Below are 230,686 nucleotides of genomic sequence, written 5' to 3'. Positions count from 1 at the left end.
ATAAACATAAGCGAGAAGGAAGCTAAGGACGAACACGCCTGCTCCCATTAGCGCAAACAGCCGGCGGATCTCGTCGTAGAACGTCTGATTCGCCGCCAGCGAGTAATTGAACTGCACGACGCCTACTTGCTCGCCGCCCGTCCATAAGGGCGACAGGTAATATAACGAATCGCCTTCGGTCAGGTAGGCCGCTTTGCGATCGAGGGCGAAAGCTAACGTCTTCGCCAAATTGTCGGGCAGCGGACTGCCCGATTGCCGATTGAGCAACCGCCCATTCCCATCGTACAGCACGACGGTATGCCCGGTCATAAGCGCCAGCTGCTCGGCGAAGGCTTCGCCCTTCGAAGCAAGGAACGTTTGCGGGACTTTGCTCGCCTCCGCCATCAACGTCTGTATGAAGTAGGTGTTAGCCGTTGCGGCTTGCTGGGCGAGATATTGCTCGGCCTGCGCTTGTTGGTTTTGTTTAATGCCCGCGAGCACGAGCAGGCTTAAGAGGAATACCGTAAGCAACAGAAGGACGGCCAGAAAAATACTGAACTTCAGTTTGATGCTAATGGTCACCGTAACCTCCCAAAGCTTTATAACCGATGCCGTGAACGGTTTGAATGATATCGCCGTACTCGGCGCCAAGCTTCTTCCTTAGCCGCTGGATATGAATGTCGACGGTGCGCGTGCCGCCGATATATTCGATGCCCCATACCAGGTCCAGAAGCTGCTCCCGGGTGTACACCCTGTCGGGGTTCGACAGCAGCTGCGCAAGCAGGTCGTATTCCTTCGGCGTCAAGTCCAGCTTGCCGCCGCCGGCGTAAGCCGTCCGTTTGTTCACATACAGCGCAACTTGGCCCAACCGGATTTCGGGAAGCTCCGGCTTGCCGTCCGCGCCCTGCAATCTTCTCAGCAACGATTTCAAACGCGCCAGCAGCTCCCGCATATCGAACGGCTTCGTGATGTAATCGTCCGCCCCGAGCTCAAGCCCGAGTATTTTGTTGGCGATATCTTCTTTCGCCGTAACCATAATGACGCCGATGCGCCCCTTGTCCCGGATGCTCTTCAGAATGTCGTAGCCGTCCATCCCGGGGAGCATGACATCCAAAATAATAGCGTTGGGACGAAAATCGTCCAATCTTCCGACGGCCGCCTCGCCGCGCTCAAATACTTCGACGTTATAGCCTTCCCTGCGCAAAGCATAAGCGATCGCATCGGCGATCGTTCGTTCGTCCTCAACGACCATAATCCTGTCGCTCATAGCTATCACCAATCCAATCGAAATAAACTAACGAAGAAAAGGTACCCTATTTAAGGATACCTTTCCTAAGTATACTATGTTTTCGGTTCGCAATCTTCTTGAATGCCGGCCTGCGTAATTTTACCTCTCCTTGCATCGCGTAAGTCATTCCGTCCATTCGAAGGTTGTGTCGATAACCAGTTGATAAAATCGCTTATCGCCGGAAGAAGGCTTCATGAGCTGTCGACGGCTGCTCGAACCAATGGACGATCCGGTCGGCCGTCTCTTGATCCGCCGCGGCATGCATGAGCATTTGTCCGATATGTTCGGGCAGCGGGCCGGTCATCGCGTTCGTCCATTCGGTCACGGCCGTTACATAAGGACGGGCGCGGTTCCAATAATCGATTCCGACCTGTTCGTCCCACGGGGATTCTTGGTGCGCTAGGAGCGTCTCATAAAGCTGCTCCGCACAGTAGGAGGCCGTATTGCAGCCTTGGCCCGTAATCGGATCCGCAAGGATGACACTGTCCCCGCATCCCAGCACCAGAGTGCCGCTTTGCATCAAATACGGACGGCGAACGATCGGCGTGATCGCGGTTTGAAGAAACGCCACCTCATCGACAAGGGAGAAACGATCCAGGTCGACGCGTCCATAAATTTCCGGGAAGCTTTCCTGAAGGACACTCTCCATCCGAGCCGCAAAGTCTTGAGGCGTCTTTATCCCTTTAAAAGCATCCAATAGCCCGTCGGGCACCGCCTCAATGAATAAAATGGTTACCCGTCCCTGTTCGGTTATAGCGGGAATTTCGAACATCTCGCCGATTCCGGGCATTACCGTAATCGATATCCCCTCGGGTTCGACGGGCGATACCCCTTTGAAATAACCGACGATGCATTTGCGCTGCGGCGTTTGAAACGGCGTAAGCCCGGCTTCAACCGGGAACGGGACAAGCGGGCCGGCTTTGCCGGTGGCATCAATCAAGAGATCGTACGATTCGGCCATGGATGCCAGCTCGTTCCGGGATACGCGGCCATTGCGAAAGCGCAATCCTTGCCGCCTCAAGTCGTCCATTGCCGTGGAGTAAGCCAAGCGCTGATCGACGGAAGACGCCGCGCCCTTCAGCCTCCCGACAAACAGCTTCTGCGTGCCCACGTTGAAGTGGATCGTTTGGATGCTAGGCGCATCGTTCGTATCCGGCATAAGGAATCGCCGCTCCCGCTGAAGCGTCGGATGAAAATGAACCTGCGTCGACTGGATTCGTCCGCGGCGAGTCTCTTCCGGTTCCTCGTAATGAAGCAGCGTAACGTCGAAATCCTTACGCAAGGAATAGGCTAGCTGCAGTCCCGCGGTACCGCTGCCGATAATGGCAATCCGCTTGCTCATAAAGCGATCTCCCCCTATTGAATGAACTCTCCTAACGATACCGGAAAATCCTTTCCATTAAAAGGGAATTATTACCTATAGCAGAGAATATTTGTCCTTCTCCTTATTCATCCTTCAACCTGCAACGCCCTGCATCGCGTAAGGCAAGCCGTCCTTCCAGCCGATTTCCGTCATCGACAAGTACCAGGAGCGGCCCATGTCGTTGTTGCCTTGATAGAACAAGTCTCCTCCACATTGTTAATTCCTTCTTAACGAGCGTGCACCATACCCCTTCGGCATTTTGCAGCCGGGTTCCTCCAAGAACGAATGAGCGGCTCGTAATATTGCGTCATGTTAACCGGGTCGACCGTCCGTCCGACGGTATTGCAGCCCCATATCCCGGTACGCAAAAAAAACACCTTACCGTCAGCTTGCGCGGGAAGGTGCTTGTCATCTTTAATGAGTAACCTTGGAGGCCAAAATGTCATTCGCAAGCTTTGCCCGCGACTTCTGCGCGAGACCGAAAAATGCGATAAGAGCAAGCAGGCTCGTGGACAAAATGATCATTCCCATCGGCACCGCGGAATATTCCCCGGCAACGCCGACCAGCGGTGAAGTGACCGCTCCGATTACGAAAGGCAGCAGGCCAAGCAGGGCGGATGCGCTTCCCGCCCTTTCGCTTTGCGACCCCATCGCCAGGACGAACGAAGCGGTTGCCGTCATGCCGATCGACGCCACGAAGAAGAACAACGGAATAACCAAAGCCCACAAAGGACCTTGCAATAAAATAACGATCAAAGCCGCAAAGCTGGCCGTAACCGCCATAAGCAAGCCAAGGATCACGAATTTGCGTTCCGAGAACGTCCGGCTGAACCGCCCGACGGCTTGCGAACCGATAATCAAGCTTATGCCGTTGGACGCGAACAACAGCGCGAACAATTGCGGAGAGGCTCCGTAAATATTTTGATAAACGAACGGCGTTCCCGATACGTAGGCGAATACGCCGCCGATCATAATGCCCTGCGCCAGCGCGTAGCCGATAAACTGCCGGTCTTTAAGCAGCGCCCCAATGCCGGCTAACAGCTCGCCGAAGTTGCCGGATACCCGCTTCTCCGCAGGCAGCGTTTCCTTTAAGTTCGCCGTAGCCAATATGGCGAGCAGCAGTCCGACGATGCTTAATGCGATAAACACGCCTACCCACGTCGTAAAGGAGATAACGCCGCTGCCGGCCATGGGCGCTATCATGGGGAATAAGTTATTTACGAGCATGAGCAGCGCGAAAAACTTCGTTAATTCCGTCCCGCTATAGACGTCGCGCACGATCGCCCGGGAGATCACGATTCCCGCAGAGGCGGCAAACCCCTGCACGAAGCGCGCGGCGATAAAGCAATAAATATTCGGGGAAATCGCGCAGACGAACGAAGCAACGAGATATAGGATAAGCGAAATAATAACGGGCTTCCGTCTCCCGTGGACGTCGCTTAACGGTCCCATGATCAATTGGCCCAAACCTAAGCCGATGAGGCATGCCGTCAAACTAAGCTGAACGAGAGAAGCCTCGGTTCCAAAATCGGCGGTAATTTCCGGGAAAGACGGCAAGTACATATCAATCGTAAGCGGACCCAGCGCCGAAAAAGCGCCTAACAGCAATACTAATCTTAAGCGGTCATACTTGTTTGTTGCGGACATCGTTTAATCTTCTCCTAAACCATCCAAATAAGGATTTATCATTTATCGTATCTTGTAAACTCGATTCATTATAGACCAAGATCGAAATAAACCCAATAGCAAATTGATCCTGCTTATGGCTTTGACCGGCAACGGGCGCAAAAAAAGAAACGGATCAGACATTCAAGAATGCCCGACCCGTTTTATCGTCCATACGGCCCAATCGGTATTCGCCCGGCGTAACGCCCGTCTGCTGCTTGAATCGGCGTACGAAGCTGGACACAGTAGAAGCTTTGGAAAAACTCCGCAAAGTACTGCAAGCCGACCCATGAGCTCCCCATGATCCCTTTGACCGGCGAGTAATCCTTGAACGCGATAATGACGCCGTACATCGGAACGTAGCTAAATACAACGTAATAAGCGATTCCGAACAGGCCCAGGAAATAAACGTATTTGTGTTTCTTGAAATCTTTGCGATACTTATATGCAGAATTTATCTCTTATTCAAGGCATGCTCGAAGCTTCTTATTTTTTCTTCGGATTCGGAAGAACGGGCATCGCGGTCGGATCCCATCCGTCCGTTCCCCTCATCATGGACGAAATCGTGTACAGGTTCGCTTCTTCCGGCGTCAGCTGCTTGGACCAGGCCGCTCGGGATTCGGCCGCCGCTCCCGGCCCGGCGTTGTTGAATTCATAGTATCTGGCCGTCTTCTCGTTATCCGGTCTGCCCCAGTTGTGCCAGCCCTTGTCGTGAACGACGTCCTCCATTTCCGTGTTCATGAACAGAACATGGGCGAACGGTCTCCATGGACGACCGAAATAGACGTCTCTGACTCCTGCCGCACCCGTGATCTTGCTGTTCAAGAACAAAAATCCGTAAGTCTGATTTTCGGGCGTGCTCGCTGCCGTCATGTATCCGCCCGAACGGACATTGTGAATGACGCTTCGGTCGAACACCGCGATTCCCGGTCCGTAAATAAAATCAACGGCCCCCTCGATATAGCTGTTTTCCACGTAAACCCGTTTGCCCGTATTGTTCACGAAGAACGTATCCTGATAACCGATCATGCGGACGTTGTTGAAATACGCTCGGTCCCCTTGGAGATCGAGCGCGACCGCTACGCCCTGAGCGCCCGCCCCGTTCGCGAAGGTAATGTTCTCGGCCGTAAAATCGTCGGATTCGACGGCGGTCGCTCTTTCATTGAATCCGGTACCCGTAATTTTGGTGTAAGTGATGATCGTTTCTTCCTTGCTCTCGCCGATAAAGCTGACGGCATGCTTCGTTCTCGGCACGGTAACCTGTTCCTCATAGATTCCTTTGCGGATATAAATGATCGTTCTGTCCGTATTGCCTTCGGGAATGGCATCCACCGCCGCCTGCACGCTTGCGAACATGCCGGTGCCGTCCTTGGCCACGACGATCACCGCGGCGGGCGTCGCCCCCTGCGGGTACGACCCGACGCCCGGGCCGTTCTTATTCACCGATTGAACCGAATAGTAATAGGTTTGGCCCGTGTCGGCATCGGTATCGGTATATGCCGGTTTCCGCAGACCGGAAGCAATGACGCTCCCTGCCCCGTTCCTCGTTTCCGAGCGCATAACCTGATAAGAGGATGCCCCCTTCACCTTCGGCCAGCTCAGCTCGACGCGGTCTTCGAAGGCCGATAGTCGAATGGCAGCCGGAGCGGGTACCGTATTCGCCGGATACGGGATGACCCGCACGGAATCGGAATTGGCGCTGGAGGCGGTTCCGCGATGCGCGGAAACGACATAATAGTATACCTCTCCGTTAGCGAGCCCCTTGTCCCGATAGCGCGTTCCCTTCACTTGATCGGCAACGACCGTATACGGACCGCCGCTCGTCGTGCTTCGCTTCACCTTGTAGCCGGAGGCACCGGACGCCGCGGCCCATGTGATGACCGCCGAAGCATCCCCGGCAATCGCTTTCACCTTGGCCGGAGACGGCAGCGGCGCCTCGGGACGAACCGCGATCGCCTCGGACGGTTCGCTGTCTCCCGCAACGCTTGTGGCCGTAACCGTATAATAGTAGCTTTTGCCGTTTGCAAGTCCTATGTCTCTATAGAAAGGCTCTTCAACCCGGGCTGCGGCCGTATAAGGTCCTTCCTTGCTTTCGCTTCGCTCCACGGTATACGTTGCGGCATGTTCCACCGGCTGCCAGGTAAGGTCGGCTTGCGTATGGCGGCCTAGCCCCGCAAGGCCCGCGGGCGCCTCGGGCTTCGCAACGTTCGCCGACGGCGTGACGCGAGCCTGGTTGGAAGGATCGCTTTCTCCCAATTCGCCGACGGCAGTTACGACATAATAATAGGTCGTCTCGTTCGCAACGCTCGCATCCGTATACGTGGTCGCGGAGGCGCTCAGCTCCGAGGCGACCGTCTCGTAGGGGCCCCCGTCCGTCGTGCTTCTCTTGACGGTATACGTTAATGCGCCGTTCGCAGTCTTCCAATCCAATTGGATCTTTCCGTTCCCCGGGATCGCCCGGAGTTCTTTCGGTGCGGCCGCCGGTCCCACATACACCTTGATATTGTCAAAATAATACGTTCCGCTGCCGCTGCCCGGCGTTCTGCCGAACAACGCGCTGCCCAATCCCAAGGTCCGCATGTCGTCCTTCAGCTCCACCTGCTCGGCCGCCAGGACATGGTCTACATAAATATCCATCGTGTTTGCCGCCGCATTGGCTATCACTTTCAAATTGTACCAACGGTTGCCGGCCGGCAGGTCGGACAGCTTCGCGTCTTGCCCGTACTTATTTTTGTAGATCAGAGCGTAAGCATCCTCCTGCTCCGGCAATTGAGGCTTGCGGACCTCCAGGGCAATCGGCGTCTTCGTCCCTGCCGGATCCTTGACCTGAAGCACGATCGAAGTGCCCGGCATGGCCGGCGACATAAAGTCGGTCTCGATCGCGACCGTTCCGGTCTGCTTCGGGAATTGGAGCGTAACCCCCGTGCTGCCCGCCGCGTTGTCGTATACTTTGAGCGACTTGGCGGAATCGTTCCCCGTCGAGTTGGCGGGAATCCGGTCCACGGCAACCGTATGGTCCGCGTCCTGCGGATCCGGGGTTACGCTATAGCCGTCAGGCACCGATCCGATAGCCAGATCTTCGAAATCTTCGTTCACGTAATACACGGTTTTCGGATCCTCCTCGCCGCCGGATGTCAGCTTTACGTTCGAGAACAATGAGGTATTGTATTTGTGCGTCTCGTTATCCGGCTTCGCCGCATCGGCAACCAGACCGACATAGGCTTTCTCGGGAAGCTCCACGTTCACGGTCCCAACAGCGGTCCACGCGATGCCGTCGGGCGAGACGTGCGACGTGAATTGGTTGCCCTCGCGGGCAAGCTTGATCCAGTAAGGCAGCTGGAATTGCTGCTCCGGCTGAATTCTCGCAACCTCTCCGCCGGCGGTCGCGCGGCTTAGCGTTACGCCTCGTTTGCCCGTTCTCATGTACGGAACGACAAGCGAAGCAAACGGGGAATCTTCACTCAGACTACTGCGGAACATGACGCCGGCTTCCGCTTCCTCGTTGGTTGCGGTAACGCTTTCAACTTTCGCGACGATTTCGGCGTTCCCCGTTATTTCCTGGTAGGCGAAATGGAAGGCATCCTTCGTGCCGCTCTTGCCTCCGATATCGCCGGCCGACTTGACGGTCAGCTCGCCCGGAGCGTCGCCAAGCTGCGCATGGCCCGGAATGCCAGGGCTGCCGACATCGGCGGATTGCCAAGGCTCGATGCCGCCTTCGGTGTTCGCATGGACGACCACGCTCGTCGAGAACGTCGATGTGCCCGTTTCGTCGATTGCTTTCGCCGCCCAATAGTGGGTCCCGTCGGCAGCCTCCGTCCATTCGAAGCGGTACGGCTTGCTATCGTCTTCTCCAACCTTCTCTCCGTTGCGATAAAATTCCACCTTCGTCACGGTGCCGTCTTCATCGGCCGCGGACGCTTCGATCGTGACGTTCGAGCCGGCTTCGACCACCGCGTTGTTCGCCGGTTCCGTGATGACAGCGGTCGGGTTCTCCGAACCATTGCCTGCGATCCCGTTCAAATACAGCTCCAGGTTCGTGTAACCTTCTTCATTCGCCAGATTGCGGTCGTCCGGATCGTTCGGATTCAAACCATTGGCGGATTCCCATCCGCTCGGCATGCCGTCATGATCTTCGTCTTCCAAGGCAGATTCGACCGGCTCCATGATCGGATAGCCGCCGACCTCGTTCTGCGAATTGATATGCGTGCCGGTTCGGTTGACGACGTCTTGAATAACGCTGGCATCAACGGCGTCCCGCTTCGGGAGAATGGCGCCGGCGCTCCGCATGACCGCTTCATAGGCCTCTTCGGCGGATTCGGTCGGCAGCGGGTTGGCAAATGGCGCGGGAGATTCCAGCTTTACGTAATCCGGATAAGTGTGTACGCCGGCCCAATTATCCGCAGCGAGCTCCGGGTATCCGTCCATGACGTTGCCGTCGATATAGTAGCTTCCGGTCGTCTCCGCATTCATAAACCGGATGACTTCCGTCTCCGGACCGGGTTTATAATAGTTGTTGATCATATTGGTAACGGCGCCTTTCCCTCCGTAAGAAGCGAAGAACCCCCAGTTGTACACGACGTTGTTGCGGAAGTCGTGGGCGTTGCCTGCCGTGCTGTCGAATGCCGGATTGCGGCTGGAATTGTGGGCGATCAAGTTATGATGGAAGCTGGTGTTCTTGCCGCCCCATATTCCGCCGTAGCCGTGTCTGCCTTTGGCATGTCTGCTGATATGCATCGCATTCGCGATAATCGACCACTGAACCGTCACATTTTCGTTTCCGTACGGACTGAACACCTCGTCGACGGACCAGCTGAACGAGGAATGATCGATGATAATGTCCTTCTTGTACCGCCCGCCGAAGGAATCCGCTTCGGTTACGTTCAAATCGCCCAGCCGGAACCTCATGTACCGCATGATGAGATTGTTCCCTTCGAAGGTTGTCGGGTACCCGATGACCGTAACTCCTTCTCCCGGAGCCGTCTGGCCCGCGATCGTCAAGTTGTCCCCGATAATCTTGAGCGGAGATTCCAGTTCGATGACCCCGCCGACTCGAAAGACGACCGTCCGGTTACCGGCGCTGACTGCCTCCCGAAGCGACCCCGGACCCGAGTCGGCGAGCGTCGTCACTTCGTAGACGTCGCCGCCCCGGCCGCCGGTCGTATACTTCCCGCCGCCTTCGGCACCCGGAAAGGCGGGCGTCCGCAACGTATTTTGCGGGTTCGCGGATTCCGTGCTCTCTTCGGCATAAGCCGAACCTCCCGTAATACTGGTGAACGCCACCGCCATGATGAGCAACTGCTTTAACCATTTTCCTGTGTTCAAGCGCCTACCTCCTCATGAATTTGAAATCAATAACAAGGATGCGTGAAGGACCACCCCCTTTCATTCCGTGCGATTACTTCAGAACGACCTCCCCGCGGTCCACTTCGGAATCGACCGTTATCCGCCGGGCTTGATCGGCTTTCAATGCGACGCAGTCGATTTGTCTGGATCGCTCTCCCGTTACCGCTAACAAGCGGTCGCCCTTCGCCGTTCCTGTTCCGCTAACCTGCTCTATCCGGATATTTCGGCATTGATGGAGAGTAACGAGCGGCTTCTCCTGAATGGACAGCACCATGTCCCGCAAGCTCACGTTCGTACCGTTCCGGCATACGATGCCCTCTTTGCTCGTCATCACGGCCCGCTTCACCGACAGGTTATCGACCGGCATTTCGGGCAAGCCATTGATAAGCAGAGCGGTCTGTGCGCCGGCGCATACGATATCCCGGATCCGGATATTCCGGAACACGGGCGTCTCCGCGGTAACCGGCACCATCGCCTCATCCGGATACTCGCCCGATCCCGCTTTCCCTTCGTAAAATAAATTGAACGAAATCGCGTCACCGATCATATCCTTCATCCGGATGCGTTCGATGAATATATTTTCGACGACGCCGCCGCGTCCGCGGCAGCTTTTGAACCGAATGCCGATATCGGTGCCGATAAAGGTGCAGTCGGATACGGATACGTCCTTGATGCCCCCGGACATTTCGCTGCCGACGACAATGCCGCCATGGCCGCGGTATACCGTGCAATTCCTGATGCGGATCCGCTCGCTCGGCATTCCCAGCAGACGCCCGGCTTCATCCTTTCCGGACTTTAGGCAGATCGCGTCGTCGCCGACATCGAACGAGCAGTCCTCCACGGTCACATATTTGCAGGAGTCGATATCCAGGCCGTCCCCGTTCTGGGCGTACCACGGATTGCGGACCGTAAGGCTGCGAATCGTAATCTGCTCCGATGCCCACGGATGCAGGCACCAGGCCGCGGAGTTCTGGAAGGTCGGACCGTCCAGCAGGATCCGTTTGCAATTTCTTAAACTAAGCAGGCAGGGCCTCAGGTAGTCTCTGGCCGGCTCGTAGTCTGCGGGATTATCGCTGCCTGTCCCCTCGATCCGTGCCAAAATTTCCTGCCCGTCCCTTGCGGCCGGAGTAGGCCACCACATCTCGTTCCCATCCGCGACGCCGCCGGATTGGAGCAATCGCCTCCACTGACTGTCCGTCAGCTTGCTTTTTTTGACGGGTCTCCACGCATCCCCGCTCCCGTCGAAAACGCCGCCGCCCGTAATCGCGATATCCTCGAGTCCTTCGCCGTCGAGCGGCGATTGGCAGCGATACGTCCGCTTGCCTTCGTAAGTCGACAGCAGAATCGGATAACGATCGAAACGCTTGCTGAACACGACCAGCGAACCGGCTGCGGCATGCAGCTCGATCCGGCTCCGCAAGGTAAGCGGACCGGTTAACCAGATACCGGGGGGAATGACGACTTTCCCTCCTCCCGCCTCCGAGCAGGCCTCAATCGCTTCATGAAACGCCTTCGTATTGTCGAACGCGCCGTCGCCTACGGCGCCATAATCCGTAATCGTTACCGAATAGTCCGGAATGCCCGGCAAGTCCGCCTGAATAGCTTCCAATTGTTCAAACATAAAGTACCTCCATTTTATGGCGGCATCATGCACCATCGGCTTATAAAGGCACGATGATGTAGTTCCCGCCTGTTTCGGTTTGAAGTTCCATGAACCGGCCATTACGCTCCGCCGGTATATCGTCTCCGTCCGGTGCCGTGACGCGCACCGGCCGCTCCGTATATAGCCGCAGCTTCTTCCCGCTCTCCGAAGCGATCTCCGCTCTCGCGAGACGGCAGCCGCTCCACGCGACATCGATCCGGAAGCCTCCTCTGGCGCGAAGACCTCGCACGCGTCCTTCCGGCCATGCCCCCGGCAGCGCCGGCAGAAGTCTGATGTAGCCCAGGTGGCTTTGGAGCAGCATCTCGGCGATTCCCGCAGCGGCTCCGAAGTTGCCGTCGATTTGGAACGGCGGATGATTGTCGAACAGGTTCGGCAGCGTCGACTTGCAAAGCAGCTCCTTCGTATGGAAATAAGCCTGCTCGCCGTCGAGCAACCGCGCCCAGAAGTTGATGATCCACGCCCGGCTCCAGCCGGTGTGCCCCCCGCCGTTGTCCAGCCTTCTTAGAAGCGTAATTCTGGCGGCTTCGGCCAATTCCGGCGTAGCGTCCGGGCTGATCGTCGTTCCAGGATGAAGGGCGAACAGATGGGAAATGTGCCGGTGGCCGGGGTCGCCTTCTTCATAATCCTCCAGCCATTCCTGCAGCTGCCCGTGCCTTCCGATTCTCATCTCGGGCAGACGGGCTTTAACGGCCATCCATTCCTGGCGGGCTTCGGCGTCCGTGCCCAGCTCCGCGCTCGCCTCGATGCAGGCGTCGAACAGCTCCGTCAAGATCTGCGTATCCATCGAAGGCCCGTAGCAGAGCGTTCCGGACTCGCCGTTCGGCAGCTTATAACGGTTTTCCGGCGAAACCGAAGGATTCGTTACCAAATACCCCTCGGGGCTTTCCGTCAGAAAGTCCGTAAAAAACAGAGCCGATTCCTTCAGCGTCTCGTACGCCTTCTTCAGGAAATCGGGATTCGGCTGGAAACGGTAATGCTCCCATAGATGCAGCGTCAGCCATGCCGCTCCCATTACCCACTGAGTAGCGGGCGGATAAATGTCTTGGGGAGCGGTGTCCGCCCAAATATCGGTGTTGTGATGGGCGACGAATCCGCGGCAGCCATACATATTCCGCGCCGTTACACGGCCGTTCTCCCGCATCCGTTCGATCAACTCGAACAGCGGCTCATGGCATTCCGCCAGGTTGCAGCTTTCGGCGGGCCAATAATTCATTTGAGTATTGATATTGATCGTAAATTTGCTATCCCAGGGCGGCGACATGGAATCGTTCCATATCCCCTGCAGATTGGCCGGCAGCGATCCGGGGCGGCTGCAGGCAATGAGCAAATATCTGCCAAAGTGAAAATAAAGCGTATACAGTCCCGCATCCTCTTCGCCCGCCTGTACGCGCCCCAATCGTTCCTCCGTCGGCAGCAGCCGAAGCTCCTGTCCGGCAGGAGCTCCCAGCTCCAGCTTCACCCGGTCGAATAACCGCCGGTAATCCTCGACATGGTTGTTGAGCAGGACGCCGTAATTCTGGACGGCCGCATGCTCCAGCAGCTCATGGCAGCGCCGCTCCGGATCGCCGGTGCGGAAGGTGCTGGCCGCGGCAAGAACGATCGTGACTTCGTCGGCCCGGTCTACCAGCAGATGCTCGCCGATCGCGCTTACCGTTCCGCGGGCCGCGATCGCTTTGGCGGCCGCGCTGTAGGTCAGCCCGTCCTTGCCCCCGCAATCGTTCGTCATCACGATCGTATCCGTTCCATGCCGGCGCGAAGCGTCCATATGCTTCCCCTTCTTCCGCTCGAATCGCACTCTCAGCGTCAGAGCGCCGGGGCGGTCCGCTTCCAATCGCACGATCATGACCTGGTCCGGATAGCTGCAGAACACTTCCCTGCGAAAGGTAACGCCTCCGTATTGATAAGTCGTTACCGCAACCGCCCTTTCCAGATCAAGCTCCCTGCGGTAATGGGTCAGCTCGCCCTCCGGATGATCGATGCCGACGTACAGATCGCCCGCCGTCAAGTAGTGCCTCTGGCTGCGCGGCGTTCCGGAAAAAGCCGCTTCCGACAACCGGTGCGCTTCCTTCAGCCGTCCTTCGAACAGCAGCTTGCGTAGGAGAGGGAGATTGCGAAGCGCGTCCGAGTTGTTCCGGTCCCTTGGCCCCCCGTACCACACCGTGTCTTCGTTGAATTGGACGAGCTCCTGCTCCACCGAGCCGAACACCATCCCGCCCAGTCTGCCGTTTCCGATGGGCAGAGCCTCATTCCAGTTTTGAGCCGGCTTGTCGTACCAGATTAAGGTTTCCGAAGCGAATGACATGTTGTCCTCCCCTTTGCCAACAAGATTTGTAACGATTCCCTTCTCCGTATAGAGGGATGAAAATGCTAAATTCTTCTGCCGATGATGCCGATTTCCGATAAAATTTTGCTTTTCTTGTTGAACTTCGAAGATGTAAGCGTTTAAAATAGTGGAAGGAAAGATAGCCCCGATTAAAAAAATTACAACCTCAGGCAGGTGATGAATGTGAATGACAGGCACCACCCCAAGTACCATATCGGAGAGCACGATTTCTCGATCCAATACATGTCGCGGAACGGTTCGAGCAGCATGCCCCGCCCTCATGAACATCCATTCTTCGAGCTCTATTACCTGCTTAACGGGGAGAGGGTTTATTTCATGGACGACAAAGTGTTTACCGTAAGGAAAGGGGATTTGATGATCGTCCGTCCGCATGATCTCCATTCGACGGCAAGCACGGATAAACCGACCTTCGAGCGGATACTCGTCGGATTTTCCCGAAGCTTCATCGAGCAGGGGGATGCCGGAGTCGCCGGATTGTTGAACGACGCGACATCCAGATTAATTCGGATTCCGCTCAAGGACCAGCCGGAGATCGAACGGCTGCTGCGCGCGATGCTCGAGGAATGCAAATCGGAGCAGACGCACTACGGCTCGCTCGTTCGCTCATGCATGAACGAGCTGCTCATCCGGCTTCGCCGGATCGAAAGCGCGCTTCAATCCCAGGCGTCGCATGAATATGAACATCCGATGCATCAGAAAATTACGGAAATCGCCCAGTATATCAAAACCTACTATCGGGAAAAGCTCACGCTGGAGCAGGTTGCCGGGCAATTCTATATCAGCCCTTCCTACCTCAGCCGGATCTTTACTAAACTAACAGGCTTTCACTTTCGCGAGTATGTTCAAGTCGTACGCATTCGGGAAGCGCAGAAGATGCTCGCAAGCGGCCGGGAGTCCGTGCAGCTCGTTTCGGAGCAGACCGGCTTCGAGCATATCGCCCACTTCAATAAAACGTTCAAGAAGATTGCCGGTACAACCCCTCTCCGGTACCGCAAGCAGAACGAACAAGCGTAAACGGCTTCGCTACGCACGAACCGCTAGCTTATACTTTCTTGTATTTAAAAAAAGAGCCGTTCCAATAGGGTCATCCAGCCTGGAACGGCTCTTATCGTCTCTATCGATTCCCTCCCGCAATTCTGAACCAGTCGATGTCCGCATAGCCGCGGTCGGCTGCATCCTCCGGACTGGCGGCAAACAGGCCTACCTTCGCTCCGACCCAGTGACCTTTCTCCGCCTGGAATTCCATCTCCCCGCACGGCAGGAAGGGTCCGTCTTGCGCAGCATAATGGAAGCGGCACATCGCATCGGGATCGACCGAAACCCGGAAGGTAACCGTCATGCCTTCCGTCATCGCGCCGGACCAAACCTCCTTCTCCTCCGCGTCGCCGCCTTCTGCCCGGATGACCGCCATGCCGGAGCCGTCTGCCTTCCTTTGCACGGCGGCATACGCGAACCTTCGTCCGAAGACGATCAATCCCGCCCGCTCGCCGGGCTTTAATTCCGAGCCGTCCAGCCTCGCCTCCGCTTGGAATACTTCCGCCGGAAATTTCTGCAGCAGCAAATGAGGAGCGTAATACAACGTACGGGAAGGCTGATTGTTCGGCACCGGGAAAGCGAACAATCGGAGATGGCTTGCCTTCTCGAGCGAATACCAAGCCGGATTCGGGTTGGCTTGCCACTGCCACTGCAGGCCCAGGCCGGTACCCTCGAATTCGTCCGAGTCGTCCGGCGCCCCGATCGCGAATACGCCGCCCACGTTCGGTTTCGGATAACGCATAACCGGCTCGCCGATTCCGTCCCCGTTCGAGTCCGCGCCCATCACCGGCCAATCGTCCGACCAGCGCATCGGCTGCAGATGGGCAATCCGTCCGTACGCCCCCTTGTCCTGGAAGTGCATGAACCAGCATTCGCCCGAAGCAAGCTCCACCCAGCCGCCTTGATGAGGTCCGTTGACCGAACCGCCGCCTTGATGGAGTACGACCTTATCCTCATAGGGTCCGAACGCCGAGGCCGACCGCAATACGGTCTGCCATCCCGTCGATACTCCCCCTGCGGGAGCGAAAATATAATAATAACCGTTCCGTTTATACATCTTCGGGCCTTCCATCGTAGGATGCCCCTCGGTGCCGTCGTAGACGATCCGCCCCTCGTCCAGAAGGCGCGTTCCGTCCGGCGACATCCGGCACATTCGCAATATATGCTTGATGCCGCACCTGCTTCTGGCAAACGCGTGAACCAGGTAAGCCTCGCCGTCGTCATCCCAGAAAGGACAAGGGTCAATCAATCCTTTGCCCTCCTGAACCAGATGCAGAGGCGTCCATTCGCCGGCCGGGTCCTCCGAGGTGCTCATGAAAATGCCGACATCCGGATCCCCGTAAAAAACCCAGAACTTGCCGGCATGGAATCGAAGCGCCGGAGCCCACACTCCGTTGCCGTGCTGCGGCACATCATAATTCGGCAGATCCATGCGCGGCAGAACGTGATTAATGAGCCTCCAGTTGATCAGATCGTTCGAATGCAAAATCGGCAAGCCCGGCAGGTGGCCGAAGCTGGACGCCGTCATATAGAAGTCGTCCCCTGCCCGGATTATGTCCGGATCCGAATAATCCGCATGCAGCACCGGATTAACGAACGTCCCGTCTCCCTGATCCGATAGCCACGGCTTTTGCCGCAGCTTTTGCTCGGTTGATGTTGAATCCATTCTGAAACCCCTCCTTCACTTTTCTCGCAACTTCTCCATCTCCAAGCTTGCAAGAAGGAACGGCGCCACGCCGATCTGGGCGTCCGACACGATTTTTTCGCCGATATAGTAATCGTACGAGCCGTTCCGGTCATCGCTGAGTCCCGCGCCATGGCAGATCGAGTGAAGATGCGCGCCGGCATCGTCCGCCTCGACAAACCGTTCGATCAAGCCTTCATAAGCCCGCTCCGCTACCGACCGGGACGGTTCTTCCAGATAGCGAAGCCGCACTCCCTTGGCCAGCGCGTAAATAAACATGGAGGAGCCGGAGGTTTCCAGGTAATTGCCCTCCCGGAACCCTTGATCAAGCACCTGGAACCACAGCCCGCTCTCCTCCTCCTGATAACGTCCGAGCGCCCGGCTCAATCGTTCGAAGATTCCGATCATCGTTCCGCGTTTCGGATGGTCAATCGGAAAATGCTCGAGACTGTCCACAAGCGCCATCGCGTACCAGCCCAAAGCCCGGCTCCAGAAATGCGGGGATCGGCCCGTGTCCGGATCCGCCCACACCTGCTCCTTCGCTTCGTCCCAACCGTGATAAAGCAAGCCCGTTCCCCGATCCCGTGTTCTTCTTTCCACGAGCAGGAGCTGATGAGCCGCCTCGTCGAACAGATCGGACCGGCCATAGGTTCGGGCATACTGTGCCAGGAACGGCGACGACATGTACAATCCGTCCAGCCACATCTGGAAGGGGTATACCTTCTTGTGCCAGAAACCGCCGTCCGTCGTTCTGGGCTGTCCGATCAGCTGGGCGGCAAGCGTATGGGCCGCTTCTTCGTAGCGGGGTTCCCGATATTTCGAGATTAAGCCGAACAGATTTTTACCTTGGTTGATCTGGTCCAGATTGTATTCCTCTATTCGGTAACCGCGAATGAGTCCGTTCTCTTGGACAAACAGATCCATATGCCGCTTCATGAACGCGATATAAGCATCCTCGTTGTAATACTCGCCCGTCCGGGCGATGGCCATCAGCATCATTCCGGGGACATACGCCCAGCGGCGGGCGATTTCCGGGTGGATTCCTCCGCCGTCCGCCTGACCGAGAATCGTATTTGACGTTCGGACGGACCATCTGCTTTCCTGCTTCAAGCCGGTACCCCTCCCATTTCTCGTAATGACGATCACAAGGTTCATTATAAAACATCAAAATGATATAAAATTCTAGTTTCTTGCTTATATAACCCTATACTTTGCTTTTTATGCTCATTTTCTATCACGCTTGATTTCGGCATAAAAGGCAAAAAATGAGCCCATTCGAGCATCGGAACGGTTATTATGCGGCCGCAGCGCGAAGAGAGACAGCGCATCGCAAGGATGGATTGGCTTCGCCTTCGCTTGCTTGCTCTGTCTATCTTGTTCCATGGATGAAGGAGTCTATTATTTCACGCTCTCGTAGGACGCTTTATACTCTGCGGCCATTTGATCCCCGCCGCTCTTTCTCCACTTCTCCACCTCGGCCTTCCAGCCGGCCTCGTCGATTTGCCCCATAATGAATTTGGTTTGCGCATCCGTAATGATCTGCTCCAGTTCCCCGCCGCGTTCATTGTACGTAGCGGAATTCAATGTCAGTGCCGGATTGGCGACGATGAAATTTTCATTGTTGTACACGATTTGTTTATTTTTGTTGAAGAGCTCCGTTCCTTTGGCTTTCTTCTCCATGTTGTACAATTCGCCCCGCTGCGGCAGCGAATCCCGGTAGGGCTTGACTTCCTGGGCGTCCTTCTCGGCGTCGATCGTCACGGTGAAATCGCCTTCCACCTTGTAATGAACGCCTTCTACCCCTTTGTTAATCAGATTGACCATCTCGGGCTCAAGCAGCTTGTCGACGAAGGCGAGGACGCGATCCAATTCTTCTTCGGAGGCAACCGTCGATTTCGGAATGGCCAGAAATCCGGTATTGCCGCTTTCTCCCGGCACGCGAATGCCATCCGGTCCTTGCAGCGGCGCTACGTCGATGACCGCGTCCGGAACCACCTTCTCCAGCTTCGTTTGCAAGGATTGACCGTTCCCTCCGGAGATGCGGATATTCGCGCGCCCGGATTCGTACACTTTATTCAGCTCGGAGGAGTCGACCACCGCGAAATCCTGATTGATCAGCTTCTCTTCATATAATCTTCTGAACAGCTTCAACACGTCGAAGAACGGCTCGGATTCGAATTCCGGATAAAAATTGCCTTGCTCGTCGATTCCCCATTTGTTGGGCGCGCCTTGGGAAACCGCAAGCCGGGTCAACGTCGAGGCCGTTCCCTGATTGTACGCTTTGTCCAGCATCATCCCGTACGTGTCCCGCTTGCCGTTTTTATCCGGATCCTCCTCCGTGCTGTACCGGATAATTTCATACCAATCGTCCAGCGTCACCGGCTCCTTCAGACCGGCCGCGTCGAGCCAATCCTTGCGGAAGCTGACGATCGCCCGGCCCATATCGCGGAATAGAGGGACGCCGTACACCTTTCCGTTCACGCTAATATTGTCGTAATACGGCTGCGGCTGCGCTGTCAGATTCGGATAATCTTTCAGCTGGGACGTAATGTCCCAGAACAAGCCGGCCTCGAGCGAGCTGATCGTGGTTGGCGTATAATTCAGCTTCATCAGCTTCGGCAGCTCGTCGGAAGCGATCATGACGTTGATCTTCTCGTCGTACGCGGAATACGGAATCCACTGAATCCGAAGATCCGTGTCGGTGTATTCGCGAATTTTTTCCTCGATCGGGTTGTTCGGGTCCGGTATTTCCCCGACTTGATTGATGACCAGGGAGAGCGGATAAGGCCCATCGCCATCGATTCCATTGTTTCCGCCCTTGCCTCCGCAAGCCGTTACGGCCATCATTCCCGCCATCGCGGTTACCAAGACCGTCATCCATTTTTTGTTCATGTTTCCCCCTCCATTATCTTTATTGTCGGAATAGAATCGATTATCCTTTCACGGAGCCCAGCATAACGCCTTTCGCAAAATGTTTCTGAAGAAACGGATAGACCAGCAGAATGGGCACGGTGGCGAATACGATAACCGCCATGCGGATCGTTAACGGCTGCACGTCCGTCTCGTCGAAGCCGGAATCCCCTACCCGGCTCTGCGCCAATATAACGATCTCCCTGAGCATGACCTGAATCGGCCATTTCTCGTTATCGTTGATGTACAAGATGGCGTTAAAAAACGTGTTCCAGTGGGCGACCGCATAGAACAGACCGAACGTGGCCATCGCCGGCAGCGACAACGGAAGCACGATCCGAAGCAGCACGCCGAGGTCGTTGCAGCCGTCGATTTTGGCCGAATCCTCCAATCCGTCCGGGATTTGCTGGAAGAAGTTTTTCAGCACGATCAGGTTAAACGCGCTGATGGCGCTCGGAATCATCAAGGACCATAACGTATTGGTCAAATTCAACCCGTTCACGACGAAGTAAGTCGGGATCATGCCGCCGCTGAACAGCATCGTGATCAATACGCCGAGCAGGATCGGATTTCTGCCCCGAAGCCGCGGCTTGGACAACGGATAAGCCATGAGCGAAGTGAACGCCAGGTTGATCAGCGTTCCGACCACCGTAATGTAGACCGAGACGAGCAAGCTTCGCGGCAGCGTGTCGGATGAGAAAATGTACTGATAGGATACCATAGACCATTGTTTCGGCCACAAAATAAGACCGCCTCTGGCGACCTCCGCCGGACTGGCGAAGGAAACCGCCAGCACGTAAACGAACGGCAGAACGCATACGATCGCGACGAGAAACAATACCGTATGATTGAGCAGGTCGAACAGACGATTCCCCCAGGATCGATCTTGACGCATATTTATGTCCTCCTTCCATCTAATCGGGCATGCGCCGGCGCCGCCATGCTAGTAAACGCCCTCTTCCCCGAATCGCTTGGCAAGCCAGTTCGAGCCGAGCACCAGAATGAGTCCGATAAACGATTTGAACAAGCCGACGGCCGCGCTGTAGCTGTACTGCGCCTGCGTCATTCCCTTCGTGTACACGTACGTATCGAACACTTCGCTCACCTCCCGGTTCGTCGGCGTAATCATCAGGAAGATTTGTTCGAAGCCCGAGTCCAGGAAGTTCCCCAGCCTGAGAATGAGCAAAATGATGATCGTGCTGCGGATGGCCGGCAGCGTAATATGCCACAGCTGCCGCCACCGGTTCGCGCCGTCGATTCGGGCGGCTTCGTACTGCTGCATGTCCACTCCCGCGAGGGCCGCCAAAAAGATAACGGTGCCCCAGCCGACTTCCTTCCAGATCGTCTGGGAGACGATCATCGTCCTGAACCAATCCTTCTCCAGCAGGAACGCGATTTTTTCTCCCGTCAACCGATAAAGGAGTTCGTTAACGATGCCGTTTTCGGTCGTAAACAGCATGTAGAAGATCCCGACCACGACAACCCACGATACGAAATGCGGGATATAAATGAGCGTTTGCACGAATCTTTTGAACCGTTCCCTCCTTAGCTCGTTCAGCATGAGCGCCAAAACGATCGGAAGCGGAAAGAAAAAGATCAAATTGTATAAAGCCAAAACGATCGTGTTTCGAAAAAGCGTCCAAAAGTGCGTTTCGCTAAAGAAGCGTTCGAAATGCTTGAAGCCGACCCATGGACTTTCAAAAAAGCCCAGGTATGGCTTGTAGTCCTGAAAAGCCATCGTCACCCCGTACATCGGCACATACTTAAATACGATAAAATACAGCACGCCCGGCAGCAGCATCAGATACATCCATCTGTCCCTGACCAGATCCCGGAGCAACAGCTTTCTCCGCTGAAGCCGCAGCTCCCTTTTCCCTTGGAAGCCCGCTGCCGCCACGGCTTGATTCGACCTCATAGCATCTCTCCCCTACGCTTCTTGTTGTATTCGTTTTCCTGCCCTCATTATCGGGCAGCCTCTTCGTTTAAGGCTATACTCCGTTCATGACTTTACGCGCCGAGCCGCGGGAAATGCTTGACTTGCGGCATTCGCGGGGGGACGGCGCCATTTCGCGTATATGCCGGTTAACACCTTTCCCTATGCCGGATATGACCTTGCATAAGCGCTCCTGCCCGGCCGCACCTGTCAGGCATAACAAAAGCCGAACGCTGCCGTTCGGCTTTAATTGGATCATCATTCAGTTATCGGATTTGCTCTCCTCGCCGTGCAGCGTCTCGCGATATTGGCCGGGCGTCAAACCGAACGTTCTGCGGAATGTACGGATGAAGGCGCTAATATTCGTGTAGCTCACTCTCGGGCCGATCTCCGACACCTTCATCCCGGTCGTGGATAACAGATGCTTGGCTACGTTCATCCGGTAATCGGACAAATAATCGCTGAAGGAGACGCCCATTTCCTTCTTGAACACGCGGCTAATATACGCCGGGTTGAAATTCATGACGCCCGCGCAGTATTCGAGGGAAATGTCTCGCTCGTAATGCTCCTGCACGATTTCGACGACGCGGTGCGTAATGTTCACGAATTGTTTGTCGGCCATTTCGCCCAATAATCCGATCGCGGGTTTGAACAATCTGGACTGGAACCAGCCCGTAATCTCGGTCCGCGTCTGCAGCCGCAGCAAACGCTTCAATTCTTCTTCGCCATGCCACAGCTGCCGCATCGACAGTCCTTGCTCTTGGACGATGCTCATCGTCCTCGACGCCAGCTGAAGCAGCAGCAAATGATGCTCTTGATGGAAGCCGTCCTTGCAGAGCAATTCATCCAAATAACTTTGGAACAGCCGCTCCGCCTTACCTTGCTGCCGTTCTTCGATCGCAAGCGCGATTTGATCCTCGATCAATCTCAATTTCGTATAGACCGTCTTCTCCACATTGCCTTGCTCCTCGATATCGGCGTAACGTACGATAATGTTCGGCCCGAGAACGAATCGCAGCTTGAGCGCGGCGATGCTCTCTTTGTACGCGCGTTTCGTATCGGATAACCGCTTGAACGGGTGGCTGATCCCGATGCTGCATTCGAGGCCCAAATATTGCCGGACTCTGGCTTTTATAAGCTTCGCCGTTTCGTAGAACAACGCGAGTCCGGCTTCCGGATTGTCCTCTTTGCAAGTCAGCAGCGTAACCTGGGAATGATTCAGCACGATCGGACTGAACCGGGCTTCTTCGGGCAGCGTTTCCGACACGATATTGTTGATCGCGAACAGAAGCAGCTCCCGGTCCTGTTCCTGAAACCTCGACAGCTGAAGGTTGTCCAGCTCGAGCGTCAGTACCCCGAGACTTCCCCATCCCCCGGGAAATCCGTATCGTTCGGAAGCATAATTGTCATCGGCTCCGGACATCTGCTCGGCAAACAGCTTCAGCACGTAAAATTCCCGCAGATGCGCCGTCTGCGATTTCATCTGCTTGTCCAGTTCGTTCCGGGATACGGCCAGCGAAGTCAAGCTTTCTTTAATGTATTCGAACTCGTCCTTCCGGTTCTTGTCGCCTTGCTGCGGCTGAATGGTAGCGGCAACCTCGTGCAGCCTTCTTATCGGCGAATACATCTTCCGGCTGCCGAACAAGGAAGCGATCAGCACGGAGATGATGATGCCCATGCAGGCGGCCGCCGTAATAAACGCGATATTCCGCGTCTGGTCCGTCACCTTGTCCAGCGATACGACGGATACGTACGTCCAGCCGTTGTAATCCGATCTTTCATAGAGCACGCTTACTTTGCGGCCTTCGCTCTCGGCGTGGAACGCTCCTTGCGGCTCAGCGGAGCGCCGGATCCTTTCGGCGACTTGCTCGTTAATGGACCGGTAAGCCGCTCTCTGCCGGCTCGGCGACAAGAACGCCTCTCCTTGATCGTTTAGAATATATTGCGCGGCTCGCAAGTTATCGGGCTCCAGCATGGCGCGAATATCTTTGGCCGTTATTTGCAAGATCAAGATGCCGGCAGGCGAGGCGTTTTTTGAAAGAAGCGGTATTTTATGAACCAGACGCAGCATCGTCGCTTTCTCCTGCGTACCGTTCCAATTGTCCGCAGCCTCTCCGTCCGCGTTCCCGGCAACCGCCTCCGGTCCGGTCGCCCAGAAGATGCTGTCCTTTCGATTGACGTAGCCTCTCAGCTCTTCCTGATCCATGCTTTCAAGCGGCTTCAAGGCGTTCAGATCCACGACCCAGCCATGCCCCAGATTTACGACTTGAACCTGGTTCAAGATGGTCTGGGTCTGCATATTGAACATTTCCTGCATGAGCTCGCGTACCGTAATAAAATCTTGACCGCCAAGCTTGCTGTCCATCACGGATTTCAACAAAGCGGAGTTCTGAAACTGTATAGCGGTTCTTTGCATGGAATCGAGCACCTGCTCCACCCTCATCCGGGTCTGGCCAAGCAGATGCATGTTCCCCTCGTTCACTTTCTCCTCCACGTCTTTGGCCGCGATGAAATAGGAGAAGAGGCCGATGAGAATCGTCGGCACGGAACCCAGCAGCAAACTGTATAGGAGTATTTTGGATTTGAAATTTCCCAAGCGCGGTCAGCTCCTTGAAATCATGATGGGCCATCCGTGACGGAAGCGCTTATAAAAGCTTATCAAAAAAGCATAGCACAGGGGGACATTATTTTTAGCGCATTCGATGTCCTGTTGCTCTTATTTTTAATCCGATTTGTTCGCCTGCGGAGCTTTGACGCGCACAAGCAAAAACGCCGCCTCTGCCAAGGCGGCGTTCAACGAGACCGATAGTCAATCCGTTATGGCGGGAGCAGCGTCGCGATCCAGAAACAAAGTCGAATTAATGATCAGATTTTCATCGGGCCGGGTTCGCGCAGCTATCCGCCATCCCTGCATATTCAACTGCGATTCGTCTACCGCTTCGTACATGATTTGACGCATCCCCTCGGCTGTTCGAACGGCGATCAGAGGATTTGGGGATGTGCGGCGAATCCTCTCGAGCACAGCCGGCTTATTTCGAACGAGGCTGGCTACGAAAATCCGGCTGTACGCGCTATAATCGAACGCCGATCCATTCTCCACCAATACCGTTATATTCGCGCTTAAGCCCATGCGCTCGAGCAAAGCGCATGAGGCTTCATAGGCTGCGGAATCGATTTCCAGGCATATAACCTCCACATCGCCGAATAGATGCAAAATAATGGGACTTAACGGCAGCGGCCCGCTGCCGACAAAAACGATCGGCGACTTCGCCGGCTGATCGTCCTGCCCGATAAACCGGCGAAGAATGGACAGCTCCTCGCGAACCAAGGCCATGTAAACCTTCCAGTTAGGCAGCCTGGTTACGATAGCCAAGCCGGCATCCTCCGAATGGCAGAGGCGGCGAGAATCGCTCAGCTCGACCAGAAATTCGGCTTCCGATAACCGATGCTGCAAGCTCCGTTGATTCCCTCGAATATACTCGTTGCTTAGAACGGCCTCAATCTCCTCCGGCAAGTAGCGGGATCGCAATCGAAGCGACAGCCGATTAACGATACTTGTAACCAGCTGATTGGCAGGCGACAGATCGAGTTGTTGCCCAAGAAGCTCATTGGCTTCACGGATAAAAGCGATGAATTCGTTAACCGTTTGCAATCTCGGCGTCTTGTCTTGAAGTAGGATTGAACCTGTAGAATCAACCTCCATTTGCCCGATTCCTCCTCGATATGCACCTGATTTCCTACTTCGAAATATATTCATTCGGCCCGGGATGTAGACGATTCGCAACTATCGCCATAATCCGGAATATCGGTTGCCAAGCCTTCACGCCTACAACGCTCGATACGTACAGCTTTCCGGCCCTGCATACTTCTCCTGTCATAAAAAAGAGGCGACCGCTCCCCGGTTCGTTCCGGAAAGCGATCGCCTAGCGAAAGCTAATGTTTAATTATTATTTAGTACCCGGTATTTGCGGGCTTGTCGATCCTGGCGCTCTTTTTGCGTCTGTTTCATCGGATGCCGGATCCGCTTCCGGCGCCGGCGCGGGATGCGCCTTCACGTATTCGAGCACGTTGTAGATTTGTTCCGCCGCTTCCGCGCGAGTAATTTCGGCTTTCGGATGGAAGTTCCCTTGTTCGTCCAGTTCGACGACATCGTAAGCGAGCGCGCGCTGAATCGATCCTTGATAATCAACGGTCAGATCCGCTTCATCGTTAATTTCGGCGGGAACGAGGTTAAGCATAGGAAGATTGCTGTGCGCTTCGATCGTCCGAATCAGCAGGTGAGTGAACTCTTCGCGCGTCCATTTCTTGTTCGGATCGAGATCGTCCGGCAATTCGACTCCGTTAACGCTTGCCGTAATTAACGCATTCGCATACCACGCATCATTGTCCGCGTTTTTGAAATAATCCGTCGCTTTCGGTTCTACAAGGAATCTTACGAGATCCAGATTCAAATTCGCGGCATTCACGATAAGCTGAACGCCTTGCGCCGCCGTGATGGTCGCATTAGGGGCGAATAGATCGTCCGAAATCCCTTTGACGATGCCTTGTTCTTGCAAAGCTGCGATTTTATCCTTCGCCGCGATATTCGCTAAATCCGTGAAAGGGTTGGCGGCCGCAAAGCTTTGACCTGCAAAAGTTAACGATAATGCGGTAACCGTGGAAAGAGTAAGCATTTTGAATTTTGTTTTCATTTCTTTCACCTCGTCCAATTTTTGAGTAAGATTGCTTCAAGTTTCGACTGAAGTCGTCCTTTCACTAGTAATACAATCGAAGAGCCCATTATTTTTCACGCCGAAAAAAAAAATTGGGGGACGATTTCAGGCAATCGGCCGCAGAATCGAAGCCTCTTGTAATGCTCGCGTCTGTGATATAGTGGATACGTAGCGCAAATGCTAAGTTTTACCACTCAATCGACAGGAGGGTTTTCATGGAATATATAAGGGATTATGCCATGTACGCGTCTATATTCGGCATGTTCAGCTTTTGCTGGTTCGGTTGGGCGCAGGAGAATCCCCGGGCAAGCTGGCGGGTGTATATCGGCATCGCTTCCGGCGTGGCGCTGATCGTATGCTTGCTTGGCGTATATTTAAGCGTGACGAACTGGGATGCGCCTTCCGCGTTAAACGAAACAAGCGCGTTCAGGCGTTATTTGATATCGGTCTATGTCGAACTCTTTTTGGCCGGCGCGGGCGCATTCGTATTCATCAAGCGAAAACGGAAACATTATGTGGCGCCCTGGATCGCTTTTATCGTAGGCATTCATTTCATCGGCTTAAAAAGCGTTTTTGACGATCCGGTCTTATATCTTCTCGCCGCGCTGCTCGTTGCCGTCTCCATCATTGCGGTATTCGTGTCTCCGCGGCTCAAAGTAGCGAGCAGCGCGATAACGGGCATCGGAGCCGGCACGGTTTTGTTCGGATTTGCCCTGCTCGGCCTGCTGCGCTATTTCTCGGCGTAGCTTCTGCCGCCGGGCTGCGCCCGTAAACTTCGTATAAAAAATGCCGACGCCGCAAGCGGATATACCCTGCTTGCGGCGTCGGCCCGTTTAGCACAAGCTCAATGCCCGTTATTTATTCGCCAGAAATTCATCCAATTGCCGCTGTACTTCCGCGACGTATTCGTCGATTCCGGCATCCTTCAGTTTTTTGATCGCCTCCGGATAGGCCGTTTCGAAATCGACGAATCCGGAGCGGACGGATGCAAGCTCCTTGCCGGCTACCTCCCGAAGCGCCGTCTCGATGCCCTTCACCTTCTCGTTGTTGAAGCGGAAGCCCAGCGATTCCGAGCGGACCGCATTCTCGTCCCAGCTCTTGTAGTTGTCGATCGATTCCTGCGCGACTTCCGGCGCGAACAGCTGATAATTCTGATTGCGGAACATCCATTCATAGAAGAACTCGTTGGCGGCCAGTTTATTGATTCGGCCGTCGACGATTTCATAATCCTTGCCTTCCACGCCATACAAGGCGAATAAGTAATTATCCTTGGACTTATAGAGCCAGTTGACGAACTTCATGGCGCCTTCCGGATTCGGAGCGGTAACCGGAACGGCCAGCACTTCCCCGCCGGTGGAGGTGATGTAGCGCGGCTTCTCCTCCGCGAGCAGATAGCTCTTCAGCACGGCGTTCGGGGCGTTCGCTTTGACGGCGCTGCTGATTTCCATCTCCTTGCCGAGGGAGCCTTCCACCCACAAATAGAGGCCGGTCTGCATCCGGGAGTCTCTTTCGTTATATTTGATCGTCAAATCCTCCGAGTACAATCCCGCCTCGTACATGCCGCGGTTGAACTTCGCCATCTCCTGGAAAGCCTCGGTTTCGAAGTAGCTGTACGCCTCCTTGCTGTCTTCCCCGAATACGACCAGATCCTCCGCCGCAATCCAGTTATACTGCTCGCCCGCGAAATAACGGGTCAGCGGCTTGAAGACGATGTCGGCAGGCCCCTTCATCTCGGGAAACCGCTCGGCCGCCTTGGACGCAAACGTCTTCAGGTCCTCCGGCGTCTTCAGTTCCGTCATGCCGACTTCCTCCAGAATGTCCTGGCGCACGGTGACCAGCTGATACATCGCGGACGACGGCGCGTACGCGGAAGGAATGCCGTACGTTTGACCGCCGATAACGGCGCCTTGAAGCTGTTCCTTCGGCAGCACCTTCAGCATGTCCTGGCCGTATTCCTCGATCAGTTCATCCAGCGGCATGGCCTGCTTCTTGTTGACGATCGCGGCCAAATCCGGAAGACCGTCCCAGTACAGGTCGATCGGTTCGTTCGCGGCCAGCATAATGTCCTTCTGCTCCCAATACTGCGCCCATGGCACGAACACGACCTCTACCTTGAGCCCGAGCTCGCTAGCCATCTTCTCGGCGAACTCATTGTCCAGAAATTCCGACAACCGCTCGCTCTCTTCCCCGGGATACAGAATCGTCATCGTCTCCAGCTTCTTGTTGTCCCCTTCGGAGCCGTTGCTCCCGCTGCAGCCCGCCAAAATCGTGACGACAGACAATACGGCCAGCAACATCATCGACATGCTTCTTCTTCTCATCGAAAATCCTCCCCGTTATCTACGTCCTATTTATATCCAAAAGCCTGGAAGGCTGAATGCCGAAGCCGCTTATTCCTTGAGCGCACCCGTCATGATGCCTTGAACGAAGTATTTCTGGATGAAGGGGAACAAGAAAATAATGGGACCGATCGTAATGACCGTAACCGCCATCTTCACCGTTTCCGCAGGAAGCGTGATCGCGCCCGCGGCGCCCGACGGAATGCGTCCGGAGCTGATCGCATTGACGTTCGAGAGAATGTTGTACAAGTAATATTGAAGCGGGAACAAATCTTTCTCGTTGATAAAAATAAGCGCGTGCCACCAGTCGTTCCAGTATTGCAGGGCGTACATCAGGCCGACGGTAAGCAGCGGCGTCTTGCTGAGCGGCAGAGCTACCCGCCAGAAGATCGTGAAATGGTTCGCGCCGTCGATTTCCGCCGCCTCGTACAGGGAAGGCGAAATACCGGCGAAGTAGGTGCGCATCAGAAACATGTTCCACACATTGAAGAGCGAAGGCAGAATCAGGGCGAGCATGCTGTTCTTCAAGCCGTAGTAATTCACGCTCACCATATACCAGGGAATGAGTCCCGCGGAGAAAATGATCGTGAAATTGCTGATGAACGCCAGAATATTCCGGTATTTAAGCTTTCTGATCGAGATGGCGTAAGCAATCATGCTTGTAACGAGCAGCGCGCCCAGCGTTCCCGCCACGGTGACGAACGCGGTCACTCCGTAAGATCTCAGAATGCGGGATCCGCTGTTGACGAAAATATACTTGTAGGTATCCAGGCTGAAGGCTTGCGGAAGTATCGAATAGCCGTTCATCGCGATCGCCTTCTCCGACGAGAAAGATACGCTGACGGTCAGGAGCAGCGGATACAGACACAGGACGGCAAAGAGACCGATTATGCCGTAAGCCAGAGCCATGACCAGCTTATCGCCGAGCAATCCGTTCTTTTCCATGATCAGAACAGTCCCTCTCCATCATTAATTTTCTTCGCCGTCTTATTGGCCAGCATGACCAGAATCAACCCCATGACGGACTGGAACAATCCGATCGCCGTCGAGTAGGAGAAGCCCAGCGTCCGCATCGACTGGTAAACGTACGTATCGATGACCGTCACTTCGTCGGCCAGGACCGGATTGTTGCCGACGATGCCGTAGATCATGCCGAAGTCGCCGTAGAAAATCCGCCCGACGCTCATAAGCGTGAGGACGATGATGGCCGGCTTCAGCATCGGGATCGTCAGGTACAGAATGCGCTGCAGCTTGGTCGCGCCGTCAACCTTGGCGGACTCGTACAGACTTTCGTCGAAATTGGACATCGCCGCCATGTAAATGATCGAACTGTACCCGCTCCACTTCCACACGCTCGCGATAATGATGATCGGCTTCCAGTACTTCGGCTCGGAGTACCACCGGATCGGCTCCATTCCGAATGACTCGAGGATCCGGTTCGCCACGCCGACGTCCGTCGAGAAAATCCCGTAAATAATGGCGCCTACCACAACCCAGGAGATGAAATACGGAAAAAACATCATGCTCTGCGTCAGCTTCTTGAACGCGACGCTTCGAATCTCGTGCAGCAGAATCGCCAGGGTGACGGGAACGACGATACCGAGAACGATTCCGAAGAAATTGATGAACAGCGTATTATAGGTAACCTTCCATCCCATGCCGTTGCCGGCGAAGAAAAATTTGAAATTGTCCAGGCCGACGAACTTGCTGCCGAATATGCCGTCGACGACGTTGAAATCCGTGAAAGCCATCCAGATGCCCGCAAATGGAATGTAGCTGAACATAATAAGCAGAATTAAGGCCGGCACGCTCATCAAATATAAAACCCGGTGCTTCTTCAGCTCGTAGAAAACGCCTCGACGGCTTCGTTTGACGGGGACCGGCGCTTCTTCGACAATCGGACTCATCGCATCACGTCCTCTCCAGAATCGGGAACGGTTCCGTCGCAAGCTTCGACCGCAGCTCCTCCTTCAACCGGTCGATATCGATCGTCTCGCCGGTGACCCGCGCCCGCTCGGCCGCATAAGCCATCATATGGCTTTCCACGGACCGGTCGATCGAGGATCGGCTTCCCCCGCCTCCGTCTCCGCGCTCCAGGATGGTCAGGAAATCTTCCATCAAGCCGGCGTCGCCTCCGTTATGCCCACCCGATACGGCGGCCGGCCGTATGACGGTCTGCTCGCTGCGGTCCACCGCGTTCGAAGAGAACCGGGTGATCTCGATGAGGTTCAGGCTGTCGTCCCCGCGAATTTCGCCGTGTTCGCACATGATTTTGATCGTTCGGTACATCTTGCTCGTGAAGCCGCTAAGGTTGAACGTCACCGTCACGCCGTTCTTGAATTCGATGAGGGACACCTGGTGATCGCACACGTCATTGTCGCAGCGGTATACGCATCTGCCGTACGGACTGGTCGCCAGCGCCTTCCGCAGCCCCTCTTCGCTCTGGTCCGCCGTCACGACGGTAGCCGGCCACTGGCCCCGGATCGGCAGATACGCCTTCGCCGCGTCGAACCGGCATTCCGCAGCCGCCTTGCAGTCCAGGCATCGTTCGCCGCTCTCCGCAGGCGCGTTCTCCTCCTTGAAATACGTGAGACCGCCGTACGAGGAGATTCGTTTGGCTTCGCTGTCGACAAGCCAGGCCAATATATCCATGTCATGGCACGATTTCTGCATGATCAGCGGACTAGCGAGGTCGCTTCTCCGCCAATTGCCCCTGACGAAGGCATGGGCCATATGAAAGTTGCCGATGTTCTCGTCATGCTGGATCGTGATGATCTTCCCCAGCTCGCCGCCGTCGACGATGCGCTTAATCTCGGCGAAAAAATTCGTGTACCTGAGGACATGGCAGACGATCACCTTGCTCCCCGTTTCGTTCGCCTTCCGCTGAATGTGGAGCGTCTCCTCCGGGCTGGGCGAGATCGGCTTCTCGAGCAGAATGTCGTACCCGAGCTCCAGCGCCTCCATCGACTGGCGGTAATGGTCTCTGTCCATCGATGAGATGATGACGGCGTCGCAGATTTTGCCCAACCGGTAAAATTGTTCCGTCGATTCGAACTGCATCTCCTCCGGTATCGCATACGCATCCGCCGCCGCCTTCCGTCTTCCGTCGTCCGGCTCGACGACCGCCGCGATTTCGGCTCTCGCCTGCGCGTAGCCGGCGTAGATCATGCCTCGTTGTCCGGCGCCGATCAGTGCTAGCTTCATTCGATTACCCCCTTGTGTCTGTAGATGAGCTTGCCCCCGATTCCGTCTTCCCGGAATCGGGAACTTGAGGATCCTCAAGCGGATAATAGCCTTCCGGATAATAGGAATCCCATATATGCAGCAGCCGGTCGGCCGTCGCCTCGATCTCCAGCTTGCCGGCTTCGAAATACCCGTCTTCCCCGAGTCCCTCGATATGGAGCGGAACGGGCGAGCCGTCCGCGCCAAACAATCCGATGCCGATTAGGTATGAACCTGCCGGCAAGGCCGGCAGCGGCAGCACTTCGTTGTGCACGATATCGCCGGTCAGCCACGCCCGCGTGTCCGCGGAGACAGGGAGCTCCCAGACATCGTCTCCGCTCCGCAGCCGCAGCTTTAGATGGCAGCGCCGATACAACTTTGCGCTTCCGGCGTTGACCAGCCACAGCCTAACCGGCAGGCTTCCGCCGCTCGATACCGCTTCCGGGTACGTCATCCTCCGCAATTCCAGCTTGCAGCCGAGGCCCAGCTTCGCATTCGCGAGGCTTGCATGCCAGCGGAGCGCGTCCCGTTCCAGAGCCGGACCGCAAGCGGAATCGGCCAGATGAAGGACAACGGGCCGGCTTTTCCAGAGATGATGAAGACCTTCCCTTGCCATCGCCTCGCAGCATTCGAGCCGGTTCTCGTCCTTGCATCGAATGAGCAAGCCGAACTTCCGGTTACGGGACCGAAGATGGCGGATCATTCCCGGATCATGCAGGTCGGCCAGAATCGGCACGGCCTCGAACGCATCCGCAAAGGCGTTCCATTCTTCCTTGCCGCCTGCGAGCGCTGAAACGACGACGCCGGCAAGCCTCCCGATCCGGTCCGCCCTGCTGCCGATCTTTCGAACGAACGACGCGTAATAGGCGGCGGGCTCCGCCAGCGCCCAAGACGGCGGGTCGGGCTTCAGGACGAGGACGGGATTGCTTGCGCTCTGCAAGGCCTCCATCAACTCGTCAAGGCGAAACCGTCCCCTCTCCGGCTCCAGCTCGCTCCAGTCGAACGCGATGAAGTCGCAGCTTCCGCGCTCCCGGTCTGCGGGCGTTTCCGCTGCCGGACGCGGCCGTACGGTTACGGTCCGGTATTTCGCATAGCTTTCGGGCGAAAACATGCATTTCATTGCACCGGCCTCCCCGCCAGGTGGCTGTCGACCGATTCCCTGAACGAAGCCGCATCCTCGGGCGTGATGTACGTCATCGTCCCGATCCGATCGATATCTTCCTTCAGCACGACCATGCTTGTCGTATGAAACCTGCCGCCGCTCTTCATATAGGCTGCGGCCGCCTTCTGCAGGGAGGTCTTCGGAGAGATCGCCGAAGGATCGGCGTTCCGGTCTCCGAACGCCTCGTAGCGGAGCATGGCGTCACCTGCGGCGATCGGGTAATTGTAGAACTGGCGCTGCACGCTCACGATGTTGCTCCCCGCTTCGCCCAGAATAAGGGAAAGCCTCGGATCGTACAGCCAGCTCTCGCTCCAGAAGCCCCGAATCCGCAGCTCGGGATAATACGTCCGGTAGAAATCGACGGCAAGCGTCATGGAACTCTTCAACCTGTCCGGCGTATAGCCCGGCCCTGACGGAATATGCAGCGCCAGCAGCATATCCCCTTGGCGGAGCGCCGCGTCCCATTCCGACTTCTCAACGGACACGGGCTCCCGTTCGACGAAGCCCATCGGATTGATTCGGTTCGCGAGAATGCGATCGGCGTCTTCCTTCCATTCGGTGACGAACGCTCCCTCGGCATCGCGGACGCCGTTCACCCCGTCCAGTTGTCCGTCGCGGCGGAACGACCCGCCCGCATGATACAGAGCAATCGTCTTGCCGGAGAAGCGGCTGCGGTACATCGACAGCTCATCGTGAAAGCGATGAGGAATAAAATAAAACCGGTCGAGCAGAAAAATGGAGCAGGTGTAGAAATTCATCACCCACGGAAAATCATGCACCTTGAAATCGTCTTCCCGGCCCAGCTTCTCGAACTGCACTTTCAGGAACTGGTGAGGAATTTCGCTGTAATAAGATTCGGGGACGCCGCGCCGCTTCAAGCTATCCATGGAAGGAACGACGCAGGCGAGCAGCAGCAGGAAGGAATACTTCTCGGCGTACGGCTTCAGACAGCCCGGCGTCATATTCGTATAGAACGCCTCGTCGCAACGGATGCGTGCCGTACACATGTCGTCCGCCAAAAATTTGGTGAACGCGAACAGCGACGGATCGCTCTCGATCGCCTCGATCCCTTCCGTCAGCAAGCGCCGCGTACGCTCGGGAAGCCGATAGCGGTCATATAAGCCGCCCAGGAAGTCGCGCGGAATGAGCCATGCCCTGTCGTCGGGCTTATATTGCTCGTATTTCCGCTCCAACCCGTCCGGCAAGTAATCGAAATCGCAGTGCGTCAACAACGTGTGAAAATCGGGTTTATTCATTCTACTGCGCCCCTCCAATCCATACGGTACCCATCGGATAATAGCCGTCCTCCATGCCTTCGATCGCAAGCCGCACGTTTCCGATCTCCTCGACGCCGGTGACGATGCCGATCTCCAGCCTGTACGCGCCTTCCGGCAAATGATCGGGGACGGTATAGCTTTCCTGCCACCAAATATCCTGATCGGGCAGCCATTCGCGCGGATCTTCCTTACATAAGAAGACATGCGTCAGACCGTTGCCGGCCAGCCTTACGACAAGCGGATATCGGTTGTACATCGGCGCCACGCCTACATTGGCCCAGAGTCCCGCGATCCGCAGCTCCCCGCCGGACCGCACCTCCGAATCGTAGGTGAGCTTGCGGAGCTCGAACCGGTAACCCATTCTGTTCAGCCACCGCTCCACCTTATCCCGCCACGGCTCCGGCACGACCGTCCCCTTGTTGTTGAAGGACGAAATATGCCATTTCAACGATTCCGCAATAATATAATCGATATCCCATCCATGAACGTACCAATCGTTCATATGCCAGCACGCCTCGAACACGACCGGCGCCTTCTCCCAAGCGTCTCCCATCCCGAAGTTCTGAATATTTTGCGGGTAGAAGTCGGTCATATGCGACCACTTCTCGCCGTGAAACCCGCCCATATCTCCCAGACAGTCTACGCGAAACCCGACCTTCGCCTTCCGGTCCGTCAATATACGCATCGAGACGGGGTCGTGCAGCAGCGCCTGAAGCGGCGTCAGCTTGAATCCGTCCAAATACGCGTCGGCTACGCGCGCGATGGCCTCCTCCCGCATGTATTCGGTACCTCCGCCCTCCCCCCAGGCGCCCACGATCGCAAGGTCGACGGAGCTGATAACCGGATGCCCGTCGAAGCGGGCGGCGAAAGCCCGGATAAATTCCGCCCAATACTCGGCGTACGGCGTCGTATTCGGATCCACCCGCCAGAACGGAAACCCGGGCTTCTCCGGATAGGCCGCGCGAAACCAATCCGGAATATCGTCCTCTTCGTTCAGCGCATAAGGGGAGCAGCGAACGATGGCCGAGCACCCGATCGACCGGGCCTGGTTCAGCTTCTCCTCGATGCGCTCCCAGCAATAATCGCCCTTCGCGGGCTCTGCGTCCTTCCAGCGCACGCTCAAAAAGCTGACTTTGCTGTCGGGGTGGTTGAACGTTACGCTGTCAGCCGAAAATTTGTACTTCGCATGTTCCACTCCCGAGTTGTCGTATATCCTCTCCGGCTCCCCCATCAGCCGCGGCGCTGCCGTAAATCCGATTCCGGGGTTCGGAAGCAATCCGTCGCGGATGACCGGATATACGGTTACAGGTTTGTTCATCGAATAACCGCTCCCCCTCAAAGAAAATCGACAATTTGTTACGTCATTAATGCAAATTGTTTAGTAAACTTCATGAGTTCATTATAGCATGCCAGTGACAAGTTTCAAGCACTTTTTTATTTCCAAAAAAATAGTATGCGCTGTCATTTGAAACTTGCGGAAGAATTATGTTAGTATTCATCACATTTAGCCAGCAAGAACCTCATGTTTTTAAACGAAATCGGCACATCCCTATTATTTATTGTTAATTACATGTTAGTTATACCTTTAAAATCACAATCTTTTGTTTCGTCAATTTAACGTAACAACTAGAAAACAAGAGTGAAACATTCTCGTATTATTGATAGCATTTTGTTTCGTAAAATGGTATATTGCATACAGATGACGCGGATCAACCGTCTATGCCGAATCGAAAAAGGAGAATTCCCGCTTATGAGTACCATTCGTGAAGTCGCCCGCCTCGCCAATGTTTCCATCGCGACCGTCTCAAGAGTGCTGAACAATGACTCTACCTATAAAATCACGGAAGAAACGCGAGCCAAAGTATGGCAGGCGGTCACCCAGCTGAACTACAAGATCAGCTCGAACGCCAAACGGCAAACCGTCGTCAACGAGGCGCCCGCAAGCAAACCTGCCATGAAGATCGGATGCGTGTTAAGCGTAACGAAAGATAAATACAACGATCCTTATTTTATGTCCATTCTGTCGGGGGCGGAGGAGAGACTGATCGGAGAAGGCTGCGATATCGCCTTTGTGCGGACCGGATATGAGCTTGAGGATAAGAAGATTCTGTTCAATACGTTCAACGAGCCGATAACGGGACTTATTCTAATGGAGTCGCTGAACGGGGAAAGCTACGACTATATCCGGAAGCAAGTGCCTTACATTGTCGGAATCGATACCGCGCATCGGGATATCGACAATGTCGGTTACGACCACCATCACGTCGCTTCCGCCGCGGTCCGGCATCTGATCGATAACGGGCATAAGGAAATCGGATTCATCGGCGGAAGCGGCGCGGGTAACATTAAGGACAGCCAGCGGTATCGAGGCTATTACGCGACCATGCACGCCGCCGGCTTGCCGGTCCGTCCGGAGTGGGTCATCGACTGCATGTGGGATGAAGCCGTATGCATGGAACGGATTAACCGGCTGTGCGTATCGGGAAGTTATCCGAAGGCCTTTTTTGCCGCAAGCGATTTGATGGCCATGGCAGCCCTCAGCGCGTTCTATAACAATGGCATTTCCGTTCCCGATCGTGTAGCCGTCATCGGCATGTCGAATATCGAAATGTCCAAATACACCAGTCCGCCGCTTTCCACCGTCCATGTGCCGACCAAGGAAATCGGCATGGTTGCGGTCGATCTCTTATTCGACCGCATCAACGGAAACGATATGCTCCCGCGAAAAGTGCTGCTGCCGACCGAACTGATCGTCCGCAGTTCGACCTGAGCGCGCGGGTAACGAGAACAAAGACCGGAAGGCGTAAGCCGTTCCGGTCTTTGTTCATTTCTCCCTGCGAATTGGCGGCCTTCGAAAAATCAAGGGGAGATTTCGCAGGAAAAACCAATCGATCCGCTGGTTGTATTTGTTAAGGAGGATATTAAAATTAAATGAAAGGAGGCGAAGCCGATTGGAGCTTGAGTACCATCCCCACCTTGTTCCGAACATCTTTTTATTCGCGGACCGCCGATGTTATCCGGATTGGAAAATTCAAAAGGCGACGATCGATTTTCATGACCTCACGTTCGTCGTGGACGGCCGGGCCGAGTATTACATTAACGGAAAAAAGTACGCCGTCGAGGCCGGCGATCTGATCTACGTTCCGGGAGGCAGCGTCCGGGAAGCCCATACGTTCAAGGATTTTCCCATGCATGCGTATCCGTTCAACTTTTTTTGGGCCGAGCCCCACAATGAGGTCCTGCTCCCTTTCGGAGTCGTAACGAAGAAAGCCATCACCAAAGAAATTCTGTGCTACATCCGGGAGTTCAATCAAGTGTGGATGAGCAAGCAGCCGTTCTATATGATCCAGGCACGCGCATTGTTCGAGCTCATTCTCCACCGCCTGCTCAGCGGCTTGCATCGCCGATCGGCGATGCCCGTCGATCTGCGGATCAAGAAGCTGACTTCCTTTATATCCGATCATTATTCGGAAGCGATCACGATTAACGATTTGGCCGAGCGTTTTAACCTTCACCCCGTATACTTGGGCAAATTGTTCAAACTGAACACCGGCTCCACCTACAAAGAATATTTGCACCGCATACGCATCAACAACGCCGAGATGCTGTTGTCGGCTGGAGACTTTACCGTAACGGAAGCCGCCGAGCGCTGCGGCTTCTCCGACATCTCCTATTTCAGCAAAGTATTCAAGGAATTGAAGGGCTATCCTCCGTCCGCCGCGAAAAACGCGAATAAATAGAAAGCGATTATTGCTTCTTCCAAACCTCGTCTACCGCGGCTTGGAACGGCTCTTTATATTTCTCGACGACCGTCGCCACCGAAACGCCTTCCAATATTTCTCCCGTAAATTCGTAATAAGGCATCGAAGGATATCCGCCGATATCGTCGATCACTTTAATGCTTTCTCCGGCTACTCTGGCGTTGTTCAAATCGTCTTCGTTGCTGAACAGCGTTTCGAATCGGGACTGCTTCGGATAATCGTACATCGATTCGATATCGTTGATTTTCTCGTAGATGTAGACCAATTGCTCCGGATTCTCGACCGCGCTCGGAATCGTCAAATAGTTCGGTATCGTATTATGCGAATGGTATTGCGCGGCGCTTGGTCCTTTGGGAAACGGCAGGAAGCCGATGTCGTAATCCGGCATATCCTTCTTCAGGTTTTCCATTTCATAATCGTTGCTGGCCCACATTAACGTGTTGCCTTGACGGAAGAACTGGCCGGGCTCCGTCCAGTCTCCGCCTTCCGTCGGTCTGGCGATGCCTTCGGTTGCGAGCTTCGACAAGAAGTTCAATACTTCCAGCGTCTTGGGATCCTCGAGGTTTTGTTTGTCTTCGGCGACCAGATTCGCTTCGTTGGCAGCCATGGCTTGCACGAGAATCGAAGCGCTTGCGAGTCCCCAAATATCCAGCTTGCCGTCATTGTTCGAATCTTTGTTCCCTTCTTTGGCGGCTTGCATGAAGGTCTCCCAATTCCAGTTGTCCTCGTTCACGTATTGCTGCAATGGCTTGAGGCCCAACTGATTCATCAGCGTGCGATTGTAGAATATGCCCGAGGATGCGCCGTTAATGCCCGCCCTGAAACCGTAGCCTCTTCCTTCGTATTGGGAGTATTCGTTTGTATATTGCTGAATGAACACTTTTTCGTTCTTCGTGTACTCGTCGACCGGCCAGAACAGCCCTTGCGCGACGAGCGACGGAATCATCCATGGACGGGCCAAACGGATGATATCGCCGATCGGTTCCCCCGCAACGAGCGAGGCGGTTACTTTCTCTTGCAGCTCGGCGTAATCGACAACGACGTACTCCATTTTGAAATTGTGCTTCGCCATTAAGGCGTCCAAATTTTCTTTCATCTTGATGCTGTCCGGATTGTCTTCCTTAATCGATTCATCGTACCAGGATACCCATTTGATCGTCCGGCCGCCCGTATCGAACGCCATCTCCGGCGTGCCGCTCGCTTCTTCCTCACCGGTTTCGCCGCCGTTGTCCGCCTCATTCGTCGCCTCGGGCGCGTTCGCGGCAGTGCCCGAGCCGCCAGGCTCGTTCGTCGTCGATTCTCCGCCTGAATTGCCGCTGCATGCCGCGATGAACACCATAAGCAGACTGCAGAGCAGCAGCATCGTCTTCCGTTTCCGCATTTTCGATTCCCCCTAAATATTGGTCGCAAAGTAAATCGAAGCGCTATCATTACGATGAAGATGAAGCTCTATTAAAAATGATATAGCTGCTTCCTCTTGCGGGCCATAGAGGAAATCAATGCGATTTGTAATTTCTAAAAGAAACTTATGATCGCACCATCGATCCTTGACCAGTCGAACGTTAGTTGCCCGCCTTATCCGCGCCGGGCAGTAAAGAAGAACCGGCCTTGCGGCCGATCCTTCTCTCGCTTCATGGCATGAACGGAGCGGCCGGACAAAAACGAAGATCGTCCTGCGTTCAGCTTCTCTCGTAGCGGAAATAATCGAAATCGGCATAGCCTCCCGATTGGCCGGCGGCGTAGTTGAACAGGCCGATCCGGTAGCCCATAAAGTGATCGAGCGTATACTTCATCCGTAAAGCTTCGCCGATCGCCGTCCATTCCGAGCCGTCCGCGGAATAATAGAAGGTCGCCAAGTCGACGCTGTCTTCGAATTCGAATCGGATTTTCAAATAGAGAATGCCGCCGTCAAAACGTACGGATTCCCGTTCTATCTCTTCTCCGTTGCCACCGCTCACGCACATGGCGACAAATTTCCCGCCATCGTCCGCCATCTTGACGCCGACCGTGCCGAAATGGCTTTGCAGCGCGACGAGCCCGGCATGATCCCCCGGCTTCATACGGGCCGTGTCAAGAACGGTCTCCCCCGTACAGGAAGGGCCTTCCGTACGCTGCGTCAACGTATTGCGCGCCCGGACGACGCTGTCCGTCAAGCTTCCCGTTCTCAGTCTCAGGAAACCGGGCCGCTCCGTCACCGACCAGAGCCGGTTGTCCGGATTGTGGTTCCACTGCCAGTTCAAAGCGAGCCGATTGCTCCCGTAATCGAATTCGTCGCTGATGACGAGCGGCTTCGCCGGCGCCTTGGGCAAGTCCACCTCGAACCGCTCGGGCACCTTGCCGTCGATGCCGAATACCGGCCAATCGTCCTCCCAGGCAACCGGCACGAGGCAAGGGATTCTGCCGACTGCGTCATGATCCTGGAACAGCATCGCGTACCACTCGCCGGTCGGCGTATCGAAGATCCCGCCTTGAGCGACTCCTTTGTTACGATAGCCGAGGTCGTCGTCCAATACGATTCGTCGTTCGTACGGCCCCAGCAGCTCCCGCGAACGATAACAAATTTGACGGCGGCGCTTGCTGCCCGCGCTCGGCCATTCGATGAACAGCAAATAATAATAGCCGTTCAGCCGGTAGGCGTGGCAGCCTTCGCACCGCAGTCCGATGCCGTCCCGCTCCGTCTCGAACAGCAGCCGGTCGATCCCGCCGGGCTTCACGGCGGCTGCGTCCGCCGTCAGTTCGGTAATGCGAATGCCGCCGTTGCCCGAGAAGACGAACACCCGGCCCTCGTCGAACAGCAGGCCCGGATCATGCCGCAGACCGTCGATAACGGAACGCTCCCATGGCCCGCGTTCGATATCCTTCGTTCGGTACACGTAGAAACGGCGCGTGTCGTTGCTCGAGAAGCACACATAGAACGTATCGTTATGATGGCGCAGGCTCGCGGCCCAGGAGCCTTGTCCGTATATGTTTTTTCCATCCGTCAGGTTATGGGCGTCATTATTTTCGAGAAAATCGTATACGTAGCCGACAATCTCCCAATTCATCAGATCCCCGGATTTCATGATCGGGCAGCCGGGCATCATGTGCATGCTCGTGCTAACCATATAGTAGGAGTTCTCTACCCGAATCGGATCGACGTCGGGCACATCCGCCCATATAATCGGATTGGTTATGAGCGTTTTGTTCATCGCGCAGCCTCCAGAACGGACTGGAAAGACGCCTTCGGCTGATGCCGCGCGTCGAAGAGGAAGGGCCAGTTTTTACGTCCGCGTACCGGGAAATGATCGAGCCAGGTGTAATCGTCCGCGGCTCCCCAGAACGTAATGGACGTGAGATCCTCGCTGTATTCCTTGAACAGCTTGAACAACCGTCCGTATCGCTCCGCCTGCCGCTCGAGCATCTCGGCCGTCGGAGCGGTCAGATCGGTCCGCCGGTCCTCATGCGCGAAGACGGATACGTCGAGCTCCGTTATGTGCAGCTTCACGCCGAGGCCGGCGTACCGCTCGATCGCCTCCCGAATATGGTCCAGCGTCGGATGCTCCAAGTTCCAGTGAGCCTGCAGTCCGACGCCGTGAATCGGCACATCCCGCTCTTTCAGCGATTGAATAAGGGTATAGATCTTCTCCCGCTTCGCGGGAACGGATTCGTTGTAATCGTTATAGAACAACAGGGCGGCAGGGTCTGCCTCGTGCGCGTACTCGAACGCTTTGGCAATGAAATCCTCGCCGGCGATGTCCAGCCATTTGGAGGCTCTGAGCAGCTGTTCCCCGCCGTCCGCCACTGCCTCGTTCACGACATCCCAGGCATAGACGCTGCCCTTGTAGCGTCCGACCACTTCATCGATGTGCGACTTCATGCGCGCCAGCAGCATACCGCGATCGGCCGCTTCCCCCGAGCCGTTCTCGAATACCCAATCCGGCGTTTGATTATGCCAGACGAGCGTATGCCCTCTGACCGCCATGCCGTTCTCCTTCGCAAATTCGACCATCCGATCCGCGGCTTCGAACGTATACCTGCCCTCTTCCGGATGCACGCTGACGAATTTCATCTCATTCTCCGCCGTCAGGCTATTGAAATGCCGCGTCAGCAACTCCTTCTGCGTAACAAGCGTTCTCGGATTGACGGCAGCTCCAATCCGGAAATACTCCCCGAAAACCTCATGCAACCTTGGCCATTCATTCGTGCGATATTCCCTCATCTGCTTTCTCCTCCAATTGATCGTGATCAAAATGATTGCCGGACGGACTCCGGCACCCGCCAAACCTATATTCGTCCCTAGTCAGGATCAGACCGTCTCGTAATCGAACCATTCAAAGTGCGCCGGAGTATCGGACGGTGAACCATTGCCCGTCGCGTACATGGCGATCATGACGCCTGTGAATCCGCCCGCGACTTCGGTAGCGAGCAAGGACGTCTCCCCTTGCCCGAACCCGTAAGGCGCCGCCGACTCGGCGCCCGCGAAGCCGAAGGCATACCGATCCTTGTCGGCCAGAATCGTCAGCACGACGGAATCCACGGGCCAAGGCGCCTCGTTCTCTACCTTCCGCAACGAACCGATCCTGCGGCGGAAGATGAGCTTCCTCTCGCCTGCAATTCTCGTTACCGCGATCTCGTAGTGGAACCGTTCATTCATATAGACGGTCAGCCCCGCTTCCTCGCCGTCCCTCTGCGGCGCGAACGTCAAATAGGCGGATGCGCGGCAGTCGAAGTGCTGCTGTCTGCGCGCGACGAACGCCTGCGCCCCGATCTCGTTCAGGGTGGCTGCCGTTCCCCGCAGCGTCAGGCTGCCTGCCCGCTCCGATAATGACCACTTCTCCGGATCGGGGGAACGAAGGAAGCTCCACTGCGGTGCGAGCGACTCCCCGTCGAAATCGTCGCGGACCGGAGTCGACGCTCCTTCCTGAAGAGGGAGATTGCCCGCGGGCATCGTCTCGCCAACCGTACCGTTGTCGCCAATAACCGGCCAGCCGTCTTCGCTCCAAGTGACCGGAGCGAGGAACGTCTCTCTGCCGAGATGATGGCGCTTCGGATAGCCATGCGGCCTGATCGCCAGAAACACGGCCCACCAATCGCCTTCCGGCGTCTGAACGAGATCCGCATGCCCCGTCGCGTGTATATCCTTCAGCATGCTGCGATGCGTCAGGATCGGATTATGCGGACATGGCTCGAATGGGCCGTCCGGCCGCTCGCCTCTGGCGATCGTCTCCATATGGCCGTATTCGGTGCCGCCTTCGGCGATCATAAGGTAATACCAATGACCGATCCGGTATAGATGGGGAGCCTCCGGATATTGGCCTCCCGTTCCCGTCCATAGGAAAGCAGGCTCCGACAACCGCGCGCCCGTCTCGATATCGATCCGGCTTTGATAGATGCCGGGACCATTCGGGCCATGCGCGGAAGTCGTCAAGTAGACCGTTCCGTCCTCGTCGAAGAACAGATCCGGGTCAATACCTGGATGATCGACGAATACGGGTTTGGACCATTCTCCACGAGGATCGGTCGTATGCACGAAGAAGTTGCCTCCGGCCGAGATGTTCGTCGTCACCATATAGAAATTCCCGTCATGCTCCTGGATCGTCGGAGCGAAGATGCCGCCCGAGCTCGGGGCGCGGCTCAGATCCAGCTGCTCCGGGCTTGTCAGCACATGCCCGATCTGCGTCCAATGCACGAGATCCTTGCTGTGGAAGAGCGGCACGCCGGGATAATATTCGAACGAGCTCGTAACGAGGTAATAATCGTCCCCGTGCCGGCATACGCTCGGGTCGGGATGGAAACCGCTTATAACGGGATTTCGATACTGCTTAATCATACATTCTCCTTTAAGAAAACAAATTGTTCATCGTTGCTCTTTTTCTCCGAGCTGCTTCCGGCTATGCGAAGAAATGCCAATAACGGACCAGAAAGCCGGCTTCGCTTGATCGTTCCTGTCGAACAGCAGCGGGGCGTTCGTGCGCTTCACCGGGAAGCCGTTCAGCCAGGTATGATCGTCCGCGATGCCCCAGAACACAACGCCGCTCAAGATGGCCTTATTGTCCCGGAAGGCACGGAACAGCTCCCCGTACCGCTTGGCCTGCAGCTCGATCACGTCCTCCGGAATATCCGCGCCGAAGTCTCTGCGGTCGTTCCAGGCGTAGACGCTCATATCCAGCTCGGTGACGATATTATCGAGGCCAAGTTCCGCGAATTTCCGCATCGACGCGATAATGGCGTCAACGGACGGACCATGCACATCGATATGGGTCTGATGGCCGACGCCGTCGATCGGAACGCCCTCATCCAGCAGTCTCTTGACCAGCTCATACAGCAGATCCCGCTTTCTCGGATTGTCCGTGCCGTAATCGTTGATATACAGCTTGATATCCGGTCCGCCCGCCTCTCGCGCCGCGCGAAACGCCGTTGCGATAAAATCGGTGCCCGCGATGTTGTACCAGTCGCTGGCCCGCATGCCGTCCGGATCGGCCGGCTCGATAACCTCGTTCACGACATCCCAGGATGCAATGTCGTCCTTATACCGATCGACGATCGTTCGCACATGCGCATCGAGCCTCTCCAGCAGCAGCTTCTTGTTCGCTTCGCGCTTCGCCGGATCGGTCTCGTCCGCCATCGGCCTGCCTTCGGCATCCTTGAAAAACCAGGCGCCGACCTGGCTATGCCACACCAGCGTATGGAAGCGCAGCGCCATGCCGTTCTCCTTCGCGAATGCGACGATCCGGTCCGCATTCGTCCATTTGAACGTCCCCTCCGAAGGCTGAATGGCATCCGGCTTCATCACGTTTTCGGCAACGAGCCAATTGACGTGCTTCTTCAGCAGCTCGGCCTTCGGCCCTTCGGTCTGGAAAGGCTCGATGGCCGCCCCGATCGGGAAGTCATCGGCGAACGTCTCCGCAAGCGATGGAATATCCGCTTGCACCGACGGCTCCGAGGGCGACGGAACCGGCTCGGGCTCCTTTGCAGGTTCCGCTGTAGGAGCCGCGGAAGGAGCCGCGCTGAGCTCGGGCTGCTCCTCCGCGTTCGGATTATGCTCCGACTCCTCGCCGGACACCGGATCAGTCGCGCTCCGGTCATCCGCCTGCGAGCCAGCGAGAGTCTCTCCCGCGCCTCCCGCCTCAAAGCGATTCGCCCACAACAGCGCCGCTACAATGAATGCCGCCGCCAGAACGGCGTACAAGGCTTTGGCTGATTCTTTTCTCGATCCGGTCAATCGGCTACCCCTTTTCGTAGAACGGAAGGAAGCGCCTTGCCGATATGTTCGGCTCTCGCAAGGCGCTTTCCTTCCGTTCGATTCCATTTTTTTCTATCCGACAATGCCCGTCCGTTCGATACTTTCGACGAAATAACGCTGAACGAACAAATAAATAATGATGAGCGGCAATATGGCGAGCAGGATGCCCGTATCCTGCACCATGCTCAGGTAGAACGGATCGGCTTTGGAGGCGTCTCCGCCCGACAGCTCGATCGCGAGGTTGTACGGCAGCGACGACAATTGGGTCGACATCACCTTGCTCGAGGTGAGGTACGTCGTCGTGAAGAAGCTGTCGTTCCACTGCCAGACGAACGAGAACAGCGTCGTCGTAATGATCGCCGGAATGGCGTTCGGCAGCATGATGCGCGTGAACGTTGCGCTAACGCCTGCGCCGTCGATGTACGCCGCTTCCTCCACCTCCTTCGGAATGCCTCTGAAGAACTGCCGGAATATAAAAATATAGAGTCCGGCCTTCAGCGAGTTCGCCGTCAAGGACGTCAGAATAAACGGCCAATACGAGTTCAGCAGGTTGACGGGCTTGCCCGTAAGCAATGGAATAATGCCCATCAACGTAAAATCCTTCAAGTTCAAATAAATCGGAATCAGTATCGTTGTCGGCGGCACCAATATGGTCAGAATCACGCCGGCGAACAGCAGGTTGCTTCCCTTGAACTTAAGCCGGGCAAAGCCGTAGCCCGCAAGCGCGCAGGAGATGGCGGTCAGAATCGTCGTCGTCGCCGATAGCGCAAACGTGTTGAACAACGTTTCCCAATAGTCCATGATTTCGATGGCGTTCCGGAAGTTCTCAAGCGTCAGAGTTTCGGGAATCCAGACGACGATCGGCGAATACAGGTCCGTCTGATGCTTGACGGCCGTCGATATTTTCTGAAGAATCGGGTACAGGATGACGAACGCCAAACCGGCAATAAGCGTCAGCCGCACGATTGTCCATAACCAACGCTTCCAGCTTTCAATCGATAACAATCGGGTGAGGATCATCGCTTGCACCTTCCTCCTATTCGTGATAAAAGACTTTCCTGGATACGAGATACGTGCTTATGAGCAGGATGACGGTGATCGCAAGGAAATAAATCCAGGCCATCGCCGAGCTAAGCCCGAAGTTGAAATTGACGAAGCCCGTATTGCGAATCAGATCCGTCAGCGCGTTGTGCGAGAAGGAATCGATAATCGTATAGATCATATTGACCAGAATTAGCGGACTGACCATCGGAAACGTAATTTTCCAGAACGCTTCGTATCCGGTCGCGCCTTCGATCTTGGATGCTTCGTACAGCTGCGGCGATATCGTCTGGATGCCCGCCAGGAAGATCAGAATCTGAACCCCGGATTGGCTGACGATCTGATAGATTCGATCGACGGCTCCCGTCAAATAATTGACGATCGTCTCGCTGACGCCGGCCTGCAGCATCATTCTGGCAAGCTCGAAGCTTCCGAAGCCTCTCAGAATGCCCGAGCTTTCGCTCTGCTCATTGATCGCCTGGACCAAGCTTGTGCTCTCCAGGCTCATAATGATGCCCGAAGCGAGGATGACCGGCAGGAAGAAGATCGACCGGGCAACCGATCGTCCAACGAATTTCTGGTTGAGCAAGACCGCCAGGAACAAGCTGAAGATGACGATGAGCGGCACATTGACCACCATATTGACGATGGCTTCCGTCAACGTGCGGTTAAAGCTCGTATTGACGGTCAGCGCCTCGACGTAATTTTTCCAGCCTGAGAACGTAATCAAGATGCCGCTCGATTTGGCTTCTATCGTACTGAAGCTGTACCTCAAGGACGTCAGCAGCGGAACGATGAAGAAGAAGATGAACCCGAGCAGCCAAGGCAATACATAGAGAAATCCCCAGAATGCTTTCTGCTGCGCGTACGTCCGCCCTTTCAATCCGAGCTTCAAATAGGATTTCATGATTGCGCACCACCCGTCGCATAGCTCTCGGCTTCGATCGTCCGTCCGTCAACCGTCACGGCCGAACGGTTATAATTTACGATAATGAACATGCCGTTCCCGTATTCCGTACGGAATACGCCGTCGTCCAGCTTCTCGTGATCCGTGATCGCCTCATGCCGGACGTTCTTCAGAATCGCGTTCACTTCGCGGTAAATATCCGCCGCCTCATCGATCCAGAGCTCGTAATTCACGGCGTACAGATCGTTGTCGTCCGTATCCTTGACCTTATAGTTCGGCTCGTGAATCCATTCGAAATAGACGCCCGATCCATATTCGAGACTTTTCAGAATATACGGCTTCACGTCGGTGTACGTGGACAGATTATACGGCTCGCCGGCGTAATCGATATACCCGCGCACAACCATTTGATAGAACGGAATCTCTTCGTCCTCGATCTTGAATTTGCTGCTCGACATCGGCGCATTCGTAATGTCCGTCAGGAACGGAAGCGCGTAGGCGTTTCCGCCCTCGGCCATCACGCTCATGCCCGATTCCTTGATCTTGGCCAGAGACTGCACGGACAGACGCTCGGATTCCGCGCGGTCGATCAGCTTGTTCTTGCGGAAGTCGCTGCTCAGCTGATCCGCAAGGTCCCGCAGCGAGATGCCTCCCGTCCGGAATTTGGCGAGATCCTCCAGCATGCTGTCCACATAACCGCTTGCCGTCTTAGGCGAGACGATGTAGGACGGATTCTTGCTCCGGTCGCGGCGGTTAAGCGCCAAATCCAGCGGATAGATCGCGGCGGGATCTCCGCGCAGCGTTCTGGCGGCTTCCTTCGCTTCATTAAAGCCGGAGCCGGAATTGGCCATCAGGACGGCGACATCCGGATAGAGCGAGACGTCCTGCTCCTCGGCGAACGCGGCGAACGCTTTCATCCCTTTGCTGCCTCCGATTGCTCTGTCGACCGAGAGGCTATCCGGCACCTCGTGGTCAAGCCCTTCATTGAACCAGCCTGAATATCTCAGCTTAATGTCGCGGATTTCCAGCTGCTGCAGCTGCGTGAGTATATCCTTCGCCTGCTCGAACGTCGTCAGAGGCTCCAGCGCCTGATAAGGGATGCCCGCGAAATGCTTCTGCTTGGAAATGCTGCCGATCAGCTGCAGGTAGAACGGCATATTGGCCGATTTCTCCTCGGCTGGCGCAGGCTCTGGAAGTCCGCCGGTCTGAATCAAATAGTGCCGATAATAGTCGGCCATGCCCTTATAAGAGGCTTGTTCGCCTCCCAGAAAAGCGTAGCGGACCGAGAAATCGGTCGACATCGGCTTCTTCTGGAATGCCGGAATCGAGCGCTGCTGGTCATTCGCGTTCAGGCTCATGTCGGCTTTGTTCAGTACGGTAAAGCTGGGATAGACGTAATTGTAGCTGTTGATCTTGCCGCTTATATCGGCGTTCACCGTCGCGGCCGGCGCTCCTTGTTCAATGATGCCGAGAACCGCGCCTCCCTCCTTCAGAATACCGAATACAGGGAGCCGAATCTCTTGCGTCAATACGGCGTCTTCCGTCCGATCCATCGTTTTGTCCGACCCGTAGACCGGCTGCTGGTAAGCCGGGTATTGGGTTTTGCCGTTATTGAAGCGGATCAGCGCGCCCGAACCGTCCGGCACGAAGATCGAGCCTTCTTCCTCCGCCCCTCCCGCTCCGAAGTAGCTAAGCAGCGATACCGCGTTCACGGGGTATTCCTCCGGATACCGGATGCTCTCCACGGGCAATCTGGCCACAAGGCTGTCTCCGTCGAGCGTATATTCGATCGACGCGAAGAACAATCGCGGCTCCGGCTTCGTCTGATTCAGATTGTTCTCCGCGATGTCGATATTCAGCTCGTCTTCCGTATAGCCGGCGTCTTCGAACGCTTTGAGCGCGCGCTCCAGCTGAAGGCCTTTGAGCGCTCCGTCGTTGCGGACGAACGCGCCGCTTTCCTTCTCTTCCGTATAGACGAGCATCAATGCCCGCTGCCCCGTTTTGTCCAGCTTGCCGAGCAGCGCTTCGAAGCGGGCGGCGCTCATCTTCTGCGGCATATCCTCCGCCGTCTTGGCGTTCGTCCCGAATTGGTAGTTCACCCTCACCCCGCCTGGAATGGACTCGAAGCCGATCTGCTTGTGCATAACGGCATCGGTGTAGGAATTGACCGCGTTAAGCTGGCCGAACGAATTATAATAGTGAAGCTTGAGCTGGGCGGACAACTCGCTTTTGTTAACGCCGGCTGCCAGGGAGTCGGTGTCGCGGTCGGTCGGATTGCTGTGCCAGATCTTTCCGCTTGCTTTATGAACGACGGCGACCGCTCCCGTCTGATCGTCCGCGAGCAGCCGCAGCGAGTCGTTCTCGGCTACGCCCTTCATGCCGGCGGCCCGAGAATCCGTGAAGGCGGCGGCAAGCGGCTTGCCCTGTTCGAAAGCCGCAATCGCAGGCTCGCCGGCGCCGGCCGGATTCGCGGAATCCGAGGCGTCCGAGCAGCCGGCCGCGAGCAGCCCGAGCAGCAGGCAAGAGCCAAGCAGCATGTTTCTTGCGTTGATGGTCATCTCTCCCCCTCCTTCCTAGCTCCTCATAGCCAGCTCTTGATAGATGACGGATATGAAGGCGATGATTTGCTGCACCAGACTGAAGAACAACAATCCGATAAACGCCATAAAGCCCATCGCGACGACGGTGAGCGCCATAATGCCGAGCGTCTTCCCCGCCGTGAACTGATGCACCGTCATGTTGCCCACGAAGAGCAGGAACAGGAACCACAGGACGGCGACGGCGTTCGAGAAGTAATAAAACGACGTTTCCTGAAGCGAAATGACGTTGCTGAGCCAAATCCAAGGTAAGTTAATGACGACGATCGGGATCAAGGCGTAGCATGTCGACGTGAAAATTTCAACGAACTTCCCTTCCCCGTCCATAAGCGTAGTCAGCGACCAGTTGGCGACGCACCAGAAAAGCACCGGCACGACGACATACACGACCTCCAGAAGGCTGTTCATCTCGTTCGGATTGTACAGATTCACCAGAAACCCGCTGTACTGCGCGCCTAAAATATTCGTGACCGCCAGCAGGAACAATACGATCCAGGAGACGATCAGATTGAATTTCCGGCCGCGGTCGTATTTCAAATCCCAATAGCCGTTGAACGGATGAACGATGAGGTGGAACGGGAATTTCACGAGCTCTTTATTCAAAGGTCACACCCCTTTTTCTCCTCGCCGATTTCCGGTAGGCGACAGCCGCCAGCGAGATCGCCGCAGCCGCGACGATCGCGGTCATGATCGCTCCGAAATAGCGCCTCAGCACTTCCTTGCGGTGGAGCAGATAGGCCTTCGAATAATTGGCCTGATCCATGCTTCGCTTGAAATGCTTCATCGCTTCCTCGTAATTGCCTTGACGCAGCAGCGCCTTGCCGATACCGGCATAAGCGAACTCCAGATTCGCGTTCATGTTAATCGTTTCGTTGAACAATTCGTAAGCTTTCTGCTCGTCGCCGCGGTAATAGCTGCGAACGGCTTCGTTGAGCGTTCGGCCGTATGCCGTCGTCCGGAATACCGTCATTTCGCCGAGCGCTTTGTCCAGCACGACAAAGTCTTCGCCCATTCGCTCGATGGCTGTCGGCGTCTTGAACTCGCCAAGCAGGTTGCCGAGTCCGCCGAACACGTACATGAAGTGGCCGTCGCCGTTGTACGTGAAGATTCGGCCCCGCTTCGAATCGAGCACGGAATAAATTTCGCTGTCCCCGATATCGATATCGATCAGTCTGGATGGACCGGTCTCGATTGTATACCGGATGTCCCCTTGCGGACTGAAGTATCCGGTACGGCGCAAAATATCGTTGCCCTGCGCGTTCAGCTTCTTGATATTGTCGCCCCATTGATCCCCGTTCGTCGCGTAGATGAAGCCTTCTCCGTCGATGTCGAGGTTCGTGAACTCCGTCGGGGTGAACATCACCATCTGGCTTCGCTGGGCTTGCGTCGAAATCCGCTTCCAGAAATATTCGACGGGATCGATATAGACGCGGTTCGCGCCGATGAAAGAGGTGAACGCTCCTTCCGCGTTAAATTCCATGAACCCGTCGAATACGCCGGTCGCCATGACGTAAGTCCGCCGGGCTTTATCCATTACGACGCGAACAGGCTGGAACTTGAAGTTCGCTTGCAGCAGATCGGACTCCGGAGCCTCGATCGTCTTCACCCAATTGAACTCCGAATCGAGATGAACGACCCGGTTATGCCCCGTATCGGCAACGATCACCTCATTCCGATCCGTGACGAACAGTCCCTGCGGATTCGCGAACGTATCCGCTTGCCCGTCCCGAACGAAGGAATCGATGACCTTGACCGGCTTGAACCGCTCATCCAGGATGACGATCCGGTTGTTGCCCGAATCCAGCACGTAAATGCGGTTATCCGCCGTCACATGCAGATCGCTTGGTTCCTTGAATGCGCCCACGCCCAGATCGGAGCCGTTGTACAAATCCGTCGCTTGGTAGGCTGCGGGCGACGTGACGGTCGTCCCCCAGAACGAGTAGTTATAGGAAGCTCCTTCCCCCTCGGCATAGGCTGCCTCGCCGCCAAGCGCTGCGCCGAGCAGGCAGCAGATCGCGAGCAGGAGCAGCGTTTTTCCGTTAGACAAGCTCTTCAACATCGTGCACGGCTCCCTTCTAGTCCTTCATCCCTGAAGTCGCCATCGTCTGCATGACGCTGCTCTGGGAGATCACGAAGAGCGTGATCGGAACGATCATCAGAATGAGCGCAACCGCCGCGCCGACGCCGGCCCTGGCGATGCCCCCGAGCGTAATTTGTCCCAGCGCGTAATGGAGCGTCTTCAGGTTCTCGCTGTAAATAAAGCTCCCGCCATCCGATCCCCACAGCATCGGAAACTGCAGAATCATGAGCGTCAGCCACGCCGGCTTGACGTTCGGCATGACGATGCTCCAATAGATGCGGTACTCGCTCGCTCCGTCGATCTTCGCCGCCTCCAGAAGCGCGTCGGGAATTTGCTCCATGAATTGCTTCATCAAGAACAATCCGAGCGGGAAAGCCAGCGACGGGATAATGATGGACGCATGCGTATTGATCCAGCCGAGCCACGACATGACCATATAGTTCGGGATAGCGGTGACATGCGGCGAGAACATCAAGGACAGCACGACGATGGAGAACAGCGCCGACGATCCGTAGAACCGGTATTTCGCCAGCGGATACGCTGCAGCCGACGCCAATAAAATATGCCCCGCCGTTCCGACGATCGTGATGAGGAGCGTGTTGGCGATGTAACGCGACAGCGGCACCCAGGAATTACCCATCAGGGCGAACAGATCGTAGAAGTTTTCCAAGGTCGGATTGACCACGAGAAATCGCGGCGGGAAAATAAACAGCTCGTCGAGCGGCTTGAACGCGTTATTGACCGCGTAAATGAGCGGCAATGCCATGAAAGCGCCGAATAGGGCAAGCAGCGCGAACAGCATGAGGCTGACGGCGAAGGAACGGTTGAGCTTTCTCGGCGTCCGGAAGGCAGCCATCATTTTGAATACCACGATTATTCGCCTACCTTTCTAAGCACCTTCTGCGTCAGCTTGTTCGAGCCGATCATGAGGAAGAACAGCACCGTCGCGATTGCGGAAGCGTACCCCATCTCGAACCGGATCGTGCCGAAGTCCATCAGATGCGTCACGACCGTATGCGCCGCATAGTTAACGCTCGGGAAGCCGGCCAGCGCAATCGAGATGTCCGCTACCGCGAACGATGCCGTAATCTGCATGACGGCCCCGAACATCAGCTGCGGCCTCATGGACGGCAGCGTAATGAACCACAGCTCCTGCCAGCGGTTTTTGATGCCGTCCACCGCGCCGGCTTCAATTAACGTTTTGTCGATCGTCTGCAAGCCCGCGATGAACGCCAGGAAGCTGGTGCCGAGACTGAGCCAGAGCTGAACGATCATGACGATCGGGAGAATGTACTTCTCGTCAAGCAGCCATTGAATCGGCTCCAGGAGGAAGCCGGTCTTCATCAGGAAGCCGTTCAAGTAGCCGTAGCTGTCTCCCGAAAAAAAGATGAGCCAGATGAAGAACACGTTGCCCGAAATGGAAGGCGCGTAGAATATAAGCGTCATAAAGGCCCGCGCTTTGGGCGAGAGCTCATTGATGATCCACGCAAATACGAAACAGGCGAAATAACTGATCGGTCCTGTAATGACCGCGAACATCAGCGTATTCTTCAAGGCGATCATGAAAATATCGTCGTTCAAAAACAGCCGCGAATAGTTTTGCCAGCCTACGAAACGCGGGAACTCGAGCATGTTGAAATAGAAGAAGCTGAGGCCGAGCGACAGCGCGACCGGTATGACGGTGAACAGGAAAAAGATGATCATATAAGGACTCATCAGCAAGTAATAATGCTTGCTGCGGTTTAATTCTTTGCCGATGCGGGCGAGCCTGGATTGCCGCATCGGACGAATGGCGTCCTTCGCGGGATTTGCGTTCGTCTCCGTTTGCACCTTCTTCCCACCCCCTTACTCGTACGGTAAATTAAATTCCTTCCGCTTGATCTCGATCTCGTCGTTCATATAGAGAATATAGTCCGAGAACGCTTCCCGCGGATTCTCGTTCGCGTTGACGACCTTGCGGAAGGCGTTGTCCAGATGCCTGCCCGTGAAATAGCCGCCCGGCACTTGCGGAATGCCTCTGACCCACTTCCACTGGTTCTCCAGATTGTTGTAATCCTTGACCGGCCAAGGCAGCTCTTCGAGCGCTTCGATGTTAGCCGTCGGGTAACGCGCGGCTTCGCCCATCAGCCCTTCCATCTCCCGGCCGTAAGCGATTTGGGTGTCCTTGTCGGTCCACCATTTCATAAATGCCCAGGCGGACGCTTTGTCTTCGGCGTTGTCGAGCATCATGACCGCGGTCGTGTGACTGGCGACTTCATGATTGGTCGACCCGTCCGCCAGCTCCGTGCCCGGCACGATCGTGAAATCCCACAGCCCTTTAATTTCCGGCGCCATAACCGTCAGCATGTTATACGTCGTATAATCCGCGATGCCGATCGGCATCTCGCCCGTCCGGAACCGGTTCGGGAAGTCCGCCTGCTTCGGGAATTTGTAGCTGGTGTAGAACTGCGTCCATCTCTTGAAGGCGTCCATCGAAATGTCGGAATCGAGCGCGCTCCGTTTGCCGTCTTCCCGGTAAAACTCGCCCCCGTTCTGATACAGCAGCATCGAGAACGCCGCGTTCGGCACGAGGGTTGCGTTCGGAACGGCGTTCGTCGCTTCAAGAGGCAAATAAAACTCCATGTTATGCTTCTGAAGCACCGAGATCATATTGTAAACATCCTGCCACGTCCTCGGAGGCTTCAGATTCAGCTCCTCCAAAATGTCTTTGCGGTAGAACAGCATCGGGAACATCTGCTGCTCGGGAAGCGCATAGACCCCGTCATCGTACTTGTAAGGCGCAAGGCCGCTCTCGCGGAACCTTGCCGCCACCTCGTCGTAATCGGCGAATTGCGTCAGGTCCGCGGCCGCCCCCCTCATCGCGTAGTTGACGGGAATGTCCTCGCCGATCTGCATGGCAACGTCGGGGCCTTCATCCGCCAGCGTGGCGGGCAGCAAAATATTGCCGGGAACGAGGCGCAGCCGGACGGAGATGTCCGTCTCCGGCGTGAACGAATCGTCGATCAGCGCCTTCAGCACTTGCGCCTGATCGCGTCCCGTCGTCACCCATACGTCGATGGAGCGGCTGCTCTCCGACGTATTGCCGATACTGTCGTAATCCTCCGTGTAGGAAGCGACGTACGCGCCAAGCTCATGCTTCGCTTCTTCCGCGAAGGTGGCCTCCGCTCTCGGCAGATCGTAGCCCGGCGACGAGATGACGAGGTAATCGAGCGACAGGGGCTGCTCCCGTACCGTCAAAATCCAGGTGCCCAGTCCGCCGACGTTGATCTTGAACGAATTGAGCCGCTTCGCTACCGTCTCGGGATACTTCGCCATGTCCTTCAGCTGATGCGCCATCGAATGCAGGACGGCGACCTTGTCGCTTTTCTCCCCGGTTGCCTTCTCCAAATAATCCGCGACGCTTTGAATCGTCTCCGCTTGCTCCTCGAACACCGTTACCATATCGGGGATCCGCTTCTCCAGCTGATAATCGCGGTACGGATCGGGCGTATTCGACGTAATCATAAGGATCTTCCTGTACATCTCGTTAAGCTGAAGCACGCTGGATTCGATCGTCCGCAGCAGAGGCGCGATCTCGCCAAGCGACACGGTCATGCGAATGCGGTGCTTTCCTTTGGTCAGGCGGAACAAATAAGGCTCTTCCCCGCCAAGCACGTTCATCTGCCAATCGCGTTGGAAGTTGAAGCGGATCCGCTTCATTTCCTGGAACGGATATTCGCCGTCGATCATGAGGCTGCGCGTCGCGTAGACGCCCCGCAGCTGGTTCTGCTTTTCCTTGAACGCGATTTGGTACAAGCCGTCCTCGGGAGCCTCGAACTCCCATTCGATCCATTGGCCGGGCAGCTTCCAGTTCAGCCCCCCGATGGAATTGATCCGGATTTTGGAGACGTCATATGGAATGACGGTCGGAGAGGACCTGTCGGATACCGGCGATAAGGTCGGAGAAGACTTGTACACCGCGTCCTCCGCCTGGATCAGCACATATCGATCCGCCGCAGGCTTGTTGCCGCCGTCCGTATACTCGCTCTTCAGTTGTTCATAGCTTTTCGGTTCTTCCTGCTGATACAGCTCGATGTAATCGATGGCCATCGGCTCCCTGAGCGCCGTCAAGGAAAGCCGCTGCGTTCCGTTATCGAAGTAGAAAGAATAAGGCTCGTCGTAATAACCGTAACGGTCAATAAAGGATGCCGTCTGCCATGCGGGTTTCTCTACTTGTCTCGGACGAAGATCGTTGCCTCTGTCGTCTCGTTGAAGCTCCTTAAGCTTATTGCCCCATATGCGGTCGAACAAAAGAATGTCGGCCCCTTTGAACGGGACCTCGCCGTTAATCTCGAATTGTCTTTCAATGGCGGAGCTTTTGCCTTCGAGCGGATAATAATGAATCCGGACGTTGTACAGGCCCGCGTCTTGAATCGGCACGTCCCAGGCAATGGTTCCCGTCTCGGGCGTTATAACGGAGGCTCCTTCAAGACCGAACAGCCGATCGGCGATCTCGAAGCCGCCGCCGACAGCCTCGGCGTAATGCTCGCCCTCGATTCGGATGACCTCATCCGGCCTTTTTGCATCGGCATATTGGTTCACATACGAATCGTAGCCTTCCTCCCCGGCCGAATCGGTAATCGCTGCGAAGTCGGCCATCGCCTGAACCTCGCCGCCGCCGACTGTCGCGCTTGTCGGATAGAACGCCCATATCGACGCCGCGCCTACGGCAAGCACCAACAGGATAATGGCCAATCGTTTTTTTCTAATGTTCAACGCTTCTCCCCTCCGGCTGCAAGACGTATACATATTCATCGGCAGCCCCCTTCATAGAATAGGCTCTACAAGGGAACTGCCGACGATCGCGATCAAACGTTACGGTCCATATACTTCGTCAATAGCGGCTTGGAACGTCGATTTGTACTTCTCGACGACGGTGGATACCGACACGCCGCTGTTCAGCTCGCCGACAAAATCGTAGTACTTCAAGTTCGGGAATGTGTTGTGATCGAGAATGATCATGTTAGGCGCAACCATCTTGGCATTGTTCAAGTCGTCCTCGTTCGCGAATAAGGTCTCGTACCATCCTTGATCCGGATACTCGTACACGGAATCGATGTCGTTGATTTTCTCCCAGATGTACAGTAGCTGCTCCGGATTTTCAACGGACTTCGGAATCGTAAGTGCTTGGAATAAAGCTTCCGCAGAGTGATAGTCCGTCGCGTGCGGTCCTTTCGGGAAAGGCACAAAGCCGATTTCATAGTCGGGCATATCCGTTTGTAAGCCGCTCAACTCCCATAGCGCGCCGGCAATCATAAGCGTGTTGCCTTGACGGAAAAATTGGCCCGGCTCTGTCCAGTCCCCGCCTTCCGTCGGTCTTGCAACCTGTTCGGTTGCCAGGCGGGAGACGAAATTAAGCGATTCCATCGTTGCAGGGTCGTCCAGGTTTTGTTTATTGCCCTTCGTGAGGCCCGTGTTATTGGAATACAGGGCTTGATCCATCAGAGAGGAGTTAGCCAGGCCCCAAGTATCCAGCTTGCCGTCGTTGTTCGTATCTTTGTTGGCTTCCTTGGCGACTTGGATGAATGTCTCCCAGTTCCAACTGTCTTCATTGACATAATCCTGAAGCGCCTTCAGACCGTGTTGGTTCATAAGCGTACGATTGTAGAAAATCCCTTGTACGAGATTCGCTTGGCCTTCCGAGAATCCGTAACCTCTGCCCTCATACGTGTAATACTCGTTCGTCACCTTCTGGTTGAACGCGACCGGGTTTTTGGTGTATTCGTCGATCGGCCAGAGCAGGTCCTGCTTCACTAGGGTCGGCACCGTATACGTCTTGCCCAGGCGGACGATATCGCCGATCGGCTCGCCCGCCAGCAGCGAAGCGGTCACCTTCTCTTGATACTCGCCGTAGTCGATGGCCACGTACTCGACTTTGAAATTATGTTTTTCCATGAGCGCGTTAAGGTTCTCTTTGCGCTGAATGTTGTCCGGATTGTCCTCCGGAATGGTCATGTCCCACCACGATACGATCTTGATCGTACGGCCGCCCAGGTCGAAATCCATTTCAGGCGTGCTGTACGATTCTTCTTCTCCCGTGTTGCCCGTTTCGTTGCCGGATGCATTCCCGCCATTATCGGCACCGTCGTTCGTTCCATTGTTCGCGCCGGCGTTCGCACCGTTCGTGACGGCGTCGTTCCCCTCGCTTCCGGTGCCGCCGCTGCAAGCCGCCAGCACCAGAATGATCGCGCACAGCAGAAGCATCATTTTGCCCATCCGCATCATTAATCCCCCTCGACATTTGTGAACACACCCAAAGTGTAGCGTTTACATTGCGAGACCAACAACCTGTCGGAATCAAGGTCTATTACCCGTCAAATGATAGATTGGACTAACGTGCGCATAAGCGGACGAATGCCAAAAAAGCAAAAGGTAAACATCTGCTAGCGATATAAAAATAAGCACATTGTGAAAGTAATTTTCATTTTCCATAATGAAAGCGTAATCTTTTGAGGCATGCATCGACGGAACGCCTCGAATGGCATGGGGGGTATAATCATGTACAAAATGCTGATCGTAGATTTAAATCGTCACACGGATTCGAAAACGATGGCTGCGCTGGACTGGTCTGAACTTGGCTTCACGATCGAGAACAACGCCGGCGCTGCGGACGGCGCCTTGGCTCAGCTCGCCTCGAAGCCTTATTCGCTGGTCCTCATTAATATGGTCGGCATGCCGGACGAGGGGCTTGCGCTTTGCAGCCGGATCCGCGCCGAAAGCCGGATTCCGATTCTTCTGATTGGCGACGGGACAAACTTCCAGCTTGCGCGGAAAGCGATGTATTATCAAGTGAGCGACTACTTGCCCGCCCCCTTGTGCGCGGACGAATTGTCGGCAAGCCTTCGGCTCATCAAACGGAAGCTGGACTCGGCGGGACGTGCGGATCGGGAGATGCGGCCTTCGGAATCGGCCCCCTCGGACCTGTCCGTCATCGACAAGGTGAAGGAATACGTGACGGAGGCTCTCAGCCAAACGATTACGCTCAAACAAATTTCGAACATTCTCCATTTCAATTGCTCGTACCTTGGGCAGAAATTCAAATATCACGAGAATATGACCTTCAACGAATATTTGCTGCAGCAACGCATGGAGAAGGCCAAATTCCTGCTCGAGAGCACGGATCTGAAGGTGTATGAAATCGCAAGCGAGGTCGGCTATTCGGAGATGGACTGGTTCTACAAAAAATTCAAATCGTACACCGGCGTAAGCGCTAACGAATACCGGAAGATGATGTCGATTACGGCTTAAGGTCAGCTCCTGCCAAACAACAAAACAGCGGCGCCCTGGACGAGTGATTAACGTCCTGGCTTGCCGCTGTTTTATTGTGCCGCCGTTCTCGTTAAGTTCGCATTTGCGCATTTTACCTGAACGACCGTGTTCATTTATGAGCGGGACCGAGCTCCGGTCTTCAGCCCGTTTTCCTTGCTTCCTCCCCGGGATACAGAACGATTCGGCCGTCCTCCATCTCGACGCGCACTTTGTTGCTGTCCTTGAAGCCATCCGCATCCAAATAGCCGGCCGGGATTTGAAGCCGGCCCGCTTTGTCCACAACGGCGTATTCGATATGGCTTTCCGCTTCGGGAAGGGCGTCCTCGGCGTCCATGAGGGCGAGCTCCTCGGCGTACGATACGCGGCGAATCATTTCCGCCGACGTCTTGCCGTCGCGAATTTGAACGACCCGGTCGACCTTGCGGGCCAGCTGCGGATCATGGGTGACAATGACGATCGTAATGCCGATGGAACGGTTCAGCGACCGGAACAGGTCCAGCACCTGATTGGACGTATACGTATCCAGGGAACCGGTCGGCTCGTCGGCAAGCAGCATGCGCGGATTGTTCGCAAGCGCGATGGCAATCGCCACCCGCTGCTGCTCGCCGGTGGACAACTCGCTTAGCCGGTTGTTCATCCGATTGCCGAGCCCTACCGCCTCCAGCAGCTCGCTTGCGCGCTCCCTGCGGCGCTTGCCCTTCAGCAGCATGGGAAGCTCGACGTTCTCCCTTGCAGTCAAGTAAGGAATGAGATTTCGGGCATTGTTCTGCCAGACGAATCCGACCGTCTCCCTCTTATAGTCCACCAGCTCCTTCTCCGTGCAAGCGAGCAGATCTTTGCCGTCGACAAGCAGCTTGCCGGCCGACGGCTTGTCGAGTCCCCCCAGCATGTTCAGCAGCGTGGACTTGCCGCTGCCGGAATTGCCGATAATCGCCATCAGCTCGCCGCCTTCGACCAGCATGTCGAGGCCTTGAAGCGCAACGACTTCCAGATCGGCGGTTTTATAAATTTTGACCAGTCCTTCGCATTGAATCATCGCTTACTCCTCTCCCAGTCGCAGCGCCTGGGCTATACGCGTGCGTGACAGCCGGTAGCCGAGCACGAGCAGCCCTGTCGTCAACATGGCGCCTACGATGCCGTACAGCCGCAAATAATCGTCAAGCTGATAGGTGATTTCGAACGGCGGCACCTGGTCGGCCGTCGCGAACGACATTTCGAATAGAGGCACGAACAGCTCGCTGGTCGCATTGCCGACGATGACCCCGATGACGACGGCCGCTCCGGAGGTCAGCAATTGCTCGCTGACGAGCATGCCGATCATTTGGCGGAAGGGCAGCCCCATTGCTCTCAGCACGCCGTACTGCAGCGATCTGCCGGCGAGTGTCAACAGCCAGAAGAGAAGGAAGCCGAAGAAGCAGATCAGCATGGAAATGACGAAGCCGAGCGTCATGACGCCGTTAATCGCCATGCGGAACGGATCGTTGACCGAGCGGATCAGCTCCTGCGTCGCGTCGCGAAGACTCGTGACCTGCACGCGATTCTCTTTCAATTGATCGTACACGATTTGGCTCGACGCGCCTGCCTTCAGCTTCATCCATACTTCATAAGGCTCGACGGCCAGCCGGTTTTGAACGGTGCCGAGATGGCCGACGACGAGGTGAGGCTCGGCCGCTTTATCGTCATTGCCGGCGGCGGACGGCAGCGGATTCCAGCTCGGCCAATAATCGATCATGCCGTAAACGGTAAACTGCGCCTGATCCAGACCGTCCCAATTGAGGCGAATCGGATCGCCCGGCTTCAGCTTGGCCTTGTCGGCGAGCGATCGCGAGATTAGCACGGCCTTGGGGTCCGGCGCGATCAGATTCAAATAGCTGTTAATGGGATAGTCGAGCAGACCTCCCTTCATCCATGCCGTGCTTCCGAAAGCCATCGTATCGATGCCGACAAGCTCGGTTTTGCCCGACGTGCCGCCAGCGCCGGCGCTGAATCTGGCATCGGGCTTCCGGAATACTTTGGCGACGGACTCCACGCCCTCCAGCTTTTCAAAGGCTTGAAAAGGAGGCTCGGTATACTGCACCCGCCTCGTCTCCGCGAGGCTCTCCGATCCGGTTCCTGCCTGCGGCACCGACGCCGTGGACAAAGGAGGCGGAGCGTCGCTCTCCCATTTCGTGGCGAGCGCGATATCCGCCCCGATGGCGTATCGGATCTTGCTCTCCATATTATCGTTGATCGTGCGCGCCGCGTTGGCGCTGAACAGCCCCGTCGCGACGGTCATGATCAGGAACACCTTGATCGTCAAATATTGACCGGAGGAACGGCTGATCTGCACGAGAGTGTTGTAAAGCGCAGGCGGCCACCACCTTCTTCCCGCCCAATAGACGAGACGGATAAGCCAAGGATACACGCGCAGGACAAGCAATCCGCCGCCCAAGGCGAATATCGCCGGCATGAGAAACAGCAGCGGATCAAGCTGCAGCGCATCGGAATCCAGCGCCAGCCGCCTCAAATCCTCTTGCCTTCTATTGAAATTATAGAGAAGGTACAGCGACAAGCCGACAAGGATAACGTCAACTCCCGCCTTGTGCCAGAACGGCATTTGGGATCGACGCGCCATCTGCTGCTTGTGGCCGACAATGGTAACCCTCGTCGCGAGGAACGCCGGGATCAGAGTAAGCAGAATAGCTCCGCCGACCGCGATCGCCGCTATTTTATATGCGGTGCTGGATAAGCTCACTTCCAATGCAGAACGCCGGACGAACGCCAGGAAGCCGTTCGACGCGCCAAGCGCCCCGGTGAACCATACGCCAAGGAACGGTCCTGCGGCTAATGCCGCGATTCCGAGCATGACGCTTTCGATGACGTACGCCGTCATAATCTGAAGACGGCTGGCGCCCCTGCTTCGAAGCACGGAAATTTCCGTCTTCTGCCGCTCGATGATGAGATTGGCCGCCATGTACAAATAGAAGGCGAGCATCAGCATGACCGGAGCATACAGAGACAGCATCATAATATCCAGCTTCTCTTGTTTGCCTTGATACGAGGATACGGTCTCGATGGCCGGAATATTCACTTCCTCCACCCCAAGCCGACCGCGGAAGTAGCGCTTGATATCCGTGACCGCTTGCGTGAATGGCTCAACCTTGTCCACGGCGAGCTGCTCGTAGTTCAGGGCGAAGCGCCACTCCAGCAAGGTGAGACGGGCTTTGCCGCCCTTCACGAATTCGCGGTCGAACTGCTCGAACGGTATGAGGAAGCCGTCCTCCGTCTCGTTCGTCAAGTAGGGGAGGTACGGATCGGCTGCGGCATCCGTCTCGATAATGCCGACGGGAATGACGCGGAATGTGCCGCGATCCGATTCCGGCGATTCCAGGATCAGCTCCTCTCCGAGAGCGCGCTTCGCAGCGAACAGAAACTTCTGCGTGACCAGCGCTTCGAATATCCCGTCCTGCCGGTCGGCCGGCATGCGGCCTTCGATCAGCTTGACGCGCTTCTCCATATCGGACAACGATTTGAAGCTTCCGGCCGTCTTCTGATACTGCTTCTCCCGCTCGTCGGCGTCGGCGCCGTAAACCTTCATCTTATGCGTGAACCGCTGTTGGTAGAAGGATAGGGCGTCCAGCCCGGTACGATCCGGAATCGCCCTCGCGAATCGGTCCGCGCGCGCAATCGACTTTATCGATTTCTCATCCATCTTGGACGTAGATACGGTTGTCGCGATCCGCATATAGCCCGGGTAAACGCCCTCTTCATGCTGAATTTGCTGAAGCTCCTTGGTCAATGTCCGCTGCAGGATGGCCTCCGAGTAGAGCGGCATCGAGCTGAACAAGGCCACGCACAACGTCAGGCCAAACCACAGATTCAGCTGCAGCCACTTGTTGTTCGCCATCTTGCGAAGGATCATCGTCCATAAGGCCATACGCACACCCCATTCCCTCCCGGTTGTTCCGGGCATCATGAATTCGTCAATTGTTCAAAATGACCTGATCGCCATCCTCAAGCCCCTGTACGATTTCCACTTGGGTCGGCGTCGTCAGACCGAGCTCGACGTCCACTTCCTTGCGGCGGTCGCCATCCGAGACCTGTACATAGCTGCGTCCCATATAGGAGCGGATCGCCGACCGTGGAAGGACGATGACGTTCTCGCGGCTTTGCAGGCGAATCGTGAGCTCGGCGCTGTGTCCGATCTGTACGTCGTCAGGCGCGTTATCCATGCCGATGACGATCGTCACCGCCTGGCGTTCCGCCTTCGCCGCATCGGCGGCAAGAGGCGCGTTGGAAGGCGATTGCAGCACCTTGCCCGTATATTCCTTCCCTTTGTACTTCAGGTTCGCCGGCATCCCCGCTTCAATGGGAAGAAGGTCCTTCGACTCCGACGCAACATAGGTCAGCTGCATATCGGAAGGGTCCGCGACGGTAATAATCGTCTGGAAGGCGTTCACTTGATCGCCTTCATTCAGCGATTCCGCAAAAATGACGACTCCCGATATTGGAGCGTAAAGCCGGGATGAGGCAAGTTTATTCTCCATATTGTCGAGCTGCAAAGTCTCGCGCTCCAGATCGATCTCGCGCAGCCGCAAGTCGGTATCGCTTACGCCGGACGTTTTGGCTTCCATATACAGCAAGCGGACGCGCTCCACGCTCAGCCTCTGCAGCTTAAGCTGGAGCTCCAGATCGCCGGTCTCCAGCTCCGCGAGCAGATCGCCTTCCTTCACCTCTTCGCCTACCTTCGCGTTGATCGACTTCAAGCGGCCGCCGGACTGCTTGAACGAAAGAGCGGCCGAGCTGGCGGAGACGAAATTCGCCGTCCCCTTCAAATAGGTTTCGATGTTCCCTTTGGCCGCCTCCACGATATCAAGCGGCTCCGAAGCAGGCTGGACGAGCGGCGGCTGCAGCGCCTCGTCTTCGACGGGCAGGAGCGAGCAGCCCGGCGCGGACAACAATAGGACAAGCGCAATGCCATAGTTGACCGGAATTATCTTCATCCGACTAAACCAACGACGTAGCCTATGCGGTCTGCGATACAATTTTCCCATCCTCCAATGCGATAACGTAATCGGCAAGCTCCATAATGCCGGGATCGTGCGTCGTCAGGACGATCGTCATGCCGGAGTTGCTCACAAGATCCCGAAATACGCGCATCACCTGCAGCCCCATCTTGCTGTCCAGCTCGGCGGTCGGTTCGTCCGCGATGAGAAGCGAGGGCCGGTGCGCGATCGCGCGCGCGATTGCCACTCGCTGCTGCTCGCCTCCGGACAGCTCCATCGGACGATGCTTCATCCTCTCCCGCATGCCGACTCTCTCCAACGCCCGTTCCGCCGCCTCGCGGTTGTCCTTGGCCGGTCCACCCGCGACGCGCAGGCCGAACTCGACATTCTCGTAGGCGGACATGAGCGGAATCAGTCCAAACGATTGAAACACAAGCCCGATGTCCGTGCGCCGAATCCGGCTCCTCTCGGTTTCCGGCAATCCGGTAATTTTCCGTCCCCGCAAGAAGACGCAACCTTCCGACGGTTCGTCCAGCGCACCGAGTATATTAAGAAGCGTTGTTTTCCCGGAGCCCGATCTGCCCTTCAGCGCCACCATGGATCCGGCCGGCACGGCAAGATGGATCTGATCCAGCGCCGTAACCGTAACTTGACCGCGGCCGAACACCCGCTTGACCCCCGATGCTTCCAGGATCGTCTCTCCGGGCCGTTCCTTTTCCCTCTCTATTTGCGGCATGACCATCCCCCTTTTTCGTGCGTTTGCTATTGGTTATTAGTCATTGTAGCGCTACCGTTGCCTGAACCGTACCCTTCCGTTTCTCGGCATTTCACCCTGCAAATGATAGGTCTTGTCGATTTCCTATCGATAAACGAACGAAGCTGCCGTTTACAGCGGCAGCTTCGTTAAAGTTGTCTATTCGGCTATCCGCTCGGTCAGTCCCACGGCATACGTTCTGGCATGCATGCACCTACTGCAGCTCGAGCAGCCGGTACAACAGCACGGCCGCTTCCGCGCGGGTCGTCGTCCCCGCACAATCGAACCGATTGCCCGGCTTGCCGTTGACGACTCCCGCGCGCGCAAGTCCGTCTACGGCTTTGATCGCGTATGCCGAAATTTCCTCTTCATCCTCGAAGGTTCTCTCATCTTGACCCTCCGGCAAAGCTATTCCCGTCTCGCCAATCGCCCGGTAGACCATGACCGCCATGTCCTCGCGGCTGATCGCTTCGCCGACGCCGAATCGGCCATCCGGCATGCCCTGGACAATGTCCAGCTTTGTAGCAATGGCAACCGACGATGCATAGTAGGAGCCTCTGCTCACATCTGCAAAAAATGGACCGGCTTCCTCCGCGTCCAGCTCAAGCGTCTGCACCAGAAGATGAATAAATTGCTCCCTGGTCACCCCGGAATTCGGCGAGAAGGACGCAGCGGATACGCCTTGGGCAATGCCGCGGGCCGCGATCGCTTCGATCGCTTCCCGTGCCCAAGCGGCTTCATTCAAATCAGAGAAGGAAACCGCGTTGTCTGCCGCCGCATATTTGCCGAAGCGCTTCGTCTTGAATTCAACTTCACCCGTGCTTGGCTGATAACGGGCGTTCTTGATCGTCGCAAGCTTGCCGTCATCCGCGATATAGCAGACGACAACTTGGCCGGGTTTCCCGCCGGGCTTCAACGCATAAGGCATCGTTACCCGCACGCTTTGACCTTCGCCGAAGGAGTCGACGGACTTCCCGTCAACCGTCAGCGTGAAATCGAGAACGGCATTGCCGCCGATTGTGTCCCGCACGGATTGCGGAAGCTTCGCAGGGTCGACCTGGCTGACCGTAAGCTTCGCCGTGCCGCCGCTCCCGGAAGTCTGCAGCAAGGATACGGGAAGCTGAAGCTCAGCGAATTCCGTACGTATCTCAATCACCTTGATGCCCGCTTCCTCCGCTTGCTGAAGCTGACTGCCCGTCAACTCGATCGAAGCGCTGCCCGTATTCGACGCGTCCGCCTCGATCGTCAGCATACCTTCGCCGGATTCGTCCAGCGCTTCCGCAAATTCGGCATCCGTCACGACCGCGCTTGGCGCCGCCGGTACTGCCGGCGTTGACGGCTGGTTGCCCGTGTCCGGATCATCCTCCGCTTCGGCGAACGTCAACACGCCGTACCCCGACGTATTTTGCCAAGACAGTCCTGAACGGTCGTTCCATATCGAGACGCTGTCTCTTATGCCGTCCCCGTCCTTATCGTCGTTCACCTGCACGTCGAACCCGATGGCGTCTCCCGAGGCCGGATCGATGGCGTCGAGCGTGATCGCTGCCTCGACCACATATCCGTTCTCCGTCTGTCTGGCCGCGGACGTCAGATTGACGCTCTTCGAACCCGGATTCGTCGAAGGCTCATTGTCGTAATTGATGCGATATTGCCCGTCATCCGCTTGATAAACGGCGGAAGCGGCGTTGTTCTGGTCGACGAATAGTTCGATGGAATCCTGCTCGTGCGCGTTCGCGCTTTGCTTGGACAGGAGCGGATCCGTCACTTCGGCCCATACGTACAAACGCTCTTCATCCCACAGCGTACGGACGATAGCTGCCGCGCCGCTATCTCCGATTACCCGCCTTTCGGTCGCCACCTCGTTCGCCGTCTGCCAGATCGCGTCCTTCTCGCCGTCGATCACCGGCGTTCCTCGCACAGCTGCAGCCGCTTGAGCGCCTTCCGCAAGCGTCAGCACACCGAATTTGGACGTGTCCGTATCCTGTTCGTTCGTCGTATCGTTCCAGGACAGCACAACCGGCGTCTCGCCCGCTCCATCGGCAATCCGCACGTCGAAGCCGATTTCTCGGCCGACCGCCGCTTCGTCCAACGGAATCGAAGCTTCGATCCGGTAACCGCCATCCTTCTCGCCGGACGCAAACTCGGCATCGACAGGCGAGCTCTCCCCGCTGCGGGAGAAGACATACTTGAAGTCGTCCGCCTCGTACACTTCCGTCTTGCCGTTGTTGCCGTCAACGAACAGCTCTACCGCGTCGCCATCGTTCACCGCAGCGTCGTTGACGTCAACCGATACGTACAAACGCTCCTCTTCCCATAATGATTTGAACGAGAACGACTCGACTCCTGCCCTCGATACTTGCACGGACGGCGTGCGATTCCAGGCTTGCTCCCGCTTGCCGTCGATTGCCGCGCCGCCCTGCCGCGCCGTGGCGCCATTGATCTGCACGGGCAGCTTGGTCGGATCGACGATCGCCCAATACGCATATTTCGCTTGCAGTCTTTCGTCGAACAGCAGCGGCCAGTTGTTGCGTACGACCGGAAAGGTCAGCAGCCACGTGTTGGCGTCGTCCTTGCCCCAGAAGATGACGGCCGTGAGCTGGTCGGCGTGTTTCTTGAACACGTCGAAAATCGCCTGATAACGGTAGGCCTGCTTGAGCTGCAGCTCCTCCGGGAACGTCTCGTACGATTGCGAATCGCTTGTATAGACGCTCATATCCAGCTCGGTAACCTGCTGCTCGATGCCGAGATCGCGGAACGCTTCGATCATATCGTCGAGCTCCCGAACGGCAGGATATTCGATGCCGATATGGGTTTGGTGTCCCACGCCCTCGACCGGAATGCCCTTGTCCTTAAGACGCTTGATCAGATCGTACAGCGCTTGACGTTTATCGGGGATATGCGTGTTGTAGTCGTTAATGAACAGCACCGCATCAGGATCGGCTGCGTGCGCGTATTCGAACGCTTTCTCGATAAACTCTTCGCCAGCGATTTGATACCAGAGACTGTCGCGCAGTCCGTTCGGCTGATTGTCGCCGACTTCGATCACTTCGTTGACGACGTCCCACGCGTAAATTTTGCCTTTGTAGCGGCCGACGACCTCGTCGATATGATTTTTCATGCGGTCGAACAGCACTTCCTTGGCAACAAGGCTGCCATTCTCGTCATGGAATACCCAATCCGGCGTTTGCGAATGCCAGATGAGCGTATGGCCGCGAACGGGAATCCCGTTCTCCACGGCGAAATCGACGATCCGGTCCGCTTGCGTGAAGTTGAACTGGCCTTCGACCGGCTCGGTCGCGTCCCATTTCAATTCGTTGCCCGGCGTCAGACTGTTGAAATGCTTCTTCAGCAGCTCGGCATCCGGTCCTTCGGGATCCGCGACTTCCCCCGCCAGCAGAGACGAACCGAGCAGGAAATGTTCGGCGAACACATCCTTCAAATTCGGAATGTCCGGCTGAATGACGATCGGCTCCGGTTCGGCCGCCGGCTCGATCAGGAAATCGTCCACGTAGAAGGATAACGCCGGGAGGTCGAATGATTCCAAGTACACCATGACATTCTCCGATGCCTTAGGCAGCTTGTATTCGCCTGCCAGCTTGACCCAGCCGTCAGCGTTCGCCGTCTTGGATGCGACTTGCTCATAGTGGTTCGCACCGTCCGTCGTCCTCTGGATAAGCAGCGACACGGGAGCGTCCGCGACTCCCGCAGGCAGTCGAACCCACGCGGAGAGCGCATAATTTTGGCCGGTCTGCATGTACGACGACAGGCTCAGCTGAGGCCCGTGCCAGCCCGAGGTTCTTCCTTCGACCTTTAGGCTGCGCGAACCCGTATTCGCTATATCCTCCGCAACCGACAGCGTCTCCGTGCCTCCGCGCCCGGACCATCCTTGCACCGTGCCGTCCTCGAAGTCCGAGGATAGTGAAGACTCGTCCGCATTCGCCGCATATGGCGCTATCGTAACGGACGTCATAACCAGGATGCCTGCCAGGATGAACGACAGCATCCGGTTCCATCTTGCGAACAACATCGCTAACACCTCGCATGATCGTATTTGCCCTGCTAATTCGTCCGCCTTCGGACGTTGCGCGATCTAGGTGTTCTGGTCATTGCCGCTCCGCTAAGCCGTTCCGCCGATAGACCGGCAGTTGCTCTTGACCGCTTAGCGGCCGAACCGCCAAGCATTGAATCGGAGCAGTTCCTTCTCGCTTTCGCCTCTGAAGAGGAAATAAAGATCATGAATGCCCTCGGCACCGGCTATTTTCGTTTCGACTTCCTTCCATTGCCGCAAGCTGCCGGTATTCGGCACGACCAGCGTCCCGATCAGCTTGCCGTCCGGACGATCCAGCCGAAGCTCGATCGTGCTTCCCTCGGCCGCGCTGGCAATCGAGGCCGAAACCGAAGAAGCTCCGTCTCCGAAATCCACGCCGGCAACCGCCGTCCAATCGCCGTCGTGCACGTCGCTCACGACCAGCTTCGCCGATTGGCGATCGGTTTCGTCGCCCACGAACGGCTGAGCGGTAACCCCCGCGCTCCACGCCATCGTAGCGGCATCGGCAAGAACGAACGGATCGAATGGTTTGATCGGATCCACCCCCTTCCAATCGGCGGCAATCTCGACAATGGAACCGTCTTCGGCGAACCGAACCGAATTGAGATGCGTCGAACGGTAGCCTTTCGCAACCCCCATCGCTTTGGCCAAGGTCTGCGCATGATAGGCGATATACCACGCGTCCTGGAATTGGAAGATCGCATGATGGTTGTTGCCGCCTACGCCGAAGAGCTGGCCCGGATTTTGGAGAATGGAGCCTTGATACGTCCAAGGTCCCATCGGATTATCGCTGGTCATATAAGCAATCTCCCCGGCGGGAGGACTGCCTTCCGGCCTTGCTCCGTTATAGAAGTTGGAGCAATAGGTGTAATAGTACTCCCCGTTGTATTTGTTAATGCCGGCATCCTCGAACATGAACGGAGCCGGGATCGTCGCCGCTTCTCCGGCTACGCTGATCATATCGTCCCCAAGCCGAACGACGCGGGCGGTATTCGGCATTTCGTGCTGTCCTTCCGGCACGCCGCCCCCGTAATAGAGGTAGCCCGTTCCGTCTTCATCCACCAGAACGGCGGGGTCGAACAGCCAGGTCACGCCTGCCGCCGCGGGCATATCCCGCGAGATAAGCGGCTTGCCTATCGGATCGGTCCACGGCCCGGTCGGACTGTCGCTCGTCAGCACGCCGATGCCGCTCGCATTGTTGGCGAAATACAAGAAAAACCGATCTTCTCCGCCAATCTTCTTATGAGCCGCGGCGGGGGCCCAGGACTGCGTCGCCCATCTGGCGGCGCCTTCCGGTCCCGCGGCGCGAATGACGCCATGATCCGTCCAATTGATCAAGTCATCGGAGGATAGGACCGATAATTTATTGATGTTCCCGTACGTATTGTCCTTGACTTCGCCCTCCCCGTCGTATTCCAGCACGTCGTTCGTGTTGTACAGGTACACCCGTCCCCCGAACGCGAGCGCGTACGGATCCGCTCCGAATTTGTGGGCGACGACGGGATTGCCGTTGCCCGGCAGCTTGCCGATCGCTTCCGCGGGCGCGGTGTAGCTCGCTTTCATTTCCTCGTTCATATCTGCCTTCAGCTCCTTGTTCCATTTATGTAAAGCGATCCCGGCAACCAATAACGCGGCGAACAAGATGAATGTTAATTTCCGCAGCACTGCCCTTCCTCTTCCCTCCTTTCATTCTGTAAAAAGTGTACCGCTCGCCAATAACGGCAACAACCTGCCGATTCGTATGTCCGGTACCCGTCTAGTTCTAGTTGAACGCGCAACAAAAAAAGTCCGTTGAACGGCCTCAACGAACTTTCCCCGCCTGCTAGTAGGCGATCATATCAGGTTGTCCCGGTATTCCTGCGGCGTCAGACCGGTCATCTTCTTGAAAAAGCGCGTGAAGGAATGGGCGGCCTCGTAGCCTACGGCGGAAGCGACGTCCCGCACCTTCATCTCGTGATTGCGAAGCAGCTCCTTCGCTTTCCGAAGCCTGCATTTATCGATATACTCGGATACGTTCATGCCGAATTCCTGCTTGAAAAATCTGGACAGATAAGACGGGTTGAAATAATGGAGCTCCGCAAGCCTGACCAAGGAGAGATCCTCGTCCAGATGCTCTTCGATAAACTGGCAGATGCGCTCGATGACTTGGGACGCCCTGTCCCGCTCGTCTTTGTTTTTGTATCGGAACACGGTTTGCGCCGTTTCGCGGAGGTACACAAAGGCGTCCTTCATGGAGCCGTGGTCATCGAGCCGCATCAGCTTCCCGTATTCCCCGAGCTGGCCGTGCAGCCCCATGCGGTTCATATAGGAGAGCAGCACGAGCGCAATCGCGTAGTAGCCTTCGATCGTCTTCTGAACGCTCCCGCAGCATCCGTGAAGAAGCTTGGAGGCGAGCGCCTCCAGCTCCTCCAGAAACTCGGACGCCTTCCCGCCTTCCAAGTGCGCTTCCAGCATGGCGATTTTGTAGTCGATGGATGTCCCCTCTTTCAAAACGTCCGCTTCCGACTCCTCGGCCCTGTCGATCAGGATCATGGAGAGGCCGTCTCCGATCCTTGACTGCTGAAGCCGGCGCAGCCTCTCGTACCGGAGCGTCACTTCCTCCCATTCGCATAAAGCCCCATTAACCGTAAAGCTGATCGCCGCTTGCAAGGAAGCCAGGCACGCTTCCTGGACAAGCTCCAGCGTTCCTTCCAAATAACGGAGCAAGTGCTGATTGAACTTCTCGCCCGCATCCGGCGTAGGTTGAATGAACCATAACATATCGCCCTGCTTGTCCACGACGCCGATACTGCGGGTTTGCTCCGACATGAAGGAGCTCCAGATTCTCCGGACGGCCGCAACAACCTTGCTCCTTCCCGCATAGCCCGTATCCGCCTTGTAGGACACCCGGCCAAGCGCCAGCAGGACGGGCGCATTCGGAGAGAGAACGATGTTCAGCTCTTCGAAATCCCGGACCAGCTCTTCCCGGCGACCGTTCATCGCGCTGCTTTCCTGAAGGAAATGCCGGAAATAATCGCCTTGCGAAATAAGCGCCAGCGCATCCGTCTGTTCGCGGGATTTCTCCGCCAGCTGTTCGAACCGGAGCTCCCGGTTCAGTTCTTGTACAACGTCCTCGACCGTCTGCGAAACCTTGTCGTACCCTTCCGTCTTGAGCAAATAACGCGCATTCGGCATTTGAATGGCTTGATACGCGTAATCGAATTCGCTGAAGCCGGTCAAAAATACGATTCTGCATCTCGGCCAGAACGACCGGATTTCCTGCGTCAACTCCAAGCCGTTCATCCCCGGCATGCGGATATCGGTTAGCACGATATCGATCCGGGTACGCGATAGCCAATCCAGCGCCCCGCGGGCGGAGTAAGCCCGGCATATATCCAGCGAATCTGACATGAGGCGATGGAACACCTCGTACAGACTATTCGTAATAATTTCCTCATCGTCGACGATTAAGAGCCTATACATCGTTCTTCTCCTCCTCCAGCCTGATTCGTATCACGACCTTTAACCCGTTCAGGCCGCTTCTGGACAAGACCAGTCCGCTTCCTTCCCCGAATGTCAGGGCAAGCCTTCGATGAATATTGATGATTCCCGTCATTTCGTAGGAATTGGCCGTTTGATTCAGCCTCTCCTTTAACGCTTCGATATCGGAGTCGGCGATGCCGTCGCCGTTATCTTCAATCGTGATCGACGCCTCGTTCTCCGTCCGGTCGAACGTGACGCGAAGCAGGCCTTCTTCCGTCATTTTCTCCAGACTATGCTCGTATGCGTTCTCGATGATAGGCTGAACGATGAGTCTCGGGACGCGAATCCGCTCCATCCCGGCGGGCAGCTCGTCGAACTGCACGCGAATGCGCCTCGAAAACCGCAGCTTCTGGATTTCCGTATACATCCGGGAGTGCTTGATTTCCTCCGACAGAGGCACGTGATCTTCCCCGTTGCGGGTAATAAACCGGAAGTATTCGCCCAGCATGCCGGTGAACGCTTCGATCCGGTCCACGTCCCCCGTCTTCGCAAGAGAGTTCAGTATAAAAAAGCTGTTGTACAAAAAATGCGGGTTGATCTGGGACTGAAGCTGCTTGAGCTCCGCCCGCTGCATCATCATCTTCTGCTTGAAATCTTGATCGATCAGGCTCTGCAGCCTGGCAAGCATTTGGTTGTACCTGGTGTACAGATAACCGAATTCATCTTTGCGCCCGTGTTCGATCGGGACGTCGAGCGCTCCGCCTTCCATCCGCTTGAAGCCTTGCACGAGCGAAAGCAGCGGCCGATGGATGAAGCGGTACGAAGAATAAGAGAATGCGACCACCGCGAGCAGGGACGTGAGCGCGAACAATAATCCCCAATTATAGAACTTGCTGAGCGGCCGCTTGACCGTCTCCTCGGGCAAATAGGCCGCAACGGAAAGGCCGAGCGATTCGGAATACACCTTGTTCATATGATAGCTCTTGCCATTCATCTTCATCTGAAATTCGTTGTCGTTCGTCGCGCTCGCTTCCTGCACGAACTGCAGGATCGAAGCGTCCGACTCCGGATGGCTGCGAATGGAATAGCCGTTCTCCTCCAGGATGAGCAGGGATCCGCTGTCCGGATAAATATTGATCTGATGCAACGACTTGCCCAGCTTGTCCGAATCCAGCTCGATTTGGACGATAAAGACCGGTTCGTCTCCCTTCTTGCCGCTTTGCTTGGCGGCGCTAAGATGAAGCCCGTTATTCCATAATAACAACCGGCTCTCGTTCGTGCCGGAGCGGGTATTAAACGTATGGAACCGGACCTCGTCCAGCGGCTGAACGCCGCTTGCCGCCGACACCGTTTTGTTAATGGGCCGGATATGCACGTAAATATCTTTCATGTAAGGACTGCTGTTCTGGAAGGAAGTCAGCCGGTGCAGCACCTCGTTCAGACGGGTTCGCTGTTCCGCGCCGTCCATCAGGCTCCAGGTCGCGGAGAGCTTATTCAGCCCTGCGTCTTCCACCGTATCGAATAGCTGCAGCTCCATCCATTCCACTTCGCGGTTCAGTCCGTCGAGGTAATACTCCAGCTGTTTGACCGTGGCTCTCGTAATGTCGTCGCTTGCGTTCTGATAGCTCCATTGATACAAATAGACCCCGAGCAGAATAATCGGGAACACCACGATAAGATAAGTAAGCACCAAGCGGGCAAAAATCGAGCTGCGCATGGAAAATGCGGGAAATTTAATCAAGCGAACGCCTCCGTTGCCGCATGTATGTCTAGGTTAAGGTTCATGTTTCTCGGCAAACCATTGGTTGACCTCCGCGGTAATCCGGTTGCCGCCCAATGCCGTCCATTCTTCGACGAACCGGTCGAAATCGCCGACGGAGCGTCCGAGAATAATGTTGATGAACGTCTCGAGCTCAAGCTCGTCCAGGACGGCCTGCTTGTCGATCATCGTATCCGTAGGCGCGCCGACGAAGCTTTCGTACAGCAGCTGTCCGTTCCGCTCGTACCGGTCCAAAATCGCAAAGGCTCCGTCCGGCCCGTACGTCTTCGCCCAGCCCCATCCGGAATCCTTGTTCGCGCTTCCGGCCAAGTACGTATCGATATTTTTCTGAATGGCCTTGGCCTCGTCCTTCAGCATGGAGAAGTCGCCGGTTCGGCGCGCTTCCTTCAGCTGAAGGAACGCCTCCAGGTTTTTTCGCGCGGGATAAGGCGTGATCGGCGACAATTGCCACACCGGGAAAGGATTGCTGTAATAGGTTTCGTATTCGGCCGTTTCTCCCCAATTTTTCTCCAGGTGCAGGTTGAACATCTTCACGACGGCTTCCGGGTAAGGATAATCGTTCCGGACCGCGAGGAACTGATGCGTGCTGAACCGGAGCGGGACCTTCGGAAGCTCTCCGTCAGCCGACACGATAGGGAACGCCTGCCATTCGGAATCCGGGAACAGCTCCCGGCTCGCTTGCGCGACGAACGAACCCCACTGCTCCCCGTAAAACATGCCGAGCTTGCCCGACGCTAGCACTTCCTTCACCTTGTTGCCGTCCTTCAATCCGAACTCGGGATCGATTTGACCGCTCTCGTACATCTCCTGCAGCGCCCGGAGCGCCGTCTTCACTTCCGGTTGAATGCCTCCGTAGACGAGCTTGCCGCTGTCGTCCTTCAGCCATAGTTTCGGATACGCGCCGTACCCGGCCATAAAATCCATAATCCCCATGACGGGATCCCACAAATATTGGGTGACGGCAAGACCATAGGTGTCGTTTTCGCCGTTTTGGTCGGGGTCCTTCTCTGTAAACGCTTTCGAAATCGCGAGCAGATCATCCATCGTACGAGGGGGCCGCATGCCCAGCCGCTCCAGCCAGTCCATGCGGATCCAAATGAATTGAGCGCCTTCGATCGAAGCGCTTGTCTCCGGGATCGCCATTAATTTGCCGTCGATCGTAGCGGAGTCGAACGGCCTCGTCCCCTCTTGGCTAAGAATACGTTTGGTCAAGGGCGTCGCGTACTTCTCGTACGTCTCCGTCATATCCCGAATCAGCCCCGCGTTGGCCAATAGGCGCAGCTGCTGGGCGTTCACCTTGACGACGTCGGGAATATCGCCGGAGGCAATGGAAACGCCTAACTTCTGCCGGTACAGATCGCCCTTCGCGAGCCAGTCATACCGTATTCGAATGCCTAATACCTCTTCGTAGAGCCTGGACCACGCATTGTCTTCCATGGATTGACCCGGCAGCTCGCGAATCAAATTTTCGAGACCGGTCCCGTTTTCCCTGACGAATGAAACGTCGATCGGGGGATCGTATTTGCCGAGTCCCGGCTCCTTGTAGATCATTCCGTCCTGCACGGCTTCCGGAATGGGCCCTTCCCCGTTCGCGTGATCGCTGCATCCCGACAACAGCGGGACAAGCGAAACGAGCAGACAGGCCTGCAGCAGCGTAAGCTTTGTTCTTCCCGAATTCGTAATCGGCACGACACAACCTCATTTCTACCGTTATCGGCGCAGCGCAGACGAGCTGTATAATCATCATTATCCGGATCCTTATTTCCATCGCGCAAGATGCAATTTTTGATTTTCGTTACCCGTTCATGACTTCTCCTGCATATGGATCGCGCGAGACGGCGCTTCATTCCAGCCCTCCTATCTTACCGCATCAGGCAAGGATCACTCCTCCGCATGCGTGATTCTTTCGTATAAGAAATCGACGACGTGCTTCACTTCCATTCGCTCGCTTCCGCCATGCTTCAATACGCCCAGCTTCATCTGAAGGAGGCAGCCCGGGTTGCTGGTCAGCAAATACCGCGCGCCTGTTCGGCTCGCATGCTCCATCTTGTGCGCCAATATTTCGTTTGCCATTTCCGGCTGCGTTACGTTATAAATGCCGGCGGATCCGCAGCACCGATCGGCTTCCTTCATCTCCACGAAACGTACGTTGGCCGCCTGCTTCATGAGCCGACGCGGGGCGTCCGGGCTCTTCATCACGTTGCGCAGATGACAGGAGTCCTGATAGGTGATCGTCACGGGCTCTTGCGCGCTCGCGCTGTCATCCGCAAACCTCGGCAGTCTTCCTCGTTCGAACAGCAATTGACTCACATCGACTACCCGCGAAGAAAACCATTCGGCAAGCTCGCGGCAGTCCGAATCTTGCTGCAGCAGATGATCGTACTCGACAAGCAAAGCCCCGCAGCCGCCGGCATTGGAGACGATATAGTCGGCCTCCGCCGCTTTGAACGCTTCCAGATTGGAACGGGCAAGACGTCTCGCCATTTCCAACTCGCCGCTATGCGCGTGAAGAGCGCCGCAGCATCCTTGTTCGTTCGGAATCACGACTTCAAAGCCGGCTTCGGAGAGCAGCTTCGCCGTATGGACATTCGTGTCCGCGAACATGACGTCCATGATGCAGCCTCGGAACAAGGCGACGCGTGCGATTTTGTCGCCTTTGGCGGGAAGCAAGGTGCCGAGCCGCTCCACGACGCCCTGGGAAGAAGCGTCCGGCAATATTTGCTCCATCTCTCTCATCGGTGCCGGCAACAGCTTCATGATGCCGCTTCCTCGAACGATTTTGCGCAAGCCCGATTTTTGATAGACGGCAAGCGCGCCTCCGAGCGCTTTCAGCCGTGCGCGATGCGGGAAAATTCCCTTGAAAAAGAAGCTGCGGATTCCTTTGACAGGCAAGCCGTGCTGGGCATGATCCTCGATCGCGTCCCGGGCTTGCTCGATCAATTGACCGTACTTCACATCGGCGGGACATGCCGGTTCGCAAGCTCTGCAGCCCAGGCAATGGTTCATTTGCTCCTGAAACGTGCGATCGGGATCCATCATGCCGTCGGCGACGGCCTTCATAAGCGCGATACGTCCGCGGGGAGACTCCTGCTCGAGGCCCGTTTCCCGGAACGTAGGGCAAGCAGGCAAGCAAAATCCGCACCGCATGCAATTGGTTAATTGATCGTAATCAAGCTTGATTTGCAGCGTCTTGGCCATTGGATTTTGGAAAATTATCTCCACATCGCTTTGCATCGTTTTCTCTGCTTTTTCGTCAGCCACGGTCAATCACCACTCTTTTCCTTGTTTCTTTCGCGAATAGTTTGCCGGGGTTCAGCAAGTTGTACGGGTCGAACGCCTGCTTGATTCCCCGCATCACTTCGATGCCGCTCTTTCCGATTTTCCATTCGAGGAACGGCGCTTTGACCATTCCCACGCCATGCTCTCCCGTTATCGTCCCGCCCAGCTCGATCGCCGCTTCGAATATTTCTTCGAAAGCTTGCTCGACGCGGCGCACCTCGTCCAGGTCCCTTGCATCCGTTGTGGCCGTCGGGTGAAGATTGCCGTCTCCCGCATGTCCGAACGTAGCGATTGAAACGTTGTGCTTTATTGCGATTTCATTGATGCGCAGCACCATGTCCGCAATCTTGGACCGCGGAACGGTGGCGTCCTCCAGAATGGTCGTCGGCCGAAGCCGCGCCAGCGCGGTAAAAGCGCTTCGCCTCGCCGTCAGCAGCTTCTCGGCATGCTCCCGGCTTTCCGCGACTTCGACCCGGTCGGCGAGCTCCGATTCGCATATTCGTCTCATGCTCTCCATATCGCGTTCCACCGCTTCCCGGTCGCCGTCCTGTTCGATAAGCAGAATCGCCTCCATGTCGCGGGGAAGGCCCAGCTTGGCGAAATCGTCCACCACCCGAATCGTCGGATTGTCCATAAATTCCAATGTCGCCGGAATGATTTTGGCTTCGATGATGCGCGATACCGTGCGGGCTGCCCCGTAGAGATCCTTGTACATGGCGAGCATCGTCTTCTTGCTCTTCGGGGGAGGGACCAGCTTCAAGACCGCTTCTGTAATAATCGCCAGCGTTCCTTCGGAGCCTATCAACAGCTTGGTCAGATCGTAGCCGGCAACGTCTTTCATCAGCTTCCCGCCGGTGCGGATGATTTCGCCGTTTGCAAGAACGGCTTCCAGTCCGAGCACGTAATCCTTCGTCGTGCCGTATTTCAAGCCGCGAAGTCCGCCGGAGCACTCGGCAATGTTGCCGCCGATCGTCGATATTCGCATGCTGCTCGGGTCCGGCGGATAGAACAGGCCGAGCGATTCGATATGCGAGATGAATTCCGCCGTAACGATGCCGGGCTGAACCGTTGCCGTCAAGTTTTCCGGGTCGACCTCTACGATTCGGTTCATTCGATGCATGACCATGACGACCCCGCCCTGAACGGGTACGGTGCCGCCGCAAAGATTGGAGCCGGAGCCGCGGGAGACGACCGGCACGCGATAGCGCGAAAGGCATTTCATAATTTCGGCAACCTGATCGGTATCCTTCGGATAGATCACGCCGTCCGGAAGGCTTTGCAGCATCGGCGTCCCGTCATACGAATGAGCAACCAACGCCTCTTTATCCTCCCTGAAGTATACATCTCCTACGATCTCGCGAAGCTTCGCGACAAGAGTCCGATCCAGCATTGTCGATCCTCCGATTCTAGCAGCTGTAGTCAGGTCATCTGATGACTTTTCCCCCATTATATGCTAAAATGATCTCGATTGCATAGTCCCAAATGAATGATGGATCACCTTGAACTTGTTGGAGGCGCTCATGAAAATAACGACCCCAAAAGGCCACGAACTCGTCGCCGATCAAATCCTGCTCAAAATTAAAGACGGCGCATGGCAGCCGGGCGAACGAATTCCATCCGTCGTGGAGCTCGCCGAAGCGTTCGGCGTCGGCCGCTCCACCGTCAGAGAAGCGGTAAGCGCGCTCAAAGCGATGGGCTGGCTCGATGTTCGCCATGGCGGCGGAACCTTTGTCAAACCGGTGCTTCCGGCCGAGGGCCATCGGGATGAACGGCTGCTGCTCCAAGGCGCCGATTCGTTAGTCGAACTGCTGGAAGTTCGGATGGCCTTGGAAGTTCGGGCGGCATCTCTTGCCGCCGAGCGGCGCAGCCCGGAAGATTTGCAGCGTCTAACCGAATGGTTAGCCGCGATGGAGATCGGACTGGGGCGCAACGATACGTCGGAAGGCGAACGCGCCGATGTGGCGTTCCATATGGCGATAGCGGCGGCATCCGGCAATTCGCTGCTCTTCCAGCTGATGGAATCGCTGTCCGGACGGTTCAATGAATCGATCCGTCAGTCCAGGGAGCTGTGGTTCTACCGCGAGAAGGCAACGGCGGCCAGATTGCTGCATGAGCATAGGATGATCTTTGAAGCGATCGAGAAGCAGGACAAGAAGCTGGCCGAAAGTCGAATCGCCGATCATTTGTCCAAGGTGGAACAGGTCCTTCGGGACGCTTTGCAGCACTAAATAGCAAGCGAGTTCGCGGCTGTTGTACGTTGTGCAGCAGAAACCTGACATCGAAGATCGACATAAAAAAAGAGAGGAAGCTGCCCTCTCTTCATAAAGGTTATAATTTTTGAGGTTTATGTATCGTTTGAAGCCGTTCATCCGAAATAATAACTCCATCCTTCAGCGTGATGAGCCTCTGAGCATAGGATGCAACCGTCAGATCATGAGTGATTAGAATGATCGTATTGCCTTGTTCATTCAGCTGGACCAACGTGTGCAGCACTTCGAGACCTGTAGTTGTATCGAGTGCACCCGTTGGTTCATCGGCTAGAATGAGCGTAGGCGAATTCGCCAATGCTCTTGCGATAGCCACCCGCTGCTGCTGACCCCCGGACAGCTTGCTTGGCCTGTGCTTCGCCCGCTCAGCCAGCCCAAGCTGTTCCAGAAGCTGCATCGCCTTTTCACGCCGTTCTTTGCGTCCTATCCCTGCGTAGATCATGGGGATCTCCACATTTTCTAAGGCAGACAGTCTTGGGAGCAGATTGAACTGTTGGAAGACAAAACCAATTTTCCGACTGCGAAGCTTCGAAATCTTCTCATCCGTCAGCCCGCTGACATCGACGCCTTCGAACCGATACGCGCCTGTGGTCGCAATATCTAAAAGTCCCATTACATTCATCAGAGTAGACTTGCCTGAGCCGCTTTGCCCCACGATAGCCAAAAACTCGCCATGTCGAACGGTAAGTTGAATGTTCTTGAGAATATGTAAAGGCTCAACGCCCGGATAAAGCTTGTTAATATCCTGCAATTCCATCACGTTCATAGGTATACTCCCTCCTAATCATAACGAAGGGCCTCGATCGGCTGAAGCTTCGCAGCGCGGTTTGCCGGCAAAATACCGAACGCAATGCCGATGACCATGGAGAACAGAAGTCCTCCGACTATGACCGGCCATGAAATAAGCGACGGCCACCTGGTGAACAGGCTGACAAGTTCTGCGCCTCCCATTCCGATAAGAATGCCTATTCCTCCGCCAAGCGTAGTAAGTAAGACCGCTTCTATTAAAAATTGAATCAGGATTTCGCCTTTGGTTGCCCCTAATGCTTTGCGAATGCCAATCTCTCTCGTTCGTTCCGTTACGGACACAAGCATAATATTCATCACCCCGATTCCCCCAACGAATAAGGAGATGCCCGCAATTCCCCCGATGATTCCCGTCATTATGCGGGTAATGGTTGAGAGCGACTCGCGAATTTGCTCCAGGTTGAATATATAGTACTCCCCCTTCACGCGTTGTCTGTCTTTCTTCATCGCATTAAGAAGGTTTACGGCCTTCTGTCCGGCTGCCTCTATACTCGCGGCATCCAGCGCCTGAACGGTCAGCGAGCTAATCTCATTCCGCCCGTATAAGACGGGCCATACCGTACGGGGGACGATCATTTCCTTCAATGCCAGCGAGAAGATTCCGCCGCTCATCGGCTTGACTACGCCTATAACCTTAAACGGAACACCTTCCAACTCGATATAGCTTCCTATGGGGTCGCGTCCCACGAACAATTCCTTCTCCACGTCTTCGCCGATTATCGTAACTTTGCGCCCCTGTTCCAGATCGGCCTTGTCAATTAATCTGCCTTTGAGCAACCGCTGGGGATATACCTCATAATAGCCCTCCGTCATTCCCACTAATTGCACACTAAGCGTCATATCCAAATATTGCGCATTGGTAGAGCTATTAACGGTCGGAATGACTCGTTTAATTTCAGGTAGTTTGCTTAGGGCTATAACATCGCTTTCGGTATAAAGCGGCTCCGAGCCCACATCGCTCATTAACGTTCCCTCCGCATATTCGAAGTCGATATCAATGGTATTCTGACCGGAGCCGGCAAAAGAAGACTTAAGCGCATATTCCCCGCCCTGTCCAATGGCAACGATCATAATGACCGAAGCAACACCTATAATGATGCCGATCATCGTTAGGAGAGAGCGCAGCTGATGCGCATAAATGGAGGATACGGCGATTCTAATATTTTCCAACAGCATTAAGCGGCATCCTCCGTTTGGATAGGCATGCCTTCTCTCATTTCCGGTTGAGGGCTGCTTACAATGAGATCCCCTTCCATAAGGCCGCTTACAATTTCTTTCCAATTATCGCTAGACCTGCCGGTTGTCACTTGCCGTTTCTGAATAATGCCTTCACGCACTAGGAGGACAACTTCTTGTCCTTCTTCATTAAGAATTGCTCCATGGGGGACAGCTAATCGCCTCTCGTTCGGCTCTACTTCGATATCAATATAGACATGATAGCCGCTTTTCAATTCTTCACTTGGCTCCAGCAGGTCTACAATAAAAGGATAAGAGGTAACAACCTCCTTATCGCCTTGGGTTGCTGAATCAGCCGTACTCCAGCCTACCGGAGTCGAATCTACGCTTCGTACTATACCTTTCCATGCCTGACCGGACAGCACCTTAGGCTTAACTTCAACTTTCTGGTCCATCTTCACAAGTACATGGTCGAACTCTGTTATGGTGCCATGAACCTTATAGTTCTGATCGGACACGATATAGATCAAAGGGTTATCGCTGTAATCAGAGGAATCGTATTCAATTTTCTGAACCGTTCCCTTCATTCCGCTCGTTACGACAAGTCTCTTCCGCTTGTCCTCCAAGGCAGCTGTCTGCATCTTAATCGCTTCTATATCCAATATAATGACAGCCTGTTGGCGTTCGAGATTGCGTTTCTTGCGTCCTAGCTGCCGCACTGCTTCTTCGCGCTGCGTATCGTCTGTGATATTCCCCAGCTCTTGTCTTAATTCAGGCATTAGATTCGAGAGCTGCTCCTTATTCTCTTCCAACTCAAGCTCCAGCCGCTTGCGAGAGATTTCAAATTCCTTAAGTTCATTCGAGATATCATCGGCCCGGTACCGGAGTACAGGTGTACCCGCCTTAACCTTCTGTCCTTCCGCAACCAGAATACGTTCAAGCTGACCAAGCCCGCTGTCCAGATAGATTCTTTCTTCTTCTGCGGGAATAGCGACTCCCGAGGCAATGACATATTGCTTGAGCTCTTGAAACTCTACTCTATAGGTCTCCACGTTGACAGCTTCTTGCTTAGTCGTGCTCGACTGGTTTAATTGCCACACATTAAAACCCACTATACTTACGGCAACTAACACTAAAGCTCCGACGACTGCCTTTTTCACATCGATCACCTCATGCTGCTTAGACTCTATTTGCCGATTGGACCCAGACTGTTATTTATATATCCCGAGACGAAGGTCGTAATGATCCAAACGAGTACAACAACGATAATGCTCCGCCAACGGGCGCGTTCCGGAGCGAGAATATAAATGCCGGTCGCGTAGAGCAGCGTACTCCATACGCCGAACACCGTAAAAACGGACAACATGCCCCCTAGTTGCGATTCTGAATCAAACAGGAATGAGAATAACGCCGCCGGCGATTTCGTGAGCGGTTCCCCGATGAAGGATTGAACAATAATCCGGACGAGAGTATCCATGAGGAGAGGAATATGAGCAAGAATACCTAGAATAAACAAGCCCCGGAAAGGAATAGTTACCCGTACCGCCCACAGGATCAGCTTATTTATCAAGGTGTTGAACAGAATGAAGACGATTGGCGTGAAGCTGGCCATGAAACCGGTACCCAGCAGCATGAATACTTTATAAGCTTCATAAGTATCCGAATCTATGGTTACTCCCGACGCTTCTGTCATATCTTCCGCACGAAAAAAGGATACGGAAACGACGGCGAGAATGACGGATAACAAGCTTAAAAGTACGATCATGGAGAAAAAGCGCTCTTGAAAAAGCCTTTTTTCCATGATCGGTCTGGGAACGAATAATACTTTGACGAAATCAACGAGTACCATCTTGTTCTACCTCCGGACTAGAATTTCAATGACAAGGGTTCGAATGTTTGGGTATCAGCCTTATGTCACCCAATCGATAATAGCTGGGGATATCAAAGCTTCCACAAAAGCGGCTGCAATGAGTAGGGCGCCAATCCATACGATGCTTAATACAATGGACATCCAGCCGATTTTGAGAGGCCTCTGGTTGCGGGCATATCGAACAAGCAGCTGCAACGGGTATAGCCCGACCGCTCCGGCAAGCAGCATCGCAGGAATTTCAAAGATACCATGCGGAATGATATGCATAAGCGTTGCCCAAAGCGGCGTATCTTGATTTCGTCCTGCGACAGAGAACCCAATCATGAATCCATTCGCAAATAATGCAAATATGCTTGTCATGCCAAACGTGAGAAGCCCGCTTAAGAACAGCAGAATTGAACGCGAGTTATGGGTTAAATAATAAAACGGATCATGTGGAATATCCCCTTCCGTATTTTGTAACGGCTCGTTTGAACCGACGACTGCGCCTGCAATAGCAGCCAATCCATATAGAACGGACGAGGCTATGAGCAGATAGCGCCACTTTGCCGCATGCGCATATACCCATTTAAAACCTTGAATCACTCCGTCACCTCTTCCGATTCCGTTGACATCCGCAGCAGCGCTTCCTCAAGCGTCTTCGAATCATTCGCAAGATGTTTCAATTCAGAGATCGCCCCGTTAAAAATCGCTTTCCCTTGATGAATGACAACAATTCGTTCACAAATATCTTCCACAACATCGAGCCGATGCGAGGAAAGCAGGATCCCGGCTTGCTGTTCATTCGCGTAACGGGTAAGAAAATTTTTCGTTTCCCTGGTCGCGACGGCATCATAGCCTGTCATGGGTTCATCAAGAACTAACGTCTGCGGATAATGGATGACTCCCGTGATGAGCGCCACCTTCTGCTTCATCCCATTGGACAACGTCTTCACAAATTGATGGCGCTTATCATTAAGCTGAAAGGCGTTCAGCATCGCATTCATCCTCTCCGACACTACCCGCTCTTCGAGCCTGTGAAGACTGGCCGTAAAGCGTATCATTTCTTCAACCGTTAACAAGGGATACAGGTAAAAGTCGGAAGGAACATACCCCAGATCGCTAATCCCCATTGTTCTATCATTCGTCCCGGCATCCTTGCCGGGTGCAGGAGCCATCGTTATTTCCCCGGCTGCCGGCTGCATCAGCCCCGCAATGCATTTCAATATCGTCGTCTTGCCTGCTCCGTTATGACCGAGCAAGCCGACAATTTCTCCTTGATTGACCTCGAACCTGATTTGCTCAACCGCTGGCCGTTCCGTTCCCTTGTACTGGAATGAAATATTGCGCACATCGATCACTTTCATCCTATAACCTCCACTCCTTCCACCAAGCTTTTCTAAGAAGCCACGCCGCCGCTATACTCCATATCGCGCAGGTCACTACAAGACCGAGCAGCGAAACTAGGAAAAACATGCTTTCATCGAGACGTTTCCCGAACAGCAAAGCTCCGCTCGTTCCAATTATCGTAATATTAACAAGCTCGAAGGTTCTCGTAATGAGCGATTCCATTAACCCTGCCTTCTCCGAGGTGTTAATTTTTGACTCATCATCCCAATCGAACCTCGGGAACATAGCTGTAGAGACCACCGTGCCTAAGCTCGATATCAGGTTGATTAGCAGCATACTAAGCATGCTCATCGCGGCCATAGAGGGCTTTATTCCCATTACGAAGGCAAGCACCGCAACAGATACGGTGACCAGACACGTAATGAGCGCCATATGAAGCACTAGCTTAGAAGCAATAATGGCATGCGGCTTTCTCAGGTGAGTCAGTAATATAGTCATCATCGTTCCTTCTGCATCTACGCTAGTCACTCGGGTAACCAGATCGCTGGCGAACGACGCGAGAAACAGCTGTGCCGCAAATAAGGCGGAGAAGGAAAAGGCCGACGATTGTATCCAACCTAATTCACGTACCGCAAGTCCGATTCCTCCGAGGGCCATCAACACCATGAGATAGGCCTTCAGTTGCGGAATGACGCGGTATCTATCACGAGTAAGAAGGATAAGGTCCTTCAGTACGAGATTGCGAATTTGACTGTTTCCTCCAAATACTGCCGAATAACGTCTGCGTGATCGCTGGATATGATCAGGCAAATTGATCTGCAAGGATAATAACCGGTCCTCATTGCGAACCAATAGTACCCAGGCAATCGACCACAAAAGGATGACTGCTATTACGAATAACCATTCATTTCCGCTTAACAGCCAGTTGGTTGGAAGTATCCAGGATCGGCTCAGCCCAAGCCAACCGGCCAGGCTGTTCATCTCGAATGGAAACAAGGACGAAAGGTCTTGGATCACAATCCACTTAACAACCGAATAACAAACAAAGGAGAAAAGGACAGACTTGGCGGCAAAGACGGCAAGCTCGGATCCAGCCGAACGTTTATTGCCGGAACTGCGGTAAAGGTGATTAAACAGCAAGGCAATCGTTCGCAGCGCCAGTGCGCCTGCCGCAAGAGCAAGAAGCCCATAGGTATACCAGCCTGCAGGGATTGAAGCGGCGAATATGCGGTTCCAGGATAAGGATGCGCCTACCACGACCGGCACCAACGGAAATATGAACTGCCAGGGGAAGATGTCAATAAGCTTAGCCAATTGTACAATCGCGATTCGCCCATGGTGAACGCGTATGAATTCCCAGTCATTGGAATGAAACGCCCGAATGTAGGTTTCCCGATAAGAGCCGCCGGCGAACCCTAATCCAAGGATTAAATAAATGAGCGAGAAGGCAATGCTGACATGCTCCCATTCGGGCTGGAATCCTCCAGCTCTAGCTAGCAGGAAGATCGCTCTGAATAAATAATAAGCAAGAAATGCCACTAACAATGGCGCACCGATGAACAGACTAATCAGATGAATCGTACCCGGCCGGATCGACACGTTGAATTGGTACACAAACCAACGCAAATATAGAAGATGTTGAAGGTGGAGCAGCGCAACGAGTTTCCTCATCCTTTACCTCTTCTTGATTTTTTAGTAAAATAAATGTGCGAGGCGGCCTGTCAGGCAGGCCGCACCGTACTCTTTATGCAACACCTGGGGGATAGCGCTAATCGCGTAAGATTGGCGCTATTCTATTAATAAGTAGCAATGATTTTGAATGAAGCATCCTGTCCAAGCTTCTTAAGAATGTAATTGCGGACGATAAGAGCGCCAACCGCCAATACGCCTCCTCCAGCCAAAATCGCACCTGCGATGGCCCAAATGGAAGTGCCCGCCATAACCATTTTAATTATGAAGTATGCCGTTTGCGTGCTAACTCCTGTCGCTGTCACGATCTCCAAAATTATATTTTCCACCTTTGAGATCCTCCTTTCTTATTTATGCATTGGATTGGATTAATAGGCTACCGCAACATCTTCAAGCTTCTTAGTCGCCCATTTCTTGACCGCGTAACGAAGCGCAACAATACCGATTCCAATAAAGCCTCCGCCTGCAATGATCATTGAAATCAACGCCCAAGTCGATGCGCCAGCCATGATGAGCTGATATACGCGAAACGCCGTTCCCGTACCTACGCCCATAACGAGAGCAATTTCCAACAACAAAGCTTCCATTTATTTTCACCTCCTTCCAAAAGTTATTATAATTACAAAAAGTACCAATATCCACTAGTTATAATTTAATAATTCGTAAAGATTAATAGTTCTTTTTACCCAAAAATATACACCATTCCAAAGTATCATATGTATTATGATGACTAATCATTAAAAAAATGAATCAATTTTAACTTTCGAAATCGTTGTACAATTGAATTTTTAGTTCTGTGGACACAGGAATTCATTTACAAATATTTATTTAAGATGCAGAAATAACACAACCGGCCAATCTATAGAGAAAAATAGCGGTACGGGAGGAGCTGAGGAGCTTCCCGTACCGCTATTTTCAAGGAACGATGCCTTCCGTCTTTCGGACAGCCTCTGACCGTTCAACGCTGACGGGTCTCCTTATAGAACCGCTGGAGCATTTAAGTCTTCTTGTCTAATTGTCCCTCTGGCGGCAGCCAGGCTCACAGCTTCTCAAGCGCTATGAGTACCGCGCCGAATGCGGCATCGCGCCTCGGCGCGATGCAATTAAGCCGCGGATATCGACGCCCAAGCAGCGCGACGAGCGAAGCGCGCACGTCGGCGTTCCCCGTAAGGACGCCGCCCGTCAGCGCAAGCTCGCCGTCCTGCAGAGACAGCTTCTCCGCGACGGGAACGACCAATTCGTACAAGGCGCCTGCGCTTCGCCGCGCGATGGCATGAGCCTCCTCGTCGCCAAGCGCGCACAGCTCGGAGAGAAGCGGAGCAAGCGCGGCAATGTCTTTTTTGTTCGTCCTCGGATCGTACACGAAGCCGATCAACTCCCTCACCGACTCCACGCCAAGCCTCGCGAATACCATCGGGGCGATATGCCGGTTCGCGATCCGGCCGTCGTGCGCTTTAAGCGTTGCCGCGATCAAATCGCGGCCGATGCTGTAGCCGCTGCCTTCGTCGTCGATCAGATGCCCGCCGCCTCCCGTCCGGTGCTCCGCCCCGTTCCCGTTGCGCCCGAAGCATATCGAGCCCGTTCCCGCGATGAGAAGGATGCCGGAAGCGCCCTCGAGCGAGCCGTACATCGCCGTCTCATGGTCGCCGGTAATAGTCAGCCCTCCCGCATAGCCGAACTCCCTGACCATGGCGGTCAGCCGGGAGCCGGCGGTCGGATTGCTTACGCCGGCCGCGCCGATGCAAATATGCGCGCAATGCTCGAGACCGCCGCATAAGCCGCCGATTGCCGCCATCATCTCCCGGACGCTGCCGCGGATGCCGGCTTCGTCGCGGCCGTTCAAATTAATCGCCCCGAACGTAAACGCGCCGATGAGGTTTCCCCGCTCGTCGGCGACGGCTCCCGCGGTTTTTGTTCCGCCGCCGTCCAACCCGGCTACGTATCTCATTATCGTCTTCACGCCTCCCGTGCGGCACAGCCGCAATCATCGCCGCCCTAGTACAAATGGTACTGCCGTTTCGTTTCCGCAAACCGGCCGCTTTCCTCCCGAAACCTCTCCAGCAGCGTCTCCGGCGTGGCGTCTTCCGCGCGGTACTGGCTGTCCCCGCCCAACAAATCGATGAAAGGCCGGGAGCCTTCCCGGATCGGCGGCAGAAACGCAAACGGCTCGAATAGCTTCTTAATCGTATACAGAAGCGTTACTCCGACGTCGAGCGGCCGGATCGCGCGCCGGTCCGTTACATGCGCCTGCACGCCGCCGCACAGCTCTCCTGCATGCTTGGAGGCCGCCGGCTTGAAATAAACGGGACGGAACCGGACGCCCGGCTGCCGCCGGGCGTTCATCTCGTCCGCCAGCCGCTGCGAATCGATAAACGGCGCGCCGATCATCTCGAACGGAAGCGCCGTTCCGCGTCCTTCGGATACGTTCGTGCCTTCAAACAGGCAGGTGCCGGGATAGAGCAGCGCCGTTTCGAAACGCGGAAGGCCAAGCGATGGAGGCACCCATAGCATGCCGGTGTCCGGGAACTGCATATTGCGGTCCCAGCCTTGGCAGCGGACGACGTGCAGATCGGCCTTCAAGCCCATTTGGTCGTTCGCCATGACGGCCGCCTCGCCCGCCGTAAGGCCGTAACGAACCGGCAGCGGGTAATGCCCGACAAACGATTCATAGCCCGGTTTCAGCACGTTCCCTTCGACGGCGGCGCCGTCCAGCGGATTAACCCGGTCCAGCACGACGAAAGGCTTGCCCGCCTTCGCGCAATCCTCCAAAGCAAGCAGCATCGTGGAAATAAACGTATAATAGCGGACGCCCACGTCTTGAATATCGTAGACGACCATATCGACGGCGTCCAGCATGCCGGCCGTCATCCGCTTCGAATCTTTGCGGTACAGGCTGTATACCGGCACGCCCGTGCAAGGATCGGCGTACGTCTCCACCATCCCTCCGGCGGCGATATCGCCGCGCACCCCGTGCTCCGGCGAGAACAAGGCCGCGAGCTCGTAACGGTCGCGCAAAAGCTGGATGGACGATACGAACTCGGCGTTCATGCCGGTCGGCGCCGTAATGAGCCCCAGCCGTTTGCCTTTGAATAAAGCCGCTTGTTCCGTTATGCCGTCGATGCCGTTCTTCACCATGGCCCCGCCCTCCTACAGCTCGGACTTCAGCACGCGCAGCGTTTCCGGCGGAACCATGAACGTCTCCGCGTACAACTTGCGCGCTTCGATGCCGCGAACCCGGGCGAGATGCTTGTAGTACTCGAGATAAGGGAACGATGGGCTCCCCGTAACGAACCAGTGCCTGGATACCGCCTCCACCCACAGGTCAAAGGCCGCCTGGTCGAAATCGACGTAGACGTACGGCTTGTAATCGACCGCGTCTTCCCAGTTCTCGGCGTAATAAAGCCTGGAGGCGAAATGCGCGGGCAGCTCTCGCTTGAGCGGCCCGAGCGCCGCGTAATACCGCGCGTCGGTCACGATCCGATGCGTCGTGTCGTGGTCCTTGTGCATGCTGCTTTTAAAATGCGTAATGATCGCGTTCGGCTTCGCTTCCCGGATCACGTCGCATACCTGGAGACGATTCTCCTCGTTATTAAGCAGCTCGCCGTCCGGGGTATCGAATACGATAGCGGTCCCGCCCAGCAATTCGGCGAATTCCTTCGCCTCCCGCACCTTCTGCTCGCGGTATTCGCCGACCTCGCGGCCGGCCGGCGCGCCTCGCTCGCCCGCCGTCAGCGCCAGCGTGACGATGCGGTCCCCTCGCAACGAATGGCCGGCGAGAACGCCGCCCGCCGTCAGCTCCATATCGCCGACATGCCCGCCGATCGCGAGTATCGTTTGTTTTTCAACGTTCATTTGAACAGCTCCTTCCGCATGACGGCAAAATGTTTGACGGTACGGAATCCGGCCTTCTCGTAAATGCGGGCGGCCGGGTTCGCGCTTCCCGTGTATAAAGACATATAAGGCGTTCCGATCGCGCGAAATGCTTCGCACAGCTTAAAAAACAACAGTGTTCCGAGACCGTGCCCTTCATGGTCCGGATGGACGCCGATGCCGGCGAAGTAGCCCCACCCGTTCGGCTGGCGGATGACCGGCCCGGCAAAGCCGGCCGCCAGGCCGTCCTTGGCCGCGTATACGACCGGGGTCCCCTCCGCCGCGCAACGAGCAATCTCCTCCGTCCAGAGCGGATTGCCGAGGCCGTCCAGCATTTCGGCGATGCCGCCGACCTCGCCGGAGGCGAATACGCCGACCGCGTAGCCTTGCTCGGAGGCCGCCGTTTCCTTCAGCCGGATATCCTCCGGAGGGGCAAAGCCGGACAACTCCAAATACATGGCCTGCTCCACCGCCCGCTCCGCATACCCTTCATCCAGCAGAAACCGGTGAAGCCCGCTGCCGACCGGCACGCCCGGCGCGTTGTTATGCTCGTGGCCTGGCGTATCCGGGATGTACCAAGGCAGCTGCATCGGGTTAAAAAACAATACGTCGGCCTGCGTCTTGCCCAGCTCGGCGAATCGAGCCTCAAGCGCGTCAAGCAGACTTCTATAATTCGCGGCAGTCGCATGTCCCTGCCGCAGCACGATGCAGGTAATATACCCGGCCTTGTCGCCCAATGGCAGATCGTCGCCCGTGCAGCCGCATGCAAAGCCGGCCACGTCCCGTCCGTCAAGCCACACGAACGCCGCCCCGGGGTCGAAGTACGGATTGCCCGTGAAAATCCGATTGAAGCTGTCCGCGTCCAGCTCCTTGTAGCCGTCCCGGACGGCTTCCTCGTTCCATAACGCGATTACGCCTCTCGCGTAACGCTCATCCCAAGCTTCGACAACCATCTCCATCGCCTCGATTCGTTAGCCGCCGACGGGCGGTCGGAATGAATACGATATTTTGCCCATGACGACGGGGCGCCCGGCTCCCGTCACGGACGGCAAATTGTTCGGCCGCCCCGCGATCGCGTAGTCGGCAAGCAGCGCGAAAGCGACCGCTTCCTTCGCATCGCTGCTGCCGCCGACCTCCTCCTGCGTCTGCACGATCACGCCGAGCGGCTCCATTTCCCGCTTCAGAAAGTCCATCAGCACCGGGTTGTAGCTGCCTCCCCCGCCGACGATCAGAACCTCAGCCGCGTAACGGTCGCGCACGTAACGCCGGTACGCGTCGCCGATGGACCACGCGGTCAGCTGCGTAACCGACGCGATCAGGTCGACGCCGGATACGCCGTGCTCCGCCCCGTACGCGAGCAGCTTATCGGTGTAAGGAGCGCCGAACCGCTCCCGCCCCGTCGTCTTCGGCAAAGGCAGCCCGTAATAAGGCTCCCGCCGCAGCTCCTCGAGCAGCGCTTCGTTCGCCACGCCTTGGCGGGCAAGCGCGCCGTCTTTATCCATCGCAAGCCCCGGATAAAGCCTCGATGCCAGGCCGTCGATCAGCATGTTGCCCGGGCCGGTGTCGAAGGCGAATACTTGATCCGCGGAGCCGCCGGCCGGAAGCACCGTCATATTGCCGATGCCGCCGATGTTTTGCAGCAGCAGCGTACGCCCCCGCTCCCCGTACAGCAAATATTCGGTGAACGGGACGAGCGGGGCGCCTTGGCCCCGGGCGGCCATGTCGGCGACGCGGAAGTCGGATACGCACGGGATTCCCGTGCGGGCGGCGATCACCGCTCCTTCGCCGATCTGCACCGTGAAGGAGATGTCGTAACCGAACGCGCGCTCCGTCTCCGGCGCATGCCATATCGTCTGGCCGTGCGAGCCGACTACGGCGATGCCCGCGCGCGACAGCCCAGCGGCGGCAATGACCGACAGCGCCGCTTCGGCGTACAATTCGCCGAGCAGGACGTTCATCCGGCCGACCCGGTCGACCGTTGCCCGCCGCGGATCGAACAGCGCGAATAGTTCCTCTCTGACAGCCGCCGGGTAAGGCCGGTTCTCGAAGGCGATCAGCTCCGCCCGGAGCCTCGCGCCGGGGCCGTCTTCGATCGCGACGACAGCCGCGTCGATGCCGTCCGCGGACGTTCCCGACATAAGGCCGACCGCGTAACGCCGCAAGCTGCGGCTGGCATGATCCATGTCCGCCACCTATCCTTTCACCGCTCCGACGGTAACGCCTTCGAGGAAATATTTTTGCAGGCTAAAGAACAGAATGAACATCGGTACGGCCGATATCGTCGCTCCGGCCATCATCGGCGCGAAGTAGGTCGTATTGGCGAACCGGAAATTTTTCAAGCCGACCTGGATCGTTTGCATCTCCATCGTATTCGTGACGAGGAACGGCCAGAAGAACGTGTTCCAGCTTTCCATGAAAGTCAGAATCGCCATGACGGCCATGACGGTTTTGGAAAGCGGCAGGATGATTTTGGCGTAAATCTTCCACTGGCTGCAGCCTTCCACCTTGGCGCTTTCGATTATTTCCGTCGGAATGGAGGAGATGAACTGCTTCGCCAGGAAGATGTTGTACACCGTCACGAGGCTTGGCGCAATAAGCGCGGCATACGTATTTTCGATCTGAAAAATATTGACGATCAGAATGTAGAGCGGAACCTGCGTCACCTGGTAAGGAATCATCATGGCGCACAGCAGGACGGCGAACAGAACGCTGCGGCCCCGGAATCGGATCTTGGAGAACGCGTAACCCGCGAGGCTTGCGAACAGGACGTTCGATACCGTCACGCAGGCCGCCACGACGAACGAGTTGATCAGCCAGCGGTAGGAATGCTCGCTATAATCGAAGAAAAATTTGTAGGACGCCAGCGTAAACTTGTCGGGCCATAACGTATAGCTGGCCGCGCCCGCCTCGATCGGATCGCCGAACGAGGAGATGATCATGAAGTAAATCGGAAAAAGGGTGGCCAGCGCGAATGCGAGCAAGACGATGATAATGATTCCGTTGCGGATGTACAGAATCGATTTGCGATTCGTATGCCGTTTGAACAAGGCCATGCCGTCTCTCCCCTCCCCTTAATATTCCACGTCATTGCCAAGGAATTTGAATTGGATAAAAGAGATGATGGCAATAATGACCGTTAAGATTAGCGCTTGCGCGGACGCTTCGCCGAACTCGAAATATTTGAACGCATTGTTGAAAATAAGCAGGCCGACCATCGTCGTCGCGTTGTCCGGCCCGCCGCCGGTCATCAGGTACGCATTCTGGAACACCTGGAAGGAGCCGATAATGCCCGTAACCAGCAGGAACAATGTCGTTGGTTTCATAAACGGAATGACGATGTACGACAGCTTCTGGAAGAAGGACGCGCCGTCAAGCTCCGCCGCTTCGTAATAGCTGTTATCGATGCCGATCAAAGCGGCCAAGTAAATGATAATGCTTGTACCGTGGCTGGACAGCCACGCCATCAGGACGAGCGAGAACATCGATGTCGCGCTGGTGCCAAGCCAGTTCTGATTGCCGATTCCGAAGAAGGCTGCCGCCTGGTTCAGGATGCCCGACTGCAGCGGATCGAATATCCACAGCCATACGACGGACAGCGCTACGCCCGAAGCGACGGCGGGCAAGTAATACACGGCTTTAAACGACGTTTGAAGCCATTTTTTCAGAGGCAGGATGAGAATCGCCACGCCAAAGGACAAGAGCAGGTTAACCGGTACCGTCAGCGCCGTATAAACGATCGTGTTTTTGATCGATTTCCAGAACAACTCGTCTTCGAACGAATGGACGTAATTATCGAAGCCGACGTAGGTCGAACCGAGCGGCTTGTATTCCTGAAAGCTGATCATAAACGCGTGGATGACCGGGTACGCCGTAAAAAGCGCGAACACGACCAGCGCAACCGCGATAAACGCGTAAGCCCAACCTCCGTCACCGCTAACTATTCGTTTCTTGACTATCCTTGCCAACCGAGCCATCATGCCGGACTCCTCTCTTCAAACCCGGTTCTCCGGTACCGGGCAAGCTTGATGAGGCCGGATAGCCGCAAGGCAATGCCCGCGCGGCTATCCGATCGCTGCTTATTCCGTAACGACGCCGTCTTCCCCGAACGCTTCGACGGCCGCTTTCTTCAAGGCTTCGAACATTTCCTCCGGCGTAATCTCGTCCGCGAGCAGCGCCTGGAATTTCGGAATGATGACCTCGTCTTCGAGCTTGATCGCTTCCGCTCCGAGTTCGGCCGGAATATCCGGACGGGCGGGGGAGGCAATGGACTGCAGGCGCTGCGACGCCGCGGCGTTGTCCGGGTCGCGTTCCACGGTCAGGCTCTCGGCGGCCGCTCTGCCGGAGTCGGTAATTTGTTCGACCAGCAGCTCGGTGTTCGTCGTTGCCGCGATTTTGCCGCTCGCAAGGAAATAGGCCGCCTTCGCCACGTTTGCTTTATGCTCCTCCGTCGGCTCTTTTTTGCCGCGGAACGTCACGTAGCCGTCTACCGCCGCGCTTGCCACCGGATCGGCGCCGGCGAACGTCGGAACCGGAAGGACGACGTAATCGACCGGAATGCTGCCCTCGACCGCTCCGTCGGCCGCTTCGATTTTTTTGTTGTTCGTTTTCGCCGAATTTTCGAACGTCGCAAGCCCTTTGCCCGTAATCATCGTTTGACCGGTCAGGAACATGTTCCAGCGCTTGCCGGCATCGACCGAGCTCAGCTCCTTCGGCATCGAGCCGTCGTCGATCAGCTCGCGCACCGCTTTCAGCACGCCGAGATAGTTTTGGCTCGTGTAAGCGTATTTCAGGTCCTTATCGAATGCCGCGGGCATGCCCGCGTTCTTGATCAGGATGTTCAGGTAGTCCTTCGCCGTTACGCCGGAAGTCGCGAATACGAAGCCGTAACGCGACGTCGCGCCGCCGCTCGACACGACGCCCATCTTGATCGCTTCGCGGAACTCCCCGTACGTCCAGCCGTTCTGCTGAACGCTCTTCCAGTCGATGCCGGCTTCCTCCAGAAACTGCTTGTTGCCGCCAAGCGCATGGATCGACATGTAAGCCGGGAAGCCGTACAGGCCGGAGCCGTTCTTCATATAATCCAGCGGCACCGGGTCGAAGTCGCCGATTATGTCCGAAGTCGCCTCCGCCGTAATGTCCATCAGCATGCCTTGCTCGACGTATTTGGAAATGCCGTCCGAGCCGATAAACGCGATGTCAGGCGGGCTGCCCGCGTTCACCTGCGTATCGAGCTTCTGCGTAATATCCTCCCAGCTGGCCGGTTCGATCTGCAGCGTCAAATTGGGATAAAGCTTGTTAAAGTCCGTTTCCATCTGATCGAAATTGCTTTGGTAGTTGGCCGATACCGGCGGCAGGAGCGCCGTAATCGTGTCCTTGGCATCCACCGCCGCGCCCGGGTCGTTCGACGCCGAAGCGCCCGGGCCGTTGCCGCCGTTATTGCCGGATGAACATGCGGATAAGGCCGAGAGCGATACCGTTAGTGCCAATACAGAAGCAAACACGCGAATTTTGTTAGTCAAAACCATCTTCCTCCCCCGTAGGTTTCGTTGGTTATGTCTTGCGCAGGTTTTTTATTTCGCCGCGCTTATGCGAACGGCCGCCTTCAGGCTGCCGTCGCAAGCCTTGAGCGCCTGCTCCGCCTCTTGCTTGCCAAGCCCGCTCTTCATCATCATGATCGCCAGCTTGCAGTTCATGGACGCCAGATGCAAATATTCCGCCGCTTTCCGGGCATCCGAGCCCGTCGCGCTCTGGATGATCCGGACGGACCGGTCGATCAGCTTCTTGTTGCTGGCCTTCAAATCGACCATCAGATTGTTGTACGTCTTGCCCAGCTTCACCATGGTGCCGGTCGTCAGCATGTTGAGCACCAGCTTCTGCGCCGTTCCCGCTTTCATCCGGGTAGAGCCCATAATGACCTCCGGCCCGACGACGGGAGCGATGCATACGTCGCAAATTTCCGACAATTTCGACCGCTTGTTGTTCACGACGCCGATCGTTGCGGCTCCAATCTCGGCGGATTTCTTCAAGCCGGCGATGACGAAAGCGGCGCTGCCGCTGGCGGAGATGCCGACGACGACATCCTTGTCGGTCACCCCGCATCGCTCGATTAACGCGATCCCCTCCTCCTCGCTGTCTTCGAATCCTTCTACTGCAGTACGCAGCGCCGTATCCCCGCCCGCGATGAACCCCTGCACCAGCTCGGGGTCCGTCCCGAAGGTGGGCGGACACTCGGACGCGTCGAGTACACCCAATCTTCCCGAGGTGCCGGCGCCTATATAAAACATTCTGCCGCCGTCCTTGAGCCGACGATGAAGAATGTCTACCGCCTTGGCGATTTGCGGAATTTCCGCGGCTACCGCGGCAGGAACCGAGGCATCCTCCCGATTGAAGAGGACAAGCATCTCTTCCGTCGTGCATTCATCGATCATTTGCGTGTTCGGATTGATTTTCTCCGTCGTCAGTTCCGCAAAGTGCTCATCCATACGGCTTCAATCTCCCACCTTTAGCGTGTCAGATGATTGTCACATTCTCTAACATCGCTTTTGTAATGTTTATATTAAGAGGGACCTCCGACTCTGTCAATAGATTTTGAAATATAATTTTATTTCGATGTTATTTTTTGATTTTTTAATCCAACGTTCGGCGCAAAAAAAGCAGCGGCCTCCAATCAGGCTGAACCGATGCTTCTATGGATTATTTGCGATGTTTGACGGCTAGCACGTTATGCGTTTTCGTTAAATACTTCTTCACCTGATCGTATTCCGCGCTGGCCACCCCGGCGAACAGCATGTCGACGACCGTCAGCATCGCGATGCGCGAGCCCATTGCCCCGCTGCGGAACGTAATTTCCGGCGTGGAGATGCTCAGCACGATGTCGGTGTTCTCCGCCAGCTCGCTCTTGCTGTGCTTCGTGATGGAAACGGTCGTGCAGCCGTTCTTCGCGGCGATGTCAAGCGCTTCCAGAATATCGGACGTGCTGCCGGAATTGGAAATAAAGACGGCCACGTCGTTATGGCCGAGCAGGGTGGCCGCCGTCAGCTGGCTGTGCCCGTCCGTGTAGGCATGGCATATTTTGTTGATGCGCGAAAACTTCTGCTCCGCGTCCCGGCAGACGAGGCCCGAAGCGCCCACTCCGAACAACGCGATCCGGCTGCATTTGCCGATCGCCTCCACGGCGCGCGCGACCTGTTCCCGGTCGATGACGCTAAGCGTGTCTTCGATCGACTTGCTGTTGTTCAGCGAAATATTGGCGATAATCGTGGATAAGCTGTCGCCCGGGCGAATGTCGGTATATCGGTCCCTTTGCTCGTCATCCATCGAGCCCAGCGAGGCGGAGACGCTTACAATAAAATTGCGGTAACCGCCGTAGCCCATGCTCTTGCAAAATCGAAGCACCGAAGCGTCGCTTGTTTTGCTCAGCTTCGCCAGCTCCTTGACGGAAAGAAGGGGAATTTCCTCCAGATTGGTCAGGATGTAATCGGCCACCATTTTCTCAACCGGGGTCAAGCTGTCTCTCATATCGCGGATTTTAATGAGCACGTTGTCGTTGATCGCCATAACTGCGTAAGCGATACCCCCTTTTCGTTAACCCTATGATTTTTTACTCCAGAAAATAACCATGTTTATGAAATATTTAATTATACTATAAGCGGTTTCACGAAAATTGACAAGACTCAAGTTTGTCTATTAACGCAAGAAAACTCCCGCCTGTTGCGAGAGCCTCTTCGTCCTTTACTTGTCCTTACTCCGCTATATACCGGTCATAGGCTCATTCCTCCTCTTCCCGCGAATCGAAATAAATCGGATTCGTCATCGCCGCCAGCCTCCTATCGCCGGCCTGCTCGAAATACCGCCACACTTCCGTCCGCAAAAAAAGTCGTTCTTCGCCGTCCGCCGTCAGCTCCCACTCGCCGTCCAAGGGAGCCGCCGCTTCCAGTTCCACGCCGCGCTCGCTGTAGACGCGGACCAGGTCGCCGGCAAGCAAATCTTCGAATTGCATCAGGACCTCTCGGCCGGGATTCCCGTAAGGCACGGCGTCGCCGACGCCGTAATCGCCGCACTGCATCCTGACGAACGGTCCGTCCGGCGCATACGTAATGACGACATGGCCCCGGTCGATGCCGCTGAGCACCTCTCGCACGGTTTTCTCCTCCGCCCTCACCCATACGCACGGCATCGCATGCTTCACGTAAGGATCCGGTCGATGCACGTCGCTGCCGCCTACGGCGACGAGCCTTCTACCCGAAGCCAGCTGCTCCTGCCACCAGGCCAGGGCGCGTCCGTTCCGCTCCGTCCACGGGCCGTTCCATACCTCCACCCAATCGTGATCCACGGCGAAATCCCATTCCCACGGACAATAGTCGCAGTGCGGATGGTTGAGCACGGTCCTCGCCCCCCGCTCGCGCGCGATCCGGAACTTTTCCCGCACGCCGGACATATCCGATACGCGGAAGTCGTGCATCGGGTCGGTTGCCCCGATAAAATTGGCGTGGCCGAAATTCGTCGTAAACTCCGTTCCCGGAATCATCAGCACCGATGTCTGGCGCGGGTAAGCCAGATTCTGGCTGCTCGTGTTATGGTCGGTCATCGCGATGAAGTCGCAGCCCAGGCTCTCCATGATGGCCGCATTCTCCTCCAGGGTGTAGGCGCCGTCGCTGTGCACGCTGTGCGTATGAAGGTCTCCCTTCAGCCAGCGCGGAGCCCTCTGCGAGAACGTCACTTCGACCGTTACCGTACAGCCCTCTTCGGGCACTTTATAGGCGTTATGAAGCACCGCCCATTCCCCCGGCTCGAGCGGGCCAGGCAAATAACCCGGCGTCGCTTTATCCGGGCCGATGCGGAATTCCCGCCTCGCGCCGCCGCTCCAGCCCCTCACGCGGGCGCCGTCCCGCACGCCCAGATCGATGACGGCCTTGGCGTCTTCTCCCCCATGCGACTCGACCGTATAGCGCACATGGACTTCCTCGACCAGCTCCGGCATCTCGAACGGAATTTCAATGTACGAGCTTTGCTCCGAATGCGCGATATATCGAGCATATACGGCGGAAGTCCGCCGTCCCTCCGTTTGCTTAGCCATGCCAGCAACCTCCCGTCTGCTTACTATTCTTTATTAGCGCCTAGAAAAATGCCTTTGACGAAATACTTTTGCACATAGGGATAAATAACAATAAGCGGAAGGAGCGCGATAACAATGCCCGCCATTCTGACGTTCGTGGTGATCATGAAATTGCTCGAGGTCGAATCCGTATCGACGATAAGCGATTTTAACGCGATTTGCAGCGTGTACTTGGCAGGGTCGTTTAGATAAAGCACCGCCGGCGTAAACTGGTTCCAGCGGCTGACGAACTCGAACAACGTAACCGTCGCCAGGCCCGCTTTCGCTAGTGGCATGTACATGGTTAGAAAGATGCGCAGGTCGCCGGCTCCGTCGATTCGGGCCGACTCGGACATTTCGTAAGGGACGCTCTGGAAGAAATTCCGCATCAGCAGCACGCTGAAGCCCGATACGAAGCCCGATAAAATAAGCGCGGACAACGTGTTCAGCAGCCCGAGATCCTTGTTCACGATATACAGAGGGATCATGATCGCTTCGCCCGGCACCGTCATCGTAAGCAGAATGGCGGACAGCATCCATTTTTTCCCCGGAAGCCCTTTTTGGATAAGCACATAGCCGGCCATGGAGCTTAGAAGCACATGTCCCGCCGTACCGACCAAGGTCACGATGACGTTGTTCGTGAACGGCAAATAAAGCTGCATCCGGCTCCATACCGTGGAGAAGCCCTCCAGGCTGAACTCTTTCGGCCATAGAATAATCTCCGGCCGCATGGAAGCGAGATTGGACGAGAACGCCAGCGCCAGCGTATTCAGGAACGGCACGATCATCGTGGCGACGAGACAAAGCAGGAACAGGACGTTGACGATATCGAATAGCCGGCCTTGCCAACTCGTTTGATTGGAGGATTTCATCTGCCTAACTCACCCTTCATCATAGCGGATAACCGCCCTCGTTACGTACGTAATCGCAAATGTGGCCAATATGATAAGAAACCCCGCGGCCGTCGCCGGTCCGACCTCGAACTGCAGGATGCCCCGCTGGTAGGTGTACATCATGATGACGTCGACCTTATCCGCGATGGCGCCGTTGCTCATGACGAAGATTTGGTCGAACATGCGGAGAATGCCCAGCATATTCAGCATGACGACGACCTTCATGGTGGAGACGAGCAGCGGGACCGTCACGTAGCGGACCTGCTGCCAGCGGCTGGCTCCGTCGATGCGCGCCGCCTCGTAAAGCGCCGGATTGATGCCTACGATCGCAGCCAAATAAAGAATGCAGGTGAAGCCCATCTCCTTCCAGCCGGAGGTCAGGATCATGACGGCGCGGGCAAAGCGGTCGGAGGACAGGAAGTTGACCGGATCGGCCCCGAACAGCATCATGATCTGATTGACGACGCCGGTGTCGGGGGACAGCATCAGAATCCACATCCCGCCCACGACGACCCATGAAAATAAATGCGGCAAATAGACGATCATTTGCGTGATCTTCTTGAACCAAGCCGACGCCACCTCGTTCAGGGAAAGCGCAAGGACAATCGGCAATATAAAATTGAGCGCGAAGATGCCGGCGCCGATGACGAGCGTGTTCCCGAAGGTATCCCAAAGAACGGGATCCTTTAACACGTCCGAATAATTGGCGAAACCGACGAAAGGCCGGTCGCCGATGAGACGGTACTGCTGAAAGCTGATGACGAGTCCCCGGACGAGCGGATAGAACGAAAATATGGCAAAGTAGGCCAGTATCGGAGCCATCATCAGGTAAAGCGTCTTGAACTTGAACGCGGCTCTCAAGGCAGCGTCACCACCTTATTGGAAAAATAAAGAGGAAGTAAGTCGCCCTACTTCCTCCTCCGGCGCCGCCGTTAATCGATCAGATTGGCGGCTTTCAGTTCCTCGCGCATCTTCTTGACCGCATCGGCGGCAGGCAATTCGCCCATGATCGCGTTGAAGGAATATTCATTGATGATTTTCTCGGCGTCCGCCCAGTTCGGCGGCGTCAGCTCCAGCGTCGCGTACTGATTGACCAGATCCTGCGCGGCCTGCACGCCCGGCAGCTTGCCGAACGGCGCTTCCACGGTGCTGTTGTACCAGAACGGAACGCCATGGTCGCCGGCATGCTCTTCGCCGGTCTCGGTCAGCGTGAGCTTGCCGCCGCTGTCGACCGTATAATCGTTGTCCTTGATGCCGAGGCTTCCGAGCGTAATCCCTTCCTTGGTGTTCCACCATTCGATAAATTCGAAGGCCGTCTTCGGGTGCTCCGCGTTAACCGGAATGACCCATACGTCCGGATCGCCCCTGCGCAGCATATAGTTGCCGTTCGCGTCCGGCACGCCCGGCAGCGCCTTGGCTTCGAACGTCGTATTCGGATCTTGTTGCTTGCGCGTATTGTTGAACATGCCTACCCAAGCGTCCCAATACGTCACCATGCCGACGCGGTCGCTGAGGAACAGGTCGCGCATCTTGCCGGAATCGTTCGTGGCGAAATTCGGATCCAGGATCCCTTCCTTATACAGCTTGTTCAGCCATTCGTAGACCGGAATCGCCGCGTCCGTCGAAAACGGAACGTCCAGCTTGCCGTCCGAAGTTTGTACGTAACGCGCTTTAAGGCCTGCGGCGCTGAAGAAGCCCTGCACGTCGTACAGGCCGGCCGTGCTGACTCCGTACGTGTCCTTCTTGCCGTTGCCGTCCGGGTCCTGCTCGGTGAAGGCTTTAAGCACCGTGTAGTATTCGTCCAGCGTCTTCGGCTCTTGCAGTTCCAGCTTCGTCAGCCAGTCCGCGCGGACGATCGGCATCGTTCCTCCCTGATACTTGGTGAATACGCCGTATATTTCGCCATCCTTCGTCTTCAGCTGATCCCACTCGTTCGTTGGAATAACGCTCGGGTCCGACAGAACCTTGGAGCCTGTCACTTGATCGGTCAGCGGCGTCAGGATGCCTTGATCGATAAAGCTATTCATCTGCGACTTGCTGATTTGGAGCAGATCGTATTTCTCGCCGGAAGCGATCGCCGCGAGAAGCTTCTGGTCGTAATCGGAGGCCGGCTTGTTCACGGTCGCCTTGATGCCCGTCAGGCGTTCGATTTCCTTCTCGAACAGGACGTTCTCCTCCGGCGTTTTGCCGCCGATGACCCCCGTCATGATTTTCAGCGCGCGTTCCTCGTTATTGGCCGGCTCCGTCGACGCCGGGGCCGTTACGCCCGCGTTCGTACCCGTATCGGCACCGGCGTTGGCGCCGTTTTCCGCTTTCGAAGAACAGCCCGCGAGCGCGCCTCCGATGAGAGATACCGCCATAATCGTGCTGAACAGCTTTTTGCCCTTTACCATGCTTTCACTCCTCATTATTCGTTAATGACCGACTTTGAACGCAACAAGTTTCTCCGATGACCAGCGAAGCAGGGATAATGACCTGCCGATTGACGCTCATATCCCTCATCTTCTCGATGAGCAGCTTGGCCGCTTCCTCCCCGAGCCGGTTCGCCGACAGTTCCACCGAAGTCAGCCTCGGATTCATATCCTGAGACAGCGTAGTGTCATTGCTGAACGCGATGACCGACAGCTCCTTCGGCACCTCGATGCCCAGCTCCCGGGCGGCCCGAAGCGCACCGAACGCGACGCGGTCCGTGTCCGTAACGACTGCCGAATAATGCAATTTTCCAAACGTATCCCTGATGGACAGATAACCGTAATCCGCTCCGTTCGCGAACAGCCTGTGGGAAAAATGGATGATATTCTCCTCGGGGAACGGCACGCCGTAGCGGCGAAAAACATCCTTGAGGCCGCTCTGCCGGTCGTGCGCCACGGTCATGTCGGCCGACGCATTGAGGAAGAAAACGGACCGGTGCCCGTTCCGGAGCAAATAATCGCCAATCTGATAAGCCACTTCCGCGTTGTTATTGTCCACGTAGCTCATGGACTCGTCGAATGGATCGGGCCGCCCGACCGACACGAATGGAATGCCCATTTGGCCGTAACGCTCGATTCGCGGGTCGTTCGTCCGCGGGTTCAGCATAATAAGGCCGTCGACCGGGTCTTGGGAGAACTGCGCCGGATCGTCAAGCTCAGGCAAGTTGTCGAGCAGCACTCTGTAGCCCTGCCTGGAACATTCCTTGATCACGCCGTTGATCAATTGGGATTCGAAGGCCGTGATATAGCCATCCGGCGGGAGCGGGATTCGCAATCCGGCGATCATCGTCTTCCGGATAGCCAGGCTTCTCGCGACATGATTGGGATAATAGCCGAGCTCCTTCGCTGCCCTGAACACCTTTTCCGTTACCTGCCGGCTGATGGGTCTTTTTTTGCTGAATGCCATGGATACGGTACTCTTTGAGACTCCTGCCATTCTGGCGACATCGTCGATGGTGGCCACTGGATTTATCGATTCCCCCCTTTTTCCCAAGGCTTCTTCCAAGCAGATCGTCAAACCGGTTTGAATGCGCGCGTCATTCCGTCATCAAACCGGTTTGATAACCTTTCGCTGCCTATTATACAAACGGCTATTGAATAAAACTGCCGTTTTTTGTTATCGGGATTTAAAGATTGAGTAAACCGAGAAAATAACGAAGAGGACTCCCGCCCTGTGGCGAGAGTCCTCTTCGTCTTTCATTGCCTTTATTCGATCGCTTTTTAAATCATGATTAGACATCCTAAATTATCCCTTCAACCCCGAGCTCGTAATCCCTTCCACAAACCACTTTTGGCAAATGACAACAACGATAAGGATTGGGATCAAGGCCGAGACGGAGGCTGCCATTGACAGAACATAGTCGGTTCCAAACTCCTCTACAAAGGTGGTAAGTCCGAGCGGAATCGTATAGAGCGCTTTATCCCTGAGGAAAATCAACGGTTGTTCGTAATCGTTCCAGTGCCAAGTAAAAGTAAGGATTAATAAGGTCATGAGCGCAGGCTTGGTAAGCGGCAAACATATTTGCCAAAATGTACGCCAATAACCGGCTCCGTCGACTTTGGCCGCCTCCAGCAATTCTCCGGGGAGGGTACTGAAAAACTGCCGCATGAGAAACGTCCCGAATACGGTAAACATTCCGGGCAGGATCAACGAGTAGTGCGTATTAATCAATTTCATCGTATCGAATAAAATAAACCGCGGAACGAGCAGCACCTGACTCGGAATCATCATGGTTGACAAATAAAGCAAAAACAAAAAATTGCGGCCTTTGAACTGCAGTCGGGCAAAGGCGAATCCCGCCATGGCGCTTGTAAACAAATTGCCTGCTACCGTTATGACGGTAATCTTCAATGAATTGAAGTAATACAGGTAGAATGGATTATCTCCCGTCCACACTTTCTTATAGTTCTCAAAATTCCATTGATTCGGAATCCACTGAATCGGGTAATCGAATACCTCCCCGTTTACTTTAAACGAAGTCGATATCATCCAAAGAAAAGGGATAATCATAACCAATGCGAATAAGCCCATTAAAAGGCTGACGAATACCTTCAAGGCGAAGGAAATCGATTTGCTTCTCGTGCGCTTATAGACGAAATGAGCCACTTCTTTCCTTTTATATGCGGTTTCCATGATTTTTCTCCCCCAAGTGTTTTAGAAATAATGTTGCCATCTTTTTTGGAGCTGCCATTGAACCATCGTTACGATGAAGATGACGGTAAACAGGATCCATGAAACCGTTGCGGCGTATCCCATCTTGTAAAAACGGAACGCGAGCAAATAGATGTGATAGGCCAGTACATAGGTAGAATCGATAGGGCCTCCTTGCGTCATAACGGCAACAGGTCCGAATACCTGGAAAGACCAAATGACCAAGGTGATGACAATGAGAAAGGTTGTAGGCGTGAGCATCGGTACCGTTATTTGCGCAAGCTGCCTTAATTTAGATGCTCCGTCTATCTCCGCAGCTTCATATAGATCTTTGGGAATTCCTTGAAGACCGGCCAAATAAATAACCATGGCGTAACCGATTGTCACCCAGACCGACATCAGGATAATCGCAATTAAAGCATATTGAGGGCTTGACAACCAACCCGGAGGATTCGAAACTCCGATACTGCGAAGGAATTCGTTAATCGGACCCTCCTGCGCGTTATACATGATGCTCCAAATGACGGAAACGGCAACAAGGCTGCTTACATAGGGCAAAAAGATCAGGGTACGGAAAAGCTGTTTAAAGAAAACGTATTTATTCAGAACAACGGCCAGCAATAGACCAAGCAGCATCGATACGGGAACGCTGACAATCGTAAAAATCGTGTTGTTGAGCAGCGATTTTAGAAACTTCGTATCATCCCCCAGTTCCTGAAAGTTGCCGAAACCAACCCAGCGAATCCCCTCAAAGCCTTTAAGATAATCCCAGTCCACAAACACCAGAAACAAGCTGAAAACGATCGGGAAAAATACGAACAATAAGTATCCCGACATATTGGGCAAAATAAACAAATAGCCGGCCATTTGTTCCTTGAATTTCGCCTTGTGCCAAAGTTGTTTCATCCCATGGCCTCCTCACCGATTTTACTTATACTGTAACAACCGCTCCCCGTGAAAGAAATGGATAAGGATTGATGAATTCTTCATAATTCTTATGAAACAAGTGGAAACCCGGCCTTTTATGACGGCCGGGTTTCCTTGTTTCCTATCGGGGCTTTGTTACTTGGAAAGCCGGAATTTCACCTGGAACGTCTTGCCTTCCGAATCCGCGGCATGAACCGTAAAGCGGATCGTCGGAGCCGTTTCGGTTACCGTAATGCCGGGGTCCGCGGAAATGACGGCGATTGCTTTTTTGTCAAGCTCGATCTCGATCGTTCCGTTATTTGCGCGAGTCGGGTCGGCTGCGGAAACGGTCAGTACACGGTCCTTCTCCTCGACCATAACGGAGGCGACTTGGTTGCTGGTTATTCCGCCCGCCGTTGTTTTTTCGTTGTTCCAGAAAAAAGCGCCGGTGATGCCGAGCCTCTTCTCTTTCACCGCATGAACGTCCGGCGAGTTCGCTACTATCCTGATATCCGGCTTGGAGGCATAATCCGCTGTTTGTTTAGCCGTTCTATTCGGCAGCGTTACGTATTGGTACGCGGCGTTGCTCGGGCTAATCCCGTGATCGAGCCAAAGCGTCAAATAATGGCGGGTTATCGGATTATCCGGCGACGGTCTCTGATTGACGTTCAGGTCGCCCCATTTAGCCGTTCTGGCTAGACGCGAACCTTTAACGGCAGTCTGTCCTCCCGGAAAATAGTATCCGATGTCGGATTTCGGAACATTGCCTGCCAGGTGCGCCCACGATACCTTGTTCATCGTTTCTTCCGATCCGAGCGAGGGAAGTTTGGCCTTTCCGTTTACGGTCAGCGCGTTATCTCCGGCTGCATTCAGCTTCCGATTGTCCACGATGGTTTCAACGGTGTAAGCTTCTTGATCGTCCAACCGAATGTCCGATCCAAGCGAAACCACCTCGTCGTCGAAGAGAAACCACGATTTTTTCCCTTTTAGCGATGTGCCCGATGCCCCCGGCGCCGTAAGGCCCATTCCGACAACTCCGAATTTCCCGTCAGACACGCCGCCGACCCGATTGTCCGAATTCACGTGAACCGACTCATTGACGTTAACCGTTCTTGGTTTTGTATCGACCGTCGTTCCGGGAAGCCGGTTATAATTAACGGTCGCCCAGAAGTTATCGCTGTATTGTTCTTTATCTTCCGTATAGATGTAGGTCATCCCCGAACCGGTGTACCAACCTTTGCGCAGCTCAAAATTGTTCTCGAAATTTGCGATTTTATCGGAGAACATACTGATGCCGAAGCCAAATCCGGGGCGCACATGCACGGCACGGGCCATTCTGCTGAATACTTTGTTATAGAAGAGGTCTCCGCGGGAAGGGATCGCCCGATCCTTCACGATTTCACCCGCTCTCCAATTCATTTCGATGGATGCGTCTATATAAAATCCGCTGTCATTGCCGACGAGATATTTAACCAGGCTTTTAAATCTTGCCGCATCCGCTTCCGGAGCGATTTGCGACAGACGAATAATGCTTGCGGTCGCTTTATGACCGGCCACGGAATCCTGGAAATTGTAGCGGGATACTTCTCTGCCCCGGACCATATCCATCATTAACCCGGTTTTATACAACAATGGCTCGAAGGAATCATAGACCCATTTCCAAACATTGGCGCTCTTCGGATCGGTCACTTCCCAAGGGGTGCCTTTCAATAGATACATGACATCGGAAAGGTCCTTGAGGAGGGAGTTGCCGTAACCGCCATTATAAGCGAATATTCCATGCTGGATAAAGGATCCGTCCGGATAGAAGCCATCGCCGCCGGTTGCGTACTCAAAAACGTTAAACCGGCCGTTTCGCCCGTCGGTGACATCGCTCAAACCGTCGCGCGCCTGAATCATTTTGTCGCTGCTTTCACCGGTAATGCCGCGCAGGGCATGGACGATAGCGCGCCAAACCCGATTGGCGGCCATATATTTATATTCTTCGACAGAGCTATAGGAGAGGGGGCTGTTATAATCGATCGCGGCCGTCCAGGCGGCGATTTGTTCCGGTGATAAATCGTCATACATCATGACCATGATTTCTCCGAGCCGCAGCGGAGATCCGATTTCAATAAACCACCATTGCGAAGTGCCGGGACCGGGTTTGGCCGAATGGAAACGATTCGTGTTCAACCAATCCAACGCTTCGATAATATCCGTCTTCAAGGCGTCGTCGTATTGAAGCGAGCTGCCATGGGTTGCGTAAGCCAGAGCCATTGCTTTGATCCGGTCATAGCTTCTAAAAATATAAGACCTGGCGGAAAGTTCCGAGGAGCTTGCCGTCCATAGGCAATTGCAATCGATGCGGTCCGTTCCCCGTTGAAGAGAATCCCGGTAACCGATGGCCGTCTCTTCGATCTGCCCGATTTTCGCGGCGATTTCCGGAATCGCTGGATCATAAAGGGTTCCGCCCGTCAATACATCTTTCCATTTCTTCCGAAGTTCGTCATAGGGAGCCTCCGCTTCCGCAGTAACGGTAAATGCCGACGATACGAGGAGGGCCAGGACAAGAAGGAGAGCAAAAGCCGGTTTAACGGCATGACGCATAATGATCACCCTTTCCAATCACGTAATAAAAACCATTCCCTGTAATGAATACTTACAATTTCACATCATTGAGACTAACGACCCCCTCCATCCGGACTATGATAAGTGAATTATATCAAGGAGAAGAAACCTGCTACATGGATTCATGTTGGCAGTTCCTATACAATTCTTGACTGTTGGATCGCCTATCTGCGGAGACAAAAAAAAGCGGCCGAGCAGCAAATAAATTCTGCTCAATCCGCTTTTTTTAAAATATAGGAAAGTATATGTCGGCGTAGCCGTTTCACCTTGCCGGTTACTTTTTTGCCTTTTGAATGGCTTCATCCGCACGTTTTTTCATGTTTGCCAACGTCTCGTCAATCGACTGCACATCCAACAAATACTTTTCCAACTCGTCTTTATAGATGGAATCTTTCAATTCCGTAGGAACCGGTACGTTATATTGGGTGGGATACGTATACGTTGCCGAAAGAATGGCGGTCAAAGAAGCCGTGTCAATCAGATGGCCGGAATCTCCGATCAACAGCTTGGCGATTTCCGCGCTGTCCGCTTTCTTGTTCGAAGGGATGCGTCCGCCAGGCACCATTTGTATATTTCCGCCTTGCAGGTACCAGGAGATGAATTTCATAGCCGCTTCTTTATTGGCACTGTTTTTATTAATCGAAATATAATCGCCGGTACCGCCCATCGGATTGACGTTTCCGCCTTTTTCATATTGCGGCATCGGAGCAAATACGACCGGAAAATCATGCGGGAAGTTCTGCGTATCCTTGATATAACGCAGCAGATATAAACCTGCCGGCATCATGGCCACCTTTTCGTTCAGCAGCTCGTTCTGAAGCGACAGCTTGCCGACCAATACATCGGTGTATTTCGTCATTGCACCCGAGTCTTCCAGCTCTTTCTCAATTTCCAAGCCTTTCCTTAAAGCAGGGCTGTCAAAATTGGACATTCCATCGGGCGTCAAATAAGAGTCCTGCGGTTTCGAGCTTGCCAGCGTCATCTCGCCTAATGTATGAATCGCGGGATCCGTCATCGTTCCTTTACGGCTTCCATTGGTTAACTTTTTGGCAAGCGCTGCAAAATCATCCCATGTCCAATCCGTCGGTACGGTCTCTCCTATTTCATCAAGCGCTTTCTTGTTGATTATGACGACCGCTTTGCTGCGCGTACCAGGCAAATAATAGTACTGGCCGTCAAATTTTTTGATATCCGAGCTGCCGATGACTCCCTCAACGTCGAATCCCGCTTTCGAGATTAAATCGTCAAGAGGAGCCGCCATTCCGGCATCCACGCGTTTGGTCATCCTTTCATCGCCATACGTGATAAAAATATCGGGACCGTCCGTTGAAGATAAAAGAGCGGTTTCCAGTTTCAGGTTCCCGGCATCGTCGTTCACATAACGCTCATAGGTTACTTGAATATCCGGATTTTCCCGGTTCCAGCTGTCTACCACCGCTTGCGGACCGCTTTCCGCCGGGACACCGCCCCATAATTTCAGCTTGACGGGCTCATTCGTTTCGCCCTTGCTTTCCTCATTTGGAATCGTAGAAGGCGTGTTCCCGGAGTTTGCGTTGTTTGTCCCGCTGCAGCCCGCAACCAATATGGCCAGAGATAATATGATGGCCAGTGTAATAAAGGAAGACTTTTTCATTGATCCATCCCCTTCTCACTTTGAGTGATCTTTAAGATCACCCTCATCATAATAAATAGGCAGCTAGAAGAAAACGGCATAACCTTCCCATCTTCTGCCGAATTCTTTTCTATTCCACCGGATGGAAAGCGTTATCGCTTCGAGCGGGAAAATATTCTGGATAATTCTTTTCAGAGTTCATGCTTTTCTTCTCAACTTCTGCCCGACACCATCTTGCGGTATTCGGTCGGATACATCCCTTCCAGCTGCTTGAAGCTGCGGCTGAAATGATTCGGATCCGCGTAGCCGACTTGCTCGGAAATTTCATATATTTTCAGGCCCGGTTCCTTCAGAAGCTCTCTTGCCTTCTTCATCCGAATCCGGGTGAGACAATCGGTAATCGTCTCGCCTGTTTCTCTTTTAAACAAAATACTTAAATAATTTTCCGTAAAACCGACTTCCGCAGCGAGATCGGATACCTTTAGAGGCATATGCAGCCGATCGTTAATGATTCCGATCACATGATGGATTTCAGCGCGCCACCTTTGCCGGCCATGCTTTTTTTTGTAATTCAGAAACACCTGGACCCATCCGGTAAACCACTCGTAAATGTCTTGTTGAGTCTCGGCGCCGCGTATCACATGATGAGGATATTTCCCCTCGTGAAGAGTCACCGAATAAATGTCCAATTGTTCCGATTTTAAACTTAGAGCAAACGTGTCCGCGAGCCGAATCCATTGTTCGCGCATCGCATCCGGAGTAGAGACGGGATTTTGGCCGGAGGATAGAACCCAATCCGAAATCAGTTGAAGGATGCCCGCTTCATCATGGTCTTCAATCCGCTTCAACCAGAGATCGGAGTCAAAGGGTTCCACCCTGTCCGTCATCGTTTCCGGAAGCTCGCCATAGGTAATAATTTGACCTCGCCCCCGGTAGAAACGGTATTCCAGCGCTTCGTTAGCCTCCATAAAACCTTTCGTCATTTCCGGCTTATTGTAACAAACGGAAACGCCGAAGCTTATCGACAGCTTTAAAAAAGTACGGACGGCATGGCAAATTTCTTTCAGCAGCAAAGAATCAAAGTGCGGTTTCAAAATGACGAATTGACCGCGTTCCAGCTCTACATACTCTGCGCCGCCATACTTTTTGCAAATTTCCGCTACGACATTAGCTACCGTAAAATTTAGCAGACGTTCGCTTTGAAACCGGTTATGGTCAAGCAGAGAATCATAGTCTTCGATTTTCGCTACCGCTACCGTAAAAGGCGCTTCAAATGACAACAGTTGAAAATCACGGAGCAGCTCCTCCATTTCGCGCTCTGTGCTTCGTCGCATCAGCAAATCGCGCAGACGCTTTTCCTTCACTTCGCGTCCGTACAGGTTCACCTTATTTTCAAGTCGCGTTACCTCCTCATTTTTTTGGCGCTCGGCAAATAACCGGCTTCGGATCAACTGCAGTTTTTCTAACAGCTCGGAAGGATCCATCTCCAATTTAATAATATATTCGACAGCTCCAAGGCGCAGAGCGGTCTGAACATATTGAAAATCATTGTGGTTGGACAGCATGAACACTTTGATCTCCGGCCATCGTTCATGAATGCTCTTCAGAAGCGTTAGCCCGTCCATCTCGGGCATACGGATATCGGTAAGCACAATATCGCATGGCGTTTGTTCCAATATTTTCAGCGCTTCCAGTCCGCTTGATGCCTCGCCGATAATTTCAAAATATTCATCCGCCATTGGAATAATCGTCTTGAGGCCGATTCTAACCAATATCTCATCATCCACGATTAAAATCCTCATCAGCTTTTCCCCTCCTTCGCAAAGGCAGACTGACACTCACTTTCACTCCCGAATCCGGAACGCTGTCGAGAGAAATTCCGTATTCAGGGCCATACTCCAGCTTAATCCGGTCATTGACGTTGCGAATGCCAATACCGCTATATTTCGCATGAGGCTGATTCATCTGTTCCACGACCTGCTGTCTTGCTTCCTCGCTCATACCAACCCCATTATCCGTTACAGTCAGTATTAACGTATCGTCTTCCGCTCGCGCGCAGATCAATATTCGTAACGGGAACCGGTTACCGTGAATAATGCTGTTTTCAATAATCGGTTGAATCGTAAACTTAACGATTTCACAATTTTGCAAAGCTTCCGGCACCTGCACCTCCACTTGGATCTGATCGTGGTATCTGATTTCCTGCATGGCTAAAAAGACCGTTAAATAATCCAGTTCTTCCCGAATCGTAACAATCTCTTCTTGCTGCCGCATCGTATAGGTTAACAGCTTCCCCAGCTTGGTCATCATGTCGCTTACATGGTTGGCACCGGATAACAAGGCCATCCACTTGATCGAATTTAGAGCGTTCAGCAAAAAATGAGGATTGATTTGCGCCTGCAAGGCTTGAAATTGCGCTTTTTGCTTTCGCTGCTGTTCTTCGGATAAATGAATAATAAGCTCCTGGAGTTGGCCGACCATTTTATTGAAATTGGAACCGAGCAATGCGATTTCATCACTGCCGCGTACGGCGACTTTAATATTCAAATCCCCTCTTCCGACCCGGTTCATCGAATGAATCAATTCCTTGATCGGATGCGTAAATCGAAACGTAAGACCTACAAAAGCGATCGCAAATAACGTGAACCAGAACAGCACCCATCCGATCGACCGGTTTTTGACTTGATTAAGCTGTGAACTAAACGCCTTGCTCTCGGTCAGCTGCAGCAAAATCCATCCCGTACCGGGCAGGCTTGTCTGGTTGACCAAATATTGCTTGTCTTTAAGCTGAATCCGGGAAATGCCGCTGCTGTCTTTATATACCTCTTCAAGAGGAACGAGGCGGTTTCCGGGACTAAACGTTGAATCGCCTAACAATACCTTCTCGTTATCAAGCAGCAGCAAATGGATGCCTGACCGATCCTTGATCCGCAATTCCTCGCTGGGGTAGAAAAAAACATCCGTCGGAATCCCGATCAGCAATACGCCGTTACCCGACTTCCATTCGGAATTGATTAAACGGGTTAACAGCAATAACGGCTGTTTATCCGCAGCGTCCGCCATTATAAAAGGAAGCGTCCAGTTCGGCGAACCGGATAGATCCAAGGTACGGGCAAACCAGGATTGATCGGCCAGGCTTTCATTTTGGGTTTTTATCGTACCCGCCCAGCTAGTATTGATATATCCTCTAAAATCATAAAGTGCCAGATACGCATCGCTGTCAAGCAATAAATCTCGTATATTGGACAATTTAAGCTGAAGATTGGAAAAGCTGTTAAAGGCCGAGTATTCCGTCGTCCAGTTTGTCGAATCGCGCAAATACTTCAACGTATCCGGATCGTTAATAATCAAGTTGGATGCCCTCACCGTTCGTTCGACGATTTCGTTCATCGCAAGGCCTTTCCTCTCCAAGGCCGTTTGATTGGACTCATACAGCGTTGTCTCCAAAATCTGCCTGGATGAGTCATAAAACCGGTATATAATAAAAACGACCGGAAGAAAAATCAGAATAGTCAGAGATAGAACAATTTTGCCGCGTAACGTACGAAGCAGCAGGTAAGACATTGTCATGCCTCCTCCCCTCGACAACCTATCCAATAATTCGTCATCTTGCTAAAGACTGTAAATCTATTATAAAAAGAGAAGCTGTCCTGCCAGGTTTACAGAGACCCGGCAAGGCAGCTCATTTCTTTTTCTACTAATTATTTTATGCGGAGTAAGACGGCCGCATAACTTCATTTCGTCTTTCATCCGCTTAACTTCATAGACTCCGCGTTTATATTTGCCTCTCCGCAACATAGGCTGATTGGATCGTCTTCTCGCTTTTGACTGCTTTTAAATTGTTTCTGACAGGCCCGACGATGAACTTGCCGAAAGGGACCTTGTTTATGTATTTCGTAGCGACCCACGCTACGCTCAGGCAAGTGACGTAAATGAGCGGGAGCGTAATAAATTGGCTCACGTTCACAGAAAAAGGCAAGTAGAGAATGACAAAAACCCTCATGAATACGCTATGGGTTAAATAAATCCCAAAAGAGTGATCCGAAATGGAAACGACGAAGTCGGGAACTTTTTTAATCTGATTGGATAAATAAAAAATGAGAAAAATGATCGAGGGGGCAAACAATAAATAACCAATCCCCTTGGAACTGCTGACAGGCGACAGATCAAAAAATTTCAACGCTAAAACCGGAATTACCGTGATGAACGGCAGGACCAGAACGATTCGTTTATTTCTGTTTAACACCTCAATAAACCGGTCGTAGTGTTTGCCGCAGTAATACCCTAAAGCAAAATAAAAAGCCCATCCGATAAATGGCAGCCAGCTTGTATAATACCAGATATACTCAGCGATGCTATCGCTCCCAAAGCCAAATGGCGGAACGAAATTAAAGAAAGCCAGATAGGCAAAATTTATGGCGAAAGAAACAGGAAGCACGACTTTGGCCGGCCATTTCTTCAGCTTGTTATGAAACAGGTAATGAATAAGGATGAATTGAATAATGATCAAAATAAAATAACCGTTATAATCTGCCATAAAAATATTTCTAAAAGCGGCGGTTAGTATATTTTGCGTTGTAAACGGTTCGTTACTCTCATGAACCTTATAAATCGAGCCTATGATCGCCATAACGATATAAGGGGGAATTAAATATTTAATCCGCTTCGAAATAAAATGCGTTGGCAAACTCCCTTTATAATTTTTAGCGATAAGAAATTCCGTGATGAAAATAAATACGGGCGTACCTACATTGAAAATAAGCCTTGTCCCGCTCAATAAAGCATTTTGTTCATGGATCCGGCCCGTAAATATTAAGGCATGAACCATAACGACAAACAGACACCCGACACAGCGTAATAAAAGGATCTCAAAAGATAATTTTTTATCCATAAAAAAGACCACCTCCATAATGAAGCTTTCCATAGATTATTCATTTCGAATAATAGTATACATCAATGTAGTTCATTTTGAATATATTTACACAAAAATAAGGAGGCCCAAGGCCTCCTCCAACGCGTCTCCTTCAACACCCCGTTCCGCTCGTGCCGCTAAGCACGGCAGCGACAGCCCTTCTCCATCCTTCGTAGAGGCGTTCGCGCTCGGCCGCCTCGATCATCGGAGTATATTGCCGCCCCTGCCGGCTCATCCGTACGATTTCGTCCAGCGACGACCAGTACTCGACGCCGAGCCCGGCCATATAGACCGAGCCCATCGCCGACAGCTCCGCGACTTCCGATTTCAGAACCGGCAAACCCAGCATATCCGCCTGGAATTGCATAAGCAGCGGATTGACGGAAGCGCCGCCGTCCGCGTTGAGCCTGACGAGCGGTATGCCGGACTCCTTCTCCATCAGATCGGCTGCGTCGCGCACCTGGTAGGCGATGCTCTCCACCGCCGCGCGAACGATATGCGCTCTGCCGGCTGCGCGGCTCATGCCCGTAATCGCCGCCCGGGCGTACGGATCCCAGTACGGCGCTCCCATCCCGACGAAGGCGGGCACCAGATAGACGCCTTCGTTATCGGGCGTCCGCCGAAGCATGTCGTCGAGCTCCTCGAACGAATCGAATAAGCCGAGGCTCTCTCTCGCCCATTTCACGGTGTCGCCCGTGCTGCGGATGATCGCCTCCAGCGCATACGTCACCTTGCCGTCCCGCCCCCAGGCGACGGCGGTCACCAGGCCGCTGCCCGGCGCGGCTGGACGTTCTCCGATGTTCATGAGCACCGAAGTCCCCGTGCCGTAGGTCGCTTTCGCCTCCCCCGGCTCCAGGCACAGCTGGCCGAACAAAGCGGCTTGCGAGTCGCCGATGACGCCGCAGATCGGAACTTGTTCGGCGAACAAGTCCGGATCGGCGGTGTGGCCATAAAGGTCGTCCGAAAACTTCACCTCCGGAAGCAGCGCGGGCGGAACGCCGAACAGGCGGCACAATTCCTCATCCCATGCCAGCGTATGGATGTTGAACAGCGACGTCCGGCTCGCATTCGTGTAGTCGGTTGCATGCGTCCGGCCGCCGGTCAGCTTCCAGATCAGCCAGCTGTCGATCGTTCCGGCGAGCAGCCGCCCCTGCCGGAGCAGCGAGCCCGCGTTTTCCGTATCCCTGAGTATCCAGCCCCACTTCGCTGCCGAGAAATACGGGTCCAACCTAAGACCGGTTTTGGTCTGAACGTCGCGTTCTCCGCCGGCTGCCCGGAGCTCCGAGCATCGGTCCGCGGTGCGCTGGCACTGCCAGACGATGGCGTTATGAACGGGCAATCCCGTCTCCCCGTCCCATACGACGGCCGTTTCGCGCTGGTTCGTAATCGATATCGCGGCGAGATCGGCTGCGGTGAGCGACGCCTGTCGCAACGCTTCCCGCATCGTCCGCTTGACGTTCTCGTAAATTTCGAGCGGGTCATGCTCCACCCACCCGGGCCTCGGATAAATTTGCCGGTGATCCGCGCTGCTTTTTGCGACGACCCGCCCGTACCGATCGACGACCAGCGCCTTGGTGCCGGCCGTGCTCTGATCGATTGCAACAATATGCTTTTCCATGGCCGGCTGTCCTTATCTGCCCAGCAGTTCGAGCGCGATATTCATGATATTGCCCGCGCTGATGCCGTAATGCGCGAAAACCTCGGACGATTTGCCTGCGATGGCCGGCTCGTCCGGGATGCCGAGTATGCGCATCGGGACCGGCTGACGCTGTACGATGACCTCGGCTACGGCGGCTCCGAGCCCGCCATGAATGCTGTGCTCTTCTACCGTGATGATATGGCCGGTTTCGCGGGCGGCCTTGATCACCGCCTCTTCGTCGAGAGGCTTGATCGTATGCATGTTGATCACGCGGCAGGACACGCCGATTTCCTTCAGCGCCTCATGCGCGTCGAGCGCCGTCCGCACGGTTTCGCCGGCGGCAATGACGGTCAAGTCAACTCCTTCCCGCATGGTCGCCGCTTTGCCGATCGCGAATTCATAGTCGTCGTTCTCATAAACGTCCTCGACCGGATTGCGTCCGATCCGCACATATACGCCGCCTTCGTGCTTCACGAGCGCTTCCGTCATCCGCTTCGTCTCATGCCGGTCGGCCGGCAAGATGACGGCAAGACCCGGAATGGCCCGGGAAACCGCCAGATCCTGTACGGAATGGTGGGACATGCCGAGCGCGCCGTAGCTGATGCCGCCGCTGATCCCGACCAGCTTCACATTCGTCGCCGAATAAGCGACGTCAACTTTGATTTGCTCGATGCCGCGCATGCTGAGGAAGCAAGCCGGAGAGGCGACGAACGGCTTTTTGCCGCTGTGCGCGAGGCCCGCGGCGATGCCGACGATGTTCTGCTCCGCAATGCCGACCTCCACGAACTGGTCCGGGAACGCCTTGGCGAACGGAGCCATGGCGGCGGAGCCGCGCGAGTCGCTGGCCAGCACCATAATGTCCCGGTCGTTCCGGGCCAGCTCCAGCAGCGTCTCGCAAATAATCTGGCGGTTCGGAATCGTGTTCGCCATCATGAACTCACTCCTTCTTCCAGCTTATAACGCTCGATAAGCGTCGACAGCTCCGCCAGCGCAAGCGCCAGCTGCTCGTCGTTCGGGACATGATGATGCCAATGCGGCACATTTTCCGCAAAAGAAACGCCCTTGCCCTTCACCGTATTCGCCATCACCAGCGTAGGCTTGCCCGAAACCGCCGGGACGGACTCGAACGCGCGGAGCAGCTGCTCCATATCGTTGCCGTCGATGGAGACGACGTTCCATCCGAACGACGCCCATTTGTCCTCGAGAGGTTCAAGGCCCATGACGTCCTCGGTCGGCCCGCTGATCTGCAGCCGATTCCGGTCGATGATGCCCACCAGGTTGTCGAGCTTGTAGTGCGAGCCGGCCATGGCCGCCTCCCACACCGAGCCTTCCGCCTGTTCGCCGTCGCCCATCAGGCAAAACACGCGATAGCCTTTGCCGTCCCGCTTCGCCGCTAGCGCCATGCCGACGGAAATCGCCAGGCCGTGCCCGAGCGCTCCGGTATTCATCTCGATGCCCGGCACCTTGTTGTTCGGATGCCCGATCAGACGGGTGCCGAACCGGCTGAACGTCTCCAGCTCCTCCTTAGGAAAAAAGCCCAAATCGGCGAGAATGCACCATAGCGATTCGACGGAGTGGCCCTTGCTCGCGATGAAGCGGTCGCGCTCCTCCCACTTCGGTCTGGCCGGATCGATTTTCATGATTTTATAATAAAGTGCCGTCAAAATATCGGTATTGCTGAGCGAGCCGCCCGTATGGCCGGTCTTCGCTCCGTGGATCATCTTCAGCAGATCCATTCGGATTTGCGCGGCCTTTGCCTTCAGCGCCATCGTTTCCATTGAAAGATCCTCCTTTTCTTACAGACCCGCACCGCGAAGCCACGCCTGGATTTCCTGCTCCGTCGGGTCGACGGGGTCGGGCGTCAGCCCCGGAATATAGCCGCATGCCTCATAGAGCGCCGGAATGACATTGGCATGAATGCCTACGGAATGATGGACATAAGGGCCTTTGACCAGCTTCTCTTCCCACAGCGGCCAGTCGTTCACTTCGACCCACACATAAGAGCCGCGGGTGTACGGTCCCTGAATGCCGCGGGCCTTGCCAAGAAACAGCTGGTAATCGCCATGATCGCCGTCGAAGCGAGCCAAAGTCATATGGCCGCCCTTCACTTCGCCCTCGTGCGTACCCGGCGAATGATCGTCGAACAGGAAGTGCTTGCGCAGCCTCGGCTTATCTTCTACCGACATGGACACCGGGAAGTTCCCGCAATGGAACAGAAGCTCGCCGTTCGGATTATCGGGATGGCGGACGGTCAGATCCGCGAAGAAAGTCGGATGCTGGTTCATCGTTGCCGCCTGAACCATAACGGATGTAATCGCGCCGTGAATATCCGTCTCGCAGGTGACGGGAATTTGCTCGTCCGTCAATATCGCGTTCGCCAGACAAGGCATGATGCCCATCGCATCCTGAAGCGACGACCAGCACTGGATTGCGATAGCGGTGCTGCCCGTGGAAATCGCGTACTGCTTCATCGCGACCTTCAGCGCGGCGATGCGGCGCACGTCCTCCTCCGTCACCTCGGACCAGTCGAGCTTGGCTTTGATGTCATCCACTGCCTCCGCGAGCTCGGAGCCGTTCCCCTTCTCGATCCGCCGGGAGGCGCGCTGAATGTCCACCAGCGTAATCGGATGGAGCTCGATGCCGAATCGCTCCAGCAGTTCGCCCTCGCTGCACATCATCGTCCAGAAGGAAGCCGGACGCGGCCCGATCTGCAGAATCCGCAGTTTCCTGAACTGCCGCACGACGTTCGCGGCCGCTACGAAATTGGTGAAGCCCCGCTCGAACACCGGATCGTCTACCCGGCTGTTCGTCACGTAGGTGAACGGAACGTTGAAACGTCGAAGCACCTTGCCGGTAGCGAACAGTCCGCATTGCGTGTCGCGCAGCCGCATGCCGTCCTCGAGCGGCGCCTCGTCGCGCGGACCCCAGAGCAGCACCGGCTTGCCGAGCGCTTTGCCTACCCGCGCCACCGTATCTTCCGTGCCGAAGTTGCAATGCGGGAAGAAGACCGCATCCACTCCCTCCTGCTTGAATCGTTCCGCGATGCGATCCGCATTAATGTTGTCGTCATAGAGCAGCCCTTCTTCGTTAATGCCTTCCAAATCGACAATGTCGATATCCATGCTGAAGCTTTCGATTTTCTCCTTGATCAATACCTTGTACTTGAAAGCGTCCTCCGCGCTGAATACGAACCGTCTTGTCGGCGCGTATCCCAACTTAAATTTTTTCATGCCGCACTCCCCTCTTCCATTCGATAAACAAACTAAACTAAACAAATTAAACAACAATAAACTATTCAGTCAAAACCATTCAGCCAAACCGATTTTCATCTTTAAATTAGCACCAATCCATCCGTTTCGTCAACAAGTTTATATAAACATTTTGGTTTGTTCAGTTAAAAATCAATAAACTTCGAGCGGAAATCAACCTTTTAAGTTGCTTCTTTCGTGAAGTCGGAGTAAACTAAACGTACTAAACTTCGAAACATTCGATGGATACGAAATGAGGCTGACAAGCATTGAAGATGGAGGATATCGCGAAGCTGGCGGGCGTGTCCAAAGCCGCCGTCTCGCTTGCGCTGAACGGGAAGCAAGGAATAAGCGCGGAAACGCGCGAGAAAATTATTCAAATTGCGGAAGAACACGGCTATACCCATAAATCGAGAGCGGCAGCCGACGAGCCGAACAACAAGTCTCTGACCTTTCTGGCGATTGCCAATTCCGGCATCGTGCTGGAGCAATATTACCAGCAGCCGTTTTTTCGCGAGCTCATTCATCATATCGAAGAGAGATGCCGCTACTACGGTTATTCTCTGATGTTCGCCTCGGTAGAGCCCGATCGGTTCGCGGAGCAGCTCAAGATGCTTTCGGAGGAAAAAAGAAGCGACGGCATTATTTTGCTCGGCACCAATTTGAGCCGCGAGCAAATGTCCGCCATCGCGGGAGAGGTCAATCTGCCGCTCGTCGTGCTTGACAACTGCTACGAGACGCTTCCCCTTCATTTTGTATCCATTAATAATAGGCTTGGGGCCTATCAGGCCGGGATTCACCTGTGCGACAGCGGCCATCGATCCATCGGTTATTTGGCGTCCAACGTCAGAATCAAAAACTTCGACGACCGCCGGATCGGTTTCGAAACCGCGCTTCGGGATAGAGGACTTGATCCGGGCAACGTTCGCGTCTTCTCGGTCGCGCCGACTATTCTTTCCTCGCAAGAAAGCCTGACGCGGCAGCTAACCGCTTATATGGAGGACAAGATGCCATTGCCCACCGCATTTTTCTGCGAATGCGACTATATCGCGATCAGCGCGGTCAAAACGCTGCAGGAGCTCGGTCTGCGAGTGCCGGAGGATCTGTCGGTAGTCGGCTTTGACGATATATCGGAAGCCAGAATCGTCTCCCCCGAACTGACGACGGTCCAGGTCGCCAAGGAGCGTATGGCGCACCAAGCTGTCGATCTCGTCATTCAGTCCGTCACATCGAGCGAGACCGTCACGTCCAAAGTGATGATCGATACGCTGCTCGTCCAGCGGAAGTCGACGGCATCGCCATCGGCCGTTTTGTACCATGAAACGCAGTAAATGTCCGGAATAACGGCAAAAGCCCGTGCTTCAATGAAGGCACGGGCTTTAATCTTTTTTCGTTATGGTCTTAAATCCGGTACGTTCCTTACACGGTGACCGCACCGTCGTAAATTTTTTGCAATCCGGGCTTGCCCTTCTCCATCAGGAAGGAAGCGCGAGTGACGATCGGCGCGCCGGGACGCGTTACATAGGGAACAATGCGGTAATCCGCTTGAAAGCTCTCCGGGGTAGCGGTGCATACCACATAGCCGCGCTGGTTATTGTAGAACTTGATATGCGGATTTTCCGCAAGTATGTTTTGTTGAGCGTCGGTAATATCGTAACCGTCCCCTCCGGAAGTGATGGAGGTGCCGACAAATTCGGCTCCGAGTATCTCGGAATCCGGATTGTTGAAGTCCGCTTTAATTTCGGAGGCCCAATTCGAGTGAACGTCCCCCGTCAGGACTACAAGGTTGGAGAGGCCCTTCTGTTTGGCAAAGCTAAGAATCCGGTCACGGTTGGCGGGGTAGCCGTCCCACGCATCCATGCTGAATTCGTCCCCCGTTCCGATCAGGAAGTCCCTCTCGCAGAAAAATACTTGCTGCGGAATAATGTTCCAATGCGCTTGCGACTGATTGAGGCCCGAAAGCAGCCACTGCTCCTGCTCTTCTCCCATAATCGAGCGATCTGCGCTGTCGGATTCGGGCGTCGGAGGCTTGCGTCCGTCGCCGCTCGCTTGATCGTCGCGGAATTGACGGGTATCGAGCACTTGAACGTTAGCCAGGTCGCCATATTGAAATTGTCTGTAGAGCTGCATCGTAAACCCGCTCGGCAGGGAAGAACTTCTTAAAGGCATATTTTCGTAATACGCCTGGAACGCCGCGGCCTTGCGGGCCAGGAAAGGCTCGATCGGCTGATTTTTCTCGGGGATCAGACCGGCATGGTTGTTCTCGATTTCGTGGTCGTCCATCGATACCACCCACGGGAACTTGGCGTGCGCGGCTTGCAGGTCGCTGTCGCTTTTGTACAAAGCGTAGCGGTTGCGGTAGTCCTCGAGCGTAAAGATTTCGGGACCGTTATGGTACCGGGGGCTTGGCGTAGTCGGTGCGGGACCGGGGCCTTCGTAAATGTAATCGCCCAGATGAAAGACCAGGTCCAACTCTTCCGCCGCCATATGGCGGTAAGCGGTATAGTAGCCCTGCGGGTAGTTCTGGCAGGAAGCGATAGCAAACGTCATTTTCGACACTTGCGATCCGTATGCGGGCAACGTTTTCGTACGGCCTGTCGGGCTGACTTCCTTACCTGCTTTGAAGCGGTAATAGTAGACTCGGTTCGGTTCCAGTCCATCCACCTCGACATGCACCGAATGCCCAAGCTGGGCTCTGGCAAAGCCTGCTCCTTCACGTACGACTTTGCGGAATTTATCGTCTCTTGCGACTTCCCATTTGACCGGAACGTCTTTGCCGGACATGCCTCCGCCATTCAGCGGATCGGGTGCAAGTCGGGTCCACAGCACAACGCTGTCAGGCCAAGGGTCGCCGGAAGCTACCCCTAATGTAAACGGATAAGCCGTAAATTTCGGCGCCGCATCGACAGGCCCCCCTTTCATCGAAGCAGCGATCGTCAAACCGAGCGATGCGAGCGCGATCTTCCCCGTTGACCGCAGAAAATCGCGGCGATCCATCTTGCCTTCCAACAAGCGTTGTTCCAGGTCATGGAATAGTCGTTCCTTGTCCAATTTCACCGACTCCTTTTAACTTGAGTTTTTTTCTATTAAAACGTTTATGTATTAAGCGCATGTCAACCCCATTTGTAATAACAATGAAGGTATATGCAAACGAACGTCGATTGTTTTTGGAATTTTATGGTTATTTTTCAGCATTAAATCGATGCATGTAAGGAGATAATTCGAAAAAGATTAGGATTTTGTCCGTCTATGTAACTACTCGCAACTTATCGATCGTGTGTAGAATGGATCATAGGACACGAAGAGTCCTATAAATCGTACGGCCGCTTTCTTTCACAGACCTTTACAAAACATATAGGAGTAGTCGCCGCGGAAAAGAGGCTGCCATTCCTGCGCCGCAAAAAATCGGACCGCGAAATGCGGTCCGATTTTTTGGGATTATTTTATTCTGCCTAATGGCTTATCTCCATTCCAATTCGGCGATCGAGACCGCATGCTCGTGCGGAATGCCTTTGCCCGGCCAACCGCATGTCGTGATGTACCACTTCCCGGTATCCGGATCCCGGAACACCTCGGAAGCATGCCCGAACAGCTTGGCGGCTACGATCTCGCTTTCATTGTCCCCGTTGTAGTCGCCGAAGTCGTACGGGTTGCAAGACCTGAACACCAGCGTGTCGTTGTACGTTTCCGTGCTGCAGTCCGTATACGTAATGAACAGATAGTAGCAGCCTTCATAGAAGACGACGTAAGGGGATTCCGTCGCCCCCCATGACGAATTGAGCGGCGCATTGCCGGACGTCGTCAGCGCATACTGCACGAATCGCCAACTGAGCAAATCGTTGGAGACGTAAACGGAGATGCAGCCGTAACCGTCCTTGATCCCCGTCGCGTACATGACCCAGGTATAGTCGTTTATTTTCAATACCATATGATCGCGATGGCACGCTTCGATCGGGGAGCCGATCAAATGCACGTCGTGATTGATCCAATGGTGCAGCTCGCCCGAAATCGCCAGCCGGGTCGGGGAAGGCCCGTAGTACATGTAGTATTTGCTCCCCTCCTTGACCACGCCGGGCGCCCATGCCCGGGTGCCGTGATCGATGACGATTTCTTCATGCGTAAGACCTTCCTTCAGAGAGTCCCCCCACGCATGAACGAAATAGCGTTCATGCTGCGGATTCACCTGAGTGTTCGGACTCGTAATGCCGAACAGATGCCAGCTTCCGTTAGGCGCTCTGACGATACTGTGATCGTTCACGTAACGGCCGGCCTTCCGCGGTTTGAATAACAACTTCCAATCGCTTGCGATCGCCGGCCGGTAATAAGTCGGTTGCGTCTTCATTGCGCGATTTGGTTCACCTCCTTCGTCATTTGGTCACCACCGAGCGCCTTCCAGTTCTTAACGAATTGATCGAACGCTTCGATCGGGTCTTGACCGTAAATAATCTTCACGAACGTCTCGAGTTCCAGCTTGCCGAGCGTCGCCCCCTTGGCGGTCATCGTGTCGGTCGAAGGATGGACGAATTCGTTAAGCTTGATCAGGTCGTTGTCAATATAGTGCTGGATGATGCTTTGCGAGCTATCCGGTCCGAAGATGCGTTCGAACCACCACGCGGAACGGTCTCCGCCGCGATAGCTTTGAATCCCGTCGTAATAGCTTGTTTCTTCGATATTCAGCCCGCTTGGATCGTTTACTTCGAGCGCATCCACGACATGATTGTAGATGCCGATATTTTTGTTCGGCTGGAGGAGCCTGACCGGGGCGAAGCCTTCTTTGCCGAAGTATGAAGCCGCGGCTTCGGATTTCGACGACTCCCCGTAGCTCTTCTCGACTTGGAAATTCATCAGCTGGATCAGCGCTTCCGGATGCTCGTAATCTTTGCGGACCGCGAAAATTTCGCCGTAATCGATATTGTTCTGAACGAGCGCGGGCTTATCGTCCGCGGATGGGATCGGGTACGGGAGCCAGTCGGCTTCGCTGCCGTCCTTCATCATGCCCGAGACCGCGAAGGGCGAGGTCATATATCCGAAAAATAGGCCGATCCTGCCCGCCATGACGGTTTCGGCGGATTTGCTCAAATCCTTCGTACCGAATTCCGGATCGATATAACCGCCTGCATAAAGCTCCCGAAGCTTGGCCAGAGCCGTCCTCATCTCGGGTTGAATGCTTCCGTAAGCTAGCGCCCCGGATTCGTCCTCGAGCCACACGCCGGGATACGCATGATACCCGTTCATAAACCCGGTCGGATTAATGTCGCCGCCGCTCGTCAAGCCCTTGTTCAGCGCGAGCCCGTACGTATCGTTCTCCCCGTTGCGGTCGGGATCCTGCTCGGTGAACGCTTTCGCGATGGCGATGACGTCATCCATCGTTTGCGGGGGATCCAGGTTCAATTGCTTCATCCAGTCGGTCCGAATCCACAGCATCGGGGACGTGTCGTAGGAGCCGCTGTAATACGTCAGCCCGTACAGCTTGCCGTCTTGCTTCGTCGGCTGCAGCCCGTCGGCCCCCATCGCGTAAAATTGCTTGACCAGGTCGGAGGCGTGTTGCTCGTACACCTCCGTCAGGTCCGCCAGTTGGCCGGCTTCAAGCAGCTGCTTGTACTGCGCCTGGTTGACGGCCAGAATATCGGGCAGATCGCCGCTTGCGAGCGTAAGGTTCATCTTCTCGCCGGCATTCGAGCCTTCCACGATCCAATCGTAGGTGACCTTAATGCCAAGCTCCCGCTCATATCCTCGCGTCCAGACGTTGTTCTCGAGCGTATCCCCCGCATCCAGAGAGTCCTTCGCTTTGTCCGTCAACGTCGTGCGCAGCGTAATCGGCGGATCGTATTTGCCAAGCGGGCCGCCGCTCTTCGCGCCGTCTGCAGGTACATTCCCCGTTGCGGTTCCCGTCTCTTCCGCATCCGCCGTTTCCTTGCCCGCCTCGCTGCCGGAGCACGCGGCGGTTGCCGACAATGCCAGCACGGATAACAACAACAAAGAAAATTTCCACTTCGATCTCATGTTCTTCTTCAACCTCCCCTAATTTGCAGCTTCCCTTCAAGCTTATTTGCGGTAGGGTCCTTGCTGATAGTGGGAGACGTTTACTTCCGGTATCTTCTGTTTACTTATAGCGTGACGCAGTCCACATTCATGAGGACGGCGATTTTCTCGAATACCGAAGCGTTGCGGCCGACCGACATCGCGCAATGATGCGTAGGCGCCTCGGCGAACCAACGCGCCATATATTCGTCCGGATGCGTTCGGAATTTGACGGGAGTCTGCGTGTTTCCGATTCGCATAATCGGGCCTTCCGTCGACATGCCTTCGCTTACGATCCACTTGAGCCGTCCCTCTGCGGTCTGCGTCAAGTTCAATGTCGTAATAGAGCCCGACCTCACCTTCGCCTCCACGGATACGCCGGTCCCCTGCTTCCCGTGGTAAAGCCCCATGCCCCGCAAGATCGGTTTTCCCTGCGAGATAGCAATGTGGAACGGTCCGTCATGTCCGAGGAGAATCGTGCCGTCGATATAATCCGCGACGACAATCTCCGAGAAGCTTCCCCCGGTGCCTAAAATATCGCACACCTTCATCGCGACCGCCGTCTTTAAGTCCCCTTCTCCGGCGCACGGGATGCCTTGTGCGGTCAGCAAGGAGTGTCCGACAATACCGCCGCCCTGAAGCTTCTCGTATGCTCCGCCCGGGGCCCCGTGGTAATAGTACGTTAAAGCGTCCAAGTCATATTCCCGCACAAGCTTCTCCTGGGCGACCGCGACTTTGCATGACCATTCCATCTGCTCCTCCGTAGGCTTCTTCGCGATCGGATCGGAGGGCGAATCGCCGCTTATTTGGAACATGTCATAGACTTGATCCCGTTTCGCTTTCGTCTCTTCCGCCGTCACGCCGCGAAGAAGACGATCCAAGTCGCACATTTCCAGCACTTCCACATGCAGCCCCGTTTGCGCTTGCATCATGGTGAAATCGCTGTACATATCGAGCATGCCGCTGTACGTATTCCCCAAAAAACCGAATCGGCTATGACGCATCGTCCGGGTTACGCCCGCCGCGTTGACCCATTCCTCGATTTCCTTCCACGCCCGAATCGCTTCCGGGCGTTCGTGCGTCGATTCGTCCGTCAAGGAAACGGAAGGGGTATAATCGAGCCCGAGGAGCCCGTTCACGACGCGGAACGGGATCCCGGCGCGGCCCAAGGCGTTGGAAAATTCGGGAACCGGACAAGCGCCGCAATGCGCCAGCCATTCGCCGGTCGTCGAGCGCTCGTAATTCAGCCGCGCGGCAGGCTGCAGATTCAGGAAGACAACCGGCGCTTTGTTGATTTGATGCACGGGCAGCACGGCGGAGCTCGTCGTATAGGTCGCAGCATGGCAAAAAACGAGATCGACATTTTCCGCGTTAAACCACTCTCCCGCCCTTCTGGCGCTTCCCTCCGTATCCGCCAGTCCGTAATTGCGGACGATTCCCCAAGCCGACATCCGTCTCTCGATGAAGGCGTTATATTCCAGCAGCCGTTCCCGCAATCCCGGAAATTGGCTCCAATACGCTTCTAAGCCAACCGTGTACAATCCGATTCTCGGTTGTTTTGCCGGCTTTATTGGTTGAAACATCGACATCGTCTCCATTTCGCTTGTATGTGCAAAGAGCTTGCCGAATCACGAACGGCATTCATTGATTTTACGATTGATCGTCTCTCTCTTCGACAGGAGCCATTCCGGATCTCTTGGATACTCCGAGAAGGTAAGAGGCTGACGAAGCCCCTCCTCCAGCAGCTCCAAGGTGTTCTCCCTGCCGATCCGGTCCTCCAGCAGCCGCAGCGCTCTTAAATCCTGCAAAGCTTCGCGGAACACCTCGAGCCTGAGCGATTCGATCGGGCCTTCCGGGCCCGGGTACACGACGAAAGCGTCTCCGGAAGGGAAAGCATAATCCGCATCCGTCGTTTTGAACGGATCGATCGGCTTGCGCGACAGAAAGGAGTACCAGAAGTTATACCCCCAGTGCAGGAACCCTTTCATATTGAACTTGTAGAGCTGCATGCCCAGAATCCGGTTCCGGGCCGACGGCATATGGAAGAAGCGGTTGGAAACTTCCTTATACTGTCCGCAGCAATAATACGTCCATAGATCGGGTACGCCATGCTCCAGGAAGGGCTCGATATGATTGGTCGCCGGAATCGGATTCTTCACAAGACCTTTCTCGTAAAATTCATAATCGGACAGCGCATCGATGACCGGGAAATCGGATAAATAACCGCGGATCATCTCGACCGCCGATTGATATTGCTCCAGATGCGCGGGATTCGGCTCGTCGGACACGTGAAAATAGCTGCGTTCCTCCAAACGATGGGCATGCAGGAATGAAGTGAGTTCCGGCAAAAACTGCGACAGAAAGCTCCTGTACGCATCGCCGGATGCTTCGGTCTCCCAGCCGAAAATCTTCTTCCTCTCCCCCTCGACCGTGGCCACGATTTTCGGTGCGTGCTTGGCTCCCCACTGCGTAAACAGATGCGAAAATTCAAAATAGCGGATTCCTTTGTCGCCGCACATCCGGATCCAGCGTTCCAGTCTGTCGAAGCCGAAGCGGTAGGTATCGCCCGTCTTCTCCACATCCACCAGCTGTACGGTCGGCCTTTCGCCGCCGACTTCGGTGTCGAGCGGAGGGGTAAACAGCGGCGTAAGCAACATATTGACGCCATGCGTTACGGCGGTATGCACATACTTTTCGATCAGCTCCCAGTGCTCCTCGCTGAATACGTCAACCCCATAATACGTAGCCAAACAATCGCAATGGAACCATTCCGTGTGAATGAGCCGCTGCTCGGGCAGTTTGTCGGCGAACACTTCGAGCTCGAGGCATTCCTTGCCTAACTCCTCGCCGGAGTCCAGTTCAAAGCGAACCTCGATCTCGTAATCCCCCGGCTTCGTCTCGCCCGCAAGATCGACCGTAACCCAGATCGAACGCCACTGACCGGGAACGGCCGTAACCCCCTCCGATTGAACCGGGAACAGCGGATCCGGGTACAAGCCCGGCGTCCGGCGAACAATGTGCTCGTCGTGATCGGGATAGCACGGAAATTCGGAAGGCACCAGCCCGACCGTGCGGACGGTAATCCGTGACAGATCGGACTTGACGGCCACGCGCACCGGCCGCATGACACGGCTCGACCGGAAAGCGATTTGAAAGGAAAACGTTTCGTCAAGCAACGCGGAGCCTTGATTGAACGCCTTATCCTGCAGCTCCTCGTCCGCAAATACTTTCGTTAATGAACTTAAACACCTGGTTTCGAATCCGTTCATTCGCCAATCACCTCGAAAGAATAAGTTCCCGATCCTACCTTGACCACCCTACTTGCTCCCCTCTCGCCCAGCCATTCGATATCCTTCGCGCTATGAAGCGGATTTCCGCTTTCAAGAATGGAGCACTCGCCAAATTTCGGAATATGGACGATCGCCGTCGTGTTGACGGGGATCGCAACGTCCAGCTTCCAATGATCCGGACGCTTAAGCCGCCATTGCACCTCTACCCGTCCTTCGCACAGGTCGTGATGCGCGCTCACCCACTCTACGCCTCCGACAAGATGAGGCTGAATCCGAACCTCGTTGAAGCGGGGAGACTCATAATCGATTTGGATGCCCGCCAACGCCGCGTAGAACCACTCTTCCGCATGGCCAAGCATAAAATGGTTTTGCGAAAGGCCGAAAGTCGGTCCGTCCCACAGCTCCGTCAGCGTCGTCGCGCCATGGGCCACCTGGTAGCCGTAGCTCGGGTTGTCGGTTTTGAGCAGCATGTCCGCGACCGCCTCCGGCTGATCGAATTTCGTTAACGCCATGAGCAAATAGCGGAAGCCGACATCGCCTCCGGACAAGCTGTTGCCTCTCTTCCGAATGTCATCGAGGAGATTGCGGGCAATGGTGTCCTCAAGTCCCTCCGGCACCATGCCGAGCGCAAGCGGCATCGCGTTGGAGGTCTGGCTTCCGGATGCGTATTGAAGCGTTTCGCCGTCCAGAAAATTTGCGTTATAGGCGTCCTTGATCCGTTCCGCCAAATCCGCGAAATACCGCGAATCTTCTTCTCTTCCAACGATGTCCGAAACCTTCTTCATAATGTCCGCGACATAGTAGTACATCGCGGTTGCCGTTACGGGGATCGGCGTATTCTGAGGATAGCCCGGGTTGGGACCGACATCGCACCAGTCTCCAAGTCCATGGCTGACGATATGACGATCCGCCTTGCCGGACAAGTACCCGACATAGTTCTTCATGCCCTCGTAATGCTGCTCCAGCAGCTCGCGATCCTGATACCAGTTATAGGCATACCAGGTCGCGATGATGTAGGCGCTGCCCCACTCCGGAGAATCCCGGAAATCGTGATCGAATACGGTATACTCCGGAGCGATGTCGGGAACGAGTCCGTTGTCCAGCTGCGCATCCCGCATATCGTCGATAATCTTCCGGTACAGTTCGGGAACATAATAGTTGTACATAATCGAAGGACCCATCAGATGCGTCTCTTCGAGCCAGCCCAATTTCTCCCGATGCGGACAATCGGTCAGGACGCTCTTCATGTTGCTCAATATGGCCCAGTTGATCATTTCATGGATTTTATTCCACATGGTATTCGAGCAGGAGAAGGAGCCTGCCGTCGCAACATCCGGACCGATCATTTGACCTTCCAATCGCAGCATGACCGGCAGCTCGTCGTTCCCGGCTTCCGGGATGAGTTCGACCGGCACCGCGCCTTCCACCGAAAGATAACGGAAGCCCGTATACGTAAACCGGGGCGCCCAAATTTCTTCGCCTTCGCCGCTCAGCGTATAGGAAAACGAGACATTCCATGCCTGATTCACATCGCCTTGCGGTTGGAGCAGCTCGCCCGGTTTCAGCGTGATCGTCGAGCCCGGCGCGCCTTTCACGGCAATCCGAACCCAGCCCGAGAAGTTCTGGCCAAGATCGTACACATACGCGCCCTGCGGGCTTTCGCTTACCTTGACAGGCGCAAAACGATGCGTCACCTTATTCGGGCGAAGATTTTGCAGCGCAAGCTTCCCTCTGGGCGCCGGAACAACGCTCGCTTTCCGCCATCTTCCGTCCTCGGCGAACTCGGCCCGATCCCAGCCCGCTTGCTCCAGAAGCGCATTGTAATCCTCTCCGCCATAGATGCAAGAGAACGTAATCGGGCTTCTGCCGATCGTCCACCCTTCCCCGCTGACGATCCGCTGAACCTCTCCATCCGCATATTCCACTTCCAGCTGCATGATCAGCTTCGGATCGCCGTAGCTGCCCTTGTATTTGGCGTACCGTCCGCCGGTCACATTATAAAAGCCGTTGCCGAGCAGGATGCCTACGGCATTATCCCCGGTTTGCAAATACGGAGCCGCATCCAATACCGTGTAAAGGCAGGTGCGGTTGTAATCGGTCCATCCGGTATCGAGTACTTGGTCCCCGACCTTCTCGCCGTTCAACCTCATTTCATAATGGCCCAATCCGCAAATATAAGCTTTCGCCCGCGACACTTCCTTGCCGACCCGGAACGTCGTCCGGAACAGAGGCAGCGGATCCTTCGGTCCGAACGCCCCCTCCTCTGCCCATGCCTCCTTGTCGCTTGCCGTTACACCGATCCACCGTGCCTGCCAATCCTCCGGCCCAAGCAAAGCCATATCCCAGGTCCCCGCCTCGCTATACGGCGAGACGCTGCCTGCGGCGTCCCACACCTTGACTTTCCAGTAGTAACGCTTGGCGGATTGCAGAGCAGGTCCTTCATATGCGACGTTTCGGTTCCGGTTCGATCGAACCTTGCCGCTGTCCCATACATCCGCAGCGCCGTCCGCAAGCTTTTCCTCGGCGGATGCCACGACAATCTGGTAAGCGGATTGGCTCAGCCCGCGCTCCTTGGCCGGTGCGAACCCCCAGCTGAAACGGGGACGCTCCTTGTCAACGGCGATAGGATTTTCCATATATTCGACTTGAAGCTTCGCGATTCGAAGCGATTGTTCCATCCGTCATCCATCCTTTTGATTAATGGTTTACCGTCACTTTTTTCAGCATGACATCGGCCTTCAGGCCCCGCTTCGGCACAAATTCGATGCTTGTCATTTTTTTGCCCGGAAACGGGTTGGCGATCACTATCGCATACCAGGTTTTCGAGCCTTCGCGAATCGGAAGCGCGGCGTACGAAACCTCGATCAGCGACCGGTCGAATTCGTAGCAGTCGAAAGCTTCCGCCATTCGCAGCGTCCAGGATCGGTCCATGCCGGATATGTTCGTGCCGTAATCGACGGAACAGCTCACTTCGGCGCCGTCCTCGAATGTCATCCGGTATTGCCCGAGATGGTCCGTATCCGGCTCGAGAAATTTGCCGTCAAAGAAAAACTCAAATTCGCGGTAAAAATTCGTAGCGTGAACGATCTCGATATGCGGCCCCGACAGGATGTCCCGATTCTTGTAGCGGAAGAGCTCCGCGAAGGTGTCCGCCGCCATAACCGGAAACCGGGTTTCATCGTATTCATCTATCCAGAACATGCGGGACGCATACGCCATATTGAAAAAGATCCCGTTCCGCTGCATGTAGTTTTCGTTTAACGCGCTCCAGTTCGACAGGCTGGCTCCCGGGACTCCTTGCGCGATACGCCGGCTCCATTCCGGGATTCCCGGCCCTTCGAAATTGCCGTACACGACCGTCAATCCGCGCTTATGGAATTGCTCATCGAAATCCCTGTGGATGGACCAGTACCAGTGCATGACCTCGATGTCTCCGGGAATACGATCGATCGCCCCGTAAGTTGCGGGATTCGCCGCCCCGCCGTACCGCACCCCGTCTTTGCCGACGCTGTTCAGAAGCTTGTCGCCCCACATCATGACGCGAATCCCTTTGCCGGCCAAATAATCGCGAATCTTCGTAATATCCTCGGTATAGATTTCCGCGGCTTCTTTTCCCTTGCACGCGTCGCAAACCGCAATGGAATAATATTCATCATGACCGATATGGACCGTCTCGGGCTCGAACGCCTCCGCCACTTCGTCGAGCACATCGAACAACAGGTCGTAGCTCCCCGGATTGGAGGGGCAATACGTGTCCGGATACGGATCGTTCCGGCGCTCGGCCAGCTCGGGATGACGGAGCAGCAAATAATCGGAATGGCTCAGGCAGGGCACCTCCGGGATCACGTCCAGCCCTCTGTCCCTGCAATAGACGACCAGCTCCTTGACTTTATCCTGCGTCAGCCACCGCCCGCCGCCGTTCTCGCAATGAATCGAATTTTTCCCCCATGCGAAACGTCGTTGGACATCCACCGTTTTGCCCGAATATTCGCGCATCTCGTCGCAATATTCGACCCATCCTTCGTTGATCTCGGGATGTCGCTTATATTCCATCGCGCCGCCGACTTCGACGATGATTTTGTTGTAACGGTAATAACAGGCCATATCGATAAACGCTTTAAAAAAATCAACGTCATCCGGCGCGGGAAGATACACTTTCAATCCGCGATAGGAGCAGAGAGGCACATTATAGACGAGCCCCTTCCTTACGAATCCGTCCTCTCCGATCTGACGAAGCGTGCAAGCGCCATACACGAGCCCCCTGACGCTCATGGCGTAGACGAGTACCTCGTCCTCTCCGGATTCGATCGCGTACCCGTCCTCATCTTCGAGGGCGGACACGCCGAACCGTTCTTTGATTCGATCGGCAATCTGCTCGTTCCACGCCTCTATGAACCGGACCGTCTTGACGAAATTCGGCTTGCGCTCTTTGCTCGTCGCTTGGAATGCCATTCGGCGCACAACCTCGCTGCCGCTTTCGATTCGGGTATCCGGCGTTAGAAATGCCCCTTGCTCTTCGAAGCTTTCGTATCGGTTAATGTTATACATCTTCCCCGTGAACCTCCTATGAAAATAAAAGATCTGCGCAGACCGAATTCCCGCAGATCTTTTACCTGATTCTTCTGCCGCTTCTTTTATTGCAAAACTTGATTAACCTCTTCCATCATTTTTTCGCCGCCAAGCTTCTTCCAGTCTTCGACGAATTTGTCGAAAGCATCCACCGGCGCTTGGCCGTAAATGATTTTGACGAACGTTTCGAGTTCCAGCTTGCCGAGCGTTCCGCCCTTCGACACCATCGTGTCGGTCGGCGGATACACCCACTCGTTCATCGTAATGGCGTCATTGTCAATGTATTGCTGGATGACCTTCTGCGAGCTGTCCGGTCCGAAGATCCGCTCGAACCACCATTGCGATTTGTCGCCGCCGCGGTATTTCGTGATGCCGTCAAAATAGCTCTTTTCTTCGGTATTCAAGGCGCTTGGATCGTTGGCCTCGAGCGCGGCGACTACATTCTGGTAGATAAAGACGTTTTTATTCGGTTTCAATAGTCTTACGGGAGCAGCCTGAAAGCCTTGTCCCGATGAGCCCAAATAGTTAGCGGACTCGGCCGCCGCAGATTCGCCGAACATTTTCTCGACGGCAAAATTCATCAGCTTAATGAGCGCTTCGGGATGCTCATAGCCCTTGCGGACTGCATAAATACTGCCGAACGACATATTGTTCTGAACGAGTGCCGGCTTGTCGTCCGCGGAAGGGATCGGATAAGGCAGCCAATCGGCGGTGCTGCCGTCCTTGATCATGCCGGATACCGAGAAGGGCGAAGTCATGTAGCCGAAGAACAATCCCACCTTGTCCGACATGACGGTTTCGCCGGCTTTGGCCACATCCTTCGTGCCGAATTCAGGGTCGATATAACCGGCTTTGTACATCTCCTGCAGCTTGCCGAGCACCGTCTTCATTTCGGGAAGTATGCTTCCGTACGACGCTTTGCCGGAGTCGTCCTTGAACCAGTGGCCGGGATAGGCGTGATAGCCGTTCGCGAATCCGACGGGGTTGAAATCACCTCCGCCGAACAGATCCTTATTCAGCTGAATGCCGTACGTATCGTCTTTCCCGTTCCGATCGGGATCCTCTTCCGCGAAGGCCTTGATCATACCGATCGCTTCATCCATGGTGGCCGGAGGTTTCAGACCGAGATTGTTCATCCAATCCGTCCGGATCCACAGCATCGGAGACGTGTCGTAAGAGCCGCTGTAATAGGTCAGACCGTAAAGCTTGTCGTCGCTTCTCGCGGGAAGCAGTCCGTCCGCGCCCGAAGAGTAAAACTCTTTCAACTGAGGGGAAGCATACTTTTCGTATACCTCGCTGAGGTCCTCCAATTGCCCGGCTTCAAGCAGCTGTTTGAATTGGGATTGGTTGACGCCCAGCAGGTCGGGCAAGTCGCCGCTGGCCAGCGTAATATTCATTTTTTCGCCGGCGTTCGCTCCGTCCACGACCCAGTCGTATTTGACCTGGACCCCGAGCTCTTCCGAATAACCGCGAGTCCATACGTTGTCCTCGACCGTATCGCCTTCGTTTAGAAAGTCCGTTTCGATCATGGTGGCGCGCATCGTAATCGGCGGATCGTATTTGCCGAAAGGCCCGTCGCTTTCCTCGGAAGCGTTTCCCGAATCGGACGAGTTCGACGCGCCCGGGCTTGCCCCGTTATCGTTCCGGTTATTCGCATTCGAAGCTCCATTGCTGCTGCATGCCGCTGTCATCGCAAGCGCCAGCGTGCACAAAACCAAAAAAGAATTCTGAAAAAAGCGCTTCATCGTTTCGGCTTCCCCCTTCGCTTTATAAAATTCCAAGAATCTATAAGATTTGCACCTTATCCGATCTTAGAATTCTCGGAATGAAACCGCGCCACGCCGCTTAAGGATGGCGATAGCCGTTTCACCTTGATACAACTTCATTGTAGTTTCCGACGAGTTAAGCATGTAGTGGACGCTTTTTACATTCAGTATCTTTTATTTACTCGTTTTTGGCCGGGCCGATTCCGTTGCGGTATTCCTGCGGCGTGCAGCCCATCGCTTTCTTGAAAAACCGAAAGAAATAGTGCGGATCGGTAAAGCCGAGTTTCTCGGAAATTTCGTGCACCTTATAGCTCGTCGTCTGAAGAAGCTCCTTGCTCTTCTCGATCTTCGCTTCCTGAATATAATCGGATAGCCCTTTGCCCGTCGTCTGCTTATACCATCTGGATAAGTAGGAAGGATTCAAGGACACTTCCCGGGCGATGCGGGACAGCGACAAATCCGAATCCAGATGATTTTGAACGAAATAAGCGATCCTTCCGATCAAATGGCTCTCTTCCCTGCTTAAATACTCGCTTCGCGTACGCTGCATCCACTCGAATATGGCTTGATAAAAGGCCAAGGTTTGTTCCCAGGGCACCGTATGGTTAAGCTGCAGAATGCGCGGCAAATCGGTTTGCGAGACGGCCCGATCCTTCAGACCGAGCTCCTCCAGGCAGATGACGCAGGTTTCCGCAAGATGATGAAGGATCATCATTCGGTCGAACGGATCGCTCGGCCCGTCAGGCGGAAACAATGCCATGAATTTCGCGTAATATCGCGACCATTCATGGCCGTTGCCATCAAGCATGCTTTGCTTGATCTGACCCAGCGCATACTGAGCGGTCGGCCGGCTGTAACGGTCCGGACTCTCCTCCGGCTTGTGCTGCGGAGAGCCCACGATCGACAGCCTCTCCACGCCTTTGGCTTGTCCGTTCAAGATGGCGAGCCGCAGACCGTGCACCTCCCGGCTCGCCTCTTCAAAGGGGTGCATGAGCATCGTCGCGGCGGCGGATAGAGGAGTCCCCAATAAATCCCTGCAAACCTGCTGCACCGATTCCAAGGTTCCGTGCGTGAATTTTGCCGTTTTCTCCGCGAGCGTTTGGGCGTTCTCGAATAACGGATCGCGGCTTTGAACAAAACCGATTAGCGATGAATGGTCATACGCCGCGAATTTGACCTTGGTCTTGGCGCCGAGCAATTCTTCGGCGGCGTTTCCGATGGCGAATAGCATCAGATTTCGTTCATGGACCGTCTCGTATTTTCCCCAATCCTCGACGCCGAGCAGGATCAGCATGACGGGTTTATCCGCCTTGAACGGCAGCTTCAGCGCATCGAATTCACTCTGTAAGCCGCGAAACCGTTCCATGTCCGTGCGACGGAGCACGTCGAGCAGGAGCTGGCGCTGGAGCTGCGACATCACCTTGGGAAGCTCCGTCTGCAGCCACTCTTTCTGATGATAGACCGACAATTCCTCTCTCGCCATGGCAAGCGCCCGGTCCACCGCCTCCCCTATTTTATCCATGCCTTCGGTTTTCAGGATATAATCCACAATACATGAGCTGCGCAAGGCTTGCTGCGCGTAATCAAATTCGTCATGACCGGTCAACAGGATCACTTTGCACCGCGGCCACCTCGTTTCAATATGGCCGAGCAGCTCCATTCCGTCCATTTCGGGCATGCAAATATCGCTGAGCACGACATCGATTTTCAAGTCATCCAGCCGGGAAATCGCTTCAACGGCTGAATAAGCGAGAACGACCTCCACATCATGCAAGCCCTTTTTCATAAAATATTCGTTCAACCCGTTTACAATAATCGGTTCATCGTCAACCATCAACATTCGATACATGGCGATCTACCCTTTCCGAGTAATGGGAATATGCACGGCCGCCTTCAATCCTCCGAGAAGACTCCTGTCCAGACGCAGTCCGTATTCGTCGCCGAAATGGATGCGCAGGCGTTGATGGACGTTAAACAAACCGGTCGTTTCCCGATCCTCCCAAAGCGAAGACGGAACGTCCAGTCGACTCTTCAATTCGGACAGCTTCTCGTCCGTCAGCATTTGTCCGTTATCCTCCACATCGATCATGAGAACGCTGCCTTCCGTTCGATGCGTCATCCGCAATAGCCCTTTGTATGCGGTATGCCTAAGCCCATGCTCGAATACGTTTTCCAGAATCGGCTGAAACAGAATGCGGGGAACCGGAATGGCTTCGAACGCCTCGGGCAAAGGCTCCAGCTCCACTTTGATCCGGTTCGAGAAGCGGGTTTGCTGAATGCGCAAATAAATGACGGAATGCTCGATTTCCTGCTTCAGCGTGACTTCGCTTGCCGAGTCCTTCGTGACGAAACGGAAATATTGTCCAAGGTAATCCGAAAATTCCTCGATCCCTTCCGTATCTTCCATTACCGCCATTTGTTTAATCGTAAATAAGCTGTTATACAGGAAATGCGGCTTGATTTGCGATTGCAGATGCTTGAGTTCCGCATCCTGAGTTCGAATCCGATGCACGTAATTATCTTCGATCAGCGTATGAAGACGATTTATCGTTTTGTTGAACTGGCCGTACAGATAGCCGAATTCGTCCCCTCGCCGATGGCTGATTTCCTGGGTGGTGTTGCCTCTTTCCAGCGTTTTGAAGCCTCTGATCAGCTTGACCAAGGGCATGTGGATCAAGCGGTAAATCCACACGGAGAAGACGATGACAATCAAGCAAGAGGCGATGGACAGCACCCACATCCATCCGGAATAGCGGCGGATCGATTGGTAAAGAACATCATTCGACACGTAGCTGACGAATTCGAATTGAAAGTAGGAATCCTGCATGGAGTAGTAATGTTCCTTGTCGGTTATCGTTCGGACAAGCTGCCCGGGAACGCCTTCTTTCTCCTGCTCCTTCAGAGCGGACCAGTGATCCAGCATGTCCCGGTCCGAAATGATCACGTGATTGCCGCTTCCGAAGACGATGAACGCGCCGCTCATATTTTCCTCCTGCAAACTTTCAAGCTGTCTGTTCAGCTCCTCGACGGAGATTTGGATCGCCAATATAAAATTCGGCTCGGAGGAAGCGCCCAACATAAAGGGGGAGACGGCTAGAAGGAATAGATTTCCGTTGTATTCGGAAACCGCTCCCTTCAGCTCTCCCCTGTTCTCGATGAGACCTATCCATTCCTCGTCCGGATCGTCATAGATTTGATTCGTAACGGAGACGACTTTGCCTAGCGCCGGCAAGTAGTAGAAGACATCCTTGATATACGGACTGCTGGATTTCATCTGTTCCAGCTTGATTAATATATGATTCAGTCTTTGGCTGATATCGTATTTGTTCATAATGGGCAGCAGCGTGCTGAAGTCGGAGAGCTCCTCGTCCTGCGAAAACTGTCCCACCAAATTTTTCATCCGGTTCAATTCGAATTGCAAGCTCGAAAAATGGAAGCTTAGCACGGATTCGTTCGTGCGCTCGATCGATTCGCGCATTTGGTCCGAGCTGTTGAAGGTATAGTAAACGCTTAATCCGTATAAGGGCATAATAACGAGAAAAAACGAAATCATGACTTTAACGATCATGGAATTCCACTTGGACCTCATCAGGCATCACCTACGCTTATCTTATCCTTTAACGCTTCCGATCACTAGTCCCTTAACGAAGTATTTCTGCAAGAAAGGGTAGACCAACAGAATCGGGAACGCCGCCACGAAGATTTGCGCCGCGCGCGCGGTACGGCTCGATACGCTTTTGAGCAAAATGGCTTGTTCCAGCGTCAAGTTCGTTTGCGGTATGGCCGTAAGGTTCAAAATCGATTGCAAATAGGTGGCGAGCGGATATTTGTCGACGTGATTCATATAGATCATGCCGTCGAACCAGGAATTCCAATGCCCGACCAGCGTGAACAGAAGGATAGTCGCAAGGCTCGGCAGCGAGATCGGCAAGTAGACGCTCCATAACGTTCGGAAGTGGCTGGCGCCGTCAATCAGGCTCGCATCCTCCAATTCTTTCGGAAGGCCCCGGAAGAAATTCAACATGAGCAGCACGTTGAATACGGATACGGCGCCTGGCAATACGAGCGCCCATATCGTGTTAAGCAGCTGCACTTCTTTGATAATGAGAAAAGTAGGGATCAGACCGCCGTTAAACAGCATGGTGAATACGAAAATCCATACATATAACGTGCGCTGAGGGAAGGCGTGGCTTTCCTTGGACAACGGGTACGCGATCAGCATCGTGATGACCGCGCCGATCGGCACGCCGAGTGCGACGCGAAGCAGACTGTACAGGAAAGCGGTGTTGAATTCTCCGCCTTGCAGAACGAAGTCGTAGGATTTCAGGGTGAAGCCGACAGGCCACAGCACCACTTCGCCGGCATCCGCCGCTGAGCTTGAACTGAAGGAAACGGCCAGCACGTTAATAATCGGAAACAAACAAAGCAGCGCAAGGAAGGCAAGCACAACGGAATTGAACACGAGAAACATCCGATACGGACGAGAAATCAAATGCATGATGATGCCCCTCCCCTATTAAAAGATTCGATAATTAGCAAATTTGTACGCCAGATAGTAACCGAGACCGATAAGGATGAACGAAACAATCGATTTCACGAGGCCGATGGCCGTCGCGACGGAATATTGGGCTTCCTCGATCCCGATCCGGTACAACAGCGTGTCCAGAATATCGCCGGTTTCGTACACGAGTGGATTGTAAAGGTTGAAGATCTGATCGAAACCGCCGTTCAGGATGCCTCCGAGACTGAGAATGGCCATCAGCACGACGATCGGACGGATCCCCGGCAGCGTCACATGCCAGGTCTGGCGCCATCGTCCGGCCCCGTCCACGATAGCGGCTTCATAGAGACCGGGATCGATCGCCGTCAAGGCGGCCAAATAAATAATCGTACCGAATCCGAATTCCTTCCACTGATCCGTAATGACCATAATCGGGCGGAACCACTCGTTGCTGGAGAGGAAGGCGATCGGCTCCGCGCCGAACAAGCCCAACATTTTATTGACGATCCCTTGGCTCGGAGACAGAATATCGATAATAATGCCGCCCAGAATAACCCAGGAGAAGAAGTGCGGCATATAAATGATCGTTTGAACCGAACGCTTGAACAGCACGTTGCGAGCCTCATTGAGCAGCAGCGCCGCCAAGATCGGCACGGTCAAACCGGCGACGATCTTCATGACGGAGATCACGACGGTGTTTCGCAAAGCCGGCATAAAATCGGGAAGCGACAAGATATACTGAAAATTCTCAAAGCCGTTCCACCGCATTTGCTTGAACCCGATGATCGGATTAAAATCTTGAAACGCGATGACGATGCCGAAGATGGGGGCATAATTGAAGATGAAGACCAATAATAGACCGGGAATCAACATGAGGTGCAGCTGATGATTTTTCCGGAACGAGCTCGCTTTCGTATTCAATGGCCAGACCTCCTATCCAGATTAGCGGTACTCGATGCGCCGATTGGTACCGAATACAATCATTATAGAAGGCGGAAAACTCGAGCTGCTAGTGGAGGTTCTTTACCTCGTGTATCTTTTGTTTACCTGTCCCCAAAATGAAAAAGCGGAGAACCGGCCAGGTCGCGGCCTGGCCAATTCTCCGCTCAAAATAGACGTTACCACTCCCAGGGCATCTTCGCGGCATAACCGATTCGCTCAAAACGGAACAATTCGCGAACGCGAGGAGGCAATGCGTCGTAAGTTTCCTGCGGGATATGAATTTCTCCTCCCGCTCCGTACCAATCCTTATTATAAATTAATGCCACGTTCGTTCGGTTGGCGTTCGTACGATTCGGCGTGCCGCGATGCCACATTCGAATATCCCGAATGACGATGGAGCCTGCCGGCATGAACACTTTCTCGGCATGCATCATGGTTGCCGCCTTCACCATTTCACCGTCGATCGCCGTATGTTCCGTATTATCGGGGTTAAGATGCGTGCCGCCCGGCCAGACTTCCAGCGGTCCGTTCTCTTCGTTCACGTCGACAAGCGGGACATTCAACACAAGACTATACACGGGAAGCGAAACCCCGAGACCGGGGAATAGAGGCGGCAAGTCGGAATGGACATTCTGATAATCCGAACCGGGACAAGCCGTATCCGAAGCCAGATAGGTGCAGCGGACTCCGTCGTCAAGCACGCGATCGATGACCGGCATCGCAATGGCGTTAGCCACGACATACTCCGCGTGGAACGGCTCCAAGAACGGCAAGTGCATTTGCGCTCGATTCGTCCCCGTATTATAGCCTTTTTTCCGTATATATTCATCGAACAAAGGTTGGAATGCGTCTCTCATCGCTTGCACCTGATCGGCAGTCCACACGCTTATTGTATTGTAAAGTAACAACGATTCTATTGTAAAAAATCAACCGAAAGGAGAACCTGCAATGAATCGCCTTTCTTCCGTTGCCGCTTCGCTGGAAGCGCTAATTCAACTCCTCGACCATGAATGGCAGAAGATTCGCATCCATTCCTGCGGCGTTTGGCGAAATCAAGGATGGAATGGACCCGGGCTCCGCTTCGAGATTAATTATTATGCGGCTGGCCGCAGCATGCTCTCGCTGGACGGACTTCAACTTGATCTATCGCCCGGCCGCCTGCTGTTTCAACCGGATACCGTCCGGAATAGTTCATGCGACGAAGGAAACTTCACCGTATATTACCTTAACTTCGATACGGATTGTTCAGAATTGAATCGAAAAATTAGAGCTTGTTATGAAGCCTTGCCATTCAGCGAAGCTTTGTACGCTGCGGAGCTGGATAAAGCATTCGGGATGCTGATGATGGAGCTGCAAGCGGAGGCTGCCCGACCGATCGTTATCAAGCATTACTTTTTTCGAATCCTTATCCAGGCTTTTCAATCCTTTGCGGCAGAAAGGAAATGGAGGGCCGCGACGCAAAATCAGTTCAACGAGCTGCACCACAGCTTCCTGGATAAAATTCATCTCGATAAGATAGCGGACGAGCATAAGGTGAATGCGAACAGCTTGAATCGAATGTTCAAGCAGATGACCGGCCGCACGATCGGGCAGTACGTCATCCGATTAAGAGTGGATCACGCCAAGCGGCTCTTGAGCCACACGCGTCAGAGCGTCACCGAGATCGCATTGCATGCCGGATTTTACGATACCGCTCACTTCTGTCATGCGTTTAAGCGTCTGGAGAAGCAGACGCCCGAGCAATTCCGCCGGACATAAACTCCATTGGATAATCCGACTGTATACAACGCCCACACTTGGCAATAGTAAACGTAAAGAATTTTCAAGTCGCAGGGAGTGTATTTGTGATCATTCTGAATATGATAATGGTTTTAATCTGCATGGGGCTGTTGTATACATTACGAATGATGCGCGACATTTTCCGGCCTATCGAGCTGATTATGTACTATATGGTTATTGTTATTGCCATCGAACAGATACACTCGGCTTTTCTTGACAATTTTAGTTTGCTTGAGTTTTCAGAAACGTTTTCGGCTTATTTTTTTTATAAGATGAATCAGTTAATTGTTTTCCCTATAGCAACGATGTGGCTTTTATTTTCGTTTTTCCACAGCAGAACCCGCTTTATCCTCAAAATGCTCTTTTTAGGGCTATGGTTTTCAGGCTTGGTTGGTTCTTATCTGTTATTTCCTCAATTAGGCATATTGAAAGAATTGCGGTTGACTTTCGGGGATTCCCTCGTCGTATGGTATGTCGTCCTGGTTGAATCCTTTTGTTTCAGCTTATTGTTCCGAAAAATGCTTGGAAAGCGTGATAAACGTGATATTGTACCCTCCTGAGCGGTTTGACCTCAATGAATGGTTTATTTTACTTACGATGGCTGTTACTTTAACTACATCCTTTTTACTTCCAAAACGATTTTCTCCGCAAACGATAACCGCAATTGTCGTTTTTACGATATTTATATCGCAGACGGTCGATTCGCTTATAGCGGTTAAACCTTTTGATTTGTACGACGTTAACGATAGCTCTAAATATGAGGTCATGGATATCGTCATGTATTATTTAAGCTATCCCTCATACATTTATCTGTTTTTGTACTTTTATGATAAATGGAATTTAAAGGGGATGAATCGCATTCTTTATCTGTTGGGCTTCTCTGTCTTATCGGTCTTTTTGGAGTGGCTGGCCTACCTTTGTCACGTGTTTACCTATAAGGGTTGGATTATCGGCTACTCCTCCTTGGTGTATATTGGCACCTATATTTTGTATATGTTTTTCATTCATATGATACAAAACTTGTTGAAATCCGCCCCCGAAAGCAAAATCAAATCCTGACCATTTCGGAAAAAGTGTTACGTTCTTGTCACCGGACACCGGCTGTGAATTTCAGAAGGGCATCTTGGACGAATCCAGGATGCCCTTTCCTTATCTATTCCATGCCCGATATTCAAAGTTTTTGAACGAGACCTTCCCTTGCCCTTGAGCCCAGAGTGCCAGCCGCAGAGCAAGAAAGCCGCCTAGCGCGTTGTGATGCCAGCCCGAAGTTTCGAAGGAATGCTCGAATTTGGTCCACTCCGCGCCGTCCTGGCTGCAATAGAAAATGACTTCATGCTCGATAGATTGAAGACGCACGATGAGCTTCCGCGAAGGCCATGGCTTCGCGGGCGTTCGCCAGCCGCGGATCACCCCGTGAAGACCCTCGCCGGAAAGCTCGATGCCGCTGTAAGTCTTATCATTATAAAATAAGACAAAGCGCCCCGAAGCAGCCTCCTCCGAAAGGTCGATCTCAACCTGCGCTTCGTAATGATGGTCTTCCGGCATGAAGACCAACGGAGCACTTGCCGGATCGGAACTAATCGTGATCGCCCGCTGGGAGACCTCGAACTCGATCGGACTTACCGGTTTATACCAGCTCCAGGCGTATCCCAATTCGCCGGACTCGGATCGAAACGACCGTAAGCTCCCGGAACGAATCACGGCTTGCCCGCCGGGCTTTCGAATCGGCTGATCGGCGCTGATGCCCTCCGGACTGCGGAACCAGCCATCCTCCGTCCATTCCAGCGGCTCCAGAAGCGTCTGCCTCCCCAGCGTATAATAGCCCTTCTCATAAGCGTGGTAGACGAGCCACCAGTCTCCGTCCGGCGTATCGACGATCGAACCATGCCCCTTCGAAAGCCATCTTTCGCTCCGGCTTTGGGTTCGGACAATCGGATTATAGGGAGAGTCCTCGTAGGGGCCAAAGGGATGCTTCGATCTGGCGGAAGCCACCATGTGGCTGGTCGCAGGTCCGGAAGATCCGCCTTGCGCCACGGTCAAGTAGAAGTACCCGCTGCGGTAAGTCAATTTCGGAGACTCCAGGAACCGGCCCTCCACCACCCATTCTTCCGGGAAGCGCCAGCCGTCGTAAGCCTTGCGCGGCTCGCCTTTCACCGACAGACCGTCCGGCGTAAGCTCCGCCACGTAACCCGATCCGTAGAACAAGTATCGATTCCCTTCTTCGTCCGCAACATGGCCGGGATCGATCCCGCGTATGCCCACTTTGGCCGGAGCGCTCCACGGCCCCTCAGGCTTCTCGGCCGTCAGCACCATAATTTCTTCGTCGATCGGGGCGTAAATATAAAATTGTCCGTTATAATAGGTCAAATCCGGCGCCCATACATTCCCTGCGTATTCCGTCAACGCTCTCCCGACAGGCTCCCAATTGACCAGATCGGTGGAATGCCATATGAGAAAGCCCGGCGCGAATTCGAAGCACGAATGCGTCAAGTAATAATCGCTGCCGACCCTTACAACCGTAGGATCGGCATAGTCTCCCGCCAGAATCGGATTGCTGTACGTCCCGTTTCCTTGATCGCCTTTGCCTGTAATGGCTGTATGCATATGTCCAACTTCCTTTCGCTTACGTACAATTATCACGTTTATTCTATATCGAGCAATCGCTGCGCGCAAATGCCCGTACCAGCCTCGGCCGATACGGGATTCGCTTCATGAGAGGATTCTATTATCGATTAGGGAATACGGTTTTCTCCGCAAGCTCCACTTCATATTGGACAACCTCGTCATAGCCAAGCCCCTTCGCTTTCGAGATCATCTCTTCCTTCAATTGATCGTACTCGGCTTCGTTTTTCGCATAAATCATTTTCCAGGAATACTCTTTAATGATTTTGCCGATTCCGGTTGTCATTTGCTGCATTTGGGCAGATGGCGTAGCCGGGGTTTCGGTCGTGAAGAAAGGCTTGGACACTTCGATCATCTCGTTCTTCACGAAATATTCCTTCGCCGTCATAACCCCCATTGCTTCCCGCCAGCTCTTGGTCACCGGATCGGGGTTATGCGTCAACGTGGAATTCCAGATGTTGTAGTCGTAAGGCTCGCCCGTTTCCGGATGAATATTCGTCAGCTTTAATGTCGTATTGTTGATCTGATTCGTCCCGTCCTTGAACGTGCCTCCTCCGTATTCCGCGGGTACCGGCTCCGCATTGGCAGGCAACGCCTTCCAGCCGAACTCCGTTACGAACGGCTTGCCGTTCTCGTCGATATCCCATGCCAATCCTTTGGGACCGTAGTTCGACTCCATAACGCCTTCCGGCGTATAGAGCCAGTTCACGAACTCCATGATTCTGGCCGGATCCTTCGCTTTCGCCCCGATCGCCCATACCCGGTTTCCGCCGTAAGGACTTTGACCATAGGACGTAATTTTCTCTTCGGAGAACGGCACCAGTGCAAGCCCTTTGCCCTGCGCCGTCCGTTCCGGCGTGTTGTAGACGTTATCTACCCAAGGGAAGTGAGAGAATAGAATTTGACCATCCTGGAACTTGCTCGACACGTCGGAAAACTTCTGCGTCAGAGAGTCCGGATCGAGCAATCCCATTTGGTTGGCATCGTAGTAAAACTTCAAGCCTTCCAGGTAATGCCCGTCTTCGTCCAGCACGCCTTGCCATTCGTCCTTATTCTGATGCGTCAGAATGAGGCCGGCCGGATTCAGGCCGTCGCCCTCGTTGTAACCGTAGAACTGCGCGACAACTTTGGCAAGCGTCATGTAGTTGCCGTCCCAGTCCGACCACAACGATATTCCGTAGGTAGGACGTCCGGATTCGCTCTTCGGCTCCAGCTCCTTCATTTGCTTCAGTACCGGCAAGTAGTCGTTCAAGGTCTTGATCTCCGGACTTCCGAGCTTCTGGTACAAGTCCCAGCGAAGATTCGGACCGTAGGTCATCGTCGCGCCTTCGGACGGACCTTCGCCTGTTCCCACGTCGAACCCGATGCCGTATACCGCCGTGCCGCCGCCGAATTGTTTTTTGTTGGCTTCAATCGCTTCGGGGGCGTTCTCCAGCAGCCCTTGCCCATGCTTGTTAAGCAGGTCGTCTTTCGTCCAATCGAGGAGCAGTCCGGCTTTGATGGCATCCTGATAGTCCTTGCCGTTGCTGCCGAACACGACCAGGTCGCCCATATCTCCCGAAGCCATCATGGTCGCGATTTTTTGCTGCCCGCCGGCCAAATTCGAAGCGATGATGTTAAGCTTGATGTTGAATTTGTCCTTGACCAATTTGGCGAACCAACCCGGCTGCTCGCCGGCATAGTTCGCAAGCATGGAGAACACGTCGATCGTGATCTCTTCCCTTTCCCCGCCTGCTCCGTTGCCGGAATCAGCCTCCGAGCCGGAGCCGTTCGTATTCCCGCCATTATTGCTGCTGCTGCACGCGGCCGTAAAAATCATGATGGCGCAAATTAAAATGAGAAGCGCGGAACTGCCTAATCTCTTTTTCATATGGTCATATCCTCCCCTTGTTATGCGTTACGACTGCTATCTTGGCCATTGCAACATATATTCACAGAATCCATGCTTCTTGCGCGAGCCTCACCTCCTTCATCGAAAAGGCGCAGAAGGAACCCCTTATCCCTTAACGGCGCCGATCATAATCCCCTTCACGAAAAATCGTTGGAAGAACGGATAAACCAGCAGAATGGGCAGCACCACGACCATGGAGACGGTCGTCTGGATCGATGTCGGCGTAGCCATGTTGCTGAGATCCATCATCGCCCCGGAAGATTGCTTCATTAGCTGGGCGATGGAAGTCGCTTCGTTCATGTACCGGTACAGGATGAACTGCAAAGTAAACAGGTTTTGATCCGTGATCAAGAACAACGTATCCGTAAAGCTGTTCCACTGCGTGACCGCGGAGAAGATCGCAATGGTAGCCAATATCGGCGTAATCAGAGGAAAAATAATTTTCGCGAATATCGTGAAATAGCCGGCGCCGTCGATTTGAGCGGATTCCTGAAGAGCGAGCGGCGTCGATTCGACGAAGGTTTTGACCAGTATGATGAAGAACGGCTGGACGATGGCCGGCAAAATATATGCCCAGAAATTATTGGTCAATCCGAGTTGAAGCATCGTCAAATACCACGGGATCAGACCGGCGTTGAAATACATCGTAATAATCAGAAATCGATACCAGAAGCTGCGTCCCCACATTTGCTTGGTGAACAGATAACCGAGGAACGCGGAAGCCGCCACCGTCAATATCGTGCCGAGCACCGTACGTCCGGCCGATACGAGCGCCGCCTGCCCCAAGCCGGGAATCCGGAACACATCCGTGTAATTCGTCCAATGGATGTCCTTCGGATAGAACATGACGAGCCCTCTGCTGCTCAGATCATTGTTGCTGATCGTGTTGATGAATAGATAATAGAAGGGAAATACGCAGATCAAGGTAATGATCGCAAACACGGCATAATTCACAAAATGAAACAACGTAAATTTTTCTTTGATCGGCATTTGCTGCATGTCTCCTTTGTTGACGTTCTCGTTCTCTTAAAAGATGCTTTCGCCGCGAATGACCTTCGACATGCTGTTGGCGACGAACAGCAGGAACAGGCTGACCAGCGACTTCAGCAAGCTTACGGCCGTAGCGAAGCCGAAGTTGGAATTCGTCATTCCGATGTTGTAAACGTATAAGTCCAAAACTTCGATATTGTGCATATTCATCGCATTCTGGAACACATAGAACTGCTCCATCCCATTATTGATAAAATTGCCGATGGAGAGCAGCAGCAGCACGAAAAACGTCGGCATAATACCCGGGATCGTCACGTGCCACATCAAGCGGAACCGGCCGGCGCCGTCGACCCTCGCCGCTTCGTAGATTTCCTGATCAATGCTCATGATGGCGGCAATGTACATAATCGCCCCCCACCCGAGACCTTTCCAGACGCTCCATAGGGTCATGCTTAGCCAGGTATGATCGTCAGAGGCGAGAACGTTGAGCGGCTCGGAAATCCAGCCCAGATCCATTAGAAAATGGTTAATGAAGCCGTTATTGACGGAAAACAGCATGAACGCAAACGAGTAGACGAGCACCCAGCTTATGAAATTCGGCAGCGTTGTGAGCGTCTGCACCAGCTTCTTGAATTTGGCGCTTCGCAGCTCGGCCAGGAAGACGGCAAAGACGACGGGCAGCACGGAAGTCAGAATATTCAGAGTACTTATGGCGAACGTGTTCCGTAGTACCCTCATCACTTCCTGACGCTGAACCTCGTTGGATACCATGGAGGTGAACCAGTCGAAGCCCATAAATTCCGACTTGGACAACGGAATGCCGGGCCGATAATCATAGAAGGCGTAGATCCATCCGTATAGCGGCAAATAACTGAATACAAACGCCAAGGCCAAGAATGGCAATGCCATTAGAAATAATGTGTATTTATCCTTGGGCCTTATCCGATTGCGTGCTTGCGGTTTTATCATTTGCTTGCTGGAAGTGTGATTAACACTCATGCTGCTCCCCCTTAATCGAATGCGTATAGGTATTTTGGGCATATTTTAATAAGCTGCCGGGCAACTGGATTTTTTTAAGGATTCAATTCGGAAACTTCTTGCAAGATCTGCTCTCCGCCTTGTCTTCTCCATTCCTCGACGAACTGATCGAAGGAGTCGAGCGGAGCTGCGCCCAGTATGATTTTGAGGAAGGTTTCCTCTTCAAGCTTCTGAAGCTTCTCCCATCTTCTCTCCATCGTTGCCGTCTGAGAGTAGGTGACGCTGTACACGCCGTTGATCTCATGATCAATTAGCGGCGATCCGCCCACCATCAAGGCATAAGCGCGTACCCACATCGCCCTGTCTTCTCCCGGATCCCAATACTGGACGTCGTATTTGTCATGAGGTTCCAATTTCACGGGACCAATCTTGTCCGCGTCGGAGCGCAGCATTTTGTACTCGGGCTTATCCAGAAAATCTTGAGCGGTTTTGGTTCCGGCCAGCACTTGCCTTAGCGCCTTCACTTCATACTCCGTCTCGTCGGCAGGAGCATACGTTATTTTTAACGGGTATTCCGTAGGTCCCCTTTCGGTTGTAAACGTACCTTCGCTTTCTCCAAGAACGAGGTTGTTCAATAATTTCATAACGGCTTCAGGATGCTCATACCCTTTGCGCACGACAACAAATTGATTGGTCGACGTACTCATGTGAGGCCGATATTCGCCATTCCGGTCAAGCGGCAGCGCATAGGCTTGCCAATTCGCTTCCTGGTTATTCTTGATTGCGTCGCTCACCGGTCCATATGGCGCCCACCACGGTCCGAAGAACATTCCCGCTTCTCCGCTAATGACGGTTTCCCCCGGCTCCACGCGCACGCCGATTTCCTGATCGATGAATCCCGATAAATAGAGCTCCCTTAATTTGCTCAAAGCTTCTTTCGTTTCCGGCTCAATCGAACCGTAGACCACTTTGCCGTCTTCCTCTAGCCAATAGCCCGGGTAGGCATGATAAGCGGCAAATATGCCGTCGAAGCCATACAAATTATTCGTCGATTGAAGGAAGTTGGCATACATCTTACCCATCGAGCCGGGTCCGGCGAGCCCTATCGTATCCGGCTTCTTGTCGCCGTCCGGATCTTGTTCGACGAAGGCGCGCGCAACGGCTTCCAGCTCTTCGATCGTTCCCGGCGGATCCATGTTCAGCTTATCCAGCCAGTCCTTGCGAATCCATAATAAATGAACGCCATCCGCTCGCAGCTGCACATTGGGGATAGCCATCATCTTCCCATCGAACGTAACGCTTCGAACGGCTTCTCCGTCCGTGCTTTCCACGATCCGTTTGATGACGGGGGAAGAGTAATTTTTGTACACATCCGTCATATCGGCGAGCTGATCGGCCTCAACCATTTGTTTCAATTCCACGGGCCCCACGATCATGGCGTCCGGCAAGTCGTTGCTTGCTATCGCCATGCTTACTTTTTGGCTATAATTTATGGGCGACGCTTTCAGGGAATAGTCCACGATTATATTTAAGTTTTGTTTGATGTTTCGGGTATATTGATTGTCGAGAAGGGTTTCTCCCTCCAGCATCGATTTGGTAGGCTCCACGATCATTGCAACCCGAATGGCAACCGGCTCCTCGTACCTTCCGAATGGATCGGGAGGCGCAGCGACACTCGGGCTTGTCCCTTCATCCGAATCATTCGAGGCGCTGCACGCGCTCGCGATCAGCATCAGGACGACCAGACCGATCATCCATCGTCTTCTCTTCATTCAACGTTCCCTGCTTTCGCTAATTTGGCCTCGTGGTCTCAAGTATAACATGCTAGCAGCCGCCTTCGTGAGAGAACGCGGTTGCCAGTTTGGGTGGTGATATGAGGGATATTTCGACAGCGGTTTTAGACAATTGTCCCCCAGCTATTCGGACAATCGTACCACCGACTGGGTCGCTTGCCGATATTCGCTGGGAAGCATACCCGTTTTCTCATGAAAAACGCGGCTGAAATATTTCTGATCGGTATATCCCGTATTTTCCGTTATCCACTGAATGGTCTTTTGCGTATATTGCAAATAATCCTTCGCTTTCTCCATACGAATATGGCGCAAATACTCATTGAAGGTCATGCCGATCAGATCCTTAAAGCACTGACTGAAATAGCTCCGGCTCATATTCACCCTCTTGGCCATTTCCGAGGCATGGACCGAACCGGCTAATTCATCGTGCATCGCCTGCACCGCTCTCGCGATACAGTCTTTAACCTCCTCCGAATATTGGGCCTTTCCGATAGCGTCAACCAATAGCTCTCTAACCCCGTACAGCCACTCCTTCACTTCGAGCCAGGAATGGAACTTGTCAGGCGGTTCGATTTGCTTTTCGGTTACGGATGCATAGACTCGATCCCATGCCATCAGCTGCGAATGCAGGAACGACGTAAGTTTAGCGGGGGGCAATTGCATGTTTTGCAGATCCTCCAGGAATCGTTCAAACTCGGACGCCCGATGAACCCAGCCTAAAGCTTGTCCGCGCTTTTTCAATTCGGAAAGCATATTCTCGTTGATGGAATGAAGAGACGTCTCCGTCGTTACATCATAGAACATCGCCGCCTCTTTGCTCCTGACTTCGCCCGATTCAAAGGAAGACCCGTTCTTCAATTGTTCTTCCATAATCCTCGCTTTCACTCTCAGCATCACTTCTCCAAAGTTCTCCTGTTCCATTTCCACTTTGGCTATATAATCAATGGCGCCGAGTCTCAGGCACTCTTGAATGTATTCAAAGTCCTGGTGAAGCGTGAGTACGACAATAAAAATATGCGGATATTGTTTCCGAACGATGCGCATCAGCTCCATGCCCGACATAACGGGCATCGCCAGATCGGTGAGTAATAGATCTACTTGATTAGAGGCTAGAAACGCAAGCGCCTTTTCTCCATTTTTGGCTTCGCCGACGACCTCCATGTTATATTGCTCCCATGGGAGAATCGACATAAGTCCTTTTCTCACCAGGTTATCGTCATCCACGATCAATACTTTGATCAAGCTTCAACACCTCCGTATTCGGCAATTTCAAATAAACGGTCGTTCCTATGCCCAATTCGCTTTCGATTTCCAGACTCGCTTGATCTCCATATCGGTTATCAACCATTCGTTTGACATAATTCAAGCCGATGCCCATTCCGGCCCTTTGTTGTTCGACTGGCTGTTGATTCAGCAATTTCTCGATCTCCTCTTCGGAAATGCCCGCTCCGTTATCATGAACGGAAATAACGATCTGTCCATCGACATTCACCACATCCACCTGAATATAGCCCTCGTCATCCAGTCCGTGATAGAGGGCGTTCTCCAAAATCGGCTGCAAAATAAAACGCGGAATCGCGATATCAAGTACATCGTCGTCCACTCGTATTCTGACGTCGAACGCGAAATCGTATCGGATTTTTTGCAAAGTCAAATACTGCTTGATCGAATCGATCTCTTCGCGGATCGTTGAGGCTTGCCCTCTTTTGCCCAAATTATAATACAAAAGCTTATTCAGGGATAAAATCAATTTATCCAATTCCTTATTCCCGTTCATGGCGGCCAGCCAATGCGCGGTGTCGAGCGTATTCATCAAAAAGTGGGGGTTGATCTGGTAAAGCAGCTTCTCGACCTCCAAATCCGCCCTTCGTTTCTCTTTTACCTCCACCTCGTTAATGAGTTCGGAAATTTGTTCTTTCATATTTTGCAATTGTTTGATCAGAAAATCAAACTCCGGAATCTTCGTTGGGAGAGTGTCGAGCGGCGGCGTGTTTTTTTGCGTGATCGATTTAATGCCCTGGTTAAATTGCTGCAGCGGCACATACACCATTTTCCATAACAGCCACGCAACAAATAAAGTGATCGCGAGGAATAAGACGGATAAATAGATCATTTGGATAACCCAGCGATTTTTCTCCTTGTTGTACTCGTCTTTGGGAATGAGCGAAACGATGCTCCAGCCTTGATTGCTCGTGCTCTTAAACCAATAATAGCCATTCTGCAAACCCGAATTATCAACGCCGTCGGAATCATCAAAGTAATGGTTAATTGGAAAATCCGAGGCCATGTCGCTATAAGCGATCCTCTTGTCATTATCCAGGATCAGATAAGAGGCGTAATTCCCCAGTTTATTTTCAAAAATATTTTGAGACGTTTCAAAGCCCGACTCGACATATACGTATACCACATCGTGTTCCCCTGAAAAGTCCATCTTACGGAGCGCGGAAATGACAAATTCGTCATTGTAACGTTCATTGCTGATATGCGGACCAAAATAGGAGATTCTAAAGTATTCGGCAAGCAGCGGCAATTCATCGATCTCAAAGCCTTCTTTGACGATCGTATTATTAAACATGAAGGAGCCGTCCTCCTTCGAATAATACATGACGAGGCCAATCGTAGGATTCGTGAAGGAGATCAGGTTGAGTTCCGTATGAATCTCCTCCATTAGAACCCTTCTTTCGAATGGATCTGCAGAGAATAGAAGCGTATCCACCTTCTTGCCGATACTCCCCTGAAAGGCAAGCTGCTGCGTAACGTGATTCAAATTGCTGATCGTTCCTTCGAACGATAATTCCACTTGCTTCAAATTACTGCGAACGCTGCTCTCCAGATTGCCGGATAAAATGTTCGACATGGTGTGGTAGGAAATGATCGCGACGCAAATAAAAGGAACCAATGTAGCCGTAGCGAAAACAAACATGATTCTCTTCTTAATCGTAGCTTGCTGAACATAATTTACAATTAGCCTAATGAACCCCATCCCGTACTACTCCTTCTGCTATGCTATCCCCATTGTATAAGCTCCACTAACATTCGACAAATTCATACACCATCCCTGCTTATCCGGTTTAGCCAAGCATTGACTTACAAAAGGAACAAAAGGACGAAACCGAGGGACCTAAAATGGATTGACAAGTCGGAACGAATGACTTATTTTAAGAATGAACCGTTCATTCTCAAAATTTGAATGCTCGTCAGCCGTTTTTAAGTCAGCTTGGGTAACTCAATATTTAATTAGGAGGAATAACTTTATGAACACGGAACGCGCTGTTATTGTCGGCGGAGGTATCGCCGGACTGCTGGCTGCGAAGGTACTGTCTGGATTTTTTGGCGAGGTTGTCATCGTGGACCGGGACGCTTTTCCTCAGGAACCCGATAACCGGGCCGGAACGCCTCAGGCATTCCAGCCTCACCGTTTTACGCCTCGCAGCCGTTTGATTCTAAACCGTTTATTTCCCGGATTTATCGATGCATTAATCAAACACGGAGCTCACCCCGCGCGCGGGCAAACCACGCATCTCATCAGTCCTTACGGCCGGATGATCGCAGTCGAACAAAATCACGACGCTTCATTCAGCCGAGCCCTGTTCGAATGGGTCATACGCAGCTATATACGGAAGATCGAAAATGTTCGTTTGGTTGGAATGAATGAAGCGATTCGCCTCCAAACGTCCGAGGATCGTTCTCGGGTAACCGGCATCGTCATCCGGGAGCGTACTTCGGGCGAACGTCAGCCGTTCACGATGACGGCAGACCTGATCATCGACGCCAGCGGCCGATTCTCCAAAACCGTTCAATGGCTCTCCGAGCTCGGGTACGAAGTGCCGCAGCCAGAGCGATTAAAGCTCTCTCTGGGTTACAGCACCCGACGTTATCGCATCCCTGCCGGGCGCAAGCAACAGCTGGATGCGATTCGCATGGAAGGCAACCCTCTTACGTCGACGCACGCGGGCGCTTTTTCGATCATTGAAAAAGACACTGCGGAAATGGTACTCTGGAACTTGAATGGCCGGTATCCCTCCACCGATCCGGCGTTATTCGAACAAGAAGTGAGACAGTTAGAGAACCCTTTATTGAATGAAGCCATCAAAGGCTTGGAACCGATCGGGCAACCGCGCGGCTTTCGGGTACCGGAGCTGTTCAGGTACCGTTTTGAACAGATGCGGCAATGGCCGTCCGGACTGCTGGTCATGGGGGACGCCTTCTGCCAGCTTGATCCTGTGTATGGTCAAGGAATGACGCTCGCGGCGATTGAAGCGGAAATTCTTGAAGCATGTCTTCATCGTCAGTTGAATCACCCCAAACCGGGCTTCGAGCTCGATGTTCTTCAGCGGATGCAGGATAGCATCGAGGCGGCCTGGTGGTTAAATGTCGTATCCGACCTGCGGTGGGAAGGCGTGGAGCATGTCGGTACGCGGCCGATTCAAGGCTTGGCGTTCGCGCAGCACTATTTCGAGCATGTCCTTAAGTGGTCTACGGAGCATGCCAATTACGACGTATACGGATTATATTGGCTCGTCAACTCCTTGTTCTTATCCCCTTGGGAATTGTTCAATGCGGATAGGATCACATCCTTGCTGGCTGCAGGCGGTTCCGGCGAAGCTAAGCGATGGTTGGACCGATGGATCGAGGAGTCGGATCGGCCGCTGGATGAACGACTGTCGCTCACGATCCCTTCATTTAAGCGAGCATCCTTCGAAAGCATAGACCAACTTATGTCATCGTCATAATTCTGTAGCAATTAACGAGAAAAAGGAGTGCCTAGCCGGTGTCGCCATTATCCGAAGAACAGTTGATGAAACGGCAAGAAGCTCGAAGACGGCAAATTCTAGAAGCCGCGTTAAAGGTATTTGCCGTCCGCGGCTTGCGCGGAGCCAAGATGAGCATGATCGCGGACGAAGCCAAACTGAGCGCGGGCCAGCTCTACCGTTTTTTCGAATCGAAGGAAGAGCTGTTCGTCACCCTGATCCGGCAAGTTGCCCAGGATACGACTCGGGAGATCGCGATGATCCACGATCTCCCCGGTTCCCCATATGACAAGCTTCGCGCCTTTACCGCAACCATTCTGGAGGATAAAAGCACGCAATATCCGTTCAAGCTGATTCAGCACGCCAATACGGACGAAGACGTGCCGGCTGAAGCCAAACAGCTGCTGCATCAATTTTCCGTGAAGCGCTATATTGAACAGCTACTTCCTTTGTTCGAGGAAGGGCAGCGGATTGGGGATTTTGCGCAAGACGACACCCGCCGGCTCATCTCCGCTTTTTTGACCATGCTGTCCGCATTGATTACGCTTAACATGCCGCTCGATGACGATCATCCATTGCCGAATGCGGATATGCTCATGCGGATCGTAGCGGGACCGCGATCTCGGTGAGAAACTTTCGAGCAACTTCTATAGCTTCCTATTGTGGGACCGGAACATTAAAAATAGAAAATAAGGCGCACCGATCAATGTAATGAACAGGCCGGATGGAATTTCGACCGGGGCAAGTATCGTTCGACCGATGGCGTCGGCCAATACAAGAAGGAGAGCCCCGAGTAAGCTCGATAATACGATGGATTGCCGCGTGTTATGTCCGATTAAGCTTCTAATCATATGAGGGACGATTAAACCGAGAAAGCCTACGGTTCCTACAACGGCTACTGCACCGGCTGAGAGAAGGACGCCTACCGTCATCGCGGCGAAGCGGGTTTTGCGCACCGACAAACCGAATCCAATCGCGCTATCATCGGAGAAGGCGAGTAAATCAAATCTGCGGCCGAGCCACCATGCAACGGGAAGAAGAACGGCTAGAAATATACAGATCATGAGAAATTGATCCCATGTGCGGCTGTACGTCGAGCCGGTCAACCATATGTAGCTGCTGCTTCCCCATAACGGGCCAAGTACGATTAAGGCTTGAATTCCTGCGGAGCCGATAGCCGAAGCCGCGATTCCCAGAAGAATCAGCACCGAGGGATTCAGCGACTTTCGCCATGCGAATAAGAATATGACGGCTGCAGCGATTATAGCCCCGCCCATTGCAGCAATCGGAAGAAATACGATCGATACTTGCGGCCAAGCAATGAGCACAAGCAGTGCCCCGAATCCGGCCCCCGAGGACACCCCCAGGATAGACGAGTCGGCTAACGGATTACGAACGGAAGCCTGGATAAGAACACCGCTTACGCTTAGCGCTATTCCTGCGCCTGCGGCAACAAGGGTACGAGGTAATCGTAAATGCAAGAGGAAGGAATAGGATTCCGCTTTGTCGGACCCGATTAATCCGATGAATAACTGACTTAACGGAATGCGCGTGCCGCCCATTGTCATGCTGATAAGAATGATTGAGACAACCAAGCACAGCATGATGAAAGCGACAACCGGGAACCGAATCCGACCTCGAATTGTACCAATAGAGATGGATGAGGATGAGTAGGAACCCGATATCCCTTTCATTCTCCGAAGGATGAGCCAGATTAGACATGGCGCTCCGATGATCGCCATCATCGCGCCAACGGGCATCTCGCCTATGCTGCTGCGGACCATTCGCGTAAGAACATCGGCCAATGTGAGCAATATGGCCCCCCATAGGGCAGTTGCGGGAATGAGCCAACTATGCTTACGCACACCGCTCAGGCGTACCAGGTGCGGGGCCACGAGACCAACAAATCCGATAGGTCCGACTACGCTGACGACGACGGAAGCAACAAGCACCGCAAGCGCTAATCCGGCGAAGCGAGCGAGATCAACCTTTTGACCTAATGATGCAGCCGTGGACGGATCCAAGTTCAATACATCGAACTGCTTACTCATAAGAAAAGCGATGATCATAACGGCGCCGACGCCAGGCCAAGCATACGCAACGCCTTTCCAGTCGAGCTGGGCGAGCGATCCTGAGCCCCATAAAAACAGCGACTGCGTTTCTGTAGCGTGGAATATATGCAGAGCGCTTGTAAATGAACCGACCACCATCGCAACGATCATACCGGCAAGAGCTAGTCGAATCGGACTTGAAGAGCGGCCCCCTCCGAGAACGTAGGCACACATCGCAGCCAAGCCTCCGCCCGCGGCGGCAAACAGAAACGGCGCTTGGTGAAGCAGGGACGGAAAATAAATCGTTCCTGCAACAACCATAAAATAAGCGCCGGCATTAATGCCGAGCGTATCTGTCGAAGCTAGCGGGTTTTTAGTAACGGTCTGCAACAAGACCCCGGCTACGGCAAGCCCTGCTCCGGAGAACAATCCAAGTATCGCGCGCGGCATGCGCATATCCCATATGACATGATGAGAGAGAATATCCTGACGATGCAACAGGGCTTCGAATACGACCTTGAAAGAGACCTGTGCTTCACCGAAGCACAGACTGGCTATCAACAGTAGGAAGAGGGCGGCTAGGCCACCCCCGAATAAAAGAACAGCTCTCATTTTGTTATAGCTTCTACAACGCGGTCAACCAATACTTTGGAGGAGAGAGGGCCGCCGAAGGTCCATGTGTCTCCGCCTATGCCATAAGTCCGGTTTTCTTTAACGAAATTTAATCCGTTCCAAATCGTGTTATCCTTCGCCGAGTCGCCGAATACGTTATCGTTGTCCTGAACGATGTATATGAAATTGGAGTCGCTTACGGCCGGCAATGATTCGAAGGTGGCGTCCGTAAAACCGTACTTCTCGAATTTTTCCGATTTCCAGTCGCTGGTCAAACCGATCCGATTCAGCGTTTGAACGACTGTCGAGGTATCCGTAAACATTCTCAACGTTGCCGCATTCTGGCTGCTGAACGCTTGGGTTATGACATAATTGAATTTATCCTTGCCGGCTGCTGCAAGCTTTTCCTTAGCCGCCGCATAATGCGCGTCAAGGTCGGCAAGCACCTTATCGGCTTCTTCCGATTTGCCTACCGCTGCGGCAATCGTTTTAAAATCATTGACCATTCCCGTATAGGCATCGCCTTCGTCCGGATAAGGATCAAATTCGATCGTGGGTGCAATAGCGTTAAGCTGATCGTAAATCGCATCGTTATTGTCCGTATTCGAGATAATCAGATCCGGCTTCAATGACGCGATCGTCTCCAGGTTGGGCTCCCAGCGCAAGCCGACGTCCGTAACGCTGTCCGCGAGCGCCGCTTCATCGGTCACCCAAAGGGAATATTCCGCGTTGTCCGCATTTCCTGCAGGCTGAATGCCCAGCGCGATTAATTCCTCTGAATAGATCCACTCTAAGGCGACGACTCGTTCGGCAGGCTTATCAAGCTTAGTCTCGCCTTTTCGATGTTTAATAAGGATAGGCTCTGCCGCGTCGGTGTTATCCGGCGCAACGTTATTGGACTTTTCCGGTGCAACGTTGCTGGCGTTATCCGAATTTTGCGAGCCGCAAGCTGCAGCGATAAATACGATAGATAATAGCACGATACTAATCTGCAATAGACGTTTCATTCTGTTTCCCCCAAATAATCGCTATTTTTATCGCAATCGATAATGAGAATCAATACCAATTGAAACAAAAACAGAATATCATTATTGGTTAAATTTTGTCAATAACCGATTCTCATGTCGTACTCCAAACCCGCGCCAAAGCAAATAAGGGGGATTCCATTGTAGGGTTCTCGCATTCAAAATTGAAAAAAGCCGGCATCGCCGGCTTCTCTTCACAAATTGCGTTCTTTCTCGCTTCTTCGTCTTATGAAATTTATGGTACGCTTCAAAGCCCGCTTCTCGATCCGCGACACGCAGCTCCGCGAAATCCCGAATTCAAGATGACGGTCCAATGCGAACGCCGTCTTCCCCGGTCTCCATCGTGAGCGCGACGACCCCGACGCTCGCCCGGAACGGAGCCGTCCGGTCATTGCCGAACAAGGTGCACTTAAGCCCGCCTTCCCGATCGATGAACATCGTACCGTGTCCGCCATGCGGAACCGCGACGCGCCGCTCGCTATAAGGACCGTAGAGCTGGTCGGAGGTGGCGTACATCAAGTCGTAGGTGCCGTCCACTCTCTCGTCGCCGTGCCATTCGGCTCCGCCAAGAATGTATTTCCCTTTGTACTTGACGATGAATGCCCCTTCGTAGCCAACCGGGATGCCGCTTCCCGTCAGCAACCGGCGCGGCTCCTCCGCGAATCCGGACATATTCGGCTTCATCCGCGCAATGTTCCCGTTTTGCCATACGTAGTATACGGTGCCGTCATCGTCGATAAAAAAGCTCGAGTCGATGTCCGTATTCGTCATTCGGCCCATGTCGACGTACGGCCCTTCCGCAAGGCCGGAAATGCTTTTCAATAAGCCGGTGCTTCCGCTCTTCAGCGAATAAGTCAACCAGAACGTATCATGGAAGTAAGCCATCTCGGGAGCCCATAAGCACGGCGTTTCGTAAATGTTGTTCTGCCACGTGCCGTCTGTATGCAAATCCCATGCTTTGGTCAGATGCTTCCAATCCTTCAGATCGTTCGAGCTCCAAATATGAAGCTGGTCGTTCCCGTTCCAGAAATCGGCGTTCGGCTGATCGGACGTTCCGGTCAAATAATAGACGCCGTCAGGACCCGTGCATATATGAGGATCGCGGATCGGGAAGTCGGCCAGCGGCTTCAGGGCGGCCACCGGCCCGTTCTCCAGGAGACAATCGGCGGCAGGACGAATGAAATCGGCAGCCGCCAGCTCCAGCCGGACGACGGCAGGACGGTCCCGCACCGGAGAATACGCGCCGCTGCCCGAGAATGCGGCATATAACGCACCCTCTTTCCCATGAAACACCGACGCCTGGCCGCCGTGCGGAACGACAAGGTAGCGCCTGCCGTATGGACCGTACAGCTGCTCGCTCACGGCCACGAAGGTGTCCGTACCGTCGCTGCCCATCCGGTTGAACGCTTCCGCGCAGAACAGGAAGTACAGGCCGTTTATTTTTTTCAGAAACGCCCCATGCGTCCCGATTCTCTCATCCTGAGTAAGGGAAGGCTTGTCCGATCGGATCCACTTCTTCCATGGCACCGTATGCATTGTCCGGGGCGCCTCGGCGAGTCCCGAGAGATCGTCCTTCAGCTTGGCGATTTTCCCGTCCTGATACACCCAATACACCGCGCCGTCGTCATCTTCGAATATCGAGGCATCCGTTCCATCCTCGGTTATGAGTCCCATGTCTTGATATGGACCTTCCGCCTCGCCCGTCGCGCTCTTCAGCAGGCCGGTTCCACCTTCGGCCAAAGCGTAGGCGATCCAGAAGGTTCCGCGGACGTAATGGATTTCCGGGCTGACGACCGCCTCGCGCTCCTTGCCCGCGTCCCAAACCTCTCCGGCAGGTAGGAATGCCGTTAAATTTTGCGATTTCCACAGCCGTATACGAGAATCGGAGGTTGTCCGCCGATCGGACCCGGCCGTTCCGGTCATGTAATACCACCCGTCGGGACCGGCGCATACGCTTGCGTCTCTCAGCGGGAAGTCCAGCACCGGCTGAATCTCTCTCGCCTCTTCCGAGTAGACCGTGCAGGCCGACCATTCCGCTTCCGGATGAGGGGGATTTTGAACAAAGTCGGTTAGGACAGGTTGCCTGGACGGTACGGGTTGTTCGGTTATCGTCGGTCCCGAGACATAGATGGAGCCGTCGTCACGAAAGCCCATCCGGTCCATGCACACCTGGCGGTTGCCGCCTCCTTCGGCCGGATCCGTATGCGTGTGATAGACCATGAACAGCTCCTTGCCGTCGGGCGAAGCGATGATGCTGTGATGCCCCGGACCCGAAACCTCCTCGCAGCTGCTTGCCAGAACGGGGTTGTTTTCATATTTTTCAAACGGTCCCAGAGGCTGATCGGAAATCGCATAACCAACCGAATAGTCCCGGCCGCCGAAGAAATTCGCGGAATAAGTCAAATAATAGACGCCCTTTCGTTTCAAAACGAACGGTCCTTCATTCCAGAGCCGCCCGCGGTCCAGCGACTTCATCTCCCATTCCTGATCCGGCTTGCACAAGCAGACCGCTTCCCCAATCACCGAGATCATGTCGTCACCCAGCTCAATGCCGTAAATGTGGCTCTCACGCCGGCCGTTCACGAAATTTTCCGAGCAGTCTCTGGAATAGTACATGTACATCTTGCCATTGTCATCAAATAAAATATTGGCGTCGATCGCCGCGTAGCCGAAGTCGAACAACGGGCGATCGTACACATCGACGAACGGTCCTTCCGGACGCTCCGCGACGGCCACCCCGATCCGCAGGCTGTCCTTCTCCTTCCAACGCGCCGTGTAATACATATAGAATTTGCCGCCCTTTTCCACGACTTCGGGCGCCCAGAACTGTCTGAACCCCCAAGAGCCTTCCTTCTTCTCATAGACAAACCCTTCTTCCCGCCATTGGACCAGATCGTCCGACGACCATGCCTTGAAGCCCTGATCGATGGCTGAAGTCGGATAACAATAATACTTGCCGCCGGAAGCTCTCATCATATACGGATCGCCTATTTTCTGAATCGGCAGCGGGTTTCGGTAGGTTAATGAATGAATGGACATTTGCGATTACTCTCCTTCACGATAATAGTATAGGAATGAATCGGCTTGACCGCCGAATTACCATGGTGCGACTTTCTCCGGGAGCGGATCGATCGTCGGTACAAATCCATAAAATGTTCGGTTTCACCCTCTTAACCCTCCTCTTATCGTGCAACTCACGGTCGATGTCCGCTGAAGGACCCTACACGGATTGGATCTAACCTTAATTTTAGCATCGTCCATTTTGATGCTGAAGACAGAGAATGGATCAAATGGTGTGGAATCCGGACATGTTCAACCGAAGGGATATCCAGGCACTTACATAAAATTCCTCAATTTGTGGAATGGTAATGAAATGTTTAATTACTATTTAAATCCACGGGGGATTTAGGAATGCCTATGCATCAGGATAAATTGCAGGAACATGCGCACAAGCTCGCCCTGGAACACGATCCGAACGGAAAACGCATGACGTCGAAAGCGTTATGGGATCGAATGGAAGAGGATATCCGGGAGCTGCGAAACTTCATTAAGCATCTGAATGAGCATCGCAGCTCATGCGAACAGCCGTCCGAAGAGTGGCTGCTGGACCATTCGGAATTTCTGGAAGCCGAATTCATCGGGATTGAAGAGGAGCTGGATCGGCTCTATGTGAAGCCTCTTCCTGCAGTAAGCCATGGCTCGGAGCTAAGAATCTCTTCGATTTGCGATGCGTACTTGGACTATACCGACGGGTTAGTTGAGGAGAATACGTTCACGTCTTATTTCAACTCCTATCAGGAAGTGGCCGTACTCGCCACGGTGGAGGCTTGGTCAGTCCCTCTATTCATGAGAATGGCTCTGATTCGCCGGCTGGCGCATATCATGAAGCCGGTGAAGGAACGTCGCGCCATCTGCGAGCTCGTCGAACGAATGCTATCGGGCATTCCCGCGTCAGAACTGTCGCCTGAACGATTCAAGCAAGCCTTGGAGGAGGCAAATGTGGAGCTTCCGTTATCGGGCGCTATGATTGTCCACCTCGTGAAGCATCTAAGAGAACACGCGGAGGATTCGGCTCACATCGGAGAGTGGCTGATCTGCAAGCTGGAGAATGCTTCTGACCATTTAGACTCTATTCTCTCCTATGAATACAATCTTCAGGCACAATATCAGGTGAGCACCGGCCACGTAATCGGGAGCTTGCGCAAGCTTTCCAGATGGACGTGGAGCGATCTGTTCGAGCAGATTAGCATAGTCGAGCAGACGTTGCGGCAGGAACGCGCCGGAGATTATCCAAGATTGGATAGCGCAAGCCGGCATACGCTGCGCCATCGGGTGGAGCTGTTAGCCCGGCGCATGCGGGTTCCCGAAAATCTGGTTGCTTCCCAGTCTGTTCAATTGGCAGACACGTGCTTCGAGGCCGCAAGCAAGTCTAGCGGCTCTGCCTTGCCTCCCAGAAACGGGAATGCCGCTTATTATCTATTGGAAGCCCGCGGGATGGGAATGCTGCGGAAGGCGCTGAAGCAATGCGGGAAGACCGGACCGCTGCCTGAGGCCGGGTTCAAGCTGCGGGCGCCGGGCTTGTACATGCAAATGCTCGCGCTGTTCATGCTCTCGGCACTTATTGCCTTCTCCCTGGCGGTGGGAGCAGCCGGTCTCATCTCCCCGCTAGGCTGGGCGGCGACGTTATTGCTTCTCGTCATCCCGGCCAGCGAATGGGGCGTATCTGCCATACATTGGGCGATAGAACGTATCACCCTGCCTGCCAGATTGCTCCGCTTCGATTTCTCGAAAGGCGTGCCGGAGGAAGCGTCCACGATGGTGGTCATCCCTGTTATTTGGTCCAGACCGGAGGAGGTGACGGCTACCGCCGATCGTCTGGAGCTGCATTATTTGGCGAATCGGGATCCTCATATTCATTTCGCCATTCTAAGCGACTTCCGGGATGCGGATGCGGAAGAGCTTTCCGAGGATGAAGCGCTTCTGAGCTTGGCCAAGACGGAGATTAACCGTCTGAATCAAGCGTATCCGGGCCATACGTTCCACTTGTTCCACCGCCGCAGGCTGTGGAACGCTTCTGAACAAGCCTGGATGGGATGGGAGCGGAAACGGGGCAAGCTAGAGGAGTTCGTGCAGCTGCTGAGGGGAAGCGAGAATACGAGCTTTCGCACGCAATTAGGCGATACGGCCGTCTTAAGAGGCATCCGGTACGTCATCACATTGGACGCGGATACGCAGCTGCCTCTCGAAAGCGCGCATCGAATGATCGGCGCCATTCATTTGCCTTTCAACCGCCCTCGTCTGGATGACAGCAGAACCAGAGTCATTGAAGGTTACGGCGTGCTTCAGCCTCGGATCGGAATGACCTACGAAAGCGCGCAGAGGTCGCGGCTGTCCGCGCTTTACGCCTACGAAGCCGGGCTTGACCCGTACGCCTTCGCCGTATCGGATCCTTACCAGGATGCGGTCGGACAAGGCATCTTCACGGGCAAAGGCATTTTCGATGTCGATACCTTCCATCACGTACTCGGCAACCGGTTTCCCGAAAACAAGGTGCTCAGCCACGATCTGCTGGAGGGCGGATTTTTGCGGGCCGGCCTCCTCTCGGACATTGAGCTGATCGACGACCATCCGACTACCTTCTTGTCGTATCAGAAGCGGCTTCACCGCTGGACTCGCGGCGATTGGCAGCTCCTTCCTTGGCTGAGGCGCAAGGCGCGGAACGGCAGCGGGAAGCTGGCGCCGACGAACCTGTCGATCATGACAAGGTGGCAGATTCTCGACAATCTTCGGCGCAGCTTACTCCAACCCGTGCTTGCGGCTATTCTGTTGCTAACCTGCACGGTGCTGCCCGGCTCGCCGATTGCCTGGTTTGGAATCGTGCTGCTCACGCTGCTGCTTCCGCTGATCCGTCAGCTCTTGACTCCGCGAACATGGCTTCAGAGGCCAGAAAGCTTGGTTCGCACTTTGGGACATGCGTTCCTTTCGTTCCTGACGCTTCCTTTCCAAAGCGCGGTACTGCTGGATGCCGTCATCCGCACGTTATATCGGCTGTGCTTCTCGAAACGCCGCCTGCTGGAATGGACGAATCATGCAGAGGTAGATCGGACAAGCCGTACAGGGGGCATTTTGAAGCTGAACGGACTATTCTTCGGGTACTTCTTGATCGCTCTTATGGCGGCGAGCGCCATTCTTAGCGGTTCTGCCCTGGAACGAACTTCGGGACTTTCGATTGCTCTGATTTGGTGTATCGCTCCGCTCGTCATTCGCTGGCTTGATCAAGCTCCGGCACGCGGGGCGGAGACGTTCAACGAGCAGGAAAGAGAATCGCTGCTTAAGCTTTCGCACGACATTTGGTCGTTCTACGAGGATTATGTCACGGAACGCGACAATTGGCTGCCCCCGGACAACGTTCAATTCGAACCGGATAAAGGCATAGCGCACCGCACCTCCCCTACCAACATCGGGATGTATGTGACATGCGCTCTTGCCGCCAGGGATTTCGGGTTCATCGATACCCCCGGACTTGTCGAACGATTGGAGAGAACCGTGGATACGATTGAACGGATGGAGAAATGGGAAGGGCATCTCTACAATTGGTACGATACGGAATCGTTGTCCCCTCTAATGCCCGTATACGTATCCACGGTTGATTCCGGAAATATGGCCGCTTCCTTAATGACCGTAAAGGAAGGTTTGCTGGAATGGCTGCGAGCCGACAGGAACGGGATGACGGAGAAGTCTCTCCCCATTCGCCCGGGAGGACAGTCGCAGCACCGGTTCGAAGTCGCTTTCGCGCAAGAGCTGGGCTCCGAGGGCCTTGAAGAAATTTGGGTCCGCGGCCATCGTCTCGCGGCCCGTATCGATGCCTTGGTTAAGTCAACCGACTTCCGGCCTCTCTATGATCCGAAGTCGAATCTCTTCTCGCTTGGCTATCAGGTGCATCAGCATGCGAGGGATAACGGTCTCTACGATCTGCTGGCCTCGGAGGCTCGGCAAGCCAGCTTTGTCGCCATCGCTATGGGACAAGTGTCGGTCTCGCATTGGAACGCGCTCGGCAGAACCATGACGAAGGTAGGCAGCCTTCCGGTACTGATCTCATGGTCGGGCACGATGTTCGAATACTTGATGCCATGGCTGCTGATGAAGACCTACCGCCGTACGATTTGGGACAGCACCTACAAGGCCGTAGTCGCGCGGCAGATCCAATATGCGAATCAGCGCAACGTTCCATTCGGCATCTCGGAATCCGGTTACTTCGCCTTCGATAACCAGATGAATTATCAGTACCGGGCATTCGGCGTTCCCGGTCTCGGGTTCAAGCGCGGGTTGGATCAGGATCTGGTGCTTGCTCCATATGCAACGATCATGGCGTTGCCTTATGCTCCGAAGGCGGGACTTCGTGCGCTGAAGCAATTGGAACAGCTCGGCGCACGCGGCGAATACGGCTATTACGAAGCGGTCGACTTTACTCCCAGAAGACTGCCGGCCGGCCGCGATCATGCGATTGTCCGCAGCTTCATGGCGCACCACCAGGGAATGAGTCTGTTGACATTGTCCAATCTCCTGCTGCCGAATACGATGATCGATCGGTTTCATCGGAACAAGGAGGTGCGCGCAGCCCAATTGCTCCTTCAGGAGCGAATCCCGCGCCGCTCGAAGCTGATCAAGCATCCGGCGTTGTACCGCTTGCCGGCAAGAGAAGAGGAAACCGTCAAGGCTGCCGGCCCGCTTCGGGAGTTCACCTCTCCCCACACCGCAACGCCCGAGACGTGCCTGCTGTCGAATGGACGCTTCACCTCGATGGTAACCGTCAGCGGCAGCGGGTACAGCAGCTGGGACGGACTCTCCGTCTCCAGATGGCGGGAAGAGCCCGTAACCGATTCATGGGGATCCTATGTGTATATCCGGGATGTCATGTCCGATTCTGTCTGGTCTCCCTCCTATCAGCCGTGTCTCTTGGAATCGACCGGGCAGCGAGTCGTGTTCGAAGCGCACAAGGCGACATTTACGCGCCATTATGATGAGGTTGAGACGCGTTTGGAAATCTGCGTCTCGCCCGAAACGGACACCGAGGTGCGCCGCATTACGCTGACGAATCGGGGAGAGCAGCCGAAAGTGCTGGAAATCACGTCTTTCCTTGAGCTGGCGCTGTCCAACCCGATTGCCGACGATGCCCATCCGGCCTTCAGCAAGCTGTTTATCCGTACGGAATATGAGGAAGAAAGCGGGTGTCTGGTCGCCGGTCGGCGCAAACGCGAAGCGAAGGACAGAGCTCTCTGGGCCGCCCATACCTTGGCCGTCGATGGCCGCGTCTTGGGAGAGGCGGAATTCGAGACCGACCGGGCATCATTCATCGGCCGGGGGTATCGACTGGCAGAACCGGGCTCGATTCGCTGCCGGTTGAAGGGGCGCACCGGGTCCGTCGCCGATCCCGCCTTCGTCATGAGGCGCCGGGTGCAGGTGGAACCGGGCGAGCAGGTCTTCCTATATGCCGTGACATCGGTCTCGGAAACCAGGGAAGGCGCAGTGGAAGCGACGGCCGGACTGACAAACGCGCAATCCGTGGAGCGCACCTTCCAACTTGCATGGTCGCGCAGCAAAGTCGAGCTTCGCAATCTTCATTTGGATCGATCGGACGTTAACGCGTTTCAGCGGCTCGCCTCCCAAATTCTGTATACGCCGCCCTTAAGCTCCGATCGCAGCAAGCGGATTGCGGCGAATTCGAAGGGGCAGCCGGGTTTATGGCCGTTCGGCATATCCGGGGACAGGCCGATTATTCTCGTTCAGATCGATAATCCGGGCCATTTGGCTTTTATTATGAAGCTGCTCACCGGTCATGAATATTTAAGGAGGCTTGGCCTCCGGTTCGACCTTGTCCTCCTGAACATGTCGACCGACGGCTACCGGCAGAATCTGCAGGACGCGCTGAGCCGCGCGGTAGAGCATGGCGTAGATCGGTTCGGCGCCGGTTCCGCCGGCATACATGTCGTTCCGGCCAACCGGCTAAGCGAGGAAGAGCACACGCTTCTTATGGCTGTCGCACGCGTTACGCTGCTGGCCGGCGGGCCGAATTTGGCCGGCCAGCTGCGGCTGCAGCATCGCGACAACGTGATCGAGTGGCCGAAACCGATGCAGTGGAAGGCTGAATCAGGACTTCTTCCAGCAGGAGGCCAACCTCGGCCGTCGTCTCCCAAGGCCGATGACGTTCTGTTCTATAACGGCTGGGGCGGATTCACCGCTGACGGAAAGCAGTACAAGCTCTCGATCGAGGACGGCAAGCATCTGCCTGCGCCTTGGATCAATGTTCTTGCCAATCCCGGCTTCGGCGCGCTTGTGTCCGAGCTCGGCACCGGATATACATTCTGGCGAAACAGCCGGGAATGCAAACTTACGCCGTGGTCCAACGATCCGGTGCTTGACCCGCATGCGGAGCTTGGCTATGTGCGGGATGAAGATTCCGGCTCGCATTGGACCATTACCCCTGCCGCCGGCAAGAACGTAGAACGGTATGAAGTGACCCATGGTCTGGGCTATACGACCTTCGACCATGAGCGCATGGGCATCCGTCACTCGATGACCGTCTTCGTTCCGACGGATGATCCCGTCAAAATGATGAGGCTGCGACTGAGTAACCAATCATCCGAGACCAGGCGCATCTCCGTCACCTATTACGCGGAATGGGTCATCGGCGTGCAGCGACAATCGAATGCCTCCTTCATTGCCAGCGAATGGGATAAAGAGAATTCCATATTGACCGCCCAGAATCGGTATCAGGAAACATTCCGGGACGCGACAGCCTTCCTCGGCATCTTCACGCAGAACGCGGCCGACCATGGCGACTTGTCCTGGACCTCGGATCAACTGGAGTTCATCGGCAGGAATGGCAGCGTGTTGCATCCGGCAGCTTTGCGCCGCTCCCACCTGTCAAGGCGGGCAGAGGTGCACCATGCCAGTTGCGGCGCCGTTCAGCGCAAATTGACACTCGAGGCCGGAGAGGAGACGGAAGTGCTCATCCTGCTCGGCTGCGCCACATCGCGAGATGAGGCTGCGGGGTTAGCTCGGCAGTACGGCAACGCTGCCCGCTGCGAAGAGGCTTGGCAGGAGAATATGGACCATTGGAATCGAACGCTTGGTCAGATTGTTGTAGACACTCCATCCCCCGACACGAATATCCTCCTCAACGGCTGGCTGCTCTATCAATCGCTCGCTTGCCGCGTATGGGCGCGTTCAGCCTTTTATCAAGCCGGAGGGGCTTATGGATTTCGGGATCAATTGCAGGATTCGCTCGCACTGCTTCATACAAGACCCGAGCTTACGCGTAAGCAGATTCTGCTCAACGCGTCCCATCAATATGAAGAAGGCGATGTGCAGCACTGGTGGCATGAGGAGACGGAACGCGGCATACGCACCTTGTTCTCCGATGATTTGTTATGGCTTCCGTATTCCGCTTCCCGTTATATGGAGCATACGGGCGACGGTTCGGTACTGGACGAGCGTGTAGCTTACATTACCAGCGAAATGCTGAAGGAAGGCGAGCATGAGCGATATGAAGAAACGGTGCGATCCGACCATTCAGGCACCGTATTTGAACATTGCTGCCGAGCCATTGATAAAGCGTTGCAGCGGATCGGCGAGCACGGACTCCCGCTCATCGGCGTTGGGGACTGGAACGACGGCATGAACCTGGTCGGGGATGAAGGGCGCGGCGAGAGCGTCTGGCTCGGATGGTTCCTATGCGAAGTGCTGCAGCGGTTCGAGGGCTTATGTGCGGATAGGAGCGGTGAAGCGGAGCGCGCCGTCCGTTACAAGAAGGCCCGCGAGGATCTGGCATCGGCTATCCATGAACATGCCTGGGACGGACAGTGGTACCGTAGAGCATACACAGATGCCGGTACTTGGCTGGGCTCCATCTATAACGAAGAATGCCGAATCGATTCCATCGCGCAATCGTGGTCCGTCATCTCCGGAGCAGCTCCGAAGGACCGGGCCGACCAAGCGATGCAATCGTTCGACCGCGAGCTGGTGGACCGCGAGTTGTCCGTCGTAAGGCTCCTGACCCCGCCGTTCGATCATACCGAGCCTAGTCCGGGGTATATTCAAGGATACCCGCCCGGCATTCGCGAGAACGGCGCGCAATATACGCACGGGGTCATCTGGAGCATTATCGCCTGGAGCAAGCTGGGCCGCGGAGACAAGGCATTCGAGCTGTTCCGCATGCTCAACCCGATCAACCATACCCGCACCGACCACGAGGTGCGGCAATATTTCGGAGAGCCTTACGTCATGGCTGCCGATGTCTACACGGCATCGCCGCATCACGGACATGCAGGCTGGACATGGTATACCGGAGCTTCGGGATGGATGTATCAGAGCGGAATCGAGTGGATACTGGGACTCCGCAAACGCGGAAACCGGCTTTACTTGGATCCGTGCATACCCGCCGAATGGCCCGGCTTCAACGTAACCTACCGATACGGCAACACGAAGTATCATCTGTCCTTCCAACGCGACGCAAGCGAGACGGAAGCGCTGAAGGCCGGTCCCGATGCTTACATCGAGCTGGCCGACGAGGGCGAGGAGCATCACATAACGGTTAAATTGTAAGCAAGAACCATAGGCTTCAAACAGCAGCATGAACAACCCTCCGGAACTGCTCAGCGGATTCGGAGGGTTGTTCGTATTTTCGCCTCGCCCGCCAACTTTGGCAACATCGTCAACGGCGAATCGCGGTTGCCGCATATCGATAGAGCTCGGCGGCGTAGTGGCCGAAGCCCTCTTCGGTCGGATGCACGCCGTCTGCGAATAGATGCGGCAGGCACGGCACGAGCTTAGAGCCGTCGACGACGCGGGCTTGCGCAAATCCAGAAGCGACGCGAGTGATCGCGGCGCGAACGTCGGCGAGCGTGCCGGCAGCCTTCGCGAGCTCCTCCTCGCGATGCCAGATCGGCGTGATGACCAGCACGGGCACGCCCGCATACCTGGCGCATACCCGCTCCATATACCGCTGCGCCCGATTCTCGATCTCGGCTGCCGGCGCATCCTTCGCCCAATCGTTCACGCCATAAGCAATCGTGATCAGATCGGGCTCGAACGGGAGCTCCGGATCGAAGCTGTCGGGATCGAATACAAGTCCTCCCACGCCTTGATTGAGCAGCTCGGCGTTCAGCAGGCGCGCGAGCCGAATCGGGTACGTACCGACCGGATTGCGGGATTCGAGCCCCTGTGTGATCGAATCGCCGAGGCAGAGCAGCCGCCGGCCGGGCCGCTCCTTCGCCGGAGCGGCGAAGGCCCCCGGGGGCAGCCGCACGTCCACAACGGTTAAGCATGCCGCCTGGGGAAGATGCGCCTCGACGCGCCGCAGCTCCCCTGCTGCGGCAGGCGGCTCTAGCGGGAGCTTCAGCACGGCTGTATGCGGCAACGCGCCGATTCGTCCGAGCGAGACCGAATCGGCCCATCGGTCGCGGACGATCGCCGTCGCCTGCGCGTAGGCGCGCGCAGCCCCCTCCACTAAAAGCTCGAGCTCCAACCACGCGGCGTCCGTGTCCACGGCCAGGCAGACGCCGGCAGGACAGCGAGCCCGCAGCAATTGCGCTTCATTGCTCTCGAAATGCTTGAGCTGCTTGTCGGTGAACCGGACGGGCCTTACGCCTGCAGCCGAAGCATATGGCGATAGCTTTCCGGTTTTCTCCAAAATGCCATGCGTCCCTCTCCTCATTCTCACAGGATTGAATGACTTTGCCGAGAACCTGCTCGCCACTCAGCGCCCTATAGCTTGAAATTCAAAATCCGCTTCTTGCCGCCTAGCCGCAATTCGGACAACCCGCTGCCGTACTCGCTCTCGGCGAGCTCGTTACGGATGAGCGGATAGTTATCCGCCAGCACCGGCTCGCCGTCCCGCAGGCATGTTCGTTCCCAGCTAAGCCGCAATTCGCCGGCAAGCGGAGACGCATAGTCTACCTCGTCGCCGGCTTCGATCAGCCTGGCATTGGCGACGGCTTGAACGAACGCGTCGAACGATCCGTGCTGCGCCTCGCTGCCCGCTTCGATGATCCAGATGTTGCGCTTGTCGTAGCATATGAGCTCCCGGTTCTTATATTTGCCGGATATGGTTCGCTCGCAAGGCTTCAGCGAATACGCCGCGACGTAAGCGCGGCCCTTCCTGCCGAACAGCCACTTGCCCGCATCCCGCGTCTCGTCGAACTGCTCGAAAGGGAAGTAGCAGTGCGTGTAACCGATCGGGCCGTCGATCCGGTAGACGTAGGCGAGCACGTTCCGGCAGGCGATCGTCTTCGGCATAACGTATTGGCCGCCCCAGTAGGAGGGACGCGTCGACTCGGACTTATTGTCGAAGCATGTGACGAACACCGGAAGGCTTCCGTCCAGAAGCACCTGGCCCGCCTGCACCTGATGGCCGTGCCTGCCCGCCTGCGATTCGACCAGACCGGATACCATATAGTCCTTCGTCCGGTACGTAGAGCAATTGACTCCGCCGAGTCCCTCGTGCGGGAACAGTCCCATTCGGGTCAGCGTGAGCCTCTCCGATTCGTCGCTTGCGATCGCTTCGAGCGCCGGATCGGGTTCGTAGCCGCTGTCAATAAGCGCGGCCGCGCCGATGGACAATCTGTCGGCGCGCAGCCGCTTCGGCGCTCCGAACAACAGCCAGTTGAGATGGCTCATCGCCTCAAGCTCCGGATGGATGACCGTCTCCTCGTAGCATCTGCCGTGGGTCGTGCCCATGACGCCCTTGTGGCTGTGGGTGGCGATAATGAAGACGGTCAGATCGATCAGCTGCTTGGCGAGTATGCGCAGGTAGCTGTTGCTCTCGGCAAAGTCGTACAGATTGAGCAGCGCGAGCAAGTCTTCTTCGTAATACGTGTTCGAGTGCCACTCCATGTAGCCGTAGGTTCCCTTCTCCTTAATCCAGCGCTCCGTCATCGACTTGCCCTTCTGAATATGGAAGAGGCCGTTCTGGCCGCTGTTCGCGAAGTTCTCCTCCGGGAACAGGAGCCCCGCCAAATATTCCGCGCTGAAGAAGAGAATCTCGTGATTCTCCGACCTGGTGAACATCATCGATCTTCCGGGCTCGTCCTCCCAATACTTGAATTCCAGAATGCAGCGCTTCATCGACGCCAGCAATTGTTGCGGCAGCACGACGCCGTTCCGGTGCCTGGCATACAGCCGGATCAGCCCATGCATCGCGAAATCCGCGCAGTCGTATCTGCCGTCGATGTAGGCGATCGTCTCCTCGATCGCCTTCTCGTCGGGCTTGCCCCCGAGCGCAAGCTTGATCAACTCGCGATAGACGCCGTTACGCTTCGCCACCGTGCCGTAAGCGGATGGAACGAACGCTTCGCCGCCGGCATACCTGCGCATGAGATCGGCTTTCCGCTCCGCGAACGAAGCCGTCTTGGGGCAGTCGATGAAGTCGATGCGGTAGAACGTCAGCCGGACGCCCTCGACGCGCGAGCCGTCCTCCGCTTCATAATCGATATAAAGCGAATATTCGCCAAGCGAGCTAAGCTCCGCGCAGCCGCAGAGCTCTTGCGGGCTGCCGTCGACAAGCCGTCGGCAGGCCGACCAGACGGGCGCGGCGGACAGCTTCACGCCCTTGACGCTCGGGTAGACGGAGAACCGCCAAGTGCCCGAAGCGTCCAAACTCCCCTCCGTCTCGAGCGTCAGCCGATCCTCGCCGCTCATGACATATTGCCGCAAATAAAATTTTGCGAAATCCGCTTCGATCCGTTCGCGGCCGGCGGGATTTCCGAGGAGCGGCAGCTCGGTCGCAAGGCCGTCGCTCTCTGGAATCAGCATGAACGAATTCGTGCAGTGCAGATGAACGTTGCAAAGGACGACCAGCAGATCGTTCGCGCCTTGTCCCAGCTCGGCCTCGAACCGGAATTCCCCCTCCGTGCGCCCGAGCCGCTCGTGGCGGAACGACTCCTTGCCGCCGGCGAATACGACGATGCTTCCCGCCGCCCAAAGGCGGAACCGGTAGGTGCCCGCCTTGTCGGCAACGACTCGCGCATACGCGCACGTCGTCAGGAAGCGCGCGTATTCGCCGAAGCGCGCCCAGGTCATCTTGGCCTCGGACGGGTCGCATCGCTTCAGCGCCCATGAAGAGGTCTGCCCGAACAGCTCCACGGCATGACCTTCCGCAGGCGTGCAGTCCCTCGCCTGCCGCTCCGCCTCTCTCATGATCGGCAGGAACGGCTCCAGCGGCACCTCGTAATTGGTGACGTATAGCCGGGACACGTCCGTCTCGAACGGTCCCGCGCAGAGCCACTGCCGCATCGGCTCTCCGCTCGTTACGCGTGCGTTGCTCATAAATGTTCCCCTCATGCTTCGCCCTCTCCTTCGCTCGCCTTATTGGCATAAGATTCTCGCAGCTTGGCGATTTCAACTCCCGCAAGCATGACAATGCCGATGCCATGCGTGTCGTTCGTCGCCCACGGCAGCTCATTCTTGTAATAGTCCGACGAAAAGGCGTAGCGGGAACCGACGCAGACGCCGTGCACGTTGCCCGATTCGTCGATCGACCGCTCGGCGAGCGCGCGCCAACCTCGCTCCGCGGCGCGCTCGTAGCCCTGCTTCTCGGGGAGCAGACCCAGACGGAGGCCTCTGGCGTAAGCGTAGACGAACATCGCCGTGCAAGACGTCTCCTCGTAAGCGTCCGGTTCGTCCAGCACTTGATGCCATAGGCCGCTTGCGCCCTGCACGTCCAGCACGCCGGCGCTCAGCTCCCGGAAGAAGCCAAGCAGTTCCCCGTGCGCGGCATGCCGCCTCGGGAGAGCTTCCAGCAGCTCGGACAAGGAGAACAGCACCCAGCCGTTGCCCCGCCCCCAAGGCACGTACGTCGGCGTGCCGTATTTGAAGTCGTAGACATGGCTCATCAGCCGTTTCGCCGGCATATACAAGTAATCGCGGAACAGCAGGAACTGCCGCGCCGCCTCGTCCAGACCTTCCGGCTGTCCGGCCAGCTCCGCGTAACGGATCAGGAACGGCACGCTCATGTAGAGATCGTCCGCCCACATCGTGTTCTCCATGAAATAGCCGATCTGCCTGCGGTAATACGCACCATCCGGCTTCCGCTCCTGCCGGCGAAGCATGTAATCGGCGATGTCCTCCGCCGCCTGCTCCCAGCCGCCGACCAGCGACCGCTTCGCCGCCTCCAGCATCGCCGAGCCGCAGGAGCCGCAATCGTCCAGCATCGCCATCTCGACGAGCTGATGGTTGACGGACGGATATCCTTGCGTCTCCCCATCCCAGCGCGAATACGCGTAAGTGTCAACGCATGCCTGCAGGTGCGACGCCGCGTAAGCGGAGATGTCCTCCCGCTTCAAATGCTCGCCCGCCCGCAGCAAGCCGTACAGCGTCACGCCGAGCGGGTAGGTCCACCGTCCGAACAGCTTGTTCGCGATGTAGGGCCGCACCGCCGCGCCGTCGTCCGTCCGCCAATACCGGGAATCCCCCCGATTCGCGTACAGCTTCGCGATGGCGGGACCTTCGCGAGCGATGTCCGCCGGCGGCTCGTCGAAGCCGCCGAGCGTCAGCCATGCGCCCGCGAAGCCGTGAACCGGATGCGGGCACGCGAATGACAGCCCGGAAGGACTGCCATCGTCTCCGGCTGCGCAAGACGCGCCGAGCGTGACAGGAGCGTCGGCGATCAGGACGACGTCATGATCGCCGTAATCCAGCCGCAAATCTGCTTCCAGAGCCCTGCCGAATCCCTCGCGCACGAGCTTCCCGTCCACGTACAGACTTGCGGTGCCGGCCGCGTCACCCTTGAAACGAACGTCGACGGCCCTGGCATACGGCTGACGGAGCTTGCTCCACCAGAGCGTGAAGGCGCCGGTGCCGCCGTCCGACGAAGCTGCTTCGCGCGGATGCCAGATCAGGCCGCTAACCGCTTCGGCTTCCAGCGCGTCCGGCAGCGCCTTCCCTGCGTCGCGCCAGCTCTCCCGCCCGGGTTCGGAATATACCCAGCCCGCTTCTCCCTCGCGCTCGCGGAACGGCGACAGCACGTCGAGAGGCACCCACTTGCTCCTCGCCGATCCGATCAGGCAGCCGAAGCCGGACGGAGCGTCGCGCAGCTGAAGACAGAGCTCGTTCCAGCCTTCCTCCAGCTCGACGCCGAACGTCTTCACGACCTCGCGGTTGACCTCTTCCGCGATGCCCGACTTGTAGACGGGCATACGGTTCACCCACAGCTTCATAGGGCCGTAGCAGCTGACCGCCAGCTCGATCCAACGCTTCTCGTCGCTCCAGACGAGCCCGAGCGCGAAGGCGGATTGCCCGTACTCGGAGCCGGGGAGCCGCTCCCGCAGATTCAGGTCAAAGCGTCCGTCCGCCTCCTGCCGCACGCCGCCGGTCCGGAACGCTCGGTATACGTAAGGGAGCGGCGGGTGGTCGCCCATATACTTGCCCGCAATTAAGCGTATGACGCCGTCGATATCGTCATGGCCGAGTCGAACCGCCGCGCTTCGGTGCTTCGGAAATAACGTCGTCATGCTCCCGCCCCCTCTTCATAAGGCGGATAGATGACGTGCCCGAAACGCGCCGGCTCCATCAGCCGGGGCGTCTCGACCGGATGGCCGTACGGCTGAATCCCCTTGTCGCGGGTTTGCATGTAGATGATATTGGTCATGAGCGTCATTCCTCCAGGGCGTGAAGAAGGAGGCAAGAACCGGACGCCGAAGCGCCAGCCTTTCCTCCTTCCGTCTAGTTTGAGCTCGCGAGACTCCAAGGTCTCTCGTCTCTTAGACTCGTTAGTTCAGTTCTGAACGGATCGTCTTGTAATCGTCGTACGTCTGTTTCGCGAGATCGATGACCTCGTCCGCAAGAATGGCTTTGTCCTTGTCGTTCTCGTACCAGTTCTTATACCAATCTTCGACTTGCTTGCCGCCGGCGGCATCCCATTCCTTCCGTGCGTCCTCCAGCGCTTTCTCGACCGTGTACTTCGACCCGCCGACGATTGCCTTCAGCCAAATATCCTTCATCGTTTTGTCGGCGTTCGATTCGATCGTTGCCAGATCGTTCGGCAAAGTCGGCATCAGCTCGGATAAGGTCAGCTCCGGATAAGCGCGGTCGAACGTCATATACGTATCGATAAAAGAATCATAGAAATCTTGGTATTCCTGCTTGCGCTCGTCGTTCTTATATTGCATGAGCGGCATATCGCATTTCGTGATCTCCCCGCCGCTGGCGGTAAGCAGCCGCATGTCGCCGGTTAAGTAAGAGACTTCCTTCTGTGCCTTGTCCGTGTCGATAATGGCCGGGCAGCCTTCCGCCGTTTCGTAATGCGTGCCTTCCACGCCATAAGACAAGGCGTTCGACGTGCTCTCGTTCAGCAAGAAGTCGACGTATTTCATGACCGAATCGGGATTTTTCGCCGTCGCGCTGATCGCCCCAGGCGATTGCACCGGATTTCTCAACGTCGGCAGGAAAGTGCCTTCCGGACTTGTCGGATATGGCAGGAACGCAAGCTCGGCTGCCGGCACATTCTTCTTCAGCGGATCGATCAACTGCAACTGCGCCTGCACGGGATCGTTGAGGAAGCCGAATATGCCCAGCTTGCCGTTAATGAAGTCCTGCTTCGCCTTCGTGCCGTTGTCCGTCGAGAAATCGCGGTCGATGAGCGCTTCGTCGAACAGTCGCTTCGCGAACGCCGTGTAGTCGGTGCTTCGGTTCCAGTCGACGGCGAGCTCGCCGTTCTGAACGGCCCACTTGCTCGTCGCGCCGAACATTTGCTGCAGGCTCGCCACCGTATCGCCGCTAAGCGCGATGCCGTACGTATCCTTCTTGCCATTGTCGTCCGGATCCTGCTCCGCGAACGCCTTCACGACGTTATACAGCTCTTCCGTCGTCTTGGGCATCGACAGATTCAGCTTGTCGAGCCAATCCTTACGGATCAAAACGCCGCGATTCGGAGTGACGTAGTTCACTTTGCCGAAGTAGTACAGCTTGCCGTCGCTCTCCGTACCCGCCTTCCTCAAGATCGGATACTTTTCCATGTATTGCTTGTACTCGACGCTGTATTCGTCGATCAGATCGTCGAGGGGCAGCAATTGCTTCTGCTGGTAGAGCGGATTGCGAATCTTCTGGTTGTATTCCAAAATCAGGTCGGGAGCGCTGCCCGAAGCGTACAGCACGTTCAGCTTATCCGCGGATTCGAAGCGCGGGATCGCCACGTACTTGACGTTGGCCGGCCCGTTCTCGTTCATCCACTTCGTCCAGAAGTTCTCCTCGATCGTCCCCTGGTCCGGCGTTACGCGGCCTCGGTCGTAGATCATGACGGAGATGTCCTTGCGCTCCGCTTCCTTCGGCCCGCCGTCCGTCGATGCCCCGGAATTCCGGTCTGTTCCTCCATTCGAGCCGGCGTTCTCTCCATTGTTCGAACAGCCCGACAGCAGCGTTCCCGCGACGAGCGCGAGCGTCGCCAGACCGGATACCCATAATTTCCTGGTCATTTCATTTCCCCTTTTCTGTTTGAAATAATGGCGCGATTATACGGCGCCGCGTTTATGATCGGCTCAGCCCTTGACGGAACCGAGCATGACGCCTTTCACGAAGAACTTCTGAATGAATGGATAGACCGCCAGCATAGGCAGCACGATGACGAGCACGCCTGCCGATTTGATCGATTCGGGCACGATTGCAAGCTGATCGTCGTCCGTGACCCCGGTGTTGACAATCTCCTGGAGAAGGCTCTGGCTCTTGATCATATTCTGTACCAGAACCGTCAAGTTGTACTTCTCCGTCTCGTTAATATAAATCAGGACATTCATGAACATGTTCCAATTGCTGACGCCGTAGAACAGCGTCAGCGTCGCGATAACCGGCATGGAAAGCGGCAGCACGACGCGCAGCAGATAGCCCATCTCGGAGCAGCCGTCGATACGGGCCGCGTCGTCGATGTCGTCCGGAATGTTCTCGAAGAAGGTCCGCATGATGAGCAGGTTGTACGCGCTGATCAAACCGGGCAGCCACAGCGCCGAATACGAATTCACGAGTCCGAGCGAATTCACGACGAGATACGTCGGAATCAACCCTCCCGAGAACAGCATGGTGAAGACGATGCCGAGCGTGAACGGCCTGCGGCCGATGAAGATTCGCCGGGAGATCGGATACGCCGTAATAATCGTCGCGACCATGCTGGCTGTCACGCCTACGATCGTAATGACCACGCTGTTGCGGAACGCCTCCACGATACGGGTGCCTTCGATCAACGACCGGAACGCTTCGGTGTTCCAGCCGATTGGATAGAAAGTAACGTTGCCGGATTCGATCTCGTGAATATCGCTTAGCGACAGCGCGATCGTATTGAGCAACGGGAACAGGCACGTGATGCCCAGCAGGATCAACAACGCGTAATTGACGCCATAAAATATTTTCTCGCCTCTGGAAGCTTTCATCGAATAGTCACTCCTTACCACAGTCCCCTGTCGTATTTCCTCGCGATGGCGTTCGCGGAGAGCACCAGGATTAAACCGACGATCGACTCGAACATCCCAAGCGCCGACGTCAGGCTGAACTGCGCGCCCTTAAGGCCGGTATTATAGATATACGTACTGATAACGTCCGCAATATCGGTGACCATCGGCGTCTGCAGAACGTAGATTTGGTCGAAGCCCACCTCCATGACGCGTCCCATGGACAGGATGAACAGAAGGATGATCGTCGTGCTGATGCCCGGTATCGTAACATGCCAAATTTGCCTGAACTTGTTGGCGCCGTCGAGACTCGCCGATTCGTAGAGGCTGGGATCGATTGACGTCAGCGCCGCCAAATAAATAATCGACCCGAAACCGATCTCCTTCCATATCCCGGAGCCCAGATAGATCGCGATCCAGGACAACGGCTTGTACAAGAAGGGGTATGAATCTCCGAACCATCTCTCGATCCAATGATTAATCGTCCCCGAATCCATCGAGAACAGCGTCACGACGAACCCCCCGATGATGACCCACGAGAAAAAATGGGGCAAATACACGATTGTCTGAATGGTCTTCTTGAACCAGGCACGTCGCACTTCGTTCAGCAATATCGCCAGAATGATCGGGAACGGAAAGCCGACGAATACGTTCAGCAGGCTCAGCATCACCGTGTTGCGGATGACGTTCAGAGTGTGGGGCTGACTGAAGATCGTGTCAAAATGCTTCATCCCGACCCACGGGCTTCCGAAGACGCCGTCATGAAAATTGTAATCCTTGAACGCGATCATCAGGCCGCCCATCGGCACGTATTTGAAAATAATGAAATACAGCGCTCCTGGCAAAAACAATAGAATAAGCGGAATGTTGGCGCGCAGGACGCGCTTGCTCCATCTGCCTGTCTTCGCGGATCGGGGCAGCCGCTTCTCCGTTGTTGCCGCCGTAGTTGTCTCCATGCCGCAGCTCCTTTCCTTGTGTCGTTGAATTTATTATAGGACACGGGGAAGGAAACCCGCCTTCGTTCATCGATGCATTATCTTCAATTTTGAAGGATTGCGAATGCGAGAAACCGCCCGCGGCGATGCCGAAAGGCGGTTTCTCGAGAAATTCGCTAATGGCGGTTCTTCGATTTCCGGAATTCCGTGGGAGTCATGCCCTCGCCCTGCCTGAAGGCGGTCGCGAAATAGTTGGAGTCCATGTAGCCGATCGCTTCGGCGATTTCCGCGATTTTCATATCCGTGTTGGCCAGAAGCAGCTTCGCTTTCTTCAGGCGGTACCCCGCGACATAAGCATTGAAGCTCTCTCCGGTCGCCCGCTTGAACAGATTGCCGAAATAATTGGTGCTCAGATGAACGTGAGCGGCAGCCGCTCCCAGGCTGCAGTCCTTCATATAGTGCTCTTCCACGTAACGAATGGCCTGCTCGACGGAACCGGAATTGCGCTCCCCCAGCCAGCTCTGGAATGCCTGCTCGAAGGAGGCAAGCCGTTCGCCGAACCATTCGCTCAACGCCTCTCGGCCTTGCAATCGGCTTAGCTTGCCGATCCTGTCTCCGAGGCCGATATCCGCAGCTTTGTGCCCGAGTTCCTTCCGAATGACCTCGTTCAGCGCGATCGCGGCGCTAAGCGCGTTCATCTTCCGCTCTTCTTCTTCCGTACCCGCGTCGGCCACGTTGCCGGCCAGCCTCGCCAGATACGACTGCAGCTCCGCGTGCCTGCCAAGGAACAGGAGCGACGTCAATTCGCCGGCATACGTGCGCACCCTCTCCTCGTCGAAGCTCTCGAGAGCGCCGGAAGGTTTCCCGGCGCTGCCCGCGGCAGGTCTCGCCGCTTCTCCCCTGCCGGATACCTTCGTGCCGTACAGACGCTCCGCGTCCCCGAAACGCTCGATCACGCCGCAGAAGGACGTTACGGCATCAAGCCCCAGCAATTCGTCCAGCTTAGCGGCCGTCTCTTCGAGCATGGACGCATTCGTCTCGCGCTTCTCCAGAAAAAAGGCGATCTCGTTAAATTCCAGCGGGAACCATCGATGCCCCTTCGTCCGGTTGTTGAGCATCTCCTCGATAATGTTGCCGACTGCGAATTGCAGCAGCTTCATGTCTTGCTTGCGGTAACCGCGCGACTCCGGCACGTACGTCGCGATACGGAGCAGCCACAGCTCGCGGCCGATGAGTCTGCCCTCCACCGGTCGCAGCGCTTCTTCCTCGCACGGAAGCCGAAGCAGCATGGAACGGAGCAACTGCTCCTCCTGCTGCCGGTTTCGCCGCGTTTCCTTCTCCCGCGACAGATCTTTCTCGCGCACGGCCTCGTAGGCCTTCCGCAGCACTCTGCACAGCTCTTCCTCCGAGCATGGCTTGAGCAGGAAATCCCTAACGCCATAGCGAAGAGCCGCCTGCGCATATTCGAAATCCCTATGCCCGGTCAGGATGACGACTGCCGTCTCCGGCATGCGCTGCGCCGCGTGCTTCGCCACCTCCAGGCCATCAGCCAGGGGCATGCGGATATCCGTCAGCACAAGCTGCGGCTGCAGGTCGGTCATCTTCCGAATGGCTTCCTGGCCGTTGTCCGCTTCCCCGATCACGACCCAGCCGGTAACGTTGCTGTCGATCAGCTTCGCGAGCCCCTTGCGGATAATCAGTTCGTCGTCGACGATCAACATCGTGCCTCTCATGCCGCCATCTCCCTCTTGGTCGTCTAGTCGCCCTCGCAAGGCAGCGTCACGCGGATACACGTTCCGCCGCCTGTCTTCGATTCGATCGTCACGCCGTAGGGCTCGCCGTATAGCAGCTTGATCCGCCGCACAACGCTGCGAAGACCGATCGGCACCCTGCGCTTCCCGTCAGCCGTCTTGGATGGAACGGCTTGCCCGCTTGTGCGCATAGCCTGCGCCATCAGCGTCTTGATCTCGTCCTCCGCCATCCCCTTGCCGTTATCCTTGACTTCGATACGAATCGCATCCTTACCGTTCAATTGAATCCGCACTGCCCGAATCATCAAAGTCTTGCCGTCCGTCTTATCGGCGAAGCCGTGTACGAAAGCGTTCTCCGCAAGCGGTTGGAGAATTAATCGGGGCACGGGCTCCTCCAGAATGTCCTCGTCCGCATGAATCATCGCATGCAAGCCTTCTCCGAAGCGCGAACTCTGGATCATCAAGTAATTGCGGGTCTGGGTCATCTCCTCCCGCAGCGTCGTGTGCTTGTCTACCGGCTCCAGCGCGTAGCGCAGCATGTCCGAGAGCGAGACGACGAGCTTCGCCGTCTCCTTGTCTTCTTGCAGATAGGTCTTCCAATAGATCGTGTCGAGCGTATTATGCAGAAAATGCGGGTTCAGTTGCGCCTGCAGCGCGGTCAGCTCCGCTTCGCGCTCATTCAGCTGGCGCTCGTACACCTCCTGGATCAGCGACTTGATGTTGCGGGCCATGTCATTGAAGCTCTCACTGATGAAGCCAAGCTCGTCGTTCGTACGGATGCCGATCCGCGTATCGAAGTTCCCCGCCCGCATGCGGCGCATGGCGGTCACCAGCTGCCTGAGCGGCCGCAGCAGACGATTGCCCGTCAACATGACGAGTACGCTGGCAACCGCCGCGCCAAGCAAGCCGATCGCGATATTCGCCTGGAAGATGATCGAGCTTCGGCTTTTCAGCTCGTCGAGCGATACGCGGCTGATCAGCGTATAGTCGACCTGTTTCGATTGGCTTTTGACATACACGTACGAAATGCCGCCCGCCGTCTCCGTCATGTCCGTCTCGATCTTGGACGGATCCGGAACCGTCTCGCCGTCCTTCATGTCCGTGTATACGAGACGGTCCAGCCTGTCGTACAAGAACACGTTCGCCTTCTCGTCCCGCGCGAGCTCGTTCAGATCCTCCGAGAACAGCGACTCTTCGAACAGCATGACCATAATGCCGTACTTGACCTGTGTCAAATCCTTCATATAACGGGCCGCGACGTAAACGTTGCGCAGCTGGTCCGAGCCCTGCTCGAGAATCTGCGCGGGGAACCAGATCAGATTGCCCATCGTCGACTCCAGACGGGTCTTCACTTCATCGTAAATATCCGATCGAAGCAGGGTCGGCGCCGTGTTAGACGTCGTGAAATAGAAGCCGTTATCCTCCGTGTCGAACAAATACATCGTATACAGCTTGTTCTCGTCGAATTTCACTTGCATGAGCAGCTTCTCCAGCTCGTTTTGATCGTAGATTTTCATGAAGGCTTCCCGGTTGACCACGGCCGCGGAACGCTTCAACACCCCTTGCACATAAGGATGGAACACGACGAAGTTGGAAATCCGGTATATATCGCGGATCTGCAGGTCGAGGCGGGAAGCCGCCTGCTCGTTGGCCTTGGCGAATTGCTTGCTCACTTCGTCCGTGAACAAGCGAACGTGGATGAGATAGGAGATAGAGCCGGACACGAGGAAAGCCGCCATGATGACAAGCGACAGACGGAACGCAAGATGCCTTGAGAAGCTCCTCGCGGGCTTCCCTGACGGCTTTGCTTTACGGTTATGTTCGGTTCCGGACTCGTTTTCATGCTCCATAGCCACCTTCACGTTCCCGCCTTCGGATTTGCGGATTTGTTCACTCCGAAGCCGGATGCGATTGAGTTTGAGTTTGTGCTTGCAGCGTTTTATTCGAAGAAGCCATGTATCGATCCTGAGCATGAGCGCTGCATCCTTTCCGGGTTGTTGCGTCGGACGCGTTTTTTCTTCCATCTTACCATCGCGGATTGCGGAGCAACAACGACATATCGGACTTGGAACGGTCAATTAAATGATTATTAAAGAAATTCGAGTGTATTTTCAAGAAATAGAAAGATCGCCCGCGTCTCAATAGATACCAAATTCCGGATTGCCCGGATTGTATTTTAATTGAACGAAGCCGGGACCTAGTGTCCAGGCTTCTTTTGGTCATCTAAATCTAATTCCTTGCAAGAGAATCAAAGGTTATGCTATTCCATTGAAAGCTTGTAATAGCGGTCTTCAACCCGCACTTCCGCCTCGTCGATCAACTTATTCAAATATTCATCAAACTTGACATCCGTGTAATGATTTCGGACTTGCCTGACTTGCTCCTCATAGCTGCTGTAGCCGCCGGACTCTCTCCCGACGATCTTCGCCAGAACATACCGGCCTGCGGCGGGGTTGTCGATAACCGCACTGACCCGGTCGGCATTTGCCGGGTCTGCCAGCCATTCGTAAAGTTCGGGTTGCGATTTGAAATATTTCCGCGCCGAATCATTATTAAAATGCTCTTCGGTAAAGACCAATTCAAGCTCGCCTGTTTCGCTCTGCAACTGATTTACCGCTTCCTCCGCGGTTTTGCCGCGTTCCAGCAGCTGTTTGACGGCTTCCATCCTTTCTTTTGCCTGTTTCTGTTTGACTCGATCGCTTTGCAGCCCGTCCCGTGTATAGGAAACCGAAATTTCGTGGAACCGGACGCTGTCTTCCAGCCTGAACCAATCATCCTTGATCATCTCGTAATGCTCTCTTAATTGCTTGTCCGTTACCGCAATCGCATCTGAGAAGAGCTTCTCTTTCAACTCGATCAATACTTTGCTGATATACCAATCGATAAATGTATGTTCATCAAACCGGATCGGTCCATATACCGGACGGCCGGCGTGCAAGGCTGCGCTTCTTCGCGCATTTTCCTTCTCCATTTCAGCAAGCAGATCGCTGTACGAAGTTCCTTGAATAATCCCGTAGGATTTGGAAAGATTCAGTTGCAGTTTCAGCTTCACAGCTTCCGATAAGGCCCTTTGCTTCGCCGTATCGGCAGGCACCTCCCCGTTGAATTCGGTGTGCCAGAAGCCTTTGTCGGGTTCGGCGCCATAGGTTCGTTTGAAATCGTCGATGACAGCTGCCCTTTGCTTGCGGAGCAACCGGCTAAACTCTACGGCGGTGACAGGGTCGCCGTTGACCGTAACTACGATCGCTTCATCCGGTCCTTCCGCCGATTCGCCGGAGCTAACGAATCCGACAATCGCCAACCCCGCCGCCAGTACGAACGCGCAGATCACAATCGCCATTCGATTCGGAAGCAGGCGTTTGTTTTTTTGAGTCAAGACCGTCCCCCCAGTCTTCCGCACGTTTCTCGAAAAATCTCGCCTACGTTCTTTTCACGGTGACGAGACCGCGCACGTCAATGATCGCCTTGTCGGCCGGAGGCAGCATTCTCCTATGCCTCGTAGCCCCACGCCTCCATTTCAATCAGCCTTACCGTCGTTTCGGAAGAAGAGGGCGCAGGTTTCGTAATATACAACCGCATCTTGTTCGTTGTGACGGCAGGGAACTCCAGATTGTTCATGGTCGTCGTATTGCCTGTAACCGATGCCGCCGTCGCCCAATCGCTGCCGTTCCAATACTGGATCTCGTAACCCGCGATCGCCGAGCCGCCGGTCACAAAACCGCTCCATACTTTCACGTTGTCGATCACATATTGGCTGTTCCATTCCAGATCGAACGTGTAAGGCGGCGTGTCGCCGCCGGCCGACAACCATCTTGATGCGTTGTTGTTCTTGATGCCGTCCACGGCGTATTCCGGCGGGAACGAACCGTCTGTACGCACCGAGCTCGCCGACACCTGGGCAAGAGGAGCGATATTGGCATTCTCAGGCTCTGATACGGTAATCGTCACGAGGCTTTCGCCGCTCACCCCGGAGCCGTCGTTCGCCATCGCTACTACTTTCACGATACCGGCTGCATTCGCCGTCAACAGCCCCGTGGAGCTGATCGACGCCGCTTCAGTCGCGCCGCCGTCCTCGCCATACACGGACCAGGTCACCGACGGATCGGTCGCGCCCGCCGGGGAAACGGCTGCGTCCATTTGCAGCGTGCCGCCTATGCCGTTAATCTCAGAAATGCCGCCTGCTCCCGACACCGCGATTGAGCTGACCGGAACAGCAGCCTTACCCCATGCTTCGATTTCGAACACCCTTGCGGTACTGCTGCCGGAGCCTGCTTTCGTAATATACATTCGCAAGCTGTCGGTCGTTACGGCAGGGAACACGAGATCGTTGTATTGTCCCAAATGACCGTCCTGCGTATTGCCGACGACCGATGCCGCCGTCTGCCAGGCGCTTCCGTCCCAATATTGAATTTCGTAGTCTTGAAGTCGCGACCCGGTGCCGCCTATGATCCCGCTCCATACTTTCACACGGTCGATGACCTGATTCTCGCTCCAGGTCAATTGGAACGTATGCGGTTCGGGTACGCCCGGCTCGGACAGCCATCTGGACGCGTTCTGATCCTTAATGCCGTCCACCGCTTTGTCGGCGGTTTGCGTAGCGTGAGTCGAGCTGACCGCCAACTCGGCGAGCGGCGCAATATTCGTATGGGTCGGATCGGGAATGGCGATGACGATCGTGCTTTCACCCTGTACGCCGGATCCGTCTTTCGCCGCGGCATGAACCTTCACCGTTCCGGGAGCTAGCGCGGTCAGAAGTCCGGTTGTACTGATAGTTGCGGCATCGGTCGGTCCTCCGTCCTCATCGGTTACGGACCAGGTCACCGATTTGTTGACCGCGTCTGCCGGAGATACCGTCGCCATCATTTGCAGCGTTCCGCCGATTTCATGAATCGAGGACGCGCCGCCCGTTCCTTTTACGGTGATGGAGCTGACGTCTACGGGATCGGGATTGTCGGCATTCTCGTCATGCTCCCATACCTCCATCTCGAACACCCTTGCCGTATTGTCAGTGGCGGTCGCTTTTGTAATCCATAATCTCACCTTGTCGGTCGTAACCGGATGGATGACGAAATGGTTGTAATACTTCGTATTGCCGACAACGGACGCCGCCGTCCGCCAACCGGTGCCATCCCAATACTGAATTTCATAGTCGGCTAAGGTCGAACTGATGCTGCCGCCGCCGATGAGTCCGCTCCATATCCGCACCACATTGATTTCGTACGGCTGTTCCCATTCCATCTGAAGCCAGTGCGGGGCCGTCGCATCGACCTCGGTCAGCCATCTGTCCGCATTGTTATCCTTGATGCCGTTAACCGCCTTGTCCGGCGTAAATTCCGCTGTGCTGTTCACCCGGTATGAGCTGGCCGACAGCGCAGCGAGCGGAGCGAGATTTTGCAGCCCCGGCGGCGGCAGAGCAGGCGGCTCGGCCAGCGGCAGCACCTCCCCATACTCGTACAGCACCAAGTCGTCGAAATAAACCGTTCCCGTCCCGCCGTTCTTGTACAAGTAAACGATCGCGCTCGTGTCGTCGTTTCCTGTCGTGAACGTCAGTTCCTTCTTTGAATAATGGGTACTGTCGAATTTCACGTCCTTGAGCGCTCCGCCGTATTCCTTGACGCCTAGCACCGCGTCGCCGCCGTTCGCCTGTTTGCCGAAGCCGGACAACACGTACAGCGTGTTCGGAGCAAGCCCGGTCACCGCTTGCTCGATGCCCGATACCGCGTTGCTAAGGCTTGCCGCATACTGCCCGGTGCGCGATTGCCCGCTCACGACCGCCGCCCCGTTGTAGGCAGTCGGATACCCGGCGAAATCGCCGGCTTCAAAGCCCGAATTGACAAGCAAATTCGCCAATTCCGGCGGCTGCGGAAGCGGCGGCAGGTTGTTCGGATCCAGTCCCGCTCCCTCGTAAGCGCCGATGTTCGGCGCCGTATTCGCCGACACCGGATTGCCCCAAAAGTCCAGGCCGCCGTTGCTTGCAACGATGCGGCCCGCTCCGATGGCCGGGGACCCTTGCAGCAGCTGATACCCGGCCGTCGTGCTTCGACCGATCGCGGCCGAGCCCGGCGACGCCAGCATCGGATCGGCGACGACCTTGTTCGCGTCCATGGTGAGCACGTCCGCCGGATGATTGCCGTGGAACAGGTTGCGGTCGAACGTGTAGTTCGTGCTCGAGCCGAAATTGTAGCCGCCGGTGCCGTGATTAACCAACAGGTTATTATAGAAGTGGTAGTCGGCAGACCAACCGTTCCAATTAAGATTGTCCACTACCTTCGTATTTGAGTACTCGGGAATGTATACGGTGTTGTTATAGACGAGCGTATGCTCCGTCGGCCCCACGAAATTGAAAACGCCGTGATAGTCGTTCTGGCTGATGTTATAGCGGATGACCGTATCGGTGTTGAAATTGCTCGCGTTCGTACCGTCATTCACAACAAGCGAGAAGCCCCCGGCGTTGCGATGGCTGTAGTTATATTGAATGACTGTGCCTTCGCTGTTGTAGTCCGAGTCGATTGCCATTGCGTCGCCGCCAGGATGCGTGTTGAACACTTCATTGTACTGGATGACCGCGTTTCGGGTCCCCCAGGTCCACAGCGGCACGTGGTACCCGCTCGCTCTCTTGTGCGTGTCGTAGACGACGTTATTTTCGATGAGGCCGTCCGTCGTGTTCAGCAAGACGGCGCCGTCCGCCGCGATATCGTAAATCGTATTGTTCACGACCTGCAAATTGGACGAATGGGCACTGGTCGCCCCGTTCAAATAAATGCCCACGCTATCCAGCGAATAGATCTTGTTGTTTCGGATGATCACGTCGGATACGATGAAGTTCCAGCTCGGATCCCATACGACAATGCCGCCGTTGTGCGCGTAATCATTGGCGACGCTGCCTTTCACACTGTGGATGTCCAGGTACTCGAACACGAAATGCCGGAACACCTTCTCCGGGTTCGACCAGCCGTTGCTGACGCCGGTCACGTGAATGCCGCGCCGCTGTCCGGCTTCCGCCTCGTAGTTGGTAATTTCCAGATTCCGGACTTCCCAGTACTCCTGATTGTTGAAGTAGATCGTCGCGTCGACGCCTCCTCCGTTCAGAAGCGGTTTCGGCCCGTCGCCGTACTTGTCGATCGTGATCGGGCTGCCGTCCGCCCCCGACCCTTTCGCATGCAGCTGCCCCGACCAGACGCCGCCCGCCTTGAACAGAATGGCGTCGCCCGGTTGAAACGTCGTGGCGTTCAGTTGTTCGAGCGACTTCCACGCAGCCGCGGGACTTGTCCCGGCATTCGCATCGTTGCCGTCGACATCGTCGACATAGTACGTCGTTCCCGTTGCCGCTTGCGCGCCCATAGGCCCAATTCCCGCCGCCATGACGGCGATGACCAGAAGCAAGTACGCTAACGTTGATCCCATCGGTCTTCTCATTAATAAACCTCCCGAAGTCAAAATATTTTTGAATCCGCCGCCAAGATGGATGCGCTTTCAATTTCGCAGCCTCTTGCGTGCAAGGATTATTATAGACGTATCCTGACCGGCTTTCCTTGAGTTATTAAAGAGAAATCTCGAAAATACGACGTTGCGGGCTGAAGCCCTCCCTTCTGCCGGATTGGTCGGACCTCTTGCCTGTTTTAAAAGAAAACGGCCAGACCCGAGCGGGTCTTGACCGTTTTTGAGAACTCGCATATTCTTCATTGCCAAGTCGTATGACAATTTCCAAAATAATCTCAGACAAGAAGCTCCTATCCCCTCGATTCGGCGGATACCGCTTGTCTCTTGTTAAAATAATATCGTTTGTAATTTTTGATATGGCCGAAATAATACCTCGAAACTTTTAAAATGCGTTTCAGGTTCAAGTCCCTTTTATACCAAAGTGTTGTGAGCACCTTTTTCTGTTTGTACAGCTGTTTAATTTCAGCGGACAATTCCGGTTCGGTTACATATTTTCGCAATACGACTTTCGGTACATTTGTCCAAAGGGCTGTTTGGTCACTGTATACGCAGTCTGCGTCTGTGCCACTGACGACATTTTCTATCAACGCTGCTATCATGTTAAGACCTGCTGACCTGACAAAAAAACTGCTTCTCCCTAGTCGCGGGTTAATTTCGAACATCATATATTTGCCCGTTCTGCTATCGTATTTCATATCGATATTCGAAAAACCGATATAACCGATTTCTTCCAGAAATGCCTTTACCTTTTGATAAATCTCCATATCGGAACGACTAATTATCGCTGCATAGTTGCCGAGCGTTTTCGGCGCATATTCCTCAAGCACCGGCTGGCCGAGACACATCATTTTCACTTTCCCGTTGTCGTCGGAGTAGCTATTGATGACGCGCATCGAGCTGTCCCCTCCGGGAATAAATTCCTGTATAATTAACTTTCCTTTATAATCGGAAGTTTTCATGTTCTGGACCATTGATAAATACTCATCCTTCGCGTTAAAGAAAAACACCTTCTTTTTGCCTTCAAACTGACAATGCAAATACGCGTAGGCATTGCTGTTCTCGGGCTTAACGACGATTGGGAATTGAAAATCCATTTGTTCCAGCGCCGTTTCGCGCTCATGCTGCTCGCAAACGATCGTTTTTGGATAATCCAGTCCATGTTTTTCGCATAATTTATAAAATTTATCTTTCGTATCAAGCGTATCAAGCAAAGCCTCGGATATAAAATGATTTCCGATAAGTCCCTTGAATTTGCTATAATGCCGAGTCATCATGCCCGCATAGTAATCCGAGCAAGGAATGACGATTAGTTTTCTGTTCGGGGCGGCGTTTTTTTCCAAGATGGATAGCAGAGCGCCCGGAAATACGCTATCATGATCAAATCGATCGATTTGTATGAGATCAAATAATTTGCTATTCATGGTTGGGGTTAACAGCCGTGTGCACAGCAGCAGCGGCTTGATCTGGTAAGACTCGTGGATGAGTCTTACGTTTCCATATGCATTTTCGTCGCTTCCGAGAATAATCGGTAAAACATCGTAACGAGTCATGTTTCCTCCTTGTTCAACTTCCTTCCTATCTCTTATTATAACCGAAAGCATGAATGCATGAATTACACTTAATTCACTATAATCGAAAAAAGCCGCCGATTACACATGCAAAGTAGCACCCTACCGTCCGCTTGCTCAGTAAGGTGCTATTACAAATACAACTGCACACTGACTAACGATTGGATTTATAAAACTCATGGTAAAGCTTCATTAACGCCCGCTTCTCGATCCGCGATGTCAACCCGTAAATAATTCCCGAATCCCAAATATTGATGTACAATAGACTTAACGTATAAAATCAAGTTTTTTGACTAAGCTTGATTTAATCCAGGCTAAGGAGGGAATTCCGAGTGAAACGGAAGCTCAATTCCATACTCGACAGCATGAAGGCTCAAGTGACTTACTTTGCTCATGCCGTTCCTGAAATGCCAGAAACTAAACCACGTGATATCGAACAACGTAATCGAGTGATCGCAGTCGAAATGCGAATAATTGAACAACGACTTGATCTAAGCAAGTTTTCGAAGCCCAAACATGAGTTGGTGACGGCATGGAAGAAATACATGTAGCTCCCGCATTATGGGAATTGTTCGAATCTGTCAAACAAATATCAGATACATGGCGCCAAGATCTCGCAGTCGCCAGCATCATCTCCAAGATATTTGAAGATAATCATGTGACAGTTCCTATTGTTGTCGGCGGTCTTGTTGTGGCCACCTACACACAAGGTCTATACAAAACTCGGGATATTGATCTAATTGCCGTTAATACGGATTTTCCATACCGCGTAATGGAGGACCAACGTTCCTTGGAATGGGCTACAAAAATGATGGGCGTCATGTACGATCATTTAGAATGGTCCTACTGTCATTCGCAAGCAAATCAGCGAAACATCATAAAAGAGTTCGATGATGTTCAGCACTCTGTCAAACGCTACAAAGATGACTACGAGAAAATGATGGACAAAGTCAACGAGCAATTAAAGACACGGAGAAAAAAATGAAAGAACCTTGCCAGCGCAAGGTTTTTTTCATTTTCATGCCCGTTATTTCGCGGGAGATTACCGCAAACGGAATGGATGGCAAAGGACGGCAAAAAGATTCATCCCAACTTAATGCCCAGCCTGCCTAAAGAAATCGGTCTAATCCATACGAATGCGATGACGCCGATTAACGATGCGTGGGTAAAAGCAATCGTTAGCGACAGTGCCTATACCGTTGACCAGGCCTACCAGGAAGCGGTGGATACGTGGAACAAAGCCGGCGGCGCGAAGGTGGAGCAGTGGTACAAAGACTGGTACAATGAAAACAAAAGCAAGATCGTTCCTACAGCCGATCCATTAAAATACGCGCCAAAACCAAAATGATACGCAGCGTGATCGGGTAGAACAGCTAAGCGTCGGCTCCGGCAGTGGATGGACTCGACGAGCGATCCGCTGCTGACGGGGCCTCTGGAGAAGCCGGTCGACGCCCGAATCAATAAACGAACCAGTTTATCGGCTTCGGATAGCGACTACGAAGGAGTCGATTAGGAGTTAATGAACGCCAGTTGCTGTAACAACCGGGCAAGAACAACCGCAGCCTGGGCGCGAGTAGCAAGCGACTCCGGCGCAAACCGTGCGTCGCTCATGCCTCGCATCAAATCTTGTCTTACCGCCTCGGCTACCGCGGACCTTGACCAGCTTGCAATCGAGGTCGCATCCATGAATGAAGCAAGCGTCTCCTTCACATCGATTGCCGCCCCGTCAGCCGACAACTTTGCATGGCCGCCAGCAAACGATAACGCGCGAATCAGCATAACCGCCATTTGCTCGCGTGTAATGGTGTCATCCGGTCCGAACGTTCCGTATTCGTAGCCTTGGATAAGACCGGCATTCGCTGCGACTCCGATTATTTCCGCAAACCAGTCCCTTGCGAAGACATCCGAATATTGAGCATCATAGCTTTGTACGGTCAGCCCAAGCCCCCGCACAAGCATCGCCGTAAATTCCGCTCGGGTTACGCTGCGCTCCGGCGCAAATCTCCCCTCGCCCACTCCCTTCACAATCAGCTTGGACGCCATCGTCTCGACCTCATCCTTGGCCCAATGACGTTGCATATCCGCAAAGGTTCGGACTGATTCGCCGATCATATAGATGCTATTGCCGCTCCTTTTCAGTTCGGCCGTCACCGTTCCGTCCGATACGCCGAAGATCGTTGGAACAAACGACAAGCCTTGCTCCGAATGATAAAGAAGTCCGGTCGCTTTGTCAGGATCGACCTCATCCTTCAAGTAAATCATCCGCGATACGTATACGCCGCCGTAATCTTCTATCGTGTGACGCTGTCCGCCGGCTTCCGCCGTAACCGTAAACGCGATCGGATTGCCAATCAGCTTGATGCCGTCGCGTGCTGAATCTTCTTCGATCGACTGCCGCTCTGCGCCAACCTTTTCTCTAATCGTGATCGAAAGCATTATATCGTCCATGTCCGCTTGAAGCGTATCCGCGAGAGCCTCCAGATCAATCGCAGCAACAGGCAGATGATAAGCTGCTGAACCGGTATTCATAGCGATTACGGATTGCGAAGCTTCTTCGACCAGACTGCCAACCGCCGAAGCAGGCCATTCCGTAATCCATTCCGTCGCATCGCCGACATGCTCAATCGTAACGGTCTGTCCTTGTCTGCCCTCCAGCAATTCCATCGCTTTGCGCAGCATGTCGCCGCTAACCGTAAACCGGGAAGTGATAATCCCGTCAACGACCGTATCAATAGCTCCATCTGCTTCGATCCTCACACCGTCTTCTGACGGATAAGGCTCACCCACAGGCGGCGTCACAACCGGCGGACTGCCCGTCCCTCCTCCTTGCTCCGGCGGAGTCGTATCGCCGATCCGAATGAACAACGGACGATCGGCCCCTGCGCTGAACACGAAGGTGAGCTGCAGCGTCCCTTCTTCCACACCTGCCAAATATTCCTTCTTCAACGTATAGCGGCTGCCCAGAACCGTATAATCCACACCTTCGGCCAATGCCTCCGATCCATTGCGGATTTCGACCAGTTCGTTGCCCATCAGGGATACGGTTACTTCAATGTCCCGATGTTGTTCGCCTCCGCTCTGTTTGTCAAAATCAGTCTCAAGCGGTGAAATGCTCGAATCGTGTATGACACCTTCGTCGATGGAATGTGCGACGATTTCAAGATAAGGCTTGCGAGCCGCATCTTCCATGCTATAAACGAACATCCTGCGACCGACCGATACATCCTGCACAAGCGCCAGATCAATCGCGGATGAAGTTTTCAGCCGATCTTTCACATACTCCGTTATATCGAAGCTTTGCTTCGATTCCGGGACGGTGTAACGTGATGGAGCTGAAACAACCTCGCCCAGTTCCGGTTTGTTCCTGTAGGTTGTTTCTGTCGAAACCCAGCTCCCTTCAATCGCCCTGATTACCGTATCGACAAATGTACCGCTGGTCTCTCCAATCTTGCCGGTAGCGTAAAATTTGACGGATTCGATGTTCCCGACTATAGAACTCAGGTCAAAGGAGAAGTAAGCTTCCCTGTAATCTTCGGCGCCGCCATTTTTGACCGTTAATTCCACATCGGATCCGAAAGTGTCATTCTCGTAAATCCCGCCACGGATATACGTATCCATGACCGGGAAAACCTGCGTTGTTGACGGAGCGGAGGACGCGACGAGAATCTCTAGAGCCGCGGATCTCGTAATGCCATCCCGCGTCGCAACTGCCGTAATCGTTGCGGTTCCGGGACTGATCGCGGTTATCGTTCCATCTGCGCCCACAATCGCTACGGCTTCGTTGCTGCTGGAATAGTCTACGGAATAATCCCCATCTTCCGCGGTACTGTTGTCATCCAGTACCGCCGTTAACTCAGGTCTCGCCGTTTCGCCCAGATCCGCTACGAGATAAGCGGAGTCGAAACGAAGCGAATCCAGCTGGGGCTCGGCGAATTCGGCAACCTCGGCTTGCTCGTCGAACGCAAACGCGACCTGATGCGTCGCGCCGGGATCGGCGGATGCATCCACTTCGAACCGGATCGTCGGCGACAGCTGAAGTACGGTTACGGTAGGATCCTGACTCAGCACTTCCGTTCCCGTCCGTTTGATTTCAAAGCGGATTCGCTCCTTCTTCTGGGTCGGGTCGGAGACGGCAAGCTTCAATTGTTCGCCGCTTTCCTGCATCATCACCGAGGAAGGCTGGTTTGCCAACACATCGTCGAATGCGCCGCGTTCCCAGAAATGGATCGCCGTAATGCCAAGCTGCGATTCCCGAACCGCCTGAATCTGCTTCGTATTCGACAAGACGGCAGCATCCGGATTCGCGCTGTAGCCCGCCACTTCCTCCCTTTCCTTCTTCGGCAGCAGGATATATTCGTACTCTTCATCCACCGGATCGACGCCATGATCGAACCATACCGCCATATAATTGCGGGTATGCAGGAGCCTGAAATAATCAAAGGAAGCCGTAATGCCCGCCAGCTCTTCCAATCCGTTCTGTGCGAACAATCCCATCTTGAGGCCGTCGTTCATACGATCCTCGCCGGCCATCGGATTCTCGAACGTATGCAGAGGCTCTCCCGGGTTCGCTTCATCCGCGCTTGCGTACAAGTCATATTGGCCGCCGCTTTTGTCGATTTTCAAATAAACGTTCTCTCCCGCGGGAGCCGGATAATCGGCAACGGTAGTTACTCCGTTCACCTCGCCCACCGCAAAGATCCGCTTGCCCTCCGTATCCGCTCCTACCGATAGATAAACGTAGTTATCGTCATCTTTCCGCAGAATAAGTCCGGCCTCCTGTCCTTGCTCTGACGGATCAAATGCAAGAGCGGTAGAAATATAAAAATCTTCGATCGGCGCGGCTGTTTGCAGCAAATTGTTCGTATTGTTGGCCGGACCGATCAGACTGCCTTGCTGCGTGGTTAAATTGAATTTGCTGCCGGTAAACGAATAATTCGAGCTGTCTTCTCTCGTGAAACCCCAGAACGACGAACGTATCGTGCTGTTGAAAGAATCGTTGCCCGGATAATAAAACTTCTCGTTAATGTCCTGCGACCTGCCCGCCCTTTCTTCCCTGAGCATCTGAACATCCGCACCGCCCGGGAACACATAACCGCCGGTTCCCTCCAGATGCATCCACTCCGTGCTCTCCAGCTGCTCTTGCTGGCCGCTTGGCGTTTGATTCGTGTCGCCATTGACGGTTAACGCATTATCGCCTTGCGAATTCAACGCTCTGTTATCGACGATCGTCTCGATCCCTCTGGATGAGGTGCTGTTAATGCCCGCCCCTAAAGCGACGATTTCATCATCGAACATGAACCACGATTTTCGGGCCGATACATCCATATTCGAATAATGATGCTGCTTGAAATCCATGCCTGCCGTTCCGTACAGCCCGTCCAGAGACACGCCGCCGGTCCAGCTGTTCTCCATCAGCTCGCCGTCGCCCTGATATTTGCTAATATCCACATACGGCCGGTTGGCGGCCGTCGCAGGCGGACGGTTTTCGTCGCGGTCAACCGTAATGCCGGGCAGACGATGCGGATCGACCGTGATCCAGAACAGCGACAAATAATCGAGCGGGTCGAGGTAGAGCTGCGTCATCCCGTCCCCCTGATACCAGCCCTTCAGGTTTTCGTTGCTGATGCTTTCGAAGTTGGCCATCCGTTAGGAATGCATCCCGATGCTGTACAGCCAATTAACGCCTCGATGAACGACATTGTCCTGATTATGGAACAAATAATTGCCTTGCGGTTCAGCGTAGGGCGGGATCGCAGCATCATTCATCAATTGTTTGGCCTTCTGAATGTACCATATCGGCGAAGAGGCCATGAATAAAGCCGCATTCCCTTGCTCGAGATGGTATTCGATCGCGCTTTTCTGCTGCTGCGCATTTGGGTTCCCGTCCAGCTCCAACTGCAGCAGCAAACCTCCCAGCACGGAATTTCCCGAATAGACCGAGGTGCGGGAAACTTCGCGGCCGTTCACGGCATCGATCAGATGCCCATTAAACATATTTGGCTCGAAGGTATCGGCGAACCACTCGAAAATATTCGCTTTCTGCGGATCGTCATTATCCCACTGGCTGCCGCTGACCAGCCATAACGTCTCGGACAAGTCATGCAGCAGCGCTTTGCCGTAACCGCCCGCGTAAGGAAAATAACTGTGCTGGATAAAGGAGCCGTCTTCATAGAAGCCATCTCCATCCTGGACGTAACGGAATACGGCGGACAACCCGCCGGAGCCCTCCTGTATTTTGTCTCCGTCCTTGCCAATGATGCCTCTGAGAATCATCACTTTGCTCAAGTAGACCCGGTTGGCGCCCGTAAGTCCAATCGACGGCACGAAGTGATCGATCGCTCTATGCATCTTCTCGACCAAATCCGGATGCTCGCTGAACGGCACCGCCTCGTAAATCGCCGAGATGGAGTCATGGAAGTTGTTCGGGACGTGGACCTGCAAGTCGAACCAATTGCCAAATTTGGCCATCGTTTCGTTATAACGCGTGTCGTAAAAGGTATTCCACGTTTCGATGATGTCATGAAGCAACGATTCGTTCTGATAATAGACGGATCCATAGGACGCCCACTGTCTCGACATCGTTCTGAGGCGGCTTGTCAATGTCGAGAGCTGCGCGGTTGCGGTCGTCGAAGTCAAATCGTCCCAGCCATAAGCCGTTTTGTTCAATGCGTTCCAGTAGCCCTTGGCCAGTTCGTCCTGACTTTGAATATAGGAGCTAATATACGGATCGGATAGGTCATACGGGTCGTCCGGATCGTATCCGGTAAACTTCGCCGCATATTTGTTGCGCAGTCGGTCGAACTCGTCTCCCACTTCGCTCAGTACCCGCACCAGAACAGGCGCCGATTGCCTGGTGACTCCGTCAAGCGTCACTCGCGCCGTAACGTAAGCCGGTCCCGCAAACATAGCCTCCGCTACATGCGACGAACTGTCCGCGAATACAAGACGGTTGCTGCTGCTTTCATACAAGATAGCCGCTCCGTCAAGGTCGGCAGTCGTGCCGTCGCTCATGACGCCGCTTACCGTTACGGTCACTGTCCGACCGGTCCTGACCGCCGGCTGGCTTGCCGTTGCCGCAACCTCCATCAGCACATTGGGCTGCTCGTATTCGATCGAGTGAACAACGCCAGATGACTCGTTGCCGGCGCTGTCCATCGTTCTGATCGTAAGCGAGTAAGTTTGTCCGTTGGTTAAACCGGCAATAATTAGCGATTGTTCGCCTTTGGGCACTGTCCCAAGCAGCTGATCACCATTGTACACGCTTACATTTTCAAGATCTTCATCGCTCGGATCCGTCCATGTCAGCGTGAATTCGCCATTATCGATGCCGTCCTGGATTTCGGCAACCTCCGCCGGCGGCGTTCCGTCCACCGTGAGCGTCCGCACTGCCGTGCGCGTTACCCCATCCAGCGTTACCTCGACCTTAACATTAGCCGTCCCTTCCCCAGCCGCAGTCGCCGTACCGATCGAAGGATCGCTGAATGCGATGGCCGGATTGTCGCTGGAATAATGCAAAGTCGCCCGGGACAAATCGGCTGGACTATTCGTATCCATTGTTCCCTTGACGGACAGATTGGCCGTTTGATGCAGACCAAGTGAAGTTTTGTCCGCTGTTAGCTCCACCGATTTCAGCGCTGGCGTACCTTGTATGACCATGTAAGGCTTAGCCGGTTTGCCGTTGCTGTCATTAAGGTAGGTTGTGCTTGATTCTATACGGATAAGCGCGTTGCCGCCTGCCACGGCAAAGGTGGCTATTTTGTCATCCGCTTGTCTTTCTTGAATAAATGAGGTAACGTCCAAGCTGACCCAGCCTTTATTCGTACCTCCTGGAATCGTTACCGTGCCGATCGATCCGCCTCCCTTGTCCGGCTTGTTATTCCATGTCAACGTGCTTTCCTCCCAGTCGTTGCCGGCTGAAGCATGTATACCGTATACGCTGGTTTCTACCGTTGCCGTATTATTCTCGCCATTATTGGCATGAAAATAGAGCGTGGCGGAGCTGATTTGCTCCGGATAATCCGAAAGATCAAATTGAAGATAGGCCTCTCTCGGCGAGGTCGTATTGCTTTCCTTCACTTGCAAGTAGCCCGTCTTGGCCGCTTCGCCTCCATAAGGCATGCTGCTGTAATCCGGCACGGGACTCGATGGATTGGATCTCCGCACGAAGCCATCCTTCGACGTATACACCGTATAGCGCTGTTCTGCAGCCATCGCGACAGGCGCGATCGGTGCGGCGAGCTCGATCAGCAGCTGACCGATCAGCGTTAGTACCAGTACGATAGCTGTTCTTCGAATAACGCGTAATGACATTTCCATTCCTCCTTCAGGTATGATTTGAAAAAGGCAAATGAAGAAAGGCAGCCCTGTTCCATACTGGACTGCCTCTTCTTGCTGAGATATCTTCAACCTTTAGCCATTCGTTTTGGCATACCATTCTCTGGCGCGTTTCGTCACTTCTTCGCCGCCGGAGGCGTACCATTTTTCCACGAACTCATCGAATTTGTCGATGGAGAATTGTCCGAGAATAATTTTGGTCGCGTACTCCACGTACAGCGTACGGTTATTAATATCCGCGAATCCTTCGTAGATGCTGGCGGGCAGTCCGTCGCCCGCAATCGTTTTGATATACTTCACATTTTCGTCCATATTCCGCAGATTGAGATCGATCGCCCACTTGCGGTCGCCGTAATCGATCGAGTTGAACAGGTTTTTCTTGAATTCTACCGTATCGAAGTCGTTGTGCGGCGCGAATACCTTGTTCTCCATCGTGCTCTTGTCTTCCGGCAGCGTCGATGGCTTGCCGTTGTTCATCACATGATGCATGCCTTCAACACCGTAGAACAGCTTCTCCCAATTGTTCGTGTCGTACAAGTTGTTCAGCAGCTTCAAGGTCGCCATTAGCTTTTTCTCGTCCTTGTTATTTTTCACAACCCAGACCGGTCCCTGGAATCGCTTGGCCGTGTAGAATCCTTCGTAGCCTTCAACCTTAGGTACCGGCAGTACGGCGAAGTCGCCTTTGACGCCGGCGTTCGCCTGGATCGTCTCCAGATGTCCGCCGACGGATTCCGCCCAGTGGAAGTAACTCCCTACCCGGTTCGCGTCGATCTTGCCGTCCCATTGCGCCTTGTTGTTCAGGAGCGTCTCCGGATCGAGCAATCCCTCCTTATACAGCCTGGCGTTAAACGCCAGCGCCGCCTTCATATACGGCGTAACGGCGGAGTAGGTCAACTCGCCATCGTACATATCCCAATCCGGATTGCCTTCATGCATCGCAATGCCGTACATCGCGAACAGATGGTCCATCCATCTCGCTTCCTCGCGTCCTCCGGTCGGAATTTCATCCCGCTGGCCGTTGCCGTTCGGATCTTGATCCCGGAACGCTTCCAGCACCTTCACGTATTCTTCCTGCGTCGTCGGCATCGAAAGGCCGAGCTCATCGAGCCAATCCTGACGAATCAGCCCAGCTGTCCGGCCATAGTCAAGCACGCCGGGCACATAATAGATCCGGCCTTTGCCGGTCGGGTCGTTCGCCTTGACGATATTCCAGACTTCCTCGGGAATCAGGTTCCACAAGTTTGGCGCGTATTCCGGCAACAGGTCCGTCAAATCGGCAATCGCGCCGTTTTTGGCCAAGCTTTCTTCGATGCCTTGCTGCGGCTTGAACAAATCCGGCATTTCGTTGGCCGCGATCTTCAGATTAAGCTGATTCAGGTAGGCCGTTCCTCCGTTCCATTCCACATACGGATGAATAACGCCAACGCCAAGCACGTCCTTGTAAAGCTCGTACAGCTGACTTCCCTTCTCGATCGGCTTAAATCCAAGGTTTGTATTCCATACGACCAGATCAATCATTTCCTCCACGGCTTCGGTTGCGGACGGCGTGTTGTTCGCCTCTTGCGTATTGCCGCTCGTGTTGCCGTTTGCGTTGCCGTTGTTCTGCGCGCAGCCTGCAAGCATCAATAACGTCAATGAAGCGGCGATCACAAGCGTCCCCCATTTTTTTGTTGCCATTTCAGATGCCCCCTCTGATGAGTTTTGACTATTTAAAAGCCTTCAAACAGCCCTTAAACCAAAGTGAGATTAACCTTTGACCGAACCGATCATCGCGCCTTTCACAAAATACTTCTGCAAAAACGGATAGACGAGAATGACCGGAATGATCGCAAACACGACCGTAGCGGAACGGAGCGTCCGTTCATTGTAATTGACCTCCTGCCTGGAAGCCAGGAAAGGCATTTCATTCGGATCGGTAATAAATTGCCTGATCTTGATCTGAAGCGGATACCAGTCCGTATCGGTTATAAAAAACAACGGATGCTGGAATTGATTCCACAGCACAACACCATAAAATAACGCAAGCGTTGCAAGCACCGCCTTGGAAAGCGGAAGCACAAAGCTGAACAACAATCTGAAATACCCGCTGCCTTCCATAAACGCCGCTTCCTCCAGTTCTTTTGGAAACTGCTTGAAGAAGGTTCTCATGATAATCAAATTAAACGGGTTCAAAATATGCGGAACGATCAGCACCAGAGGATTGTCGTAAAGCCCTATGCTCCTCACGGTCAGAAAATAAGGGACAATCGGCGCTTTGAACACCATCGTAATGACGACGCCGACCATCAGAATGCCGCCAATCATAAATTCTTTCTTGGCCAGCGGATAGGCCAGCATCGCCGTGACGAGCAGAGCAAGCAGCGTGCCGATTAAGGTCGTAATCAACGTCAGGAAGAACGAACGCCACAGATCCGGCCGATCAATCATATACTGCCAGGAATCGAACGTAAACGCTTTGGGCCAGATCGTAACCTGGTTCAAATCGACCACCCAGCCGGAGCTGAACGACACGGAAATGACCGACAGCAGCGGCAGCAAGGCGATCACGGACAGCAAGCCGAGCACGATCAGGATCGCAAATCGGAATACTTTTTCTCCTCTGGATTCGAATACCATTACCACAGCCCTCCATCCGATATTTTTCTCGACATCCGATTGAAGGTGTGCACCAGAATAAATCCGATGACCGACTGGAACAATCCGACCGCCGTCGCGAAGCTGTATTGCGCTTGCTGAATGCCCGTACGGAATACATACGTATCAAGAATATCGCCTACGCTGTAGGTCATCGGCGTTAGCAAGTTAAAGACATGATCGAAGCCGAGTTCCATGAAATTGCCGATATCCAGCAGGAAGAGGATCAGGATCGTCGGCATAAGGAGCGGCAGCGTGACATATAGCATTTGCTTCCACTTGGAAGCGCCGTCCATCATCGCCGACTCGTACAGCTGCGGATCGATCGCGCTGATCGCCGCCATATACACAATCGTTCCCCATCCGGCGTCTCTCCATATGCCCGTAATGACATACACGGCACGGAAGAATCGGCTATCCTGCATAACCAGCACGGGATCATAGCCGAACCAGCCGATGACGATGTTGAACAATCCGCTAATCGCGAATACATCGAACACAATGCCGCCGACGATAACCCACGAGAGGAAGTGAGGAATGTATAGCGCCGTTTGAATGCCTTTCTTCACGAGCGCGTGCCGCACTTCGTTGATCATAAGCGCCAGCATGACAGGTATCGGAAATGCCAGAATCGTTTTCAGAGCGCCCAATAGTAACGTATTGACGAGCACCCGCTGGAAATCGGGATAACGAAACAGCGTTTCGAAATGTTTGAACCCCACCCATGGACTATCCTGCAGCCCTCTGAATACGGAATAATCTTGTAAGGCGATGACCGAGCCCAGCAATGGAACGTATTTGAAAATAACTAAAAACGCGATTCCAGGCAACGCCATGGCATAAAGCGGCCAATACTTTCTCATGTTGTGCAACAGTCCCGCAACTAACCGTCCAGACCGCAAGCGCTTTCTTATTATCTGCTTCAGTTGTCCGACAGTCGGCGTTTGGCCTTGCGTCATATGGCTTCCACTCCCCTATCTCTATTTTCCACTAATTCCGAGCAGCTGCTTGAATTCGTTTACATGGATAATGATAACGCTTTATTGTGGAAATGACACAGGGACATTCTGTAGTTTAGACCGGGTCATTTTTTAGATTTTCAACGAAAAAAACTCCCTCCGGCGCGAACCGGGGGAGGTCTATATCGCTAGCGCTGACTGGATCGATTGCGATATTCGGTCGGCGTGCAGCCGACTGTCCGTTCGAACAGCTTGCTGAAGTAGCCCGTATCCGCATACCCGACCTTCTGGCAAATTTCGTATACCTTCAAATCGGATTTCTCCAGCAGCTCCTTGGCTTTGTTCATGCGAATATGCAGTAAAACACTTAAATACGTGTCGCCGGTCTTCTCTTTGAACAGCTGGCTAAGATAATTCGGATTAATATAAAACCGGCCGGCCAAATCCGCTAGCGTAATATTTTCTCCGTAATGCTCCGCCATATAGCCTTTAACTTCGGCAATGATGTCCCGTTTCTTCGGTATGGCGGAACTGAGCGCTTCCATCGCCTCGACGAATGATCGCTGAATGCCGCGTATGCTGTCATATTCTCGTCCGACGGCCACCGTCAACTTGATGTTCAAGCGGCTCTCGATCCTCACTCGCGCTCGTTGAAGCGCTTGAGACAGCAGAGACGCGGCCGGATGGGGATCGGCTATGATGATGGCCAGCCTTCGCTCTTCGTATCGGAAGATTTTGATATGACTATACATCGCGAGCTCCGTTCCGAGCATTTCCATAATAGCGGATAGGGGGTCAATCGTCATATTGTCCGCCGCTTCATTCATCTCAGCCAATGCCGCAACGAAGCGATGATGCGCCAGCGGGAAGGAGAGCATATGCACAAGGAAGTGATCATGGGCGTTCGGTTCATACCCGCCTTCCGCAATCTCCTTCAGCATCAGCTCATTAAATTGCTTTGTCTGCCTGCGCTCCCGTTCAATCTCCTCCATCACTTTGTAGACGCAAGCCTGCAGCTCTTCCTCTTCAACCGGTTTGTTAATAAAAAATTTGACGCCCAGCTCGATTCCCCTTTTCGCATATTCAAATTCCGCGTATCCGCTCAAAATAATAAACTTGGCTTTGCACCCCTCAGCCTTCAGGAGACCGATCATCTCTAATCCGTCGGACTGCGGCATTCGAATATCGGTCATGACAATGTCCGGCTTCAACTCTCGCACGACTTTCGCGCCTTCGATCCCGTTCATAGCCGTTCCGACAACCTCGCATGCCGGCAAATATTTTCCGATTATTTTTTGCAAACCTAGGACAATGCCGATTTCATCGTCCGCGATGACCAGCTTCACTATTGATCGCCTCCCTTTGCGCTACTGTTTCGGGATTACAATTTCGATCGTCGTTCCTTTGCCTTGTACCGAATGAACCGTTAAGTAATAACGGTCTCCGTACTGCAGCTTGATTCGCTCCGCTATATTTTTCAGCCCGATGCTCTTCGCCGAATCCTCCGCATCGATACCGACCTTCAGCTTGTCCGAATCGGCTTCCAGCAGCTGTTCGTTCAGCTTTGCGGCCTTGTCCGCCTCCATGCCGCCGGCGTCGTCGGCTATCAGGATCCGGATGTCGGCTTCAGGCGTTATCTCCCCGTCAATTCGAATATTCACCGGCTTGTTGTAATCCTGGAAGCCGTGCTGAATGCTGTTCTCTACGATCGGCTGGAAGACAAGCGGAATAATGCGGCTTTGCAACACCTCGTCCTGCAAGCGGATATGGAGCTGGAACAAATGGTTAAACCTCAAATTTTGCAAACGAAGATAGTTGATCGTATAGTCGGCTTCGTGCTGAATAAGATGCCGATCACCTTCCCTGCCTAGCGAAAGCCGCAGCATTCGCGCCAATATTTTGATCATGTCCGCGATTTCCTCCTGATCTCTCATAAGCGCTTTCATTCTGATGGATTCGAGCGTATTGTACAGCATATGCGGATTGATTTGATGCTGCAGCGCCAGGAATTTCGCCTGTTTCTGCTTGATTTCGGCGACATACACTTCCTCAATCAATGATTTAATGGTTGTGATCATTTTGTTGTAGCTGAATACGAGATGTCCGATTTCGCCGTTCACCGCCGTTGTTTCGATCGGCGCGTATTGGCCGGCCTCCGCCAGCTTCATGCTTTTGCGCAAATTCTGAATCGGTCTTGTAATATTGGAGCTGAAGACGACCGATACCACGATGATAATGATAAAGCTGATTGCGAACACAAGCAAAGCCGCGTAAGCGATCGTATCAATTTTTTGCAGTAATTTATCGCGGGGAATTTCCGTTCTGACGGTCAATTTGGTTGCATCCGTGCTGCTTGTCAGAACGATAAGACCCTCTTGCGATTCAGTTGCGGGATCAAGTTTTTGAGCCGATAGTTCTTTCCAGGTTGTTTTGCCGCTGACCATATCCGAATGATAAACCATTTCTCCCGAATTCGTATAAATAATGACCCGCATATCGTAGCGGTCTCTCGCCACGATAAATTTTTCATTCAGTTTGAGCAGCTCTGAGGGATCGAGATCGATGAGCAGGATGCCCGCACGCGATCCATCCGGATTGTACAGCACCCTGCCAACCGTAAAAAGCGCGCCTTCGCCTTGCTTCTCAAAGTACGATTGATCATGCAAGCCGGTAATAAACACGGCGTCGTCCGCATCCGGCACTCGCTTATGCCATTCCTGCTCGAGCAGCAGGTCTTCCTTCACCATATTCGATGTGTTCGTGTAGGAATAGACATGATGGCTATTACTGATCAGCGTAATGCCGGAAATTTCCGGCTTTAAGACAGCCACCCGCATCAGCAGCCGGTTAATGCTGTTTTTATTGTCGATCAGCTCGCTCATCGGAACGTCATCCTCTGCGCCGAGCCGTGACAGAATGTCGTTGTCGATCAAGACCGACTTCGTAATTCTGTCATATTCATGGACAAAATTAAGAACGGAAGAGTCGATCTGCGACGTGTATAACGCCGCGAATTCTTCCGCCGATTGTTCAAGACTGTCCGCGGATTGGCGGTAAATAATGAGAATGGCCGTCAGCAACGGAATCATGCAGATCAACAAGTAGCTGAGCATCATTTTTTTCTGCAGCTTCATATTGGCTATGGCATCGCGGGTATTGCCCAAACTTAGTCGTCTTATCATTGCCGATCGCTCCCTTGAACAACGAAAGTCGCATAATAAATCTTGACGGGCAACAGCCATGTCGTTTTTTTTGTGAATCATAACATTGCGATGCAAAAAAAATCAACACCGAACGTCACCTTTCCCAAAGGGACTCCTATAGACATCGAGACACTTCAAAAAACTCTGACAACTAAAATATCACTAGACGATATGCAGACATAAGCGTAAACGGCTGCGCCGTCCTTTGGTAGAACAGCATACGTTTCGCGTTGAAATATAAGCTCAGTATAAAGAGTACAGGGTGATCCGAATGCGATCGGATCACCCTGTTCGTTAGTACGATATATACAGCGTTGATGTAACGGCCCATTTCGAGAACGTCCTAAGCAAATGGCACTTGCGGCTTGATCCATCCATTCCTTGACGTTCTGTATCATATCGTTCCTCTCCTCGCCTGGTTACAACGGGACGGTCAGCCCCGCCTGCGGCCATGTTTTTTTTCTAAGCGCCCTGCACTCTTTTTGAATCAGGAGCACCGTCCAAACAACCATCAGCGTATCGATGGCCAGAGCCCCCCAGTAGACGCCTGCAACACCTGTGATCGCAGGAGCAATCAGCATGACCGGAATGTAGAACACCAGCTGTCTGACGAGCCCGATCACGGCGGCCGGCCTTCCTTTGTCAATGGCGGGGAAAAACGTCATCGCCATGAAGACGATGGACAACAGCGGCAGGATCGCCATATAAATTCGGAAAAATTGCGATTGCTCCGCCGTCATAGCCGAGCCCGGCAGCATCAGCCCCAATACCGAGCCTGGAGCAAGCATGGAGATGAGCCAGAAAGGCAGCGTCAGCAGCACGGAGGCTGCAGTAAATATTTGGTATGCACGAATGACCCGCTCGTATTGTCCGGCGCCGTAGTTAATGCCGACTACCGGCTGCAGCGCGCGCATCAATCCGAAGATCGGAGTGAGCAGGAACGTAAATACGCGATACACGACGCCATAGAAGGCGATGTCCTGCATGGTGCCGTACCGGGAAAGCGCGTTGAACACAACGATGCCTTGAACGAGATTCATGACGTTCATGATCAGCGATGCCATCCCGAGGGAGACGATCGATTTGACGGTCGCCCAATCCCAATAGAAGGCGCTCGCTTTCGTTTGGAACGACGACCAGCCTTTACTGAAGTACACAAAGCCGAGAAGCGTGTATACGATCATTCCGGCGTTCGTCGCCCACGCCGCGCCTGCAACGCCCAGATCGAGCGCCGCAACGAGAAGGTAGTTGAACGCTACGTCCGCCGCGAGCCCGATGCCCATGACCAGCGCTGCCGTTCTCATTTTCCCTTCGGCTCTGACAATCATGTTGGCAGCCAGGCCGTAAATCCAGAAGAACGAGCCAAGGACCGTAATGGTGAAGTAACGTTCGCCTAGAACGAGCGCTTCTCCTTGCCCTCCCATTACCTTCACGAATTCGCTAGAGAGAGGCAGTGCGACAGTCATATACACGATAGTGACGATAAGAGACAGACTGTTGACATGCCCCAGCAGCCGCTGCTGAACCGCCTTGTCCTGGCGGCCTATGGCAATGCTTAATACCGCTCCGGCGCCGACTCCGATCAAGGAGCCGAAGCCCATGCCGAACATAGTTAACGGATACGCCACGGACACTCCCGCCAGCGCGGTCTCCCCGATATAACGCGCAACGAACACGGCGGCTATAACGGCGTTCAGCCCGTACAGCACCATCGCCATGATCGCCGGCCACGACAGCTGAACCATCACTTTCCATAAGCTATCCTGCAAAATGAAGCGCTGCTGCCGTTCTTTGTCATTCACGGCGGTTTGACTCATTGCAATACCTCCTTCGTGCCGGATGTGCCGGGAATTTTCCACCCGCTCGCGCGGGTTTGCAGCTCCCATAACCTTGCATACAGACCTCTTCCGCCGAGCAGCTCCTCATGCCGTCCCTGCTCCGCGATACGCCCCCGGTCCAGGACGATGATGTTGTCCGCTTTGACGACGGTTCTCAACCGATGGGCGATCATGATGACGGTCCGCCCTTGAACCAGCCGGCCAATGGCCTTCTGCAGCTCCGACTCGTTCTCCGGGTCCAGAGATGAGGCCGCCTCGTCCAGCAGCAGGATCGGGGCATTTTTGAGCATCGCGCGGGCGATGGATACCCGCTGCTTCTCGCCGCCCGACAAGGTAGAACCTCCTTCGCCCACGACGGAATCGTAGCCCTGCGGCAGCTTCATGATGAAATCATGGCAGCAAGCTTCCTTGGCAGCCGCCTCGATCTCCTCCTGGGTCGCGTCCTCCCGACCGTAGCGGATATTGTTGCATACCGTATCCTGGAACAAATAGACGTCCTGGAACACCATCGAAATGTTCTTCAGCAGCTGCTCCGGGTCCGTCTCCCGAATGTCGCCGCCCCCTATCCGCACACTTCCTTGCTGCGGGTCGTAGAAGCGGGCAATCAGGCGCAGCATCGTGCTTTTCCCGCTGCCCGACAGGCCTACGATGGCGGTAAGCGTCCCTTCCTTCATCTCTGCCGTTACGCGATCAAGCACAACGAGCTTGTCGTAACGAAACGTAACCTCGTCGAATCGGATGTGAAAGCTTCCCGCGGGCCCGTTCTCCCCTGTCATGACGGGCTCCTTAAGCACGCCTGCGATACGCTCGCCGGCCATAGCGTCATATTTGAACGCCGGCAGACGCATGATCGCCACCGACATCGGATCGAAGATTCGCGTTCCGATGAGCAGAAACATGACAAACACGGGCACGGTTACCGCTCCATCCAGCATGAGATAAACGCCTGTCATCGTAATCAGGGACAGGCCCATCTCGACAAAAGCGATCGCTACCAGAAAGAATGGGCCCAGCACCCCCTCCAGCCTGATGCTCTCGAGCATGAAATGATGGTATGCCCGCTTCAGTCTCGTAAAGTTGTCACCGCGCAAATTGTAAGCTTTGATCACCTTCATGCCGAGCAAGTACTCCTGAAGGCGGCCCGATTGGTCGATTCTCGCTGCGGAATGGCTCTGGCCCAGCTTGCGCTCCAGGCGGGACACTCCCCATAGAATGAGAAGCGCGACGGGAAAGCCTGCCATCATCGCCAGCGCCATCCGCCAGTCGACAAACAACAATCCGGCAAACGCCAGCAGCGGGACGACAGCGCCGCTAATGAGCTGCGGCAAAATATGGGTCGCGGCATTCTCGGTCTGCGCGAAGTCGTTCATCATCATCTGGCCCAGCTCGCCGGCATTTTTTTTCATCAGAAAGCCAAGCGGCAGCTTGCGCACATGCTCAGCCAGCTGCGTCCGGCCTTCCGCCGAAGCGCGGTAGGCTCCGCGGTACACGGAGCGGTAAGACATCAACTCGGCGGCAAATACCAGAACAAGGAAGATCGCCATGCCTCCCCAGGCAAGCCACATCCCCTGCCAATTTAACGGTACATGCGGGTCCGCGTAATACGCGTACAGGATGCTCACCGCCGCGGACAAGCAGGCGAACGGAATCATATTGTCGATATTGGCGAGCGCCGTCCAGACAATCGGTCTCCGCATGGTCTCCGGACGGCCCGCGGTAATATGCCGCAATCGCTCCATCATGTGGACAGTCCCTCCTCTCTCCCGGGCACGCGTTCAAGCTGCCAGTGCGCGGACATCGTATAGGCGTCCCACATGCTCTTGTACAGGCCTCCGCGGCCCAGCAGCTGCTGATGGTTGCCCGTTTCTTCAATGCGCCCTTCCTTCAGCACAATGATGCGGTCCGCTTCGCAGATCGTCGTCAAGCGATGGGCGATAATCAGCACCGTTTTCCCTTTCATGAGCTCTCCGAGAGCCAGCTGCATCTGATATTCATTCTCCGGATCGGAATACGCCGTCGCTTCGTCAAGCACAAGAATCGGAGCGTTTTTCAGAATGGCTCTAGCCACCGAAATCCTCTGCTCCTCGCCGCCTGACAAATAGACGCCCCCTTCGCCGACCCGCGTATCGTAGCCGTCCGGCAGCCGCTCGATAAACGAATGGCATTGGGCCGCGCGGGCTGCCGCAAGCACATCTTCCCAGCTTACTGCCGGATTGCCCGCCGCGATGTTGTTGTACACCGTATCCGAGAACAGGAACGTTTCCTGAAACACGAAGGACATCGTATCCATCAGCTCGCTCGTCTTCATCCTCCTGATATCGACGCCGCCAATCGTAATGCTGCCTGTCTGAACGTCCCAGAACCGTGGAATCAGCTGAGCGACAGTCGACTTGCCGGACCCGGACGGTCCTACTAGAGCGGTAATCTCCCCTTGCCGCGCCGTCAAGCTCATATGGTGCAGCACAGGGACGCCATTCGTGCCGCCGTAAGAGAAGCCGACCCCATGAAACTGAACATCGTAGGATGACGGACGTTCATTATCGTCAGGCTCCGCGATCGCCTCCTGCTCGAGAATATCGTCGATGCGCCGGACCCCCTCGACGATGACATTCAGGGCGGAGGCGAAGCTGTTCAGCTTGAAGATCGGCGAAGCCACTCCCGGCACAAGCACGAGAAAGAACATTAGCGTTCGTGCAAAAGCCATATTGTCCGGATCCCTGCTGAGAATAAACAATCCGGCAGGAAGCACGAACGTAGCGAGCGATAAGACGATCACTTTATAAGACACGTAGCCGTTCTGGAAATGATCGGCGTACTTGAGGCTGAAATCGCGATAGCGCACGATGTCTTCATGGAATTGGCGGAACGAGTGGACCGTCTGCCCGAACATCTTAATCGCAGGCATCCCCCGCACATACTGAATGGCGGAGCTATTGATATTTTCCAAGGAGTCAAAGTATTCCCTCATGCCTCTCTTCGCCTTGTCGCCGGCCATCATCGAATATTGGACGGTAAAACCGATCACAATCGGAATGATGCAGGCCAGCGCCAGCCAGACGTTCAGGCAAAGCATGACAATGAACATCGCCGCAATCATCGCCGCAGTAGAAATCAGATCAGGCAGCTGGTGGGCGATAAAAAGCTCTATTCGTTCCACGTCCATCTCCATGTTCTTTTTGAGCTTGCCTGTCGCATTTTTGCTGAAAAAGCCGAGCGGAAGCCGCCCCAGGTGATCGGAAAGCTTGACCCTGATCTGGTACAGGATGCGGAAGGCGGCGATATGAGAGCACATCCCCCCAAAGTACATGAGGACATACCCGAGCACCATGCCCGTTACTCCCCATACGGCCCATCGAATCACATACCCGCCGTCGATCGAGGCCATGTCTTGATCGTGCCGAAGCAGCTCAGCGATAATAAAATACACCGCCAGATACGGTACAAGCTTCATCAGGACGCTTGCCGCGGATAATAGGCCGGACCACACCAACAGCCCCTTCTTCTCGCCCGCCAGCTCGAGCAGTCTTGCTATTCCTTGTTTGTTCCCCGCCTTCACTGCCGCTTCCCCTTCCTTTCTTCAACGTCACCACATGGCTGCAAGCCAGATCCGTCAAGATCCGGTCGTGCGTAATAATGACAACGGTTTTGCCGGCCTGTGCCAGCTTCCTCACCCAGGCGGCAACGTGCAGGACGCCGTCGCCGTCGAGCCCGCTTGTCGGTTCATCCAGCACGATCAGCTGCGCGTCCGAGCAGTACGCTGCGGCCATCGTGACCCGCTGCTTCTCTCCTCCGGACAAGGACGCCGGATGTCTGTGCCGAAGCTCGCTTAAGCCGAATGCGTCCAAAGCCTCGTAAGCCCGGGTACGCAGCGCTTCATCCAGACGCCTGCCCAGCACCAGCTCGTTGCCGACACTGTCCGCATAAAGCTGATAATCGGCATCCTGCATGACGAGGTAACTGAGGGATCGCCGGACGCGAGCGCTCAAGTGAGAATCGTTGCGGGTGACCTCCCCTTTGCTCTGACGGAGCAGACCGCTCAATATTTTGCCTAACGTCGTTTTGCCCGCGCCATTGTCTCCTGTCAGTGCGGTCACGCTGCCCCCAGGGAGCGTAAGATCCATTCCTTCAAAGCCTTCGCCCTTTCTCCCGTAGCGATAAGCGAGGCTGCGCCCCACTATAGCCGAGCCTCCCGCCGGGCATTCCTTATCGCCAATTCCAGATACATGATGTATCATATCCGGATGACGCAGCCCGAACGGACGGACATCTTCGTAGTTGAGCTTGGCAAATTCGTCGTTTGTCCATACGCGGGCTATCTCGCCGCGGTCCATGCAAACGAAGGAGTCGGCGATCTGCAGCAGCGAGTGCAAGCGGTGCTCGCTGATGACAAGGGTCGTACCGTTCCGCTTCAGCTGGCCGAGCAGCTCGATGACAGCTTGCGTCGTCGGCTCATCCAGATTGGCCGTCGGTTCGTCCAATAGGAGCAACGCAGGCGCAAGAATGGAAGCGGCGGCAATAGCGACGCGCTGCTTCTGCCCGCTGGATAGATCGTTCAGCTTCCGGTCCAGCAGGTGAGCGATATGAAGCAGCTCCGCTTGCCGGGTGATTCTCTCCAGCGCCTCTTCCGGAGGAATGCCGAGATTTTCTGCCGAGAACGCCAATTCGTCCCGAACGACATTCATAAAAAATTGGCTGCGCGGGTCCTGGAATATCACGCCGATCCGCCTCGTACGCTCCTCAGGCGTCATTAACGATGGCGACTGGCCCCCTAAGAGCACTTCACCGGCGAGGTTCCCTGGATAGAAGCCCGGCGCCAGCCCGCTCAAAAGCCGCAATATCGTACTCTTGCCGCTTCCCGAACGGCCGCACAGCACCGTGCACGTACCGGCCGGGACAGACAGGCTAATGCCGCGCACCCCGGATTCGCTTGTCGGCTCTGGCCCGGATTCCTCTTCATCGATGCCGTACCGAAACGTTACATTGTTCAGATGAATCATTGGACAATCCCGCCTAACCCGCAAATCATGCCGCCAATCAGAACATACAGCCCCGCTGCAGTACGGTCGACCGCCGTCAGCCCGATGGGATAGATCGTCGTTCGTACACGGTCGCATTCGATACCCCGCAGCTCCGCCGAGGCCGCCAGCTCGGATGACAGCTTCAGACATCGGACGATGAGCGGTACGAAATAACACTCATATGCTCTGATCGGATGCAGCAAGGCGTTGTGCCCGTTCGAGAATATGCCTCTTGCCCGGATGCCGTTGCGAATCGCTTTGAATTCGAGCAGCAGCAGCGGGAAAAACCGGACCAGAATGCACAGCATGACGACGACGGGCTTCGGCGCGTACGCTCTCTGCAGGGCGGACATCATTCTGCCGGGCGGCACGTTCAGCAGCGCCGCCCCCACCATCGCTATAGGCATCATTTTGGAGAAGGTAAAGAGGATAATCCCCAATATGGCAGAGATATCTGGAATAACAGGAAGCAAAGCCGTCATCGCCGAGTATGCCAGCACAAAATACAGAGCATTCCGGAGCAACCCGTTCCAAATCAAATACAAGGCGCTGACCGCCACCAGCATATGCACTTTCACAAGCTCAGTCGCAAGAAAGGTCAGAATGCCGGACGCGATCAGGACAATGACGTGTGTTCGCGGGTCCATCGCTGTCATACGAGCTTCGCTTTCCTCACATGCTTCTTCAGCAGCGCGCTTCCAGCCAGGCAGCCGGCCGCAGATCCGACGAACGAGACAACGCACATGATGATCACCATACTGGGCGTACTGTAGTAATACAGCATCTCCTCCAGCTTGGCCGGGGTGTAGCTTTGCTCCAGAATGGACATATATTGCTCTCGGAACAAGATAAGAGGCACGAAGCCGCACAGCGAATACCCGACGTAATAGATTCCGTAGCCTATGGCGTTGCGAGCCGCTTTCTTATATGTACCGCTGCCTCTCATCGCCAGCTCGCACAGCGCCCCGAAGACAGCCAATATCATCAAGAAATAAATAAATCCAAAAGCGGTATAATATAAGCCTAAAATGATGGAGTTGAAAAAAAGCACACCCGGCTTGCCTATTTTACTGGCCAATACCATATAAACGGGGCCGTTAATAAGAGCAACAACGCCTCCTCCAATCAAATGCCAGATCGGATGTACAATCATCATATTGCAGGCGGTAAGAATGATCAGCATCACCACATTGAATATGGCTAAAGTAATGAAATCCCTCATTGTCCACCGGTTCGTATTCAAGGCGACATTTGCTTGCGGTTGCATAAGTGGATAACCCTCCCTAAATGTAAATAACCTCCAAAATTTGCCCTAACAACAAAAAGTTTGCCTAGTTTTGGTACAATACAAAAGTTTTTACCTTAGGCAAAAAAACTGGTTATTTTTAACTTTATCAGTTTCCATTTCTTTGTCAAGACTTTTTGTACGCTCTAAAAAACCTTTATATTCCTGGATATGACCTCGTGGTGCTTACAGATATACGTGAATGTCAAATAGCCCCCGCCAGGCGGCGGGAGCGGAGAAATAAGCTGAGACTAGCATTGGGGAAATCAGAACTCGGGCGAGCCTTCTCCCTTGAGAACGCTTAGCTTCCTTTTGAAGTTGCCTGTCTTTCTTCCAGGACATGCAGCCAATTTCGAAGCAGTTCAAGCGTGCCCCAGCTGAAATGATGCTCCAGCTGTTCCACTTCTCTTTCGATGCGCTGCTCGGGTACGCCAATCTGCCGTAAGAACCGTTCCAGCAGCCGATGCCTGTCGAGCAGCTGTTTGCCGATCGTTGTTCCTTTCCCCGTCAAGGAAATCCGGCCATATTTCTCATATTCAATGTAGCCGGATTCACCGAGCTTCTGAGCCATCTTCGAAGCGGAAGAGGGAAGAATGGATAACGCGTCGGCAACATCGGAAACCCGGGTATATCCTTTGGTTAGCGACAGCAGATAGATTTGCTCCAAATGATCTTCCATGCTAGGCGTCGTCATCTTGTCCCCTCCTGTTTATGTGGATGTGAGGGTCGGCCGCATGAACCTCGCAACGATTCCATGCTTCGGCGAAGCAATGAAGCAGATCAGGAATACGAGCCCGGTCGAAAAAGCCATCGATCCGGAAATGGACGTATCCAGCCAAACGGCGATAAAATATCCGGATACGGCGGAAACAATGCCGAAAACACCGCTTAAAGCCATCATCATCGCCAGTCGATCCGTCCACAGATACGCCGCTGACGCCGGCGTGATGAGCATCGCCACAACCATAATCGCGCCCACAGCGTCGAAAGCCGCTACCGTTGTCACCGAAACAAGCGCCATAAAAACGTAATGCATGAGCACAACCGGAATGCCAATGCTTGCTGCAAGCGCCGGATCAAATGAAGTGAGCTTCCATTCCTTGAAAAACCCAATAATGGCGATCAAAACAATGATAAGTACAATGGATAGAATAAATACCGCTTCCGGCACCTCCCCGATCCAGGGCAGGCTCATTCTCTCCCAAGGGATGAACGTAATTTCCCCCATCAAGGTGTGCTGAACGTCCAGGTGCGCATTCCCGACCTTGGTCGCAATCAGTACGACGCCAATGGCGAATAAAGAGGTAAACACAACGCCGATCGAAGCTTCCTGCTGTACGCCGAGCGAGTGGAGCCACTGAATGAAAATCGCGGTCAGCAATCCGGCAGCGATTGCTCCGATCAGCATATGGATGCCGCTCAATTCGCGCGTGATCAAATACGCTGTAACTATGCCAAGCAATACGGAATGGCTGATGGCGTCTGCCATCATCGCCATTCGGCGCAATACGAGAAGTGCACCGATTAGTCCGCAGGAGACCCCGACTAGCGAAGCGGTAAGTATAATCCAGCCTGCGTAACTCATCCCGATCCCCCCCTTTCCGGCAGATGGAGATTTTGGACGGACGGTTGATTAAGCTGCCTTCTCTGACGATATTGCTGAATCCCGATGACCAGCAAACCTTTGCGAATGCCCAAGGCCAACGAGAAAACGAACAACGAAGCGGCTGCAATTACAATAAACGGGCCTGTCGGCCATCCCTTGCCGTACGCGCTCAGCAGCGTCCCGATGACGCCCGCTCCGCCTCCAAACAAGGCCGACAAAACCATCATCCACTTGAAGGAATTCGTCCAGTATCTGGCGCTGACGGCCGGCGTAATCAGCAGCGCCGCCATAAGAATGACTCCGACCGCCTGGATGCCGATGACAATTACCAGCACAAGGCAAAACATATACAGGCTGTTCATCCAGCGACTCGACAACCCTAGCCCTTTGGCGAATGCCGCGTCGAACAGAAACAGCTTCCATTCCTTGAAGGCGACGATCGCAATGAACAGAACAAGCAGCGCCAATCCGGACATGAGCCATACGTCCTTGCTCACCATGGAGGCGGCCTGCCCAAAGATAAAGCTGTCCAGGCCGCTTTGGTTGGCTCCGGCCATGCGATTGACGAAGGTCAGCAGCATGACGCCGAAACCGAAGAAGACGGACAGGATAATGCCCATCGCCGCGTCTTCCTTGACACGGCTTGAGGAGCGAATCCAATGGATGATCAGGGCACCGAATAGCGCGCTCGCTGCAGCTCCGGCGATCATGACCGGCAGATTCTTCACCCCAAGGATGGCAAATCCGATAATAACGCCTGGCAAAGCCGCATGAGACAACGCATCGCTCATCAGGCTTTGCCGCTTCCAATAGGCAAAGCAGCCGATAATGCCGGCAGCCGTCCCCAGTATCAAGGTGCTCAGCAGCACCCATTGCGCGTTATGCGACAATCCCAGCGTCATCCCGACCTCGCTCCCCTCCAGCGCAGCGTTCCCCCATACGTTCGGTAAATATTGCTTTCATTAAAGATCTCTTCCGTGGGACCATGCGCAATGACGGATCGATTGAGCAGCAGGACATGGTCAAAATAATCTTCAACCGTCTGCAGGTCGTGATGGACGACCAGCACCGTTCTTCCCCGGCTCTTCAGCAAGTTGAGCGTTGCCATAATCGCACGCTCCGTTGCAGCGTCCACGCCGGCAAGGGGCTCATCCAGGAAGTACAGATCCGCATCCATGACGAGCGCGCGGGCAAGAAAGACCCGCTGCTGCTGACCGCCGGACAGCTGGCTGATTTGACGGGAAGCGTAATCCGCCATGCCCATCTCTGCCAAAGCTTCCATGGCTTTTTCGCGATGAGATCGTTTCGGCCATTTCAGCCAACCGATTTTCCCGTACAGTCCCATCATGACGACATCAAGCGCGTTGGTCGGAAAATCCCAATCCACGGAGCCGCGCTGCGGCACATAGCCGATTCGGGACTTCACTTTCGGGTAGGGGGAACCAAAGAAGGCCACCTTGCCTGCCAGTCGGGGATGCAATTCCAGGATGACCTTGAGAAGAGTTGATTTCCCGGCTCCGTTAGGCCCTACAATGCTGGTCATGGTCCCCGGCTCTACATCAAATACAACGTTGTCCAGCACTTTATTCTTACGGTAGGAAGCGGATAAGCCTTCAACACTGAGAACCGGAAGCATACCCGTTACTCTCCTTCTACGCTTAATGCTTGATAGATCGTATCTACGTTATGGCCGTACATGCCGAGGTATGTACCTTCCAGCGTACCCGCATCGCCCATCGCGTCGGAGAACAATTCGCCGCCGACCGCTACATTCAGCCCTTGCTTTTTGGCTCCTTCGATCACGGCATTGATGGAGGCTGGATTAATGCTGCTTTCCACAAATACAGCAGGCACCTGATAGTCCACCAGCAGCTTCACCGTATTGTCGATATCGGATAACCCCACTTCATCTTCGGTGCTCAGTCCTTGCAGCCCGACCACTTCCATATCATGCATGCGGCCAAAATAACCAAATGCGTCATGAGCCGTAATCAATACTCGTTTTTCTTTCGGAATTTGCGTTAATTTTTCCTTGGCATCCGTCTTCAGCTCATCCAGCTTTTTGAAATACGATTGTTTGTTGGTCTCGAAGTAATCCGCGTCATCGGGAGCGGCCTTCTTCAATTCCTCGGTTGCCGCTTCAAGCGCTTGCTTCCATAAGTCAATATCGAACCAAACGTGCGGATCTGTCGCTCCCGTTTCATCCTTCAACAGCTGGTCTGCGGGAATCGACTCGCTTATCGCCAGCACAGGCCTGGATTTGCCAATCTCCTCGAACACCTTGAGCATATTGGCCTCCAAATGGAGCCCGCTGTAGAAGATCACATCGCCTTTTTCCAGCTTGCCGATATCCCCTTGGGTCGCATTGTATAAGTGCGGATCGACACCCGGCCCCATCAAGCTTTGCACCGTGACCCGGTCGCCTCCAATGACGGACATCGGTTCGGCAATCTGTGCAATGGTGGTTACAACGTTCAGCTTTTCCCCGGTTGCTTCACTCGTTTTCTCGTCAGAGGCGCACCCCGCCATCCATACGGCAAGGACAAGCAAACAACCTCCTAATACAATCCCTTTCAACCTCACTCGTACTCGCTTCACTCTTTTCTCCTCCCAAAAACCAAACTGTTTTAACTCAAAAGTTTTTCCCGTAGGCAAAACTTGTGGTTAGGTATAACTTAATTTTTCTTCTTTTAGTTGTCAAGACTTTTTTGTTTAGCTTCTACGCTATGAAATAATACGAATCGTTCAAAACCATTGATATTACTTGGATTCTCCTGATTGATTTATAGATTAGAAATATGTTTCCCTAAGGAAACACTTTTCTCAAAAAAATCTGTCAGCTCGCCTCCCTGCTTCCATCATGACTCCCCTCTCACTCCATTATTCTGTATTTACACGTACGCCTACCTTCAGCCATACATTCCAAACGTTGCACCTTGGCGCCGAGCACCTCTGCAAACAAGGCCATTTCGCACTGGCACGCATGTCGGAAAGAAGCGGCGACCTGCAATATGGGACAATTGGCCTCCTCCAGAATCCACATCGCATCATCACTCCTGTACAGACTGGTCATGTATCCTCTCTTATCCTGATAACTCGCAAGTGTGTATAATCGTTCTTCCAGGTCCTCACTAGACATGAGCAGCAGGAGCTCTTCGTTCAGCTTCTCTTTCAATCGCAAAAACACTAGGCGAATCGCGTCCTCTCCGCCGAGCTCCTGCAAGCTCTCCAGCAGTTCAACGGCCAAATTCCCATATTGCTCAGGAAACAAATTGGAAGCTTTCGAGGTTAATTGATACACCATTGCCGGCCGGTGTGCATGGCCGCGCTTGCAGGCAATCTCCAAATAACCATCAGCCTGCAATTGATGCACATGCCTGCGAACCGCCATTCCTGTAAGGCCCAGCTCACCTGCAATCTCCCGAATCGTAAGCCGGCCGTGCTTTTTATATAGCTCCACGATCTTCTGTCTGGTTGCACCGTCTCTGCCCGGCCTATATTTCATTTTTTCACCGCCTCGGCTTGCTATTTTTTTGAATAAAACTTGTCATTGCAAGTTAATATCTTCCTGTTGTAGAATAACAACAAATTTATTTTTTGCCTATAGTAAAATTTTTTTCATTCAGTCAACTTTATCCTTTACATAAGAAACGCGTGAAAAAGGAGCAATTGGCGAAGCCCGATCCTCTTGATGGATCGGGCTTCTCAATTTAACCTTATACGATGCTTATATTTCACCGCGAAACGAGCTTATGCCGCAAAGACGGCGTCAGCCGTTTACGCTTGACCGGGCGGCTTATTTCTTGTTCAAGGACTGGCCGGCCAGCCATTGCATCAGCGTGATCGTTGTCCCGTTCATTTGCTCCGACACGTCGTTGTTATAGACGTAAATCCAAGACCAGTGTCCGTCGTATTCGAACGGCGTGCCGTCCGCTTTCGTGTACAGGCCGGACGTATCGACCACGTTGTCGAACAAGGAGAGGTGAACGTCCTTCGCGCCGGCTGCGACCAAGCGTTCATAAGTCGGAACCGCATATTCGGCGGGCGGGACGAGCTGATCCGTCTTCGCCGCGACGAACCAGATCGGCAGGTTCTTCATGCGCTCGATGTCCGCGTCGGTAATCAGCGTATCCTTCAAGGCCTCGCAAGTCGGGAAAGCCGCCGCGAAGTAGCCGGGATAGTCGCGGATCATCAGCATCGTCATGTACCCGCCGTTGGAATCGCCGCCGATGTAAATCCGATTCGTATCGATGTCCTTGTTCTTCTTCACGTACGACTCAATGAGCGCCATCAGCGCGCTTTCGTACTTCGATGTGCCATCGCCGAAGCCTTCGAGGCCGTCCATCCAGAACGTCGGCGTCTGCGGGGCCAATACGTAGGCGCCTCCGAAGAACCCTTGCACGCCTTTGGAAGCGAAATTGACGGCTTTGTTGCCGGCAATCGCGACCGTCGGGTCCGTGCCGCCTTCACCCATGCCGTGCAGCCAAATAATTAGCGGATTTTTGCTCTTGTCTTTGGCCGGCGTGTAATCGGCATAGGTCAACCTCACGCCGTTGTGCGTGAATTTGCCCTTCGTCCGAAAATCGTCGACCAGCTCTCGGACCTCGCCTTTAAACGTATCGACGACCAATCCGGTCAAATTCCCTTTCGCCGTCGCGATCGGTTTCTGCTGGGTAATCGTATAGCTGCTGTCGATCCAATCGTTCAGATACGTCTGCACACTGAAGTTCATGGCCGATCCCAGCGTGAGAGTCGGACCGATTTCCATTTCCAGCACGACATGCTTTCCCGCTTTGACGGCCGGCTTGCCGCTCGCGTCCGCGACGTACGCTTTCGTCACGTTGCGATACCCTTCCTCCAGAACGGGATCTTCCAGCCGGCCGTCGCTTCGGACGACATGTACCTTGAACGTATCCGTCGCAACCGATTGGATCGGAATCGGCCTGCCGATATCGACGATGAGCTTCGTGACGGCCGGTCCCCAATCCTCGACTTCCGTCACCGTCCGGTAGGAGCCTGTCGTCTCCTTCTTTTCCGCCGCGAACGCCCCCGTCCCGAACGACATCAACACCGTACATACCGCCAATGTCCATACCCCCGCCTTCCTGCCGTATTTGTGCATTGCGCTCATCATGCCGCCTCACCCTCCATTATTAGAGAACCACTTCTTTGCCGGTTTCGGCCGATTGATAGAGGGCTTCGAGAATTTGCGTCACGACGAACGCCTGCTCCGGCTTCACGAGCGGATCACGGTCATGAATGATGCACTCGAGCCAATGCCGGGCTTCCCTCGTCCCTCCATCCTCCGCGTTCGGTCCGAAGTAGGCGATGCCCGGTCCTGCTTGCGGCTTCGTCTCGACGAGCTTGCCGAACTGCACGCTGTTGAACACGAGCTCGCCCTTGTAATCCGCCGTCTGCTTCATTTCCGCACCGCCGTCCGTGCCGAATAACGAGGCTTTCGCCTCCTTCACGTCGGTTGTGTTAAGCGCCCAGGAACTCTCGAGGAATATCGTCGCCCCGTTCTCCATCTTGATCAGACCGAACGCTGAATCCTCCACGTGAAACGTCTCAGGATTCCACGGCCCCATCATATTGCCTTCCGGCTTATCCCGCAGCTTATAAAAAACGGAGCCTGTCACCGATTTGGGCTTGTAATTGTCCATAAACCAGAGGGCCAAGTCCAGCGCGTGCGTGCCGATATCGATCAGACAGCCGCCTCCCTGCTGCTCCCTGTCGGCGAATACGCCCCACGTCGGTACCATCCGGCGACGGACGGCATGGGCTTTCGCCATGTAGATTTCGCCCAAGAAGCCCTCGCGGCAAGCCCGGTAGAGAATTTGCGAATCGTCATTCCATCGATTCTGATAGCCGATCGTCAGCTTCTTGCCTGTACGTTTGGCTGCATCGAGCATCGTTTGCGCCTCAGCAGAATTGATCGCCATCGGCTTCTCGCACATGACATGCTTGCCTGCTTCAAGGGCGGCCACCGTGATGAACGAGTGCTGAAGATTAGGCGTCAGGACGTGGACGACGTCGATCGATTCGTCGCGAAGAAGCTCTTGATACTCCGTATACACCTTGGCGTTCTCGCCGCCAAAGTCTTTGGCCGCTTGGCGCGCTCTCTCTTCGACGGTGTCGCAGAAGGCGGTCATTTCCGCCAATGAGGCGTTGCGGGCCAGAGCCGGCATATGCTTCTGAAAGGCGATTCCTCCGCAGCCGATAATGCCGATCTTCAACTTTCGGTTTGACATGATCTAAACATCTCCTTTCATTTGATCTTGCCAATTACAGGTATTGCCGAAGAACGGACAAATCGTTCCGAATGCTTTCGAACTTATCCGACGATTCGCCCTCATTCTCTACGAGCGCATAGCGGACATGCCCCATTTCATGGATCCTCGCATACGTCGACTTGAAATCGAATCGTCCGGTACCCAGATCGACGAAATCCGAACCTTTCACATATTTCCGGTACGCCTGCAGAACGTCCATCTCCTCGTCACCGCCCTGTTGCATCGCTTCGAAGATATTGACGGGGCCGCCAAGCTGCTTATTCAAATCTTTCTGATGGACGATATCGCAGCGCTCGCCCAGCTTCTCCAGCACCGTAACGGGATCCATTCCCGCCCGCATCACCCATACCAAATCGACCTCGAACTTCAGAACGTCCGGATCCGTATTCTCCAAGATAAGATCGAACAGCGTGACTTCGCCGGACGCTTTGAACTCATGCGCATGATTGTGAAGATAGAAGCGGAACCCGTTCTCCTTCAGTCTCTTCCCTACCGCGTTCATCTGTTCGGCGGCGGTTAACGTTTGCTCGCGGTCCTTCACGAATAGCGAAGGCAGCACGATGGTCTCGCAGCCGAGCGCCTCGTAGTACTTCATCACGGAATCCCAATCATGCGACAGCAAATCCTGACCGGGCATCGTCCCTTCATGCGCGGCTATTGCCGTAAGGCCAAGCTCCCGCAGCTTGGTCTTGACGCTCGCCGCCGGAAACTCGTCGCTGAAGCGGGTCATCTTCTTCATATTGAACCCGATAAGTTCGATGTTCTCGTACCCCATCGCCGATACCTTCTCGAGGGTGCCGTAATAATCGCTCCCCAATTGCTCGTGTACGGAAAAAATATTAATCCCGGCTTGAACGCCCATGTTTCGAATCTCCTCTCGGTATGAGATGCTGCGGTATGACCGGACCGGCCATACCGCCAAGACGATGGATCGGATTACTGCTGCGCCGCCCAAGCGTCCAGCTGCTTCTGCTTCTCGGCGATAATCTTGTCGATGCCCGCCGCTTTCATCGCTTTGATAAACTTCGGATGCTCGACTTCCGGATCGACCGTTCCCGTCTCCAGCGCCTTGTAGTATTGGTCGAACACGTTGCGGACCGCCGCGACCTCCGTCTTGACCGGCTCGGAATCGTACGTGAAGCCGAGCGCCTTCGATTTCTTCGATACGCGGTTGAACTCCGCCAATTCTTCCCACAACGTCGGGCTGTCGCCCTTCCAGGTGTAAGACAGGAACTGGTTGCCGAACATCCAGCCCATGTTCAGGTTGTAGCCGGAATTGGCCGGGTCGACGCCCTGCGGATAATCGATCACGTTCGGGTCGTCCGTCTTCGCGTAATGCTTGCCTTCGATGCCCCAGTCGAACAGGTTGATTAATTCGGGATCGGTATACATCAGGTTCAGCAGCATCATCGCGCGCTGCGGATCCTTCGAATTGCGGGCGATGCTCCACATGATCGACGTAATGTTGCCCGTGGCCGTCGTCGGCGGCAGCAGTTCCTTGGACACCATCTCCATGCCGACGATCTTCGATTCCTGCGCTTGGTAGCCCGGCTTCATATGCGACAGCCAGGCGAACGCTTTGCCGGACTTCACCAAGTTGTACTGCGTCTCCGTGCTCGTCGCGATATCCTTCGCGACGTACCCGTTCTCGTACCATCTGCGCGCGATACGAAGCAGGTCCATGTACTCCGGCGTCTCGAAGTAATTGACGACCTTCAAATCGTTGTCGAGACCCGGCAGCGTGCCGAATCCGTCGTCGAGCGAGTCGCGGTAATAGTTCAGATGCGTATCGAAGATCGTATTGCCGTATTTCACGAGCGGAATCATGTCCGGCTCGTTGTCCTTGATCGTCTGGAACACTGCGTCCAGATCGTCGTACGTCTTGATCGCGTCCAGATCGATGTTGTACTTGTCGACGAGATCTCTGCGCATCGTGACGCCATAGTTGGCCGCGAGATCGCGGATGCTCGGCACGGCGTAAACGTTGCCGCCTATCTTGACGGCGTTCAGGAACGCCGGGTCAAGATCGTCCAGCGCCTGCTTCACGCCCGCGCCTTCCATCTCGAGCATGTCGTCCATCGCGAGGTATTGTCCTCGCGCCACCGTCTGGCTGTACGTACCGAGGCCGCTCAGAATGAGGTCGACCTGCTCGTTGCCCGCCAGCATGAGCGTCGTCTGCTGCTGCCAAGCCGCCCAGCCGATCATTTGCAGCTTGACGGTCGCGTTGATCTTCGCTTGCGTCACTTTATTGATCGCCGCTTCGATTTCCTTGAAATCTCTCGGCTCGCCCGGACCGGCGAACACCATGACGAGTTCGACCGGCTTCAGGCCGGACGCTTCGCCGCCTTCCTTGCCGGCGTTCGCCGCCGCGTTCCCCGAGCTTTCACCGCTGCCGCTGCCGCCGCCGCTTGACGATCCGCTGCAGCCTGCAAGCACCGCGGTCAGCGCAAGCACGAGCGCCAGCAGAACGAATGCCGTCTTTTTCCCCTTTTTCATACCGTAGCCTCCTCATGGATATATGCTATCCGGCCGCAGCCGGGAATAGCTTCAGCCTTTGACCGCGCCGATCGTCAGCCCTTTGACGAAGTATTTCTGGAAGAACGGATAAGCGGCGATCAGCGGGACAATGCCGATGACGGCCATCGCCATCCGCATCGAGTCGAGCGGCAGCTTGGCGACAAGCTCGGCTCCTTTGCCCATTTGCTGCGTATTGTTCTGCAGGAACTGCAGATCGAGCAGAATGCGGTTGAGCAAGTTCTGAATGCTGAAATATTGTTTCTCGGTGACGTAGATCAAGCCGTTGAACCAGTCGTTCCAATACATAATCGTGTAGAACAGCCCGACCGTCGCGAGAACGGGCAGCGACAGCGGCAGGACGATCGCGCAGAAAATTTTCCATTCCTTCGCGCCGTCGATGTACCCCGATTCGATCACCTCCTTCGGAATCGACGCGGCGAAGAACGTGCGCATCAGGATGACGTAGAAGCCGTTGGCGAGCAGTCCCGGGAGAATGAGCGCAAGCAGCGTATTTTTGAAGTCGAAATAGTTCGTGTAGAGCAGATAGGTCGGCACAAGGCCGCCGTTGAACAGCATCGTGAAGAAGACGTAGAACGCCAGAGCATTGCGGAATGGCATTTCCTTGCGGGACATCGGATACGCGACCATGGCGGTAATCGCCATGCCGGCCGCTGTGCCGGTCACCGTGACGAGGATCGTGATTCCATACGACCGCATAATGTCCGTCGAATTGTTCCACATATAGCGATAAGCTTCAAGGCTGAACTCGTTCGGAATGAGCTTGTACCCGGAACGGACGATCTCGAGGTCGTTCGTTAGCGACGCGGAGAACAAGAGCACGAACGGGAAGACGCAGAATAGCGTGAACGCCAACATAATGAAGATGATTCCGAATTGATAAAGTCTGTTCGTTTGCATAATCCCTCACCTCCCTTTAGAACAACGCGTTGTCGCTGTTCTTCTTGTTCACGATATAGTTGGAGACGAGCACGAGCACGAATCCGACGGCGGCTTGGTACAGGCCGGCGGCCGACGACATCCCGAGGTCGCCCATCGTAATCAGCGCGCGGTAGACGTACGTGTCGATCGTGTTCGTTACCGGCATGAGCACGCCCGTATTGAGCGGAACCTGGTAGAACAAGCCGAAGTCGGAGTAGAAAATGCGCCCGATCGCCAGCAAAGTCATGATCGAGACGACCGGTGTAATGAGCGGAATCGTGATGCTTCGGATTTGCTGCCATTTGCTCGCGCCGTCGATCGTCGCCGCTTCATAATATTCTTGGTCGATGCCGATAATCGCCGCAAGGTAAATGATGCACAGATAGCCGACGCCCTTCCAGACGTTGACGATCGTCAGAATGAACGGCCAATGCTTCGTCTCGCTGTACCACGAGATGTCGCCGATGCCGAAGAGCGGCAGAATCGAGTTGTTCATGTAGCCTTTCTCGACGTCGAGCATCGCGAGCACGAGGTAGCCGACGATGACCATCGAGATCAGATAGGGAAGCAGGATCAGGCTTTGGAACGTCCGGGATACGATCCGATTCTTGATATCGTTCAGCATGATCGCCAGCGCGATGGCCAGCACGGTATTGAGGATGATGAAGACGATATTGTACAGCAAGGTGTTGCGGGTAATGATGTAGGCGTCGCTTGTCTTGAACAAATACTCGAAGTTCTTGAACCCGATCCATTCGCTGCCCAGGATGCCGTCCGCGAAGTTAATGTTCTTGAAAGCGATAACAACGCCGAACATCGGCAAATAGTTGTTGATGAAAAAATAAAGCACCGCCGGCAGCGTCATGAGCAGCAGCGTCCGGTATTTCCGCACCCGCCTTAGCAGCTGCTTCCATGACGCGGCTCGGTCTGCCGCGGCTTCCGCCCGCCGCTCGGCATACGCCTTCGTGCTCGCTTCCATGATTCTCGTCCTCCTTGTCTGGAATTGTTTACAAGGTTAAGGGTACAAGAATCGCGCGGCGGCAACTACCTCAATTCCGTCATGGCATTTTCGATTTTCCGTCATCGCATAAAATAATAGAAACCGTCCCGCACGGACGGTTTCCCGCTTCATTCGTCTCAAGCACCCGTCTCGTGCGCCGGCAGACGGATTTCGACGATGGCGCCCTGTTCGTTCCGGAACGAAATGTCCGCTTGATCCCGATAAATCAATCTAAGCCTGCGCCTTACGTTCCAGATGCCGATGCGTTCGCCTTCCCCGTTCCTCATGCTGCGCTCCCCCTGCAGCTGGATCAGGACGTCGTCCGGGAATCCTCCGCCCGTATCGGCGATTCGGATAACGATCCGTTCGCCGCCGCCCGTCTCCTCTTCCCGAATGCCGATGTCGATCCGAACCGGCCGGTCGAGGTCGATCGCGTGCTTGATCGTATTCTCCACGAACGTCTGGATGACGAGCGGCGGAACGGGACAGGCCAGGAACCGGTCGTCGGCCTCGATGCGGCAGGCGAGCGTGTCCGGGAAACGGACCTGCTGGATGCGGATATAATTCTCGGTATGCGTAAGCTCATCCCGCAGCGGCACGAATTCCGATTCGCTGCGGAACATGAACCGGAAGTAATGCACGAGCGACATGGACAACTCTTCGATCAGCGCGTAATTGCGCTCTCGGGACAAGTAGTAGACCATGTTGAGCGAATTCAGGAAGAAATGCGGGTTGACCTGCAGCTGCAGATGCTTCAGTTCGGCTTTCTGCGATTGCAGCTGTTCTTCGTAGATGTCGATCTTCAGTTGCTGGATTTCGGAGGCCATCGTGTTGAACGTCTCGTTCATCAGCATGAATTCGTTCGAGGTGCGACGGCTCGCGATTCGGGCCTCGAAGAAGCCTTGCCGCAGCTTCCGCATCTCCGACATGATGCGATTGATCGGCGCGAGCACGACTTTGCGCAGCATCAACAAGGCGACCGCCACGTACAGCAAGAGCCCCCACGTCATCCATTGGATAATTCGCTGCAGGAACGGCAGTTGCTGCAGAATGCTCGAATCCGGAATGAGGGCGACGAGGCTGAAGGCGCCTTTGTCCGATTTCTCCCCGACGACCAGATACTTCGGATCGATGCCGGTCAGCGTGTAGGCGTTCCGCTCGAACCGGAGCGCAATCGGATTCCCGTCGCCTGGCATCGCTGGCGTAAGCGGCAGGAAGCCATCGTCCGCGAGCAGCGAGAGGCCATTGTCGCCCAGATCGACGAAGTTAAGCGGGACCATGAGATGCTCCGCGCCGACGAGCGCGCCGAGATAGACCTGGCCGCTCTTGAACGCGCGGACGAGAAAATATTTTCCGTCGATTCGAATCGGCGTCCACGCCTCGAACGGAGGCAGGCCGTCCGCTTCACGCTCCCGGAAAGCGACGGTCAATTCCGCCGCGATTCGCTGCTTCTCGACATAAATCGCATACGGCTCCTGCGCGTTCTTGGGCACGATCATGAAATCCCGGTTCACGGCGGAATAGAGGAAGAAATAGTCCAAGACGCTCATGTTAACGCTTCCATCATTGAGCGTGTTCCATAAACCGAGTTTGGCCAAATGGTACGGGTCGTCGTCTTGTCCGGCCGACCTCTCCATCGTCAGCAGCCCCGTATCTCTCGCGACGATATCCAGCAAATATTTATCGATCTCCTCCAAGTTCCGGTCGATCTGCCGCATGTAAAGGCTGACCAAATTGCCGTTCGATTGCGCGACCTGATTGCGCACGACGTCCATCGAGTAATAGTTGCTGTAAATGAGCAGCGCGCAGACCGGCAGCATCACGACGAACAGCCCGACCATCAGCTTGAATCGCAGCGAATTGGCCCCGGACCTCAGCTTCGTCCAGATCGTGCGCTTCCCGTTATACGGCATCATTCCGGTTTCTCCTGTAATCTTGAGGCGTCATGTTCGTCTCCCGCTTGAACAGCGTCGAGAAGTAGGCGAAATTCGAATATCCGACGGCAAGCGCGATGCTCCCGATCGGCATGTCGGTCTTCTCAAGCATCGTCTTGGCGAGCTGCAGCCGCGCTTGCACGATATAATCGGACACCGACACGCCGGTCTCCTTCTTGAACAGCTTGACGGCGTAATCCGGGCTGAGCCCGACATGGTCGGCAATGTAAGTCCTGGACAACTCCTGATCGATGTTGGCGGCGATATATTTCTTGATGCGCTCCACGATCGACACGCCCTCCGCTTCCCCGCCGCGGATGCGCGCAATCGCGCGGTCGAGCACTTCTTCCATCCATTCGCCGAAGACGTGAACCGTACGAGTCGCCTCGGACGTGCGAACCGGATCGAGATGATCAAGCAGCATTTCGTCCGCCTGCAGCCCGAGCTGCTGGAACGTGGACAGCATCATTTGCAGGAACTGTTGATACCACTGCTGCAGCGCTTTGGCATTCATCGCTTCGTTCCGGCTGCAGCCTTCAAGGAACGACTTCGTCTCCGCGAACAGACGCTCCTTGTCGCCGCGCTTCAGCAGTTCGGACCATAGCAGCATCGGCAGCGACGGGAAGCGGCAATCCCGATTCAGGCACGACCGTTTCGCATATTCATCCAGGAAGATAACCTGTTCCAGCATGTTGACGTTGTCGCGGTGGATGGCGGCGAGCGCGCCGTACATGTCCGTCATGCCGTGAATCGGAACCGGATCGCCGACATAACAGGATAAGCTGCAATAGAAATACCGGCTGCCTGCTTCGATGAACGATTCGAGTTCGCTCCGGAATTCGGAGCGGCAATGATTTGCGTCTTCCGTCCGGCCGCGGGGCGGTGAGACGAGCAGCAGCCCTTCCCGAACCTGTACGACGCATGCGTCGGCGTAGCGCCGGCCCAGCGGTTCTTCGAGCGCGTTCCGGATGGCGTACCTCAGCAGCTTCTCTTCCCGCGCCGTGAACGATCTCCGCCAATGCTGAACCGTGACCAGCACCGGCACGAACAAGCTGTCCGGCTCGTACGCAATGCCACGCTTCCGGATCGCTTCCGCGGCTTCAATCGCCCGCGGCGGAATCGTCTGCTCCAGCACGTCCAGCCAGAACCGTTCGACGAGCAGCGGCCGATGCGTCTCCCACAGCCGCTGGTAATGCGCGTATGCATCGGCAACGGACAGCGTCTCGCGTTTCTTGCCGATCTTCTCGACCGCCCTCGCGACGATCGCCGCGAGCTCCTCGTTCCGCACGGGCTTCAGCAAATATTCCAGGCTGCCGAGCTGAATCGCTCGCTGCGCGTACTTGAACTCGGCATGGCAGGTCAGGAAGATGCATTCCGAATGAGGATAACGCTCGCGAACCCACGCGAACAGCTCGAAGCCGTCTCCTTGCGGCATCTCGATGTCGCAGATCATGATGTCGACCGGCTGCTTCTCGAATACGGCGATCGCCTGGCGCATATTGTGCGCGACCGCAACGCCGACGATGCCCAGCCGTCCCCAATCGACGCTTTTCTTAATTCCGCTTGCGATAATGCGCTCATCGTCGACGATTAACAATCGGTACACGGCAGATCCTCCCATGCATTGAGATAAGAAACGGATGAAGATGGGCAAACAGTCCGGTTCGATGAACCGGACTGCGGTCTATTGCGATTATGCGCTTGCGTTCAATTCGGCGATCATCGCGTCGAGCA

The 230,686-nt window shown here is 54.7% G+C and carries 159 protein-coding genes (1 of these 159 cut by a window edge); 15 read left to right on the top strand and 144 right to left on the bottom strand.

Annotated features, from left to right (window positions below):
- The 7 genes from IDH41_RS31880 to IDH41_RS00765 form a co-directional block, all read right to left on the bottom strand.
- Nucleotides 1–561, bottom strand: partial view of a sensor histidine kinase gene (locus IDH41_RS31880; RefSeq protein WP_190857370.1) — the beginning only. It extends 891 nt beyond the left edge of the window; the window shows 561 of its 1,452 coding nt (coding positions 1–561); the start codon lies at nucleotides 559–561; its stop codon lies beyond the left edge, outside the window.
- Entirely contained in the window at nucleotides 551–1,246 is a 696-nt protein-coding gene (locus IDH41_RS00790) for a response regulator transcription factor (protein ID WP_190857368.1), read from the bottom strand. Before IDH41_RS00790 ends, IDH41_RS31880 begins: the two co-directional genes overlap by 11 nt.
- A gap of 193 nt (nucleotides 1,247–1,439) precedes the next feature.
- A complete protein-coding gene (locus IDH41_RS00785) occupies nucleotides 1,440–2,609 on the bottom strand; it encodes a styrene monooxygenase/indole monooxygenase family protein (protein ID WP_190857367.1) in 1,170 nt (389 codons plus the stop codon).
- Between the two features lie 435 nt (nucleotides 2,610–3,044).
- The gene (locus tag IDH41_RS00780) at nucleotides 3,045–4,277 is read right to left on the bottom strand and encodes a multidrug effflux MFS transporter (RefSeq protein WP_190857365.1); all 1,233 of its coding nucleotides are present in this window, start codon (nucleotides 4,275–4,277) and stop codon (nucleotides 3,045–3,047) included.
- Between the two features lie 504 nt (nucleotides 4,278–4,781).
- The gene (locus tag IDH41_RS00775; RefSeq protein WP_190857363.1) at nucleotides 4,782–9,617 is read right to left on the bottom strand and encodes a pectinesterase family protein; all 4,836 of its coding nucleotides are present in this window, start codon (nucleotides 9,615–9,617) and stop codon (nucleotides 4,782–4,784) included.
- Between the two features lie 73 nt (nucleotides 9,618–9,690).
- Complete coding sequence (locus IDH41_RS00770; protein ID WP_190857362.1) at nucleotides 9,691–11,259, bottom strand: glycoside hydrolase family 28 protein; 1,569 nt, start codon at nucleotides 11,257–11,259, stop codon at nucleotides 9,691–9,693.
- A gap of 40 nt (nucleotides 11,260–11,299) precedes the next feature.
- Complete coding sequence (locus tag IDH41_RS00765) at nucleotides 11,300–13,603, bottom strand: glycoside hydrolase family 95 protein (protein ID WP_190857360.1); 2,304 nt, start codon at nucleotides 13,601–13,603, stop codon at nucleotides 11,300–11,302.
- A gap of 204 nt (nucleotides 13,604–13,807) precedes the next feature.
- Between IDH41_RS00765 and IDH41_RS00760 the strand changes: the two genes are divergently transcribed.
- A complete protein-coding gene (locus IDH41_RS00760) occupies nucleotides 13,808–14,659 on the top strand; it encodes a helix-turn-helix transcriptional regulator (protein ID WP_190857358.1) in 852 nt (283 codons plus the stop codon).
- A gap of 100 nt (nucleotides 14,660–14,759) precedes the next feature.
- On the opposite strand, the gene IDH41_RS00755 is transcribed toward IDH41_RS00760, so the two are convergent.
- From IDH41_RS00755 to IDH41_RS00720, 8 genes are all read right to left on the bottom strand, one after another.
- Nucleotides 14,760–16,346: a glycoside hydrolase family 43 protein gene (locus IDH41_RS00755; RefSeq protein ID WP_190857356.1), complete on the bottom strand. Its 1,587-nt coding sequence runs from the start codon at nucleotides 16,344–16,346 to the stop codon at nucleotides 14,760–14,762.
- A gap of 15 nt (nucleotides 16,347–16,361) precedes the next feature.
- Entirely contained in the window at nucleotides 16,362–17,474 is a 1,113-nt protein-coding gene (locus tag IDH41_RS00750) for a glycoside hydrolase family 88/105 protein (protein WP_223829334.1), read from the bottom strand.
- Nucleotides 17,475–17,762: 288 nt separating this feature from the next.
- Nucleotides 17,763–19,256 carry an extracellular solute-binding protein gene (locus tag IDH41_RS00745; protein ID WP_190857353.1) on the bottom strand — a complete coding sequence of 498 codons (1,494 nt, stop codon included), beginning with the start codon at nucleotides 19,254–19,256 and terminating at the stop codon, nucleotides 17,763–17,765.
- A 40-nt stretch (nucleotides 19,257–19,296) separates the two neighbouring features.
- Entirely contained in the window at nucleotides 19,297–20,169 is an 873-nt protein-coding gene (locus tag IDH41_RS00740) for a carbohydrate ABC transporter permease (protein WP_190857351.1), read from the bottom strand.
- A 48-nt stretch (nucleotides 20,170–20,217) separates the two neighbouring features.
- Nucleotides 20,218–21,189 carry an ABC transporter permease gene (locus tag IDH41_RS00735; RefSeq protein WP_190857349.1) on the bottom strand — a complete coding sequence of 324 codons (972 nt, stop codon included), beginning with the start codon at nucleotides 21,187–21,189 and terminating at the stop codon, nucleotides 20,218–20,220.
- Nucleotides 21,190–21,469: 280 nt separating this feature from the next.
- Nucleotides 21,470–23,803, bottom strand: a complete 2,334-nt coding sequence (locus tag IDH41_RS00730; RefSeq protein ID WP_190857347.1) for an AraC family transcriptional regulator — start codon at nucleotides 23,801–23,803, stop codon at nucleotides 21,470–21,472.
- Between the two features lie 213 nt (nucleotides 23,804–24,016).
- The gene (locus IDH41_RS00725; RefSeq protein WP_190857345.1) at nucleotides 24,017–24,910 is read right to left on the bottom strand and encodes a nicotianamine synthase family protein; all 894 of its coding nucleotides are present in this window, start codon (nucleotides 24,908–24,910) and stop codon (nucleotides 24,017–24,019) included.
- A gap of 244 nt (nucleotides 24,911–25,154) precedes the next feature.
- A complete protein-coding gene (locus IDH41_RS00720) occupies nucleotides 25,155–25,898 on the bottom strand; it encodes an S-layer homology domain-containing protein (RefSeq protein WP_190857343.1) in 744 nt (247 codons plus the stop codon).
- A 236-nt stretch (nucleotides 25,899–26,134) separates the two neighbouring features.
- Here IDH41_RS00720 and IDH41_RS00715 point away from each other — a divergent pair, with 236 nt between their 5' ends.
- Nucleotides 26,135–26,665, top strand: a complete 531-nt coding sequence (locus IDH41_RS00715) for a hypothetical protein (RefSeq protein ID WP_190857341.1) — start codon at nucleotides 26,135–26,137, stop codon at nucleotides 26,663–26,665.
- A 108-nt stretch (nucleotides 26,666–26,773) separates the two neighbouring features.
- On the opposite strand, the gene IDH41_RS00710 is transcribed toward IDH41_RS00715, so the two are convergent.
- The 7 genes from IDH41_RS00710 to IDH41_RS00680 all read right to left on the bottom strand — a co-directional run bounded on the left by IDH41_RS00710 (nucleotide 26,774) and on the right by IDH41_RS00680 (nucleotide 35,237).
- Nucleotides 26,774–28,240, bottom strand: coding sequence for an ABC transporter substrate-binding protein (locus tag IDH41_RS00710; protein ID WP_190857339.1), 1,467 nt, complete (start codon nucleotides 28,238–28,240; stop codon nucleotides 26,774–26,776).
- 69 nt (nucleotides 28,241–28,309) lie between these two features.
- Nucleotides 28,310–29,203: a carbohydrate ABC transporter permease gene (locus IDH41_RS00705; protein WP_223829333.1), complete on the bottom strand. Its 894-nt coding sequence runs from the start codon at nucleotides 29,201–29,203 to the stop codon at nucleotides 28,310–28,312.
- A gap of 2 nt (nucleotides 29,204–29,205) precedes the next feature.
- Nucleotides 29,206–30,165: an ABC transporter permease gene (locus IDH41_RS00700; protein ID WP_190857337.1), complete on the bottom strand. Its 960-nt coding sequence runs from the start codon at nucleotides 30,163–30,165 to the stop codon at nucleotides 29,206–29,208.
- Nucleotides 30,166–30,169: 4 nt separating this feature from the next.
- Nucleotides 30,170–31,462, bottom strand: a complete 1,293-nt coding sequence (locus IDH41_RS00695) for a Gfo/Idh/MocA family protein (protein WP_190857335.1) — start codon at nucleotides 31,460–31,462, stop codon at nucleotides 30,170–30,172.
- A 4-nt stretch (nucleotides 31,463–31,466) separates the two neighbouring features.
- Nucleotides 31,467–32,600 (bottom strand): DUF4832 domain-containing protein, encoded by a 1,134-nt coding sequence (locus tag IDH41_RS00690; protein WP_190857333.1) that lies wholly within the window; start codon nucleotides 32,598–32,600, stop codon nucleotides 31,467–31,469.
- The gene (locus tag IDH41_RS00685) at nucleotides 32,597–33,898 is read right to left on the bottom strand and encodes an acyltransferase domain-containing protein (protein ID WP_190857332.1); all 1,302 of its coding nucleotides are present in this window, start codon (nucleotides 33,896–33,898) and stop codon (nucleotides 32,597–32,599) included. Before IDH41_RS00685 ends, IDH41_RS00690 begins: the two co-directional genes overlap by 4 nt.
- 1 nt (nucleotide 33,899) lies before the next feature.
- On the bottom strand, nucleotides 33,900–35,237 hold the full coding sequence (locus IDH41_RS00680; protein WP_190857330.1) for a DUF4832 domain-containing protein: 1,338 nt from the start codon (nucleotides 35,235–35,237) through the stop codon (nucleotides 33,900–33,902).
- A 432-nt stretch (nucleotides 35,238–35,669) separates the two neighbouring features.
- Here IDH41_RS00680 and IDH41_RS00675 point away from each other — a divergent pair, with 432 nt between their 5' ends.
- Nucleotides 35,670–36,689, top strand: coding sequence for a LacI family DNA-binding transcriptional regulator (locus IDH41_RS00675; protein ID WP_190857328.1), 1,020 nt, complete (start codon nucleotides 35,670–35,672; stop codon nucleotides 36,687–36,689).
- Between the two features lie 181 nt (nucleotides 36,690–36,870).
- Entirely contained in the window at nucleotides 36,871–37,659 is a 789-nt protein-coding gene (locus IDH41_RS00670; RefSeq protein ID WP_190857327.1) for a helix-turn-helix transcriptional regulator, read from the top strand.
- Nucleotides 37,660–37,666: 7 nt separating this feature from the next.
- Here the strand turns inward: IDH41_RS00670 and IDH41_RS00665 are convergent, their stop codons facing one another.
- The 14 genes from IDH41_RS00665 to IDH41_RS00600 form a co-directional block, all read right to left on the bottom strand.
- On the bottom strand, nucleotides 37,667–39,061 hold the full coding sequence (locus IDH41_RS00665) for an ABC transporter substrate-binding protein (RefSeq protein ID WP_190857326.1): 1,395 nt from the start codon (nucleotides 39,059–39,061) through the stop codon (nucleotides 37,667–37,669).
- Between the two features lie 298 nt (nucleotides 39,062–39,359).
- Complete coding sequence (locus IDH41_RS00660; protein WP_190857325.1) at nucleotides 39,360–40,868, bottom strand: glycoside hydrolase family 43 protein; 1,509 nt, start codon at nucleotides 40,866–40,868, stop codon at nucleotides 39,360–39,362.
- Nucleotides 40,865–41,878: an endo-1,4-beta-xylanase gene (locus IDH41_RS00655; RefSeq protein WP_190857324.1), complete on the bottom strand. Its 1,014-nt coding sequence runs from the start codon at nucleotides 41,876–41,878 to the stop codon at nucleotides 40,865–40,867. Before IDH41_RS00655 ends, IDH41_RS00660 begins: the two co-directional genes overlap by 4 nt.
- Before the next feature lie 87 nt (nucleotides 41,879–41,965).
- A complete protein-coding gene (locus IDH41_RS00650) occupies nucleotides 41,966–43,489 on the bottom strand; it encodes a glycoside hydrolase family 43 protein (RefSeq protein ID WP_190857322.1) in 1,524 nt (507 codons plus the stop codon).
- Nucleotides 43,490–43,516: 27 nt separating this feature from the next.
- Nucleotides 43,517–44,881, bottom strand: a complete 1,365-nt coding sequence (locus IDH41_RS00645; protein WP_223829332.1) for an endo-1,4-beta-xylanase — start codon at nucleotides 44,879–44,881, stop codon at nucleotides 43,517–43,519.
- Nucleotides 44,882–44,974: 93 nt separating this feature from the next.
- Nucleotides 44,975–45,922 carry a carbohydrate ABC transporter permease gene (locus IDH41_RS00640; protein ID WP_190857318.1) on the bottom strand — a complete coding sequence of 316 codons (948 nt, stop codon included), beginning with the start codon at nucleotides 45,920–45,922 and terminating at the stop codon, nucleotides 44,975–44,977.
- Between the two features lie 16 nt (nucleotides 45,923–45,938).
- The gene (locus IDH41_RS00635) at nucleotides 45,939–46,850 is read right to left on the bottom strand and encodes a carbohydrate ABC transporter permease (RefSeq protein ID WP_190857316.1); all 912 of its coding nucleotides are present in this window, start codon (nucleotides 46,848–46,850) and stop codon (nucleotides 45,939–45,941) included.
- On the bottom strand, nucleotides 46,847–49,408 hold the full coding sequence (locus tag IDH41_RS00630) for a DUF5696 domain-containing protein (RefSeq protein WP_190857314.1): 2,562 nt from the start codon (nucleotides 49,406–49,408) through the stop codon (nucleotides 46,847–46,849). The genes IDH41_RS00635 and IDH41_RS00630 overlap by 4 nt, the downstream gene beginning before the upstream one ends.
- Before the next feature lie 15 nt (nucleotides 49,409–49,423).
- A complete protein-coding gene (locus tag IDH41_RS00625; RefSeq protein ID WP_190857312.1) occupies nucleotides 49,424–50,050 on the bottom strand; it encodes a YIP1 family protein in 627 nt (208 codons plus the stop codon).
- Entirely contained in the window at nucleotides 50,043–51,506 is a 1,464-nt protein-coding gene (locus tag IDH41_RS00620) for a hypothetical protein (RefSeq protein WP_190857310.1), read from the bottom strand. The genes IDH41_RS00625 and IDH41_RS00620 overlap by 8 nt, the downstream gene beginning before the upstream one ends.
- A 16-nt stretch (nucleotides 51,507–51,522) precedes the next feature.
- A complete protein-coding gene (locus IDH41_RS00615) occupies nucleotides 51,523–52,386 on the bottom strand; it encodes a carbohydrate ABC transporter permease (RefSeq protein WP_190857648.1) in 864 nt (287 codons plus the stop codon).
- A 14-nt stretch (nucleotides 52,387–52,400) separates the two neighbouring features.
- On the bottom strand, nucleotides 52,401–53,309 hold the full coding sequence (locus tag IDH41_RS00610; RefSeq protein ID WP_190857645.1) for a carbohydrate ABC transporter permease: 909 nt from the start codon (nucleotides 53,307–53,309) through the stop codon (nucleotides 52,401–52,403).
- A gap of 63 nt (nucleotides 53,310–53,372) precedes the next feature.
- Nucleotides 53,373–56,282, bottom strand: coding sequence for an extracellular solute-binding protein (locus IDH41_RS00605; protein WP_223829331.1), 2,910 nt, complete (start codon nucleotides 56,280–56,282; stop codon nucleotides 53,373–53,375).
- A gap of 99 nt (nucleotides 56,283–56,381) precedes the next feature.
- Nucleotides 56,382–57,788, bottom strand: a complete 1,407-nt coding sequence (locus IDH41_RS00600; RefSeq protein WP_190857308.1) for an ABC transporter substrate-binding protein — start codon at nucleotides 57,786–57,788, stop codon at nucleotides 56,382–56,384.
- A gap of 276 nt (nucleotides 57,789–58,064) precedes the next feature.
- Between IDH41_RS00600 and IDH41_RS00595 the strand changes: the two genes are divergently transcribed.
- Nucleotides 58,065–58,814 (top strand): helix-turn-helix domain-containing protein, encoded by a 750-nt coding sequence (locus tag IDH41_RS00595; RefSeq protein WP_190857306.1) that lies wholly within the window; start codon nucleotides 58,065–58,067, stop codon nucleotides 58,812–58,814.
- 160 nt (nucleotides 58,815–58,974) lie between these two features.
- Here the strand turns inward: IDH41_RS00595 and IDH41_RS00590 are convergent, their stop codons facing one another.
- The 11 genes from IDH41_RS00590 to IDH41_RS00540 all read right to left on the bottom strand — a co-directional run bounded on the left by IDH41_RS00590 (nucleotide 58,975) and on the right by IDH41_RS00540 (nucleotide 78,533).
- On the bottom strand, nucleotides 58,975–59,871 hold the full coding sequence (locus IDH41_RS00590; RefSeq protein WP_190857304.1) for an ABC transporter ATP-binding protein: 897 nt from the start codon (nucleotides 59,869–59,871) through the stop codon (nucleotides 58,975–58,977).
- A 3-nt stretch (nucleotides 59,872–59,874) separates the two neighbouring features.
- Nucleotides 59,875–62,751, bottom strand: a complete 2,877-nt coding sequence (locus tag IDH41_RS00585) for an ABC transporter permease (RefSeq protein WP_190857641.1) — start codon at nucleotides 62,749–62,751, stop codon at nucleotides 59,875–59,877.
- 46 nt (nucleotides 62,752–62,797) lie between these two features.
- A complete protein-coding gene (locus tag IDH41_RS00580; protein ID WP_223829330.1) occupies nucleotides 62,798–63,817 on the bottom strand; it encodes an efflux RND transporter periplasmic adaptor subunit in 1,020 nt (339 codons plus the stop codon).
- A 22-nt stretch (nucleotides 63,818–63,839) separates the two neighbouring features.
- Complete coding sequence (locus IDH41_RS00575) at nucleotides 63,840–64,556, bottom strand: ABC transporter ATP-binding protein (RefSeq protein ID WP_190857301.1); 717 nt, start codon at nucleotides 64,554–64,556, stop codon at nucleotides 63,840–63,842.
- 232 nt (nucleotides 64,557–64,788) lie between these two features.
- Nucleotides 64,789–68,601 carry an endo-1,4-beta-xylanase gene (locus tag IDH41_RS00570; RefSeq protein ID WP_190857299.1) on the bottom strand — a complete coding sequence of 1,271 codons (3,813 nt, stop codon included), beginning with the start codon at nucleotides 68,599–68,601 and terminating at the stop codon, nucleotides 64,789–64,791.
- A 132-nt stretch (nucleotides 68,602–68,733) separates the two neighbouring features.
- On the bottom strand, nucleotides 68,734–70,287 hold the full coding sequence (locus tag IDH41_RS00565; protein WP_397327251.1) for a glycoside hydrolase family 43 protein: 1,554 nt from the start codon (nucleotides 70,285–70,287) through the stop codon (nucleotides 68,734–68,736).
- A gap of 168 nt (nucleotides 70,288–70,455) precedes the next feature.
- Entirely contained in the window at nucleotides 70,456–72,084 is a 1,629-nt protein-coding gene (locus IDH41_RS00560) for a response regulator transcription factor (RefSeq protein ID WP_190857298.1), read from the bottom strand.
- Entirely contained in the window at nucleotides 72,077–73,825 is a 1,749-nt protein-coding gene (locus IDH41_RS00555; RefSeq protein WP_190857296.1) for a sensor histidine kinase, read from the bottom strand. Before IDH41_RS00555 ends, IDH41_RS00560 begins: the two co-directional genes overlap by 8 nt.
- 33 nt (nucleotides 73,826–73,858) lie before the next feature.
- Nucleotides 73,859–75,415 (bottom strand): extracellular solute-binding protein, encoded by a 1,557-nt coding sequence (locus tag IDH41_RS00550; protein WP_190857637.1) that lies wholly within the window; start codon nucleotides 75,413–75,415, stop codon nucleotides 73,859–73,861.
- Between the two features lie 330 nt (nucleotides 75,416–75,745).
- A complete protein-coding gene (locus IDH41_RS00545) occupies nucleotides 75,746–77,098 on the bottom strand; it encodes a (Fe-S)-binding protein (protein ID WP_190857635.1) in 1,353 nt (450 codons plus the stop codon).
- A 19-nt stretch (nucleotides 77,099–77,117) separates the two neighbouring features.
- Nucleotides 77,118–78,533, bottom strand: coding sequence for an FAD-binding oxidoreductase (locus tag IDH41_RS00540; protein ID WP_190857294.1), 1,416 nt, complete (start codon nucleotides 78,531–78,533; stop codon nucleotides 77,118–77,120).
- Between the two features lie 130 nt (nucleotides 78,534–78,663).
- On the opposite strand from IDH41_RS00540, the gene IDH41_RS00535 reads away from it, so the two are divergent.
- Nucleotides 78,664–79,371, top strand: a complete 708-nt coding sequence (locus IDH41_RS00535; RefSeq protein WP_190857293.1) for a FadR/GntR family transcriptional regulator — start codon at nucleotides 78,664–78,666, stop codon at nucleotides 79,369–79,371.
- A 100-nt stretch (nucleotides 79,372–79,471) separates the two neighbouring features.
- On the opposite strand, the gene IDH41_RS00530 is transcribed toward IDH41_RS00535, so the two are convergent.
- The 35 genes from IDH41_RS00530 to IDH41_RS00360 all read right to left on the bottom strand — a co-directional run bounded on the left by IDH41_RS00530 (nucleotide 79,472) and on the right by IDH41_RS00360 (nucleotide 119,670).
- Nucleotides 79,472–80,176, bottom strand: coding sequence for an ABC transporter ATP-binding protein (locus IDH41_RS00530; RefSeq protein ID WP_223829329.1), 705 nt, complete (start codon nucleotides 80,174–80,176; stop codon nucleotides 79,472–79,474).
- 14 nt (nucleotides 80,177–80,190) lie between these two features.
- The gene (locus IDH41_RS00525) at nucleotides 80,191–81,393 is read right to left on the bottom strand and encodes an ABC transporter permease (protein ID WP_190857291.1); all 1,203 of its coding nucleotides are present in this window, start codon (nucleotides 81,391–81,393) and stop codon (nucleotides 80,191–80,193) included.
- On the bottom strand, nucleotides 81,393–82,553 hold the full coding sequence (locus IDH41_RS00520; RefSeq protein WP_190857289.1) for an efflux RND transporter periplasmic adaptor subunit: 1,161 nt from the start codon (nucleotides 82,551–82,553) through the stop codon (nucleotides 81,393–81,395). The genes IDH41_RS00525 and IDH41_RS00520 overlap by 1 nt, the downstream gene beginning before the upstream one ends.
- 26 nt (nucleotides 82,554–82,579) lie before the next feature.
- Complete coding sequence (locus tag IDH41_RS00515) at nucleotides 82,580–83,242, bottom strand: hypothetical protein (RefSeq protein ID WP_190857287.1); 663 nt, start codon at nucleotides 83,240–83,242, stop codon at nucleotides 82,580–82,582.
- A 60-nt stretch (nucleotides 83,243–83,302) separates the two neighbouring features.
- Nucleotides 83,303–83,848 carry a stage II sporulation protein M gene (locus tag IDH41_RS00510; protein WP_190857286.1) on the bottom strand — a complete coding sequence of 182 codons (546 nt, stop codon included), beginning with the start codon at nucleotides 83,846–83,848 and terminating at the stop codon, nucleotides 83,303–83,305.
- Nucleotides 83,845–84,609, bottom strand: coding sequence for an ABC transporter ATP-binding protein (locus IDH41_RS00505; protein WP_190857284.1), 765 nt, complete (start codon nucleotides 84,607–84,609; stop codon nucleotides 83,845–83,847). Before IDH41_RS00505 ends, IDH41_RS00510 begins: the two co-directional genes overlap by 4 nt.
- 1 nt (nucleotide 84,610) lies before the next feature.
- The gene (locus IDH41_RS00500) at nucleotides 84,611–86,263 is read right to left on the bottom strand and encodes a hypothetical protein (RefSeq protein ID WP_190857282.1); all 1,653 of its coding nucleotides are present in this window, start codon (nucleotides 86,261–86,263) and stop codon (nucleotides 84,611–84,613) included.
- Between the two features lie 125 nt (nucleotides 86,264–86,388).
- A complete protein-coding gene (locus IDH41_RS00495) occupies nucleotides 86,389–86,610 on the bottom strand; it encodes an uberolysin/carnocyclin family circular bacteriocin (protein ID WP_190857280.1) in 222 nt (73 codons plus the stop codon).
- A 39-nt stretch (nucleotides 86,611–86,649) separates the two neighbouring features.
- A complete protein-coding gene (locus IDH41_RS00490; RefSeq protein WP_190857278.1) occupies nucleotides 86,650–86,868 on the bottom strand; it encodes an uberolysin/carnocyclin family circular bacteriocin in 219 nt (72 codons plus the stop codon).
- A gap of 452 nt (nucleotides 86,869–87,320) precedes the next feature.
- The gene (locus IDH41_RS00485; RefSeq protein ID WP_190857276.1) at nucleotides 87,321–88,229 is read right to left on the bottom strand and encodes a BadF/BadG/BcrA/BcrD ATPase family protein; all 909 of its coding nucleotides are present in this window, start codon (nucleotides 88,227–88,229) and stop codon (nucleotides 87,321–87,323) included.
- A 47-nt stretch (nucleotides 88,230–88,276) separates the two neighbouring features.
- Nucleotides 88,277–89,416 (bottom strand): exo-beta-N-acetylmuramidase NamZ family protein, encoded by a 1,140-nt coding sequence (locus IDH41_RS00480; RefSeq protein WP_190857274.1) that lies wholly within the window; start codon nucleotides 89,414–89,416, stop codon nucleotides 88,277–88,279.
- A gap of 12 nt (nucleotides 89,417–89,428) precedes the next feature.
- The gene (locus IDH41_RS00475) at nucleotides 89,429–90,133 is read right to left on the bottom strand and encodes a PIG-L deacetylase family protein (RefSeq protein WP_190857272.1); all 705 of its coding nucleotides are present in this window, start codon (nucleotides 90,131–90,133) and stop codon (nucleotides 89,429–89,431) included.
- The gene (locus IDH41_RS00470; protein ID WP_190857270.1) at nucleotides 90,130–91,104 is read right to left on the bottom strand and encodes a GNAT family N-acetyltransferase; all 975 of its coding nucleotides are present in this window, start codon (nucleotides 91,102–91,104) and stop codon (nucleotides 90,130–90,132) included. The genes IDH41_RS00475 and IDH41_RS00470 overlap by 4 nt, the downstream gene beginning before the upstream one ends.
- Nucleotides 91,105–91,122: 18 nt before the next feature.
- Nucleotides 91,123–92,334: an anhydro-N-acetylmuramic acid kinase gene (locus IDH41_RS00465; protein ID WP_190857268.1), complete on the bottom strand. Its 1,212-nt coding sequence runs from the start codon at nucleotides 92,332–92,334 to the stop codon at nucleotides 91,123–91,125.
- Nucleotides 92,335–92,343: 9 nt separating this feature from the next.
- The gene (locus tag IDH41_RS00460; protein WP_190857266.1) at nucleotides 92,344–93,204 is read right to left on the bottom strand and encodes a carbohydrate ABC transporter permease; all 861 of its coding nucleotides are present in this window, start codon (nucleotides 93,202–93,204) and stop codon (nucleotides 92,344–92,346) included.
- 18 nt (nucleotides 93,205–93,222) lie between these two features.
- Nucleotides 93,223–94,125, bottom strand: a complete 903-nt coding sequence (locus tag IDH41_RS00455) for a carbohydrate ABC transporter permease (protein ID WP_190857264.1) — start codon at nucleotides 94,123–94,125, stop codon at nucleotides 93,223–93,225.
- Between the two features lie 102 nt (nucleotides 94,126–94,227).
- On the bottom strand, nucleotides 94,228–95,676 hold the full coding sequence (locus tag IDH41_RS00450; protein WP_397327244.1) for an ABC transporter substrate-binding protein: 1,449 nt from the start codon (nucleotides 95,674–95,676) through the stop codon (nucleotides 94,228–94,230).
- Between the two features lie 45 nt (nucleotides 95,677–95,721).
- On the bottom strand, nucleotides 95,722–96,633 hold the full coding sequence (gene murQ, locus IDH41_RS00445; RefSeq protein WP_190857261.1) for an N-acetylmuramic acid 6-phosphate etherase: 912 nt from the start codon (nucleotides 96,631–96,633) through the stop codon (nucleotides 95,722–95,724).
- A gap of 211 nt (nucleotides 96,634–96,844) precedes the next feature.
- Nucleotides 96,845–97,708, bottom strand: a complete 864-nt coding sequence (locus IDH41_RS00440) for a MurR/RpiR family transcriptional regulator (protein WP_190857259.1) — start codon at nucleotides 97,706–97,708, stop codon at nucleotides 96,845–96,847.
- A gap of 211 nt (nucleotides 97,709–97,919) precedes the next feature.
- Complete coding sequence (locus IDH41_RS00435; protein ID WP_190857257.1) at nucleotides 97,920–99,227, bottom strand: CehA/McbA family metallohydrolase; 1,308 nt, start codon at nucleotides 99,225–99,227, stop codon at nucleotides 97,920–97,922.
- A gap of 23 nt (nucleotides 99,228–99,250) precedes the next feature.
- Nucleotides 99,251–100,117, bottom strand: a complete 867-nt coding sequence (locus IDH41_RS00430; protein ID WP_190857255.1) for a carbohydrate ABC transporter permease — start codon at nucleotides 100,115–100,117, stop codon at nucleotides 99,251–99,253.
- Nucleotides 100,118–100,126: 9 nt separating this feature from the next.
- A complete protein-coding gene (locus tag IDH41_RS00425; RefSeq protein ID WP_190857253.1) occupies nucleotides 100,127–100,999 on the bottom strand; it encodes an ABC transporter permease subunit in 873 nt (290 codons plus the stop codon).
- 71 nt (nucleotides 101,000–101,070) lie between these two features.
- Nucleotides 101,071–102,531, bottom strand: coding sequence for an extracellular solute-binding protein (locus IDH41_RS00420; RefSeq protein ID WP_190857251.1), 1,461 nt, complete (start codon nucleotides 102,529–102,531; stop codon nucleotides 101,071–101,073).
- Between the two features lie 4 nt (nucleotides 102,532–102,535).
- A complete protein-coding gene (locus IDH41_RS00415; protein ID WP_397327241.1) occupies nucleotides 102,536–103,516 on the bottom strand; it encodes a LacI family DNA-binding transcriptional regulator in 981 nt (326 codons plus the stop codon).
- A gap of 339 nt (nucleotides 103,517–103,855) precedes the next feature.
- Nucleotides 103,856–104,743 (bottom strand): carbohydrate ABC transporter permease, encoded by an 888-nt coding sequence (locus tag IDH41_RS00410; RefSeq protein WP_190857247.1) that lies wholly within the window; start codon nucleotides 104,741–104,743, stop codon nucleotides 103,856–103,858.
- A 21-nt stretch (nucleotides 104,744–104,764) separates the two neighbouring features.
- Complete coding sequence (locus IDH41_RS00405; RefSeq protein WP_190857245.1) at nucleotides 104,765–105,667, bottom strand: carbohydrate ABC transporter permease; 903 nt, start codon at nucleotides 105,665–105,667, stop codon at nucleotides 104,765–104,767.
- A gap of 156 nt (nucleotides 105,668–105,823) precedes the next feature.
- On the bottom strand, nucleotides 105,824–108,256 hold the full coding sequence (locus IDH41_RS00400; protein WP_190857243.1) for a polysaccharide lyase 8 family protein: 2,433 nt from the start codon (nucleotides 108,254–108,256) through the stop codon (nucleotides 105,824–105,826).
- 295 nt (nucleotides 108,257–108,551) lie between these two features.
- Nucleotides 108,552–109,910: an ABC transporter substrate-binding protein gene (locus IDH41_RS00395; protein WP_190857242.1), complete on the bottom strand. Its 1,359-nt coding sequence runs from the start codon at nucleotides 109,908–109,910 to the stop codon at nucleotides 108,552–108,554.
- 191 nt (nucleotides 109,911–110,101) lie between these two features.
- Nucleotides 110,102–111,691, bottom strand: a complete 1,590-nt coding sequence (locus IDH41_RS00390) for a response regulator (protein WP_190857240.1) — start codon at nucleotides 111,689–111,691, stop codon at nucleotides 110,102–110,104.
- On the bottom strand, nucleotides 111,669–113,453 hold the full coding sequence (locus IDH41_RS00385; RefSeq protein WP_190857238.1) for a sensor histidine kinase: 1,785 nt from the start codon (nucleotides 113,451–113,453) through the stop codon (nucleotides 111,669–111,671). The genes IDH41_RS00390 and IDH41_RS00385 overlap by 23 nt, the downstream gene beginning before the upstream one ends.
- Nucleotides 113,454–113,664: 211 nt before the next feature.
- Nucleotides 113,665–114,780, bottom strand: coding sequence for an acyltransferase family protein (locus IDH41_RS00380; RefSeq protein ID WP_190857236.1), 1,116 nt, complete (start codon nucleotides 114,778–114,780; stop codon nucleotides 113,665–113,667).
- 133 nt (nucleotides 114,781–114,913) lie between these two features.
- Entirely contained in the window at nucleotides 114,914–116,419 is a 1,506-nt protein-coding gene (gene glpK / locus IDH41_RS00375; RefSeq protein WP_190857234.1) for a glycerol kinase GlpK, read from the bottom strand.
- A gap of 12 nt (nucleotides 116,420–116,431) precedes the next feature.
- Nucleotides 116,432–117,370 carry a transketolase family protein gene (locus tag IDH41_RS00370; protein ID WP_190857631.1) on the bottom strand — a complete coding sequence of 313 codons (939 nt, stop codon included), beginning with the start codon at nucleotides 117,368–117,370 and terminating at the stop codon, nucleotides 116,432–116,434.
- Complete coding sequence (locus tag IDH41_RS00365) at nucleotides 117,370–118,218, bottom strand: transketolase (protein WP_190857233.1); 849 nt, start codon at nucleotides 118,216–118,218, stop codon at nucleotides 117,370–117,372. The genes IDH41_RS00370 and IDH41_RS00365 overlap by 1 nt, the downstream gene beginning before the upstream one ends.
- An 18-nt stretch (nucleotides 118,219–118,236) precedes the next feature.
- Nucleotides 118,237–119,670, bottom strand: coding sequence for an L-fucose/L-arabinose isomerase family protein (locus IDH41_RS00360; RefSeq protein WP_190857231.1), 1,434 nt, complete (start codon nucleotides 119,668–119,670; stop codon nucleotides 118,237–118,239).
- A gap of 287 nt (nucleotides 119,671–119,957) precedes the next feature.
- Here IDH41_RS00360 and IDH41_RS00355 point away from each other — a divergent pair, with 287 nt between their 5' ends.
- Complete coding sequence (locus IDH41_RS00355; RefSeq protein WP_190857230.1) at nucleotides 119,958–121,019, top strand: LacI family DNA-binding transcriptional regulator; 1,062 nt, start codon at nucleotides 119,958–119,960, stop codon at nucleotides 121,017–121,019.
- A gap of 88 nt (nucleotides 121,020–121,107) precedes the next feature.
- On the opposite strand, the gene IDH41_RS00350 is transcribed toward IDH41_RS00355, so the two are convergent.
- The 13 genes from IDH41_RS00350 to IDH41_RS00290 all read right to left on the bottom strand — a co-directional run bounded on the left by IDH41_RS00350 (nucleotide 121,108) and on the right by IDH41_RS00290 (nucleotide 141,643).
- Nucleotides 121,108–122,685 (bottom strand): alkaline phosphatase D family protein, encoded by a 1,578-nt coding sequence (locus IDH41_RS00350; protein ID WP_190857629.1) that lies wholly within the window; start codon nucleotides 122,683–122,685, stop codon nucleotides 121,108–121,110.
- 463 nt (nucleotides 122,686–123,148) lie between these two features.
- Nucleotides 123,149–124,030 carry a glycoside hydrolase family protein gene (locus IDH41_RS00345; RefSeq protein ID WP_190857228.1) on the bottom strand — a complete coding sequence of 294 codons (882 nt, stop codon included), beginning with the start codon at nucleotides 124,028–124,030 and terminating at the stop codon, nucleotides 123,149–123,151.
- Nucleotides 124,027–125,691, bottom strand: coding sequence for an extracellular solute-binding protein (locus IDH41_RS00340; RefSeq protein WP_223829327.1), 1,665 nt, complete (start codon nucleotides 125,689–125,691; stop codon nucleotides 124,027–124,029). Before IDH41_RS00340 ends, IDH41_RS00345 begins: the two co-directional genes overlap by 4 nt.
- Nucleotides 125,692–125,795: 104 nt before the next feature.
- Complete coding sequence (locus tag IDH41_RS00335; protein ID WP_223829326.1) at nucleotides 125,796–127,292, bottom strand: L-fucose/L-arabinose isomerase family protein; 1,497 nt, start codon at nucleotides 127,290–127,292, stop codon at nucleotides 125,796–125,798.
- A gap of 45 nt (nucleotides 127,293–127,337) precedes the next feature.
- The gene (locus tag IDH41_RS00330) at nucleotides 127,338–128,978 is read right to left on the bottom strand and encodes a glycoside hydrolase domain-containing protein (protein ID WP_190857223.1); all 1,641 of its coding nucleotides are present in this window, start codon (nucleotides 128,976–128,978) and stop codon (nucleotides 127,338–127,340) included.
- Nucleotides 128,975–131,677, bottom strand: coding sequence for an alpha-L-rhamnosidase (locus IDH41_RS00325; RefSeq protein WP_190857221.1), 2,703 nt, complete (start codon nucleotides 131,675–131,677; stop codon nucleotides 128,975–128,977). The genes IDH41_RS00330 and IDH41_RS00325 overlap by 4 nt, the downstream gene beginning before the upstream one ends.
- A gap of 19 nt (nucleotides 131,678–131,696) precedes the next feature.
- Nucleotides 131,697–133,547 carry a family 20 glycosylhydrolase gene (locus tag IDH41_RS00320; protein ID WP_190857219.1) on the bottom strand — a complete coding sequence of 617 codons (1,851 nt, stop codon included), beginning with the start codon at nucleotides 133,545–133,547 and terminating at the stop codon, nucleotides 131,697–131,699.
- Between the two features lie 86 nt (nucleotides 133,548–133,633).
- Nucleotides 133,634–135,313 (bottom strand): extracellular solute-binding protein, encoded by a 1,680-nt coding sequence (locus tag IDH41_RS00315; protein WP_190857217.1) that lies wholly within the window; start codon nucleotides 135,311–135,313, stop codon nucleotides 133,634–133,636.
- Between the two features lie 199 nt (nucleotides 135,314–135,512).
- Nucleotides 135,513–137,183 carry a response regulator gene (locus tag IDH41_RS00310; protein ID WP_190857215.1) on the bottom strand — a complete coding sequence of 557 codons (1,671 nt, stop codon included), beginning with the start codon at nucleotides 137,181–137,183 and terminating at the stop codon, nucleotides 135,513–135,515.
- Nucleotides 137,184–137,189: 6 nt separating this feature from the next.
- Nucleotides 137,190–138,923, bottom strand: coding sequence for a sensor histidine kinase (locus tag IDH41_RS00305; protein ID WP_190857213.1), 1,734 nt, complete (start codon nucleotides 138,921–138,923; stop codon nucleotides 137,190–137,192).
- Between the two features lie 21 nt (nucleotides 138,924–138,944).
- Nucleotides 138,945–139,832, bottom strand: coding sequence for a carbohydrate ABC transporter permease (locus IDH41_RS00300; protein ID WP_190857211.1), 888 nt, complete (start codon nucleotides 139,830–139,832; stop codon nucleotides 138,945–138,947).
- Nucleotides 139,833–139,850: 18 nt separating this feature from the next.
- The gene (locus IDH41_RS00295) at nucleotides 139,851–140,708 is read right to left on the bottom strand and encodes an ABC transporter permease (protein WP_190857627.1); all 858 of its coding nucleotides are present in this window, start codon (nucleotides 140,706–140,708) and stop codon (nucleotides 139,851–139,853) included.
- Nucleotides 140,709–140,953: 245 nt separating this feature from the next.
- Nucleotides 140,954–141,643 (bottom strand): phytanoyl-CoA dioxygenase family protein, encoded by a 690-nt coding sequence (locus IDH41_RS00290; protein ID WP_397327233.1) that lies wholly within the window; start codon nucleotides 141,641–141,643, stop codon nucleotides 140,954–140,956.
- Nucleotides 141,644–141,725: 82 nt separating this feature from the next.
- Here IDH41_RS00290 and IDH41_RS00285 point away from each other — a divergent pair, with 82 nt between their 5' ends.
- Complete coding sequence (locus tag IDH41_RS00285; protein WP_190857207.1) at nucleotides 141,726–142,535, top strand: helix-turn-helix transcriptional regulator; 810 nt, start codon at nucleotides 141,726–141,728, stop codon at nucleotides 142,533–142,535.
- Nucleotides 142,536–142,621: 86 nt separating this feature from the next.
- Nucleotides 142,622–143,116 (top strand): hypothetical protein, encoded by a 495-nt coding sequence (locus tag IDH41_RS00280; protein WP_190857205.1) that lies wholly within the window; start codon nucleotides 142,622–142,624, stop codon nucleotides 143,114–143,116.
- Between the two features lie 589 nt (nucleotides 143,117–143,705).
- On the opposite strand, the gene IDH41_RS00275 is transcribed toward IDH41_RS00280, so the two are convergent.
- The 7 genes from IDH41_RS00275 to IDH41_RS00245 form a co-directional block, all read right to left on the bottom strand.
- Nucleotides 143,706–145,160: a family 43 glycosylhydrolase gene (locus IDH41_RS00275; protein ID WP_190857203.1), complete on the bottom strand. Its 1,455-nt coding sequence runs from the start codon at nucleotides 145,158–145,160 to the stop codon at nucleotides 143,706–143,708.
- 121 nt (nucleotides 145,161–145,281) lie between these two features.
- Nucleotides 145,282–147,048 (bottom strand): extracellular solute-binding protein, encoded by a 1,767-nt coding sequence (locus tag IDH41_RS00270; protein WP_190857201.1) that lies wholly within the window; start codon nucleotides 147,046–147,048, stop codon nucleotides 145,282–145,284.
- Between the two features lie 126 nt (nucleotides 147,049–147,174).
- Nucleotides 147,175–148,059 carry a carbohydrate ABC transporter permease gene (locus IDH41_RS00265; RefSeq protein ID WP_190857200.1) on the bottom strand — a complete coding sequence of 295 codons (885 nt, stop codon included), beginning with the start codon at nucleotides 148,057–148,059 and terminating at the stop codon, nucleotides 147,175–147,177.
- 36 nt (nucleotides 148,060–148,095) lie between these two features.
- Entirely contained in the window at nucleotides 148,096–148,953 is an 858-nt protein-coding gene (locus IDH41_RS00260; RefSeq protein WP_223829325.1) for an ABC transporter permease, read from the bottom strand.
- A 179-nt stretch (nucleotides 148,954–149,132) separates the two neighbouring features.
- On the bottom strand, nucleotides 149,133–150,809 hold the full coding sequence (locus IDH41_RS00255) for an extracellular solute-binding protein (protein WP_190857198.1): 1,677 nt from the start codon (nucleotides 150,807–150,809) through the stop codon (nucleotides 149,133–149,135).
- 144 nt (nucleotides 150,810–150,953) lie between these two features.
- A complete protein-coding gene (locus IDH41_RS00250; protein ID WP_190857196.1) occupies nucleotides 150,954–152,072 on the bottom strand; it encodes a response regulator transcription factor in 1,119 nt (372 codons plus the stop codon).
- Nucleotides 152,047–153,753, bottom strand: coding sequence for a sensor histidine kinase (locus IDH41_RS00245; RefSeq protein WP_190857194.1), 1,707 nt, complete (start codon nucleotides 153,751–153,753; stop codon nucleotides 152,047–152,049). Before IDH41_RS00245 ends, IDH41_RS00250 begins: the two co-directional genes overlap by 26 nt.
- 331 nt (nucleotides 153,754–154,084) lie before the next feature.
- Between IDH41_RS00245 and IDH41_RS00240 the strand changes: the two genes are divergently transcribed.
- Nucleotides 154,085–155,563, top strand: a complete 1,479-nt coding sequence (locus tag IDH41_RS00240) for an FAD-dependent oxidoreductase (protein WP_190857192.1) — start codon at nucleotides 154,085–154,087, stop codon at nucleotides 155,561–155,563.
- 38 nt (nucleotides 155,564–155,601) lie between these two features.
- The gene (locus IDH41_RS00235; RefSeq protein WP_190857190.1) at nucleotides 155,602–156,210 is read left to right on the top strand and encodes a TetR/AcrR family transcriptional regulator; all 609 of its coding nucleotides are present in this window, start codon (nucleotides 155,602–155,604) and stop codon (nucleotides 156,208–156,210) included.
- 18 nt (nucleotides 156,211–156,228) lie between these two features.
- Here IDH41_RS00235 and IDH41_RS00230 read toward each other — a convergent pair whose 3' ends face one another.
- The 3 genes from IDH41_RS00230 to IDH41_RS00220 form a co-directional block, all read right to left on the bottom strand.
- A complete protein-coding gene (locus IDH41_RS00230; protein WP_190857188.1) occupies nucleotides 156,229–158,244 on the bottom strand; it encodes an iron ABC transporter permease in 2,016 nt (671 codons plus the stop codon).
- The gene (locus IDH41_RS00225; RefSeq protein ID WP_190857187.1) at nucleotides 158,241–159,251 is read right to left on the bottom strand and encodes an ABC transporter substrate-binding protein; all 1,011 of its coding nucleotides are present in this window, start codon (nucleotides 159,249–159,251) and stop codon (nucleotides 158,241–158,243) included. The genes IDH41_RS00230 and IDH41_RS00225 overlap by 4 nt, the downstream gene beginning before the upstream one ends.
- 315 nt (nucleotides 159,252–159,566) lie before the next feature.
- Nucleotides 159,567–162,308: a family 43 glycosylhydrolase gene (locus tag IDH41_RS00220; RefSeq protein ID WP_190857185.1), complete on the bottom strand. Its 2,742-nt coding sequence runs from the start codon at nucleotides 162,306–162,308 to the stop codon at nucleotides 159,567–159,569.
- 372 nt (nucleotides 162,309–162,680) lie between these two features.
- Between IDH41_RS00220 and IDH41_RS00215 the strand changes: the two genes are divergently transcribed.
- On the top strand, nucleotides 162,681–170,873 hold the full coding sequence (locus tag IDH41_RS00215) for a GH36-type glycosyl hydrolase domain-containing protein (protein WP_190857183.1): 8,193 nt from the start codon (nucleotides 162,681–162,683) through the stop codon (nucleotides 170,871–170,873).
- 109 nt (nucleotides 170,874–170,982) lie between these two features.
- Here IDH41_RS00215 and IDH41_RS00210 read toward each other — a convergent pair whose 3' ends face one another.
- From IDH41_RS00210 to IDH41_RS00155, 12 genes are all read right to left on the bottom strand, one after another.
- Nucleotides 170,983–171,960 carry an SGNH/GDSL hydrolase family protein gene (locus IDH41_RS00210; RefSeq protein WP_190857181.1) on the bottom strand — a complete coding sequence of 326 codons (978 nt, stop codon included), beginning with the start codon at nucleotides 171,958–171,960 and terminating at the stop codon, nucleotides 170,983–170,985.
- Nucleotides 171,961–172,034: 74 nt separating this feature from the next.
- Nucleotides 172,035–174,608 (bottom strand): hypothetical protein, encoded by a 2,574-nt coding sequence (locus IDH41_RS00205; protein ID WP_190857179.1) that lies wholly within the window; start codon nucleotides 174,606–174,608, stop codon nucleotides 172,035–172,037.
- Nucleotides 174,605–176,776, bottom strand: coding sequence for a glycoside hydrolase family 88/105 protein (locus IDH41_RS00200; RefSeq protein WP_190857177.1), 2,172 nt, complete (start codon nucleotides 176,774–176,776; stop codon nucleotides 174,605–174,607). The genes IDH41_RS00205 and IDH41_RS00200 overlap by 4 nt, the downstream gene beginning before the upstream one ends.
- Complete coding sequence (locus IDH41_RS00195) at nucleotides 176,773–176,913, bottom strand: hypothetical protein (RefSeq protein WP_190857175.1); 141 nt, start codon at nucleotides 176,911–176,913, stop codon at nucleotides 176,773–176,775. Before IDH41_RS00195 ends, IDH41_RS00200 begins: the two co-directional genes overlap by 4 nt.
- 121 nt (nucleotides 176,914–177,034) lie before the next feature.
- On the bottom strand, nucleotides 177,035–178,735 hold the full coding sequence (locus IDH41_RS00190) for an extracellular solute-binding protein (RefSeq protein WP_190857173.1): 1,701 nt from the start codon (nucleotides 178,733–178,735) through the stop codon (nucleotides 177,035–177,037).
- 63 nt (nucleotides 178,736–178,798) lie between these two features.
- On the bottom strand, nucleotides 178,799–179,680 hold the full coding sequence (locus tag IDH41_RS00185; RefSeq protein ID WP_190857171.1) for a carbohydrate ABC transporter permease: 882 nt from the start codon (nucleotides 179,678–179,680) through the stop codon (nucleotides 178,799–178,801).
- A gap of 14 nt (nucleotides 179,681–179,694) precedes the next feature.
- Nucleotides 179,695–180,654, bottom strand: coding sequence for an ABC transporter permease (locus IDH41_RS00180; protein WP_190857169.1), 960 nt, complete (start codon nucleotides 180,652–180,654; stop codon nucleotides 179,695–179,697).
- Between the two features lie 155 nt (nucleotides 180,655–180,809).
- Complete coding sequence (locus IDH41_RS00175) at nucleotides 180,810–182,366, bottom strand: response regulator transcription factor (RefSeq protein ID WP_190857167.1); 1,557 nt, start codon at nucleotides 182,364–182,366, stop codon at nucleotides 180,810–180,812.
- A 23-nt stretch (nucleotides 182,367–182,389) separates the two neighbouring features.
- Nucleotides 182,390–184,246, bottom strand: coding sequence for a sensor histidine kinase (locus tag IDH41_RS31875; protein ID WP_190857165.1), 1,857 nt, complete (start codon nucleotides 184,244–184,246; stop codon nucleotides 182,390–182,392).
- A gap of 398 nt (nucleotides 184,247–184,644) precedes the next feature.
- A complete protein-coding gene (locus IDH41_RS00165; protein ID WP_190857163.1) occupies nucleotides 184,645–185,760 on the bottom strand; it encodes a hypothetical protein in 1,116 nt (371 codons plus the stop codon).
- A 113-nt stretch (nucleotides 185,761–185,873) separates the two neighbouring features.
- On the bottom strand, nucleotides 185,874–189,800 hold the full coding sequence (locus tag IDH41_RS00160) for a galactose-binding domain-containing protein (protein WP_190857161.1): 3,927 nt from the start codon (nucleotides 189,798–189,800) through the stop codon (nucleotides 185,874–185,876).
- Nucleotides 189,801–190,114: 314 nt separating this feature from the next.
- Nucleotides 190,115–191,374: a carboxylate--amine ligase gene (locus IDH41_RS00155; RefSeq protein WP_190857159.1), complete on the bottom strand. Its 1,260-nt coding sequence runs from the start codon at nucleotides 191,372–191,374 to the stop codon at nucleotides 190,115–190,117.
- A 350-nt stretch (nucleotides 191,375–191,724) separates the two neighbouring features.
- Between IDH41_RS00155 and IDH41_RS00150 the strand changes: the two genes are divergently transcribed.
- The 3 genes from IDH41_RS00150 (at nucleotide 191,725) to IDH41_RS00140 (ending at nucleotide 192,740) form a co-directional block, all read left to right on the top strand.
- Entirely contained in the window at nucleotides 191,725–191,943 is a 219-nt protein-coding gene (locus tag IDH41_RS00150) for a hypothetical protein (protein ID WP_190857157.1), read from the top strand.
- Nucleotides 191,925–192,377 carry a hypothetical protein gene (locus IDH41_RS00145; RefSeq protein WP_190857155.1) on the top strand — a complete coding sequence of 151 codons (453 nt, stop codon included), beginning with the start codon at nucleotides 191,925–191,927 and terminating at the stop codon, nucleotides 192,375–192,377. Before IDH41_RS00150 ends, IDH41_RS00145 begins: the two co-directional genes overlap by 19 nt.
- 75 nt (nucleotides 192,378–192,452) lie before the next feature.
- The gene (locus IDH41_RS00140; RefSeq protein ID WP_190857153.1) at nucleotides 192,453–192,740 is read left to right on the top strand and encodes a hypothetical protein; all 288 of its coding nucleotides are present in this window, start codon (nucleotides 192,453–192,455) and stop codon (nucleotides 192,738–192,740) included.
- A 161-nt stretch (nucleotides 192,741–192,901) separates the two neighbouring features.
- Here IDH41_RS00140 and IDH41_RS00135 read toward each other — a convergent pair whose 3' ends face one another.
- The 27 genes from IDH41_RS00135 to IDH41_RS00005 all read right to left on the bottom strand — a co-directional run bounded on the left by IDH41_RS00135 (nucleotide 192,902) and on the right by IDH41_RS00005 (nucleotide 230,558).
- Nucleotides 192,902–197,035 (bottom strand): polysaccharide lyase family 8 super-sandwich domain-containing protein, encoded by a 4,134-nt coding sequence (locus tag IDH41_RS00135; RefSeq protein WP_190857152.1) that lies wholly within the window; start codon nucleotides 197,033–197,035, stop codon nucleotides 192,902–192,904.
- A 3-nt stretch (nucleotides 197,036–197,038) separates the two neighbouring features.
- Nucleotides 197,039–199,702, bottom strand: coding sequence for a CBM96 family carbohydrate-binding protein (locus tag IDH41_RS00130; protein ID WP_190857150.1), 2,664 nt, complete (start codon nucleotides 199,700–199,702; stop codon nucleotides 197,039–197,041).
- A gap of 99 nt (nucleotides 199,703–199,801) precedes the next feature.
- Complete coding sequence (locus IDH41_RS00125) at nucleotides 199,802–201,403, bottom strand: type 2 periplasmic-binding domain-containing protein (RefSeq protein ID WP_190857148.1); 1,602 nt, start codon at nucleotides 201,401–201,403, stop codon at nucleotides 199,802–199,804.
- Between the two features lie 69 nt (nucleotides 201,404–201,472).
- On the bottom strand, nucleotides 201,473–202,342 hold the full coding sequence (locus IDH41_RS00120) for a carbohydrate ABC transporter permease (protein WP_190857146.1): 870 nt from the start codon (nucleotides 202,340–202,342) through the stop codon (nucleotides 201,473–201,475).
- Nucleotides 202,342–203,223 carry an ABC transporter permease gene (locus IDH41_RS00115; RefSeq protein ID WP_223829324.1) on the bottom strand — a complete coding sequence of 294 codons (882 nt, stop codon included), beginning with the start codon at nucleotides 203,221–203,223 and terminating at the stop codon, nucleotides 202,342–202,344. Before IDH41_RS00115 ends, IDH41_RS00120 begins: the two co-directional genes overlap by 1 nt.
- Before the next feature lie 284 nt (nucleotides 203,224–203,507).
- Complete coding sequence (locus IDH41_RS00110) at nucleotides 203,508–204,665, bottom strand: helix-turn-helix domain-containing protein (protein ID WP_190857142.1); 1,158 nt, start codon at nucleotides 204,663–204,665, stop codon at nucleotides 203,508–203,510.
- A 21-nt stretch (nucleotides 204,666–204,686) separates the two neighbouring features.
- Nucleotides 204,687–206,501: a cache domain-containing sensor histidine kinase gene (locus IDH41_RS00105; RefSeq protein ID WP_223829323.1), complete on the bottom strand. Its 1,815-nt coding sequence runs from the start codon at nucleotides 206,499–206,501 to the stop codon at nucleotides 204,687–204,689.
- A gap of 440 nt (nucleotides 206,502–206,941) precedes the next feature.
- Nucleotides 206,942–208,339, bottom strand: coding sequence for an MATE family efflux transporter (locus tag IDH41_RS00100; protein WP_190857140.1), 1,398 nt, complete (start codon nucleotides 208,337–208,339; stop codon nucleotides 206,942–206,944).
- Nucleotides 208,336–210,099 (bottom strand): ABC transporter ATP-binding protein, encoded by a 1,764-nt coding sequence (locus IDH41_RS00095; RefSeq protein WP_190857624.1) that lies wholly within the window; start codon nucleotides 210,097–210,099, stop codon nucleotides 208,336–208,338. The genes IDH41_RS00100 and IDH41_RS00095 overlap by 4 nt, the downstream gene beginning before the upstream one ends.
- The gene (locus IDH41_RS00090) at nucleotides 210,099–211,811 is read right to left on the bottom strand and encodes an ABC transporter ATP-binding protein (RefSeq protein WP_223829349.1); all 1,713 of its coding nucleotides are present in this window, start codon (nucleotides 211,809–211,811) and stop codon (nucleotides 210,099–210,101) included. The genes IDH41_RS00095 and IDH41_RS00090 overlap by 1 nt, the downstream gene beginning before the upstream one ends.
- On the bottom strand, nucleotides 211,768–213,357 hold the full coding sequence (locus tag IDH41_RS00085; protein ID WP_223829321.1) for an ABC transporter ATP-binding protein: 1,590 nt from the start codon (nucleotides 213,355–213,357) through the stop codon (nucleotides 211,768–211,770). The genes IDH41_RS00090 and IDH41_RS00085 overlap by 44 nt, the downstream gene beginning before the upstream one ends.
- Complete coding sequence (locus IDH41_RS00080; protein ID WP_190857137.1) at nucleotides 213,354–214,034, bottom strand: energy-coupling factor transporter transmembrane component T; 681 nt, start codon at nucleotides 214,032–214,034, stop codon at nucleotides 213,354–213,356. Before IDH41_RS00080 ends, IDH41_RS00085 begins: the two co-directional genes overlap by 4 nt.
- On the bottom strand, nucleotides 214,031–214,645 hold the full coding sequence (locus IDH41_RS00075) for an MptD family putative ECF transporter S component (RefSeq protein ID WP_190857136.1): 615 nt from the start codon (nucleotides 214,643–214,645) through the stop codon (nucleotides 214,031–214,033). Before IDH41_RS00075 ends, IDH41_RS00080 begins: the two co-directional genes overlap by 4 nt.
- 319 nt (nucleotides 214,646–214,964) lie before the next feature.
- A complete protein-coding gene (gene mntR / locus IDH41_RS00070; protein ID WP_190857135.1) occupies nucleotides 214,965–215,357 on the bottom strand; it encodes a transcriptional regulator MntR in 393 nt (130 codons plus the stop codon).
- Between the two features lie 15 nt (nucleotides 215,358–215,372).
- Nucleotides 215,373–216,248 (bottom strand): metal ABC transporter permease, encoded by an 876-nt coding sequence (locus IDH41_RS00065; protein WP_190857134.1) that lies wholly within the window; start codon nucleotides 216,246–216,248, stop codon nucleotides 215,373–215,375.
- Nucleotides 216,245–217,171 carry a metal ABC transporter permease gene (locus IDH41_RS00060; RefSeq protein WP_190857133.1) on the bottom strand — a complete coding sequence of 309 codons (927 nt, stop codon included), beginning with the start codon at nucleotides 217,169–217,171 and terminating at the stop codon, nucleotides 216,245–216,247. Before IDH41_RS00060 ends, IDH41_RS00065 begins: the two co-directional genes overlap by 4 nt.
- Entirely contained in the window at nucleotides 217,168–217,905 is a 738-nt protein-coding gene (locus tag IDH41_RS00055) for a metal ABC transporter ATP-binding protein (RefSeq protein ID WP_190857131.1), read from the bottom strand. The genes IDH41_RS00060 and IDH41_RS00055 overlap by 4 nt, the downstream gene beginning before the upstream one ends.
- A 5-nt stretch (nucleotides 217,906–217,910) precedes the next feature.
- Nucleotides 217,911–218,798: a metal ABC transporter solute-binding protein, Zn/Mn family gene (locus IDH41_RS00050; protein WP_190857623.1), complete on the bottom strand. Its 888-nt coding sequence runs from the start codon at nucleotides 218,796–218,798 to the stop codon at nucleotides 217,911–217,913.
- A gap of 343 nt (nucleotides 218,799–219,141) precedes the next feature.
- On the bottom strand, nucleotides 219,142–219,774 hold the full coding sequence (locus IDH41_RS00045) for a helix-turn-helix transcriptional regulator (protein ID WP_190857129.1): 633 nt from the start codon (nucleotides 219,772–219,774) through the stop codon (nucleotides 219,142–219,144).
- A gap of 291 nt (nucleotides 219,775–220,065) precedes the next feature.
- Nucleotides 220,066–221,403 (bottom strand): prolyl oligopeptidase family serine peptidase, encoded by a 1,338-nt coding sequence (locus tag IDH41_RS00040; RefSeq protein ID WP_223829320.1) that lies wholly within the window; start codon nucleotides 221,401–221,403, stop codon nucleotides 220,066–220,068.
- A gap of 19 nt (nucleotides 221,404–221,422) precedes the next feature.
- Nucleotides 221,423–222,520 carry a Gfo/Idh/MocA family protein gene (locus IDH41_RS00035; protein ID WP_190857127.1) on the bottom strand — a complete coding sequence of 366 codons (1,098 nt, stop codon included), beginning with the start codon at nucleotides 222,518–222,520 and terminating at the stop codon, nucleotides 221,423–221,425.
- A 34-nt stretch (nucleotides 222,521–222,554) separates the two neighbouring features.
- Nucleotides 222,555–223,424 carry a sugar phosphate isomerase/epimerase family protein gene (locus IDH41_RS00030; protein ID WP_190857125.1) on the bottom strand — a complete coding sequence of 290 codons (870 nt, stop codon included), beginning with the start codon at nucleotides 223,422–223,424 and terminating at the stop codon, nucleotides 222,555–222,557.
- A 74-nt stretch (nucleotides 223,425–223,498) separates the two neighbouring features.
- Entirely contained in the window at nucleotides 223,499–225,058 is a 1,560-nt protein-coding gene (locus tag IDH41_RS00025; RefSeq protein ID WP_190857123.1) for an ABC transporter substrate-binding protein, read from the bottom strand.
- Between the two features lie 51 nt (nucleotides 225,059–225,109).
- Nucleotides 225,110–226,000: a carbohydrate ABC transporter permease gene (locus IDH41_RS00020; protein ID WP_190857621.1), complete on the bottom strand. Its 891-nt coding sequence runs from the start codon at nucleotides 225,998–226,000 to the stop codon at nucleotides 225,110–225,112.
- Between the two features lie 13 nt (nucleotides 226,001–226,013).
- Nucleotides 226,014–226,883 (bottom strand): ABC transporter permease, encoded by an 870-nt coding sequence (locus IDH41_RS00015; RefSeq protein ID WP_190857619.1) that lies wholly within the window; start codon nucleotides 226,881–226,883, stop codon nucleotides 226,014–226,016.
- A gap of 272 nt (nucleotides 226,884–227,155) precedes the next feature.
- Nucleotides 227,156–228,934, bottom strand: a complete 1,779-nt coding sequence (locus IDH41_RS00010) for a sensor histidine kinase (protein ID WP_190857121.1) — start codon at nucleotides 228,932–228,934, stop codon at nucleotides 227,156–227,158.
- Nucleotides 228,921–230,558, bottom strand: coding sequence for a response regulator transcription factor (locus IDH41_RS00005; protein ID WP_190857119.1), 1,638 nt, complete (start codon nucleotides 230,556–230,558; stop codon nucleotides 228,921–228,923). Before IDH41_RS00005 ends, IDH41_RS00010 begins: the two co-directional genes overlap by 14 nt.
- Nucleotides 230,559–230,686 lie beyond the last annotated feature (128 nt).

The sequence above is a fragment of the Paenibacillus arenilitoris genome, assembly GCF_014705655.1.
In the GTDB taxonomy this organism is placed as follows: Bacteria; Bacillota; Bacilli; order Paenibacillales; family Paenibacillaceae; genus Pristimantibacillus; species Pristimantibacillus arenilitoris.
Note: the sequence above shows the minus strand (reverse complement) of the source record. Positions and strands in the feature narration are given on the sequence as shown.

Excerpts from the sequence above, each read along its gene's own strand:
- IDH41_RS00790 (WP_190857368.1), bottom strand. The coding sequence starts at position 1,246 with ATGAGCGACAGGATTATGGTCGTTGAGGACGAACGAACGATCGCCGAT.
- IDH41_RS00785 (WP_190857367.1), bottom strand. The coding sequence starts at position 2,609 with ATGAGCAAGCGGATTGCCATTATCGGCAGCGGTACCGCGGGACTGCAG.
- IDH41_RS00780 (WP_190857365.1), bottom strand. The coding sequence starts at position 4,277 with ATGTCCGCAACAAACAAGTATGACCGCTTAAGATTAGTATTGCTGTTA.
- IDH41_RS00770 (WP_190857362.1), bottom strand. The coding sequence starts at position 11,259 with ATGTTTGAACAATTGGAAGCTATTCAGGCGGACTTGCCGGGCATTCCG.
- IDH41_RS00765 (WP_190857360.1), bottom strand. The coding sequence starts at position 13,603 with ATGTCATTCGCTTCGGAAACCTTAATCTGGTACGACAAGCCGGCTCAA.
- IDH41_RS00755 (WP_190857356.1), bottom strand. The coding sequence starts at position 16,346 with ATGGATTCAACATCAACCGAGCAAAAGCTGCGGCAAAAGCCGTGGCTA.
- IDH41_RS00745 (WP_190857353.1), bottom strand. The coding sequence starts at position 19,256 with ATGAACAAAAAATGGATGACGGTCTTGGTAACCGCGATGGCGGGAATG.
- IDH41_RS00740 (WP_190857351.1), bottom strand. The coding sequence starts at position 20,169 with ATGCGTCAAGATCGATCCTGGGGGAATCGTCTGTTCGACCTGCTCAAT.
- IDH41_RS00735 (WP_190857349.1), bottom strand. The coding sequence starts at position 21,189 with ATGAGGTCGAATCAAGCCGTGGCGGCAGCGGGCTTCCAAGGGAAAAGG.
- IDH41_RS00725 (WP_190857345.1), bottom strand. The coding sequence starts at position 24,910 with ATGGAGGTTGATTCTACAGGTTCAATCCTACTTCAAGACAAGACGCCG.
- IDH41_RS00720 (WP_190857343.1), bottom strand. The coding sequence starts at position 25,898 with ATGAAAACAAAATTCAAAATGCTTACTCTTTCCACGGTTACCGCATTA.
- IDH41_RS00715 (WP_190857341.1), top strand. The coding sequence starts at position 26,135 with ATGGAATATATAAGGGATTATGCCATGTACGCGTCTATATTCGGCATG.
- IDH41_RS00710 (WP_190857339.1), bottom strand. The coding sequence starts at position 28,240 with ATGAGAAGAAGAAGCATGTCGATGATGTTGCTGGCCGTATTGTCTGTC.
- IDH41_RS00705 (WP_223829333.1), bottom strand. The coding sequence starts at position 29,203 with ATGGAAAAGAACGGATTGCTCGGCGATAAGCTGGTCATGGCTCTGGCT.
- IDH41_RS00700 (WP_190857337.1), bottom strand. The coding sequence starts at position 30,165 with ATGAGTCCGATTGTCGAAGAAGCGCCGGTCCCCGTCAAACGAAGCCGT.
- IDH41_RS00695 (WP_190857335.1), bottom strand. The coding sequence starts at position 31,462 with ATGAAGCTAGCACTGATCGGCGCCGGACAACGAGGCATGATCTACGCC.
- IDH41_RS00690 (WP_190857333.1), bottom strand. The coding sequence starts at position 32,600 with ATGAAATGCATGTTTTCGCCCGAAAGCTATGCGAAATACCGGACCGTA.
- IDH41_RS00685 (WP_190857332.1), bottom strand. The coding sequence starts at position 33,898 with ATGAATAAACCCGATTTTCACACGTTGTTGACGCACTGCGATTTCGAT.
- IDH41_RS00680 (WP_190857330.1), bottom strand. The coding sequence starts at position 35,237 with ATGAACAAACCTGTAACCGTATATCCGGTCATCCGCGACGGATTGCTT.
- IDH41_RS00675 (WP_190857328.1), top strand. The coding sequence starts at position 35,670 with ATGAGTACCATTCGTGAAGTCGCCCGCCTCGCCAATGTTTCCATCGCG.
- IDH41_RS00665 (WP_190857326.1), bottom strand. The coding sequence starts at position 39,061 with ATGCGGAAACGGAAGACGATGCTGCTGCTCTGCAGTCTGCTTATGGTG.
- IDH41_RS00660 (WP_190857325.1), bottom strand. The coding sequence starts at position 40,868 with ATGAACAAAACGCTCATAACCAATCCGATTATATGGGCGGATGTGCCC.
- IDH41_RS00655 (WP_190857324.1), bottom strand. The coding sequence starts at position 41,878 with ATGAGGGAATATCGCACGAATGAATGGCCAAGGTTGCATGAGGTTTTC.
- IDH41_RS00650 (WP_190857322.1), bottom strand. The coding sequence starts at position 43,489 with ATGATTAAGCAGTATCGAAATCCCGTTATAAGCGGTTTCCATCCCGAC.
- IDH41_RS00640 (WP_190857318.1), bottom strand. The coding sequence starts at position 45,922 with ATGATCCTCACCCGATTGTTATCGATTGAAAGCTGGAAGCGTTGGTTA.
- IDH41_RS00635 (WP_190857316.1), bottom strand. The coding sequence starts at position 46,850 with ATGAAATCCTATTTGAAGCTCGGATTGAAAGGGCGGACGTACGCGCAG.
- IDH41_RS00630 (WP_190857314.1), bottom strand. The coding sequence starts at position 49,408 with ATGACCATCAACGCAAGAAACATGCTGCTTGGCTCTTGCCTGCTGCTC.
- IDH41_RS00620 (WP_190857310.1), bottom strand. The coding sequence starts at position 51,506 with ATGTTGAAGAGCTTGTCTAACGGAAAAACGCTGCTCCTGCTCGCGATC.
- IDH41_RS00615 (WP_190857648.1), bottom strand. The coding sequence starts at position 52,386 with ATGATGGCTGCCTTCCGGACGCCGAGAAAGCTCAACCGTTCCTTCGCC.
- IDH41_RS00610 (WP_190857645.1), bottom strand. The coding sequence starts at position 53,309 with ATGCGGCAATCCAGGCTCGCCCGCATCGGCAAAGAATTAAACCGCAGC.
- IDH41_RS00600 (WP_190857308.1), bottom strand. The coding sequence starts at position 57,788 with ATGCGGATGGGCAAAATGATGCTTCTGCTGTGCGCGATCATTCTGGTG.
- IDH41_RS00595 (WP_190857306.1), top strand. The coding sequence starts at position 58,065 with ATGTACAAAATGCTGATCGTAGATTTAAATCGTCACACGGATTCGAAA.
- IDH41_RS00590 (WP_190857304.1), bottom strand. The coding sequence starts at position 59,871 with ATGATTCAATGCGAAGGACTGGTCAAAATTTATAAAACCGCCGATCTG.
- IDH41_RS00585 (WP_190857641.1), bottom strand. The coding sequence starts at position 62,751 with ATGGCCTTATGGACGATGATCCTTCGCAAGATGGCGAACAACAAGTGG.
- IDH41_RS00580 (WP_223829330.1), bottom strand. The coding sequence starts at position 63,817 with ATGAAGATAATTCCGGTCAACTATGGCATTGCGCTTGTCCTATTGTTG.
- IDH41_RS00575 (WP_190857301.1), bottom strand. The coding sequence starts at position 64,556 with ATGCCGCAAATAGAGAGGGAAAAGGAACGGCCCGGAGAGACGATCCTG.
- IDH41_RS00570 (WP_190857299.1), bottom strand. The coding sequence starts at position 68,601 with ATGTTGTTCGCAAGATGGAACCGGATGCTGTCGTTCATCCTGGCAGGC.
- IDH41_RS00560 (WP_190857298.1), bottom strand. The coding sequence starts at position 72,084 with ATGTATAGGCTCTTAATCGTCGACGATGAGGAAATTATTACGAATAGT.
- IDH41_RS00550 (WP_190857637.1), bottom strand. The coding sequence starts at position 75,415 with ATGATCTACAAGGAGCCGGGACTCGGCAAATACGATCCCCCGATCGAC.
- IDH41_RS00545 (WP_190857635.1), bottom strand. The coding sequence starts at position 77,098 with ATGCAAAGCGATGTGGAGATAATTTTCCAAAATCCAATGGCCAAGACG.
- IDH41_RS00540 (WP_190857294.1), bottom strand. The coding sequence starts at position 78,533 with ATGCTGGATCGGACTCTTGTCGCGAAGCTTCGCGAGATCGTAGGAGAT.
- IDH41_RS00535 (WP_190857293.1), top strand. The coding sequence starts at position 78,664 with ATGAAAATAACGACCCCAAAAGGCCACGAACTCGTCGCCGATCAAATC.
- IDH41_RS00530 (WP_223829329.1), bottom strand. The coding sequence starts at position 80,176 with ATGAACGTGATGGAATTGCAGGATATTAACAAGCTTTATCCGGGCGTT.
- IDH41_RS00525 (WP_190857291.1), bottom strand. The coding sequence starts at position 81,393 with ATGCTGTTGGAAAATATTAGAATCGCCGTATCCTCCATTTATGCGCAT.
- IDH41_RS00515 (WP_190857287.1), bottom strand. The coding sequence starts at position 83,242 with ATGGTACTCGTTGATTTCGTCAAAGTATTATTCGTTCCCAGACCGATC.
- IDH41_RS00505 (WP_190857284.1), bottom strand. The coding sequence starts at position 84,609 with ATGAAAGTGATCGATGTGCGCAATATTTCATTCCAGTACAAGGGAACG.
- IDH41_RS00500 (WP_190857282.1), bottom strand. The coding sequence starts at position 86,263 with ATGAGGAAACTCGTTGCGCTGCTCCACCTTCAACATCTTCTATATTTG.
- IDH41_RS00490 (WP_190857278.1), bottom strand. The coding sequence starts at position 86,868 with ATGGAAGCTTTGTTGTTGGAAATTGCTCTCGTTATGGGCGTAGGTACG.
- IDH41_RS00485 (WP_190857276.1), bottom strand. The coding sequence starts at position 88,229 with ATGAGATACGTAGCCGGGTTGGACGGCGGCGGAACAAAAACCGCGGGA.
- IDH41_RS00480 (WP_190857274.1), bottom strand. The coding sequence starts at position 89,416 with ATGGTGAAGAACGGCATCGACGGCATAACGGAACAAGCGGCTTTATTC.
- IDH41_RS00475 (WP_190857272.1), bottom strand. The coding sequence starts at position 90,133 with ATGAACGTTGAAAAACAAACGATACTCGCGATCGGCGGGCATGTCGGC.
- IDH41_RS00470 (WP_190857270.1), bottom strand. The coding sequence starts at position 91,104 with ATGGTTGTCGAAGCTTGGGATGAGCGTTACGCGAGAGGCGTAATCGCG.
- IDH41_RS00465 (WP_190857268.1), bottom strand. The coding sequence starts at position 92,334 with ATGGATCATGCCAGCCGCAGCTTGCGGCGTTACGCGGTCGGCCTTATG.
- IDH41_RS00460 (WP_190857266.1), bottom strand. The coding sequence starts at position 93,204 with ATGGCCTTGTTCAAACGGCATACGAATCGCAAATCGATTCTGTACATC.
- IDH41_RS00455 (WP_190857264.1), bottom strand. The coding sequence starts at position 94,125 with ATGGCTCGGTTGGCAAGGATAGTCAAGAAACGAATAGTTAGCGGTGAC.
- IDH41_RS00450 (WP_397327244.1), bottom strand. The coding sequence starts at position 95,676 with ATGGTTTTGACTAACAAAATTCGCGTGTTTGCTTCTGTATTGGCACTA.
- murQ (WP_190857261.1), bottom strand. The coding sequence starts at position 96,633 with ATGGATGAGCACTTTGCGGAACTGACGACGGAGAAAATCAATCCGAAC.
- IDH41_RS00440 (WP_190857259.1), bottom strand. The coding sequence starts at position 97,708 with ATGGCGATCAACGACAACGTGCTCATTAAAATCCGCGATATGAGAGAC.
- IDH41_RS00435 (WP_190857257.1), bottom strand. The coding sequence starts at position 99,227 with ATGGCTAAGCAAACGGAGGGACGGCGGACTTCCGCCGTATATGCTCGA.
- IDH41_RS00430 (WP_190857255.1), bottom strand. The coding sequence starts at position 100,117 with ATGAAATCCTCCAATCAAACGAGTTGGCAAGGCCGGCTATTCGATATC.
- IDH41_RS00420 (WP_190857251.1), bottom strand. The coding sequence starts at position 102,531 with ATGGTAAAGGGCAAAAAGCTGTTCAGCACGATTATGGCGGTATCTCTC.
- IDH41_RS00415 (WP_397327241.1), bottom strand. The coding sequence starts at position 103,516 with ATGGCATTCAGCAAAAAAAGACCCATCAGCCGGCAGGTAACGGAAAAG.
- IDH41_RS00410 (WP_190857247.1), bottom strand. The coding sequence starts at position 104,743 with ATGGAAACCGCATATAAAAGGAAAGAAGTGGCTCATTTCGTCTATAAG.
- IDH41_RS00405 (WP_190857245.1), bottom strand. The coding sequence starts at position 105,667 with ATGAAACAACTTTGGCACAAGGCGAAATTCAAGGAACAAATGGCCGGC.
- IDH41_RS00400 (WP_190857243.1), bottom strand. The coding sequence starts at position 108,256 with ATGCGTCATGCCGTTAAACCGGCTTTTGCTCTCCTTCTTGTCCTGGCC.
- IDH41_RS00395 (WP_190857242.1), bottom strand. The coding sequence starts at position 109,910 with ATGAAAAAGTCTTCCTTTATTACACTGGCCATCATATTATCTCTGGCC.
- IDH41_RS00390 (WP_190857240.1), bottom strand. The coding sequence starts at position 111,691 with ATGAGGATTTTAATCGTGGATGATGAGATATTGGTTAGAATCGGCCTC.
- IDH41_RS00385 (WP_190857238.1), bottom strand. The coding sequence starts at position 113,453 with ATGTCTTACCTGCTGCTTCGTACGTTACGCGGCAAAATTGTTCTATCT.
- IDH41_RS00380 (WP_190857236.1), bottom strand. The coding sequence starts at position 114,780 with ATGGATAAAAAATTATCTTTTGAGATCCTTTTATTACGCTGTGTCGGG.
- glpK (WP_190857234.1), bottom strand. The coding sequence starts at position 116,419 with ATGGAAAAGCATATTGTTGCAATCGATCAGAGCACGGCCGGCACCAAG.
- IDH41_RS00370 (WP_190857631.1), bottom strand. The coding sequence starts at position 117,370 with ATGGCGAACACGATTCCGAACCGCCAGATTATTTGCGAGACGCTGCTG.
- IDH41_RS00365 (WP_190857233.1), bottom strand. The coding sequence starts at position 118,218 with ATGGAAACGATGGCGCTGAAGGCAAAGGCCGCGCAAATCCGAATGGAT.
- IDH41_RS00360 (WP_190857231.1), bottom strand. The coding sequence starts at position 119,670 with ATGAAAAAATTTAAGTTGGGATACGCGCCGACAAGACGGTTCGTATTC.
- IDH41_RS00350 (WP_190857629.1), bottom strand. The coding sequence starts at position 122,685 with ATGGATCGCCGCGATTTTCTGCGGTCAACGGGGAAGATCGCGCTCGCA.
- IDH41_RS00345 (WP_190857228.1), bottom strand. The coding sequence starts at position 124,030 with ATGAAGACGCAACCGACTTATTACCGGCCGGCGATCGCAAGCGATTGG.
- IDH41_RS00340 (WP_223829327.1), bottom strand. The coding sequence starts at position 125,691 with ATGAGATCGAAGTGGAAATTTTCTTTGTTGTTGTTATCCGTGCTGGCA.
- IDH41_RS00335 (WP_223829326.1), bottom strand. The coding sequence starts at position 127,292 with ATGTTTCAACCAATAAAGCCGGCAAAACAACCGAGAATCGGATTGTAC.
- IDH41_RS00330 (WP_190857223.1), bottom strand. The coding sequence starts at position 128,978 with ATGAACGGATTCGAAACCAGGTGTTTAAGTTCATTAACGAAAGTATTT.
- IDH41_RS00325 (WP_190857221.1), bottom strand. The coding sequence starts at position 131,677 with ATGGAACAATCGCTTCGAATCGCGAAGCTTCAAGTCGAATATATGGAA.
- IDH41_RS00320 (WP_190857219.1), bottom strand. The coding sequence starts at position 133,547 with ATGTATAACATTAACCGATACGAAAGCTTCGAAGAGCAAGGGGCATTT.
- IDH41_RS00315 (WP_190857217.1), bottom strand. The coding sequence starts at position 135,313 with ATGAAGCGCTTTTTTCAGAATTCTTTTTTGGTTTTGTGCACGCTGGCG.
- IDH41_RS00310 (WP_190857215.1), bottom strand. The coding sequence starts at position 137,183 with ATGTATCGAATGTTGATGGTTGACGATGAACCGATTATTGTAAACGGG.
- IDH41_RS00305 (WP_190857213.1), bottom strand. The coding sequence starts at position 138,923 with ATGAGGTCCAAGTGGAATTCCATGATCGTTAAAGTCATGATTTCGTTT.
- IDH41_RS00300 (WP_190857211.1), bottom strand. The coding sequence starts at position 139,832 with ATGCATTTGATTTCTCGTCCGTATCGGATGTTTCTCGTGTTCAATTCC.
- IDH41_RS00295 (WP_190857627.1), bottom strand. The coding sequence starts at position 140,708 with ATGTTGATTCCCGGTCTATTATTGGTCTTCATCTTCAATTATGCCCCC.
- IDH41_RS00285 (WP_190857207.1), top strand. The coding sequence starts at position 141,726 with ATGAATCGCCTTTCTTCCGTTGCCGCTTCGCTGGAAGCGCTAATTCAA.
- IDH41_RS00275 (WP_190857203.1), bottom strand. The coding sequence starts at position 145,160 with ATGCATACAGCCATTACAGGCAAAGGCGATCAAGGAAACGGGACGTAC.
- IDH41_RS00270 (WP_190857201.1), bottom strand. The coding sequence starts at position 147,048 with ATGAAAAAGAGATTAGGCAGTTCCGCGCTTCTCATTTTAATTTGCGCC.
- IDH41_RS00265 (WP_190857200.1), bottom strand. The coding sequence starts at position 148,059 with ATGCCGATCAAAGAAAAATTTACGTTGTTTCATTTTGTGAATTATGCC.
- IDH41_RS00255 (WP_190857198.1), bottom strand. The coding sequence starts at position 150,809 with ATGAAGAGAAGACGATGGATGATCGGTCTGGTCGTCCTGATGCTGATC.
- IDH41_RS00245 (WP_190857194.1), bottom strand. The coding sequence starts at position 153,753 with ATGTTTGTTTTCGCTACGGCTACATTGGTTCCTTTTATTTGCGTCGCG.
- IDH41_RS00240 (WP_190857192.1), top strand. The coding sequence starts at position 154,085 with ATGAACACGGAACGCGCTGTTATTGTCGGCGGAGGTATCGCCGGACTG.
- IDH41_RS00230 (WP_190857188.1), bottom strand. The coding sequence starts at position 158,244 with ATGAGAGCTGTTCTTTTATTCGGGGGTGGCCTAGCCGCCCTCTTCCTA.
- IDH41_RS00225 (WP_190857187.1), bottom strand. The coding sequence starts at position 159,251 with ATGAAACGTCTATTGCAGATTAGTATCGTGCTATTATCTATCGTATTT.
- IDH41_RS00220 (WP_190857185.1), bottom strand. The coding sequence starts at position 162,308 with ATGTCCATTCATTCATTAACCTACCGAAACCCGCTGCCGATTCAGAAA.
- IDH41_RS00215 (WP_190857183.1), top strand. The coding sequence starts at position 162,681 with ATGCCTATGCATCAGGATAAATTGCAGGAACATGCGCACAAGCTCGCC.
- IDH41_RS00205 (WP_190857179.1), bottom strand. The coding sequence starts at position 174,608 with ATGAGGGGAACATTTATGAGCAACGCACGCGTAACGAGCGGAGAGCCG.
- IDH41_RS00200 (WP_190857177.1), bottom strand. The coding sequence starts at position 176,776 with ATGACGACGTTATTTCCGAAGCACCGAAGCGCGGCGGTTCGACTCGGC.
- IDH41_RS00195 (WP_190857175.1), bottom strand. The coding sequence starts at position 176,913 with ATGACCAATATCATCTACATGCAAACCCGCGACAAGGGGATTCAGCCG.
- IDH41_RS00190 (WP_190857173.1), bottom strand. The coding sequence starts at position 178,735 with ATGACCAGGAAATTATGGGTATCCGGTCTGGCGACGCTCGCGCTCGTC.
- IDH41_RS00185 (WP_190857171.1), bottom strand. The coding sequence starts at position 179,680 with ATGAAAGCTTCCAGAGGCGAGAAAATATTTTATGGCGTCAATTACGCG.
- IDH41_RS00180 (WP_190857169.1), bottom strand. The coding sequence starts at position 180,654 with ATGGAGACAACTACGGCGGCAACAACGGAGAAGCGGCTGCCCCGATCC.
- IDH41_RS00175 (WP_190857167.1), bottom strand. The coding sequence starts at position 182,366 with ATGAGAGGCACGATGTTGATCGTCGACGACGAACTGATTATCCGCAAG.
- IDH41_RS00160 (WP_190857161.1), bottom strand. The coding sequence starts at position 189,800 with ATGAGAAGACCGATGGGATCAACGTTAGCGTACTTGCTTCTGGTCATC.
- IDH41_RS00155 (WP_190857159.1), bottom strand. The coding sequence starts at position 191,374 with ATGACTCGTTACGATGTTTTACCGATTATTCTCGGAAGCGACGAAAAT.
- IDH41_RS00145 (WP_190857155.1), top strand. The coding sequence starts at position 191,925 with ATGGAAGAAATACATGTAGCTCCCGCATTATGGGAATTGTTCGAATCT.
- IDH41_RS00140 (WP_190857153.1), top strand. The coding sequence starts at position 192,453 with ATGGCAAAGGACGGCAAAAAGATTCATCCCAACTTAATGCCCAGCCTG.
- IDH41_RS00135 (WP_190857152.1), bottom strand. The coding sequence starts at position 197,035 with ATGGCCAACTTCGAAAGCATCAGCAACGAAAACCTGAAGGGCTGGTAT.
- IDH41_RS00130 (WP_190857150.1), bottom strand. The coding sequence starts at position 199,702 with ATGTCATTACGCGTTATTCGAAGAACAGCTATCGTACTGGTACTAACG.
- IDH41_RS00125 (WP_190857148.1), bottom strand. The coding sequence starts at position 201,403 with ATGGCAACAAAAAAATGGGGGACGCTTGTGATCGCCGCTTCATTGACG.
- IDH41_RS00120 (WP_190857146.1), bottom strand. The coding sequence starts at position 202,342 with ATGGTATTCGAATCCAGAGGAGAAAAAGTATTCCGATTTGCGATCCTG.
- IDH41_RS00115 (WP_223829324.1), bottom strand. The coding sequence starts at position 203,223 with ATGAGAAAGTATTGGCCGCTTTATGCCATGGCGTTGCCTGGAATCGCG.
- IDH41_RS00105 (WP_223829323.1), bottom strand. The coding sequence starts at position 206,501 with ATGATAAGACGACTAAGTTTGGGCAATACCCGCGATGCCATAGCCAAT.
- IDH41_RS00100 (WP_190857140.1), bottom strand. The coding sequence starts at position 208,339 with ATGAGTCAAACCGCCGTGAATGACAAAGAACGGCAGCAGCGCTTCATT.
- IDH41_RS00095 (WP_190857624.1), bottom strand. The coding sequence starts at position 210,099 with ATGGAGCGATTGCGGCATATTACCGCGGGCCGTCCGGAGACCATGCGG.
- IDH41_RS00090 (WP_223829349.1), bottom strand. The coding sequence starts at position 211,811 with ATGAAGCTTGTACCGTATCTGGCGGTGTATTTTATTATCGCTGAGCTG.
- IDH41_RS00085 (WP_223829321.1), bottom strand. The coding sequence starts at position 213,357 with ATGATTCATCTGAACAATGTAACGTTTCGGTACGGCATCGATGAAGAG.
- IDH41_RS00080 (WP_190857137.1), bottom strand. The coding sequence starts at position 214,034 with ATGACAGCGATGGACCCGCGAACACACGTCATTGTCCTGATCGCGTCC.
- IDH41_RS00075 (WP_190857136.1), bottom strand. The coding sequence starts at position 214,645 with ATGCAACCGCAAGCAAATGTCGCCTTGAATACGAACCGGTGGACAATG.
- mntR (WP_190857135.1), bottom strand. The coding sequence starts at position 215,357 with ATGACGACGCCTAGCATGGAAGATCATTTGGAGCAAATCTATCTGCTG.
- IDH41_RS00065 (WP_190857134.1), bottom strand. The coding sequence starts at position 216,248 with ATGAGTTACGCAGGCTGGATTATACTTACCGCTTCGCTAGTCGGGGTC.
- IDH41_RS00060 (WP_190857133.1), bottom strand. The coding sequence starts at position 217,171 with ATGACGCTGGGATTGTCGCATAACGCGCAATGGGTGCTGCTGAGCACC.
- IDH41_RS00055 (WP_190857131.1), bottom strand. The coding sequence starts at position 217,905 with ATGCTTCCGGTTCTCAGTGTTGAAGGCTTATCCGCTTCCTACCGTAAG.
- IDH41_RS00050 (WP_190857623.1), bottom strand. The coding sequence starts at position 218,798 with ATGGCGGGGTGCGCCTCTGACGAGAAAACGAGTGAAGCAACCGGGGAA.
- IDH41_RS00045 (WP_190857129.1), bottom strand. The coding sequence starts at position 219,774 with ATGAAATATAGGCCGGGCAGAGACGGTGCAACCAGACAGAAGATCGTG.
- IDH41_RS00040 (WP_223829320.1), bottom strand. The coding sequence starts at position 221,403 with ATGATGAGCGCAATGCACAAATACGGCAGGAAGGCGGGGGTATGGACA.
- IDH41_RS00035 (WP_190857127.1), bottom strand. The coding sequence starts at position 222,520 with ATGTCAAACCGAAAGTTGAAGATCGGCATTATCGGCTGCGGAGGAATC.
- IDH41_RS00030 (WP_190857125.1), bottom strand. The coding sequence starts at position 223,424 with ATGGGCGTTCAAGCCGGGATTAATATTTTTTCCGTACACGAGCAATTG.
- IDH41_RS00025 (WP_190857123.1), bottom strand. The coding sequence starts at position 225,058 with ATGAAAAAGGGGAAAAAGACGGCATTCGTTCTGCTGGCGCTCGTGCTT.
- IDH41_RS00015 (WP_190857619.1), bottom strand. The coding sequence starts at position 226,883 with ATGACGCTGCCGGCGGTGCTTTATTTTTTCATCAACAACTATTTGCCG.
- IDH41_RS00010 (WP_190857121.1), bottom strand. The coding sequence starts at position 228,934 with ATGATGCCGTATAACGGGAAGCGCACGATCTGGACGAAGCTGAGGTCC.